We start from the raw sequence: 230,686 nt of genomic DNA, 5'->3' as shown, positions 1-230,686 counted from the left end.
ATGGATAGGGTCGAAAGTGCCACCCATCACGCCCAGCCGATAGCGATTTTTGCCGTCGCGAATGCGGGCGAGTCCCAGGTCAATCGACTCGTGCAGTTGTTCACCGAGGTCGGTCATGGCAGCACAATACTGGTATCGCTATGCCGGAAGGTATTCGTTGGCCGCGGCGTCGGGCGTCGAGTGTACGCGGACGCAGTGGGTGACCTGTTGTGTCATGCCGGAAGGTATTCGTTCGTCGTGGCGTCGGCCCCATCGACAGCCGATTCGAGCAATCCGTTGTCGAACATCCAGGACGCATAGGTTGCCCAGTCGTCGCCTGATTGGGTGCCGAAGCCGTCTGTCGGAAGAAGCTCGATTGTGGCGTCCACCATCTTCGCGAGTACCTCGGGGTCGTACGATCCCTCGGTCTCAGGAGTTAGCGCGTCGATCGCTGCCTGTGGGTCGGCGATGGCGGCTTGTTGGCCCTGGGCGGTGCCGGCAAGAAATGCTCTGACCCGTTCGGCGTAGTCGGCGTCGTCTTGCAGGCGTTGCGGGTTGGCGATGATGACCAGTTCGGCATAGTCGGGCACGCCCAGATCGGTGGCCGGCAGAATGCGGAAGTCTCCCTGTTCGGCGAGTTCGACTCCCTCGATGTTGCGGAAGGCGCCAAAGATGGCGTCCACCTGATCGGTCAGCAGCGCCTGGTTGAGGCTTTGCTGCACATTCGGCAGTTGAATGGACGACGGGTCGACGTTGGCATTGCGGGCGATGAAATCGATGGTCGGCTCTTGGGAGGCCAGCCCGGACAATCCGATCGTCGTGCCGCCGAGGTCGGCGGCGGATTCGATTCCCGAGTCGTATCTGGTGATCAGCGAGGTGAGCGAGGTCGGAATCAAGGCCGCCACCGAAATCACGTCCAACCCGGAGTCGATCGCGATCAGGGTGTCGGGCTCATACGAGACCGCCAGGTCGACGCGTCCGAGCGATACCTCGCGGGCGGCGTCCGCGGTGTTCGAGGGCGTGGTGAAGGCCACATTGACCCCGGCGTCCTGGTACGCGCCGGTGTGCTGAGCCGCATAGAGTGCCACGTGGTCGGGGTTGGGTGCCCAATCCAGCAGGACGCTCACCTGCGCGCCGCTCTCCCCCGCGCCCGATGTGGTGGGATCGTCCGGCGATGAGCCGCATGCGGTCAACGCCAGGCAGGCCGCCAGTGTGACTGCTGTCAATGATCCGAATTTCGCCCTACCCCATCGCATTGCTGTCTTCATTTCTCAGCTCCTCCGTTGAGTGGCCTGCACGGGCAGGCCGAGTTCACATGGCTTCGTATCGATCCGCCACTCGCCCGGGCCGACTCGGTGCTGGCCAATGTGGTTATCTGTTCCACGGCCATCAGGCTTCGCTTTCTCGTGTGGGCGTGTTCCAAGAACAAACCAGACGCTCGAGCAGCGTCACAGCGCCGAGCAAGGTCGCCGACATGACGGTGAGGACGACGACCTGCGCGAAGACGAAGTCGGTCTGCATGCGTGGGATGGCCTGCAGCATCAGGTATCCGATGCCGTTGGTCGATCCGGTGTATTCGGCGAAGACCGCGGCGACCGGCGCAAACGTCACCGAAACTCGCAGTCCCGCGAACCCTCGGGGTGCCGCCGCAGGCAGCCGTAGTCTCCATAACAGTTCATGTCTGGAGGCGTGCAGGCTGCGCATCGTGTCGACCAAACGGGCGTCCACCGAGCGAATGCCGGCCAGCAGATTGAGTGCGACCGGGAAGAAGCAGAGCAAGGCGACCACGATCACCTTGGGGCTCATGCCATAGCCCAGCGCGATGGTCAGCAGCGGGCCGACGACGATCACCGGTATCGCCTGAGACGCGATCAACAACGGAGTCATCGCGGTGCCGATCACCGGCAAGTAGCCCGAGATGACCACGGTGATCACGGCCACCATGACCCCGACCAGCACGCCAACCACGGTTTCCGCGAGAGTGAGCCAGGTGGCGGAAGCCAGTCTGGTCGGCCAGGTGGTGACCAGCGAGTGCAGCACCGCCCCGGGTGAGGGAATGACGTAGTCGGGCACGAACCCGCCTGCGGTAATAACGATCCACAACGTCAGCACCAGGACGATCGTGATGATCGGTGGAACTGCCATTTTCCAGAACCATCCCCTCCCTGCGGGAACTCCGGAATGGTGGGCCGTAGGCTTATGGGTCTTCCTAGAATCCGGCATCAGCCCACCTTCCCATCACAGCCGAACCGGATATCACTTCAGGGAAAGCATTCCCGTCCCGAGCACCCTGCAGACCAACCCGGAAAGCGCAGGACCAGGATTCATCGCCAGGGCGTTTGACCGTGCGGTCAGGTTCCCCATGCGATCGATTGCTCTCGGATGTCAGAGCATCCACATTCGCAAATTGCCGCCTCTTGGTCCTTGACGAGTCGCGAGAGCTCATAGCTGTTCCCGCCCGTCTTCCACCATCCGATGACCCGCGAACGATCCCAGGATCTCTTGGCGGGCGCGCGCGAATTCGGGATCTCCGAGCAGCCGGTCACGCGGTCTGTCATCGGCGAACCAGCCCGGCCACGAGGCGATCGCGCTGGCCGGCTCCCCCGGCTGCGTCCCGGCCAGCAGCACGACTCGATCGGAGAGCAGCAGGGCTTCGTCCACGTCGTGGGTGACCATGATCATGGTTGCCTTGGTGCGAATCATCGTTTCGCGTAGCCATTGCTGGATCTCGGCGCGGGTGATGGCGTCGAGGGCCCCGAGCGGCTCGTCCGCCAGCAATATGGGCTTGTCGGCCAGCAGTGCGCGGGCCAGTGCGGCGCGCTGGCGCATACCGCCCGATAGTGCGGCCGGACGCGAAGATTCCCAATCCGACAAACCCCATTGCTGCAACGTGGCATGTGCTCGGTCTCTGGCGAGAGGGCGTTTGATGCCACGGTTGCGCAGGCTGATCGCGACATTGTCGAGCAGGTTCAGCCACGGCAGCAATGAATCGCCCTGGGGCATGATCGCGCAGGACGCAAGCCTGCCGGCGGGGTCGTCGCGTCCGAGCACGCTGACCGTGCCGGCATCGGGTTCGCGCAGCCCGGCGATGATGGAGAGCAGCGTGGATTTGCCGCAACCGGAGCGTCCGATCAATGCGATGTGTCGGCCTTCGGACACGGTGAGCTGCACCCTTCCCAGAACAGCGCGCTCATCTTTCGGATAGCGGTAGCCGACATCGTGGACGACGATCGCGGGTCCCGAAGAATCGGCCGGCGCGTCCATGGTCATCGACATCCCTCCGCTCATCCGAATGAGATCAGGTTCAACGAGTCATTTCTCAGCCGTGAGAACCAAGCGGTTTCACGGCACCCCGTGTCTTCGGCGATCACTATAGCAACCTCGACGGTTGTGCCCGCCCCAAACACTTGTACGGCAATACGGAAGTACGTATTATTTCATCTATGGACGAATCAATGCAGTCACTGCGAGACGAGTTGCGAGATCTGTCAAACCGGGTTGACGAACTCGAGAAGCGCGCACAGAAGTCATCCTCGTCCACCAATCCAACCACCGAGTCTGATGGATTCTGGGCGCTGAACGAGCTGCAATCCAGGCTTTCCGATGACCAAACAACGTCCGATGGTGCGGTGATGCTGGTTGGTTCACTCACGCTTGCAGAGGGTGGACCGATCGCCTGGCAGCAAACCATCGGCACCTCCGGACTGATCGAGTCGGATTGGTCCGAACAAGCCGCAGTATTCGCGGCACTTGGCCACCCGGTGCGCGTTGAACTACTCCGGCAGATTCTCTCCGGTGTTCACCACACGGCGGACCTGGCCGCAATTGAGTCACTCGGCACGACCGGCCAGCTGCATCACCATCTACGCCAATTGGTCGCCACCGGTTGGGTGCGCCAAACCGGACGGGGAAGCTACGAGATTCCACCCGCGCGAATAGTCCCGCTGCTGATCTGTATCGCGAGTGCAGAACGGTAATCGCGCATCGACCCGCGCTACCACCTTCCCAACGACGACGAGAGGACCATCATGAAACGCTCGATCCTATTCGTTTACCGCTATCGCATACCCATTTACTACGCCGCAGGCGTGCTTTTGATCGCTCTGCTGGTCGCCGGGAAGCTTGGCTTCCGGGGCACGATACCGCTGGAAACCGAACTCGCCATTGGCGCACTCGTCACCTTGGCGGTGTGCGCGATCCTGTCGTTCACCGTGCCCACGATGCTGCCCGTCGAAGATACCCAGACGGTTGCCTCGCCGGTGCGGGGGCGCTGGCTGGGCATGAACAGCCCGCAGACGAAGGTGCCCAGCCATGGCGTCCGTGCCTACGGCCAGGCCTACGCCATCGACCTCTGCTTCGAGCCGGAAGGAGCGACTCGACCCGACTTCGGTGGACGCATGCCCGCTCGTTCGCCGAACGAGTACCCCGCCTTCGGTGAACCCGTCTACGCCATGATCGACGGGGTCGTGACCCGTTCCTCAGACTGGCGACGTGACCACCTTGCGCGTTCGAACTGGTTCGGATTCATTTACATGATGATCGAGGGCATGATCCGTGAGATCGGCGGACCGGGATTCATTGTGGGCAATCACATTGTGATCCGCCGTGCCGATGGCGTCCATGCTTTGGTGGCCCATCTGCAGCGAGGATCGGCCCTGGTGAAAACCGGCGATCAGGTCGTGACCGGCCAACAGATCGGACGATGCGGCAATTCCGGCAACACCACTGAGCCTCATGTGCACGCCCAGCTGATGGACAGGGCCTCGACCTGGACGGGACAGGGTATCCCGATGAAGTTCGCTCGGATCACCCTCGACGAGACACCTGAGCAGGTAGATTCGCTGCCATCCGACGACCAGCACATGGAGGCGTGATCGCGCGCCATCGATCGGCGGATCACCGAATCGAGGCTGAAGCGGGCGAATTAGATTTGGATTCCTTCACCCCTCCCGGAGTGCCCCGTCGGCTGTGGATCCGGCAGGTATCTCCCGAACGAAGAATCACGAAATCACTACGCGCGATGCGTAGAACAAGAAGCTGGACTCCCAGCAGCGTCTACATGCTCGTATTCGCTGTGGTGCTGACGGGGAGCATGCTCGTGGGCGCCCTCACACAGGTCCGCATCCCCATCTTCACCTGCTCGACCGGCAGCTGCGCCGCCACCATCTCCGCCCTTCCATGGCTGCTCGCGCCGTTCCACTTCGCGGTCACGCGATTGGTGGCCGGGTTCCTGGGCCCCTTGAGTATCTCCGCCGCCATGGGCGCATGGGTGTACTCCGCACCGCTCGAGCGCTCGAATCTGCTCATTCGGCGCTTCTTCGGCACGGTGGCCGTATTCGCCGGCCTCGGCGCGCTGCTCGGTGCTGGGGCGACGGTTTTGTTCGGCGTCCCGGTTTCATGGATCGTCACCATGGCAGGGCTCGGGACAGTTGCCGCATGCCAGGCAATTGGCCATGAGTCTGACCACCCGAAGCCACGCCCCTCCGTCTGGTTGCCGGTCATCGTGGGAGTGGCCTGGACGGGCGCAGCTATCGCCTCTTTGAGTCCAACTCTCCATGTGCCGGTACCGATGACCGTTGTGGATCAGCTGCCGACACTCGTCGCTGGTTTCTCGGCACTCGCAGGCGTCGGCGCCGTTTACCGGGCGGCACGCAGGTTGGGGACGCTGACGCGCCATCGACTCATGTCGGCCGGACAGCTTCAGTTCACATTGTCGGGCGCCGTCCAAGGCGTCGAAGCACCCTTGGCCCTGGACATCGCGACCCAAAGCACGTTCCAATCGACGGGCTCAAGGTCTTCTCTTGTGGGCAGGAGTTCCGGATTCCGCGCGCTCGTTTGGCGCGATCTGTTGCGGCTACGAGCGCACCCGCGCGTTCTCATTCCGGTCGTCCTCGTGCTGTTGGGTGCTGCCGCGCTTGCCTGGACCGGACCCCAGGCCACCGTTGTCGTCACCACGCCTTTGCTGGCCATCGTGCTGCTGCCCGTATTGACGGGATTGCGGGTGACTTCCCGGACGCCAGGGCTCGCGCGCTGTCTTCCGTTGTCTGATTTCTCTCAGCGCGCGGCATATTGTGTCGTGCCGTTGGTACTCGTGGTTGCCTGGTCGGGTTTTCTCGTCCCTACGCTGGTGCTGTTCGCTGGCTTATCGGCTCCGGAGGCGCTGGCCACCGCGTCCCTGATCGGCGTGACCGCCCTGTCGGCAGCGGTGCGTTTCGTCACCAAGAATCCGACCAATCTCGGCCTGGTTATCGTCACCGATGCCGGCCCGCTTCCGGCTGGGGTAATCATCGCTGCCGTTCGCGGCATCGACGTCCTGGCAATTGTTCTGTTCAGCTACCTACTCGGAATACCGGCATGGGCCTTGCTTCCCCTGCCGATCGCTGCCCTGTTCTTGAGCCTCCGACAACGACGCCAATGAGACCAATGGCAGCCGAAACATAGCGGCTAGATTGTGAATATGCATCTGATAATGCGGGACGGTGTTCCGGTCGCTGTGCCGGATGGGCCGATGCCGCCGCTCACGCCTGGAATGGTCCGGAAAGTTCTAGAACAGATTCGCCGTTGAATTGACGAACCCAGGCGGCTCAGGAATCAGCGACGTGATTGAGCAGAATCAGCGAATCACGGTGGACGATCTCCCGCTCGTACTGGGCGCCCAGGTCCGCCGCGAGATCGGACGAGCGGCGCCCCAGCATCGCTGGTAGCTCCTCCGCACCGAAGTTCACCAGGCCACGGGCCACCAAGCGCGACGGACTCTGGCCCAGGACTCGGTCACAGCCGCCGACACCGACTGCAAGAAACCTCACCCGAAGGCCAGCACTCTCAAGGAGATCCACGGACTCCGGCTGACCGACTCATGTTGTCGGTGGTTAACGATATGGTCTTGCTGTGAGCGAGACATCGACCAACCCGGGTTTCCTTGAAGACTGGGAGGCAGCTGAAGTTGCTGCCGCTGTTCATATGAGAAGCTTCGGCTTCATTGACGCGGCCACAACCTCGGGCGGTGCAGACGGCGGCATCGATGCGCAAAGCAGCCAAGCAGCGGCCCAAGTCAAATTTCATGCGAATCCGGTCGGACGCCCCGACGTTCAGCGTATGAGGGGAGCATGCCACGATTACAGAATTCCCCTCTTCTACTCGACAGGTGGCTACACTGGGGAGGCCGTAGGATACGCAGACCAATCTGGCGTTGCGCTCTTCAAAATGGATCCTTACGGACGATGTTCACCCGTGTCTCGCAGAGCAGTATTGCTTGCTGACGCTGACCAAGAAGAGGGCCGCAAAGCAGAACTAGCTGAGATTCAGGCCCTTCGCTATAGCCTCGCTGCCATGCTTTTTGACGAAGATACGGCGCTCTTCGCCAGATATGCACAGAGCACCCGCATAAGCCCAGACCTCTGGGTTTACTACTCGTACATGGCGATTGAGCTTGAGAGATCAGTGCGCGACTTTCACACCGCCATCAATTTCAAAGACTTCGAGCGAGCTGACATCTTTTTCGAGGAAATAGAGAATCGGATAAAATTTCTCACATGGATCGTTGAAGGGACACTCCTGAAAAAGCACGCTGATCTCGCTAGCGCGATCAGCGAGGGTTGGTATGCCGATGCGACTCCGGGATCGGATTTCCTGCTGGGACGAGCGGTAATTGGGGTAAGAGAGTTGCGCGACTTTCTGCGCGACAAATTCAGCGGCCTGGAGGGGGCACTTCCGCCGGACATCTCATTAGACATGTTGATCGACGAAAAGACGATGACGGCTATTGGCATGCTCGCTGAAGTTGCTTTGGACCCCGCAATTCTACCTCAGGAGTTGCTGCGAAGGCTTAAGGTGGAAGCCCGCCAAGGGGTTGCACGAGGGCACGACGCAGCTCACCGAATCACCAAGTATCTCACTCAGCCCCAACGGGCTTCTCATCTGAATAATCCGAATGTTTTGATCTCGACTATGCTTCGGACGGACTGCCTAGTCACCCGAATTTATCGACAGCTGGACGCGAGTGATCTCTAAGAGTGGAATCGTCGTGATACGCGCGTACTTTGGTTAGAAACGGAACAGAAAAAAGCATATCTGAAACCGTTAACAAACGGACGTGGATCAATCACAATCGAGTGACTTGACCCCAAGTTATGAAGAGCGGAGAATTTTGCGTTGACGAGTTTGCAATGTGATTGCGTCGATCATCGAGTCTCGGTGAGCCGTTCCCTCGCGTACCGAGCACGCGCCTTCGCAACCAAATTAGCTGGACAGCGTTGTTACGCCCGACAACAAGCGGTCAATATCTTGTGCCAGCGATGAGCGTCTCGTAGTCGCGACCACCGTAGTAGATACCGAGAATCTCGACCGTGTCATCGGTGACGGCAAATGCGATGACAACACGGCGGCGAAAGCCGATCGTGCGCAAACCGGGCCGAAGATCGTCCCGGGCCACACCGACGAAGGGGAACTTAGTGAGCCCATCGCAGTAGTCCAAAATCGCCGAAACGTAGCCCTCGGCACGATCTGGAAACCCGGACCGATCAGCGATCCAAGTGTAGAGATCCGTCAACTGCTCACGAGCGCGTGGCGAGTAAACAATTCGACGCATCACTCTTCACTCGCGGCCGTCCGCTCCGTATGGATGCGAGCTAGGTGTGCCCGCACGTCCTGGGCGCTGATGGCCTGCGATGGGTCGGCCCGCAAGTCGTCATATGCGGTGACGACCTCAGTGCGCAGCCATGTTTCGACGGCTTCCTCCTGGGCGAACAGTGCGCGCAGGCCATCGCGGACAACCTCGCTCTCACTTGCGTAAGCGCCAGAAGACACTCGTTCCTTGAGAGCGTCGGCCATGCCGACCGGGAGGGTAATGCTGAGTTGCTTCGTCGTTCGCATAAGATCTCCACCTCCGAAGTAGGATTCAATCCTACAAGAGGGAGGCTTTCGCCTTCGCTCGCGAACGGCAGCCGAAACACAGCAACTAGATTGTGAATATGCATCTGATAATTCAGGACGGTGTTCCGGTCGCTGTGCCCGATGGGCCGATGCCGCCGCTCACGCCTGAAATGGTCCGGAAAGTTCTGGAACAGATTCGCCGTTGAATTGACGAACCCCGGCGGCTCAGGAGTCGGCTACGTGGTTGAGCAGAATCAGCGAATCACGGTGGACGATCTCCCGCTCGTACTGGGCGCCCAGGTCCGCCGCGAGGTCGGACGAGCGGCGCCCGAGCATTGCCGGTAGCTCTTCCGCATCGAAGTTCACCAGGCCACGGGCCACCGGAATTCCAGAAGGCGTCACCAGATCGACCGGGTCTCCGGCCGTGAAATCCCCGGTCACCCGGGTGATGCCTGCCGCCAGCAAAGATGCGTTCGCGCTCGTGACGGCGCGCACGGCTCCTGCGTCCATATAGAGCGCCCCACGCGCAACCGAGGCGTGCGCCAGCCACAAGAGTCTGCGCGGACGCCGCTTGTCGATCGGCGAGAATGCGGTCCCCACTCCTCCACCGGTGAGGATCTCCCCCACCTGCGAGGCGCGTCCCAGCACCACGGGGATACCCGCGCCGGTGGCGATCTGGGCGGCCTGCAGCTTGGTGGTCATGCCGCCCGAGCCGATGTTCGAGCCGATCCGATGCGTGTCGACGGTCAATGCCTCGACATCGGAGACAAAGCTGATCGGCTCCGAGCCGGGCTCGTCCGGATGCGCGGTGAACAGCGAATCGACATCGCTGAGCAACAGCAGCGCGTCCGCACGCACCATCTGCGCGACCAGCGCCGCCAGCCGGTCATTGTCGCCGAAATGGATCTCGTGGGTGGCGACCGTGTCGTTCTCGTTGATGACCGGCATCACGCCCATCCGCAGCAGGGTGCCGAGCGTGCGCAACGCGTTCGCGTAGCTCGCCTGCCGGGTGACATCCTGCACGGTCAGCAGCACCTGCCCGACCAAGATCCCGCGCTCGCGGAACAACTCGGTATAGCGCTGCACCAACAATCCCTGGCCGACCGCGGCGGCAGCCTGCTGATGCGCCAGATCTCGCGGACGCTTGCGCAGCCCGAGCGGAGCCAGCCCCGCGGCGATCGCCCCGGAGCTGATCAGCACGATGTCGTGGCCGTCGTCATGAGCGTCTGCCAGCGCGCTCACCAGGGCAGCGATCCGCTCCTCGGCGATACCTTGGGACGCGCTGCTCAGCGATGACGAACCGACCTTGATCACCAGCCGGCGTCCGGTTGCAACCTGCTGACGGACTTCCTCCTCGCTCAGTGCACCGTCGAAATCGGGGCCCACCATTACTGCTCGCTCTCGTCATCACGGTCATGCGCCGAACCGCTGGAAAGTTCCTCGTCGAAATCGCGGGCCATCTCATCGGCCAGCGCCTTTTGGTGCAGTTGCCGCCAGTCGTCATCGCGGTCGGCGTCGCTCATCACCTCGTCACGGGCGGCATGGTAGGCGGCATCCATTTCGCGGCGGCGCTGCACCGACGGACGCACCTCGTCCAGCCGCTGATCCTCACCACGGCGAGAGAGCAACTCGGCTCCGGTCTCGATCTGCGGAGCGAAATCGAAGACCACCGGATGCGTCCCTGCGCCGATGGCCACCGCGTCACCAGGTTCGGCACCCTTCGCGATCAGTTCGTCCTCTACGCCCAACCGGTTCAACCGGTCGGCCAGGTAGCCGACGGCCTCGGCGTTGCCGAAGTCGGTCTGCCGCACCCAGCGTTCGGGCTTGTCACCCTTCACTCGCCAAACGAATCCACCCTCGCCATCGCCTTGCTTCTTGATGGTGAATTCCGGGCCCGAGTGACCAACCGGTTCAGGACGAATCACGATCCGCTTCATCGGTGCTTGCTCGATCTCGGCACGGCGTTCGCGGACGATGTCTGCCATCGCAAACGTCAGCTTGGTCAATCCTTCACCGGTCATCGTCGAGATCGGGAAGACACGGAAGCCCGCGGCTTCGATATCGGCCTGGACGATCTCAGCCATCTCCCGGGCGTCCGGAACATCGATCTTGTTCAACGCGACCAGCCTGGGACGATCCTCCAGGCCCCCGTGGTTGGCGAGTTCTTGCTCGATGATCTTCAGGTCGCCGAGCGGTTCGCGTCCGGGCTCCCAGGTGGCGCAGTCGATGACATGCACGATTGCCTGGCAACGCTCGATGTGGCGCAGAAAGTCGTGGCCAAGGCCGCGTCCCTCGCTGGCACCCTCGATCAGCCCGGGCACATCGGCGACGGTGAAGGTCGTGTCGCCGGCCACCACGACCCCCAGGTTCGGGATCAAAGTGGTGAACGGATAGTCGGCGATCTTGGGCTTTGCGGCCGAGATCGCGGCGATCAGGCTCGACTTGCCTGCGCTCGGAAACCCGACCAGCCCGACATCGGCGAGCACCTTGAGTTCGAGGTCGATGATGCGTTCTTCGCCCTCTTCGCCCAGCAGTGCGAACCCCGGGGCCTTGCGGGTGGACGACGCCAGTGCGGCGTTACCGAGTCCGCCTTTGCCGCCGGACGCGACGACCACCTCGTCCACCTCGCCGAGGTCGGCCAGCACCCGGCCGGTCTGCTCGTCGGTGACGATCGTGCCGGCCGGCACATCGAGAATGATGTCTTCGCCATTGGCGCCCTTGCGGTTGTCGCCCATACCTGGCTGCCCATTTTGCGCCTTGCGCACCGACTGCCGGTGGTAGTCGACCAGCGTAGTGAGCCCCGGCTCGACGCGCAGGATCACCGATCCCCCGTTGCCGCCGTTGCCGCCGTCGGGGCCGCCGAGCGGCTTGAACTTCTCACGATGCACGGACGCACAGCCATGCCCTCCATTGCCGGCGCTCACGGTGAGCCGGGCGCGGTCGACGAATGATGGAATTGCCATGAATAATGCCTTCTGAGAATCCGTACCGGCAGCGGACGCCGCCTGGGTCGCGTCCAGCAGGACGCACCTGGCCAGTCTACTAAGGACACCAGGCACGATCATTGCCAGCCGAATGAAACACATAATCCTGGACCGGCGCCCGGTGAAAGAATGACCTGCGGAGAGGCAGGTCACAGTGGACATCACGTTGGGCAATATCGTCTTTCTCGCGGTCGCCGGCGTGGGCGCGGGATTGGTCGGATACCTGGCCGGACTGATGTCGCTGATCAGCTACCCCGCGCTGCTGGCAGTCGGCCTATCGCCGCTGACGGCGAATGTCACCAACACCTTGGGCGCTATCGGCGTCGGTGCGGGTGCCGCAGTTCGGGCGGGTGACCAGGTGATGACCGCCGGCAAAACACGGGCCTGGCAGCAATTCGCGGTCTGCGCGCTGGGTGGCGGCACCGGTGCCGTGCTGCTGTTGGTCACCGGCGAAAGCATCTTCGAAATCGTTGTGCCCTGGCTGATCTTGTTGGCATCTCTCACCTTGTTCGTCAGCCCGCGCCTGAAAAAACTGTCCAGTGGTATCGAACGCTGGCCGCTCTACTTGTTCGTCCTGTTCTTCGTCTGCCTCCATGGCGGCTATTTCGGGGCGGGCGCGGGCGTGGTGTATTTCGCCGTGGTGCTGCTGCTGACGACCTATCCGTGGCCGCGCGCCGTGCTGATGAAATCGGTACTGCTCAGCATCTCGAACTTGATGGCGACAATCATCTTCGTGGTCTTCGCCCCGATCGACTGGGTTGCGGCCATCATCTTGTTCATCGGTAACCTGATCGGCGGAAACCTCGGCCCGCTCGTGCAGAGATACATCCCCGAGAAGATCAGCCGCTGGGCGATCGCCCTCGGCGGCGTCTATCTGGCCTGGTCATTGTGGAAGTGAACCGGCACTCCGCCCACCCGCGCCGGCCAAACCTCGTTCGGTTCGTCATCTATCAGGCCCTCGCGACCGGCTCGCGCCTCTTGCCATTCTGGTGGCGGGACACACTCCTGCATGGTGGGAACCAGAATTGATCAGTCATCTCTGACCTGATCTCTGCAACGCCGGCTAGAGCCGCAGGCGCATCTGCGATGGTGCGGCCCGATAGACTTCGAAGACCCGATCACGCGCTTCGAGGAGCAAGATGCCTGAAGTTCTCGCTTATGCCACAGACGACAAGAACGCCAAGTTTTACCGGACGACGATCACCCGCCGTGAGCCCGGGCCCACCGAGATCTATTTCGAGATCAAATACGCCGGCATCTGCCACTCCGATATCCATACGGCACGCGGCGAGTGGGGGCGGACGATCTATCCGCTGGTGCCCGGACATGAGATCGTTGGCATCGTTACCGAGGTTGGTGACCAGGTCACCAAGTTCAAGGTCGGTGACAAGGTCGGCGTCGGCTGCTTCGTCGATTCCTGCGGCGAATGCGAACAGTGCGTGAGCGGCCACGAGCAGTTCTGCACCGCCAGGCCCGGAACCATCATGACCTACGACTCGATCGGTCGCGACGGAGAACCCACCTATGGCGGCTACTCCCAGGGCATCACCGTCGAGCAGGACTACGTCATCAAGATCCCTGACGAGATCCCGTTTGAGAAGGCCGCCCCGCTGCTGTGCGCAGGCATCACGCTGTACTCGCCGTTGAAGCACTGGGGCGCCGGGCCCGGCAAGAAGGTCGCCATCATCGGGATGGGCGGGCTGGGCCATGTCGGCGTCCAAATCGCTGCGAAGATGGGTGCCGAGGTCGTCGTGATCAGCCAAACCATGAGCAAGAAGGACGACGGACTGCGCTTCGGTGCCAGTGACTACTACGCGTGGAGCAACCCCGACCGGCTCAAGGAGTTGCGCGGCTCCCTCGACTTGATGGTCTCGACCGTCGCCGCCACCGCCGATCTGGATGCCCTACTAAAGCTGCTGAAGCCTGGCGGTGTGCTGGTGGACGTCGGTCTGCCCGAGCATGCGAGTACCCTCCGCCTCTCCAGCCTCACCAGCGGCAACAAGGTGTTGGCGGGCTCGCAGATCGGCGGTATCGCCGAAACTCAGGAAGCGCTCGACTTCTGCGCGGCCCATGGTGTGGCTCCGCAGGTGGAACTGATCTCCGGTGATCAGATCACCGATGCCTACGACAAAGTGGTGGGCTCCCAGGTGCGTTACCGCTACGTGATCGACACCGCCACCTTCTGACCGAGATCATAGGGCCCGCCGCCGAAAGTCTGATGGCGGGCCTTCTTGGAATCCAGCCGCTCTGCCACGGTACCGACCGATTCCTGGGACCGCGCTCACCGGCCCTTGCTCCGGCTTAGGAGGAGGGAGGGGAACCCGTTGGGTGTGCGAGACGTCACAAGCTGTTTCGCAAAGGCCGCACAGTAGATGGACACCGGTAGGTAAACGAACGAGGAGCCGGACGCTAACGCGTCCAGCCCCTCGCTGCCATGACTATCGGTTACAGCGCCGAGGCCTCAGGCCTCGCTGGGATCGACATTGATGACGCGGCGTCCGCGCCGGCTGCCGAACTCGACCTTGCCCGCAACCAGCGCGAACAGGGTGTCGTCGCCGCCACGGCCAACGCCTTCACCGGGATGGAAGTGGGTGCCGCGCTGGCGGACGATGATCTCGCCAGCGTTGACCTGCTCGCCACCGAAACGCTTCACGCCGAGACGCTGAGCGTTGGAATCACGACCATTGCGCGAGCTGGACGCGCCTTTCTTGTGTGCCATCTCTTGCTACCTCAGCCTTCGATTCCGGTGACCTTGACCTGGGTGTACTTCTGACGGTGCCCCTGGCGCTTCTTGTAGCCGGTCTTGTTCTTGAACTTCAAAATGTGGATCTTCGGGCCCTTGACCTCGCCGAGCACCTCGGCGGTGACCGAAGCCTTGCCCAATCCCTTGGCATCTGTGGTGATGTCGTCGCCGTCAACCAGCATCAGCGGCTGTAGGGAGATGCTGCTACCGGCCTCGTCTTGGACTCGGTCGATCTCGACGATGTCACCCACGGCCACCTTGTGCTGGCGGCCGCCACTGCGCACGATCGCGTACACGCCTGACTCACTCTCGCTCGTCCGTCCCCAACGATCAGGAACGGAACTCCTTGTTCTGACTTGAAAGCGTCTCGCCGCCATCACTGACTGCCATGACGCCCAACGCTCTACGGCGGCCCGGCGGGCAGATACCCACGCAGGACGCACCGAAGATCTATGTTATGTCGTGCCCCGTCAGCCGGTCAAACCGTCGGCGCCTGGTTGGCATCGACTTGCTCGCCGGTTTCTGAGCGCGCGGCCTCCAGCTGGGCGGCAGCCTTACCAGGCAGCAATTCGCCTTGTCGCGCTGTCGGCTCCGATCCGGTCGAAGCGCCGCCGGTGCCGTCGCGGCGCTCAGGCTCTGTAGCTGCCTGATCGTCCGTTTCAGCAATCGTCGGCACCGAGTCAGCGGCCGGCTTCTTGCCTTCCGCCGGCTGTTCACCATCAAGATGGCCGGATGCAGAATCCACACCCTCCAGCTGATCAACGGCTTGCTCGTCTGCGGCGGCCTGGTCACCGTTGTGATGCCTGGACGCAGCAGCGGCCAGCCTGGCGGCAGCCTGCTTGGCTTCCTCCGACGGTTGTACCTGGTTGGCCTTCGGCTGAGTGGCCTCGTCCTGCTTGGCGGCCTTCGACTTGTTGTTGTTCGAACGCCGGCGGTTGCTGTTTCCCGAACCCTTGCCGCCATGTCGCTCTCCGCCGTCGGCAGGGGCCTGCGAGTCGACGGGCTCGTCGTGGCGGATGTATCCGCGTCCACCACACTGCTCGCACTCATCGGTGAAGGCTTCTGCCAGTCCGGTGCCGATACGCTTACGGGTCATCTGCACCAGGCCGAGGCTGGTGACCTCGCTGACCTGGTGACGGGTACGGTCCCTGCCGAGACACTCGACCAGCCTGCGCAACAACAGTTCGCGGTTGCTCGGCAGCACCATGTCGATGAAGTCGACCACGATGATGCCACCGAGATCGCGCAGCCTCAGCTGCCGAACGATCTCCTCGGCGGCTTCCAGGTTGTTGCGGGTGACGGTCTCTTCGAGATTGCCGCCGGAGCCGGTGAATTTTCCGGTGTTGACGTCGATGACGGTCATCGCCTCGGTGCGGTCGATCACCAGGGAACCGCCGCTCGGCAGGAAGACCTTGCGCTCCAGGGCCTTGCTGATCTGCTCGTCGATGCGGAACTTGGCGAAGGGATCACCTTGTGAGTCGTCCCACTTGACCAGCCGTTCGGCCAGATGCGGGGCGACGTGGTCGAGGTACTCCTTGATCGACTCGTAGACGTCGTTGTCGCCGCCGTTGCCGGCCACGAACAGATGCTTGAAGTCTTCGGTGAAGGTGTCGCGGATGATCCGCAGCGTCAGGTCGGGCTCGGCATACAGCTGATGCGGGGCCGTGTTCTGTTTTGCCTTCTTCTCGATCGCTTCCCACTGCGCCTTCAAGCGCTCGACATCTGCGGTCAGCTCTTCTTCGCTCGCACCCTCGGCGGCGGTACGCACGATCACCGACGACTCTTCGCCGACAACCCGGTCGAGGATCTTCTTCAGGCGATGCCGCTCAGAATCGGGCAGCTTGCGGCTGATGCCCGAAAGGTGTCCGCCCGGCGAATAGACGACGTAGCGTCCGGGAATCGAAACGTGACCGGTCAGCCTGGCCCCCTTGGCACCCACCGGATCCTTGCTCACCTGAACGAGCACGGTTTGGCCCGACTTGAAAACCTGCTCGACCTTGCGGCGATCGGAGTTCACGTCGTAGGCGTTCCAGTCGACCTCGCCCGCGTACAGCACCGCGTTGCGGCCGCGTCCGATGTCGATGAAGACGGCCTCCATGCTGGGCAGCACGTTCTGCACTCGGCCCAGGTAGATATTGCCGATCAACGAGGTGGACGAACGACGGTCGACATAGTGCTCGACCAGCACGTTGTCTTCCAGCACCGCGAGCTGGGTGTAGTCCTCGCGCTGGCGGACCATCATGACCCGCTCCACCGATTCACGGCGGGCCAGGAACTCGGCCTCGGTCAGAATGGGCGCGCGATGGCGTCCGGCTGCCCTGCCTTCACGGCGGCGCTGCTTCTTCGCCTCCAGCCGGGTCGAGCCCTCAATGCCGGCAACTTCGTCGCTGGCCCGTTTGGGTTCGCGAACGCGCACCGCGACATCTCCGTCAGCCGAATCGTCCGAGTGACGGCGGCGCCGACGGCGCCTGCGGTTGGACGATCCGCTACCTTCGCCGGACTCGTCGCGGTGTTTGTCCTCATCCGACTTGGTGGACGATTCGCCATGCTCGGCATGCTTCGACTCGTCATGGTCGCCCTGCTCGTCCTCGGTGTTCTCGCCCGACTCGTCATCGGAACCGGACGACTTGCGGCGACGACGTCCGCCTCGACGGCGGCGACGGCGGCCCGAGGTGCCCTGCTCGTCGTCCGTATTCTCGGTTTCCTCGACCGACACCTCGGTCTTCTCGGTCACTTCGACGGTTACGGTCGTCTCGCTGGATGTGCCCGGCTTCTCCGGGTGGCCGGCATCGCCAGGAGCGGACTCTCCCTCGACGAGCCCAGCCACCGCATCCTCGGCCTCGTCTTCGGCGGCTTCGACTACCGTGTCGTGCCGGTTGGCCTTGCCCGCCTTCGAATCGGTCTGCTTCGCGGCTTGTTCCACCGCCTTCTCACGCAAATCGTCATCTTCGGGCTGGCCCGCGATCGCTGCCGCCAGTGATGCCAATGCCTGCGCCCTGTCGACGTCGCCGTCGGCGGCCTTCTCCGACCGGCTCCGCCTGGAGGTCGCCGTCTCGGCCGCGGCCAGCGCGGCCTCGATGTCGGAGACATCCAGCCCCTCACCGTCTTGTGAGGTTCCCGTCTGCTTGCGTGAGGTGCGGCGACGCGATGGCTTGGGAGCGGCACCCTTGGGCTCTTTCGTTGCCTCGGACGACGGTTCGGGCGAACCAGCAGTTTTGGCGTCGTCGGCCGTCGAGGAGACGGATTCGCGGTTCAGGCCCGGGATCTCTCCCTGGGGCTGTTCGGCTGCCGCATCGGCGTCAGTGGTGTCGGCTGCCGAGGACGCGTCCGACGTGTCTGCCGAACTGGCCGAGGCGGATCGACGCGAACGCGTGCGAGCCGGCTTGTCAGGGTTTGTTTTCTTCTTCGCCGACGCTCTCTTCTGCGCGGGCTTGTCTTGCTTCTCGGTATCGGCCGCCGCGGTCGCAGCCCGATTCTGTTCGGCATGAGAAAAGACCGGCATGTCGATTCCGGCCGGTGAATTCGAGGTGGCCGGGAGAGCCACCCCCGACTCGGTCTCGCGACCCGTTGGAGCTGTCGTCACGGATTCGATTGCCTTGGGTTCACTGCCCTTGGACGCGAGCGCCTTGGGGTCGGTCTTCTTGGAGGCGGCGATCTGTGGTGGGCCGGCAGGGCGGGTCTTCGAGCGCCGTCCGCTGGGGGGACGCGGCAGGTCGTCGGCCGGCGCCGCGGGTGCATTTGCACTCGCTTGATTGCCTGTGCCGGCGGATTGCTGATCGGACGCCGGGGTCTGGGGCCTTGATTCGGGGGGCTGCGTTTCGGGAACCGGAGTCTGTGAAGCAGAATCGGGGGCTTGGTCAGCGGGGTTCCAAATTTCGTTGTCACGCGAATTATCTTCGAGCATGGACGCTCCTCTGCACCCTGGGGTGCGGCTCATTACCGTGGCGAGCCACGGCCAAAACTGTCGGTGCAGCCGGGGTTCCTCATCCCCGCGGTCACCGCGCCAAACCCTGGCAGCGGACTCGCACTGGCACTCGCGCAATCTTCTCGATCAGCGATGCAGTGGCGTCGCGGTTGGATGATGATCATCCCGGCAGCTCGTGCCGGCGGCACGATTACCTATTCGCAAGTATGCCACAGCGGACCCGATTCTCCGGGATTGTTGCCTGCAGTGAGCGCCCGTCAGTATCGGCGCCTCCTTCGGAGAGCGGACTGCCGTCGTGCCGCCGAATGCGGTTTGACGAGGCGTGTCCATGAGATCCGAAAGCATGGCGGAACACATCACGCAGTCGTTGTCACGACCGGCGCTACTTCAGTGGGTCGCCGACCTCGCCCGCCACCAGCGGGCCTTGCGCCAGCCGGGTTGCCCGCGGCGTGTCCAGATCGTCCATGAGTTCGGGCTCGATGATGCGCAGCGCTTTCGCCACATCATCGGGACGCACCAGCGGTTCGCCGTGCCTGATCACGAACTCCAGCGCGCCATCGCTTGCCCAGATCTTCACCAATGCCGGCCGGACGTCGAAGTGCCGTTCGCCCTTCTTCGTCATCCGGACGACCTCTACCTGATCGGCGTCGGTGAGGGCGCCGGCCAGTTGTGGGAGCGCAGCCACCTCGACACCGGGCAACTCGAGGCGCCACCATGAGGCTTGGAGCAGACCGGGCAGGTGGCGTCCGCCCGCCTCGACGACCGCGACGACATCGAATCCTGGCGGGAGCGCCCGGTTGAGTGCGTCCTTCACCTTGTCGGGATCGCAGCGTTCACTCAGGCCCAACTCGACATACTCGGCTTCGCTGGCGGTGCCGGTCGGCGCAGCCCCCGCATATGAGATGCGAGGGTGCGGAGAAAAGCCGGACGAGTATGCCATCGGCACACCGGCCCTGCGCAAGGCGCGCTCCAGTGCGCGTCCGAAATCACGGTGGCTCGCGAATCTGGCAGTACCCCGCTTGACGTGGCGCAGATCCAGCTTCTGCACGGGTGGTGGTTGCTGCGGAGGTTGCCGATGAGCCATAAGACGACAGCATACGAGAACCCGACCACGATCGTTCGCGGGCTGGGATCGGGTGGTCGGGCCGAGGACGTGACCGCCTGCCCAACGGCGGTGATGCAAGATTCGGCAACAGTATCGGCCCGTCCACACAATCGGCCCCTCCATACAGATGTCCGGAGCCACAGGCAGTGGGCCGCGTCCTGACGATTCAGAGTAGGCTCACACCTGGCTTGGCCTGCTGACCCCGGCTGCGCCGCATTGCTGCGCAATCAGCGGCGCGCGGTGGTTCTGGGCGCTCCATCGCCACGACACCGCACCCATGCACCGCACTCTCCGAAAGGCACCATGCGCACCTCGAAGACGTCCCTGTTGCTCGCCGCGATGGTGACGCTGACGGCCTTCAATCTGCGCACCATCGCGGTAGCGATCGGACCGGTGTTGCCCTCGATCCAAGAAGAGCTCGGCATGTCGCAGACCGTCGCCGGGCTGCTGACCTCGCTGCCGACGTTGTGTTTCGCGCTCTTCGGGTTCATGGCGTCGAGCATCGGCGAGAAGCTCGGGCTGCATAGGGCCATCCTCGCCGCGATCACCATCAATGTGATCGGCCAGGTGCTGCGGCTGAACGCGCAGTCGACAACCGGGTTCATGGTCGCCAGTTGCGTGGCGCTGGCCGGCATCGGCGTTATCAATGTGCTGCTTCCGCCGCTGGTGAAGAGGCATTTTCCGTTGCGCAATGGCCTGGTGACCTCGTTCTACACGACGAGCCAGTCGATCGGTTTGACCGTGGCCAGCCTCTACACGGCGCCATTGGCGATCGCTTTCGGCAGTTGGCGTGGCGCCTACTGGGTGTGGGCCGGAACCGCGGCGGTCGCTGCGCCGCTGATCATCTGGGCAGTCGTCCGGTTCCGAGACACGGGAGCCACCAAGAAATCGCGAGTATCCATCTGGGCGGTCGGACGCACCAGGCTCGGCTGGATGATGGCCATCTTCTTCGCCATGCAGTCAGCGCAAGCCTATGGGCAATTCGGCTGGCTGCCGACCATCTACCAGGCCGCCGGATTCGACGCGGTCGAGGCCGGCAACTTCTTGGCGATCGTCGCCGGAGTGGGAATCCCGTTCTCGTTCATCATCCCCAACCTGACCGTGCGGATGAAGAAGCCCACCTGGCTGATCATCGGTATGGCCGCTTTCGGCGTCGTCGGCTACGGCGGTCTGCTGTGGAATCCGCAAGTGCTGCCCTGGCTGTGGCCGATCTTCCTTGCCGTGGCCGGCGCGTTCTTCCCGATGATCTTGGTGCTCATCGGTGCCCACACCAAGACCCCCGAGGCGACGGCCCCGCTGTCGAGCTTCTCGCAGTCGGTCGGCTACGTGATCGCCTGTCTCGGGCCGTTCCTGATGGGTGCCTTGAAGGACGCGACCGGCTCGTTCATCGCACCGATCTGGGTGCAGCTGCTGATGTTCGCACCCCTGGCGGTCTGCGGTGTCATCGCGTCACGTTCGGGCATGCTCGAGGACGAACTGCCCGCCTGATAGGCATCGATCCGGGAAAGTCCGTTGCCGACGCGATCCGAAAAATAGGATCACTTCCCGGCAACGATTACCCCGACCTTAGGACGCACTCAGGCAACTCCAAATCGACTGTCCGGACGCACGTCAGGCCAGCGAGCGGTGCACGACCCGCAACGGCAGTAACGATTCCCCGCTGGGGCCGATCTCGATGTCGACGCCCATCTCGGGGCAGACGCCACAGTCGTTGCAGTCGTCCCAGCGGCAGTCGTGCACCGATTCTCCGGTGATCGAGTCCTGGTAGTCCTGCCACAGCCAGTTGCGGTCGAGTCCGAGATCGAGGTGATCCCAGGGCAGCACCTCAAGCTCGGAGCGCTCCCGCATCGTAAACCAGTCGAGGCTGACGCCTTGAGGCTCCAGCTGCTCGGCGGCGCAGCGGATCCAGCGTTCGTAGTTGAAGTGCTCGTTCCAGCCGTCGAAGATGCCGCCATCGCGCCACACTGCTTCGATGACCTTGCCGACCCGCCGGTCGCCGCGGGCCAGCAGGCCCTCGATCAGGCCCGGATGGCCGTCCGACCAGCGGATGGTGATGGCTCTGCCACAAGCCCTATCATCGCGGACGCGCTGCTTGAGCTGCCGCATCCGCTCGTTGGCGATCTCCGGATCGGTCTGTGCCACCCATTGGAAGGGAGTATGCGGTTTAGGCACGAACGCGCCGATGCTGATGGTGCAGGCGATGTCGCGGCGTCCGGCGGCCTTGCGTCCGGTTTCGATGACCCGGTGCGCCATGTCGGCGATCGCCAGCACATCGTCGTCGGTTTCGGTGGGCAGCCCGCACATGAAGTAGAGCTTCACCGACCGCCAGCCGGACGAGAAGGCCGCCGCGACGGTAGCGATCAGGTCGTCTTCGGACACGTTCTTGTTGATGACGGCGCGCATCCGCTCGGTGCCGCCCTCGGGAGCGAATGTCAGGCCACTGCGGCGTCCGTTGCGGGCGAGCTTCTCGGCGAGGTCGATGTTGAAGGCATCGACGCGGGTGCTGGGCAGCGACAGCGACACGTTCGAGCCCTGATAGCGGTCTGCGAGCTGTTCGGTGATCTGGTCGATCTCGGTGTGATCGGCGCTCGACAGCGAGAGCAGGCCGACCTCCTCGAGGCCGGTTGATTCCAGTCCGTGCTCCACCATCTCGCCGATCACCGGAAGGGTGCGCTCCCTGACCGGGCGGGTGATCATGCCGGCCTGGCAGAATCGGCAGCCGCGGGTGCAGCCGCGGAAGATCTCCACCGAGTAGCGCTCGTGCACGGTTTCGGCCAGCGGCACCAGCGGCGCCTTCGGGTAGGGCCATTCATCCAAGTCGGTGAGAATCCAGCGCTTGACCTGGTAGGGCACGCCCGGCTTGTTCGGGGAGATCTTGGTGATCGCGCCGTCGGAGCCATATGAGATGTCGTAGAACTTGGGCACATAGAACATGCCCGTCTGGGCGAGCGTCAACAGCAGACCTTCACGCCCGCCTTCTTGGTCCGATTCGTGCCAGGCTCGGACGATCCGGCTGAGCTCCAGCACGGCCTCCTCGCCATCACCCAGCACCGCGACATCAATGAAGTCGGCGATCGGCTCCGGGTTGCAGGCGCAATGCCCGCCGACCACCACGATTGGATCGTCTTCCGCCCGATCGACACTGCGCAGTGGGATGCCCGCCAGGTCAATCGCGTTCAGCAGATTGGTGAATCCGAGTTCGGTCGACAGGCTCATCCCGAGCACATCGAAGCTCCTGACCGGGCGATGGGTCTCCAGGCTGGCCAGCGGAACATTCCGCGCACGCATCAGGGCTTCCATGTCGGGCCACACCGAAAAGGTACGCTCGGCCAAAATCCAGTCGGTCTCGTTGAGCACCTCGTAGAGGATCAGGTTGCCCTGGTTGGGCTCACCGACCTCGTAGGCATCCGGGTACATCAGCACCCAGTGCACGTCGACGTCGTTCCAGGGTTTGGTGACCGCGTTCAGCTCGCCGCCCACGTATTGGATCGGCTTGGTGACATGGGCCAGCAGAGGTTCGAGCTGATCGAAGATGGAGGCCGGTTCAGCTGCGCGAGTAGTCATATCGCAGGCAATGGTAACGCCGGACGTCCCGGAGATCGCCGTCGGCGTCTGGGCTGAGTTGCACAGACGGTCGGGGTTGCCGCCGTTAGCGCGAAAGATAAGCTCACTTTCCGGCAACCCAACCCAAAGCTGAAAGAGACGCTCTCTACGACACGGCGGAGTTCACTTCAAGCCTGCGTCCGCCCGCGAAAATCAGCGCTCCCAGGGACGCGGATTGACCAGCGGGTTCTGCGGTTGAGCCGGCGTGCTCTGCCCGGGCGTCCACTCTGGAGGGGCGCTCTCAGCGGGTGCCGGGGGCTGAGTCATGGCACCTGGACCGGTTTCGGGAGGGTACGGCGCCTGCGGTGATCCGGCCGGCCAGGCAGCGGACGGCTGAGCGAAGCTGGCCGGCTGCCCGGCCTGGTTGCCGAACGCGATGACCGGATCTGCCATCGATTCGGCGGGTGCCGCGACCCGTTCTATGCCGCGCTTCTTGGCCCACCAGCAGATCAACACCGTGGCGAGCGTGATGACGCCTATGCCGATCAGCACCTCGGGGCCGGCAGCGCCGGCCGAGCGATCGAACATGTCGCTGATGTCGGTGAACGGCATGGTCGATTCGCTCAGTACGTTGTTGACCACGTGCATGACGATGCTCGCTTCGAGTCCGCCGGTGCGCCAAACAAGAACGCAGGACGCCGCTCCGAAGAAAAAGTAGTAGGCATTGAGCCAGGGGTCTTCCGCCATGTGGGCGAACATGAACAGTGTGGACGAGACGATGAGCCCGATCGCCAATCCGAGCTTCTGATTACCGAAGAAGCTTGCCGCGGCACGATTGACCACGCCACGGAAGGCGTATTCCTCGCCGGCAGATTGCAGCGGCGTGGTGATCAGGATTCCGACGATCAGTAGCCAGGTGTCCCCGTTGACCGTGAGTTCATGGATGCTGCCGTCGATGGCCATCGCAACCCAGTCATAACCGATATAGAGCAACCAGATCGGCACGATGACGATGGCGCAGCGGCCCAGCCAACCCCAGCGGATGCGTCCGGTCACGCTCGCCATGAAGCCGGGGCGCTGTTTGAAGATCGCCGCCGAGATGAAGAAGGCGACAAGAATCAAGGCTGCCAGCGCCGCGTTGTTCGCCAAGAACAGCCCTGCGGTCATCTGGGTACCGTCGAAGCTCATCAGGTCGTCAGGATTCAGGGCTCCTCGGGCGACATCGGCAGCGATACCGATGGCACTGAAGATCAACGAAGTGACAAGCATCCCGATGCCGCCGACCACCACCGCGACGACCGGACGCCACCAGCGCCAGTTGGGTGCCCGCCAGAAGAACGGATAACTCGTCGGTTTGGTTGGCAACGTGGGTTGGAACGCCCGTGGGTAGTTGATGCTCATCAAGCGTCCAATCCCGGGAACCAGAGCGCGATCTCGCGGGCGGCGGATTCCGGAGCGTCCGAAGCATGGACGAGGTTCCGGTTCTTGAAGAGCGAGAAGTCGCCGCGGATCGTACCCGGGGTGGCCACGGCCGAGTCGGTGGCACCGTTCAGCGATCGGACAGCTTGGATGGCCCGCTCTCCCTCCAGGACCATCGCTACCAGAGGGCCGGAGGTGATGAACTCGGCGAGTGCCGGGTAGTAGTCGCGCCCGACATGCTCCGCATAGTGCTGCGCTGCCAACTCGGCATCAGCCTGCCGCAATTCGAGCGCGACGATTGCCAATCCTTTGGCCTCATAACGGGAAATGATCTGCCCGACCAACCCGCGGAAAACTCCATCGGGCTTGACCAGCACCAAGGTACGTTCGACTGCGCTCATAATTGAACACTACAAGGAGCCCTATCGCACGCCTTCAATGCAATGAAGTCTTGACAGCTCAGCCGGTGAGGATATCTGGCACAACACCAACCGATGGCGGTGCTACTCACCTTGCGATTGAAGCAAGGCCCTGTTCTTCTCCTCGGAAAGACGTGCGCTTCGAACTCTGCCGCTTGCCACGTAAGGCGCCACGAGGAACACAGCCAGGGCAACTATTGCCCACAACCAACCGAAGCCGACGTAAACGAGTACGACCCCGGCCACCGCACCAAGCCAGTACCACCGTTGCCGCAGCATTCGTGGTCCGCTCACACGCTGTTGAAGAATCGCGTAGTCCACAGCCAGTGCAGCCAAGGCCGGATTCTCCACTTCCTTCCCTGCGTTCACAGCGCGAAGCACGCCCTCGCGACCTTCGCGGTCGAGCGCAGCAAGTCTTGCCATGGCAGTGGAAGCCGCGTCATCGCTCGGCATGATCTTGTGCCCCCTTCCATTTGTTCGTCCGGACGGTCACCGCCAAGCAACGCCCGTTGCCAACAGCATAATGGCGCAGTCACGATTCGCACCGATGGATCTCGCAGAGACTCATTTTGACCGCCGCGCGATCTCGCTTGGAGTGTGGCCCGGAAACAGCGATCGTTGGTCTGCGGTGGTCAGAACCCGAGTTCTTCCTGCAGCTTCTCGAGTATCTCGCGGATCTCGCCGGCCAGATACACCGAGCCGATGACCAGTACTGCTGCTTCGTCGCCACCTTGCTCGGCAAGCCCCCTGGCGAAATCGATGGCCAAGGGGCTGAGGTTTGCGTCAACTGGGTGGACGTCAGATCTGCGCCAAAGAGATCCTGACGGGCAAGTAACCAAAAGAGCGCGCATCGCGAGCGATCGTCCGCGCGATATACCTAACACGACAACGTCGGCGACCGTTCTGATGGGCCACACCGATTCTCATCAACCCATACAAAAACCGTTTTGAAAATGTTAGCGTCGAATCAACATCGAAGAAAAATCGATGTCACCCTCAAAGTTGAAGGATACAACAATGCTAAAAAACACCTCTAAGTCCATGCTGATCGCGTCGGGCATCGCATTGTCTATGGTCTGTTATGGTGTAGCCCCTGCAAGTGCCGAGCCAGATGAGGTCACGGCTCAACTTGAGACCGCTGCCGAGGTCGTATCTCGGGTCGATCCCCAGGTGACTACAACCGACACTGTCGAACCAACTCTGGTGGACCCGGTCAACAGCAGCATCCAATTTCTGGATACTCCAGTTGTCCTGAGCGATCAACTCACTACCAATATCGGACTAGGCGACGGAGTGCAGGCGGTCGCCGGAGAGACAGTTGACTACATTATTCGAGATCTGTCGGACTCAACAACCCAGATCCTAGCTGTCATGAGCTCAGAAGAATCCTCGACAACTCAGTCTTACCAATTCACTGGCAAGTTCTTGGAACCTGCACAGGATGGCTCGGTACTAGTTCGGGAATCGCCGGAGGGGGAGCCAGTCGCGATGATTGACGCTCCGTGGGCCAGGGATGGCGACGGTAAGGCGTTGACGACTGAGTACCAAATCCAGGGTGATACTCTAGTGCAAACCACCGCGGTCACCGATTCAACTGTCTACCCTGTTGTTGCCGATCCGAGTGTGAATCAACACTGGTGGGGTTGGAGCGTCGACTTCACCTGGGGCGAGACCAATACCATTGCTAATGGCAATGCCTATTGCACAGGCCTGGTCGCCGGGCTTGTGTTGACCGGTATCGGAGCGATAGGAACTGGCGCCGCAACAATTGCTTGCGCCGCTCTCGTAGGAACCGCCAGCATTGCACGCGGCAATGGTCAGTGTGTCTCGGTCAATGTCGTCGGCGCCGTCCCCGCCCTGACTTGGACGCCCTGGATCCGGAACTGTTAACGAGAGGCGGCCTCGCATGGCTTCGTACTTTCCTATATTCGTCGTAGGTTTCACCATCGCGCTTTGCATCATTGTGATCACGGCACCCGACCCCTTGAATTACAAAAATCCTCTAGTGTGGGCAGTGTTCATAGGCGCGGTGTGTGTGTCAGGGATCCTTGCAACTGCCCAGGATGCTCAGTGGAAGCCGGCCGTCGGCATAGCTTGCGCCGTTCTTCTCGGCGCAAGCTGTGTGATCAGACCGCTAACGCAGAGGCGACGGAACGGCGGGCTCGAAAAAAACATGTGAGCCTAACGCCGACACAAGTTGACCCGAATGCGCCATGAGATTCCGCATACGCCTGGCCCTGCAAGCATCTAGGAAATGTACTTCGACTCAAGCTTTCTGACCCCTATAGGTCGGAGGACCAGTCAGGTGGCTGGGTCGCAACGATACGTCGCGACCCAGCCACCAGTTTGTGCCCGCTTAACTGAGCCGATTCAGGCAGCACGTCATGGTAGCCATAAATCTCACGCACGCCTGAACTCACAAGCCGAGTTCTTCCTGCAGCTTCTCGAGTATCTCGCGGATCTCGCCGGCCAGATACACCGATCCGATGACGAGTACTGCCGCTTCGTCGCCACCTTGCTCGGCCAGCCCTCTGGCGAGATCGATCGCCAGCGCGGGTGTCGCGGCGGCACGCACCTGACCTGGCTCGAATGTCTCCTCGGCCAGTTCTTGAATTTCGGCCACCGGCATGGCTCGCTGGTTGCCGGGCATGGTTGTCACCACGATGGTGTCCAGTTCTTGGGCGAGCAGCCCCATCACTTCAGGCACCGGCTTGTCGCGCATCATCGCGACCACGCCGATGAGCGGCTGGGCGGTGAACGCCTCGCGCATGCCCGCCAGAGTGGCCGCGACGGCATCGGTGTTGTGCGCGGTGTCGAGCACCACGAGCGGGTCGGAGCCGACGGCCTCCAGCCGAGCCGGAGCCTTGACAATCCCCAGTCCTTCGGAAATCACCTCACCGCTCAACGCTGACCCGCGGAATGCCTCGGCCGCCGCCACCGCCAGTGCGGCATTTCGGGCCATGTACTCGCCGTGCAGGGGAAGAAAGATGTCGCCCATCGGCCCGTCGGCCGTCTCGATTCGGATCACCTGACCTCCGACCGCCAACTGCCGATCGACCAGTCCGAAATCGGTTCCCTCCCACTTGGCCGGCACACCGACCTCGAAGCAGCGCTTCATCAGCACTGCCGCCGCTTCAGTCACCTGATCGGCGAGAACCGCGACAGAGCCGTGCTTGATGATGCCCGACTTCTCGCCCGCAATCTGGGCGATGGTGTTGCCGAGCAGGTGGGTGTGGTCGAGCGAGATCGGCGCCACCACCGCGACCTGTGCGTCCGCAACGCTGGTGGCATCCCAGCGTCCGCCCATGCCGACCTCCATGATCGCCACGTCGACCGGGGCGTCCGCGAATGCCGCGTAGGCCATGCCGGTGATGACCTCGAAGAAGGTCAACGGGACGCCGCCGATCAGCCGGTCGTCCACCATCTGCACCATGGGTGCGATCTGATACCAGATCTCGTCGAAGCGTTCCGCGCTGATCGGCTCGCCGTCGATCGCGATGCGTTCGGTGACGTCTTCGAGGTGCGGGCTGGAGAATCTGCCGGTGCGCAGCCCCATCGCGCGAAGCAGCCCCTCGATCATGATCGCGGTGGAGCCCTTGCCGTTGGTGCCGGTGATCTGAATCACCGGGCAGGCCCTCTGCGGATCGCCGAGCAGATCACACAGCGCCTGGATGCGTTCGAGGGACGGTTGGGGGTGGCTTTCGGGCCAGCGGCCGATCAGCCAATCAACCAGCTCATCATGGCCGGCATGAATCGATGGCTGCGCTAAGGAACTCATAACTCGCAAGTTTAGGGCGCCGGACGAATACGACGGCGGTCCCACGGTGTGCAGACTGTGGGCCGATGGGTGTCTGTGCTCGCTAGCTAAGATGGAGCGCGTGGGTGCTTTGACAGGACGAGTAGCTGGGCGGCAAACGAGTCGCGATTGGCGAGACTGGGCTGGCCTGGCCGCAAGGCTGATTCTCGGCATCGGCCTGTTCGTCGCGGGCGCCTTGAAGGTCGGACGACTCGACCAGAACGTCACCCAGGTCGCGCTCTATCAGATCCCGATGCCCGACTGGGCGGTCACGGTGATCGGCTACGCGCAGCCCTTCGTCGAGATGGCCGTCGGCGCGCTGTTGATCATCGGCCTGTTCACCAGGGTTGCCGCTGTGCTCGGCACTGTTGCGATGGCTGTGTTCATCTTCGGCATCGTCTGGGCCTGGTCGCACGGTCTGCAGATCGACTGCGGATGCTTCTCGATCGGCGGTGAGCTACCCGAAGGTGCCGAGACCAAGTATGTGCAAGACATTCTGCGCGATCTCGGTTTCATCGTCTGCGGCGTCTGGTTGTGGCTGCGTCCGGCATCCGCGCTCGCGCTCGACACCTGGCTGCTGGCGCCGCTCGAGGGGGACATCGACTATTCCGATCTCGGCGAAGACGACGAGGTCGATGCCATGATGGACGCCGAGCCCAGCGGTTCCGGCCCCGCGGACGATCCACGAGTTTTTCTGCCCGCCACCGATGAGAAAGCGACCAGATGAGCAAGAGTAAGCAAAACAAGCCCAAGGATTCGTCGGGCAAGTCTGCGTCCGGAAAAGGGACGACTCCCCGGGCAGCCAGCGCCTCCCGCCGTGAGCAGTTGAGGGCGCAACAGCTGGCCGAGGCCAAGCGCAAGCGCACCCAGCGCATCATCACTGCCGCGGCCGCGGTGCTCGCCGTGGTCATCATCGTGGTCGTGATCGTCGTCGCGGTTCAGAACCGCAAGGACGACGAGCCCGGCACCGGCTCGTCTCCCAGCTCGACTGTGGCGCAGCAGGTTCCGGCCCAGGCCAACGCCGATAATTCCGGCTTGATCTACAACGGCTCGGATCAGAACTCGGCTGATCTGGTCGTCGATGTCTACATGGACTACCAGTGCCCGGGTTGCGGCCAGTTGTCGGAGCTGGTGGAGCCTGACCTCGAGACGCTCGCCGACAATGGCGAAATCCAGCTGACCTACCACGTTTTGCATGGGCTGGATGGCAGCTTCCCCGGCGACCACTCGTACCGCGCCGCCATCGGTGCGACCTGTGCTGCGCTGCAAGACGTATTCCCCGCCTACTCGCACACCGTTTTCGCCGGTCAGCCCGCCACGGAGGGTGACGGCTGGACCGACAAGCAGCTCAGTGAGGACTACCCGAAGCTCGTGGGGCTTGAGGGTGACGCGCTGACCGAGTTCCAGACCTGCTACTCCGAGCAGGCCACCGCTGATTTCGTCAAAGCGATGCAGGACGCGCTGCCGTCCTACGTGACCGCCACCCCCTATGTGGAGGTCAACGGAAACCAGTGGCAGCCCGGCAACGATGAGATCGGCAGCACGGATGCCGTCCGGCAGGGCCTTGAGCGCGCCGCCGGCTAGTAGCCCGTCACGCTAGCAATGCGGGACGAGTCACTCGACTCGTCCCGCATTGCTTTTGTCTCCACCGCAAGTGGCAACCGCCGAATTCTCACCGTCAGGCTCCGCTCACTAAGATAAAGATCATGACTACTGTGCCTGACCAGATGCAACCTGCCGCCCCAACACCAGCTGGTTGGCAGGTACCGGAGCGTCCGGTACTGGAAGGCCTGGAAGACCGCTGGGCGAAGCGCTGGCGCGACGACGGCACCTACGCATTCAAGCGTCCCGAAACCCGGGCACAGGTGTACTCGATCGACACCCCCCCGCCCACCGTGTCGGGCTCCTTGCACGTCGGCCATATCTTCAGCTACACCCACACCGACCTGGTGGCCCGCTACCAGCGCATGTGCGGCAAGCAGGTCTTCTACCCGATGGGCTGGGACGATAACGGGCTGCCCACCGAGCGGCGCGTCCAGAACTATTACGGGGTACGTTGCGAGCCGCCGCTGCCCTACGATCCCGACTTCACCCCGCCGGCCAAGCCGGACGCCAAGCGCCCGGTAGCCATCAGCCGCCGCAACTTCGTCGAGCTGTGCCTCGAACTGACCTCGGTTGACGAGAAGGTCTTCGAAGATCTCTGGCGCCACATCGGACTGTCGGTCGACTGGGACACGCTGTATTCGACGATCTCCGAGGAGGCGCAGTCGGTCGCCCAGCGCGCCTTCCTGCACAACTTCGCGCGCGGCGAGGCCTATCTTTCGCATGCCCCGACCTTGTGGGACGTCACTTTCCAGACCGCAGTCGCCCAAGCCGAGTTGGAGGCCCGCGAGTATCCCGGCTTCTATCACGGGCTGAATTTCCATCGCCCTGATGGCGGCGAGGTGCTGATCGAGACCACCCGTCCCGAACTGCTGGCCGCCTGCTGCGCGCTGATCGCGCATCCGGACGACGAACGCTACCAGCCGCTGTTCGGCAGCACCGTGACCACGCCGGTGTTCGGCGTCGAGGTGCCGGTGCTCGCCCATCCGGACGCCGAACCCGACAAGGGGTCGGGTATCGCGATGTGCTGTACCTTCGGCGACCTCACCGACGTCACCTGGTGGCGTGAGCTGCAGCTGCCGACCCGCACCATCATCGGACGTGACGGACGCATCGTCCGCGAGGTTCCCGATTGGATCGCCAACAAGGACGCCTACGAGCGGATCGCCGGAAAGACCACCTTCTCGGCCCGTGAGCAGACCGTCGAAATGCTGCGCGAGAACGGCGAGCTGGTCGGCGAGCCCGAGCCGACCAAGCGCATGACGAACTTCTACGAGAAGGGCGAGAAGCCTCTCGAGATCGTCTCGACCCGCCAGTGGTACATCTCCAACGGCGGACGCGACCAGAAGCTGCGCGAAGAGCTGCTGGAGCGCGGCGACGAGCTGAAGTGGACGCCGGACTACATGCGGTTCCGCTACTCCAACTGGGTGGGCGGCCTGAACGGCGACTGGCTGATCAGCCGGCAGCGATTCTTCGGCGTGCCCTTCCCGGTCTGGTACACGCTCGACGCCGATGGCGAGCCCGACTACGCGCATCCGATCACCGCGGACGAGGCTGATTTGCCCGTTGATCCGGCTTCGCAACCTGCTCCCGGTTTCGAGGAATCGCGGCGCGGTGTGCCGGGCGGTTTCATCGCCGACCCCGATGTGATGGATACCTGGGCGACCAGCTCGCTGACCCCGCAGATCGCCTGCGGCTGGCAGCGCGACCCCGAGTTGTGGAAGCTCACCTTCCCGATGGATCTGGCCCCCGAGGCGCACGACATCATCCGTACCTGGCTGTTCAGCCGGATCGTCCGCAGTCACCTGGAGGAGCACAAGCTGCCCTGGGAGCGCGCGGCGGTGTCCGGTTTCGTGGTCGATCCCGACCGTAAAAAGATGAGCAAGTCGAAGGGCAATGTGGTCGTCCCGACCCAGATCCTCGACAAGTTCGGTGCGGACGCGGTGCGCTGGCGTGCTGCCATGGCTCGTCCGGGCATGGATTCGCCGTTCGACGAAACCCAGATGAAGGTCGGACGCAGGCTCGCGATGAAGATCCTCAATGCGTCCAAGTTCGTGCTGGAGAAACATTCGGCCGCCGATCCCGCATCCATCTGCGAGCCGGACGACCTGGCGATGCTGGCCGCCCTCGCCGATGTCGTCGCCAAGGCGACCGCGGCGTTCGAGGACTTTCAGTACACCGATGCGTTGGAGGCCGCCGAGAAGTTCTTCTGGACCTTCTGCGACGACTACCTGGAGCTGGTCAAGGAGCGTTCGTATTCGGACGACGCGGCTGCTGCTTCGGCAGCCGCTGCCCTGCAGCTCGCGCTGAACGTACAGCTGCGGCTGTTCGCGCCGTTCATGCCGTTCGTGACCGAAGAGGTGTGGAGCTGGTGGCAGCCGGGTTCGGTGCACCAGGCTTCTTGGCCCACGGTAGATGAACTGCCGACCGGCGGTGACCCGGCGTTGCTGGACGACGTCGCCGAGGTGCTGATCGCGATCCGTGGCGCCAAGTCCCGGGCGCAGGTGAAGATGCGCACCGCGGTCGACCGGGCAGTGGTCTCCGGCCCCGCCGAATCCCTTGCCCGCCTAGAGACCATCGCGCGAGATCTGCGGGCGGTCGGACGCATCACCGGGGACCTGGAGTTCGTCCCCGGAGCAGACCAGATCGAGGTCGAGGTCACCTTGGCCGCCCCGAGCGAGTAGCCCGCGCGAGGATCATCGAAATAGTTGTGCCCCGGTCACCAAGGCCGGGGCACAACTGTTTTCTGTGGACATGTCAGCTAGGCGAAGCGATCCGGGCCATACCCGTCCCCTTGACGGTCTCCGCGGCCTCGAATCAGTAGTGGTCCTTGGCGGAAAGGATGCACACTGTGTCGTCCAGGACCACGTAGATGAGCCGATTCGCCGTGTCGATTCGTCTTGACCAGGCCCCTTGCATCTCCCACTTCAACGGCTCAGGCTTGCCAATTCCTTCCGATGGGTGACGCATCGTGTCGGAAATCAACTTGTTGATACGTCGCAGGGTCTTCTTGTCCTGTTCTTGCCAATACAGGTAGTCGTTCCAGGCGTCTTCGGTCCATGAGAGGTTCACGAAGGGTCGTCCACATCAATGAGTTCATGAGCGGTGGTATGCCCATGGCGGACGCTCTCCAACCCGCGGAGAACCTTGTCTTGCAGATAGGGGTTTTGGTAGATCCGTACCGTCTCCATGAGGGAGTCGTAGTCTGCCGCGCTCATGACAACCACGTTGTCGACCGGGTCGGTATTGGTAACGAGGAGCATGTCCGCGTCCTCGTTCACCTGCCTCATGAAGGTCTTGAGACTCTTGCGGAAGTTGCTGTACGTGACTGCTGTGACCATGACCGACCCCCATTCACTGAGCTGTACAACTTACTGTACCAGAGTGCCGAATGATACCTAGGCGGCGAGTCGCCTGAGACTCAGTTGCTCTGACGGGCCAGCAGCGAGGACGCCTCTTGCAGCGCGGTACCGGAGTCTGCGATGTGGGCGAGATGGGCCGGAATTTCGCGTCCGGCCTTCTGCATGGCACGGGCCCACAGCCTGCCGGCGCGATAGGACGAGCGGACCATCGGGCCCGCCATCACACCGAGGAATCCGATCTCATTGGCCTGCTTCGCGAACTCTACGAACTGCTGGGGCTTGACCCAGCGGTCCACCGGATGGAAGGTGGGCGCCGGACGCAGGTATTGCGTCAGGGTCAAAATGTCGCAGCCCGCATCATAGAGATCGCACATCGCCTCGTAGATCTCGTCGTCGGTCTCCCCCATGCCCAAGATCAGATTCGACTTGACGATCATGCCGTTCTCTTTGGCCTGGGTCAGCACATTCAGCGAGCCCTCGTAGCTGAAGGCGGGACGGATTTTCGAGATGATCCGGGGAACCGTCTCCAGGTTGTGCGCGAACACCTCGGGCTCGGCGTCGATGACCTGCTGAATGGCAGCAGGGTCGCCTTTGAAATCAGGCACCAGAATCTCGACACCGGTCGACGGATTCAGGGTGTGAATGGCACGCACGGTCTCGGCGTTCAGCCAGGCCCCACCATCGGCCAGATCATCGCGGGCGACCGAGGTGACCGTGGCATACCGTAGCCCCAGATCGCGCACCGATTCGGCGACCTTACGCGGCTCCAGGACGTCCATGATGGCCGGGCGTCCGGTGGCGATGTCGCAGAAATCACAGCGCCTGGTACAGGTGTCGCCGCCGATCAAGAAGGTAGCCTCACGGTCTTGCCAGCATTCGTAGACGTTCGGGCAACCCGCCTCTTCGCAGACGGTATGCAGGCCTTTGCCGCGGGCCAGCTTCTTCATGTTGGCGAAGTTCTCGCCCATGTGCGCGGTGTTCTTCATCCACGCGGGTTTGTCCTCGATAGGTGTCTCCGCGTTGCGAACCTCGATGCGCAGCAGCCGTCGGGTGTCGGTGGTCACGGGTGGTTTCTCCTATCAGTTGGACGCGTGGGTCAGCCCGCGAAGGGCCGCAAGATCGAGAGGCGCGGGGGTGACGAATTCGGGTTCCTCCGCTCGGGTCGCCGACTGCTCGGGCCAAGCTCCGGTCGACGCATCGGCGCGTTTGCCGTACAAGGGCGAGAAGTCGAGTGGCGCAGCCGGCTGCTCGGGTTCGAAGATCTCGATGAGGCCATCGGACTCGAGTGTGGCGAGTTCGATCTCCATCCGTTCCACCACGTCTGCGGGCTTGACCTCGCGCCTGGTCTCCTGGCTGATCGAGGTGACTCCGGCGTCCGTGATACCGCAGGGGATGATCTTGCCGAACGGACGCAGATCATTCGAGCAGTTCAGAGCGAAGCCGTGCATAGTCACCTTGCGTGACACCTGCATACCGATGGCTGCGAGCTTGCGATCCGGCCCACGGTCATCGGCGAGCACCCACGCGCCGGAGCGTCCCTCGACGGTGGCCGCCTTAACACCAAAGTCGGCGACAACGGCGATGATGATCTGCTCCAGCATCCTGACCATTTTGACCGGCTGAATCGGCGGGGTGAGCCGGACGATCGGGTAACCGATCAGCATGCCCGGGCCGTGGTAGGTGATTTTTCCACCACGCCCGATCGGGACGACAGGTGTGCCGTCATAGGGGTACTCGCTGGGGTCGGCCCTGCGTCCGGCGGTGTAAACCGGATCGTGTTCGAGCAGCAGCACCGTGTTGCCACGGGTCCCGGCGAGCACTTCGTCATGCACCTGTTGCTGCAAATCGAGACCGGCCCGGTAGTCGACGAAATTCGGATCGAATCCAGCGCGCTCGAAGTGAAGGGCCATGCCCCCAACCCTAGTCACCTGCGCCCAATCAGGCTCTCTTTGTCCGCCTTGGGCGGAGTCCTCGGGTCCTCGCCGTTACTGGACCCGCAGCCGCGACCCGAATCAGGGCCCGGGCCCGAGATAGCTGGCGCGCGATCTGATACGGGGCGGGCGAAACATGGATGAACCAAGTCCGCGGCGCCGATTCTGATCGGTAGTTGTCGGCTACCCCAGCTTGTTGGTTTGCGCGATGTACTCCTTGACCTTCCCTGCATCGTTCGGCAGGTCGGCCACCCGGCGCGGGGCGTCCATCACCTCGGCGAAACGCGGCGGAATCTCAAGGTCAAGTTCGGTGGCTTCCTTGATCGTCTCGGCGAACTTCACCGGCAGCGCCGTCTCCAGCACCACGATCGGCGCCTGGGCCTTTCCGATCCACTCATGGGCGATGTGCACGCCGTCGGCCGTATGCGGATCGACGAGTACCCCGTTGTCGAAGTACAGCCCGCGAATGGTCTGCAGCCGGTCGGCGTGAGTTGATGACCCGCTGACGAAGCCATAGCGTTCCGGGATCGACGCAAATTCAGGGGTGCCTGACAGATCGAAATAGCCGTTCTCGGAAAGCTGGCGTCCGAACAGATCAGCGGTGCGCTCGCCGTCGCGTCCCAGCAGATCGAAGACGAATCGCTCGAAATTGGACGCCTTCGAGATGTCCATGGACGGGCTCGATGTGGCTGCCACCTCGGCAGATGCCCGGACGCGATACACCCCGGTGGTGAAGAACTCGTGCAGCACGTTGTTCTCGTTGGTGGCCAGAATCAACGTGTCGATGGGCAACCCCATCTCGCGGGCAACATGCCCTGCACAGATGTCACCGAAGTTACCGGTCGGCACCGCGAAGCTGATCCGCTGGTCATTCGAAGTCGTCACCCGCAGCCAGATCGCCACGTAGTAGACGACCTGGGCCACCAGCCGTGCCCAGTTGATCGAGTTAACCGCACCAATGTGATAATTCGCCTTGAACTCGGCGTCGTGATTGACGGCCTTGACGACGTCTTGGCAGTCGTCGAAGACCCCGTCGAGGGCGATGTTGTGAATGTTCTCGTCTTGCAGCCCGAACATCTGGGCCTGCTGGAAGGGCGTCATCCGGCCGGCGGGCGTCAGCATGTAGACGGCCAGCCGATCCCTGCCGCGCATCGCGTATTCGGCGGACGACCCGGTGTCTCCACTTGTGGCTCCGAGGATGGTGAGGTAGCCGTCTCGGCGTCCGAGTTCATAGCCGAACAGCTCACCGAGAAGCTGCATGGCCATGTCTTTGAAAGCGGCGGTAGGCCCGTTGGACAGATGTCCGATCCACAACGGCCCATTGCCGACACGCTCCACCGGCACGATGCTGGACGATCCGAACTTTTCCGGGGTATAGGCACGCTGACAGATGCCGAGCAGATCATCGCTGGGGATGTCGTCCACGAAAAGGCTCAATACCCGGTGAGCCAGCGCCGCATAGCCTTGCGTCGCCAGGACGTGACGCCAGGAAGCGAGTATTCCAGCGTCCACCTGCGGGTACTCGGCAGGAAGATAGAGACCGCCGTCAGCAGCCAGTCCCTCAAGCAAGATGTCGCTGAAGCCGGCGCCGGCCGCCCCCGGAAGTCCGCGTGTCGAGATGTATCTCACACCTCCAGCCTATAGGCCACGAACCCACGCAAGGTAGCTGATCTCTGCCTCGGACGCCTGGTCTCGCGTTACGCGGAGAGCTCGGTTCGCTGAGCGAGCTGCTTACGGCTGATCAAAGCCGGATCCTCCTCGCCGCGGACGGCCTCCTCGGTCACCAGCACCTGGCCGATCTCCGGATGACTGGGCACCTCGAACATGGTGTCGAGCAGCAACTCTTCGAGAATGGCACGAAGCCCTCGGGCACCGATGCCGCGTTCGAGTGCCTTGCCTGCGATCGCGGCGATCGCATCATCGGTGAAGTCGAGTTGCACATCGTCGATCTCGAACAGCTTGCCGAACTGGCGCACCAGCGCGTTACGAGGTTCGACGAGGATGCGCTGCAGCGCCTCCTGGTCGAGATTCGGCACGGTCGCGATCATCGGCACCCGGCCGATGAACTCGGGGATCAGGCCGTACTTGTGCAGGTCTTCCGGCCGAACGCCTGCGAAAGGATCATCGCTGCGCTTGGCTCGCATATCGGGAGTTGAGGTGAACCCGAGCGGCCGCTTTCCGATACGCGAATCGATGATGTCTTCCAGACCCGCGAAGGCGCCGCCCACGATGAACAACACGTTGGTGGTGTCGATCTGAATGAACTCTTGATGCGGATGCTTGCGTCCGCCCTGCGGCGGCACGGACGCGACAGTTCCCTCAAGGATCTTCAGCAGCGCCTGCTGAACGCCTTCGCCCGACACGTCGCGCGTGATCGAGGGGTTCTCGGACTTGCGGGCGACCTTGTCGATCTCGTCGATGTAGATGATCCCGGTCTCGGCCTTCTTCACATCGAAGTCGGCCGCCTGGATCAGTTTCAGCAGGATGTTCTCGACGTCTTCGCCGACGTATCCGGCCTCGGTCAGCGCCGTTGCGTCCGCGATGGCGAACGGCACGTTGAGCATGCGAGCCAGGGTCTGGGCCAGGTAGGTCTTGCCGCAGCCGGTCGGGCCGATCAGCAAGATGTTCGACTTCGAAAGCTCCACATCGGGTTCGTGGGAGCGGCCGGTATCGGCCTGCGCCTGGATGCGCTTGTAGTGGTTGTAGACGGCGACCGAAAGCGTTTTCTTGGCGGAATCCTGGCCGATGATGTATTCGTCGAGAAACTTTCTGATCTCGGCCGGACGCGGAAGCTTGTCGGGAGAGCCGGACGATGTGTCGTCACTGAATTCTTCTTCGATGATCTCGTTGCACAACTCGATGCATTCATCGCAGATGTACACGCCTGGTCCGGCTATGAGCTTCTTTACCTGTTTCTGGCTCTTTCCGCAGAATGAGCACTTGAACAGGTCACCGCTCTCGCCGATGCGAGCCATCGTCTCTCCTTCGTGCCTCGGACCCGATCCGAGTACTTTTCGCCTTGCTTCCCGGTCCGGGCCTCAACCCTAACGCTCCTGCGGTGCGTCGGGGTTGAGACCTGCCGCATCGTGGAAAGGGCTGATCCCGCCCGCTCCCACGAATCGCCATCTGTCATGTCGATGCCGGACGTCGGACACGGCCTCGAAGCATCGCGCCTTACCTGGCTGGCTTCGGGTGATGCTCGGGCTAAGGCTCAGCGTCCGGTCTCGGACAACGAGGTCAAGATATCGTCGATGATGCCGTATTCGACAGCTTCTTGAGCCGTGAGGAACTTGTCACGCTCGACGTCAGCTCGAACCTTTTCGACGCTCTGGCCGGTGTTATCGGCCAGCATCTGCTCCATCTGCTCACGGATACGCATGATCTCGCGGGCCTGAATCTCCAGATCGGACGACTGGCCGTAGGATCCGTCGCCCGACATCGCAGGCTGGTGGATCAGGATTCGCGAGTTCGGCAGCGCCAGCCGCTTGCCCTTGGCACCGGCGGCCAGGATGACCGCGGCCGCCGAGGCGGCCTGGCCGAGGCAAACCGTCTGGACGTCCGGCTTGATGTAGTTCATGGTGTCGTAGATCGCGGTCAGCGCGGTGAACGAGCCGCCCGGCGAGTTCAGGTAGATCGACACCTGACGTTCGGCGTCCATCGACTGCAAACAGAGCAACTGCGACATGACCGCGTTGGCGATCTCATCGGTGATCGGCGTGCCGAGAAAGATGATGCGTTCCTCGAACAGCTTCGTGTAGGGATCGACCCGGCGCACACCATAGCTGGTGCGCTCTTCCCACTGCGGAATGATGTAATCCATCCGCGGCTGGTCGCCCGCCGTGCCGAATGGTTGGGCCGGCAGATTGGTGCCGGGAATCAGGTTGGGAGTCATCTGCTGCCTCACTGGATGGGTGCGTTGGAGCCGGGGATCTGGGATGCACGCTCGAAGACGTGATCGATGAAGCCGTACGACAGGGCCTCGGGTGCCGTGAACCAACGGTCGCGGTCAGAGTCCTTGGTGATCTGCTCCAGGGTCTGGCCTGTGTGCTGCGCGATCAACTCGGCCATCTGGTACTTGAGATGCAGCGACTGTTCGGCCTGGATCTTGATGTCGGAGGCGGTGCCGCCGAGACCACCCGAAGGCTGATGCATCAAGATGCGGGCGTGCGGCAACGCGAAACGCTTGCCGGGCGCACCGGCGCACAGCAGGAATTGTCCCATCGAAGCTGCCAACCCCATCGCGACGGTCGCGACATCGTTGCTGATCCACTGCATGGTGTCGTAGATCGCCATGCCGGAGTCGACCGAGCCGCCCGGGGAGTTGATGTAGAGGTAGATGTCCTTTTCGGGATCCTCAGCGTTGAGCAGGAGCATCTGCGCACAAATCGCGTTCGCGTTCTCGTCACGTACTTCAGATCCGAGGAAGACAATGCGGTTCGCCAGCAACGACTGGTAGACGTTGTCGGTCATGCCTGCGCCGGATCCGGCCGCCGCTGCTGCTTGCGGTGTTGTCATGTCTGGATTCACATTGACGAACTTACAACCCCGCACTGACAAAACCGAAAGCACTCCCCCGGCTTTTCGCTGGCGGCGTGGGATGGGTTGGTTTTGTGCTATTCGGGCGGATTCGGCGCGTGCCGCCCTATCCGGTCTTTAGGTCTGGCCCGCGGCTCCGCGCGCTTCGCTGCGGTTGGAGATGAGCGCGTTGACCCAGCGCGCCTTCGGATCGGCGTCCACCAGCAACGACTTGACCAGCTGGGTGCAGGGCAGAGCGATCAAGGCCCCGATCGGGCCGAACACCCAGGCCCACAGCAGCAATGAGATCAACGACACCGTGGCGTTCACGCCGACGGCGTTGCCGGTGACCTTGGGCTGGAAGACACCTTGGACGATCCAGGTCGTCACCAGGTAAACGCCGAGCATCCACAGCGCCGTCTGCCAGCCGTTGGCCACCAAGGCGACCAGCAGAGGAGGGATCAGCGAGAAGAAGAACCCGACACTGGGCACGTAGGTCATCAGCCACGTCAGCAAGGCCCAGATCAGCGGCAGCGGGATACCAAGAATGATCAATTCCACATAGTTGAGACCTGCCATCAGCGCACCGAAGCCCGTGCAGACGAGCCAGTAGCGCCTGGTTCCGTTGCCGAACTCGCGCATGGCGGCGACGATGCGCGGATGACTTGACCCGGCCACGGCGATGCGTCTGCCCCAACTCGGCACGTCCAGAAGCATCATGATGAGTGCGGAGATGATCACGCCGAGCATGCCGATGACCCCGGAGAAACCGGAGAATACCTGGCTGGCTGCGCCGATCATCTGATTGGCGTCGAGATCGAAGAGGGCGCCGCTCGGGTCCCATTCGATGCCTTTACCGGCCAACCAGTCGAGGCCCTGCTGGCCGAGGTCGAGCACCTGGGGCAGATATTGCGGGACGACCGCGATGATCTCACCGATCGCCCAACTGGCCACCAACCCGATGATCACCAAAGTGACGAACAACGTAATGGCGGTGAAAACGACCGCCACCGGTTTGGGCACTCCGTACCGCCGCAGAATGGTCTGCAACGGGTAGACGACGATGACCATGTTCAACGCCAGAAACGCCGGGGCGATCAACCAGCTGAGTTGACGCATCAGCCACAGCGCACCGGCTAGGCCCAATACGCCCACCAGGATGACGACGAACCTGGGCAATTGGGGTGGTTGGCCCTGGTGCGACCCCTGGGGCACCCGAGCCGGATCGGAGCTGAAGGCCAGATTGAATCGGCGTTGTTCGGCCAGCAGCTCGAGCCCGGGCATGCCCGCCGGAGCAGCTTGCACCACACGGCGATCGAGTGCGGTGGCTCCGAAACCGGACGCAGGCAGGGGCGCGACGGTGTCATCGTATTCGGGCATCCCGGCCAGCAGCCGAGGCGGCCCTAGAGCGTCCGTCTGTGGGTCTGTCATTGCCGCTCCTTTGCATACGTCAGGGTGGGGCGTCTACTCATCGTCCTCGGGTAACAGATCGTCCTCAAGTGGTTCGGCATCTTTGGGATCGCTGGCGATCAACGCGTTGAACCAGCGCGCCCTCGGGTCGGCGTCGATGAGGAGCGACTTGACCAGCAGCGTCATGGGAAGAGCCAGCAAGGTGCCCATGCCGCCCATGACCGACGCCCAGAGCAGCAGCGACATGAACGAGACGGTCGGCGTCACGCCAACGGATTCTCCGGCAAATCGCGGCTGGATGATGGTTTGGATGACGAAGTTCAACACGCAGTACATCACGATGACGATGACAGCGGACTGCCAGCCGTTGGCAAAAAGCGCCACCACAGCCGGTGGGATGAGGCCGATGACGAACCCGATGTTGGGAATGTAGTTGGTCAGAAAGCTGAAGATGCCCCAGACGATCGCGAGTGGTACTCCCATGATGGCCAGCACGACGCCATCGAATACTGCCACGATGATGCCGAATACCGTCGTGACGATCCAATAGCGGCGCACGCCGTGAGCGAAGCTGCTCATCGCGGTGGCCACCCGGGACCGGTTACCCGCAAGAAATCGCAGGCGCCGTTCGAGACCGGGGGTGTCCATCGCCATGAAGACGATCGCCGCCACGATGATGCCGATCATGCCCACCATCGCGGACGCCAGACCGGACGCTCCTGACAGCAGCGAAGTCGCGGCTCCGATGAAGCGAGTCGGATCGAGAGTGTTGAGGAGTTGGCCCCAGCCACCTTCGCCGATGTCGAATTGGACCTCGGCCCAATCCGTTACGCGGTTGTATAGGACGGTGAACTCGGCGGCATATTGGGGCAGGATGCCGACCATCTCGGAGACCGACCAGACCAGGCCTGCCACCAGCGCGATCAGCACGGCGAAGACGGTCAGCGACACCACCATTGCGCTCAGCCACGACGGCGTGCCTTTGCGCACCAGCCAAGTATGCAAGGGATAGGCGGTGATCATCAAGTTGATGGCGAGAAACCATGGGCCGATGATGCCGGAGAATTGGCGCAGACACAGGAGGCAGATCAGCGCACCGGCCACGCCGATCACGATCGTGTTGAAGCGCGGACGACCTGGCATATCGGTTGTGGACGACGACTGCTCAGCCATGGCATCTCGTGAATTCCATGAAGTCCTCCGGTTGAATCCGACGGCAAGCAGCCTATAACCCTGTGGCTTCCCAGCGGGTCACCGCCCACGCGCTGGCTTCTGTCGCGCCCCCGATCGCCGATCCACACTTGGTGCTGACGGCGACGCCAACAGTGGATTCAGGCTATAACACGACCGCGGCTCCCCCGCACACCTGCCCGTTGACAGATCTCAGGGGAGCCGCGACCACAAATCACTCGTCGGCGTCGGCCTTGGCAGCCTTCTTCTTCGCCGGCTTCTTGGCAGGTGCCTTCTTCTTTGCGGCAGGCTTCTCCGCGGGAATCTCGTCCTCAGCGGCAGCGGCCTCGGGCTCGTCGTCCGCTTCGGGAGCGTCATCAGCATCGGCTGCCTCAGCGATCTCCTCCGCGGGAGACTCTGCCTCGTCCTCGGTCTGGTCGTCGGTTGCCGGATCGGCAATGGTGCCGTCACTGTTCAGATGGGCGACATCGACCTCGTTGCCATCGGTATCGACGACCTTGACTGCGGCGACCAGTTCGCCCAGGGCCTTGCCCCGGCGGACCTCACCCATCCATTCGGCGGTGTGGTCGTGCTCCATCATGTGTTGGAGCTCCTGCTCGGGCGACGTGCCATTCTGCTGAGCCTTGTTGAAGATCAACTCGGTCAGTTCAGACTGGTTGATCTGCAAATCCTTGTCCTCGGCGTACTTGTCGAGGATGATCTGCGAACGCAGCGCCTCGACGACGCGCTGGTTGATATCGTCCCAGAACGCTTCCGGGGTCTCGGCCTCTTCGTCCTCGGCCTCTTCGAGGTACTGCTCGACACTCAGGCCCGCGGTGTTGAGCTGCTGTTCGATTGCCTGCCGACGATTCTCCTGTTCGGAGGTGACGAGTGCTTCGGGCAGCTCGAACTCGGTGGCTTCGATGAGCTTGGTGAGCACCTGCTCGCGTGCCTTGTTGGCCTGATCGATGCGGGCCAGGCGCTCGAGATTGTCGCGCAGGTCGGCGAGCATCTCGTCCGCGGTGTCGAATTCGCTGACCAGCTGGGCGAAGTCGTCGTCCGCGTCGGGGAGCTCCTGCGACTGTACTTTGAGGACCTCGACCTCGATCTCGGCCTCTTCGCCACGGTTCGGTCCGCCGACGAGAGTGGAGGTGAAGGTCGCCTTTTCGCCGGCCTTCAAACCGACTACGGCATCGTCGAGGCCTTCGACGAAGCCGCCGGCGCCGACCTTGTAGCTGACCTCGGAGGCCTCGGCCTCGTCCAGAGTCTTGCCATCTTGAGTCGCCTTCAGGTTGAGGACGACGACATCGCCGTTCTCGGCGGCACGGTCGACCTCGGTGAGGGTGGCGAAGCGCTCGCGCAGTAGCTCGACGCGCTCATTGACGTCGTCATCACTGACTTCGGCGGCGGGAACCTCGACCTGGACGCCGGTCATGTCGGCGATCTCAAAGTCGGGACGAACGTCGACCTCGGCGGTGAACAGCACGTTGGTGCCGTCATTCAGCTCGGTGACGTCGACCTCGGGCTGACCGAGCGGGTGCAGGTCGTGGGTTTGGACGGCGTCGCCGTAGGCCTGCGGAAGAATGGAGTTGATGGCTTCCTGAAGCACCGCCCCACGGCCGAAGCGCTGGTCGATCAGACGTGCCGGAACCTTGCCCTTGCGGAAACCCGGGATATTCACCTGCTGGGAAATGTCTTTGTACGCGGCGTCAATGGCCGGCTGCAGGTCTTCAAAGGGCAGATCAATGGTGAGCTTCGCCCGTGTGGGGCTCAGCTGGTCTAGGGTGCTGGGCACGTGGTCTCCTGGCATATTCGGGGCAGACCGCCGTCGGCGACCTGCGCTAACCGTTCGATTCTAACCAGCGTTACCGGACGCGGCCAATCAAGGCCGGAAACTCGGCTTCATGCTCCTTGTTTGATGGTGCTCCACCCTCCGGGGAGACGCTGGACGCGAAGTTGAGCCGGGATCGTTTCCTTCATCGAAGGCACGTGGCTGATCAGACCCACCGTTCGTCCGCCTTCGCGAAGGTTGTCGAGGGTTGCCATGGTCACATCGAGAGTCTCTGGGTCGAGTGAGCCGAATCCTTCATCGATGAAGAGCGTGTCCAAGCTCATACCGCCGGCTCGGCCGGTGACCACGTCGGCCAATCCGAGGGCCAGCGCCAATGAGGCCTGGAACTTTTCGCCGCCGGATAGCGAATCCGGGGCGCGGGCTTCCCCGGTGTACGCATCCAGCACGTCAAGTCCTAGCCCCCACTTTCCACGGTTCTTCTCGATCGCGTCGGTGTGCTGGAGCGTGTATCGTCCGTCAGTCATAGTGCGTAGCCGGAGGTTGGCGATGGTGACGATCTCTTCCAGCTGAGCCGCGAGGACGAAGGTCTCCAGCTCCATCCTCATGGTGTTGGGCGGACTCATTCCGCGCAGCGTGCTGGCCAGCCGGTCAACCGACTCGTACCGCTTCACGTCGTCGGCGATGTTCGCCCGCTGGCATGCGATGGCTGCCGACAGATTCTGTAACCGCTCGACCTGGGGACGCGCCCGAGTCACCTCATCATGGGTTTCGTTGTACTGCTTCTCCGCCTCATCCAGCGCTGTCTTCGGAGTCTCGACATCGACCGGATCATCGGGCAGGTTTTGGAGATCTGGTGATATAAGAGTCAGCGCGACGGCCTTCACGTTCGAGTCGTAGCTTTCAATCCTTGCCTTGAGCACCTGCTGATCGGACTCGGTGCGGGTGGCCCTGGCTGCCTCGTCGGCTTCGGCAAATCCAGCCTTTGCCAGGTCACTGGCGAGCCGGGTTCTCTCGGCATCAAGGCGTTCCTCGGCGGACTTTTTCGCAGTGATCGAGTCAAGAAGTCGCTGACCGATATCCAACTGATGATCTGCTCGCGCCATTCGTGCCTGCACGCTCGGTTGATCACCACGAGCGTCTTCTACCAAGCCCTGGGCGCTCGTCAGAGCAGTGAGCGCAGCAGACCGTTTGTCGGCGAGTGCGGTCCTTGCCGACTGGGTGCGATCGAGACGCGCAAGCGTGTCGTCGGCGGACGTTTGAGCAGCTTCCAGGTCGGCACGGCTTCGCCGCAGGGAGGTGTCCGCCGCAGTTGCTGCGTCCAGCGATTGAGCGCATTCGTCACGCTCGGCCTTCGCCTCGGCAATAGAGAGCTGGCTTGCCTCAGCCAGCTTTGCTTCGCGCTTCTCGGTCAACACGCTCACCTGCGAGTCAGTGTCTTTGGATCGCGCATATGTCGCCTCGACAACCGCCTGGGCGGCATCAATTGCTTCTTGGACGACATGGTCGGCGGCGACAGTTGCCGGGTTTGGATGATCTGGTGATCCGCATACCGGGCACGGGGTATCCGCGCTGAGATCCTGCGCCAGGTCCGCCGCGTAGCCGGCCAATTGTCGCTGCCGAAGCGTCGACAACGCCTCGGATGCCTGTGCCGCCTTGGCTATGGCGTCTTCGTTCTCTGCTCGGGCGACCTCTAGTTGAGCAGCAAGCTTGCCCGCCTCTTCCGCCGCTCGGAGGCGGCTGACGGCTTCGGAATGCTTGGCTCGCGCATCGGCGAGGGACGCAGCCGGGTCTTCAAGCGCGGATATCTTCTTGCGAAGCCCTGCGATCTGCTCGGAAACCGTGGCCCGCTGCGCCTTGAGTGCCCCCGTCTGCTGATCGAGCCCATCGAGGTTGGCCACAGCTTCGTCGGCAGCCACTTGCAATTCAGGTATCCGTCCCTCCGACTCAAGCGCCGGGCCGAGGCGTCCCTTCAACTGCTGGAGGCCGGCAATAGAGGCAGCCAGCTCCTCAGCCGTGACCAGCAGAGCGGGATTCTCATCGAGATACGCGCTCTCGGCGTCGGCGAGTCTCTCGGCCGCGTCGTCGAGGGCGGACCGCGCTTGCTCGAACGCCCTCATCGCCGAACTGACCAGGTCTGCTCGCTGGGCATGCTCCAGGGTCTTCCGGTCAGCTGTGATCTTCTCCGCCTGATCAGAAAGGCGCTCCTGCTGCCTCAGCGCGTCGGCCCTGCGACTTTGCCGTTGGGCGAGATCGGTCGCCGTCTCGTAAGTAGTCTTCGCTGTGGCAAGGGCCGCCTCCAGGTCACGGCGGCGCGATATCGCGGCCTGCAGCGCCTCGGTGTAAGAGCCGACGACCTGGGCGAGCCAGGCATCAAAACCGCCGTCTGACGGATCCGGAATCTCATCCTCGCCGAGGCCGGCCTCTTGGGTGAAAAATTGTATCGTCGTTTCCAATTTGTTCTGCGCGGTCTCCAGCTGACGTTTGAGATCGCCTGCGCTCTCGGTGAGCGACCTCTCGTATTCGGAGAAGCGTTTGGTTCCGAACAAGGCCTGCAGTACCTCGCGCCGGCCTTCGGTGTCGGCGACCAGGAACTCTTGAAACTGGCCCTGAGCCAGCAAAACGACCTGCTGAAATTGCTTGCCGGTCATTCGAATCAGGTCGGCGATCTGGCGTGCCGTGTCAACGGCTCTGGATTGCAGACGTTCCCATCGGCCGTCGATGAGTTCGTCGAGTTCGGCTTTCGCAGGCACCGTGGTGAATCCGTCGCCCCTGAGCTTCGGACGCTGCCACGATGGGCTTCTGGTGACCTTGAAGCGGCGTCGCTCGACTCCGAACTCCACCTCGACGCTGCATGGCTGTTCCGGGGCCAGATAGTCGGAGCGCACCGCATCGCCGGGTTGGCCGTCGTAGCGAGGCACCGAGCCGAACAAAGCGAAGGTTACGGCGTCCAGAATTGAGGTCTTGCCGGCACCGGTCGGACCAGTGATGAGAAAGATGCCATCGTCGTCGAATGCGTCGAAATCGACGGTCTCGGTGTCGCGAAAGGGCCCGAAACCGGTCATGGTCACACAATGAATCTTCATGCGTGCAGCTCGACCGGCTCATATTCAGAGATGGTGTTGCGAAGCAGGTCAGCTTCCAGCGGGTCGGCGGAGCGTCCGTTGCGGACCTTGCTGAGAAAGGCATCGATCAATTCCAGGTCGGACTTGCCGCGCACGATTTCGGCATAGCTCTGCCCGGCTGATTGCTGCGCGGCCGCCGGCTCGTGCCGAAGCATCGCGCAGTAGGGGAAGCGCCGCTGGAGCTTGCGCATGGCGCCGATGGGCTGGACGTCGTCGGCCAGCACCGCGCTGATCCAGTGGTACCGGAAGCTCTCATATGCGTCGTTGTGGAGTAGGTCGTCCAGTTCGCCGCGGATTTCGTCGAGAGGACGCGGCACCGGCAAGTCGAGCCATTGCACGTCGGCAAGACCGTCGGACTCCAGGTCGACGAGCCAGCCGCCGCGTGGTTTGGATGCCTCGCCGAACGAGTAGTGCAAGGGTGCACCCGCGTACCTGACGTTCCTCTCGAGAGTCATGCGCCCATGAATGTGACCCAGCGCGACATAGTCAATGCCCTCGAATGCCCGGACGGGTACCTTGTCCAGCCCACCGAGAATGTCGCGCTGGTTGTCGAAAACCTCGTCTTCCGCGCCTTGGACGAAGGTGTGCGCGAGCACGACCGATCGTCCACCACGTTCGGCAAGATCGCCCAGGATCAGATCCATCGCGTAGTGCAGCGCGTCCGACTGGGAGCGCATCTGCTCGGCATCGTCCCAGGTATTGCGCATTCTGGGCGGGTCGAGATACGGGACGGCATAGAACTGCACGGGTCCGTCGCCATCACTGATCGTCACCGGAGTTGCGATCTCTTCAGTCTTCGTGCGGACGAAAACTCCCGCAGCCGCGGCGAACGGCGCTCTCGCCCCGAGCCGGGCGGCGGAATCATGATTGCCGCTCGAGACTATGACCTGCGCACCGGCATTTCTCAATCCCAGCAGCGCCTCGTCAAACAACTCGACGGCCTCGGCCGACGGCGTGGAGGAGTCATAGATATCCCCGGCGACCACAACCACATCGACGTTCTGGGTACGCACCTCGGAAATGAGGGCGTCAAGAACTGTGCGCAGGGCATCGAGAGTCGACCAGCCGTGGAAGGTGCGGCCGATGTGCCAGTCAGAAGTGTGCAGGATTCTCACAGAACTGACCTTAGAGCCGGGCTCTGACATTTTCTGGAGCGACCCAGCCAATGCGACCAAGCGGCGCTCTTATCCCTGGTGTTTCTTGTTCGCGATCGTTCCCGACTCGCGCGGCGGGGGGCGTGACAAGCGCGAAACCACCTTTGCTGAAGATTGGACTACTTCGGACCCGCGCATCAGTGCGAAGACAAGACGATTGGCCCACCGCTTGGCTGCCTTTCGCATCTAATTCGCGATCTATCGAGCCACCAAATGCCATCTGACTAGGGAGCGGATGACGGGAATCGAACCCGCGTAGCCAGTTTGGAAGACTGGGGCTCTACCATTGAGCTACATCCGCATGCCCCGCCGAAGCGGTGCGGGGACCACTGTAGCCGATCCTTCAACGAAGTTGCACGTCACTCTGTAATCCGAGTTCAAGTATGGCCGCAGCAAACAGGCACCTGTCAGGATCGACAACTTGTCGCGACATCGATTCCTGAATGTCACAATCCGGGGAATTCAGATTCCAATGAACTGGGCATTTGTGCGCGCTTCGCGGATGCGTCACATAACCAAGCACTGCCGACCCGTCGTCACACTGGCGCGCCTGCTTTGGGAGCAGCAGACCGGACATCAACGCCGTGGCTCCGACAACTAGATCAGATCGTCCGGCGATGGATACGACTGGATGCACCCTTCTCGCTGAACGCTGAATGCTGCCACCTTCATCGCCGTATCGATACATTCGTCGATACAGCGAGCATCCGCCAACGCGCTCAAAAACGCTCCGGCGAAGGCGTCGCCGGCTCCCGTGGTATCAACAGGCGCAACCTGAGGCACCGGATAATGTCTGTCCGGTTGCCCATTCTGGCTAACCAGTACGGCATTCGCGCCTGTAACAATCGCTGCTTGAGCGCCCACTGCCGCGGCAACCAGTCGAGCCGTCGGCGCACTCGCGGCGGTCAGCGCCTGCGCTTCGAGCTGATTCACGATCAGCCAATCGACTCCCGACAGCTCGCCAGAATCCTCTAGGAACGTCTCAACCGGACTGGGGTTCACCACGACCGATCCATGCCATGCCTCTCGGGCCGCGCGAAAGACATCCATCGTCAGTTCACCCTGCAGGCTGAGTATGGCTTGGGTAGATGCAGACGCCAGCATCCGCCCCACCTCATCAGGTCTGATGAGCAAGGCTCCCCCGGCGAATGTTGTGATCGTTTGGTTCCCCTGATCGTCGATCACAATCGAGCTGTTCGCCGTGGGCTGGCCGTTGTGCAGGACGCGGTCGAGATGAAGGCCATGCTGAACCAACATCTCAGCAGCCCTATCTCCGGCCGCGTCCGTCCCCAGATGAGTGACCAAGTGAACCTCTGACCCCAGCAGCCCGGCACAAACCGCTTGATTGGCCCCTTTACCGCCATCAGCAACCAAGTAGCGCTTCGCCATGATGCTCTCCTCAGCGCGAGGCAGCGAATGCACGTAGTACAGATGGTCGAGGGTGTAGAGACCCAACACCCAGATCTGAGTCATAGCTCAAGGCTGCATGGCAGAGCCGAATCGCGGTTCACTGTGATATCCACGTTGGGATGAGTGTGCGCGAGAGTGCACGGATACATCACGTCGGGCTGGGTCGTCAGTGCCATAACTCTGACGATGTACTGCTTCCACGCACCGCCATCGGTAATCAACCGTAGGTGTTGCGAACTCAGGATGCTCTTCATGCCGATCGAGATCGCCATTCGCGGTATCGCCTGCGTATAGCCTCCGGTCATTCGATTGGAATGAGCAACGATCGTGTCCTCGAGTAGGGGGATGATCCGAGTCTTTGAAGCCGCGAACTCGTCCACAGAGTAATGGTGCCAGCGAGTCGACGGCGGCTCGTTGAACGCCAGATGTCCCCGATAGCCGAATCCGGCGAAGCAGGTATGGGCACCACCGGCGTCCTCGATTCGTGTGTCGAACGCGTCCGGATCATGTACGTCCGGGTACACCACCCGATCATCGGACGGCAACAAGTCCGTATCGAGCAACCCATAGAGGTGCCGTGCACAATATCCGCGGAAACTAAACGGATTATCCGGCGAAAGCATCCTCCCCTGCCAATCCAGGTACTCATCCATATGAAAAGCTGTGACGTTCTTCCACGAAATCCGCTCTTCATTACAGATGCGGGCCAATTCTGGATAGTGTGCCTTCGGCCCTACGGGAAGAATCCATCGAGTCTCCTCACCTGCCTCATTCCTGGCTTTCAGTTCGTCAGCCATCTCTCGAGCTAACCATGAATACAGCGTCGGAAGGTCTTCGAACACCTGAAAGGGATGGACCGATGATGCCGCCAATTCTTCGACTGACGCAGTCAGATGTGCCTCGGTCAAGTCCGTCGCATGGGGAACCGCATTGAGCATGATGCCTCCTTTAGTGCTTGTCTGCCACAAGCTATACCTAACAGACAAGTAGTGTCAACGATGATCAGACGTCACTTAGATGACAGTCGAGTAACAAGTTCCGCTAGCACTATTGCTGTCGATAGACCTGTCTGTTAGGTTAACTTCGTGTTGACAGATCCGTTGAAGGAGAGGTCATGAGGTTAGGGCAGGACGCATTGCTTGCAGTCACGGATGTCACGAAATCATTCGGTCCGGTGGATGTCCTCCAGGGCGTCACGTTTCAGACCGGCCGAGGCGAGGTCCTGGCCATTGTTGGCGAGAATGGCGCGGGTAAATCAACGCTAATAAAGATCATCTCCGGCGCTTACAAGGACTTTGGCGGAAGCATCAACCTGGACGGACACCCGGTGTCGTTCAACGCTCCGAGCCAAGCAATTCAAGCCGGTATCCAGGTGATCTACCAGGAATTCGCGAATAATCTCTTTCCACAAATGTCAGTTGCCGAGAATCTCTTCATGCTCGACTCGCAAAAAGAGTTTGGGTCGGCCTGGGTTGACAAGGCTGCCATGAACCGAGCAGCCCAAGAGATTCTGTCTACTCTCGGAATCTCATTGGAGCCCTCCGCGACCGTTGGCAAGTTGCCGCCGGCATCCCAGCAGATGCTTGCGATAGCGAAAGCGTCACGCGAAGGAGCGAAACTACTCATTTTGGATGAGCCGACCGCAGCGCTCGATGACCAGGAGGTACAACAACTATTCGCCCAGGTCCGGCGGCTGCGAGACCAGGGTGTCGGCGTGATCTACATCACTCATCGTCTCAATGAACTTTTCGCGCTTTGCGACAGAGTGCTCGTTCTTCGTAATGGCGAAGTCGAACTCGAGAGCCGCGTCGACTCGATTTCGGAAGCCGAAGTTGTGTCCGCCATGGTAGGGCGTCCGCTGGACGATCTGTATCCGCGCAGAGAGAAGGCTCCAACGGATCTGGTCCTTCGTGTCAAGAATCTCTCCGGAGCGACATTCACCGATATCTCATTCGAGCTTCACAGGGGCGAAGTTCTCGGAATCGGCGGGCCGTTGGGATGCGGCAAGGGCGACCTGTTGCGCTCACTTTTCGGCCTGCTGCCGCGGCGAAGGGGCGACGTATGGCTATCCGGAGAACCGTTTCCTTCCAGTTCACCCCGCGATTCCATCAGCAGAGGCTTGTCGTACCTCGCGCCCGACAGAGGCTACGAGGGTCTATGCCTTCAGCAGCCGGTAAGCCATAACATCTCTCTGGCCTCGCTACGCAGGTTCTCGCAAGCAGGCTTCGTCAAACGTGGCGACGAGCGCATGGAGATCGCGCGCCTGATCAACGCCATGCGAATCCGGGCGGCAGGGCCGGAGGCAGAGGTGGGCACGCTTTCCGGCGGGAATCAGCAGAAGGTGATGTTCGGCAAGTGGATTCTCACTGCGCCAACAGTGCTGCTGATGGAGGAACCGACCAGAGGCGTCGACGTCGGATCCAAGGCCGACATCTATCGGATCATCAACGACATGGCCGCATCCGGCGTCGCTGTGGTGCTGGTCAGCTCGGACTTACCAGAACTGGTCGAGATGTCCGATCGAGTTTTTGTCATGCGCGAAGGCGCGACGGTCGCCGAACTTCAGGGAGACGGCCTGACTCAAGAGGCCGTCTTGTCACATTCGTTGAGGAGCACAGAGCAATGAAATACGCCAAACGAATTCTCGGGGACATGAAGGCAGTCTGGATGCTGCTCGGCGTGTCCGTTCTCTTGTTCATAGCCACACCGCTTTTTCTCACCGGGCCCAACCTGCTCAACGTTCTGCTCGCCGCATCCATCACCGCTCTGTTGGCGATCGGCCAGACTTACGTCATCATCCTCGGCGAGATTGATCTGTCGGTGGGTTCGGTCTTGAGTCTTGCCGGAGTCACCACGGCACTCGTCATGAGGACATATGGCCCAATTGCCGGCCTCGGCGCAGGACTTGCTGTCGGCGCACTGTGTGGACTCATCACCGGCATCTTCGTGACGAAGTTCAAGATGCCGTCGTTCATAGTCACGCTCGCGATGCTGAGCATGGCCGCTGGACTCACCTTGTACATAACCCAGGGAAATCCAGTTTCCGTCAAGTCCGCGAGTTTTCTCAGCATCGGTCAAGGGTCCTTCCTTGCGATACCCACGCCCGTGTGGATCATGCTGGTCACTTACGTGATCTTCGGCATTCTGCTGGCACGTAGCCGGTATGGCCGCTACCTGTATTCGACCGGCGACAACATTGAGGCCGCCCGCTTGGCCGGGATCAACGTTGATTCGGTAAAGATCCGAGCATTCGTTATCTGTGGTATGACCGCCGCCATTGCAGCATTCATCCTCGAGGCGAGGTTAGGGTCGGCGCAACCCACGGCCGGCAAAGGCATGGAACTGGCCGCGATTGCGGCAGTCATCATCGGTGGGACCAGCCTCAGCGGAGGCCGTGGCGTGCTCGTCGGAACGGCCATCGGCGCGCTGCTGCTCGGTGTCATCGACAACGGTCTCAATCTCTTGGGTGTCTCGCCCTTCCTCCAAGATGTTGTGAAAGGCGCCGTAATCCTCTTGGCGGTTTTCCTTGACCGCAACTCCGCAGCTGCCAGAAATGTGCTGACCTCGTTCAAGCTGGGCCGGCAAACCACATCGAGTAGTACTCCACCGCAGTCGGAAAACCTGGTTGCGAAAACCTAGATAGGAGAAGAAATGCGACACCTACGAACCGCAGCGGTCGTTATGGCATCTGTGACTGCGCTGAGTTTGACGATCGCCGGATGCGGACGAGGAGAGTCTTCAGGCCAAGGCGGGAGCGCGACGCTCATCGTGTCCACCCTGAACAACCCATGGTTCGTATCCGTGGTCGATGGAGCGAAGGCACAAGCACAGACCGACGGCATTACCCTTGACGTCCAAAATGCCAATGACTCGGACAAGACCGCACTGGATTTGATGCAGACCGCCGTCACGAAGCAGCCCGACGCCATCATGATTAATCCGGTCTCCGACGACTCGGGAACCTCTATGACGCAGGCGGGCAACCAAGCAGACATTCCCGTGCTGGCATTTGATCGCAAGCCTGCTGACGGCACACTCGCCAGTTACATCGGCTTCTCCAACGTGGAGTCCGGTCAAATCGCCGGGAAACAGCTTGCCGACGCGATCGGTGGCGAAGGTGAGGTCGTCGAGCTCATGGGGACGCCCGGCCTTGCGGTGAGTGCTGAGCGAAGCCAGGGTTTCGGCGAGGCGATGGCCGAATACTCGGGCATTGAGATCGTAAGCCAGCAATCCGGCGATTTCGATCGCGGTAAATCGCTCAACGTCATGACGAACATCTTGCAGGCGCATCCGGACGTCGCGGGAATCTTCGCAGCCAATGACGAGATGGCGCTGGGTGCGATCGCAGCCCTCGACGCCATCGGCAGGGCGGGAGAAGTGCCGGTGATCGGTATCGACGGCACTGCTGACGCATTCAAAGCGATCGAGGCAGGGACGATGTACGGCACCCAGGCCGAACCGCCGTTCATTCTCGGCCAGTCCGTTGTAGAGATCGCCGCAAAGGTGATCAATGGCGAGGAGGTCGACGCTGAGACACAGCTACACGGAGAGTTCGTCAACTCTGAGACCCTTAGCGGCTTCTGCACCAAGCTCTCAGAAATCGGAGACGTCACTACTTGCGAGGGCCTAGCGTAGATGGGTTCGTGACCCGGGGTGACTGCATTTGACGTAGTCCCCCGGGTTACCCCTTAGATTATGGTTATGGCAATAAGCGGCGTTCCCGGGAATGGCACACAATCACGCGCACTCACCGTCCGCGATGCCATCATCGATCTCATCGAAAAACGCGGATACCAAACCGGAGCGAGACTCCCGTCCGAAGCAGAAGTGGTCAAGGCACTTGGTGTCGGACGCACCACCGTCCGCGAGGCCTATCGCTTCCTCGAGCAGGAAGGGATTGTCTTCTCCAAGAAGGGTGCCGGACGCTTCTATTCCGCCACGCCAGAACTCCTGAGGCCGCTCACCAGGCTCGAAGGAGTGACCGAAATGGCCGCGAGCCGCGGTCTCAAGCTGAGCAATCAGGTGCTTTCGATCACTATGAACGACCCGGATAAGAAGGAACGCGAGGAGCTTGGGGTCGTAGCCAACGAACCGGTCATCCGTTTGGCGAGAGTCCGCAAACAACGGGGAGTCACTCTCGTATACAGCGAGGATAGCTTTCCGAGATCGTTCATCTCGGATGCCCTTGACGCCGTGGACTGGTCCGGCTCTCTTTTTGAGCTATTGGACATCTATGGCGTCCACGTGGTGCAGTCAGTTACCCAGATTTCAGCGCAGTGCCTACCTGACGATGTCGCCGAGCAGCTCGGCGAAGACGCGACCACGCCCTACTTGTTGCTCGTCCAGCAGCATCGCAACGAAACCGGACGACCCGTACTATATTCACGCGATTGGCATAGGGGCAGTGAGATCACGTTCGAGGTGACCCGACATCGATGAGGTCATGCGTTACGAAGAAGGACGCATCGATCGCCTACCGAAGCGCGGTCAGCACATGGTCTGCGACGTTAGCAGCCGTGAATCCGAAATGCGCCATGACGTCGTCCCCTTGGCCGCAGGCACCGAATGTATCGATGGCGACCGATGAACCATTCGGAGCCACATAGCGACACCAGCCCAATGCGGATCCCGCTTCGACGGACACTCGCGGGATGCCACCAGGAAGCACGCCATCTTTGTAGGCCACGTCTTGTTGCTCGAACACCTCCCAGCAGGGCAGCGAGACCACTCGTGCGTTGACTCCCTGCTCCGCAAGCATTCTCTGAGCCTCAAGACTGATCCCGATCTCCGATCCGGTCGCGATGATGACCGCCTCCGGCTTGCCTGCAGCCGCTTCGGAAAGCACGTAACCACCGCGCGCCGCATCGTCCGCTTTGTCCGAGCCGACCTCGGCCAGCACCGTCGAACGACTCAGGCATAGCGCGGTAGGCGTTACCGCCTGCTCCAATGCGGACGCCCAGGCAGCGCCGACTTCCGCCCCGGTTCCTGGACGCCAGACATTGATATTCGGCATCGCGCGAAGACTAATCAATTGCTCGACCGGTTGATGAGTGGGACCGTCGCCTGTCGCGGTGATTGCGTCATGTGTCAACACGAACGTCGTGGGCAGACCCATCAGTGCCGCCAACCGGATAGCCGGTCGTTGATAGTCGCTGAATGCAAGGAAAGTCGCTACGAACGGACGCAACCCCAGCAGCGCCAGCCCGTTGCCCGCAGCCGCCATGACATGCTCGCGGATACCGAAGTGGATCTGCCGCCCAGCGTGCTCCCGCGTGAACACCTCGGCCCCATCGATCTGGCTATTGGTCGGCCCGGTGAGATCCGCCGATCCACCGATGACCTCACTGAAACGATCGGCCACGGTTTGGAGGACGAACCCCGACATTTGCCGAACGGGATAGTCGCCGCTCAAAGCGGCTCCGGCCTGCCGCACCGCGTCCAGGGCGCCGTCCGGAGTGCTCTGGTCACGGAGCCTTTGCCACATGGCCGCGTCTTTTCGCCCGCCATCCAGCATCTGCCGCTCGATTTCGAGCCAGTCCTGGTATTCCGCCCGATGACTGTCCACGGCGGCTCTCCACTGCTGGTAGTCCTCGTCCGACACTGCGAAATCCTGGTCCGGATCGAGCCCATAGAACTGTTTGGCTCCGCGGATCTCCTCGGCTCCGAGTGGGCTGCCGTGCGTCGCCGCGCTCCCCTGCAACTTCGGGGCACCATAGGCAATCGCTGTGCGAACGATGATCAGGCTCGGCCTTTGCACCTCCGCCTTGGCCACATCGAAGCTCGCGCGCAGCGCCTCACCATCATTGCCATCCGCGACTTCGAGCACCTGCCAGCCATAGGACTCAAAGCGCTCGCGAACGTCCTCGCTGAAGGCCAGATTGGTTTCACCGTCAATGCTGATTTCATTGTCGTCATAGATGACATTGAGTTTGCCGAGGCCGAGGTGGCCCGCCAGCGAGCAGGCCTCGCTGCTGAGTCCCTCTTCGAGGCAACCGTCGCCGACTATCGACCAGGTCCGGAAATCGACCAGGCCCGGGTAGCCAGCGAACTGTTGCTCGAGATAGCGCTCTCCGATCGCCATCCCGACAGCTGTCGCGACTCCCTGACCGAGCGGACCGGTCGTGGTGTCGACGCCGACCGTCAGTCTGTATTCCGGATGGGCCGGAGTACGAGAACCAAACTGTCGTAATTGCTTCAGATCGCCCATGCCAAGGTCATAGCCGGTCAGATGCAAGACGCTGTAGAGCAGCGCCGACGCATGCCCGTTCGACAATACGAATCGGTCGCGGTTGGGCCAATCGGGGTGATCGGGGTCGAAGCGCAATGTGTGCGTCCACAGGGCATAAGCGGTGGGTGCCAGCGAGATGGCCGCGCCGGGGTGACCGTTTCCGGCTTGTTGCACAGCATCCATCACCAACGCCCGAGCTACTGCGATTGCGTGTTGTTCCGCCGTGCCGTTCATGGTGCTCCGATCATCAATGATCTTCTTTGGTGAGGACGACAGCATTGTTTCCCAAGCCGGACGGTTAACGCATAACTTGTCCGACAGGAGTAGCCAGCCGGAGTCACCTGTCGGACAATAAACACGTTGGACCAGAGTGGGCGCACAACTCATCAGCGATCGAGGGGGATCAATGGTCGGGCTATTGCCAGCTCACGAGCGAGTGCTCGTTGCACTGCGTCAGTCCGGGCTGAGGTCGGGTGATTGCTTGCCGTCTGAGCCCAGACTTGCGTTGCAACTCGGCATGAGTCGTCAGAGCGTACGCGAGGCGCTCGTCGCCATGCAGGCGATCGGAGTCGTCGAAGGCCGTCAAGGAGCCCGTCGCCGGTTGGTCAGCTTCGACCCCGTTCTGTTCGGCGAGCACCTGGCGCTATCGATGGAACCGAACCGCGAAAACCTGTTGCAGACACTTCAGGTACGGCGTGTTCTCGAGCACTCATTTCTCCCGGTGGCTGCCCAGGGCATGAGTCAGCAACGCATGAACGAACTCGACGCGCTCGCTGATTCCATGATCCGCAACGCTCGGCTTGAGCGGCCATTCTTGGAACTGGACGAACAGTTCCACACCATGCTGTTTGCCGGACTTCGCAATAAGGCCTTAGAAGGATTCATCGGAGGATTCTGGTCGCTGTTCCGGCAGGCGCCCAGTTCGATAACCAGGACGACCAGTCTCAGTCAGACCGCGGCGATCCACAAAGCCATCGTGAATGCGCTGATCAACAACGATCTGCAACTGGCGGTACACCGACTGGACGCCCATTTCTATGACGTCCAATCGCGCATCGCCTCTCGGGAGATGACGAACAAACCGACCACGGAAACCGCCCGAGGCAGGGCACAAGCCGTTGGCAACTGAAAGGAATACAACCATGCAGCGACGAACCTTGCTCAAGATGGCCGGCCTTGCCGGATTCGCGGCACTGCCCATCACAGTTGCCGGCTGCGGAGGATCGCAGACAGAATCATCAGCCGGTGCCACCGGCGATGCGGGCGGCGAGGTCAGCTACTGGTTCTGGCAGGATGATTCGACTGACACCACCTGGCAGGATCTCGCAGAGCAATTCAATTCGTCCCAGGACCGCATCCACGTGAACCTCCAGACGATCCCACTCGCGCAGTATCAGGACCAACTCGTCTCGGCGCTCAGCTCCGGCACCGGACCGGACGCCTGCCGATTCAAGGACTGGTGGCTTGGCCAGTTGGTCAGTCAGAAGGCCATCGACCCGCTGGATGATTACGTCAACTCCTGGGACGGCAAGACCGACGTGGTCGAAGGGTTGTGGGCCACCGGTAAGGTGCCCGGCGATGACACCGTCTACATGCTGCCCCACCAGTTCGTCACGATCTACATGTACTACCGGAAGTCCTTCTTTGCCGAGATAGACATGGACGCACCGGTAAGCCACGAAGACGTCCTCGCCGCATCCGAAAAACTGACCGACGCTGGAGCGAATCGCTATGGCCTGGATGTCCGAGGTGGTGCCGGTGGCCAAGATCAGTGGGCTGCATGGATGCTTTCCGGTGGTGCCAAGATGGTGGACGACTCAGGCCAGGTCATTCTCAACGACTCGACCGCCGCAAAGGTGAACCAGGACTACCTAGACATCGAATCTCGATTGCATGCTGCTCCCCCGGGATCTATCAGCGCCGCATTCGCGCAAGTAACGGCCAACTTCCAAGGCGGCCAGACTGCCATGCTCATTCACCATCCGGGCTCTCTGGCGGCCATGAGGGAGGCGTTAGGTGACGATCTCGGCGTAGTCAAGATGCCTGGCGACGGACCGACGCTTGGCACCATGAGCGGCAACGTTCTACTCTCGTCGTCCCAGAACAAAGACGCCGCCTGGGAGTGGATGTCATGGTTATCGTCCAAGGAACCGATGCTGACCATGAGCAAGTCTGCACAGGGTCAACTTCCCGTCCTGACATCGTCACGCGAGGATGAGTTCTATCAATCCGATGAGGCACTACAGGTTGCGCTGCAGGCACAGGAGACCGCGGTCAGCTGGCCTGCGCTTCCCGGAACCTCGAACGTTGCCAACGCCACCTGGAGCCCCGCGATCCAGGCAGCGTTCCTCGGGCAGACGACCTCGCAGGAGATGCTCGACCAGCTCGCCTCCGACATGTCCAAGTAGACCATGAGCACCGCAACGGTCGAAAAGGCAGGGCAGGGCCGCGGCTCCCGCCGCGGTCTTGCCGCCCTCGAGCCCATCTTCTATCTGCTTCCGATCATCATCCTGCTCTGTACCTTTGTAGTCTTTCCCATCGGACGATCGGTCTGGCTGTCGATGAACGAAGCGTCCTTGCTGGGTGGCATCAACGGCTTCGTCGGTAGCGAGAATTTCGCCACGATCTTCGCCGATCCGAGGTTCTGGCACTACATTCGGGTGTCACTCACCTGGACGTTCGGGGCAGTCGCGCTGCAATTCACCTTCGGCATGATCGGAGCACTCCTACTTAACAACAAGTTTCCGCTGCGCGGTGTCGTCCGAGGTCTCGTAATGATCCCGTGGGCGACTCCCAGCGTGCTGGTGGCCTTGATGTGGATGTGGTTGCTCGACCCTAACCATGGATTGATCAATCGTCTGATCATGGGTTTAGGATTCATCGATGCGCCGGTCCAGTGGCTCAGTAATCCCGATACTGCTCTGCCATCGCTGATCATGGTCGATGTGTGGCAGGGCATCCCGTTCTTTGCGGTCATGATCCTCGCCGCGCTGCAAAGCGTTCCCAAGGATGTGGTGGAGGCCGGACGGGTGGATGGTTGCAGTGCGCTGCAGGTGTTCTGGCATGTCACGGTCCCCCATATCGTCCCGACGATCATGGTGACCCTACTGCTGCGCATCATCTGGACCGCAAACTACGTCGATCTTGCCTTTATCCTGACCGGCGGCGGACCGGCCGAGGCGACCACAACCGTGCCATTGCAGGCGTATCTCACCGCCTACAAGAGTGGTGATTTCGGTGTCGGGTCCGCCTACGCCATGGTGCAGGCAGCGTTCCTGATGATCTTCGTCATCATCTACGTGCGGTTGTCCAACAAGACCGAGGAGAACCGATGACAGCCGTTGATATCGCAGCACAGCCTCGAAACATCGTCGATTCGGGACCCGCGCTGAACAAGCGCACTCGATCACGTATCCAGACCGGAGTTATCAGCCTGCTCGTCATCGGTTGGCTGGTGTTGACTCTTGGGCCGTACATCGTCATGCTTCTGACCTCACTCACGCCGCGCGAGGAGCTCATCGCACCAGGTGCGACACTGCTGCCCGGGAGCCCAAGCCTGGACGGATACCGCGATCTATTTGCAAGCACCGATTTTGTGCTGTTCCTACGCAATTCGGCGATCGTCGCAGCGGGCACCGTTGCGCTCTCCCTGATCTGTGCGTCTTTCGCAGCGATTGGTTTGTCCCGCTTTCGGTTCAGGGGACGCAGCACCTTACTGACATCGCTTCTCATCGCCCAGTTGTTCCCGGCCGTGCTGCTGGTGATCCCCCTCCAGCAGGAGTTGCGTACGTTCGGGCTACTGGACAACTTACTCGGTCTGATATTCGTCAATACGACCTTCGCTACTCCGTTTGCGACTTGGCTCTTGAAGGGCTTCCTCGATTCCATACCAGCTCAATTGGACGAAGCAGCAAGGATCGATGGAGCGACCGGACCCCAAATGATCCGTTATGTGCTGTTTCCGCTCATGCGCCCCGGCATGACGGCTGCAGGAACATATGCCTTTATCTACTCGTGGAATGAATTCTTGTATGCATTGACGTTCACAAAATCACCACAAACAAATACCATACCGATCGGTTTGCAGTTGATGATCGGGGAATATCAGATCCGTTGGGATCTGCTGACGGCAGGCGGCGTACTCGCGGCGCTTCCCGTGTTGATCGGGTTCATGCTTGTCCAGCGGAATCTGATCGACGGGCTCACCGCGGGCGCGGTCAAGGGCTGACGGCCGCTCGTTGAAGGGCCCGCGCGGACCTCAACGGAACTGTTCGGCTTCCGGAACGAGGTCATATCCATGATCAACGAGCCAATGGACGATCTGTTTGCGTTCCGCAATGGCGCGATCGTTCAGCACGTCCGGGTTGTACCCGAAGTAGTAATCCTGAAACGTGGCTCCGCTGATGGTCGCCGCGGTGGGGTCGGCACCACCTTCGAGCATCTGCATGATCAGACCGCCCTGGTTGGTTCGGGCGCAAGTATGCAAGGCGAGTTCTCCCAAATTGTTGACCTGCGTGACGTCAGCACCCGCATCCATCAGCAGATCGAAGCTGGCGAAGACTTCATCAGTGCTCACCAAGCAAACGTCGATCAGCGGCGCACTGCCGGTGACGCCGTTCGGGTCGGCGCCAGCCTCAAGCAGCGCACTTGTCATGGCGGTGTTACCCACTGCCATGTGCAACGCGGCGTCCTGTCCGTAGCCGATGCGATCAGGAACCGCTCCCGCATCCAGCAGCGCAGTCACACCAGCTGCGCTGTTCACCATCACACCCCACTGCAGGATAGTGAGGTCATAAGCGCCCTGTGCTTCGACGTCGGCACCGGCCGCGAGAACCTTGCCGATCTTCTGGTGGTCTCCCGATTTGACCGCCCGGGCAAGGTCAAGGTCCATCCCCGAGAAGTAGTCGGCGGGATCAGGCCCGCCGAGACCCAGCTGCGAGCACCCAGCCGTCACGAAAGCCGCCAACAGCACACCGAAGCGTTTCATGGCACGATCAAAGCATGCCGGTGTGCCATTGGCCCGGTCGCGGCGGACGCATACTGACGTCACTTCGGAGGAGCCCAGACCTATGACCCGGGCCGACACAGCCGCGGGGCTCCTGACCCCCCGACGATTCAGGCTTCGCGGGCCGCCAGCTCCTTGCGCACGACACCGCTCAACGCCAGGGCGATGATTCCGGCCAGCACGACGGCACCGCCGAAGACGATCGTCGCCAGCGGCAGTGATCCGGTTGCGTCGGTAATCCATCCGCCCACGTACGGGCCGAGGAAGCCACCGAAATTCCCGATGCCGTTGATGATGCCGAAGCCGGCACCGACGGCTGCCGGCCTGACCAGCAACGAATTGATCGTCCAATACGACCCGAAGAACGACAGCTGGCAGGCGGTTGCAATGGCGTAAACCGCGACGATGACCCATCGCATATCAGCGGTTACCAAAGTCGAGCACGCCAAAATGATGCCTCCGGCGATCAGCGGCACGGCCACCCGCAGGTTATACCGCTTGTCCTTGTCGGCACCGCGGCCATTCAGGTAGATCGCTGCCGCGGTCACGATGGGCGGAATTGTCGAGACCAGCCCGACTTCCCAGTCCGACGTAAATGACTGCTTGAGAAGAGTAGGAAGCCACATCTGCAAGCCGTAGAAGCCGAACCACACCAAGAAACCGAGGAATGCCAACAGCCAAACGAACGGTGACGTCACCGCGGCGCGCCAGTCCGATTCGACGACCGGGCCCTCTTCAGCCGCCTTCTTCTTGCTGAGCAGCTCGCACTCCTCGGCACTGCACCATTTCGCCTGCTCGGGCTTGTCCGCGCTGAGGACCCACCACAGTGCCACTCCCAAGAGCGGGAGCAATCCCTGAATGATGAAAAGCAGGCGCCAGTCGCCGAACGACAGCAGAAGGCCGGCGAAAGGCCCGGTGACAAGCGTTGCGATCGGGTTATGCATGATGAACATCGAATTAGCGCGGGTCTTCTCCGACAGCGGGAACCAGCGGTTGATCAGCACCATCAGGGCGGGCTGCACGCCGCCTTCGAAGACGCCGAGCATGAATCGCACCGTCAGCAACTGCCCATAGCTATGGACGAGGCCCTCTGCGACTGCGCAGATCCCCCACAAGACCATCAACCAGGCAACGACCTTCTTCGCGCTCCACTTCTGAGCGAAGTATCCGCCTGGTACCTGCAAAACCAGGTACCCCACGAAGAAGATACCGGACGCGAAACCGGCCTGCGAGGCCGACATATCCAGTGCTTCGCGAATTTGCGTGAGCCCGAATCCGATATTGACCCGGTCCATATAGGCGATGATGTAAATGAACATGATCACCGGGATCAAGATCGTCCATCGCTTGTTTATTTTGCTGGCGGGCTTTTCGTGAATTACATCGACTCGTGAATCAGACATTCTGCACGCCTTCCATCGCAACCGCGCGCACCGGACCACCGTCACTGCCGACGATCTTCAATGGCAGCCCCATGAAGATGAAACGCGGTTGATCGATTGCCGCGAAGTTTCGTAGGTACTCGAACTGAAGAACCGTCTTCGGAAGAAGAACGAGGTGACAGGCCTCGTCCTCGTCCGGATCGTCACTGGGCACGTAGGCTGGATCGTACGCCGCCCGAATACTGCGGTCTTGCGGGAAATCGAAGGCCACCCCCTTCGCGCCGCACTCCAGAAGGAAACGAGCACCGGACAGGCTCACCCAGGGCGAGGCCGTCCAATACTCTTTCTCGGTTGTCGGATGCCGCCTCTCCTGATCAGATCGCAAGAGGACGATATCGCCGCTTTGGACGTTTTCGGCGCGTGGCTCCAGAACCTCACGACTGTATTCGGCATTGTCGCCGAGGTCGCTCAGATCGATGATCGATGCCGGTCCCCAAAAGTGCTCGAGATCGATCTTCTCGATCGTGTCCATCGCCTGATCGACGTGAAATGGCGCATCAACATGACTGAATCCGTGAGCACCCATCTTCACGATTGTCGAATGAAATGTGAATTGAGGTCGAGCAGCCAGTTTGGTTTCGAAACTCGGCGTGAATCGCCAATGCTCTTCAATCGGCATCGAGAGATCGATTAGTCGTCGCTGGTCGACTTCACTCATCCTTGTCTCCAAAATCAACAGTCCTCTTTGTCTGCGTTCGGTCCAGAGTGCTCTGCCAGGAGGATTGCCCGTGCGCCGCTGCCATAGCGCAGCGACGAGCGCGGTCCGTCAGTCGGAGTTATGTCGCCGTCAGCCAACTCGGCCGAAGGCTACACCTCCGAGGAGCACGTGGTACGTCTAGCCAGATCCAAGAATCGTATATGTTTTCTGCCCTGTCAACCGCTCTTCCATGCACTGGTGCGAAATATTGTATGCAGTCACTTGACAGCTCCCGCTCAAGCCGCACCGTCCCGTGACCCACGAGATGCGGCTTCACAGCCCTCTCAGGAGCGTCCGCTTCTAGTCAAGTCATTCTGCGCTTTGCCAGACTGGCAGTGCGTGTGAGCTTCTTTCAGGCGAATCGTCTTGCAGCATCTCGCAATACGTCTGCATGGTTATAGATGTCTCCAACTTCGGAGATGGGTATCCGAGTCTCGTTCTTATTCTCATCAAGCAGTCCAAGGTACTTCTGCGCATGATTGAAGTGAAGTCGGCAGATCTGCTTGCGATTTGTGTCGTCAACCAGAACCCCAAAGTATGACTTCGTATCACGAGACACCACGCGGTCCCAGTTGATCTCAGACGCAACGATTGCCCGAACAATCTGAAATCCTTCGAGTTCTTCCACCGTCGTATCTACCCCATCCGTCCTCTTCTCGGGCACCGTCACCTGGGCATCATCCACTGGAGCCGCTGCGGCAACTGCTGGAGCCTGGTCTTGGAGTGCAGTCTTAAGACGGGCGTTTACGGAGTCGTTGGTGAACTGCTTGATGGCTTTCCTTACGACTGGCGTGAAGAATTCGCGCATCTTAGCGGTGAGCGAGCCATCGTAGACCTGTGTGACGAGGAGCCTTACAAAATCTTCACTCGGATCTTCAAACAGCCCACCAATGACTCGCTTGATGCTGGACACATACTTGAGCTCTTCGGCCGCTGTAAGGACGGATTCGAGGTCAAAGGCATCTTTAGTGAGCTTCTTCAGTTCGGGCAGCGCATAGGCGTCAATGTTGCGAAGATCAAGGACGAGGAAGGGACGCTCATCCATTTTGTTCGGATGGTCCAGATCGGTGAAGAACTGCCAGACACAGCCATTGGTGAGCACTCCGATTCGCGCATTCGAGACATGAAAGTAGCGGAAAAGTTGCGACGCATTGTTGAGTTTGAGTTCTTCGCCCGCCTTCTTGCATTCGATTAGCATCTGCACGTCGCTATCGTGCAGAATAGCGTAGTCGATCTTTTCGCCCTTCTTGGTGCCAATATCGGCAGTGAATTCAGGCATCACTTCTTTCGGATTGAACACGTCGTATCCGAACACTCGAGAGATGAACGGCATGATGATCGCATTCTTGGTTGCCTCTTCGGTGGTGAGGCTGTCGCCATAATCGGCGAGTTTGGAAGCGATATCCTCCAGCGCGTCCTCGAACTCCATTGTCTGCTACTCCTGATCTTCATTTCCCCGAAGGCCCGGCCCTGGGGCTCCGTGCTAGTACTTGCCGCTTTATTGCGCACCCACTCCAGAGCGGGCCTGGGTAGGAATGTTTCGATTATCTCCGCATGACCAGTGTCGAGCGACTCAGGGTCGCCTTGTGGACTCTGTCTTGGTGCCTCAAACGATTTGTCAGCTGTCCCACCCACTCCACAACCTTCAAGCTATCTCGCCGAGTAGTTCGTTATCGTCCAGACTGGATAGCGAAAGGGCGGCGCCGGGTGTCCGCTTAGCATTGACCGGCTCCACCTCCTTGCGAGTGCGGCACAGCGTGCCCGGATAAGCCTTGACGCGCACTCTGCGCCTCCGCCCCGCACCGTTAAGGCGTGATGGTGTGCTGTCCTTGGAGCCACCACAGATCATCCATGGCCGTCGAGCTACAGGCTGACGGAGATCCGGGCACAACGCAGGACCAGCAATAACCCGACATGATCGAGATGGGATTCAAGACACCAAATTGTGACTTGACTAGTGTCAACATGGCCTTGAACAAGTGCAACTCTGGTCGGGGCGACAGGACTCGAACCTGCGGTCTCCTGCTCCCAAAGCAGGCGCGCTAGCCACTACGCTACGCCCCGGTGCCGCCGACATCACGGCGAACCTTGCCCAGTGTACTGGACCCACAGATATTGCTCCAATTGCGACATCGCCGGGCGACGGCCACTTTGGACAGCCTGCTTTTGCCGTGACCTGCAGAGCGCCAATACGAACTGCGACGAGCAGAATGATCGCGCATTCCGATGCGATTGCTCCGCGTGCGTCTACCTCGTCTTTCCGAGCAGTCGCGAATTCGAAGATGTGGGCAAGAACTCCCTTCAAGAGTCGGCGTCAGCGTCTCGGGAAGAGACGCTCCACCTATCCGGCCAAGGAACCCGTCTGCTCGTAGCGCTCAATCTTCGCCACGCGGCGGGCGTGGCGTTCCTCATCCGACCAGGGCGTGGTCAGGAAGGCTCGCGCGATCTCCAAAGCCAACTCCGGTGCCACGAAGCGTCCGCCCATCGCCAGGCACCGGGCATTGTTATGCTGGCGACCGAGTTCGGCCAGTTCGGCGTTGTCTGCGAGCACCGCCCGGATGCCCTTTACCTTGTTGGCGGCGATCTGTTCACCATTTCCGGATCCGCCGAGCACGATGCCCAAAGAGCCGGAATCGGCAGCAACAGCTTCGGCGGTCGGAATAATGTAATCCGGATAGTCGTCCTCGGCATCGTAGCTAGCCGCACCGTGGTCGACGACATCGTAGCCATCCGCCTTCAGATGCTCGACGAGATACTCCTTCAGCTCGAAAGCGGCATGGTCAGTTCCGATGTGTACGCGCATGCTCCAATCGTGGCAGATCTGGCAAGGCCTCGGTGCCAGATCCAGCGGACGACACGAAGATCGCTGAGAAGCAAACGAGCAGGAACCGCCGCTCGACCCGCTACCTGTCGGTCACGCCTTGCCCAGGCCGGCTGGCCCCGACTCCAGCAGCCGGACGAAGCCGTCCTCGTCCAAGATCGGCAGCTTCAGATCCTCGGCCTTCGTCGCCTTGGATCCGGGGCTGTCCCCCACCACCACATAATCGGTCTTCTTCGAAACCGAGGACGCGGCCTTCCCGCCGCGCTCGATAATGGCTTCTTTCGCCGAATCCCGGGTGAACCCGGTCAACGAGCCCGTCACCACAACCGACAATCCCTCCAAAGTCTGTGGCAATGACTTTTCATCCGAAGGCTGTTCGTCGGCCATCCTTACTCCGGACGCGGCCCAACGCTCCACCACCTCCCGATGCCAGGGCTCGGTGAACCATTCCACGACCGCCTCCGCGATGATCTGGCCGACCCCTTCGGTGGTAGCCAGGTCATCAACAGAAGCCGAACGAATCGCGTCCATCGACCCGAACCGCTCTGCCAGTGCCCGCGCCGCCGTCGGCCCCACATGACGAATCGACAACCCCACCAGCACTCGCCACAGCGGTTGCTGCTTCGCCGTCTCCAGGTTCGCCAACAGTTTGTGTCCGCCCGCCGAAAGCACCCGTCCATCGACGACCTGCTCAGGCGGGTCGGACTTCTTGGCCGTGCGTGTGTACAACGGCACCCGCATCAGTTGGTCCGCATCCAGATCGAACAAGCCAGCCTCGTTGGTCAGCACCCCGCTGGCCAGCAGGCCACGCGCACCCTCCCAGCCGAGCGCCTCAATGTCAAACCCGTGCCGCGACGCAAGGCTGAACAGCCGCTCGGTCAACTGCGCCGGGCATGACTTCGAGTTCGGGCAGCGAATGTCCTTGTCGGATTCCCTCTCCGGACGCAGCTTGGTCCCGCATACCGGGCAATGCGTCGGCATCTCGAATTCTCGCTCGCTGCCGTCTCGCAGGTCGACCACCGGGCCGAGCACTTCCGGAATGACATCGCCCGCCTTGCGCAGCACAACGGTGTCTCCGATCAGCACGCCTTTGCGCTTCACCTCCCACGCGTTGTGCAACGTGGCGCGCGCGACCGTGGAACCGGCAACTTTGACCGGCTCCATCACGGCGAACGGCGTCACTCGTCCGGTTCGCCCGACATTGACCTGAATATCGAGCAGTTTGGTATTGACTTCTTCGGGCGGATATTTAAAGGCGATCGCCCACCGGGGCGCCCGCGATGTAGTGCCCAGATCTTCCTGCTGATCGAGATCGTCCACCTTCACGACGATGCCGTCGATCTCGTGCAGCAGATCGTGCCGGTGCTCGCCGTGATAGGCAACATAATCCAGCACCTCCCGCGTCGAACCAACGACCTGGTAGGCCTGCGAGGTCGGGAATCCCCAGTCGGTCAGCACCTCATATGCCTGTGACTGCCGCTCCAGCGCCAACCCCTCATGGGCACCGATTCCGTGCACGAGCATCCGCAACGGACGAGACGCAGTCACCGCAGGATTCTTCTGCCGCAGCGATCCGGCAGCGGCATTGCGGGGATTCGCGAAGGGAGGCTTGCCTGCCTCGACCAGCGAGGCATTCAGGTCAGCGAAGCCCTCAATCGGGAAAAAGATCTCCCCACGGACCTCGAGCAACTCCGGATGACCCGATCCCGGCAGAGTGTGCGGGATCCCGGCGATCGTCCACACGTTCGGCGTGATGTCTTCACCGACCCGGCCATCACCCCTGGTCGCACCGGAGACGAGCCGCCCGCCTCGATACACCAGATCGACCGCCAGCCCATCAATCTTGAGTTCGCACAACCAGCTCGGCTTACGTCCGCCCAGGAGCCGATCCGTCCGGGCTAACCAATCGGTCAATTCATCAATGCTGAAGACGTCGTCCAAACTCAGCAGGCGCTGCACGTGGGTCACCGGGGCGAAATCGGTCACCCGGTGCGCGGATCCGACGCGCTGGGTGGGCGAATCGGGGGTTCGCAACTGCGGGAACTGCTTCTCCAGCTCCTCCAGCTCGCGCATCAAGCCGTCGTATTCGGCGTCCGACATGGTGGGCGAATCCAGACCGTAGTACGCCTCCTGGGCGTCGTTGATCTGGTCGGCGAGTTCGCTCCAGCGATGCTGCTCGTCCAGCCCGGCCTCGGCAAGCTCCGGGGTTTCCTCCGGTTGCAGCTCTTCAGCAGCGATCTGATCGTCTTCGGATGACATGGATCTATCTTTCCAGTCCACAGCGACAATCCGCGATATCGATCCGATTGCCCGATAGTCAGGCGAACAACGAGCGGTTCTCCGCGTTGGCATCGTCTGTGCCCGATTCAGCTGGGTCGCTAGGCACTCCCTGTTTACAGTGAACAGGCAGTTTGATGACCTATGTGCCATCCTGGTCCGAGGACGATCGGCATCGTCGGATCGAAACACGTGCAACTGGTGCTGGGCGATCGGAAAATTGAGAATGATACCGGTGCCCGGCCCGGCTCTCACCGCAATCGAGCTACCAGAGCACCGACTCGAAAATGATTGAGGCTCCCGGGTTTCCGGGAGCCTCAATAGCCGACATACCTACTGTCAGATCACAAATCGAACTTCGGCACCTGCAAGGTGGTCTCACGAGCCGCATCGAAGGCCGCCAGCACCTGACGCTTGTTGAACTGTTCAGGCCTGTTGACAAGCCAGTTCGTCAAATCGTTCTCGCCCAGCACGGCAACTTCTTCGGGGAACCGCTCGATCACCATGCGCCGATCGTCGACCGGCACGATGACACCGGTAATGCCGGCATCCCAGCGCATGGACGATGAGAAGTCGTCCGCTCGCCGCTGCGCCTCGCCGCGGATCTCGGGAACATAAGGACGCTGCTCGCCGTCGACCAGAAATTGGTCACCAGTGACGTGCAGCTTCGAGCCCGGCAGATACTTTGCGCTCAGCAGGTAGATACCGCCCGGGCCGATCGCCCAATGGTCAAGCTCCGCGCCCTGTTCGGTAGCTCGGGTTGCCTGCAGGAATCCCCAACGGGGATCCAGACCCGACAGCCGCACGAGCTGAGAAGCCAGCAATTCGTTCGGATCAATCAGGGCGCGCCTCGCGGCGGAATCGCCGCGTCCGAGCAGCCAACGATCGAGCCGCGCACGTATCGGCGCCTTGCGGCGTGGATTCTCACGAACGATCGGGAAATGGTCGAAACCGAATCCCGGAGCCACCATGTCGGTGATTTGTGCTCGACGGGGCGCCACTTGCAGACGCGGTGCGTCATCATCGGCAAAATAGCCGCGCCGCGCGGTCGTTGCCGGTGCAGCAATCTCCTCGAGCTGCTCAGCGACTGACATGTCGTTTCACCCCATCCAGAACGGCACACTTCCTTGATCTTCGCGATACATCGTAGGAAGCAGACACAGAAATAACCGGACGCCACGCGGAGCGCGTCCTGAAATAAGTCGAAGATACGTCTCAGGTAGTAGCTGCGCCCGACGTGGACCGCGGTTGAGCAGAAATCAGTCGAAGATCGGGTCCCGGTCGCGGCTGCGCTTCAACTCGAAGAAGCCATCGGCAGCGGTCACCTTCGACACACCGTCGAACAGATCGCCTGCCGCCTCGCCCTTGGGCGCCGGCGAGATCACCGGGCCGAACAAGGCCTTGCCGTTGATGTGCAGCACCGGAGTACCGACGTCGCTGCCCACCGGATCCATGCCCTCATGGTGGGACTCGCGCAGCGCCTCGTCGAATTCGTCCGTCTGGGCACGATCAGCGATCGCCTCGTCGAATCCGCACTCCCGCAAGGCGGCCTTGACGACCTCCGGGTCGCCGACGGTTTCGCCGTTCGGGTGGTAGCGGGTGCCGATAGCCGTGTAGAAGTTACGCAGGCCTTCGCTGCCGTACTGCTGCTCCACACCGATCGCCGCGCGCACGCCGATCCAGCCGCCCTTCATGTGTTCCATGTAGTCGGGGTCGAGATCGCGTCCCTCATTGAGTACCGAAAGGCTCATCACATGGAAGACGGTGTGCACCGGGCGTACCTTCTCCACCTCGAGCATCCACCGCGAAGCCATCCAGGCCCACGGGCACATCGGATCGAACCAGAAATCAACCTGCTGTTGTGCATCGCTCATGACAACAAGGCTAATCCCGGATTCATCGGCTTCCAGGCGCTGCACCGCGGTTTGCGCTTTACGTGAATCCCGCGCGGATGAATATCACCGAGTGCCGGCGCTCGAGTGATGCGACCGGGGGTAAAAGGCGCCAGGCGCCGAGCATGCCTGAATCCCGCGAGGCGAAAAGAAATTGCCAGGCTCAACCGGTAACCTCCAAGTGTTATGTGTTTGCGGGTGTGACCCAGATCTGCCGACGGACGCCGTAGCAGGCGCTAACCGGACGATCTGAGTGCGGGCGTCCCAATCAGTGGGGACGCGTCCGGGCCCGGCGCGCATGCGGACGAACAAAGATTGGAAGGCCCATGACCAGCTCGGTGAACATCACCCGGGAAGAAGCCAGGCTTCGCTCCCAGCTCATCACCAACCACGCCTATCGTGTATCGATCGACCTGACGGGACGCGGGCTGGACGACGAGCCTCTTGCGGATCCGGCCGCTACATTCATCTCCACCTCGACCATTCAGTTCGCCAGCGAAGAAGGCAGCAGCTGGCTCGACCTCATCGCCGACGAGGTCATCGACGCCTGGCTCGACGGAGTGCAGCTGCCTCACGATGCCCACGACGGCTATCGGCTGGCACTTCAGCTGAGCAGCGGCGAACACCAGTTGACGGTCACCGCCCTGTGCCGCTACTCGCGGACCGGTGAGGGACTGCACCGCTTCGTCGATCCGGCCGACGGCAAGGTTTATCTCTACACCCAGTTCGAAACCGCCGATGCCCGCCGCATGTACGGCTGTTTCGATCAACCCGATCTCAAGGCGAGCTACGAGCTGACGGTCAAGGCGCCCGAGAACTGGAAGGTCTATTCCAACTCACATCGCGTTGATCCCGAGCCTGCCGGTGACGGGTTCGCCACCTGGCGCTTCGATCCGACGCCTCCGATCTCCAGCTACATCACCGCATTGGTCGCAGGCGAATTTCACGTGCATGAGGGCGAGATCACCTCGATCAGGGGCACCATTCCGGCTGACTTCGTCTGCCGCGAGTCGATGGCGCCGTATCTCGAATACGAGCAGATGGGCACCACCACGCAGCGTGGTTTCGAGGTCTACGAACAGGCCTTCGGACGCGAATACGCCTTCGACTCCTACGATCAGATTTTCTTGCCCGAGTACAATGCCGGCGCGATGGAGAACGCCGGGTGCGTGACCTTCCGCGATGAGTATCTCTTCCGCTCCAAGGTCACCGCGGACGACTACGCCCGGCGCGACAATACGATCCTGCACGAACTCGCCCACATGTGGTTCGGCGATCTGGTCACCATGCGCTGGTGGGATGACCTCTGGCTGAACGAGAGCTTTGCCGAATGGTCCGCCTACTACTGCCAGAACGAGATCGCGCACCGCTACGGCGGCAATGATCCCTGGACGACCTTCGCCAACATGCGCAAGCTGTGGGCCTACCGTGTCGACCAGGCACCCGGCACCCATCCGATCGCCGCCGACATGGTCGACCTCGAAACCGTCGACCAGAACTTCGATGGCATCACCTATGCCAAGGGCGCCAGCGTACTCAAGCAGTTGGTCGCCTACGTGAGCGAGTCGCTGTTCCTGGCCGGAGTTCGCGATTACCTTCACGAGCACGCCTGGGGCAACACCACTTTCGCCGATCTGCTGGATGCCTTGCAGAAATCCAGCGGACGCGACCTGTCGGGCTTTGCGTCCGAATGGCTGGAGACCACCGGCGTCAATCTGGTGCGCGCCGACTTCGACCTCGCCGAAGACGGCAGCTATTCCCGTTTCGAGATCGTGCAGAGTGCCGATCCGGCTCATCCGACTCTTCGTACCCAACGGCTCGCCATCGGACTCTACGACCGCCGCACCGGTGGCCTGCTGCGCCGCGAATCCCACGAGATCGATGTGACGGGTGAGCGCACCAGCGTGGACGCTTTGATCGGCAAGCCGCACGCTGACCTGGTGTTGCTCAATGATCGTGATCTCAGCTACACGAAGGTCCGTCTCGACCAGGCCTCGCAGCAAGTGGTCACCGAGCACCTGAGTGAACTCGTTGATCCGCTGGCTCGTGCCGTGGTCTGGACGAGCGCCTGGGACACCTGGCGCGATGCGGAGATGACCTCGTCCGATTATCTGGATCTGATCTTGAACGGGCTGACGACCGAGTCCGATGTGACGGCCACCATCAACCAGTTGCGGCAGGCCCATCTCGCGGTCACCCGCTACAGCGCTCCCGAACAGCGTCATCAACTGCGGGCTCGCCTGATCGCAAGCCTCGCCGAGCTGCTGAAGACTGCGCAGCCGGGCTCGGATCACCAGATCGCCGTTGCAGATGCCGTGATTTCTGCGGTTGATTCGCCTGCCGGAGCCGGCCTGATGGAAGGCTGGCTCGCCGGCGAGGAGGTGCCCGAAGGACTGCCGATCGACGCCGATCGTCGTTGGTCGATCGTCACGACTCTCGCCCGGCTGGGGCAGATCAGCGCTGCTCAGATCAACGCCGAACACGAGTCCGATAAGACCATCTCGGGTGCCGAGTTCGCGGCCGGTGCACGTGCAGCACTCGCCGATCCGGACACCAAGGCCGAAGCCTGGAGGCTCGCAACCGATGATCCCGACGTGCCCAATGGCACTCATATCGCGATTGCCGGCAACTTCTGGAAGTTCGGCCAGGAGGCGCTCGTGGCCGGCTACCAGGACGCTTATCTCGACCTTTGCGATCAGATCGCGACCTCGTCCGGCAGCTGGGCGAAGCGCGGTCACGTGGCCCGGCAGACCGCACTCAATTATCTATGGCCCGCGCCGCTCGCCGATCGCGAGTGGATCGCCAAATTGGACGAGTGGATGGCCGCTCGTGAGTTGCCCGAGCAGGTGCGCCGCGTGCTGACCGATTCCAGGGCCGAAGCGCTGCGTGGCATCAAAGTGCAGGAGTTCGGTCTGGCTGCCGCGGGCTCCGGCCCGGCCGCAGCCGATTCCACCCCGGCTGCATCCGAGCCCACCCCGGACACATCTGGGCCCGGCCAGGCAGCGAACGAGAGTGACCAGGCCGCTCCCGGAACCGCCCAGGCAGCCAACGGGAACCAGCAGTGACCAACTACCGGATCACCGGCGCGCGCTCGGCCGCCGGTGATCCACTGCAGTTGAACATCGTCGACGGACGCCTGGCTGCCGAGCCTGCGCCAGACGCCGAGTTGATCGATGCCGACGGGCTGTTGGCACTGCCGGGCTTCGTCGACATGCACACCCATCTGCGCGAGCCCGGGTTCGAGGCGTCCGAGACCGTGGCAACCGGCACGGCGTGCGCGGCCCGGGGTGGCTTTACGGGCGTGTTCGCGATGGCGAACACCGATCCGGTGACCGATTCTGTTGACAGGGCCGCCCATGTTGCCGAGCTGGGCCGCGAGGCAGACAACGCCGAGGTCTTCCCGGTCGGCTCGATCACCATCGGGCTCGCCGGTGAACAGCTCTCGCCTATCGCTGCGATGGCCGATGCCGGGGTGAAGATGTTCAGCGACGATGGGCGCTGCGTGATGAACTCCGCCCTGATGCGCCGTGCGCTTGAGCTCTCGGCCGCGCACCAGGTGGTGATCGCCCAACATAGCCAGGACCACGTGTTGGCGGGTCCGGACGCTGCCGCAGACGAGGCCTCGGTCGCCGCCGAACTCGGTCTGACCGGGTGGCCGTGGGCCGCCGAGTCGACCATCATCGCTCGCGACGTGCAGCTGGCCGAACTCACCAGCGGCAGGCTGCATTGCTGCCACATCACGACGGCCGAAAGTGTCGACGTGGTGCGCTGGGCAAAGGCGCGCGGCATCAAAGTCACGGCCGAGGTAACCCCGCATCATCTGCTTCTCGGGTCGGATCGGCTGTCAGGGCTGGATACCACTTTCAAGGTGAATCCCCCGCTGCGCGGTTCCGAAGATATCGAGGCGCTTCGCGAGGCGCTGGCCGACGGCACCATCGACGTTATCGGCACCGATCATGCTCCGCACGATCTGTCGGCCAAGCAGGGTGATTTCGCCCATGCCAAGCCTGGCATGCTCGGTCTCGAGCAGGCGTTGGCGTCGGTTGTCGAGACGATGATCAATACCGGACGCATGACCTGGGCAGACGTCGTCCGGGTGATGAGCACCGCACCCGCGCAGATCACCGGAACGACCAACACCCAGGGCGGTTCGCTGCGTCCCGGCGAGGTCGCGAATCTGGTACTGGTCGACCCCATCAGGCGCGCCGTTGTCGATCGGGAGAAGTCGAGTTCGAAGGCCCGCAACAACCCCTACCATGGCCTCGAACTGCCCGATCCGATCGAGATGACGTTCTACTCAGGTCATCTCAGTTACTCGCGCCGGTAGGCGATTAGCGCCAGTATCCGGTTATTACTGGCCGCCGATTGGTAGCGGCCGGAAACCTGCGGAGTCAGGCTACGTGCAAACAGAAGGTGTCCCCGCGACCCAGAGTCGCGGGGGCACCTTCTTTCAGTTGCTGCCAAGGCAGGCCGGACGCGAAGTGTCAGGGCTGCATGGCCTCCATCTCCTGAGCCTGGCTCAGTACGGTGGCGGCAACCTGGTCGTCGTCCACCTCGAGGAAGGCGAGCACCGCCTTCACGGCCCCCGCCAGGTCGGTAGCGCGCACATCGTCAACCAGCGCTGAGACGGCTGCATCCGAGATCGGCGCGCCGATACCGCGCAGGTGCAGCGTCCACCCGGCGACCGCACGAGTGGCACCGCTGGCGACCGCACCCCGGGCGGCGAATGCCTTGATATGTGGCACGGTGCGGATCGGGAGCTTCTGGCTGCCGTCGGCGGCGATCCGGGCCAACTGATCCTTCATCTGCGGATTCGTGAACCGCTCCAACAGTGCTCCCCGATACGCCTGCTTCTCGTCGTCGGGCAGCGGAACCTGCTGTACCGCGTCGTCCCAGAAGGCATTCACCCAGCCGGCAACCCGCTCGTCGTTGATCGCCTGGTAGACGGTCTCCAATCCGAGCACCGGAGCGCAGTAGGCCATCAACGAATGCGCGCCGTTGAGCAGATACAGCTTGCGCATCTCATGGGGGCCGATCTCGTCGACGAACTTCGCGCCGACGGACTCCCAATCGGGATGCGGGGTTGTGAAATCGCCGGCCAGCACCCATTCGGTGAACGGTTCGGTGACGACCAGCCCGGGATCGGTGATTCCGGTCAGCTCGGCGACCCTGGCGGCATCTTCCTCGCTGGTGTGCGGGGTGATGCGGTCGACCATGGTGGTGACGAATCCGACGTTCTCGTCGATCCAGGTCACCAGGCCCGGATCGACATATTCGGCGGCCTGCCGGATCACGGTCTCGGCCATCGTGCCGTTCTCGGGAACGTTGTCGCAGGGCACGAAAGTGATGGCTCCCGCCCCGGCGGCCCGCCGGGCCAGCAGGCCCCGCACGAACTTCGCGGGGCCGGTGAAGACCGGCACGTCGAGCTGTCCTGCCTTCAGTTTGTCGAGGTCGGCGATCACGTCGGCGTTGCCCAGATCGAGATTGCCATCGGGTTTGCGGCAGTAGCCGGCCTCGGTGATGGTCGAGGTGACGATGACGACCTGGGGGTCGGCGAACAGCTTCGTCCATGATTCGATGTCGTGCGACCGGAAGGTCTTCGAGACCGAGCTGATCACCTCAACCTGATCGCCCTCGGGCGCCTGCACGTCGAGCTGATAGAGGCCCTCTTGAGCGTCCAGCGCATCGTCACGGGCCGAGACCCTCGGCGCCAAGGTGGTGCGGCCGGGGAATCCGGCGATGCCCCACTGATCGGCGTCGGTGGCGTGCTCGGTGTACCAGGCCTGGTGGGCGCGGGTGAAGTTGCCGATACCCAGGTGGACGATACGGATCGGCGCGGCGGGACGGCCGTCCTCGGCGCGGTTCAGGGTGTGGTTCACAGCTTGAATACCTTCTTCGGGTTGTCGACGACCAGCTTGCGGGCCTGCTCGATGGCCTCGTCCTCGTCGAGACGATGGGCGGAAACCAGGTTGGCCAGATGGGTGGCGTCCAAGCGGCGCATCATGTCATGGCGAGCCGGGATGGAGCAGAACGCGCGGGTGTCGTCGATCATGCCGGAGATGCGGCTGAAGCCTGCCATCTCGGTGACCGACTGCTTGAACCGCATGATCGACTCCGGCGCATCGATGAACCACCAGGGCACACCGATAAAGACCGAACGGTAGAAGCCGGCCAATGGCGCGATCTCACGGCTGTAGACGTCCTCGTCAAGAGTGAACAGCACGAGGTTGAGATTCGGGTGATTGCCGAACCGGTTGAGCATCTCCTGAGTGGCGCGGGTGACCTCGAGGGCTTCGGGGATGTCGCAGCCGACATCGGCTCCGTACTCCTCGAAGGTGGCCCGGTCGTGGTTGCGCACGGCACCCGGATGCAGGGTGATGGTCAGGCCGTCCTCGGTGGCCATCCGGACCTGGTCCATCAGCAGGTGGTGATGCAAGGCGTCGGCTTCGGTTGCGCTGATCTCACCGGAGCGTGCCTTGCGGTAGAGCCGCTCGGCGTCCTGGGCGTCCAGGTAGGCAAGGTTCAGATCCTGGATGCCGTGATCGGAGCTGACGCCACCATGAGCCTTGAAGTAGGCGCGGCGGTTCTCCAGAGCGTCGGTGAACCCGGCCAAGGTGGAAATATCGATGCCGGTCACCTCGCCGAGCTTGTCGGCGGATTCGTTCCAGTTCGCATTGCCCGGGGTCAGGTACTTGTCGGGGCGGAAGGTCGGCACGACACGATGCCTGGCGGAGAACTCGGTGTCGGCAGCAAGTTTCTCATGCTCGTGCAGATCATCACACGGGTCATCGGTGGTCGCGATGAACTCGATCTTGAACTGATCCATCAATGGCTTCGGACGATGGTTGTTGTCGTCGTCGATCCAGGCCTGAATGGTGTCGTAGATCTCGTCTGCGGTCTCGGCACTCGGACGCGTGCGCACGCCGAAGACACCCACCAGCTGGTCGGTCAGCCAGTAGCGCATCGCGGTGCCGTTGAAGTCGCTCCAGTGCTCGCAGAAGGTCCGCCACGCCTTACGGTTGTCGTCCTCGGTCATGTCGGTGCGGGTGACGGGGACGCCCAGCTCGGACAGTTCGACGCCGTTGGCGTGCAGGATCCGGTTGATGTAGTGGTCGGGGGTCAGCAGCAGCCGGGTGGGGTTATCGAAAGAGAGGTTCTCGCTCATCCACGACGGCGGCACGTGGCCGTGCGGGGAAATGATCGGCAGATCCTTGGTTTCGGCATAGATTCGCCTCGCGATCTGCCGGACTGCCTCGTCCGTCGGAAACAGGCGATCTTCATGCAAAGTGAGTTCAGAAGCCATGGCCACATTCTGATACATCGACGACGTCTCGCCCGAACCGTTGCCAGCAGTTGCCAGTTGCCGCTGGCGGGAACGTGACCCCGCTTTTGCATGCTGGTCAGGAACTTCATGCCCTTGTCTGATGGGTCGCCCAAGGAACGATTCACCGCCGAACCGGCCCGTCCAGCTACGCGCCAATCTGCCGGTCCCACGTGCTGCTCACACATCCAAGGCCGGATTCAGGCGGTATCGTAAGCGGAAACGTCATGAGGCGTGACGAAGAACCGGCACCCACCATCGTCCTTCGGATCGCCCAAAGGCTTGCGCGAATGGCCTCAGCCGCGACTGATGACATCGTGGCCCATCCGCCCAGGCTCGAAGTCGATTCAACCAGGAGCATGTCATGTCCATACCCACCGTCGGCGGTCCCGGCTATCACATCGGGGTCGAGGAGTTCGAAGGGTTCGTCGCGGAGGCCATCGGCGAGATCGATCTCGCAGGCAAGAATGTGTGCCTGATCATTCCGGACGACACCCGTGGCTGCCCGATGCCCCGCATCTTGACCGCGGTCTATCGGGCCGTCATCGATAAGGCCGCGAGCGTGACCTGTGTCATCGCGCTGGGCACTCACGAATACATGGAGCCGGACGAGATCGCGCAGTGGACCGCAGGCGATTCAGCCGCCGACCCGGCGCAGGTCTATCCGGGCATGCCGATCATCAATCATCTCTGGAAAGATCCCGAGCAGCTGGTCAACGTCGGCCATATCAGCGGCGAGCGCATCAGCGAGCTGTCCGGAGGCCGACTCGAGATCGGCTCCGATGTGCTGATCAACAAGACCGTTGTCGAATCGGACGTGAAGATCATCGTCGGACCGATCCTGCCGCACGAGGTGGTCGGTATTTCCGGTGGCAACAAGTACTTCATTCCGGGCTGCGCGGCCCATGAGCTGATCGACATGACTCACTGGGTGGGCGCGCTGATCACCTCGGCGAAGATGATCGGCACCACCGGCATCACTCCGGTGCGCGCCATGATCAACGAAGGCGCCAATCTGATCGGCGGCGAGAAGTACTGCCTGGCGTTCGTGGTCAAGGCCTACTCCGACGAGTTGGAGTCCGCGTCCTTCGGATCGCCCGAGGACGCGTGGGCCGAGCAGTCCAAGGTGACCGCCCAGACCCACATCACCTATGTCGATGAGCCCTTCCCGAATGTCATCGCGCAGATTCCGAATCGCTATCACGACATCTGGACGGCGGCGAAGGGGTTCTACAAGACCGAACCTGCGGTCGCCGACGGTGGCGAGACCATCATCTATGCTCCGCATATCACCACGGTCTCCGAGGCTCATCCCGAGATCTACCAGATCGGCTATCACTGCCGTGACTACTACGTGAAGCAGTGGGACAAGTTCAAGGACATCCCGTGGGGTGTGCTCGCGCATTCGACGCATGCCCGTGGTGCCGGCAGCTACGATGCCGAGACCGGGGTGGAGGATTGCCGGTTGAAGCTGACCTTCGCGACCGCGATTCCGCCGGAGGTCTGTGAGTCGATCAACGTCGGCTACCGAGACCCGGCGACCATCCCTGCGCTGATGGACGACCCGAACTTCCATGTGGTCACCGACGCCGGTGAGGTGCTGTTCCGGCTGACGGGCGACCGTCCAGCAGAGTAGCAGCACATCCCCCGCCGACGGGCGCGATGCATGCCCGTCGGCGGCGATTCCGCTCGCGTTACGGACCTCGGCGGCGATCCCGCTCGCGCTATAGATCCTGGCTCGCGGCACAACGCAAGCAAACGCCATAACGCGAGCCAGAGCATCTAGCAGATGGACGACGCGGTCAGACCCGACCCATGCAAGAACAAGTGGCGGCGAACCACCGAGGGCCCGAACCACCGAGGGCTCTGCCAGACCTCAGCGGCGAACCGCCGGCCCGGTCGATTCTCGGACGATCAGCCGCATCGGCAACACCGACGGATGATCGGCCGTCGTCTCCGGCTCCCGGCCGTTGACCAGCGCGATGACGGTGCGTGCGGCCCGCTCCCCCAGCAACGTCAGCGGCGACGCGATGGTGGTCAAGCCCGGGCTGACCAGATCGGAGACGAAGACGTTGTCAATGCCGACCACCGACAGCTCACCCGGCACGTGCAGCCCGGCTGCCTTGGCCGCGCGCATGATTCCGACGGCGACGATGTCATTAAAGCCGATCACAGCAGTCACCCGCTGCTCACGGATCTGCGGGAAGATGCTCATTCCGCCGCGAACCGTAGGAGCGGTCGGCCCGACCCGGTGCTCCACGAGATCGAGTTCATAACAGCCCTCGCGGAATGCGCGCTGCCTGGCTCCGTCCGCCCAGGAAGTGGTGGGACCACTGACGTAGGCGACCCGGCGGTGCCCCAGTTCGGCGAGATGCTCCAATGCCCTGCGCATGCCCCGGGCGTTGTCGGTGATCACGCACGGCAGCCCGGGGACGAGCCGGTTCAGCGACACGACCGGCGCTCTTTTGGCGGCGCTGCGCAGCACGGAATCTGGCAGTCGCGAGGTCGCGACGATCATGCCGTCGACCAACGGCATCGTCCGATCGAAGAGCCGGCGCTCCAGTTCATCGTTTTCTTGGGAGTCGGCCAACATGATGGAGAAATCTTCGGCGACCGCGACATGCTCGGCACCACGAATGATTCCGAAAAAGAACGGGTTGGTGATGTCGGTGGCGCTGATGCCCAGCATCTTCGAATGATGTGAAGCCTCGGCCTTCGCCGTCTGAGGAGCTCGATAACCGAGCTCCGCGGCCACTTCGTGAATGTGAGCGGCAGTCCTTGCGCTCACCCGCCCTGGCCGCGAAAAGGCTCGCGAAACCGTAGACGGACTTACCCCCGCGGCGGCTGCGACATCATAGATCGTCACAGCCCTGTCAGTTGAGCCCGGATTCTCCACGACTGCCACTGTAACCGACCGGTGCGCTACGTGCAGGAATGCTCGCCGATGATAATAATGTTGGATTAGGGTTTGTTCAGCTCGACACAGCAAGGAGAGGCAACATATGTCAGAGAAAGCCAATATCGGCGTCGTCGGTATGGCGGTGATGGGCTCAAACCTCGCCCGTAATCTCGCCCACAAGGGCTTCACCGTCGCGATCTTTAACCGCACCTACGCCAAGACTCAGCATGTGTTAGCTGAGCACGGCAACGAAGGTAACTTCATCGGATCGGAGTCGATCGCAGATTTCGTTGCCTCGATCGAACACCCACGCTCCATCATCGTCATGGTGAAGGCAGGAGACGCCACCGACGCCACCATCGAAGAATTGCTTCCCTACCTGGAACCCGGCGACATCATTCTGGACGCCGGCAACGCCAACTTCCGGGACACAATCCGCCGCGAAAAAGAAATCTCCGCCAAGGGGTTCCACTTCGTCGGCACCGGCGTGTCGGGCGGCGAATACGGCGCGCTGACCGGCCCCTCCATCATGCCCGGGGGCACCCCCGAGAGCTACCAGATCGTCGGCCCGATGCTGGAAGCCATCTCGGCCCACGTGGGCGACGAACCCTGCTGCACCTGGATCGGCCCGAACGGCGCCGGCCACTTCGTCAAGATGATTCACAACGGCATCGAATACTCCGACATGCAGGTGATCGGCGAGGCCTATGAGCTGCTGAAGGCCGCCGGCATCGGCAACGACGAGGCCGCCGAGGTCTTCAAGAGTTGGAACACCGGTGAGCTGTCAAGCTACCTGATCGAGATCACCGCCGACGTGCTCGCCCAGAAGGATCCGCAGACCGGTGCCGCGCTGGTTGACGTGATCAAGGACCGCGCCGGCATGAAGGGCACCGGCACCTGGACGGTGCAGACCGCCCTTGAATTGGGCGTGCCGGTCAACGGCATCGCCGAGTCGGTCTTCGCCCGCGCCGAGTCGAGCCATGACGACCTGCGCGCCGCCGCTCAACAGACTCTGCAGGGCCCCGACCGGACGCTGCAGGTTCCCGATAAGGCTGCTTTCGTCGAGGACGTCCGCCAGGCGCTGTGGGCGTCCAAGGTCGTCGCCTACTCGCAGGGCTTCGACGAGATCCGTACCGGTGGCATGGAGTTCGGCTGGAACATCAATGTCGCCGATTGCGCGAAGATCTGGCGCGACGGCTGCATCATCCGCGCCAAGCTGCTGGAGAACATCCGCCAGGAATACTCGGCCAATCTCGAGCTGGTCTCGCTGATGTGTGCGCCGTCGATCGCCCCGCAGCTCGCCCAGTACAACGACGCCTGGCGCCGGGTCGTCTCGGCCGCCGTGCAGTCGGGTGTGTCGGCGCCAGTGTTCTCGAGCTCGCTGGCCTACTACGACATGGCTCGCGCGCCGCGCAACAACGCGGCCCTCACCCAGGGCCTGCGCGACTACTTCGGTTCGCACACCTATGAGCGTGTCGATCAGCCCGGGCACTGGCACCTGGATTGGTCGGGCGACCGCTCCGAGGAGAAGACCTCGGACGACTGAGTCCGCGTCAGCTTGATCAACCGGCCGGTTTCCTTCGGGAAGCCGGCCGGTTCGGTTTCATCGGGCCCTACTCGGTTATCAGCATCTTCTCGAGAGCAGCGCGCCCGGCCTCGGGCAGCGGGCGCTTGCGTCCATCACCGTCGGAGCAGACGGTGACCGTACGGGCCTTGGCATGGACGATGCCGGTCTCGGGATCGACGATCTCGGTGGCCAGCACCATCGACGTGGTGCCCAGCCGGACCGGTGCGGTCAGCACGTGATAAGGCTCCAGCCGAAACGTCGTCTGCACCAGATAGTCGATGTCCTGCCGCGCGATCAGCCAGCGCACCGCCTGCTCGTTGCCCATCGCGACCCGGGCCATCGACCAGTCGGCATGGGTGGTCATGTCGACGCGTCCGGCCAGCACGTAGTCGAGGTATCGCACGTTGTTGACGTGCTGGTAGCGGTCCGGATCGGACCAGCGCAGCCGGATCGGCGTGACCCAGCCGCGTCCGTTCAGCTCGGGTGAGGCGACCTCGGGCAAGGCCTGCGTTGCCTCGTCGAGCCAGGACGCGAAGAACCCGCGCTCTCGGCGAGTCATCCGCCGGGGAACCATCCGCTCGAAATCGTAGGCGCACAGCGTGCTGCGCGCCTCGACGCACAATCGGTCCGCCTGCAACAACCGGTAGGCGATCACGACCCTGGCCGCCCCGAGTTCGGCCACCCACAACTGGGCGGTCAGCGGGTCATCGCTGTAATAGATGGAACCGTGATAGGCGATCTTGTGGTCGACCACCACGACGCCGTCGTCGATCATCTCGCACGCCTCGCCGGACAGCATGAACTCTGCCCTGGCCTGCTGCAGATAGTCGGCCACCATGACGTTGTTGACGTGGCCCTGGGCGTCCAGGTCGGTCCAACGCAACTGTACCTCGGTTATGAACACGTCATCACTCATGTACGCAACCGTGCCCGTAGTCCGTCATCCGTCAGCCTTCCCGTGGTGACCGGCCGGTGAGCCGGGGTGATCCTCGTTTCGGTACGCGTCCCCTACAGACGCATTCGTTATCGCAGCATCCCAAACCGCGGGCTGGTGCGCCCGGGCCGCCGCGCGGAGTCCGGCCTCTATCCCGACACCACCAGATCGCTTCTGGGCGCGTCATCGTCATACATGGCTTCGATCTGATCGGCGTAGGTGTCATTCACCGCGTCGCGACGCACCTTCAGACTCGGCGTGAGCGTACCGTCGGCCATGCTCAACTCGGCGGGCAGGATCGTGTACCGCTTGATCTGCTCCCAACGCTCGAGTTTGGCATTGGTCTTGCGGACGAACCTGTCGATCGACTGGTGGATTCCCGGCTCTTGGGTCAGTTCCTCGTACGACAGATTCTCCTTGCCGCGGCGGGCGGCCCATTTACGAAGCTGTGGCTCGTCCAAGGTGATGAGCGCCGTGACGTACTTGCGGTCCTGGCCGATCGCGACCACCTGGCTGACGTAGGGAATGGTCGCCATGACCGCGTTCTCGACCTTTTGCGGGGCCACATACTTGCCGTTCGAGCTCTTGAAAAGGTCCCTCTTGCGGTCGGTGATGGTCAGGTAGCCGTCGGAATCCAGCTTGCCGACGTCGCCGGTACCGAACCAGCCATCCTTGAATGCCTCGGCGCTTTCCTCGTCCAGCCGATGGTAGCCACGTGCGACCGTCGGGCCCGAAACCAGCACTTCGCCATCGTCGGCGATCTTGACCTGGAGCCCCGGGATGACCGGGCCGACCGTGCCGAATCTCGGACGATCGGGCAGGTTCAAGAAGGTGATCGCAGCGGTTTCGGTTGCGCCATAGCCTTCGACGATGGTGATGCCCGCGCTAAAGAACCACTCCTGCACCTGACGGGACAGCTTTGCCGAGCCCGAGATCATGAAGCGCATCCGCCCACCGAGTTTCTGCTTCAGCTTGCTGAAGACCAGCTTCTCGGCGACCGCGTATTGCATCTTCAGTATTCCGGGCAGTGGACGATCGGCCAGCCGGTAGGGGCGCGACTCGCGTCCGACCCGGAATGCCCAGCGAGAGATACGCCCCTTCAGGCCCTTTTGCGGATACATGGTCATGACGGTCGCGCGGACCTTTTCGAAGATGCGCGGCACCCCGACCAGGATCGTCGGGTGGGTCGAGGCGAGGCCGTCGACGATGTGATCCACGCGTCCATCGACGATGGCCCGGAAGCCGATCTGCAACTGCACCGACAACAGGTCGCGGCCGAAGACGTGGCTGAGGGGCAGCCATAGGTACAGCACATCATCGGGGAAGACGAAATCGTAGTACTTCATCGCCGCACCCTCATAAGCCCAGCTACGGTGCAGCAACTCGACACCTTTGGGGTCGCCGGTGGTGCCCGAGGTGTAGATCAGCGTCGACAGCGAATCGGGGCCGAGCGTGGCGATGGCCTCATCCACGCAGTCCGGATGCTCGGCGAGATAGCCCGCACCGCGCTCCAGCAGCTCGTCCCAGGTGATGACGCGTTCGTCGACGGCAGCATCGGCGGGCCGGTCGTCGTCGATCAGGACGATGGAACTGAGCTGGGTGCCCAATTGGGACGCCTGCTGGACCTTGCTAAGTTGCGCGTTGTTCTCCAGCACCATCATCACCGAATCCGAATCGGTGACGATGTGAGCCATCTCGTCGACATTGGTGTTGGGATAGACGGTGGTGGTCGCTGCGGCGGCGCAGGCGATGCCCAGATCGGCCTCGATCCATTCGATGCGAGTCGAGCAGGCGATGGCCACCCGCTGCTCATATTTCAGACCGAGCGAAATGAAACCCGCGGCAGCACGGTCCGCGATCTGGCGAGTCTGCGTCCAGGTCAGATCACGCCAGCCGTCGCCATCGGGAATGGTGAAAGCCACCTTGGCGGGATCGTCCGCGACCCGGTTGCGGAACATGGTCGGGTAGTCGGAGGCACATTGCGTGAGAATCGTTTCGGCGACCTGCTGTGCGTTGGCGTTCATTGCGCTCCCTCTAACCCGCTGCCTGATTCTGGACCACTGCCACTCCCAACAGCGATATCCGCGTCGTCAGGTTTCTCACCCGCTGCCTGAGCAGCGGAAACGATGTGCTGACGCTCGATCCTAGCTTGCAAGCGCCCTTCCATGCTCTGGCGAGAGGCTCCAAGATGCCGATCCCAAGTCTGTGCGATGCCTCTCAATGAGTCGGTGGCCGGCCCGCGAAGCAGCCCTTGGATGCCCACCCGGTAACCGACGGTCCGGGGTGACCTGAACCGGTCCGTCCGATGCGACATGAGCGGCCCTGCGCGCCGAATACCCCGACCATTCATCATTCAACTGCCCCACTAGGATGTTGGCCATGTCCGAGCACGTGGCCCGCTGGTTATCGCCGTCCCAGCAGACGATCTGGCGCAACTGGTTGAATGCGTCGGCTTGGATCAACGAGCAACTCAATGCAGACTTGCGACCGCATAATCTCGATCTGAATGAATACGAGGTGCTCGTCGTGCTATCCGAATCTCCGGGACGCTCCATCCGCATGTCGCAGCTTGCCGATGGCGCAAATCAGTCCAGGTCCAGGTTGACGCACACCGTCAACCGGATGGAATGCGAGGGGCTGATCACCCGTGAGACGGCTGCCGATGACCGTCGCGGGGTGATCGCGAAACTGACCGACAAGGGTCTCGAGAAGCTGCAGGTCGCTGCCGTCGATCATGTGGAGTCGGTGCGCCGCGTGCTCATCGACCCGGTCGCAGAAGAGGACTGGGAGGGCCTCGGCCGCGCCATGCAGGCTGTGCTCGACGCGGCCGGGGACGAACGGTGAGCGCCGGCACCGCCATCCTCGACAAGGTCGCCGAGCTTCGGGCCAAGCTGTCCGACGATTCCTGTTTGGATCAATCGACCCTTGCCAGAGCGTTGTATTCGACGGACGCATCGCTTTACCGGATGGTTCCCGAGATCGTGGCGACCCCCCGCAGCCGCGACGAACTGATCGAGCTGGTGCGCGCCGCGTTGGCGGTGGGCCTTCCTATCACCGGACGAGGCGCCGGCACCTCCTGCGCGGGCAACGCCGTCGGGCCCGGTTTGGTGATCGATACCTCCCGTCACCTCAACCACGTTTTGTCACTGGACGCCGAGGCCGGCACGGCCGTCGTGGAACCGGGTGTGGTGCAGTCGGCGCTGCAAGCCCGCGCCAATCCGGAGGGCTGGCGTTTCGGCCCCGATCCGTCGACCTCAAATCGCTGCACCATCGGCGGCATGATCGGCAACAATGCCTGCGGACCACGTGCTCTGGGGTACGGACGAAGCTCCGACAACATCATCGAGCTCGAGGTCATTACCGGCACCGGTGAGTTGCTGACCCTGCGAAGTGGCGCGGAGGGCGATCTGCTCGGCAAGCTGCGCGGGGTGGTGCTGGACAATCTGGGCACCATCCGCACCGAGTTCGGCACCTTCTCCAGGCAGGTATCCGGATACAGCATGGAGCACCTGCTGCCCGAGAAGGACTTCGATGTGGCGAGTTTCTTCGCCGGCACCGAGGGCACCTTGGGCATCATCACCAAGGCGACCGTCCGGCTGGTGCGCGACGCCCCGCTGAAGACGACGGTGGCGCTCGGGTATCCGACGATGGCCGATGGCGCGGACGCGATGGAGCGCATCCTGCCGTACCGGCCGACCGCCTGCGAAGGGATGGACCGCAGACTGTCGAACGTGGTGGCCGAGCGAATCGGCCCGCAGGCGGTACCACCGCTGCCCGAAGGGGATGCCTGGCTGTTCATCGAGTTGGTCGGTGACGATGCGGACGAGCTCGCCGGGCGCGCCCAGAAAGTAGTGGATGTCTCCGGTGCGACCGAGGGCTGGGTAGTACCCGACGCCCACGAAGCCGCCAGACTGTGGACGATCCGTACCGACGCCGCCGGGCTCGCCGCGGTCGCTCTCGATAAACCGGCGCACGCCGGCTGGGAGGATTCAGCGGTTCCGGCGCCGAAACTGGGCGCCTATCTGCGCGACTTCGAGGCCCTGCTCTCCCGCTTCGGATTGCACGGGCTGCCGTACGGGCATTTCGGCGAAGGCTGCGTGCACTGCCGGATCGATTTTCCGCTGGACGCCGAGAACGGCATCCAGGTGCTGCACGATTTCATGTTCGCCGCCGGTGAGTTGGTGGCCCGCTACGGCGGGTCGATGTCAGGCGAACACGGCGACGGCAGAGCGCGAAGCGAGCTGCTGCCGTTGATGTATTCGGGCGACGCGCTGAAGCTGTTCGGGCAGGTCAAGCAGATCTTTGACCCCAAGAATCTGCTCAACCCGGGCGTGCTGGTCGACCCAGAGCCGTTGAACGCGAACGTCAGGATCGCCGGGCTCCGGCGTTCTCCGCTGGCGATGAAGGATCCGGCGTTCACCCTTGCCGTGCATCAGTGCACCGGTGTCGGCAAGTGCCGCGCGAACACCACCATCACCGGCGGTGTGATGTGCCCGAGCTTCCAGGCGACCGGGGACGAGAAAGACACCACCCGCGGACGCTCCCGCGTGCTGCAGGAGATGCTGAACGGCGAGCTGATCACCGGGGGATGGGCATCCCCCGAGGTGGCCGAGGCCCTGGAGCTGTGCCTGGCGTGCAAGGGCTGCCGCAGGGATTGTCCGACCGGTATCGACATGGCCGCCTATAAGTCCCGGGTGCTGTTTGAGAAGCACAAACACAGGCTGCGTCCACTGTCGCACTATGCACTCGGCTGGCTGCCGCGCTGGGGCAGATTGGCCACCAAATTGCGGCTGGGTGCGGTTGCGAACTTCGTGCTGCAGACTCCTGGTCTGAGCGCCATCGTGAAGGCGGTCGCAGGTGTCGATCAGCGGCGTCCGATGCCCCGGTTCCGTACCGGTGCGGCGGCCAGTCACCTGAACTATGAGTCTGACGGAACCCCAGCGGCCCAGGTGCCCAAGCCTGGTTCCGATGACCATCAGAATAAAACGCACGATAGCGCCAGCAAGACGGGCGAAGCCGCGCCCGGACGTGGCATTGATGAGTCATCGAACGCTCCGGGCCAGGATCGAGACGGCACCTCGGAGCACGCCAGATCAGATTCCACCACCAGCGCCCGCGCACACGATCAGGTAGGGAGCACAAAAACCCCGGCGGGATCACGCGGCCCGATCGCTATCTGGGTCGACTCCTTCACCGATGCATTTGCCGGAGGTCAATTGGCGGCCCTGGTGAATCTGCTGGTGAGTATCGGTTTCGTACCGAGAGTCATCTCGCAGGACGCCTGTTGTGGGCTGACCTGGATCACCACCGGCCAGCTGGACGGGACCCGCAAACAGTTGAATCATGCGCTCGACGTGTTGGCCCCGATCGCCGAGCAGGGCGTCCCGATCGTGGGTATGGAGCCGAGCTGCATGGCGGTATGGCGTTCGGATGCTCCCGAGTTGCTGCCGGACGATTCCCGGGTGCCGGTGGTCGCCTCGGCAATTCGCACCTTGGCCGAGGTCTTGGGTTCGTTGGACGACTGGCAGCCACCGAGTTTGGCGGGTCACGTCGTCGTGGCTCAGCCACACTGTCACCATGCGTCCGTGCTCGGTTGGGACGCCGATGCGGCCTTGTTGATGCGCACCGGCGCGACCGTGACGACCCTGGGCGGCTGTTGCGGGCTGGCCGGCAACTTCGGTGTCGAGCGCGGTCACTACGAGGTTTCGGTCAAGGTGGCCGAGCACGACCTGCTGCCGGCGATCCGCCAGGCAGGCCCGGACGCGATCGTGCTGGCCGACGGATTCAGCTGCCGCAAACAGGTCGCCGACCTGGTCGACGGACGCCAAGCCGTCACCCTGGCCGAGCTGCTCGTCGCGCACCTGTAGCCCGTCCGGATCGTCCGGCTTCGGATCGGCGGTCTGCCGTGCAATCAGGGCCCACGCCCGCCAAACGCTCTGCAATATCGCTCGCCGTCCGCCCCCAATGCTCGCCGTCCTACACGACGCTCGCCCAAAGGGAGTTCGCTCGCGTTGCAACAGCAGCAAACTCCTCTTGATTAGGCTATATGTACGACGGCGAGCGTTTAGACACTTAGGCGAGCGTCCATGAAATAAGGCGAGCGTCATCGGAGTAAACGGCCGACAGATCAGACGAGCCGAAATGGACGAGTGAGCACCGCTCGTCCGATCAGAAGATGACGCCCTTGGTCACCATGATGCAGCCGTAGGGACGTGCTTCGCTGGTCGCGAGCACTGCGAAGCAGCTGGCGGCCTGCTGGTAGAAGTCGAAACGCGGCAGACGCTGCACGCCGACCGTGCGTCCTTCAGCGGCGTTGACGGCGGCGAACGCCTGCTGCTGAACCTCCGGGATGGCCTCCGGATCGTCCACATTGTTCATACCGGCCACCGGCTGCTCAACGAAATTGTCGACGGGAAACACGCTGAGCACCACGTCCAGCGCCTCGGTGAGATTCAGCGCGTCCAGACGCACCACTCGCTGCGCTGTGGAGACCACCGGATAGTTGCGATCGACGATCGCCAGCCGGTCGCCGTGCCCCATCTGAGCGAGCACGTACAACAGTTCCGGACTCATCCGGGGATCAATATTCTTGAGCATGACACCTCCACTTTGAGTCGGACGCCGCCGCGTCCGATCGGCTACTACGCCGACCCAACAATAACGAGCGCATCCCGTCTGGGCCCAAATCCCGCAGTTCGGGCCGATGTGCCCATCGCCGACCCAGCCGCATCCGGTTAGCAGCGCCGACAGTGCAAAAGCTTCCCCGATCTCGAGCTGAAGCTCGCTGCACCCGCGGGACGGGTCGATTCGGGTCACCAATCGCGGAAGGATTTGCACGGGCAACCGTGAATCTACGAGTCTTCGGACTTCTAGGACAAGGCCGTCGACCTCACGTTTCATGCGCGACAATGGTCGGGAGCCAACGTGCGATCCGGAACGACTGCGCGGGCCGAGACATACAGGAGGCAGGTCAATGAAAGCACTGGTGCTGACCGAATACAACAAGTTCGAGTACCTTGATGTGCCGACTCCGGTCCCGGGCGAGGGCGAGGTACTGATCAAAGTGAAAGCCTGCGCCGTTTGCGGCTCCGACGTGCACGGCATGGATGGATCATCGGGACGCAGGCAGCCACCGGACATCATGGGCCACGAGGCCTCCGGTCAGATCGAGGCCCTGGGCCCGGGAGTCGAGGGGTGGTCGGTCGGGGACCGGGTCACTTTTGACTCGACGGTCTACTGCAATCGATGCGATGCCTGCAGGGCAGGCAACGTGAATCTGTGCACTAACCGGCAGGTGCTCGGGGTCTCCTGCGACGACTACCGCAGAGACGGCGCCTTCGCCGACTACCTGGTGGTACCTGCCTATATCTGTTACAAGTTGCCCGATACCGTCAGCTATTTGCAGGCGGCGATGGTAGAGCCGTTGGCAATCGCTTATCACGCCGCAACCCGGACCCCCATCACATCTGGGATGAGCGCCGTCATCGTCGGAGTCGGAACCATCGGTCTACTCACTCTGCAGGTCGCCAAGGCCATGGGAGCCGGACCCATCATTGCGGTCGACATCGACGAGGCCAAGCTCGCCACCGCGCTGGACAATGGGGCCGACGTCGCCGTGAACTCAGCCGAACCGGATGCGCTGGATCGGATTCTCGCCGCGACCGACGGTACCCAGGGTGCCGACATCGCGCTCGATGCAACCGGTATCGACGCGACTACGCACCTGTGCTTGAAATCAGTAAAGCTGAACGGATCGGTCGTGCTGATCGGAAACATCGTCCAGCAGATCAACTTCCCTCTGCAATGGGTGGTGACTCGCCAACTCAGCCTTTTCGGCACGTGCGCATCGGCAGGAGAATACGACGAATGCCTCAAGCTGATCGCAGACCGCGAGGTGGACGTCGAGGCCCTGATCTCGAAGGTGGTTCCGTTAACGGACGGTCATGAGTGGATCACCCGGGTCTACAACCGGGAACCCGGCCTCAACAAGATCGTGCTGCTGCCGGAGGGATAGGCCAAACCCGCATGACAACAAGGGCATGAAAAGACCGATTGCGGCGGTTCTGCGCAAGCCCATGAAGGACCTGTCTCAATGAGGCTCATTATCCTTTTACTGCCCCTGCCGTCAGACCTGAGACAACATACTTCTGGAAGAACAATGCTATAACCATAATCGGCAGCGTTACGACACTTGCTGCCGCCATAAGCCCTCCCCAATCAATGCTGGCATAACCGATGAAGTCGAAGATTGCGACAGGCAGAGTCTTGGTACTGGCTCCTGAAAGCACTAATGCGAACATGAAGTTATTCCAGCTGAAGATGAACGACAAAATCGATGCGGTCGCTATTCCTGACATACTCATTGGCAACGTCACATGCCACATTGCTCCGATCGGTGTCAGGCCATCCACTTGAGCGGCTTCTTCGAGTTCAAGAGGCATGCCGTCAAAAAAGCCGATCATGATGTACAGAATCAAAGGTAACGAAACGAACATGTGCGAAAGAATCAGGACGCCATAGCCGCCGACCAATCGTAGATTGCTGAACAGGTAGTACCAGGGCACCAACAACGAAACGGCCGGTATGACGCGAGCCATCAGCACGACAACTGCCTGGCGTTTCATGGCGAAGCGGCTCATGGAATAGGCCGCGGGCACGCCCAGCACCAAAGAGATTGCGGTTGATACGGCAGCGACGACGAAACTGTTTCCCATGAATCTGCCGAAATTCGCCTGCTGGAATACTTTCTGATAGTTCTCGATGGTCGGGCTGAACGCGAACGTAGCGGTAGGGTCATAAATCTGAACGTTTGTCTTGAATGAGCTCATCACCATCCATGCCAGCGGAGTGAGCATGATGAGCAGCAGCAGCACAATGGCTATTCCCCGAAACACCCGATATCTGCGTGTAAGCCGCATCATCGCTCCTTGTTACGAGAAGTCAGCGCAAGCATCGCGGCGATGATGAGTGCAAAGAAGAGTATCAACACCGTCGATGCCAGACCGTATTCGTTATAGTCAAAACTTAGTCCGTAGGCATAGACATTCAGCGTTTCAACCTCGTTGAATGATCCTCCGCCTCGCCCCTTAGTGGCGTAAAGAATGTCGAACGTCTTGAGCGCATCAATTCCGCGCAGCAATACGGCTACTACGACGCTCGGCCACACCATCGGTAAGGTCACCGACCAGAATCGTTGCCAGGCATTAGCGCCATCGATCGATGCCGCCTCGTCAATGTCGTCAGATAGCGATGTGAGGCCGGCCAACAAGATCAGCGCGACCATCGGCGTCCACTGCCAGACATCAATGAGCATCGTGGTCGCAAGCGCCGTCTTTTCACCTGCAAGCCACGGGAACGGGCCTAGACCGACCAAGCCCAACAGATAATTCGCTGGGCCTATATTTGGGTCAAATATCAGTCTCCACATCATGCCGACCGCTACCGGTGTCGCGACCAACGGCAACAGAATGGCCACGCGGATAATGCCTTGTCCACGGAATGAACGGCGAAGCAGCAACGCGATACACATGCCGAGAACCATCTGGGCGATCAGCACTCCGCTTGTGAAAACGATAGTTCGTCCGACTGCTGGCCAGAATCGCGCGGTGTCCGTGAGCACCTCAATGTAATTATCGAGACCGATGATCTCCTTCGGCGCGCGTACCGATCCCTCAGCATCGGTCAAACTTAAATAGATCGTCCACACGAGAGGGAAAACCAGCATCGCTATTGTAAAAATCATGGCGGGCGACGCAAATAGCCATTTTCTATATCGATTCGCCCAATAGGAGAACCTGCTTTGCCTCGGACGACTCCTCAGAGCCTCCTCAGCGGCCACGCCAGACACCGAACTATTCATTTCAGTAGACATATGTTGCCTTAGCAAGTAAAAGGAAAAGCGAAACAGAAACGTACGAATCTTGATCTCGCGTGTTACACGACTTTGTAGATGGTGTGGCCGGTAGGTGGCTTGACGCTGCGCCTACCGGCCAGAAACTACTCCTCGCCGTCCAAGAAGCCTTGATAGTCGGACTGAGCGGTCGCTATCGCTGACTCGATGTCCTTTCCCGTGATCGCATCGACGATTGGCTGGCCAACGACCTCACGAGCCTTTGCCACTTGAACGACCAACGGCCGGTCATGCCCAATGCCCGCCTCGGCACCTGCCTGAGCAGCGGCTACCAGATCAGCCGGATAGTCCTTGGTTGCCTCCGGATTATTCCAAACCGAGGTCCTCGCACTTGGGACACCCGCCTGTTGATTGAGCAGCGTCTGATCCTTACTTGTCGCCCATTCGATGAATTTCCAAGCATTATCAATATTCGACGATCCCTCGTTAACTCCCAAGGCCCATGCCGGAATGTTGTATGGCTTTGATCCGGCCGGCCCCGCAGGGAATGCCGAGAATCCAACAGTATCGGAAACCTGAGAGTTCGCTGGATCCGTAGCATTCTTATACAGAGAATTGGCTTCCACATAGAAGGCCGCTTGGCCCTGGGTGAAAACAGCCATTGCCTCGGGCCAGCTCATATCAGTGCTGACGTTCGCCGGGCCATAATCGCGGATCAAACCTCCGTACATCTCATATGCGTCTTGCGCGGCTTGGGTGTCCAAAGTGGCGTTACCGCTGCCGTCGTCAAAATCGCCACCGTAGCTGAACAAGAAGCTGGAAAACTGCGTGACGGCCGCGGTGCGTCCGGTGCGCGCGACAAAACCGGCGACATCCGGATTGTCTTCGTGAATCTGGGCCGCCATCTCTTGCAGTTCATCCAAAGTCTGCGGCGGAGCGTCGTACCCCGAACTTTCCAACAGATCAGTGCGATAGTAGAGCACTTCTGTCTCGGTGATAATAGGGACACCTACGACTTTCCCTTCATAGGTAGTGGCCGTGACAGGACCCTCTTGATAGTCCTCCCACTCCCAATCTGAATTGCTGGTGACTTTGTCAGACAGGTCGGCCATCCATCCGTTGTGGGCAAACATCTTGCCCTCCTGGAGCGGCCGGTACATCATTACGTCGATGTCCTCAGAGCCTGCATTGAGTTTGACGTTGTACTGGTCCGATAACTGGTCTTCACCAAGCTGAGTTAGGTCCACCTCGATACCGGTTTGAGCGGTGAAATCATCGAATTGTGCCTTGATGTTCTCGGTCCAGACGTGGTTGGCGAGTGTCACATGGACGACATCACTCGATTCCTCAGATGCTTCACCACCGCATCCCGACATTGCAAGCGGCACAGCCATCGCGAATGCGATGCCCATTGCAGGTAGGCGTTTCACTGATTCTCCTTTGAAAGACTCAACATTGAGTTTTGTCCGTGGACAGTGCTACTGATCAGCAACTGCCTTTAGAATAAGTCAGACGTAAGGCAATGGGAAGGCCCACACAGAAAAGGTGGCCAAGTCGTGACCTCATCGAGCAGATATCGCATCCGCACCGATCAGCCTGCGGCTACGCCATCGGGAGGCCTTCTGCAACGAGAAGTGGTTGAACGACTTGGCAGAGAGATCGTTACCAGCCGGTACTCGAGTGGCACGGTGCTTCGCATGGACGAGCTCGCGGGCGACTTCGGTGTGTCACGATCAGTTATCCGTGAAGCAATCAGTGTCTTGGCAGGCAGCGGCCTCGTCCAGTCGCGCAAGCACCGCGGAACCGTGGTGCAAGAGCGCAAGATGTGGAACGCGCTCGCGCCTGACGTTATCTCCTGGCATCTCGACGACCCAGCACAACGCGATGCCCAATTCCGCGCCTTGGTTGAATTACGCACGGCAATCGAGCCGCCCGCCGCCTATTTAGCCGCGCTGCACATCGAGCCTGACCAGGCAAAGCAGTTAATTCAGCTTGCGACTGTCATGGTCAACGCAGGTGAAGCGGGCAGGATCGACACGTTCGTCGACGCGGACCTGGTCTTTCACTCATTGGTGCTCCAAGGTTCCGGGAATCCGCTGTTTGCCAGTCTTGAACAGATTCTGAACGAGATACTTGCAGGGAAATACCGACTCGGCCTCATGCCGATCGTCCCTGACCCTGTCGCCAGTCGTCGGCACCTTGAACTTGCCGAGGCAATAGCCTCACATGACGCAGACAGTGCAGGAAAGGCATGCCGATTTATCGTTCAACAGTCAGCTGACGAGCTGGAACAAGGTCAAGCCCATGGCTGAAATCGGTCCCCAGACCGGACGCGTTCGCGGGGCCCGGAGCGCCCTGTCCTCCACCGTCCCTCCTCGCGAAGTCTTCGATCTCCTCAATACGACCGTGTGGCCCGACCGGTAGTACTCAGCTAACCTGTCGGACCACACGTTGACTTTGAGCCCCACCTATTCAGACGCGCATCAGGCGGCGATGCTTGCTGGCATGTGGACGCGAAGCTTCTTCGCCGAGCCGCTCGACCTTGTTCTTCTCGTAATCGGCGAAGTTTCCCTCGAACCAGAACCAGCGCGGCATGCCCTCGTCGTCGTCGCCTTCCCAGGCGAGAATGTGGGTCGCGACCCGGTCGAGGAACCAGCGATCGTGGGAGATCACCACGGCACAGCCGGGGAACTCGAGTAGCGCGTCCTCGAGGCTCTGCAGAGTTTCGACGTCCAGGTCGTTGGTGGGCTCATCGAGCAGCAGCAGGTTGCCGCCCTGCTTCAGCGTCAACGCCAGATTCAGTCGGTTGCGCTCGCCACCGGACAGCACACCTGACGGCTTCTGCTGGTCAGGGCCCTTGAAGCCGAAGGACGCCACGTAGGCGCGGCTCGGCATCTCGAAGTTGCCGACCTTGATGTAGTCGAGTCCGTCGGAGACGACCTCCCAGACATTCTTGTCGGGATCGAGGCCTGAGCGTCCCTGATCGACGTAGCTGAGCGAAACCGTGTCGCCAAGCTTCAAGGTGCCCGAATCAGGCTCTTCCTCGCCAACGATCATCTTGAACAGCGTCGACTTGCCGACACCGTTGGGCCCGATGACACCGACGATGCCGGCGCGCGGCAAATCGAAGGTCAAGCCATTGATCAACACGCGGTCGTCGAAGCCCTTGTGCAGGTCGTTCACCTCGAGCACGACGGTGCCCAAACGCGGTCCCGGCGGGATGTTGATCTCGGCCGGATCGATCTTGCGGTTGCGCTCGGCCTCGGCTGCCAGCTCTTCGTAACGGGCCAATCGGGCCTTGTTCTTGGCCTGACGGGCCTTCGGCGAGGAGCGCACCCAGTCGAGCTCTCGCTCCAAGATCTTGGCGCGCTTGGCGTCCTTCTGGCCCTCGATCGTCAAGCGCTTGCGCTTGGTCTCGAGATACGCCGAATAGTTGCCCTCGTAGCCGTAGAGGCGCCCACGGTCAACCTCACAGATCCATCCGACCACGTTGTCCAGGAAGTACCGGTCGTGGGTGACACATAGCACAGCGCCCGGATAGGTCTTGAGATGGCCCTCCAGCCAGTTCACCGATTCGGCATCCAGGTGGTTGGTCGGCTCATCCAAAAGCAGCAGGTCGGGTTGCTCCAAGAGCAGCTTGCACAGCGCCACTCGGCGGCGTTCGCCACCCGACAATATGTCAACGACGGTGTCCGGCGGCGGGCAGCCGAGTGCGTCCATCGCCTGTTCGAGCTGGGAGTCGATATCCCAGGCGTTGCGGGTATCAAGCTCGGTCTGCAGCTCCCCCATCTCGGCCAACAAGGCGTCGAAGTCGGCGTCCGGGTCTGCCATCGCCTCGGAGACCTCGTTGAAGCGTGTCAGCATGCCCTTAACCTCGGCGACGCCCTCCTCAATGTTCTCCAGAACGGTCTTACCGGCCGTCAGCGGCGGTTCCTGCTGAAGGATGCCGACCGTGGCGCCCTTGGCCAGCTGGGCTTCCCCGTTATTGATGGGCTCCAGACCTGCCATCACTTTGAGCAGCGTCGACTTACCGGCGCCATTCGGGCCGACGACACCGATCTTGGCGTCCGGATAAAACGACAGGGTGACATCGTCCAAGATCAGCTTCTCGCCGATCGTCTTGCGGACGTTGTGCATGGTGTAGATGAACTCGGCCATACGGCGCGTGCTTCCTTCGTTCGCAACGTGACCGCCGGGCTTCGCCGGACGATCTGGGCTTGTGGGGCACCCGGCGCATCGCGCCTGCAACCCTTGGCCGGTCTCGGAACGGAAAGCAAGCTCTCTGTTCTCCCGACCTCCTTGGGGTGGTGCCCGTCCATTATGCCCCACCAACTCGAAGGAACGAACCATCGTGCCACTGCCTGCAACCGCTGCCGGTCCCGACACCCGCCAAGGCGCAGGCGCGGTTGGCGAAACGAGGTCTCGCCACCTTTGCCAGCCTGCGTTTTGTTGTCGTGTCCCGGCTCCGAAGCAATGACCGCCTGTCACCCGAGGCTCCGCATCATGAACGGTACGATCCCGTGCGGACCAAGGCTCCCACGCGCCTCAGCACCTCGCCTGGTTCTTGCATGCCACCCAGCGTTGTTTCATGCCGGTACAGCTACGGGCTCGCGCTCGTGGTCTGCAATCCTGTCGTCTCCGTCAGCGTTCTGATCGCCGGCTTGCGCCGCATCGTCCGGCTGCCGAGCGAACGCGACCCTGGTGAAGGCACTGGTGCCGCGGCCCAGATCATGCCCGATCGCGCTGGCCTCGACAACCAACTTCTCGTGCCTGGCACCTTCCGACTCCCAGACTCTCGTGCGCAATTTGCCGAAGACAATGACCGGGTCACCCTTGGACAATGAATCCCGGACATTGTCGGCCAGCCGGTTCGTGCATTCCACGTTCATCCAGGTGGTGTAGCCGTCGATCCAGGTGTCACCACGACGTAGCCGTGGCGTGCATGCCATCCGGAAGCTTGCTCTACTGAAGTTTTCGGTCGCCTTGTAATCGACCTCGGTGCCAAGATTCCCGGTGATCGTGATTGATACGTCCATGATGAAGTCCTCTCTCTTCTTGGGCCCCAATGATTGGTAAATGAGCACCAGATCGTTCAAGAAACTTCGCGTCTGTGGACAATTCGACGCCCCGAGTTGGTCCCGGAGATGCTCCCGCACAGCTGTCGCCGGTCAGCGGTCGCGTCCTTTGGGAAATCTCCAGGCGATGAGTGCCAGCGACACGGCGACGATACCCACACACCATGTCACCGCTTGTCCGATCGGAATAGTCCCGCCCATCAGCAGCCCGCGAATCGCTTCCACCAAAGGGTTGATCGGCTGATATCGCGCGACCGGCTGCAGCCAACTCGGCATCGTCGAGATCGGCACAAAGGCACTGGACAGATAAGGCAAGAAGAGCAGGATGAACCCGTAGCCGTTGGCAGCCTCCGGGCTGGTACTCACCAACCCGATGAAGGCAAACAGCATGGTGATCGCCAGGATCCACGCCGTCACCAGCCCCAGTGCTGCCAGCCATTCCCCGAAGCCCGCACCCGGCCGGAAACCGATCGCCACGGCGACACCGACGACGATCGCCGTGGCCAGCAAATTACGCAGCACGCTGGCCACCACATGACCGAACAGCACGGTTGCCGACCGGATCGGCATCGTCCGAAACCTGCGCATAGCGCCGAGGGTGATGTCACGATTCACCGAGACCGCCACCGACGAGGCTCCGTAGGCTGCGCATAGCAAGATCACGCCCGGGACGACGAAATCAATGTAGCCGTCTCCCCCGATCGCGCCGCCGAAGATCAAGGTGAACAGCAGCATGAGCATCACAGGCAGGGCCACGGCCATGAGCAGGCCCTCCCCGTCGCGCAGGCTGTGCCGCAGACTGCGCGAGATGAACACCGCGCTCGATCGCGCCACCCCTGTGCCGGGCTGTAAGCGGGTCGAGGGGGCTGTCAGTGATGTTGCCGAGGTCATGCCGCCACCTCACGATCGCCGGCAGTGAGCGCGACGAAAGCATCATCCAGTGATGGCTGCCGCAGATTGATATGTAACTGACGTTCCTCATCTCCGAGAGCAGCGACGGCCGCGCCGACCGACGCTGCCGACCCGTCGGTCTCGATACTGCGCACCTGGCGCCCCTCGGCGTCCGACAGCACCAGCCGTTGTCCTCCGACCAACGCGGCTAGTTCGGACGCGGTACCGTCGGCCACCAGCCGCCCTCGTCTCAGCACGACGATCCGGTCGGCGAGCGCCTCCGCCTCATCGAGCATCTGCGTGGTGAGCAACACCGTGGTGCCCCCTGCGGCCAGCGCGCGAACGTCATTCCACACCAGTCGGCGGCTCGTCGGATCCAGCCCGGTCGTGGGTTCGTCGAGGAAGAGCACAGTGGGACGCGACACCAGAGACGCAGCCAAGTCGAGGCGGCGCCGCATCCCGCCCGAATAGGTGCTGACTACCCGCGACGCGGCATCCATCAACCCGAACCGGTCGATCAGCTCATCGGCACGACCGCCCGCCGACCGCCCCAGTCCGAGCAGGCGCCCCAGCATCACCAGGTTCTCGCGTCCGGTGAGCATGTCGTCGAGAGTGGTCTGCTGACCCGTCACAGCGATGCGACGCCGGACCTCAACGGCATCCCGGACGACATCCGCGCCACAGATCCGTGCCGTGCCGGCATCGGGTCGGATGAGCGTGGTCAGGATCGAGATCAGCGTCGTCTTGCCTGCCCCGTTGGCACCCAGCAGGGCCACCACCCCCTTACGGACGGTCAGATCGAGACCGGTCAGCACGGGTTCTCGATAGGCCTTCGTGAGGCCCACGACCTCTATCGCGTCCGTCATGATCGAATCCTTTCGTATATATTGCATACAGTATGCATTACACACTGTATGCATTCAACACAGTATGGATCGCATACAGTGGGATCGATCGTTGATGTCGCAACGGAGAGGGTGCAGATGGAATCGGAGCAGCACGTGCCACGCCTGCTGACCCTGGCTTGGGGTGTGGCGGTCGCGCCTCAACGTGGGCCCAAGCGAGAACTCACTCATGAGCGGATCGTCGAGGCCGCCATGGACATCGCCGACGCCGAAGGCCTGCAGGCCGTGACGATGCAACGGGTCGCCAAGAGTTTCGGCTTCACCACGATGGCGATGTACCGCTATGTCGCGTCGAAGGACGACCTCTACCGGTTGATGGCCGATGCCGTCACCGCCGACCAGCAATGGGCACTCGATGACAATGACTGGAAAGCCGGTCTGACCGAATGGGTCAGGCAACTCGACGAGGCCTATCGACGCCACCCCTGGGTGCTCGACATTCCCGTCTCGCAGGAGTCGATGCTGATGCCCGGGAACATCCGGGTGGCCGACGCCGGCATGCGGGCGATGCGATCGCTGAAGGCGACACCATCGGAGAAGACCGCCATCATCATGACATCGTCTGCCCTGGTCAGAGGCCTTGCGGCGGTGCTGCGGGGGATGAACTCCGAACAGGATCAGATCAACGAGTCCACCAAGGAACTGATCTGCTCCATGGTGGTCGACGCCCACCTGATCGATATCGAACCGCTCCTGCGCGACGGCGTCTACTTCGCCGAGCCACCCCGTGAGCCGGCCGGCACAGAACAGCCTGATGACACGCAGATCGCCTGGCAACTCGTGGCCGAAGGAATCGAGCACAGCTTCGGCACCCGGGAGGCCGAGCCGCCCCGGACACCTCCCGATCGAACCCCCGATCAGATCGTGGGCGATGCCGAGGCCGAGCTCCAAAGGGCCGTTGCGCTGCGCAAGGCGGCCCAGCGGCGCGTCGGGCAGCTCGAGAAGGCCGAGGCTCGGGCCCGCGCCGCACGCGACAAGGCGAAGACGGCCGCCAAGGAGGCCGCCAAAAGCGCTGGGGCCTGATCGTCATAGACCCGCGGATGCAGCCTCTCGCGGCCCGCCAGGAAGTCGTTCGTCCAGGCACCGGACTAGCGTCCAGGCTCGGGTGCAGAATCCGCCCTCGGACGCAGCCTTCTATGACTACGCTCGGGGCAGGAAGTCGTTCGTCCAGGCGCCGGGGATGTCGTCCACGCTTGCGCTGCAGAAGCCGCCGTCGATCATCCACTTCGTGTACGAATACAGCAGCGGCTCGCTGATCTCGCCCCAGCGACCGTTCGGACCATGCCACGTCGAGCTCATGTACTTCAGCGAGGCAGAAAGTGCTTCGGGTTCTACATTGCACATGGTGGGGGCCATGATCTGAAGAGACTCGTCCTGGTGATCGCGGGCGAAGTCGTAGCCGCGCGAGGTTGCGGAGACGAAGTCACGAACCAGCTCGGGCTGCTCGTCCAGCAGCTGTTGGCGCACACACAAGAAGTATGCGTGGTGCGGGGTGACACCCACCTCGTCGAAGCTCAGCTGCACCAACTCGTCGTAGGGAGCAGACCCCTGGTACGACTCCCAGCCCAACACGTTGAACACGGCGTCGTAGCGTCCACGCTCGACGGCGCGGATATCCGGTTCGTACGGGCTCGGATCTTGCACGTTTACCTTGTCGTAGTCGGCACCCTCGACTGTCATCGCCTCGCGAACCATCTCGGTCAGCCTGGGCGCCGGCGGAATGGACACCGTCTTTCCTTCGAGGTCGGCGAAGCTGCGGATACCCGATGACTTCACGGTGATCACCCCACCCAACTGATTCTGGTTGAAGGTGGCCACCGCCACGAACGGATTGGATGACTGCCGGGTCTCCAGCAGCTCCCCCAGCCGCACCGAGGCAAACTGGAACTCGCCCCTGTTCGCCAAGGCGACCGGGGTCCCACGATCCCAGCCGTCCCAGACGATGTCGACATCGAGCCCCTTGTCGGCATACCAGCCCTTCTTGCGGGCGATGAACATGCCTGCATGGTTGGGCCACGGGTTCACATACTCCAGGCGCATCCGGGTCAATTTCATGATCTCTCCTTGTTTCGAGTGATTTCCTGCGCCGATGCGGCGCGGTTCGGGGATTGTGCAGATCTGGTGCCCGTGTTGGGCGGTGGACCTACACGATCTGCCTGCCGGCAAGGGCCGCCTGCACAGCTTTTCGTACCCGGCGGTAATCGGGATCGTCGCGTACCGACACAGCCGTGCGATCGTCCAACCGCACATCAAGATCGGCAATTATTCGTCCGGGTCTCGGTGACATCACCAGCACCCGGTCGGCAAGCAGAATCGCCTCGTCCACGTCGTGGGTGACCAGCACCAGAGTGAGGTCACGGTCGGCGGCCGCGGTCAGCAACCAGTGTTGTAGTTGGACGCGGGTCAGCGCGTCCAGCGCGCCGAACGGTTCGTCCAATGCCATCAACGCGGGCCTGGCGAGCATCGTCCGCAAGAAGGCGACACGCGAGCGCATACCGCCGGACAGTTGCGCGGGCCAGGCGTCCGCGAATTCGTCCAGGCCGAACTCTGCCAGCAGCGCCACGGCTTCGCGTTTGGCTTCCGCGCGTGGACGCCCGGCTATCCGCGCCGCGAGAGCCACGTTCTCCCAGACCCTGTTCCAGTCGTAAAGCCCGAGGCCTTGAGGCATCAACGCGACCTTCGGGCCGAGCGGGGCACCTGACCAGGTCAGTGACCCCGTGCTCGGTTCATCCAGGCCGGCGATGATCCGCAGCAATGTCGACTTGCCGCAGCCGGACGGCCCGACGATGCTGACCGCCTGTCCCCGATGCAGGTCCAGGTCGACCGCGCCGAGAGCATGCACGCAGGGATCGGAGAAGGTTCGGCCGACCTGATGCAATCGCAGCAAGTATCCGTCGTCGCGAATCTTCATACTCATCGTTCCGCTGCCTCCTTCCCTCGCCCGATAGAAGGATCTGACAGGCGACTATGACGTGGGGTGAAGGTTCCTGGTCGGGCCAAGACCGATGGGCCATCCGCTGCCGAGCCGAGACCCGTCGGTATCGTCCTCGAACGGACGCCGGTTGAGGCGCTGTCTTTCGTAACAGGACCCATCACGACTGCACCGCCCGTTGCCAGGGCACCAGCAGCCGCTCGCAGCCGGCAACCGCCAAATAGAGCAGCAACGTCATGACGGTGAGCACGAAGGCGCCGACGAAGACCAAATCGGTGCGAAACGATGCCTGCGCGCTGAGCAGGTAGATGCCGAGCCCCTGCCGGGCTCCGACGAACTCGGCGGTAGCGGCCGTGGCGGGAGCGTAAGTGACGGCGATGCGCAGGCCCGACATTAGTTGCCGGGCGGCGGCCGGGGTGCGAAGGTGCAGCAGAATCCACCACGTCGATGCGCCGAGGGTGGCAGCGACATCAACCTGTTCTTGATTCGGCGCGGAAAGCCCGCGGCTGAGCGCGATGATGATCGGGAAGAATCCGAACAACGCGACCAGCAGCACTTTCGCGGTCGCATCGAATCCGAACCAGATCACCATCAACGGTGCGATCGCGATCATCGGCACCGTCTGCGATATCACCAGCAGCGGCGAGGCCGCGCGTCCGAACCGCGGAAGCAGCCACAGCAGATAGGCGCCGAACACGCCCACCGCTATCGCCACGCCCAGCCCCAGCGCAACCTCGGCGGCCGTCACCTTGGTTGCGGCGAGCAGATCGGGCAGGTCGGCCATTCCCGATCGCACGATCACCGAGGGCGCAGGCAGGATCTGCAGCCGGACGTGTGCCAGCCGCACCACCAACTCCCAAGCAACCAAAACCAGCACTGCCAGCCCGACCGACGGCCCCACCAGCCCCAAGCGTTTGCTTCGCCGAGAACCGCGGGGCTTCATCTTGCCGCTTGCCGTCGACGCTGGTTGCAGGTCGAGTGACTCGTGGTCTGGCTCGTCGTCCTGTGCATCATCGGACGACAGGGCCGACGGCCCATGAGCCCCGGGTACGCCGAGGGCATCGCCCGACGCGCACCGATCAGGACCTTGCGCGGCCCTGGCCCGCAGAGCATTCATCGTCAAACCAGGAATTCATTGGTGACCAGCTCGGAAGCATCCAGCTTTGAGGTATAGGGCTGGCCGTCCGCGCCCACGACCAGGCCACCTGCGGTCAGCAGGTCCAGATAGGTTTGCCAGGCCTCCAGGTCGGCGTGCCCGACGCTGCCCTCGGCATCGGGCCAGTAGTCGGACGACAGCAGCTGCTGGCTCGCCTTGGTGAGTTCGGGGTCGAGGTTGACCTGCGGGTTGGCGTCGATCAGGATCTGTGCGGCATCGTCGGGATTGTCCACCGCATACTCGTAGCCCTTCTCGGTCGCCTGCACGAAACGGGTCACCAGGTCCGGGTTGTCCGCGATCAGCTCGGAACGCGCCGAGATCCCGAGTAGCGCCGGGGAAGTCGGCACCCCGTAGTCGTCCGGGAAGAACATCCGGAATTCGTCGCCTTGCAGCTCGTACTGCAGCACCTCCCAGGTGGCCAGCGCTTCGGCGAAATCTGCCTGGCCGGCGACCACTGCGTCCAAGGCCCCGGTGCCGACCACGACGGTGTCGAAATTGCCCTCGCCACCATCGGCCTGGATCATCTGCGTGGTGGCGAAACTCGTCGCTCCCGCACCGTAGGCGGCAAGCGTCTTGCCGTCCAGATCCTTCGGGGACTCGATGTCAGAATCCTGGCGCACCGCCACACCGTAGGACGAGCGCTGCTGCAGGTTGAACACCATTGTCAGATCGAGATCGGAGGCCCTCGCGGCGGCGAGAGTCTCCACCCCTGAGAAACCGAAATCCGCGCCGCCCGACCCCATCACCGACTCCACGCCGGCCTGCGAATAGCCGAGCACATCGAGGTCGATGCCCGCGTCGGCGTAGTAGCCCTTCTGCTGCGCGACATAGATGCCGGTGTGGTTGGTATTGGGCGTCCAGTCGAGCACGATGCTCACCTCGTCGCCCGCCTGGCCGGACGAAGTCTGGTCCGTGTCGGTGCCAGCGCCGGTGGCGCAGCCGGCCAGTGCCACCGGCAGCGCCAGAAGCCCCGATAGCAGCAGGCGTATGGGTTTCATTCGTTTCTCCTTGAAAACTCGTTGGGTTTGAGGTGGTTGTTCTCGTTCGGCGGCCGATTCGCTGTCGCTCGTGATGGGCATCGCACCGTCATGTCGCGGCATTTCGCACCGCCTCGGCGAAGCGGCGTCCGGCATCGGTGCCGAACCAACGCAGATGATCACGGAAGTAGATCTCGTAGCTCCAATCGGCCACCGAGGGATCAACCGGCGCCAGGCTCGCGTATTCGATGTTGGTCAACGCGAACTCGACCTGACAGCAGGCCACCAAGTCGGCGAGCACTTCGCCTTCTGCCGCAGGCAACGAGTAGGCCTGCCGATATCCGCCGATCACATCGTCGACGACGTCGGGACGCCAAGCCTCGCCATCCCCGGCAGTGATCGCCAGCCAGTCGATGGCATGTCGCTCGATCGCCATCGCCAAGTCGAGCAGCGGTGGATTGGGCCAGGCCAGCCCGAAGTCGATCACCGACGTGATCTGATCGCCGCGCCACAAGGTATTGGACGCATGAAGGTCACCATGGGTCCAGGCCTGCGGCCCGCTCCCGAGTTCGGCCAGCCGGTCGGCGAACGGGGACGCCAGCCTCAAGTCGGCGGCAAAATCACGCCCGGTCTTTTCCAGATATGACCGGACGCCCGGATGCGCGGCAAGCCAGGCGTCCACATCATCGTCCGAAGGCTCCCCTAGCAGTAATCGCACCTTGGTCTGGTAGACGGTGTTCAATCTCGCGAGCCCAGGATCAGGTAGCTGACCTCGCCTCTGATCGGGTGTCTGCTCCCATCCAAGGCCCGGTGACCGGCCTTGCCCATGCCCCAGCGGCCGATCTCGAATAGTCGAGCCCGCAGTCTCATCGCTCGAACCGGCCCGAGAAGCCGACAGATCCACGATCGGGATCTCGGCGGATAGTTCGCGGAGCCTACCCGCGATGCGTCCGATTTCGACCATCTCGGCTCTGGTCTTGGGCGGCAGCCATGAGGTCAGCTCACGATAGCGGTCTTCACCCGGCGCCTTCGGATTGGCCTCGTACAGCCACCGTCCATCGTCGAAGACCGTCGAGTCGTCGTCGAAGCTCAGGAATTGAACGGTCGGGAATCCGAGATCGACAAGGCGATTCACGTAGCCGTGTTTGGCCTCCAGCTGCTCCGAGGTGATCAAGGCCGGCGAGTAGCGCTTGACGAAGATCTCGCTGTCATCCGGCAGCAACGCCAGCGCGGCCGAGGCCATCGGACGATCACTGCGCCTGGTCACCCGTGGTTCTCCGGCAACTTGGGATCGCCGTGCCAGGTGGTTGAACAGATGCGTCAGATCGGCATCCGAGATGGCCGGCCAGCCGTTTGCTATGACGGCCAACTGGTCGTCGGTATCCATCAGTGCGCCTCCCCTGCGGGTCACAAGATCGCGCGAATGGGCTGCGGTCGCCCGCAGTCATTCGCTCAATCTCAGGCACGGATTTGTTTGGTCGCCTCCCTGCGCTGGCATTATCCAGATCAGGTTCGACGGTCGGAGGCTTATCCTCCCTCTCAGCCCTGCTGCGGGCTCCCGTGCGTGGCTCACGCTAGCACGGTCTCACCCGATGGCGCGTTTGGCGAGCTTTCGTCCCCGGTTGAAGCGGTCCAGCTCGTCGTCCACCGGCGAGATCACCAACCGGTCCACCACATTGACGATTGCCCTGGTCAGCACGCGTTCGGCGCGGGCACCTTTGGCTCTGGCGTCCAGTTCGACACCGACACGCGACAACAGCCCCACGAGCAGCCCGAGCACCAGCCCGCCCAGCAAGAACAATGTCGGCAGAGCCATCTTGCCCACCATGACCGACGGAATCCGCGGAAGCTGAAGATAGCCCAGCACCATATCGAGCAGCAGCCAGCCGCCGCCGATCACGGCGACGAAGAAGATGATCCACTGCAGCACCTGCACGAGTTTCCACCAGCCCTGGCCACGATCCATGGCCAGGTCGGCTGAGGCCACCGCGCGGTCGAGTTCGTCCGGCAGATCGGCTCTATGAGCAATGGTCGCCTCGCGCACCGCGTCCGAGAATCCCTCAGGCAAACCGTCACCGGCGGCGGACGCCAGGTCGCGCAACGCCGTTTCTGCCCGCGCAATCTGGACGCCTCCGGCAGTGGGCAGGCTGGTGTGTGGCACCGAGACCGGTTCGATCTCGGCGGCTCTCTTCTTGTGGCGCCCGGCATCCAGGTGCAGCATCCGCAACGGGTCCGGACGAAAACGGCTCAGCCACTTGGTAACCGGCCAGCCCGTTGCCAATCCGCCACGGCGGCGCATCGACTTCACCACGGCATCGCCGACCAGCTGGGACCCGGCGGCCTGGGCCAGCGACTTGTTCAGCTCGCGGGCTCTCGCGTCCGGCACTTTCGCGGCGACCTTGGCGTCGCCATATTCCGCGCTCAACCTCCGGGCCGCGCTCGCGATGTCGGACGACAGCCGGTTCGCGGACGACGCCTTGCTGCGCACCGTCGCAGAAATCGTCTTGCGCAGGTTCTCGATGCCTCTGCCGGTCAACGCCGACACCGCCACGCACGGGGTCTTCGACAATCCCTCGGCGTCGAGCAGCCCGCGCAAGTCACGCATGGTCTCGTGCAGCTGTTCGGGAGTCAGCCGGTCGGCCTGATTCAGCACGACCATCATCACGTCGGCATGGTCTGCCAACGGACGCAGATAGTTGTTGTGCAAGGCGGCATCCGCATACTTCTGCGGATCGACCACCCAGATCAACATGTCCACGAGCTCGACCAGCCGGTCTGCCTCGTCCCGATGAGACGTGACCGACGAATCGTGGTCGGGCAGGTCCATCAAGACCAAGCCGCCCAGCGCCGGATCGTCGCCTTGCACCAGATGCCGTTGCGGCACATCGAGCCAGTCCAGCAGGTCCTGAGGCAGCTTCGACCCCCAGTAGGCGGCCATCGATTTGTTGGTGGTCGGACGCTTCATGCCGGGGGTGGCAAGCCTGGTTCCCGAGATCGCATTGAAAAGACTCGACTTTCCCGACCCGGTCGCCCCGGCGAGCGCTATCACCGTGCTGTCACCGGCCATTGCAAGTCTGCGATCGGCCTTGCGGGTGACTCCTCGGGCTTGTTCCACCGCGCCTGCGCTCAGGCGCCCGGCGGCGAGGTCGGCGGCCTCGTCCAGAGCCTGGATGCGGGCAGCGAGTGAATCGGCGGAATGTTTTGCTCTGGCCATCACTGTTCACCGCCCTCCTTCTCGTCGGGCACAAGTTCTGCGTCGACGATCTCTCCACTATCTGCGGGTAGCTGCTCCAGTTCAACCGGCGAGCGGCCTGCGCTCCGCGGCAATGCCGCCGGTTGCCCCGGCGCCTCGATCTCGTCGGGACGCATCGATGCGCCCTTCGGCAAGGACGCTCCCCCGGTGCGTGCCTTCTCGACGGAGAGCACGGCCTGCCGCACCGCCTCGGCATCGTCGGGACCGACGCCCAATTCGTCGATGACCCGGGTGAACCGCACCAATTCGCCTGCCATCAGGCCTTCCACTCGCGCGTCGAGTTCTTCCTTCGCGGTCTTCGCCAGCTTGCGCACGGCTTCGTCACCGAAGACCGATTCGAGCAGCCGTTGAGCGAGCACGGTGGTGCCGACCGCTACTCCGCCCTCGGCGCCGGTCAGTCCGCCCGTGCTGACGAAGATGACGAGCATCAATGCCGCACCGACACCGTTGACGCTGAGCGCGGCGACGCGGGCCGAGGTGCGTTTTCCCTTGCCTTCGTCGGCCACCAGGTTGAGCACATCGGCCTGCCAGTCGCGGATCGCCCGGGACGCCCCGGCGCCCAGATCGTCGCTGGAGCGTCCCAGTTCCGGGTATCGGACGACCAGTTCCCGCCCGGCAGGGTTCGATTTCCACGCCACCACGGCGCGCTCGACCGCGGCGGCGACCTCCCCGATGATCAGCGCTTCCAAACCGCTTCCGGCCGCCACCCCGACCTGCTCGGCACGCTGCGAATTGCCCTTGAAGAAGCCGGCGATCCGGTCACGGACGCGGCCAACTCCGCGGTCGAGACCGCGCATCAGGTCACCGGTGCCGACATAGTCATGCCAGCGTGAGAGCACTTCACCGCGCAGCAGCGTGCCGTCCGCCGACTGCACCGCAACCGACCGAGCAGCCTCGGCGAACGCCTTCTGCGCGTCGCCGGCGAGTTGCTCGGCAACTTCGCGTTGGCTGTCCAAGGCGCCGGCCACCTCGGGTGCCCGACCGGTCATGGACGCGATGGCACCGTCCAAGGTGCGCTGCACGATGTGCTGGCGGGCGTCCTTGTCGGCTGCGAGGGTGGCGAGGTAGCCGCGAACCGGCGCGACTGCTGCGTCCGGAAGCAGGCCGAGATCATCGACAATGGTTTCGGGCACCGCGAACAGCGGTGCATCGGCCAGCCCGTTGTCGGTCATCATCCGGCCGAGATCGCTGGGCACCACGCTCATGGCCGCGGGCGGCACCCGGTCGAGCACCACGGCCAAGGCCGCTCCCCGCGATGCCGCCGTGTGCAAGAACTCCCACGGCACGGCATCGGCATAGCGGGCGGCCGAGGTGATGAAAAGCCAAAGATCCGCCGCATCCAGGAGTTGAGTCGCCAACAGCCGGTTCTCTTCGACGATCGAGTCGATATCCGGGGCGTCCAAGATCGCCAGGCCCTGCGGCAGCGTCGATTCGGCGACCAGCTGCAACGAGCGCTGATCCTCGCTGGAGACCTTGGATCGGATCAGCCCGGGCAGCACGCGGTCGTCCGCGAACCAGTGGGCGTCGGCCGGATTGTGAACGAGGACCGGAGATCGGGTGGTCGGACGAATCACCCCGGGCTTGGACACGACGCGTCCGATCAGGGAGTTGACCAAGGTCGACTTGCCTGCACCGGTCGACCCACCGACCACCGCCAGCAAAGGCGCCTCGAGGTTGACCAGCCTGGGTAGCACATAGTCGTCGAGTTGTCCGTTGATCTGCCGGACGATCTGCTGGGCGGCCGAGCGGTCGGGTAACGCCAAGGGGAAATGCGCCTCGGCCAATGCTGACCGTAACGATGTCAGCGATTCGGCCAAACCCATGGATACGCTCCTAACGTCCTCGCCCAATGTGCCCGTTCCTCGCGCCACAGTTCGTGATGGGCCTACCGTCACCGGCCCGACTCGTCGTCTGTGGCCACCGATGTCTACCTGACACAGAAATCTAGCCCAAATCAGCTTCGCACCAGAGCATCCACGACGCAGCCAGATCACATGCGCACCCATTGGGCTCGGGCACGAACCACAAGACCCGCTTGAACTCGGGTCCACACCCTCACGATCGGTATCCGGCGACGGCCGCCGCGACCTGCAGCCAACGGATTCATTCGAGGCCGGATGACCAGGCGTTCAGCGGGCAGGCGGCGTCCAGCCTTGCGGGGCACTGGCGACCGGGACGCCGGCGGGCGGGGCCCAGGGCTGCTGCTCCGGATGCTTGCGGGCGCGCCGATCGCTGCGGTAGTCCTTGATCTTTCGCACGAGTCTGCGCCTGGCCTCGCCCCATTCCGGAGGAATGAATGGCACACCGCGGGCATGGTCGATCGACCACACCCTGGCCACTTCTGCGTCCAGGACGAGATCGCGTTCGCGTTCGACGGCCATGGCGTCGACGATGCCGCGCATCTCGGAGTCACGCAGGTAGGCCAGTTCGGTGAGGTCGCGTTGCAGCTTCAGGGTCGCCCGGACGACCCGCGGGCCGCGTAGGAAGGCGCTGAGTGCCATCCGCCAGCGTCCGAAGATCCTGCTCATCTCGACCGGATCGTCCGGGTGCAGCCAGCCGAGCTGCACCATCTCGGTGAGCCGCTCCTTGATATTGCGCGTCTGGTGCACATAGCGGAAGACCGTGTAAACGACCAGCACAAGCACCACCGCCCAGCCGGCGATGATCATGATGAGGGTGCTGGACGACAGCGAGGCGAAGCCGTTGAACAGCATGTGACCGAATGCGGCGCACAGATAGCCTGCGACCGGTGCGAGCACACGGACGATCTTGCTGCGATTGACCAACGCAATGATCAGTCCGAGCGCGGTCATCGAGGTGAACAGCAGGTGCCCGAATGACAGCGCGACGCCGCGCAGCATGAACAGGCTGTGCAATTCGGTATCGGCGTCGGTGCCGTAGATGGTGACCGCATACATATAGCTGCGGATGTAGTAGACGACGTTCTCGGTGAAGGCGAAACCCGCGGCCGACAAGGACGCGAGGGTGAGGGCCTGGTGAACGCCGACGATGCGTCGGCGCATCGCGATGGCGATGAAGAACAAGACGGTGGCCTTGGCGGCCTCTTCGACGAATGGTGCCGAGAAGATCGCGGCCCGTGCGCCCTGAGAGGGATCGACCGGACCTTCGGCCTTCATCAATTCGCCGGCCCAGGTGTTGATCTGCAACGAGATGAACACCGCGGCGCACGCGCCCCAGCCGAGCGCCAGCCATTTCATCGACCAGGTGGTCGGGCGCAGTCTGTCGAGAAAGATCAGCAGCACGACCCAGACACCCAGGGTGATCGCCGCATAGGGGACGACCTTGAGGTAGGCCTCGTTGATCTGGCCCCAGACAAGCACGGTCGGGGTGCCGGTTGCCTCCTGGGTGACCGCGGCCACTTCTTCGATCAGTGAATCGCCGATGGTGCGGTAGACGGTGAAAAGCAGCGCAGCGTAGACGAGCGTCATCGCGAGCGTGATCCACATATAGGGGTTGCGGACGATCCGCTGGTTCCACTTGAGCGCCGGGTTCTTGTGGGCCGCGAGGCCGTTGTTGCGCCTGCGATACTGCGCCGGTTTGTCGTCGAAACTGGCTTGGCCTCGGCCATCGGGAGAGTGGCTGACCACCGTAGCAGCGCCGCGTCCGGTAACCCGCACGGGAGTCGTGGAGGCCGGGGGCCGCCACGTGTTGGCGTCAGCAGTCATGTCCGCAAGACTATCGCGGCTCGGCGCAGAGCCTCCGGTTATGGACACCGCTCCGGTGAGTCGGGCCAAGTCCCGATCCCGACGTTGTGGATCACAAATCAGGGACGAGCGCGCTGAACCCATCGCGTAATCAATCCAAAGGCGCCTCCGGTGGGGATCGAACCCACGGCCAGCCGCTTAGAAGGCGGATGCTCTATCCACTGAGCTACGGAGGCACCGACATTCTAGCGGGATGGCATAACCTTGGGCACGTGAAGGACATGCTGGTATGGATCGATTGTGAAATGACCGGGCTCAACCTGGCGACCGACGCGCTGATCGAGGTCGCGGCGCTGGTGACCGACGGTGAACTCAATGTGCAAGGCGAGGGCCTGGATCTGCTGATCCCGCCGTCCAAACAGGCGTTGGCCCAGATGGGTGACTTCGTACTGAAGATGCACACCGAATCCGGTCTGTTGGACGAACTGGAGACCGCAACGTTGAGCATGGCCGATGCCGAGGCTCAACTGCTCGACTACATCAAGACCTACGCACCCGAGGCGCGCAAGGCACCGCTGGCCGGCAACACGGTCGGCACCGACCGCACTTTCCTGGCCCGCGACATGCCAGAACTCGAAGGCCACCTGCACTACCGCAATGTGGACGTCTCGAGCATCAAGGAACTGGCCCGACGCTGGTACCCGAAGGTCTGCTATCAGGCACCTGAGAAGAACGGCAACCATCGTGCGCTCGCCGACATTCAGGAGTCGATCGAAGAGCTGAAGTATTACCGTGAGGCGGTCTTCGTGCCCGAGCCGGGGCCGTCGTCCACCGAGCTCAAGGCCATCGCGGCCAAACACCAAGGCGAGCTGACCGGGTTTGCCGCCAAAGCCTGAGGGCTTTCCGGACGCCGAGGCTGCGCTGGCCGGTCGTGTCGGCTGCCTCGCGGCGATCTCGCTGCGAGGAGGGAAAACATTCGGGCCATGATCGCACCGGTGCTTGAACAAAGCGATGCCGCCGCAGTCTGAGGGAATGACTGCGGCGGCAATTCTTTCTCCAGGCTCATCGGCCATGGGCCACCCTCCCGCCTTCGCGGCGGCGCCCGACATGGGGTCAGACGCCGATGATGCCTTGCCGAAGTGCGGCTGCGCGGCAAGCGCCTTCACCAGACAGTCGAGTCTTAACGATCGGGCGACTCCCAGATCGTCTTGATGCTGTGCAGCTTCAGGCTCGTCACCTGAACGGTGCCCGACTCCGAGCAGAGCACGATGCCTCTCGGCCCTTCGCCGGGGAAGCTGAAGGAAGTTATCGTCTCGGTGCCGTCGTTGATGAAAACCTCGACGGAGCCTCGATCGATCAGCACACGCAGTTTCAGCTTGTCGCTGCCGTCGTACGGTGCCGAGCGGTAGCCGCGGTCTCCGTTGCCGGTGAGCCTGCGATCGAGATCGACACGGCCCGCCTGATCGTCGTAGGCGACATAGGTGTGTCCACCATCTTGCGTGGCGTGTACCCTCAGCCCGAACCGCTCCGCGGACGAAGCCGCCAGGTCGACCTCGAGTTCGATCTCGGACGCGCCCCCGTCGTCCTCGGTCAGCAACTTGTCTTCATTGACCCCCAACTCAAAACTTCCAAAATCGACGGTGCCTGTGCGAAGTTGCTCGACCTCTTTGATCGGATAGCTGCGCAGATGGTTGTTACCGTCCAGGCCCAATTCGCGGGGCACGGTGAATTGGCCGCACCAATGATCGGCTTCTTGAGTGGCGATCGGGACGGTGAATGATCCCAGCCAACCGTATTCGATACGCCTGCCGTCGGGCGCCTCGAACGATTGTGGCGCGTAGAACTGGTGGCCCCAATCGATCAGGCGATAGTCGGTGATCTGCTCGAACACTTCGCCCGGTTTCCAATTGCCCACCACATAACCCGCGTTATGACCGTTACGTGCCACATATCCGTCGGGTACAGGCCCCATCGGACAATAGGTGATGGCCCATTTGTCGCCGAGCGGGAACATGTCGGGGCATTCGAGCATGTACGCATGAGGGTCGGGATCTTCGAAGATAATGCGGTCGAATTCCCAATTATTCATGTCTTTCGAGGTATACAGCCACACCTGACCGCGATTTTCGGCAGAACACGCCCCGAAAACCATGTACCAGGTATCCCCCATCCGCCAAACCTTGGGATCGCGGAAATGCAGCAAATCGGGCGGGCCCTCGACAACAACGCCCTTCTTGTCAAAGGTGATGCCGTCGTCCGAGGTCGCCATGCACTGCACCTGCAGGTTGCCCTCGTCCTCGTTCACCCCGTTGCGCCAGCGGTGCCCCGTGTAATAGGCCACCAGCTGACCCTGATCGGAAACCACTGCGGAGCCCGAGAAGACCCCATCGCGATCGGCTTCGATCGACGGAGCCATCGCTATCGGCTCACGCCGCCAGGTCACCATATCCGCGGAGGACACATGCCCCCAATGCATCGGTCCCCATTCGGCACTGTAAGGGTGGTGCTGAAAATACACCTGATAGCGGCCGCGGAAATAACACAATCCATTCGGATCGTTGATCCAGCCGGCCTTTCCCGCGATATGGAAGGTCGGATACCAGCGATCATTTCGGGCCTTGAGCTGTTCTGCGACGCCCTTCTCGGCTCGCTCTAATTGCTCTTTCATTATCAGCCTTACCTTCTTACCTTACGCATTTGAGCCCGGACCGGCCGGTGCCGCCCGGTTCGAGATTCTCTATGGTCACACGATTATCGAGCATCATTTCGTTCCCTCATTACGCCTTGCCGGTATCGGCGTCCGGCGCCGGACCGGCAGTGGCCGTGTCAACGACCACCATCTGGCCGTCACGGACGAATGGGTCGCCGAGTACTTGCTCATCGTCCTTCTTCAGGGTGAAGAATGCGTAGATGCCGGCGAGCAGGACGATCCCGGAAATCACAAAGAAGGTCGGCTGATAGCCCATGGCGTCCCGCAATTTACCGAGCGGATTCGACAGGATCACATTCCCGATCTGGGCAGAAATCTGGAACCCCACCATATACAACGTGGCCGACAAAGCCGGATTGAAATGCAGGGTGAAATAGCGGAAGACCGGCAAGATGAACAGCGGCACCTCAAGCGCGTGGAACATCTTCACGAAGGAGACAGCGACCGGATTGCTCAGCGCAGCGCACCCGAAAATACGCAAGGTCATCACGGTGACACCGAGCATCAATGTGTTACGGACGCCGATCTTGCGCATGATGATCGGGACGACGCCCATCATCGCTGCCTCGCAGAAGACCTGTGCGGCGTTGAGGACGCCGTAAACCTGCTCGCCGCGTTCCTTTGTGTCGAACAATCCGGTGTAGAAGTCGGGGAACATCTGCTGATCGAAGACCGTGTAGAAGGTCCAGGAGAAGATTACGAAGACGATAATCAGCCATAGCGATTTCATGCCGAGCAGTCCCGCCATCTCCCGGACGCCGGGCTGAGTCGTTTCGGCAGGGTTGGCCGAGTGGTCGACTTTCGCGGGCTTCCAGAACAGTTGGATCAGCAGCAGTGCGATGCCGAAAACCGTGCCCAGAATGAAATTGAGGTGCGGGTTGACGGTGAAGAGGAAGCCTGCGAACAGGGCGACCACCGCGTATCCGAAGGAACCCCACATGCGTGACTGACCGTACTCGAAGTCGAAGCGGCGGCTCATGCGTTCGGCGAAGGCTTCCAGCAGCCCAACCCCGGCCATGAAGCCGGCGGACAGCACGATGGACCCCAAGATCACGCCGAACATGAACGCATTTTTGAGTAGCGGCTCGTAGACGAAGATCACGAACGGAGCCACGCAGGAGGCGATTGCTCCGATGAGAATGGTGAGGTGGCGCTTGAGCCCCAGGCGGTCCTGAATAGTGCCGTAGAAGAACATCAAGATCAAGGTGACCAATGAATTTACCGAGTAGACGGTGCCGACATCGGCACCGTTGAGACCCAGGCCGCCGGAGGCGGTGTCCTTGGTCAGCCAGAGCTGGAAGAACGACCACCAGATGCCCCAGGACATGAAGAAAAGCAGCAAAGTCAAGGAACTATGCAGATACGACGGATTCTTGAGGGACTTCGTGAAACTGGCCACGTTGCCTGTCCCCTCCTTTCATATGCGGCGCTTCGCGCCTGTTACCCCTTCGTCGGCCCAGGCAATTCGAGTGGACTCGATTGCTCACGGCCTTCCTCGAGGCGGAGTGGTGCTGAACGAAACACACTGTCAGAGTGCGCTACAACGTTTCAGCAGCGACAATCTAACAGATTGCCTTCCCGTTGGGAATAGCTCACGAGGTCTTGGTTCGAAACAATTTCGTTCGGACGCAATGAAGATCAGGAGGCACCTTGGGCGGCGACAGAGCCGCGTTCAATGAGCGGCATCGCGACCAGGGTTTCACCTGGTGGCCCGTCGGGACCGGCGCCGGAGAGTGGCGCGTCAAGGCGGGCAAGCAGCTCTTCGGCTGCTACGCGTCCCATCTGAAGGTAGGGCAGTTGCATCGTGGTGATGGGCGGAAGCACATAGCTGGCCAATTGCTCGTCGTCGAAGGACATCACCGAGATATCGGCGGGAATACTCAGCCCACGCTGCTGGGCGGCGAGGTAGACGCCGAAGGCGATGCGGTCATTCGCGGTGAGAATCGCCGTCGCTTCGGCGTTGTCGAAGATCTCATCGGCGCCCCGGTAGCCGAGCTCGGGCTCCCAGTCGGCACCGTGCACCTCGTGGACGAAGCCCAGACCCGCGTCGTGCATCGCCTGATCGATGCCGGCGAGCCGGCGACCGATCGTCCAGGAGATTCGGGGCTCCAGGTGCTCTGCTGCGCGACCGATGAACGCGATCTTGCGATGCCCATGGGCGACCAGATGGTTGACGGCATCAAGACCGGCCTGGTGTTCATCGGGAAGCACGGAGCTATAGCCATCGACATGTCCGTTGACGATGATGACGGGCAAACCTCCGACATCTGCGGGCAGATCGACCTGTCGTGCGCGCATCAATCCGAGGAGGATTCCGTCGATGTGACGGGTGCGCATCAGCCGGACGGCGTTGTCGATGCGACGTGCCTGATTGTCGGTTTCGGCCATCAGGATCGCGTGATTGCGCTCTTCGGCTGCGTCCAAGATGCCGCGGACCATCGCTGATGCGTAGCGGGTGATGGTCACTTCGTCGGAGATGAACCCGAGCGCTTCCGAGCGTCCGGTACGCAGACCGCGGGCCGTGCGGTCAGGGGCATAACCCAATTCTTCGGCGACCTCACGCACACGTTCAGCCGTCGCCTCCGGAATTCTGGAACCCGGACGATTATTCAGCACCATGCTGACAGTGGACGCGGACAGGCCCGTGCGTGCGGCGACGTCTGCCAATGTGATTCGCTTGCCCACAGTTCTCCCTCGGATTGTGGCCAATGCTAATGGCTTACCGCAACACCGACACCCGGCACAATCGTTGCACGCCAGCAACTTGCGGCTCAGTTTTACCGAATCGAAGGCGGGACGCTATGCTAGTCAGGCTGTCGCATTCGAAACGCCGAATCGGCAAGCATGGTGGATGTAGCTCAGCTGGTAGAGCTCCTGGTTGTGGTCCAGGTGGCCGCGGGTTCAAGTCCCGTCATCCACCCTGATGTGGCGAGGTTCAAACCCTCGACCAGAGTCACCGCTCTGGTTCCGGTTTGAACCTCGCCCTTTGTTTTCGCCTCGGCAGCCCAGTTCAGTGCGTTGGCCTGCACCTCGGGATCGCACAGCGTGTCGTAAGGCCGCTGGTACGTGACGCGGGGCTCCCCGTCGTCGTCAATGAAGATGGCGGTGAAGAACGCCTGGTTGCACAGACGACGGTTCGCGTCATCGCACCGCCGGTAGATGTCCGCCGCGTGTGCGAGCAGCCCAATCGAATCTTCCAGGTTCGCGCGAGCCTCGGCGTACTGGTCGTGGTGGGCGACGATCCGGTTGTTGATCGTCTCCAACTCGGCACCGATCCGGGCTTGCTCCTGCTTGAGCAGGTCCAGCGGCACGGCGTCGGCGTAGTGCGCTTGCAGCAGCTTGACCCGCTCGTTGTCGAGACGGTCACGGTCAGCGGCGAGCCCAGCCAGCTCCTTGACATCGGCAGCCATCAGCCGGTCGAACGTGGCGTGGAGCATCCCGGCGACGTTCTGCCGGGTCTGTCCGTCGATCTGGATGGTCTCGTAGTAGCCCTCGATTAGTCGCTCCACGTCTTCGATGAGCACGGCCTGCCGGGTGCAACCGCTCGTGTCACCGTGCCGACCCGAGCACACGAAGTACGGGTAGACCTTGCCGTGACGGTTGCGGGAATGGCAGATGAGCAGCCGGCTGCCGCACTGTCCGCAGTAGACCGTGCCCTTCAAATAGTGGTCGTGAATCTGGGTGGCGTCGGCGGCAGACTTGTGGGCGTCGAGAACGGACTGGACTTGGTACCAGACCTCGCGCGGCACGATCGCTTCGTGCGTGCCCTTGTACGTGGCCCCTTTGTAACGGATGTCGCCCTTGTAGTACGGGTTCGTGAGAATCCGATGGACGCTCGACAGTCCGATGGGTTTGGACGGCCGGTTGGGCGACGGCGGCGTGTTCAGGCCACGCCGCACGAGTTCGCGGTGGAGCTGGGTGGTCGTCCACTGCCCCGAAGCGAAGACCTGGAACGCCCACGTCACCAACTCCGCCCGCTCAGGATCGACCTGCACGGTGCGTATCTCACGGCCGCGGTCGTCACGGACTCCGACGTTGAGGTAGCCCATCGGTGCCCGGTTGATCGTGCCTCCTTGCGCCGCCTTCTGCGACAGGCCCTTGATCGTCTCGGTGGCAAGGTTGCGGGAGTAGAACTCCGCGATCGAGGACATGATGCCGTGCAGCAACATCCCCGAAGGAGTCTCATCGATGTTCTCGCTGGCTGAGACCAGCATCACGCCTGCGTCGCGTAGCGCGAGATGGATCGTCACGTCGTCGGCGCGGTTGCGTGCAAGCCGGTCGACCTTGTGGACGATGCAGTAGTTGACCTGGTGCTCGGTGACGTACTGGATCATCCGCATCAGTTCGGGTCGGTCGGCCTTGCGTGCCGACTCGCCAGCGTCCACGAACTCTTCGATCACGGTTGCGCCGAGCTGTTCGGCCTTCCGGCGGTTCGCTTCGCGTTGGGCAGGGATGGAGTATCCCTCGTCCGTGCCGCCCTTCTCCGCTTGCTCCTTGGTGGAGACGCGCAGGTAGGAAACGGCCACGGCACCGCCCGTAGGCACCGATGGGGACAGCAGGCTATCGACCGCGGCCCGGTCGACTGTAAGGGTTGTCATGGCTCTTCTCCGCGAGTGGTGGTCCAGACGCCCACCGCAGAGCTGTCAACTGCGAATGTTGATTGTGAGAAGAGCCCGAAGGCTGTAGGACGAGGCCCAGGTCGGCCAAGTTCGCGTGCCCGCCGAGACGGCGGGGATTAGGACCACAACATTCACCTCTACGGCGGACACCTTCATTCTACGACGGGTCGCTGACACCGGCCATAGCCCGGTGTTCCCGCGCCCGTGTGGCTCGCTGTTCACCAGAGTCTTGGAGCGCGAACCGGATCAGCAGCTCGGTCAGCTTGTCGAGGTCGGGGGTCTCTCTGCGCACAGCGCGCACCGACAGGTTCCGCTCCTCTCGTGACCGACGGTTGGTCTTCCTGACGTACTTGCGCGGCATCAGTCCTTCACCTCACCCGTCGCAGGATCGACGCCAGCGAAGAACGCTTCCTCGGCGGCCTGCCGGATGGCGACTTCATCGAGGACGTACCGCACAAAGTCCTCGTCGCGGTCGGCGATGGGCACCTCTTCCACTGGTTCGGCCGGTGCTTCGCCGGGCCAGGCGGTCTGGCGGGTGGGGCGGTCGCGGTCCAGGCGGGTGCCGCTGGTGGCTACCCAGTCGCGGAGGCGCTGGCGGGCGTCGGCGAAGTCGCGGTGCCAACCCAGCGGTGCTGAGCCGTTCTGCTCGGGGTCGTAGGCGCACAGCCAGTGCAGGTGCAGCGCGGATAGTTCCCAGAGGAGTTCGGGGTGGCGGTGCCACATCGGCGGGATCACGCTGGCTGGAAGTCCGTAGGTGTGGCGGAGCCAATCGACCCAGCGGTTGAGTTCGAGCAGTTCGGCTTCCAGATCATCGGCCGACAGCAGGTTCCAGTTGATCGGCCGCGGTGGCCCGGGCAGATCGTTGCCGGGATCGAACACCGGGCGGTCATCGAACTCGTCGGGTGCTTCCGATCTTGCCGTGGGATGGGGCTTGTCGATGGGGGTCATCTCGGTCCCCTCACATTCCGACTGCCGGCGCGGTGGTCGCCTGCCGACTCGGTGCGGGGCTGGTGAATGCCGAGGCATCCCGCGCCGGCGCCTCCTGCTCAGGTCCGTTGCGCCGGGGCGACCGGTCGACGTCGTAGCGGGTCCGGGCGGTGTCGTGGCCGATCTTCCTTGCGGTGAACTCTTCGCTCTCGACGGCCTGGCCGTCGCGCTCGTAGTTGACCGAGCGGGTGTAGCCCTCGGCGATGAAGTTGTCGCCCTTGCGGAAGCGATCATGTGCGTGGTTGGCGGATCGCCCGAACATCACCAGGTGATGGAAGGTGGTCTCCAACTGCGTGAAGGAACCGTCGTCCTCCTTGCGGAAGTGCTCCTGCCCGAAGCGGAAGTAGAGCCTTGCGTCGCCCTTCTCGGTCTGCGTCAGTTGCGGGCTCGAAGCGACGAACCCGGAAACAGATTCCTGGGTGTGAATGGTCATGATCGCGTCCTTGTCTGCTCACGCAGCCCGTCATGCTCGGGCCGCTGTGGCGGGAAGGTGCGCGATCGCCTCCTGGTCAGTTCTCAGTGCGACGCAGGAGGGCTTCAATCTCTGCACGGTCGGCTTTGAGCTGGTCGGCATCAGCACGCTTCGGCCAGGGATACAGGTCGGCGACGATGGGTGGTGCGGAGCGCAGCAGCACGACCCCGGTACCGAACGGCAGCCGGCGGATGCGGTCGGGTGGGAAGATCGGAACGCGGCGCACGGATCGCTGGTTGGAGCGCGTGCCGTGATCGCCCAGCGTCACCGAGTCGGTGTACTCGTCGCGTTCCCCGACCAGGGCACTCAGGTCTTGCAGGTCGCGGGAGTTGGACGCGCCACCGAGGATGACTTTCACGATGCTCGCGTCCCAGATCGCGTTGGCTTGGTGCTCGTTCCACTTGTCCCGCGCTTGGGCGAGCGACTGCAAGACGGGCATGGTGGTGATCCCCGACCCACCGCCTTCGGCCATCAGCGTCGGCAGCGACGGCAGGGGTGAGAGGTTGGCTATCTCGTCCAGCGCCAGCAGCATCGGCGGATCGAGCCGGGCACCGGGTGAGCGTGCGGCGAGACGGCGGGCAGTCTCGATGAGGTCTTCCACCAACGCAGCCACCAGCGCCGCAGATGCTCCGGCACCCGAGCCGGTCGCCAACAGGAACAGGGTTCCGCGATCGCGGATGAACGCTTCGGGGTCGAACCCTTCTCCCTCGGCTGGCGATACGGCGTCGAGGACGCGCGGATCAGCCAGCGATCCAAGAGCGAGGGACACGCCTTGCCAGATGGAGTCGCGAGTGCGGGGGTCGGAGTCGATCATCGCCTCCAAGGACTCGGCCCATCCGGTCGCGGCGCGAGTGGAGCCGGTCAGGATTGCCACCGCATCCGCGGCGGCGGTGGGGTCGAGGGTCCAGCGGAACAGTTCGGCGGGTGGCCGGTTGTCGATCGCCGCCGCGTGCAGCAAAGCCTGCAACGCGGCTCTCGTCTTCCCTTCCCAGAACCCGCCACTATCGACCCCGCCGGCGGACAAGCCAGTGCCGGCGGCTAGGCCAGTGGCGCGGATCATCGCTGTCTGTGGCGACTCACACCCCCGGATCGGCGACCAGCGCAGCCCGGCAGGCAGGCCCTCGGCCAAGTGCTGGGGGTCGAAGATCGCCACCGGGCCGATCCGGCGGCGGGCGCGCAGGGTCGCAGTCAGGTTGTCGGGCCGGGTGCTGGTGACGACGACGGCGCCTGGTGCGTCGAGGATCGCCGGGATCACCAGGTGCAGGCCCTTGCCGGAGCGGGGCGGGCCGATGACCATGATTGAGTCCTCCACCGACGCCCACACGCCCACGCCTTTCGAGGAACCGAGCCGGTACCCGACATCGGTTGGTTTCGGGTCGGTCAGGCCGGGTCGGAGGTTCCCGGCGCGTCGCAGTAGCGCCTTCTCCGATGCCGCGGTAGCGACTTCGTGGCGGGTCGCGATCCCGGCCATCCGGCGCGGGTCTTGCTCGGCCCGGTGCGTGAAGCGACGCACCCGCACCCACACGAACACCACGAGTGCTATGAGGAGCGTGAGCATGGCTCCGGTCACGACCCAGTAGACGACCGGGTTCAAACCGTCCGCGTCGAGCGCGGTGCCGGGGTCGCCGGGATGTACCAGCACCCCGACCCCGGCCGCGAGTCCGCCTTCGGGCTGAGGGGTGCCGGTGAGCCAGGCGGTGATCGTGCCGGCGGCGCGGAGGACGAGCGCGACTCCGAAGAGGGCGACCAGGCCGATCATGGCGGCGTTGGTCAGCTCGTCCCCGAACGATCCGGTCTGCCGGCCTTCGCCGGTCATGGCAGCCGCCGGATCACCGTGGCACCCGAGATACGTCCGAGCAGCAGCACCTCGAATCGCCCTGTCGTCTGCTCTGGGAGCGGGTTGGTGGGGTCGATGAGGGCGCGGGCGGTGCCGGTGTACGCGGCGTCGGTGTGGCCGGTGATGATCGCGACCGCGACATCCTCGCCGGGCACGAACCCGTCGCCCTCGACCTGATGGAACACCGGCAGGGCCGGCGTGGGCTTCGCCTCGACCGTCTGCTCCGGTTCAGGGAGGGCGCGGCGGGGTCGTGCGGTGATGAGGTCGGTGAACACTGAGCCGTCTGCTTCGCGGACCTCGACGCGGATGGGGCGGGTGCGGTCGTTGCTGGCCTGGTCGATGATCTGCGGGAACGACTCACGTCGCCACGGTGGCGCCCACTGAGGCGGCGTCAGCGGTGTGCTGTCGAGGGTGGCGGTCAGAATGCCGTCCTCGTGCACCGTGAGCACGACGGTCGGGATGTTGACGGGCGGCTGGTCGGGTTCGCTTCGCTTCATGCCCGGCAGGTGCACCCGCTGAATCGCTAGATCATCCGGGTGGTGGTGTCGAACAAGGCCAACTCATCGGGGTGCATCTGGTGTTGGACGACGAAGGAGCGTTCTTTGATGCGCCAGAGCCCTTGCCCGGTGCCGAGTCCGGGTAGGAGGTGCTGTTCGGTGCCGGTCAGGCCGAGGGTCTTGGCGGTGAGGGAGAGCTGGTCGGACTCTTGCCGGTAGATCACGCGCGTCTCGGCATTGGCGAGCAGGCTGCTCGCCAGGGAGCGCATGGCCGAGCCCTGATCGCCCACGTTGTCGAGGTCGGAGAGCTTGTGGAAGACGAGCATGTTTGCCAGCCCGTAGTGGCGGGCGAGCCGCCATTGCGCATCCATCCGGCGCAGCAGCGCGGGGTGGGCCATGAGGCGCCAGGCTTCGTCATAGATCATCCAGCGTTTCCCGCCATCGGGGTCCATCAGCGCCGCTTCCATCCATGCCGACGCGCAGGTCATCAACACGCTCAGGAGGGCGGCGTTCTCCGCGACCCGGCTGAGGTCGAGGCTCACCATCGGCAACGACGGGTCGAACCGCACCGTCGAGGGGCCATCGAACAGGCCGGCCAGGTCACCGCCGACGAGGCGGCGCAGCGCGTGAGCGACGAGCCGGCCATCTTCCGCCAGCCGCCCGTCCTCGTCAACGTCGGGTGCTGGGGTGAGTAGACGGTCCACGACCATCGGCAGGATCGGCACCTCCGCATCTCGCACCGTCGCCGTGAGGGCGGTGTCGATGGCGGTGTGCTCCAACGGCGACAGACCCCGCCCGAGCACGGTCTCCGCGAGCGCGCCCAGCAGCTCACGACGCCGCGATGCCAACGTGGACGCCCACTCCCGATCCGACAGACCCGAGGGCCGGTGGCCCTCATCGAGCGGGTTCAGCCGGGTGCGCAGCCCGTGGCCGAGAACGATGGCCTTTCCGCCGACCGCTTCCGCGACGGCGGTGTGCTCACCCTTGGGGTCGCACGGGACATAGACCCTGCGACCGAATGGCAACGACCGAGTGTAGAGCGACTTGGCGAGGCTGGACTTCCCGGAGCCGACGATCCCGGCGAGGATCATGTTCGGCGCGGTGATGACACCCCGCCGGTACAACTCCCACGGGTCATAGACGAAGCTCCCGCCGGAGTACATGTCCTGCCCAACGAACACGCCCTGGCTGCCCAGGCCGCCTTCGGCGAGGAACGGATACTGCGCCGCCAGCACCGCGCTGGTGTCCTGATGGCGCGGAAGCCGGAACCTGCCCGGTGTCCTGAGCGCCGCCGGGCCGGGTTCGCCGGACTTCGGCAGATACGTCGTGGCCCGCCGCTCCGCCCGCTCAGCCTCGGCCTTCGTCTTGGCGGCTTCGACCTCGACGCGACGTTGCTCGGCGACCAGCCGGGCGGCGGCCTGCCGGCGCTGCTTGCGGTACTTGCGCCGCTCCGACGCGGGAGCGACGAGCACCGAGGTGTGCAGCTTCTCCTGCTCCGCGCTCATCGTCACAGGCCTCGTGCCTGCTTGACGGCCGTGATCTTGGCCGGTTCGAACCATGACGCCTCCTGCTTCGGCGGCGTTGTCGTCCGTCTCGGTGCGCCCGGCGACGAGTACGACATCAGCAGTTCGGGGCCACCCTGCGTGGGCGTTGGGCTTTCGGGCTCGTCGGTCTCCGGGGCGGGTTCGGTGTGGCGGCGCAGGAGGGAGACGTAGCCGAGGTGCGGGTTGACGACCAAGGCGTAGTCACCCGAGGGCATCACCCGGTCGTTGGTGCCGGCGCCGGGTTCGTCGTAGACGTACCCGTTCTCGAGCGCGGCTTGGGTGGTCTCGTCTCCGTAGTCCCACTGGGCGAGGTAGTCCACCGCGTCGACGTGCCCCAGCTCGCCGAGGATGCGCAACGGTCGGTCGGCTTCCTCGCCTTGCAGGAACACGACGGTGATCCACCGCTCGGCCGGGATCGGGCGCGGGTGCCAGACGATCCGGCCCGATTGCACGAACGCGGCCGAGAGTTGATCGTCGGCCTGGTCGATCAGTGCGGCGGCCCGCTCGAACCCGGCGGCGGCGGCGAGCGCGGCCTGTGCTCCGGCGGCCCGGTCGCCGTCGTCGGTGCTCACTTGGTCGTGGCGGCGCGAATGGGCGGTGGCGAGCTGCCCGAGTATCTGGTGCAGGGATCGCACGCCGGCGGCCAGTTCACCGATCACCCGGTAGGTGTCGGCGGGGTCATCCCAGCTTCGGGTCGCGTGCGCCAAACCACGCAGCGCCTCGGAGGCTTCGGCGGCGTCAGCGAGGGGGTTGTCAAAGGTCGGCATGACCGGCTCCTTCGTTCATCAGTGGTGTGGACACCGGCCAGGTGCACGATTGGGTTCAGACGGTGCGGCACAGCGGCAACGCCGCCGCCGTGAACGCGGCGGCTTGCTGGCCAACGAGCCGCCTCGTTTCGCAGGAGCTTTGGATGGCGGCTTGGGTGATCGCGGCGACGGCGGCTTCGAGGTCGTCGATGCTCGGTGCCGACACGCTGATGAGGCCGGTCACGCGCAAGACACCGTGCCCGGCGGTGAGGTCGGCTTCCTGTTGCAGCACGTCTTGGAACTCCGCTGATTGGGAGGCATCCTCGATCTGCCCGAGATGGGCGCGCTGTGCGGCATCCGAGATGTATTCGACCTTCTTGCGGCGGATGTCGCGGGCGGCCTGGTCGGAGCGCATCGGCGTGTAGATCAGTGAAACGGCCCGCTGGATGCCGGTGGAGAGCAGGATCGGGGCGGCGAAGCCGGGATAGACAAGGCTTCGCGGCCACTCGGAGACCCAGAGCACGGCGTGATGGGCGGAGTCGGTGCGCAGGTTGCCCCAAGTTTCGGTGACTGCGACCGGGCCGGCGGTGGCGAGGTCGCAGCCGATCTGCCCGTGCCGCTCCAACGGTGACCGCCGGGTCGTAGGCGGAGCGGAGGATGACGGCGATCTGGCCGGCGTCGAGCCAGCCGGACGGGGCGAGGTCGGACGACCGCAACGCGGATACCAGCGTGGACATCTCCTGCCGCAGCACGCCGGCGGCGCCCTTGATGCCGCCACCGGCGGTCCTGATCTGCCGGGCGGCGGCCTTCATGTCCAGCGACAGGCTGATGGTGGTGGCGTGCCGTTCCCCGGCAGGGCCGGCACGCTCGATCAGCTCGGCGTAGGTGTCGGCGGCCCACGAGCCGTCCGGGGTGCCGTGCGCGGTCCACCACTCCGCCAGCCCCGTGCCCGAGTCGGGCAGGGTGCGTTCGAGGACTTGCAGGGTCGCGATCCTCCCGGAACGGCACACCGTCGCCAACGCGCGGCCCCAGGTCGTGACACGGCGCTCCTGCTCGCCCGGATCGAGGAGCACGAAGGCGGGGTGCGTCACCTCGCAGACCACCGTGAGTGTGGCGGCGTGGGGGTCGTGGATCATGCACGCCCCAGTCTCTGGGTCGGTGTACTCGCGGAGCCTCGCCACGTCGCCGGGCAACGCGAGGGTGCCGGCGGGACGAGGCCGGACGATGCGGCGGCGGTAGAGCACCTGCCCGCCCGTGACCCGCCACAGCCACCAGAACGTGACCGGCAGCCACTCCACGACCGGACGCCCGCCGACAGGTATCCAGGTCAATGCCGCGCAGAGCAGCCAGACGGGGGCGGTGTAAGCGAGCAGCATCCCGCCGTCGGCGTAGAACGCGCCGATCAGGGTGAGGCCGCCGATGCCGAGGGTGACGAGTTGAGCGACTGACAACCCCAACAGGACGCCCCGACGGGCGAGGCGGCTCAACTTCACCGGCACCAGCTCGCCCGGCGCGGCGGTCTCTTTCGCGTGACTGGCCATCGGTCACTCCTTCGTCGGCTTGGGTGGGGTCGGGGTTGCCGGGCGCGGGCTCGGTGGAGCGGTCGGCGCAGGTGTCGAGGGCGGTGGCGGTGCGCTGGCCTGCCCGCCCCCGGCGGCGGTCGTCTCGGCCTCACCCGCCAGCATCGTCCCGGCCTTCGGCCCCGCCGTAGCGGCACCCTTCACCACCTGCGCACCGACCACGACCGCAGCCGCCGGACCCGCAGCCGCAGCGCCCGCCCCGGCTCCGGCGCCCGCGCTGGCTCCAGCTCCGGCACTTCCGCCCGCGCCAGCTCCTGCACCGGCAGCACTTGCGCCGCCGCCACTTCCCGCGGTCGGAGTGGGCTTCGGTGGTGCACCGGCACCTCCCCCTATGCCGCCACCGCCGCCGCTGTTGGTTTGGCCGTCGAGTACCTTCTTCGGTCCGTCGCCGGACGGCTTGGAGGGAACGGGGATGGGCCGGTTCAGTGCCCGCTTGGCGTCGTCCTCAGCGCCGGCCTGGCCGTAGTAGTCGGTGCCGACGAACGCGAGGAACCGATACATCAGATACGGGGCGAATCCCGCCAAGGCCATGAGCACGATCCCGGACAGCGGATCGGATACGGAGGCCAGGTCGAGGTCGAGGTCGATCGGTGCGGCGACCTGGGTAATCGCGACGAGGAAGATCACGACCAGCACGAGCTTGGACAAGATCAAGGCGATGACGAACATGGCCCACTTGCCGACCCAGCCGCGTGCCGCGTCCCACGACGACCCAGAGAATGCCAATGGGGCGAGCGCGACCGCGACCAACAGCAGCGACTTGCGGATCAGCAACGACAGCCACACGATCGCCGCTGATGCAATCGCCAGGCCGGCGAGGAAGATCATGATGATCGCTCCAACCCCGGGTGCGGCGATGGACAGGCCGGACAGGGCCAGGACGAGGGCGGCGATCTTGTCGCCCATCGTCTCGGTGGTTTCGCCGGCGGCTTGGATGATGCCGACGCAGAGCTGGTCGGTGATTTCCAGCAGCAGCGCGGTCAAGGTGATGACCACGAAGGAGCCGAGCACGGACTTCCCGAGGCCGAGCGCCGCCCTGGTGAGAGCGGTGGGGTCGCGGCGGATCATGCCGGTGATGAGCTGCAAGGCGAAGAACAGCAGCATCACGAACACGGCGATGCCGAACACGAGGTTGAACACCGACACGAAGCCGGGCCGCTGCACGTCCACCAGCGTGGTGGTGTCGAAGACCGACCAGACGGCCTCGAACAGCCACCCAGCCGCGCCGGCCATCGCGCTGGCGAGCCAGTCGAACGGGGCCGACACCAGCGTGGCGGCGGCTTCGCCCGCCACGTCGCAGACGGTGGAAATCACCGGGACATCGCAAATGCCCATGACAAGACCTGCCTTCCTCGCGGACGTTGCGGATCAGACGGCTTGGCCGACGCCCCAGAAGAAGTTGATGAGCGCGACGCTCGCGCCGCAGATGATCGCTGCACCGCAGGAGACGAGGACGCCGATCTTGCCTCGACCTGCCAAGTGCGGATTGGAGCTGTTCGCGCCGTAGGCCCACACGACCGCTGAGACGATCAGGGCGAGGACGGCCAGGATCAGGCCCACCGTCATCACGGCACCGACGATGGTGCGGAGCTGTTCGATACCGGGAAGGCCGGTGCCATTGGGGTCGATGTCGATCACGACGGTTCTCCATTCACGCTGAGGGTTGCTTCTGCCCACAGGTGCACCCCGCCGACCAGCACCCGGACATGCGGAAGGCCCGCCCCGAGAGGGGCGGGCCAGGAGGTCAGGGGTCAGAGTCGTTGGCCGAGAGCGATGAGCCAGTTCATCCACGCCACTCCGCCGCCGGCGAGCACCGCAGCCCCGAGTGCGACGAGCACGCCCACCCTGCCCTTGGCGGCGGCGGAGTAGTTACCGTGCGCGGCGGCGATCGCCCAGCAGACCGCTGAGACGATCAGCATGAGTACGGCGATGATGAGCACGAACATGAACAGCGCGCCGACGACCTGTTTCAGATCACCGATCCCCGCCAGTCCGTCGAAGTCCGGGAACACGTCCATTACGCACCCGCTTTCACGGTGACGTGCAGGTGGTCGAAGTGGCCTCCCGTGACGTTGCCGGGGTCATGCATCCCGCCGCCGTTGTAGGGCCGCCAGCCTTGGTCGCCGCGGGCGAGGGACCAGATTTTGCCTTGCCAGATCAGATACTCCACGCCGAGCAGTTCGGCGTTGTCCTTCATCCAGTTCGTCACCTGCCAGCCGGCCTCCAACTGCGCCGGGGTCGGGTAATGGCCGATGGCGTTGCCGAAGGTGATGTCACACGCCCTCCCCAACGGATGCTCGGACTTCGTGCCGGGCCTCGGCGAGTAGCAGCCCCACCCGGTGTCGGGGAACGCCGCTTTGGTCTGGGCCATGAGGTGCGCGAGCCGCGCGGTGATCTGCCCGCCACTGGTCGGGTCGTCCACCATCTGATCCGGGTCACCCGTCAACGGGGTCGGCGCGCCGGCCGTGCCGGTCTGGCAGCCTGCGGCGGGGCCGGTGGCGGCTTCGGGGAGGTTCGCGGCGCCGTGCGCGTTGAGCCACCCGGCCGGGTCAATCGCCTCGCCGTTCGTGCCGCCGGGACGGACCTCGAAGTGCAGATGCGCGCCGGTCGACATGCCCGAGGAGCCGACATCGCCGATGTGCTGCCCGGCGCTCACCCGATCGCCAACGTGAACGTGGATGCCGCCCAGCCACATGTGCGCGTAGGCCGTCGCGACGGTCTGGCCGTCGATGGTGTGCTCGATGACGATCAGGCCGCCATAGCCACCGCTGTACTCCGCGACAGTTACGGTGCCGTCTGCGGCGGCGAGGATCGGGGTGCCATCGGCCGCGCCGAGGTCGAGCCCGGTATGAACCGAGGGCTCACCAGTGATCGGGTGGATACGCGGCCCGAAGTCGTCGGTCTTGACCCACGTTCCCTCCGGCAGCGGGAACACCACCCGCGACGACTCCGCCACACCGATGACGGGGCCGCCCCGCCCGCCAGTGAGGGTGAGAGTGTCGAGGATCGCATCAGCGACCGGCGCGTAGTTGCGATACCTGTCCGGGAACGCACTGACCTCAACCGCCTGGGCCGCCTCCCCGGGGTCCATCCGTTCCCAGCCGGGAATGTCGAGCAGCCCGCGCGGGCTCGGATAGTTGGGGCCGTCCGGGCCGCCGAAGAACGCGGCGGCTTGGTAGTTCGAGTCCATCAACTCTGCGACGGTGCCCCACCCGGCGGCGGGTCGCATCTGGAACAGGCCGAGCGAGTCGTGGTCGCCGCCGTTGCCGTCGTTGGGATAGTTCGCGGACTCGGGGTAGGCGCTGGTGTTGCTGAGCATCCGCAGCGTGGACTCAGTGAGCGCCGCCATCAGCGCGACCTTCACCCCAGGCCGACCCACGCCGTCGAGCCGGCCGCCGACCGTGATGATCGTCGCGGCATGGGTGAGCTGCCGCTTGTTCAGGGTGAAGGTGTAGCCGTCCGCGGTGGTCACCTGGAGGCTGTCAGGGACGTTGCCGACCGAGAGTGCGCCGGTGGTGGTGCAGGCGGCGATGGCGGCGGGGTTCATCAGCACCCCGATCGCCAACAGCAGCATCGCGGGGCCGAAGAACAGCGCGGCGAGCGCGAGGACAGCGAACTTCTTGAACACGACAGACCCGTCCTCATCGCAGCGGATTGTCGAGCTGGGACAGCCGCAACAGGTGACAGGTCGGATAGGTCGGGGCGCAGACGATGAACACGGTGAACGACACCGCCTGCTCACTGGACACCGGCTCGCCGTTCCAGAGGCCGTGGCGGTGCCGGGTGCCCTCGATCGTGTACGCGGCCGTCCCGGGCGCGATCTGACCGGGTTGCGCCTGCGCCACGGCATCGGCCCACGCCTCCGGGATCACCGCGCGGCCGATGACGAGGTGTTGGCGGGTCTCGTGCTTGCACAGCTCGATCCACGCCTCCCGCGTCGGCAGATACATCGCCAGGTCGGAGGCGAGACCCGCCTGCTCGGTGCCGGCCGGGTCACCGACATCAAGGATCGCGGCCGTGTAGTCCAACGGCATCAGACCGCTGGTGGTGTCCCACGCGAAGATCGCCTCCGCGACGTTGCGGGCGAACGTTTCGGGGTCCGCCGACCGCGGCACGACCGGCAGCCGTGGCGACGATGGTCCGTGCGGTGTGAGCGTGTGAGACGGTGACGACGCGGGGTCGGGTGTTGGAGTGTTGGTGGTGCGCGGGCCGAGGATGAGGCCGTAGATGCCGACCCCGGCGAGGATCAGCAATACGAGGCCTGCGGCGATCAGCGCGATCAGGCGGCCACGCGGAAACGACGGAGAGGGAGAAGTCTTCATGCCCGTCAGGTGCACCCCGACCGACCACGATCCCGGCGCAAGAGGTCAGAGGGCGCGTAGGCGCGGAACCTTTGACTCTTGTTGCCGTGCTGCGTGGAGGTCGGTGGCGAACTGGCGGGTGCCTTCGGCGGTCGCGTAGAACGCTTCGGCTTGCTCGTCGGTGAGCTGGGCGGCGAGCTCGTCCAGGTCGTAGTGCAGCCACCACGAATCGAGTTCGGTCCAGGTCAGCACGAACGCCCGCACCGCATACCGGGCGTCCGGCACCACCGGCGCAACAGGCTGAGGCTTCTTCGGCTTCTTCTTGCCCTTCCTCGTCTCGGCGTCCACGCGGGCGAGAGCCTGTTCGGCCAGGTCGTGCAGATGAGCGTCGTCGCTGGCTTGGTGGATGTCGCGGATGCGCTGATACACCGGATCGACCGGCCCGCCGGCCTCGATCTTCACCAACCCCGCCTGCGCCTCAGCGCGCAACGGGTCAGGAGCGTCGGGGTCGGTGGCGAGGTGTTGCAGGTAACCGATCTTGTCCATCGTCTTGTACGACGGGGCGCCGGGGATCATCGCGGCGGCCTGCTCGCGGACCTTGCCCGGCGGGGTCAACGGGGGTGGAAAGTTTCCACCCCCGTTCCACCGGGGCTGATTCTCGGACGAGAACTGCGTCGCCTGATCGCGGCGGGCGGCGTCCTCGGTCATGAGTTCCTTGATTTCGCGGTAGAGGCCGGCGGCTTCCAACGGGGAGAGGGTCTTGTGGAGCTGGTTGTCGTCCTGCTCGGCCAGCAGGTGCCCCAACCTGTCCGAGATGGACGATCGCACCCATACGCTGACGGTGCGCCAGCCGAGCTGTCTGATCGCAGCCAGTCGCCGCACCCCGCACACCAGCAGCCCGTCTGGGGTGATGGTGATGGGTTGCAGCAGCCCATCGCGCTCGATCGACGCGGCGAGGGCGTCGAGGTCACCGAGGTCTTGGCGGTGCCGGCGGCCGACCTGGATCGACTCGACGGTCCGGTCGAGTTCGATGTGTCCCGTCGCCGCGCTCATCACGCACTCCTACGTCGGGTGTGGGGCGCAGCGTGGCTGATGGTGGCCACGAGCCCGTCATCGCCCAGCAGGACGGGCAGGCCCTCGCCGATCAGCAGCCGCAGCAGGATGCCGCGTCCTTCTCCGGTCGCCCCGTAGCCGGGTGTGGTGCGGCCCAGCAGTACCCGCAGCAGCACCGTCCACGAGGCGGCGGGCACATCGAGCAGGGCGCGGGCGTGCCGGTCGCGGCGCAACGTCTCATAGGTGCCGGTGCGTGACCCGATCCGGCCGAGGGCTTCGCAGACGTGCTCGATCGCTGGGCGGGCGGTGCCCTCGGGCCAGCCCAGCAGCACGAACAACAAGATCGCGTCTTCTACAGCGCCGGTGACCGACGCCGGCTCACCTGCATCCGCATCCACCACGTCGTCGTGGTGAGGGTCGGTGACGTGGAACGCCGGGTGGTAGTCCGACAGGGTGTTCTCCCGTTCAGAGAGCCGTTCGGGGTCGTGGAAGCAGGAGACGTGCGGACGCCTCGCCTGATGCACCGAGCACAGCAGCCCTTGGCCGCGCTCTTCGGCAATGCAGGTGATCCGCACCGCATGAGTCACGACGCCCCAAGGGTCGTCGGCCTCGCGGGCGGCGCGGGTGCGCATCACGTCGAACGCCGCCGATGCGGCCTCCCACGGGTCCAGGCCGTGCTTGCGCGCCAGCGGCGTGTACTTCTGCGCCGCATAGGCCATCAGCTCGGCGGCTACCGGGTCGCGCTTCCACGCTCCGGGGCCGGCGTCGTGGAGCCGGTCCAGCAGGGCGCGCAGGCCCTCACCGCTGGTGTAGTCCTCACCCGCAGGATCGGTCGCCGTCGTTGTCGTCGTGGTCATAGTCGAGGCACCTCCTGGCAGACAGGTGCGCCGGCCGCCCCTGGCGACCATCACCCCGTCGTGCTGGGTGTCCATGACTCATCACCACCCCGTTACCTCATCCCGACCCCGGACCGTGCCGGCCCCTCGACGTGCTGACCGCGACGACCAAACGCCGACAACGGCGGCAACTGCTTCGCCCGCTCCGACACCGACCGCGCACCAACCGCCAGGGTCGAGCGGAAACGGCGGCCCTGTTCGCTGTTGAACTCGATCCCACGCCCCGCGAGCGTTCCGCTACTGCGAACGATCAGATCGGTCGGACGTACCCACTCCACGCCTCGGCCGCGCACCCGATCCAGCCGTTCCCGCACCGCCTGCCGGCGGGCTGTCTCCTGCATGACCGCATCCGGCGTCCCCGCCAGCTCTACCGCTTCCGTGTCGGGCTTCTTTGCCTGTTCGGGTTCGATGCGACGGGGTGGTTGCTCGCGCATCAGGTCGTCGGTGCTCATGGTGTCGCTCCCTCCAAGATGGCCTCAGAGCGTGGCTGCTCGGGCTCATCAGGTTGGTGCGCGCCGGCGAACCAGCGCCCCACCGTCGAGGGGTGCACATCGAGCGACCTGGCGATCTTCTTGTTCGACCACCCCGACTCCCGCAGTTCCGCAGCCCGCACCCGACGATCCTGCGCCTCGACGGGAACGAGCCGCGCCAGCTCAGGAGTTGGCGATGCCACGGGAGGCGGTTTGGTCGGCGCGGCTTCGAGCGCGACCGATTCACGAACGCTGGCGGCCCCGGCAGCGGGCTGGGTGGTGGTGCGGATGAGGACGACGGTCAGATGGGTCGAGGCCAGCAGCACCACGGGCGGGACGGCCGCGACTGCCGCCGCGAGCCCGGCGGGTATGTCGGCGTCAGCGGCGATGATCGCGTGCAGCGCGTTCGCGGTCACCGACACCGCCGCCCCGCCGATCAGCAGCGTCCACGGATACCAGGCCGCCCGCTCGCCCGCGAGCGCGACCACGGCGACGGTGGAGACGACGATCACGCCATCGACGATCAACGGCCACGCCCACGCCTGCCCGGCACCGATCCCAGCTCGCCGCGCGAGGTCCGCCAACGCCGTGAAGCTCAACCAGAACGCGCCGACCGCGATGAACACGGTCCCGACGACCGACGTGATGACCGCCCATCTACGGCCACGCCACCCAGTCACGACAAGCCCCGCGCCGCCGACACCCGCGGTCCGCGATCACAGCGAGCGAACCCATCGGCAGACGAGCCAGAAGCATCAGCAGGCCCACACCGATGGACTCACGCACCAACGCTTCTATAGGCGCTGTAGACCGTGCGAGTGATTTCCCGCTCGCCGAAGTCCGACTGCGCGGCGGTCACCAACGCATCCACCGCATCGGTGACCGGAACGCCGCCTTCGGCGAGACGGCACGATGCCCAGAACAGTTTCAGATTCCGGTCCGTCGCCTGCCGACCCAGCCATGCCGCCAGCCGCTCCGCATCCGCGCCATCGCGATCCCGACCAGACGCCGGGTGCGCCGCCACAGTGGCGCGCGGATCAAGAAAGTCCCGCAGCCGCACCGAGTCCACCGGCGACGCCGACCCGAGGTGTTCGACCGCCACCTTGTACCGGATCGGGATACCATCGATCAAGCGCACCGAGGGCGGCGCAACGATGTAGCCGCCGTCACCACGGAAGTCGATACCCGCACTGCCGACCTGCCAGGACCGCTGCTCAACCCCCGGGATCGTCGGGAAGTAGGCGTGCTGCCCGCCGGTCGGGGTGCCCACCAACACACCCCACCCCTCGACCAAGCCGGCGTCGCCGACGCGGACGAACGACTCCATGCCGTTCGCTGAGCCGTGCATATCGACATCCACCACGACCAAGCCCGAGGCGGCGCCGGTCGGGATGCCAATGTTCGCCCACGGACTCCGCCGCCACCACGCCCGCACCCGCTTGGGGTCGGTCGTCGCGTCGAGGAATCCCCGCCCGTCCCGGATCAACGGCGTCTTCCCTCCCGACACGCACGGGAACACCGGCACCCCGTTCTCAGCGAGCAGCAACGCCGCATGAGGCAGCCGCCAGCCACGACCGGCCTTCGCGAGCACTTCCAGCGCCTCCAAGCCAGCCATCACAGCCCCCGGCCTGCCAATGCCGGCGCACCTGCGGGCCGGTGCTCGCGCAACGGTGCCACCGAACGCGACGACGCCCCCGATGCCGGTGTAGCGCGGGTGAGGCCCGGTGGTGTGCCGTTGGCGATCTGGAAAGTATCGAGCTGGTCGAGAATGCCCAGCGCCGTCTTCCGTACCCGCTCGCCGGTGGCCTTGATGACTTCCGCAGGTTCGGTGTCCTTGACCGACGACGCCCACCCCGCGACATACGGGATCGTGTAACCGCTGGTGTCCATGCCGTGTGCGGCACCGATCATCAGAGCCACGCTCTCGGCTTCCACCTCACGGATGCCGCCGTGCTGGCGGGCCTCCTCGTCCTTCGGGTCGTGCATCAGCGCATGCGCCAGCTCGTGGATCAGCGTGGCCACCTGGTTGACCTCAGTCACGTCGGTGCGCACCGACACCTGCCGCGTCGTGTAGTTGGTCACGCCGTCCGCGCCGCCGATCTGTCCGGCGTCCGGCACCCGCACGACCTCGAACCCCAACGCCTCGACCTGCGCGGCCAGACCGTCCCACAACCCCAGCGGGGCTTCGCCATCCAGCAGCTTCGGCGCGGGAATCTCGGGTATCGGATCGCCCTCGGTCTGCGTCACATCCCACACGTAAGCAGGCCGGGCGCCCACCATTTTCGTGCGAACGACCTCGTTGACCTTGTGCTTCTCCCGCGGCCCCAACCTGCGCCACGACGACGGATCAGCCGGGTTCGATGAAGCGAAGCGACCAGTGACCGGGGCGAAGATCATGTAGCCCTGCTGACCCTTCTGCACCTGACGGCCGAGCTGCTGCCACTGCCGATACCCGGCCACATAGGAGGGCATGGGGTCGGGCACCCGACCGGCCTCGAACGCGGCCTCGTGCTGGACCCAGATCAGCAGCGTGTTGTTGAACGAGCGCGACCGGAACCGCGCCGCGAACTCCAACGCCCGCACCCAGTCTTCGGCGGAGACCAGCGCCTCCACGGTGGTAGCGAGTGTGTCGTGGAGGTATTCGAGTTTTGCTTCGCGGGCGGCACGCCCCTCGTCGTTGGTCACCATGATTTGCGTCCTTCAGCCGGCGCTGCCTCCGGGATGGGGGCGGTGTCCGGAAGGTGCGCCAAGGCAGCCTGGAGGGGACAGTCAGCAACACAGAGAAGGGGTGCCGAGAGTCGTGGCGGCAGGGAACTTGGCGTCATCCCTGCCTATCCGACGCGCGGACCAGGCGGCGAGACGGCGGGCGTCACATTGGCGCGATACCGGCGCTACGCGTCGTGATCCCGACCACGCACCATCTGCCGGTACCTTTCGGGTGTCATTCCCGTTGACATCGCGAACACCGACCGAGCGTGGCTCCGGCTGCGCCAACCTACGGCTCTGCTCATTTCGCCGACTGTCATCTCGGTATCACGAAGCATTCGGGCCATCTCCTTGGTGCGCAACAATCCCAGGAAGGTGATCGGGGACACGCCCAGCGACTCGGCGAACACTCGCTGTAGTTGCCGCACCGATAGATGTGCCGTGGCGGCCATCTCCGCGACGAGCCAACGGTGGGCCAGATCGCACTGGATGGCGTTGCGGACCTGTAGCACCTCGCTGCGCGCGGGTCGCGTGGCGCTGCGACGGGCTACCATCGCCGCGATCCCGTGTGTCAGGGTTCGTAGCGACGGCGCCGGACTCCACGGCAACAACTGCCCGAGCAGATGCAAGATCTCGGCAAAGGCGGCCTGCATCCGATGGAACTCTCTCATCGTCTGCGCCCGCTCGATCTCATCGATTCTCGCGGCAAAGGTGGCTGCCAGCGGGCCATTCAGACGGATCATGATTGTGCCCGTTCCGAACGCGCGTTGCATCACGGTCTCGGCTGCCGTCCGGTCCTGCAACACATCGGCGTAGCGCCAGTACACCTGATCCATTACGTAGTCTTTGTCGGCAAAGATTGTCGAGGTCGTTGCCGTCCCGTCCGGTGCGCCACCAATAGCCAAGCCCGAGCCCACCAGCATCAGATCACCCACGCGGAACCGACGCTCGCCCCAGTCACCGGTGATGGTCCCTGAGCCCTCGCGGGCTAGCAGGAACTTCACACAATCATATACTTCCGGCGCTACAGGGTGCGCGTAGTGGCCGGTCTCGACGCGCACCGGCCACCGAACCACGCCGCTCGCTGCACCGTCGATCTCACCGCTGCTTGCCTCCATGGCTCATCCCCAGCGAGCTCACTCTTCGAAGGTTCCGGAAGCTAACGCACCAACTTCGTCGCGCGGATGATCGCTGAGTGCATGTCATCGGCGACTTGGTGGGTGAACTCGACGGTAGGGTCGGTGAATCCGGCTGCGGCGAGGCCCTGGAGGTATTCACTCTTGGAGAGCGCGCCGGCGATACACCCCACGTATGAACCGCGCTCGGCTCGTTCGGCCGGGGTGAGATGGTCTTCGGCGACGACATCGGAGATGCCGATTCTTCCGCCGGGAGCGAGCACACGGAACATCTCCGCCAGGGCGGCCGGCTTGTCTGTGGACAGGTTGATGACGCAGTTGGAGATCACGACGTCGACTGCGCCGTCGGGTAGGGGTACATTTTCAATGGTGCCTTTGAGGAACTCGACGTTGGTCGCTCCGGCGTTCGCGGCGTTGGTGCTCGCCAGGTCGAGCATTTCGTCGGTCATATCAACGCCGTAGGCGAATCCGGACTGGCCGACACGGCGTGCGGACAGCAGGACATCGATTCCGCCGCCGGAACCGAGGTCGAGAACGCGCTCGCCCTCGCACAGCTCTGCGACCGTGGTTGGGTTGCCACATCCCAGACTCGCCTCGATCGCCTCCAGGGGCAACTCGGCAGCCTCCGTCGCGTCGTAGAGCCCGGCCCCGAAGCCACCGACGTCAGCGCTGGGATTGCCGCAGCAGGAAGTGGGTGAGCAGCAGGTGCTGTCCGCCAGCAGGTCGGCGTTGTGAGCGCCGGCGCGGACTGCCGTTGCGGCTTGCGCGTAGCGGAGGCGTACCTGCTCACGAACCGTGTGACCGGCGTCCCGGTCCGAGGCAGTGGAGAGCTGCCGGAGCTGGTTCACACCTACGGGAGGGGTGTCGCGGTAGGGCACGACGGCGACCCGGCCGGTCTGCGCCTGGACCTCTCGCAGGGGTGCTTGTTCGGCGTTGATCCGTTCGGCCAGTAGGGCGCTGGTGGTGCCGGTCGGGGTGAGGGAGCGGTTGACGATCCATCCCCAGGTGGTGATGTTGGCTCGCGTGAGGTCGGCGGCCAGGCCGGTGGCTTCGAGGACGGGGGTCGTCTCGGGCAGTGTGATGACGATGACGCTGGTGTTGTCGGGGTCCTGGAGCCGGGCCAGGGGCGTGAGCCCGGCCTGCTCGGGCAGGTTGCGGACGACTTCGCGGTGGTAGGAGCCGGTGGCATCCATGAGGAGCAGGGTGTGTCCGGTGGGGGCGGTGTCCATGACCACGAACCGGTGGGCGGATTGCTCGACGGCTGCGGCGAAGGCCTGGAAGACGGCCACCTCTTCGGTGCAGGGCGAGCGCAGGTCCTCGGCGAGGTTGGCCCGACCGTCGGCATCCAGGCTCAGGCCCTTGGTTTCCATGACGTGGCGTCGGTAGTCGGCCACTGCCTGGACGGGATCGATGCTGGACACCTCGAACGATGCCGCTTCGCCGACCGTCCAGGCGAGATGCGCGGCGGGGTCGGTGGTGGTCAGCAGCACGTCCTTGCCGCGGTCGGACAAACCGACGGCGATCGCGGCGGCCATCGTAGTCTTCCCGACGCCGCCTTTCCCGACCACCATGATCAATCCGTGGTCCTTGACCGCCAGCTGATCGATCGTCGCGGCCAGAGAATCCGACGAGTCGACGGGGGCGTTGGCGCGCGATACGACTAACGCCGGGGTGTGGTCCGGGGTCTCGGACAGCAGCATGGTGAGGGCGTCGAGGCCCATCACGTCGCGGGTGTGCAGCGGGAGCCGGTCGATCGCCAGCCCGGCGAGGTTGACGGGCATGGCGGCGATGGCGGCGGTCTCCTCGGCGCGGATCGCGTCGGCCAGGACATCGGAGTTGGGCTCGCTGGGGAGGATGCCGTTGATAACCAGGTGGGTGGCATGGACGCCTGCCTCGGCGAGTTCGTCGGCGGTGCGGGACGCCTCGGCCAGCGATGAGGTCTGTGGACGGGCAACCAGGCCCAGTCTCGTCACGGACGGGTCGGCCAGGACGGTGAGCGCGTCGGCGTAGGTGGTGCGCGTCTTGTCGAGGCCGGCCATCGGACCGAGGCAGGACGCATCGCCAAGCCCGTCTTCGAGAAAGGACGTCCATTCGCCGGGGAGCTTGAGCAGCCGGACGGTGTGACCGGTCGGGGCGGTGTCGAAGACGATGTGGTCGTAGCCTTGCGCGATGTCGTTGCCCGCCAGGAAGGCGGTGAACTCGTTGAACGAGGCGATCTCGGTGGTGCAAGACCCAGAGAGCTGCTCGGTGACGTCGGCGAGATCCTTGACCGAGAGGAAGTCCCGGATCGGGGCGAGGGCGCGTTGGCGATACTCCTCGGCGGCGGCCTCTGGGTCGATCTCCAGCGCATCGAGCCCGTCAACGCCGGAGATCGGGGTGATCGCGTACCCGACCCGCTGGCCGAAAACCTGACCGACGTTCGAGGCCGGGTCGGTTGAGACCAGTAGAACCCGGTTTCCTCGTCGGGCGAGTTCGACCGCACTGGCGCAGGCGATGCTCGTCTTCCCGACACCGCCCTTTCCGGTCAGGAACATGAACCTCGGGGGGTTGTCTAGCAGGTCGATCATCTCCGATCAGCCCCTATGCCTGAGAACCGGACCGGATGGTCACCGGCTGGGTTGGGCCGCAGCATCCCGACGACGCCGCAGGCTCATTGCCGCAGCACTCCGCCGCTGCCGGAGCGGCTGTGGTGCTGCCACAGCATCCGGTCGCCGCGTTCTCGGCGGGCGCCTCGACTCCGGCGATCCGTGCAAGCTCTGCGCGGGATGGGTAGCGGCCGGTCGCGACCGTCACGTCGTCGGCCACGATCAGTGGCAGGCCGGATGCGCCGACCTTCCGCACGAACGCCCGCGCGACGGCGCTGTCAGCGAACGCGGCGGGGTCCTGGGCCAGGTTCGCCCGGCGCACCGACACGCCTTGCCGGGTCAGCCAGTCAAGGTCGGCGGTGAAGTCGACCAGCGCCTGGTCGGGGTCGGGGCCGCACACCCCGGTGTTGCAGCACAGCGGGCCTTCGAAGACCTGGATCATGAGGACGCCTCTCTCGGCTTGATGTTCGTCAATATGAAGGCTAGGTCTCATATCGACGTCTGTCAATACGAGGTGGTAGGCTGACACGCATGGTTCAGCGCCTCCCGATCATCGACTGCACCCCGCAGGGTGCGGCGGCGCTCGCCGACGAGGAGGCCGTGCGAGTCGCCGCCACCTTCAAGGCGCTCTCCGATCCGGTCCGAGTCAAGCTGCTGCATCACATCTCGGCGAACTGCTGCTCCAGCGTGTGCGCCTGTCACATGCCCGACAGTCTTGGCATCAGCCAGCCAACCCTCTCTTACCACCTGGCACGGCTGGTCAAGGCCGGGCTCATCAGCCGGGAGATGCGCCACAAGTGGGCCCACTACCACGCCACGCCGCAGGGCCTGGCGACCGTGCGAACATTCCTCGCTGGACTGCCGGACTCGGACAACTGCTCGGCCGACCCGTCGACCACCTGCTGACCCACCAGGCCCACGACAGCCGCCCTCCAAGGCCGACCCTGCCTGGAGAGCTGCGACGCCATGGGGGAGGCAGGTCCGCCCATCGCGCCCGAGCTGCACCCGCAGCCGCTCCCGGGTTGCAACTTGCTTCGATTTCCTTCAATATAGATACATGTCGATGCAAGAGGTTGAGCTAGTGATCGTCGGGTCCGGTCCTGCCGGATACACCGCAGCGGTCTACGCCGCGCGAGCAGGCCTCGCGCCGGTCGTGCTCGCTGGATCAGTGACGGCAGGCGGAGCGCTGATGACGACCACAGAGGTTGAAAACTATCCCGGCTTCACCGACGGCATCCAAGGCCCCGAGCTGATGGAAGCGATGCGCGCTCAGGCAGAGCGCTTCGGTGCCCGCATCATCTACGACGACGCGACCCATGTCGAACTCACCGAATCCACGAAGGTCATCGAGACCGGCAGTAGCGGCACCTTCCAGGTGCGTGCCGTGATTCTGACGATGGGGTCCGCATATCGCAAGCTCGGTCTGCCCGAGGAAGCGCGATTGTCGGGACATGGCATGTCCTGGTGCGCGACCTGCGACGGCTTCTTCTTCCGTGACCGGGAAGTCGCGGTTATCGGCGGTGGCGATTCCGCGATGGAAGAAGCACTGTTCTTGACGCGCTTCGCTGCCAAGGTCACGCTCGTCCACCGGCGCGGCGAGTTCCGGGCGTCCCGGATCATGGCCGAGCGGGCATTGGCCGACCCCAAGATCGAGGTCGCATGGAACAGCGAGGTGACCGCGATCCTCGGCGAGACGAACGTCACCGGTCTGCGCCTGCGCGACACGATCACAGGCACCGAACGAGTGCTGGATGTGTCGGGCATTTTCGTCGCAATCGGGCACGACCCGCGCTCCGAGCTTGTCGCCGACCAGGTGTCCACCGACGCCGAGGGGTACGTCATCGTGGCCCATCCAACGACACGCACCAACGTGGCCGGCGTGTTCGCCGCCGGTGACCTGGTGGATCACAACTACCGGCAGGCGATCACGGCCGCCGGCACCGGCTGCGCCTCCGCCGTGGACGCGCAGCACTATCTGTCGAGTCTCGATCTGCCCACCCAGATCGAGAGTGCCACTCTGGAGGTTTCCGCATGAGCATCACCCCCGTCACCGACGCCACGTTTGTCAGCGAAGTGCTCGAATCAGAGCTTCCGGTCGTAGTTGATATCTGGGCCGCGTGGTGCGGTCCATGCAAGGCCATCGCTCCGATCTTGGAGCACTTGGCCGCCGAGTATGCGGGCCGGGTCAAGATCGTCAAGATCGACGCGGACGCCAATCCCGAGACCGTGACCACAGCTGGTGTCACCTCGATCCCCACTCTTTCCTTCTACCGGGACGGCGAGCGGGTCGACATGCTGATCGGCGCGCACCCAAAGCCGTCCATCGCCGCGAAGATCGACGGACTCCTGGCATGACCGCGACCGCAACGGCACCCACACGCGCCACTCCGAAGCGCCTGTCCGCCCTCGACCGTTGGCTGCCGCTGTGGATCGGACTGGCGATGATCGCAGGCCTCCTACTCGGCCGTCTCGTCCCCGCCGTCTCCGATGTGCTCGCTCACCTGGAGGTGGGAGGCATCTCGGTACCGATCGGGCTGGGGCTGCTCGTGATGATGTACCCCGTGCTCGCAAAGGTCCGCTACGACAAGATCGCGGCCGTCACGGGCGACAAGCGCCTCCTAGTCTCATCCTTGGTGCTGAACTGGATCATCGGCCCGGCGGTCATGTTCGCCCTCGCCTGGCTGTTACTGCCTGATCTGCCGGAGTACCGCACGGGGCTCATCATCGTGGGACTGGCCCGCTGCATCGCGATGGTCGTGATCTGGAACGACCTGGCCTGTGGCGACCGAGAGGCCACCGCCGTGCTGGTCGCGATCAACTCCATCTTCCAGGTCGTCGCGTTCTCGCTGCTCGGCTGGTTCTATCTCACTGTACTGCCCGGCTGGCTCGGCCTCGATACCCAAGGTCTGGAAGTGTCAGTCGGGCAGATCGCGCTGAACGTCCTGGTCTTCCTCGGCGTCCCGCTCATCGCCGGGTTCGCCTCGCGGTGGATCGGCGAGAAGCGCCGGGGACGCGACTGGTACGAGAACCGATTCCTCCCCAGAGTGGGGCCGTGGGCGCTCTATGGGTTGCTGTTCACCATCGTGCTGCTCTTCGCGCTCCAAGGCGAAGCGATCACATCCAGTCCGTTCGATGTCGCCCGGATCGCCCTGCCGCTACTGGTCTACTTCGCGCTGATGTGGTTCGTCGGGCTCTTGCTCGGCAAGGGTCTCGGACTGGGCTATGCCCGCTCCACCACGCTGGCGTTCACGGCGGCGGGTAACAATTTCGAACTCGCCATCGCGGTCGCGATCGGCACCTTCGGCGCGGCATCTGGACAGGCCCTCGCGGGGGTCGTCGGCCCACTCATCGAAGTCCCCGTACTCGTCGGCCTCGTCTACGTCTCGCTGTGGGCCGCACGCGCCTGGTTCCACACCGACCCCTAAGCTCCGGACACCGCTACGACCGAATCGAGGAGGACACCATGACCGAGACACCCACAACGGTCGAGACGTGCGCACCTGCCGAGGCGCACGCAATCGGCCTGGACGCGGCCACCACCGTGGCCAACACACTGAAGGCACTGGCGGACCCGCTCCGGCTCCGGATGCTGTCGGCCATCGCCACCGACCCGCGCGGCGAGTCCTGCGTCTGCGACCTCGCCGAACTCGCCGACGTCTCCCAGCCCACCATCTCCCACCACCTGAAGGTACTGAAGGACACCGGCCTGCTCACCTCCCAACGGCGTGGCACGTGGGTGTACTACCGCATCGTCGCCACCCGACACGCGGCCGTCACCGCCCTCCTCGACGGCTTCGCATCCACCGTCACCGCCAGCCCCGCCGAGGGCCGGCCCGAGTCCCCGCGTGAGGTCGACTCGCACGTCATCGATCGCCTCGCCGAAGAACTGGCCGACGAATACGACACGCTGAGTCGTGACCTGGTGGTCACGATGGTGCGGGAGTCCTACGCCGGCCTCCTCCGGTCCGCGAAGATTGCCCGACATCTGGTGCCGCTCACCGAGCGCTTCGCCCGCCAGCGCCTCACCGATCTCACCCGCGACCGCGAGACGGGTGTGCCGCAGGTGCTGTTCGTGTGCGTACAGAACGCCGGCCGCTCCCAGCTCGCAGCCGCGCTGGTCAACCAGATGGCCGATGGCAAGGTCGTGGCCCGCTCTGCCGGATCACGACCGGCACCGGATGTCCACCCGCACGTTCGCTCGCTGCTCACCGAGATCGAGGGCGAGGACGCCGCTACTGAGCGGTTCCCCAAGCCGCTTACCGACGACGCGGTCCGCGCCGCCGATGTCGTCATCACCATGGGCTGCGGCGACGTATGCCCGATCATCCCCGGCGTCCGCTACGAGGACTGGGCAGTCGGCGACCCGGCCCTCGCCTCTGCCGAGGGCGTCGAAGCCATCCGCGATGACATCGCCGCCCGCGTCCGCATCCTGCTCGACTCCCTCACCACCCGCTAACGAAAGAGAGACCCGACCATGACCGACCCCAAGCCGTCCGTGCTGTTCGTCTGCATCCACAACGCCGGCCGCTCCCAGATGGCAGCCGGCTACCTCCGCCACCTCGCCGGCGATCGCATCGAGGTCCGCTCCGCCGGCTCCATGCCCGCCGACCAGATCAACCCCATCGCCGTCGAAGCAATGCGAGAAGAGGGCATCGACATCACCGCAGAGCAGCCCAAGGTGCTCACGCCCGAGGCCGTCCAGGCCTCAGACGTCGTAATCACGATGGGGTGCGGCGACGCCTGCCCCTACTACCCGGGCAAGCGCTACGAGGACTGGAAGCTCGACGACCCCGCCGGTCAGGGCATCGACGCTGTGCGGCCGATCCGCAACGACATCCGCGCCCGCATTGAAGGACTGATCGCCTCTCTCGCCGGCTAGAGATCGCCCGCTCCCGTTGGCGGGCAGCAGCGCACAAGGAAGTCGCCCAGCGCCTCCGCAGATCGGGAACTGCGTCGATGATCCTCGACGCCTCCACCTCGCCTGCCGGATCATGGCCTCGGTACTACTACTCGCTGACGCTGTTCTCGCCCGCCCGGTTCTCGCAGTTGCCCGGCCTCGGGGTTCCCAGCCGACCCGGATCGGTATCCGCATCGCGATGAGGTCGTGGACTACCTCACCCGCTATGCATCTCGGTTGGACGCGGACATCCGATACCAACGACGAGTCACGTCGCTGGCCCAGACAGCGAACGGACTCGCGGCGCGGGGCGACGGGGTTCGAAGTGCGAGCGCACCGCGTCATTGTTGCGTCACGAAGCTTCGACGCTCCGTACACCCCACCGATCCCCGGCATCGACGCTTTCGGCGGGCGCGTTCTCCACGTGGCGCAGTACCGCAGCCCCGGCGAGTTCGCGGGGGCTCGGGTCTCGATAGTCGGTGCCGGCAACTCCGCAGTACAGATCGCTGCCGAACTCGCGACAGTGGCTCGAGTGGACATGCACTCACGTCGCCCGATCCGATGGCAACGACAGTGCATCCTGGGCAAAGACCTACATTGGTGGCTTGTCCGCACAGGCTTCGACCGAGCAGGAGTTCTCGACTCACTGGTTCCGGTGACGACGCCGGTACTGGATGACGGTCGCTACCGCGCGGCCCTTCGACGCGCAGCGGTCGGATGGAACCCGATGCCCGTGCGCGCATCCAAGGCGGACGACTCGTAGGTGTGGACGGGCGGCGCCGCGAGGCCAATGTGCTGCTCTTCGCTACCGGGTATCGACCGAGCGTTTCGTTTCTCGCAAGCACCCCAGCACTCGACGCCAGAGGTCTACTCCTGCACCGAGCAGGCATCTCTACGACGATGCGCGGACTCGGATTCGTCGGCCTCGAACGCCAACGTTCCTTTGCCTCAGCAACTCTGCGCGGGATGGGTCGCGATGCTCAGGCCGTTGTCAGCCGCCTTATGCCGCGCCCACAATATGACCACGCAGCATCGACCTGACTGCCAGACTCGCCTGAAGCGGAAGAACACCGTTGCCGAGGGCGGTGATCTGCTGGTTCAGAGTAAGCCCATGGACGGCGTTGCTGACCCAACCATCAGGCAAGCCCATCAGCCACTCCACGAACGCCGGTGACGGTCGCGGCCCGGTGTCGTCGCTCAGGAGCGCGGGTGCTGGGGCTGGCCGTCCGGTGACGTGCTCCCATCGGGCGATGGCGTCGGCGTAGCGTCCCCAGCGGTGAAGATGTCCTCGACCAGTGACCACAGGGTCTCCGAGTCGTTGTTCCTGCTGGGTGAGCCAGTCGGCCCGTGGAGAGCGAGGTCGATGATCTGGTGCGAGAGCGCGATCGTTCCTCGTCGTGCGCGGACTTGACCCAGGCTCTCGCCGCCTCGTGTCGAGTCGGTCGCGAGCGGTGTCCTGAACAGCGTCCTGGCGCTGGGCGACGATGAAGATGCGGAGCCGAGGGTGAGGAGCGCCGACAAAGGACGCTGGTAGGCCGATCCATTGCGCGTCGTACCGCAGGTCGGCCAGATCGCCGAGTACGGCGCCGGCTGCCCGGAGAGGTCGAGCTGCATCGTCTCCCAGACCCCACGGGTCGAGTTCCAGGTCGCGAAGGGTTGCAGCATCGGGGGTTGCAGGGCTGGGGTTGCGTCGTTCATCGTCGTCTCCTTCTGACATTGCGCGGATCGCTTGGGATGAGAGCAGCCCGCGCACGTTCTCGATCACCACGAACCGCGGTTGTAGTACGTCGATCGCGGCGGCCATGTGCGACCAGAGTCCGGAGCGTGTGCCGGGCGCGAGGCCGGCCCGCTTGCCGACCGTCGATACGTCCTGTCGCTCCAATGTCAGTGTGGTCGTGCCGTCTTCGTTGACGGTGGCCGGTGAAGCGGCGGCGGGCTGACTCGTTCCCGTGCTGTCATCACGATGAGCGAGGAAGGAACGGATCGTGCTGGGCTTCGAGAATGGGAAGCGTGGTGGCGGGTTGGCTCCTTCCCTGAGGTCGCCTTCGTGGTTGACGTGGTCTTGTCATGTCGCCCGTCGCCGCTTCGCTGAGGGCCGGTGTGACTTCATTGGAGCGTGACCCCGTAATGGGTTCTTGATTGAGGCATGTCCACCGGTCGACCCCTGAAAAGTGAGAGGAGAACAGAGATGAACGAGAAGATCGTGATCGGGCTCGACCCGCATAAAGATGTCCTGGTCGCCGTCGCCGTGGACGGCAACGGCCGACAGCTCGACGTGAAAGACGCCACCGCGCGGCCCCGCGGGTATCGGGTCCTGCTGGCCTGGGCGAGGAAGCTCGGCCCTCATCGATGGGCGGTAGAGGACGTGCGTCACGTCGCTGGCGGTCTGGTGCGGTTCCTACTCGCCGAAGACGAGCAGGTCGTGTGGGTGCCGACGCATATGAGTTCGGACTACCGGCGTCGGGTGCGTGCAATCGGGAAGTCCGATCCGATCGACGCGCTGGCTTGCGCACGTGCAGCGTTGGCGGAGGACCTGCCGGTCGCGGTGCCGGAGACCGATGTCCGCGAGGTGAAGGTGCTCCTGGACCATCGGGAGGATCTGGTGGGTGAGATGGTACGGATGTGTTGCAGGCTGCGGTGGCATCTCCATGACATAGACCCGGACTTTGCCGCGACGATCCCGGCTCGCAAACTGCATCGGCCGAAGTGGAACACCATGGTCGCTGCGTTCCTAAGCGAGCGTGACGGCGGTGTCGAGGTCTCGATCTGCTTGGACCTGATCGAACGGATCAAGGAGCTCGGCGACCGCGCTGGATGCCTGGAGCGTGAACTGGAAGAACGGGTCAAGGTCGAGGCTCCGCAACTGCTGGAGTTGCCGGGGTGCGGACCGATGTCGGCGGCGCGGATCGTTGCCGAGACCGGTGATCCCTCAAGATTCAAGTCGGCGGCGGCGTTCGCGATGTTCACCGGCTGCGCGCCGATCCCAGCGTCCTCTGGAAACAGTCAGCGGGTGAGACTGAATCGTGGTGGGAACCGGCGGATGAACGCTGCGATCCATCGCATCGCAATCACGCAGAAGCGCATGTATCCGCCCGCGCAGGAATACCTTGCCGCGAGGCGGGCGCTCGGGAACTCCAACATAGAAGCAATCCGCGCGCTGAAGCGGCATCTGGCGCGGAGCGTGTTCACGGTACTGCGACGGGGCCCGGCGGCCGGGAGGGTGACGTCGTTGGGGCCGGAAATGGCAGAACTCGTCGTAGCGTGAAGGTGTGAAGAACCTTCCGCGAAGGTCGGTTTCGGGTGTCTTCTGACTCTGCGCCATGATTCTCTTGACGGTGGTTGTGGTCGAAGCCAATCAGCGGCGTTCGGCGAGCGATTCGCCGGTCTCTAGGAGGGTCTTCAGGCCGCTGAGGACGAGCATCCATCCGGCGCCAAAGACCCCGGCCGCGGTGTGCGGGGACTCATCGAGTTGATCGTGGATGACGGTAACCATGCAGGTACCGTTGGCCTGATCGTCGATCTGCCATGTGACGCGGCTGGCGGGCTCGTCGACCGCATCGGGGCTGAACAGGGATCGCCAGCCAACGACGAGCCGGTGCGGGGGTTCGGATTCGAGGACCGTCTCGTCTCCCCAGAGAGAGGTGCCGTCGGGCGAGCGATAGCGGAACGGGGTACCGACTTCGCCGCTGGTCTCCACGTGAGAGCCGTAGAAGTACTTGGCGGTAAACTCTGGCGTGACGATCGCGTCCCAGATGGCGTCGGCGGATGCCTTGATGAAGATCCGGTAGATCTGCGGTGCGGTGGCCGGTGCCCCGGCATCGGTGTTCGTCATGATGACTCCTCGAGTTGTGTCTTCAAATCAGTGAGCGCCGCGACGCGTGACGCGGTGTACTTGCCGATCCAGCGGTCGTGGATCTGCCGGATCGGGACGGGATTGAGGAAGTGGAGCTTGTATCGGCCCTCGCGGCGCGTGGTGATCAGCCCGGCGTCTTCGAGCACGTTCAAGTGCTTGGCGATGCCGAAACGGCTCAGCGGAAACCCCTCCTCAAGCTCTCCTTGGGTCAGGGCATCATGCATGAAGAGACGGTCCAACAGGGCGCGGCGCGTCTCGTCGGCCAGGGCCTTGAAAACAGCGTCATTGTCCACACTGAAAGATTATGTGACTGATTAGTCACATGTCAATCTTCGCAGGAAGCAAGCAGCAGATGCGCACTCAAGAGCACTTCTTGACATTGAGACACGGGAACCCGCCGCAGAGCACATCGACCGAAGGCACATTCCGCCAGTTGATCTGTGTGATGTCGCCCAGGTTGGGAGCCTCCGGCCAGTGGTGAGCAAAGATGCGGGCGACGTGCTGGTTGTTCTCGGAGAACCAGATCGTCTCGGCATTGAAGACGTGCTCGACAGCGAGGTCGAGGCCGCCGTATCCGCTGAACAGCGAGCCGACGCGGAGCGGTCGGCAGTGGTCGTTGGGGTCGCGCATGAGGGCTCCGGCAGATGGGTGAACCCCGACCGGACGCCACTGATGGAGTCGTTGCCGGGCTGGTCACCGAGCAGGTGCACGAGCACCCTGAGTTGCCCATCCGTCGATCACCCTTCCGTCGAAGCCGTCCCTGTCCCGAGCACCTTCGAGCACCGCGGCGTTGAAGCCCTACCGACCCGCTTCCTGCCGGCCTCGCGCCTGCCCCATCCGAGCCACCACACGTCTTTCTGTAGAGGCGCGTCCCCAACAGACCGCGCATTCTCGCGGTCGGCGCCTGCGGCTTCCGGCCCACCTTGCGGGCACGGAAAGGAAGCTCTGGTGACGGTTTCGATGCGTGTGATGACGGCCGGGGATGGTTACAAGTACCTGCTCCGCTCGGTCGCGGCCGGCGACGGTGACCGCTCCCTCTCAACCCCGTTGACCCGCTACTACGCCGAAGCGGGGAACCCTCCCGGCTTCTGGATCGGCCAGGGCCTCGCGGCCCTCGGGCACGGCGAACTGATGACTGGCTCAGAAGTCTCGGAGGCACAACTCGAGCTGCTGATCGGGTCCGGTCGTGATCCGATCACCGGCGACCCACTCGGCAAGGCGTACCCGACGTTCGCACCCGCGGCCGAGCGGATTGAACGCCGCATCAAAGCCCTCGACGCTGATCTGGGACCGGCGGCGCGGGCGGTCGAGACGGCACGGATTGAGGCCGAGGAAACTGAGCGCGGAACCCGGCGTGCGGTGGCGGGGTTCGACTTCACCTTCTCGGTGCCCAAGAGCGTGTCGGCGCTGTGGGCAGTTGCTGATGCCGGGACGCAAGCGTTGATCGCGGACGCGCATCATGCGGCGGTTGCCGAACTAGTTGTGTTCCTCGAACGCGAGGTTGCAGTCACCCGCACCGGCGCGGACGGCCCCGAGGGCACGGTTGCACACGTCGATGTACTCGGCGTCGCCGCAACCGCGTTCGACCACTACGACAGCCGGGCGGGCGATCCGCAGTTGCACACCCACGTCGTCATCAGCAACAAGGTCAAGACAGCCCAAGACGGGAAGTGGCGCGCCCTCGCGGGGCGGCCGATGCACGCCGCGGTCGTCGCGGTCTCCGAGCTCTACAACGCCGCCCTGGCCGACCAGCTCACCCGCACCCTCGGCATCGAATGGGACACCCGCGACCGGGGACGGGACCGCAACCCTGCCTGGGAACTCGTCGGCGTCACCGAAGAACTGATCGGCGAGTTCTCCACCCGGTCACGGCACATCGAGGCCGAGAAAGATCGTCTCATCGCCGAGTACGTCGCCACACACGGACGGCAGCCCTCGGCCCGGATCGTGTTGAAACTCCGCGCCCAAGCAACCCTGGCGACCCGGCCAGAGAAGCACATCCACTCACTCGCGGACCTCACCCACCAATGGCGGGAACGCGCTGCTCGGGTGCTCGGGCAGGATGCGACGGGCTGGGCACGCGCCCTCACCCATCAGTCAGCAGATGCACCGGCTCGGGTGTTGCGGGCCGACGACGTGCCGCTGGATGTCGTGCGCGAGGTCGGCCTGTCGGTGATGGCAACGGTGAGCGAGAAGCGGTCGACGTGGACGCGCTGGAACCTGCATGCCGAGGCATCCCGGCAGTTGATGGGCTGGCGGTTCGTCTCGATGCTGGATCGGGAGGCGATCACCGGGCTCGTGGTCGATGCCGCCGAACAAGCCTCGCTGCGCCTGACCCCGCCCGAGCTCGCGTCCAGCCCGGTGCAGCTCCGGCGAGCCGATGGCACCTCACGGTTCCGGCCGCACGCCTCTGTGCTGTTCTCGTCCGAAGCCCTGCTCGCCGCCGAAGACCGACTCCTGGCCCGCGCGGAGTCGATCACTGGGCCTGTGGTGTCGTTGGAGACCGTCGAGCAGATCACCAGCCGCCCCGACACGCGAGGCCGGATGCTCGGTGAGGATCAAGCCGAAGCACTGGCGGCGATCGCCGTCTCCGGCCGCGCCCTCGATGTGCTGGTCGGCCCCGCCGGTGCAGGCAAGACGACCGCTATGTCAGCGTTGCGTCGCGCGTGGGAGAAGGAGCATGGCAGCGGCTCGGTCGTCGGGCTCGCACCATCCGCCGTGGCGGCGCAGGTCCTCGCAGACGATCTGGGAATCGTCACGGAGAACACGGCGAAGTGGTGGCAGAACCACCTCATGCACGGAACCACGTTCGAGGCGGGCCAGCTCGTCATCATCGACGAGGCATCCCTGGCCGGCACCGCCTCCCTCGACCGCATCACCGCCGAAGCCGAACAGGCTGGCGCGAAAGTCTTGTTGGTCGGTGACTGGGGACAACTCCAATCAGTCGACGCCGGCGGAGCCTTCTCGATGCTCGTCCACGCCCGCGACGACACCCCCGAACTGCTCGACATCCACCGCTTCACCCACGCGTGGGAGAAGACCACCTCCCTCCAGCTCCGCCACGGCCGTCCCGAGGCGATCGACACCCTCATCGACCACGACCGCATCACCGGCGGCGACCAAGAAGCCATGATCGACGCCGCCTACACCGCATGGCGGCACGACCTCGCCACCGGGCGAGCATCGATCCTCGTCGCCGAGACCCACGAGACCGTCACCGCCCTCAACGCCCGCGCACGGGCAGACCGGATCATCGACGGCACCGTGCACGGCACCCGTGAAGTCGGGCTGCATGACGGCACCGCGGTATCGGAAGGCGATCTGGTCATCACTCGCCGCAACGACCGCCGCCTACGCAACGGCCGATCCTGGGTGCGCAACGGCGACCGCTGGACTGTGACCGGCGTCCACTCGGACGGGTCAGTCAGCATCCACCCCGCCGGCCGCTGGCTCCGTGGCAGGATCGTTCTACCCGCCGGCTACGTGGCCGAACACCTCGACCTCGGCTACGCGATCACCGCCCACCGCGCCCAGGGCGTGACCACCGATACCGCGCACGTCATCGCCACCGTGACCACGACGCGGGAGAACTTCTACGTCGCCATGACCCGTGGCGCGGACGGCAACTACGCCTACGTCGTTCTCGACCGGCCCGACGACGGCCACGGGGTGCCGCACCCCAGCGACAACCCGGACACCACCGAGCGGTCGGTGCTCTACGGCGTGATCCAACACATCGGCGCCGAGCTGTCCGCGCACGAGACGATCACCGCCGAACAGGAACGGTGGAGCAACATCGGCCAGCTCGCCGCCGAGTACGAAACCATCGCCCAAGCCGCCCAACATGACCGCTGGGCCACACTGTTCGCCGCTGCTGGCCTCACCGGTGAGCAGGTCGATGCCGTGCTCGACTCCGACGCGTATCCAGCCCTATCGGCTGAGCTGCGGCACGCCGAAGCCAACTACCACGACCTTGACATCCTGCTGCCGCGCCTGGTCGCCGCGCGTGGCCTGGACGATGCCGCGGACGTCGCTTCGGTGATCCACGCCCGCGTCGCCCGTGCTACCAGCCGGCCCGCCGGGTCCGGTCGCACCCGCAAACCACCTCGACTCATCGCCGGGCTCATTCCCTACGCGGACGGGCCGATGGCCGACGACATGCGCCAAGCCCTGGACGAACGCCACGAACTGATCGAAGCCCGCGCCGAGACCATACTCACCGGCGCTCTCGCCGACAAGGCACCCTGGACGGTACAGCTTGGCCCCGAACCGAAAGTCCTGAACCAAAGAAAGGCGTGACGTCGCGCCGCCGCTGTCGTGGCAGCGTATCGGGACCGCTACCAGATCACCGACGACCGAACCCCACTCGGCCCACCGCCGCAGAACACCCGGCGGAAAATCGACCGCGCACGCGCCGAAGCCGCACTGAGGGAACTCAGCGCCGGCGCACCGTCGCAGGAGACCGGGCACCCGGTGACGCGTACCGCGACTCGCGGTCCTCGTCTCTAAACGCTGTCCGTCGGGTCTGCGATCCTGGACGTAGAGCATTCGATCACTGAGAGACGAGGTGGGAAGGTGGCGCAGTCAGAGCAAGCGCGCGAAGTCGCGCGACGCCTCGGCGTGGTCAGTCATCCCACTCTCGACCAACTGGCCGAAGCCGTGGCTCTCTTCGCTCCGTTGGGGTGGGCAATGTGCGGACGCTGGCACATGGAAGGCACCTTGCGCGTCCTCCGACAAGCCGGGAACGGCGCCACCGACGACGAGCTGGATGAAGCGATCACCGATGTGTGGAACAACGAGAACGCGACCTTGCTGAAACACGCCGCGGCGCCGATGCGCCGATGGTCGAACTCTCACTACCCCTTCAAGCAGCTCGTCTGGGACCGAGTCAGTCTCATCGAGAAGGCCATCGAGCATCACTTCGCAGGTGCCTATGAGGCATCAACCCCGATCATCTTGGCTCAGATCGACGGTATGAGCCGGGACCTCACCGGGCAATCCTTCTTCTCGAAAGGGAGCAACGACCCGTATCTGGATGACGAGACGATCGCTGGCATGGAAACCAACCTCCCGGTGGTGCGCGCCCTCTTCTCCGAAGACGTGAGGCCAACCGGCGACTACGGCAAGGTGTCTCGACACGGTGTGCTCCACGGCCGTGACCTCGGCTACGCGACCCGCGTGAACTCCACCAAGACCATCGTCCTCGTCGCCGCCCTCGCTGAGTATCTCCCGAAGATCGCCGATAACGCTGGTGCCCAACTCCGACGGCAGCATGAGGATGAGGTTGCCGGCTCCACCGAACTCGATGAACTTGGGCGCCTTGTGGACGACCGCCATGTGCCCGAGCTGCTGAACTTCGCCTACGACCTCGACACTGAATACCTCAACGCTGTCCTGTTGATGCCAGGCCCGTTCAACGCGCGGCGACAGTTGGCCGCAGTTGCGCGCAAGCACGGTCTCGACCCGGAAGCGTTCGCGCTTGACGAGGATCAGACTGGCTGGCGATGGCACTACACAATCCCGGCCGGGCAGACCCTCGGCTATGCAGCCCGTCCAAGCACCAGCAGCGAGCGCCGCCACCCCGACGTGTGGCGATGGGACGACCCCTCCACTCCCGACACGTTCCCGTGGAACGACTCAACGGGTTGGCGCTCCGACGATGACTTCCCACGATCCCCGAACTGGGAACCCAGACTCGTCATGTAGCCATCGTCAGCTCACTAGATCGAACGCCCAGACCCGCCCGGCGCAGAGTGATAGCCGCCGAACTCGTGTCCAGCAGCGGATCGCGTCAGGTTCTTGCCGGTTGGCTCAGCCCCGTCGAGCAGTGCGATGACATCGCCAGCCTGGGTGATGACGGAGGCAATTCCCTGCTTGATGAGTTCGTTCGGTCCGCTACTCGCGGCACTGGTCACCGGACCGGGCACCGCGCCGATGCCGCGCCCGAGGTGGTGAGCGGTGCGCACGGCCGCGATCGACCCGGACCGCACGCCGGCCTCGGGGATGACGACACCACCCGAGAGTGCAGCCATCAAGCGGTTCCGTGCGATGAACCTGTCCCGCGTCGGTGTGGTGTCCGGTGGGAGTTCGCTCACGAGCAGGCCGGTGTCGCCGATCCGATCCAGCAGCTCAGTGTGTGCGGCCGGGTAGCGGCGATCCAAGCCAGTTGCCAGGACTGCGATTGTCTGACCGCCGGCGGCAAGCACGCCCCGGTGCGCCGCGTTGTCGATCCCATAAGCGCCACCTGCGATGACCACTCGTTCCTCATCGGCCAGACCTGTCGCCAGGTCGTTGGTGACGTGCTCGCCGTAGTGGGTGGACGCGCGAGCGCCCGTGATCGTGACCCGATCGCTCAGCGCCGTCGCCAGGAACGACGACGCGCCCTGCGTCCACAGCACATACGGGGCACGGTCACCCAGCTCGTCCAGCCCGGCGGGCCACTCCCGATCCGCCGGAATCAGCGTGCCGAACCCGTGCTGCTCGACCTCGGCCACGCGCTCCATCAAGTCGGGCGCGATCCGCGCCCGCAGGTGCTCACGCCACAACAGAACGTCGGCGCGGCCCAGCCCCGTCACGTCGTGATCGGACTGAACCAGGCTCAGCGTCGCAACGCCGCCGTGGCGGCCCAAGACGTACCCGGTCGTCAGATCGTCCGGCTCAGCGATCATCGACAGCACGATCCGCGCCATCCGTTCGCCCTGCACCTGCTCCGCCAAACTCGCCATGATCGGTGTCCTTCCACTCCAAGGTCACCGACCAGGTGCACACCCGGGCGCTACCGAAGGGGTTCCTTTCGTCGCAGCCCAGACGTAGAGTTGAGGACGAGGCAGGTTCTCAACTCTGCGGGTCCTTCGGGACGGCCCCTCGTGGGCACTCATTCATAGCTGCCTCAACGGTCAACTGCGCCGTTGCTATGACAAGACGAGGCCCCGACATGAGTCAGTTCGCACTCACCACCATTTTCAGCATCCGATACCGGCTACTCAGGTACGCACCGACCAACATCCTGCTGATCCGCACTCACGGTCGTCACGGAGTCAGGTGGTTCCTGCTCGCGGTCGGCCTGGCCGCGATGTTCTTCTACGCCGCCGCGATCTGCACCACGATCCTCAACCACGACGGCCCCGGCTGGCTCAACGCACTGGTGATCCTGTTCACCTGGAACGGCTTCAAGATGCTTCGGATCGACCCGGTAACGCTTGTGCTCCGGCGATACATCCGCGTCACCCAGCCTGACCGAAGCCCCAACGCAAACACCAACGGCGAGGAAGCGCAGGCGCAGTACGAGGTCGAGCCGATGGGAGCGACCCGATGAGCGCCCGCGAAGTCGACTCGGTAGCCACGAGCAAGCCGCGCAAGACCCCGCCATCCCGGATGCGCAACTACCGCATTGTGGCCGAACCACGCACCAACCCGGACTTGCACAAGCTCGCCCAGCTCTTCATCGGCATGGCTTTCGCTCGCGCCGACGCCGAACACCAGGAGCGACACGGCCCGGCATCACCTCGACAAGAGCCGCCCCAGGACGCCGGCAACTGAGGCCAGCAACAGGAAGGCCACCGGGAACTCTCCCCGGTGGCCTTCGTCTGCTTCACGCGCTGATCGCCGACGCCTCGACCAGCGCACGCCGCACGGCCTTGCGATCCACACCCATGCTCTGCGCGATCGCCCTCATCGAAACACCGCCGAGGTGGAGCCGGACCGCTTCGGCTGCCTCTTCTACTCCGAGTCCCGGACGGCGACGCCCGACGCGCCGCCGCGTGAGGTGCGCCGACACAGTGGCGCGATGCACGCCGTACCTGTCTGCAAGCTCGTTGACCGTCGTGCCGTCGAGGTAGTCGTCCACGAGGCGGTCGACCTCGGCAGCGGTGAGAAAGGTTTGAAGATGTTCAATCCTTCGAACCACGGTGCCCCGAGAGTCCTCCATCGGGGCGGTTTCCGGGCGCTGGGACACCCGGTAGACACCGCGCTTCCAGCGTGTGACCAGGGTCTTCAGACGCGGGGTAAGGTTTGCGAACGTACTACGCAGGGACCCGGTCTCCGGCTCCGACGTTTCGACGTCGGAGCCGGATTTGCTTCCCCGTTTTACCTGATCAGACGCAGTTTCCGCGGTGATGCACGATGATTCTGGCCTCTTTGTGGACCTGAGTCCGCTCGCTTGTTCTGGGACCTGGGGGCGAAGGACTCCGGGAGCACGCCTCTGGACTTCCCAACTGCTGACACATAGTCTTGAGCTGTGTGCGGTTAGAGGGGAGTCGTATGAGTGCATTGCCAGCTGCGTTCACGTTGGCTGATGCCCGTGCGGCCGGGCTGCGCAAGGATCAGGTCTATCAGGGAGTTGAAGCGGGTGAGTTCGAGCGGGTTGGACGTGGTGTCTACGTTGCTGTCGGATCACTTGACCCGTCACTGGAGTCACTTGCGGCTGCAACGGCCGTCCAGCCATCGGCGACGATGTGCCTGACCAGTGCGCTGGTCCGCCATGACTTGAGTGATGAGATTCCGATAGGTACGGACATCGCCCTTCCGAGAGGTGTCCGTCATCCGGCAGGTTTCGATCACGTCACGTGGCACAGCTTCGACCCGACGACATTCCAGATCGGGCGCGAGGCGTTGGACGAGAACTTCGGCTTGTTCACCTATTCTCCGGAGCGGACGGTCGTCGATGTCTTCAGGCTCGTCCACCAACAGGGCAGTGACACCGCGATCACAGCGCTCAAGCGCTGGCTACACCAACCCGGCCATCATCCGTCTGCCCTCCTTTCAATGGCCGCGTCGTTCCCAAAGGTTCACTCTTCGATCGGCTCAGTACTGGAGGTCCTGACATGAGCTCGTCATCGGTGCTCCATGATATCCTCACTCTGGACTCGAGGGGCCGGGTCATCGAGTCAGAGGGCAAGACGCTGGAGTTCAAGCGTGACCTGTCGTCGCCAACGAAGCCGCTTCGGACCGTTGTTGCGTTTGCGAACTCGGCTGGTGGTCGTCTCGTGATCGGCGTCAACGACGACGGGAGCGTCGCCGGTGTCGAAGACCCTCTCGCTGAGGAGGAGCGCATCACGAGTCTGATCACCGATCGGATTTCTCCGCAGCTGGTGCCCGGCATTGACCTGATGACGTTGGGTGAGGCGACCGTTCTGGTGGTTGATGTGCCCTTGAGTACCCGGCGCCCGCATCACATGAGGGACCAGGGTCCCGAGGACGGGGTCTACGTTCGTTTGGGTTCCTCGACCCGGCAGGCCGACCTCGCCTTGGTTGCCGAGTTGGAGCGCAACGCGCGCGGTGTCGCATTCGAGGACTTGCCGGAGCCTCGGGCGATGCTGGGAGACCTGGATCTGGAGGGCTTGTCGGAGCTACGGGGCCGACAGACTGGGATTGACGATCTTCTTGCGTTGGGGCTTGCGGTCAAGCAGGGCGGCGAGATCCTGCCGACCAATGCGGGAATTCTGGCCGCGTGTCCGGATCCGACGCGGTTCCTTCCGTCGGCGTGGGTGCAGTGTGGGCGGCTGCGTGGACCGAATGGGACTGACATCTTCGACCAGACGGAGGTCCATGGTCCGATGCCACGGGCCGTGGACACGGTGATGGAGTTTCTGCTCAAGCACGCCTTCAAGACGGCCGTGTTCGGAGAGGTCAAGCGGCGTGATGTGTACTCGATCCCGGTGGAGGCGATTCGCGAGGTCGTGGTCAACGCCCTCGTCCATGCGAACTATGCCGAGCGTGGGACCCCGATTCGTGTCGGGTTCTACGACGATCGCATTCAGATCGATAGTCCGGGCCTGCTGCTGCCGGGGATGACGGTGGAGTCGATGCGACGGGCCTCCCGCCTGCGCAATCCGTCGTTGGCGCGGATCTTCCGGGAGGCCGGGATCATGGAGCAGTGGGGCACCGGCGTTCAACGGGTCTTCGAGCAGATTGCCGAGGCCGGACTTCCTGAGCCTCGCGTTGAAGAGGTGATGGACCGGCTGCGCTTCACCGTCTATGTGCCTTCTCACGCCCCTGAGGCACGTCTGGGCGGCCGCGGCGAGCACCAAGACGGGGCACTAAGACACCAAGAGGAGGCACCAAGACGACAGTCGGCTACAGGGAGCGCGAGCAAGCTGACGATCCTCCACCGTGTTGAACAATCCCCTGCGAGTCGTGCACAACTGATGGAGACGTTGCGCATCGTCAATCAGACCCGAGCGTTCCGGCGCCATATCGAGCCGCTACTCAAGGCCGGCCTGCTGGAAATGACTCTTCCAGACAAGCCCACAAGTCGTGATCAGCGCTACCGAATCACTGATGCGGGGCGTTCTGCGCTCGAAGGTCAGAGAGACGATGGTTGATCCACTGACCCGATGTCCGCAGACGCGAAGGAGGAGCTGCGTCTCGACCGCTGCTATCTCGCGGACGCAGATGTGTCGACGAGCCCCACTTTGACGAGCGCGGCGCGGACGGCCTTTCGGTTTACGCCCATTCGACGCCCGATCGCGCGCATCGACATGCCCTCGCGTGATAGGCGCACCGCCTCGGCTTGTTCCTGATCGTTGAGCTCGGGACGCCGCCGCGGAACCTCACGACGTCGGAGGTGGGCGAAGACCGTCGCGCGGTAGATGCCGTACGCGGAAGCCAACTCCTGCATGCTCGCTCCAGCCTCGTGGTCGGCGACCAAGCAGTCAACCTCGGGGGGAGAGAAAAGTTTGAGCCATCCCGACAGTCCTCACAACAGGCCCGCGATGGTTCATCGGAGCGGTGCTTTGGAACCGGTTGCGGACCCTATAGACTCCGAGGTTTAGGCGTCTGACCAGCGTATTTGCCGTGAGGAAAAGTTGCCGAACGTGCTATGCAGGCACCCGACGCAAGCCGGGCGCAATCGAGCTTGCTCGAATTGCCGAGGCGAAGGAGTGGGTTAAGGCCCGAAGGGCCGAACACCCCGCGTGAAGTCCCGCGACATCGTGCATTGATACTGGGGACTTTTCTTGTTTTGGCGCTGGCACGTTGCGGGTCATCGTGCAGGGTTCGATCCAGCTGATGGGTGACTACTGTCCAACGGTGAAAGGGAATTGTTGGGCTGCGGCTCCGGCGGCCAGGAGGTAGGCCGGGCCCAGTTCGTCCAAGACTGCATCAGGTGCCGAGATCTGGTGCAGCACCAGGCCGTCGACCAGGGCAATCACCATCCGCGCCGCAGCCTGCGGATCAGCCGCCAGCGGTAGGGACTTTGCGGCAGCCGCAATGAATCGGGCGCGACCACGCCGCACGATGTCCTGTAGTTCCGGGTTTCTGGCGGCGTGCAGGAAGAGTTCGTATCGGGCACGAATAAGCCCTGGATGGGCAGTGATCGCCTGCCAGGTGTTCCGTGCCGCGTCCCATACCTTCGATGGGATTGTGTTGGTCTCTTGCGCCTCGGCGACCTGGTCGGGGGTGACCCGCATCACCGAGCCGAGTTCCACATCGGCAAGCCGCTCGACACAGGCCTCGATCAGCCCATCCAGAGTTCCGAAATGGTACTTCACCAAACCCTGCGACACTCCGGCACGCTGCTCCACACGGCGGTGGGTCACCCCACGCATCCCGTCGTCGGCCAGTTGCTCGATCGCAGCGTCGACCAGGCGCGTCCGCATTTCCGCCGCCGCTTCCTGCCGACTTGAGGCTGTCATGCGCTCTACTCTAGTTGATTCCACACCTGTGGAGTAAGGTGGCTGAATGAGCGCAACGCACCCTGTGGTCCGGTATCCGTTCGCCGAGTGGATCGGACGACACTCCCGCTTGTTCGGGTCCGTTTCATACGGCTGGCTCGGGCGTCCGTACGTCTATTTGATCGGCGCGGCGGCGAACGAGGCGGTCTTCGCCAATGATCAGCACTTCAGCAACGCGCGGGCGTATAAGGGTCTGGTTCCCGTGGATGGGCCGACGTCGGTGATCGTTTCCGATGGTGAAGACCACAAGCGGCGCCGCACGCTGGTGCGTCCGGGCCTACATCACAAGCAGATCGACGGTTATGTCGCCACGATGACCGCCACCGCGGACGAGGCCCTGGACGCCATCACGCCCGGCGTGGCCTTCGACGCTTACGAACTGTTCCGTGCCGCGATCCGCCGCTCGACGCTGCGCTCCCTTTTCGGAGAGCGAATGGCCGACAAGGCCGACTCCCTCGGTGCCCTACTGCAACCATTAATCGATCTGACCGGCCTGCTGCCCGACATGGTCAGCGTGCACAAGAGGCTGCGCACCCGACGCTGGCAACAGGCGGAGGCGGCAAGGCAGCAGCTCGACGAGTTCGTCTACGCCGAGATTGATCGACTGCGCTCTGTTCCAGCCGAGACTGAGAGCCAGGTGCTTGCGGTTCTGGTACGCGGACGCGATGGATCCGGGTCGGGACTGAGCGATCTGGAGATTCGCGACCAGGTGGTAACCCTCATTGCCGCCGGGTACGAGACGACATCAGCAGCGATGGGCTGGGCACTGTATGGCTTGGGCGGACGCCCCGACCTGATTGAGCGTGCGCGCTCAGAGGTGCTCGATGTCACCGGCGGCGAGCTGCCCACCGCCGAGCAGGTGGGCCGATTGAAATTGACCGACGCCATTGTCAGCGAGGCATTGCGCCTCTACCCCCCGGCCTCGGTCATTCCGCGTTACGTCGCGGAGTCCTTCAGTGTCCGCGGGCACAAGATTCCGCGGGGCGCCACCTTGATCATCTCCCCTTACCTCACGCACCGCGACCCGCAGCTGTACGAGGACCCTCTGGAGTTTCGTCCGGAGCGTTGGCTGTCGGCTCCGCATCGTCCAGGTGGCGAGTATCTGCCGTTCGGTGGTGGAGCGCACCGCTGTCTGGGTTCGGTTATGGCAATCACCGAGCTCACCGTGATGCTGGCCCGATTGCTGGCACGCGGTGGTTTCGTCCTGGAGCCGCGCAAGGTCCGGGCCACCGGTTTGTCGGCGATGCGGCCCAGAGACGGCGTCTGGCTACGGCTGACTGTTGACGACAACTCCACGAGTTCAGTTGGAGCCCGCCCGGATCGTTAGCCATCACACTGCAGGAGGGTGAGGTGTTCGATGCGGTCGATGGCAGCTTCGATGCCCTGCTCGTTCCTGACATCTCGGGCGACCGCGCCTTCGTCGACACCGAGTCGTGGAGCTTCATCTACTTGTACTTATGAACATTTTGTAGTCGGAGCAATGGCACCCTGCTCATGAGCGAAGCAGGCGACGGTGTCGATCTCGCCGGAACGCCGACCACAGGAGCTGGCTGCCATCCGCTCCAAAGAGGTACGGGCTGCTTGCTGCGGTCCGCGTAGAGTCACGATTCATGACGACGGATCGGCTTCGGGTGACTGCATCGACACACCACGTACCATTCCCGCGGGTGCTTGCCACCCCAGCGAAAGCCCGCGGACTGGTCGAGCGCTGCTGCGAATTGCAGGCCTCACTGGGCTATCCGATCCGGATGAAGATGATCAAGGTCCTCGGCTCGCATCGCCAGAATCCGCTCTCGGTGAGCGAGGTGGCCGACACCCTTCGCGTCAGCCAGCCGACCGCCACCAAGCACCTGGGCATCTTGCATCGAGCCGGTTGGGTGACGCGCAACGTAGTCGGCGCACGAGTGCACTACAGCCTCAATCTCGACACCTACGACGAATACCGCCGTCTGATGGACCTCGCGTTCGCCCACGCCCTGACGCCTTGCGTCAACGACTTCGACTGCGATACCTGCCCCTTCGAAGAGACCTGCCACTAGCGGCTTGAGGGCCTGGATCACGTCGGATCGAGTCATAGCGATTCTACTATAGTCCAGCCAAGCAGCCTGTTCCTGGTCGGTGACGATGCGCGGCCGGCTGTAAGCCAACGACCTGAAGGGTGAATTGCATGAGGGTGGAGATTGACGGACGCAAGCTTGCTGCGGCGGCCGTAGCAGTACCCGTGGCCGCGGTCGCGGTGCTCAACCAGTACGCGAAGCGGCATATCGTCCCGCCGGAGGAGGTTCCCGACCCCTACCCCGGCGATGACCTTCTCACCGACCCGGAGACGACAACGACGACCATGGCGATCGAGATCGATGCGCCACGAGAAAAGACCTGGCCGCTGCTCAACCAGCTCGGACAGGACAAGGCCGGGTTCTACAGCTTCTCCATGTTCGAGCGGGGCGTGCATTTCCTCATCCACAACACCTACACGCCCCAAGAGCGATGGCAGCACACGAAAGTCGGCGACTGGTGTTTCTTCGGCCAGCAGGGCATCGGCATGGAGGTCGTCTTGCACGAGCCGGGCCACTACTGGGTCGGTTTGTCGGACACCCGACGTCCTCCGACCCAGGACGGCGCCTATGCGTGGCTGCCGGCAGGCACCGACGAGTTCGCGTGGACATGGGGTTTCTTCCTGGAAGATCTGCCCAACGGACGCACCCGCCTTCTCACTCGCACGAACGCGTTTGCGAAGATCAGCGAGAAGGGAAAACTGAAGGCGCTCATCGTGGCGGGCCTGATGTGGGGCTGGTCGTCCAACGTGATGCTGACCCGGATGCTTGAGGGCATCAAGTACACCGCCGAAGGTCGGCCCTTCCTCAAGCTTTAGCTTTCACTCGCCGTCCAACACACCCACGTCGCCACAATCATCAAGGAGCCACCATGAAAACTGCCCGAAAGTCCGACATTCCGGTCACGTTCTGGGTCGTCACCGCCGCCGGCGTGGCAGCGGCGCTACTGTCGCCGAGGATATTCGATTCCATTTGGAGCACGCATAAGTAAGTCATCCGTCCGCTGGATCCGGCTCACACCCGACTCTGCCGACTGCGGACGCCGGCACCGGAGCCTGATCCAGCAGACCTGATTGTGCGAGCGCATCCAGTACCCGCGCTCGAAATGTTTTGAGCTGTCAGGTGCTCGTCCGGCTTGGCCATCGTCACACGATCGCCAGCCAGCGGGCCCCACCCGCCCCGGCGCGCGTAATCGCGCCCGCCACGGATGATCACCGCAGGATACCGGCGAATCGGCGTACCGGCGGGCCGGTAAGCTGCGCTGGTGGCCCGACGCATGCATAATTTCAACACCTCGCGTGATCTACATCGCGCCGCAGATGGAGCTTTTGTTGTCGGGTCCGTGGTTTTCGGGACGATCGTGACTGCGCTACTGGCCGCGAGCGAGATCTTGGTCGGCATCCCGGCACTCTTGATCGGTGCCGCGTCGGTTGTGCTGATTCCCACCGCACGCCATCTTTCGGGAAGGGTCTTCGTCAACAGCGTCCTGCTGTGCGCTGCAACCTATCTCGTTTGGATGATCCCTGCGCCGGCGATCGGGATCACCCGCGGCGGGCTGCTGCTCAGCCTGCTGGTGGGCGGTGTCTGTGGCACGCTCGCGGCAAGCCACCGTGGTCTGCTACGCGGTCGCATTCGTCCGGCTGTCGCCGCTACCGACATCGCGATGGCGGTGCTCGCGACCCTCACCTCGATCACGTCACTGACCTATTGGTTCAAGGCTCGGACGCCGGAGTTGGCCTACGGACTGCTTTCCGCAACGTGGGACAACTCCTCGCACTACTCCATGGTCGTCGCCATGCACCGGCATCAGAACATCATCTTCAACCTGGGGCCAGCCGCAGACCAGACGCCGCGGTCCTTCGCCAGCTACCCTGCCGGTTATCACAGTGTGGCGGCCTCGATCATGGACGTCCTCACCGGATCTCCGGTCACCGATCCCGGATTGCTGCCGGTCGCATTCGTGATGACGGTAGGCATCGTGCTGGCGGCCGGATACTTCATCGTCGCCGCCGGCATCGCCGGCCTACCGATCGTCCGCCGCGCAGGCGCTTGGGGATATTTCGCGATCAGCGCCGGCCTGGGCGTCCTCGGTTTCGGCCCGGGCATCATCGCGCCCGGGGACGGCCACTACAACTTCAGCTTTGCCGTCGTCATGGTGCTCGCTGCCGGTCTCGCGGCGACCGGGCTGCGCCGAGTGTTCAGCATGCTTCAAGCCTGTACCATTCTGGCGGCGATTCTCTGTGCCGGGGGTGCCTGGCTTCCGATGGGTGTGCTCGCCGCGGGGCTCTCGCTTGTCGGAGTGTTCCCCTGGCGCCGCAGCAGATGGATCGGGACTGCCGTCGAACGGATCGTGGTCATCTCGACCGCCCTGATCGTGCTGATCGTCACCCTGATCACGATTTCCTGGCAATACGAAGGCGGGACGACGGTCGGCTATCTCGCCACGGTTGGCGGCGGGCTGACTGCAGTGAGCGCCGTGTTACCTCCCCTGACCGCGGCACTGCTCGCCATGCTGGGCCTTGTCGTCCGGACCCCGGCTGGCCAGATCTGCAAACGGCCGAGCGTCCGCCGGGCGAGCTTGACCAGTGCGTTGCTGGCGGTGCTCATCGTGGCTTACTTCGTGATCGAATCGGTCGTTGTCACGCAAGCCGGCCAGTCGCGGCCCAGCTACTACCCGCAGAAGGCGCTCAACGGCATCACGATCGTCGGCATGGTGATTGGGTCGGTGATGATAGCCATCGTCGCCGCCGACCGGGTGCCGTTACCCGGTGCGCGAGCCGTGACCCGGCGAGCAGTCGCGGCGACGATGTGTGTGATCGGTATCGTTCCGCTGGCGATGTCGCACACCATGACGTTCTCCCAGGAGGGCCTCGGGGATATTCCGGGCCGGGTCTTCGGAGCCATCGCTCCGCGTCCCGACCTAGCCGCGGCCTGCCAGGCGTCGCTGGAGGTGCCCGACCAGCAGGTCGCGATCATCGTTACCGGACGCGAAACCGACACTTTGATCTGCGCGGTCGACAGAGGAACCTCATCGTGGGGCACCTCCGATATCAATCAGGCGACAAAGACACTCACCGGCGACCCGCTGGTTCAGGCGGCGCGGCCGTGGCTCGACGACGGCAGTGCCGTACTGGTCGTTGCCCCCGAATCGCTCGACGAATACCGGCAGCTCCTGGGCGCGGGATCCGACGACAAGGTCATCGCCTGGCAGGATCCGGGCACGCATGGAGCGGTGGTCCAGCACAATCGGTAGGCCCTGAACAAAGGCCGCCGAAGCGACCGGCTCTAATCCCTTGACAACTGCGAAAACCGAACTATGGTCACTAAAAACCCGCCAGCCAACAACGAAGAGGGGAAGCGGTCGCCATGGGAAGTAAATCGACCTCACACGATCAGAAAAAGGCTCCGCAGAAAAGCATCAAGGAAAAGCGGGCTGAGAAGCGCGCCAAGCAGGGCCCAAACAATTAAACCGTTGACCTCAGGGGGTCTGCTCGCTTACCACGAGCAGACCCCCTGAGCATGCCACCGATGAATTCGCCGTACACTTCCACGTCGCCGCCGCCGATGCTCGGTGGGTTGCACAACCATTTCAGCCGAACAGTCCGGCCTTCTTCCATCCGCACTGTGACAGGTAGCTACGTACCGCGTCCTTGACGAGCCCGGTGTCCAGCGACGACCTGACGACACCCATGCTGCCGTCCCTCTTATCCTGCCCGATTCCGAAACTCACCGACTTCTGCGTGCTATGCCCCTTGAACGAAGATGCGCTAGTCCCGAAGCCGATCTTTCCCCCGTTCATGCTCACGTTCGTGGTACGCGAGGCTGAGGTGTCCGACTCCTTCCACTTCCCGTTGTCTTTGAGCGTGACGGTGAATGTAAAGTCGCGTTGCTCGTCACTGACGCTGCCCGGTCCGAAGAACCGGGCGTCCATCCACTTCCACCGCGCGACGATCGAATCTCCAGCGACCGCGACCTCCCACGGTTTGTCCTCACCGTTGAGTGCTGCCGGGGCTCCTGCCAGGACCTGCTGCTTGTCAAGTGCCATTTCTCGTCCCTTCCCGATCTGATCGTGTTCCGGTCAGCATAAGCGACACATGGCCCAGGTGGGTCCGTGCGCAATGGCAACGAAGGATCTGCTCGGCCATGATCCTGAGCTCGACGCGATCGTCCTCTCCATCGGACAAGCAGCGTGGTGATGGCCTCCATATCGAAGTTGTTCGCCGATCCGGCAATGAGCAACGAGGGTACCGGCGAGAATCGGCAGGAATCCGGCTAGGTGAGTTCTACGATCTGATCGGCGACGTCATGCGCCCAGCGCATGTCATGAGTGGTGGCCAGCACCGCTCCCCCAAGGTCACGATGGACCTGCACGATGTGCTGCAGCCGTTTCATTCCTTCGGCGTCCCGGCCCAGCGTCGGCTCATCCAGCAGCAACACAGCCGGACGCAACAGCAGCGCGGTGGCGATCACCAGGTCTTTGCGGCGGTCCGGCGTCAAATCATAGGGATGTGAGTCTGCTTGCTCGCTCAGACCGGAGATGTCGAGTATCGCGGCCACCCGATGTGCGCGTGCGGCACGTAACTCACTCCGCGCCTGCATGCGGGCTCGGCCGAGAAAGCCAAGCCCCCTCCTCCGGGCCCCACCCGGGCACGAGGGTAAATGCGCAGGATCTGGGTTCGGGCGTCGTCCTGCACGTCTGACACCCGGAGGAGATGTCTCACCGAGCTCATCATCGGTCTCGCCGGGCAAGAAAGACCTGCTGCGCCGCCGTTGCCGCAATGGAACGGCCTTCTCCAGCTCTGCGCGCACCGTCGGGGCCGACAGCTGCGCGCCGGGATCTTGCCCAACCCACGCCAGGTGGTCGGCGCGTTCATAGGCCGGACGACCGGTGAGCGCGATCTCGCTGCCGGCGTCACCCACCACGATCTGCCCGTCCACTCTCGCCTCGTCCTCCAAAAGCCCGGCCAGCGCCCGCAGCAGAGTCGATTTTCCGGATCCGTTGGGCCCGACGACTACAACGGCCTCGCCCGCAGAAACCTTGAGATTCAGATCACCGAGAATCTGCCTACTGCCCCGTCGGACGCCGAGTCCGCGCGCCCTGAGCAGAATCTGGCCCTCGCTTGGGGTCGGTGCGTGAGAGGTCGCGGTGGCGCCGAGGGCGTCCCACACGCCATACGAAGCCAGCAGACCGGCATCAATTGATTGCGCAGCTGGGCCACGGCCGGATCCCTCCGTGCCGCTTTTGAGTGGGTCAGCAGCTGCACATGCATGCCGATCGTATTCGGCAACGATTCGGCCGCCGCGCATGAACAGCACCCGGTCGGCTGCGGCACTCAGCTCATCGTGCTGATGCCCGGCCAGCAGCACTGCCCCACCACCCGCGCGGTACCTGGCCAGAGCATGCAACAGCCGCTCGCGGGCAACCCGGTCCAGCGACAACGACGGCTGATCCAGCACGAGCGCGGCCGGATCCAGCGTCATCAGTGAGGCGAGCGCGACCAGTTGCCGTTCGCCACCTGACAGGGTGTCGAGCCGCCTGTGCGCGAGATGCACGATTCCCAGGGCATCCATCGCCCGATCGGCTGCCGGATCGGCAATGTGCGGCGCATCTCCTCGGAGCCTACGTGGCAGCCGCACCTCATCGACCGCAAAGCTGGTCATTCCGGTCAATTGCGCCTCGGGATCGTCGCCGAGCATGGCAGCCTGCCCAGTGATGTGGCGTTCGCCATCGGCCGATCCGAGTTCGTCCAGCAGGCCGGTGACGAGGCGGCACAGTGTCGAGGTACCGGCACCCTGGGGGCCCAGCACCGCGACCATGTCTCCCGGACGCGCCCGCAATTCAATCTCATCAAGAGCGCTCGTGTTGCCGCTGCCCCAATACCGGAAGCTCACGCCCTCCAGCTCGATCGCTGCCATCTCAACCACGTAACCACCCCAACAGCTCGGACGCGGTCGGCAACGCGAGAACTCCGGAAAGCGAAGCAACGACCAGGGCGAGGACGCACAGTGGTGCCGCCCGGCGAAGCGTCCGTTGGCCGGGGCCATCGTTGTGGTCCTGCAGCGGCGATGGCCTACGCCTGGTGTCGAATCCACGCTGAATCAGGGTCTGGTGCCGCTGATCGAATTGGATCAAGGACGAGGTGACCAGTCCGGCGGCGATCCGCGGGGTGAGCGCGACCCTGGTGCGCCACCGGGACGTATTCCACCCGCGCGCGGCCCGGGCGTCCACCGTCTGCCGGGTCTGATTCTGCAGCACCGGCACCAGGCTCATGGCGGCGGCACATACATACGCGAGACTCACCGGCGCGTGAAGCCGGATCAGCCCGTCGAACATTCGCGCAGCGTCCGAACCGAAGGCGAACAAAGCGCACACGGCGATCATCGCGGCCACCCGCAGCCACAATTGCAGCGCCACGCTGAGCCCTTCGACGGTCACCGCGGCGGGACCTGCTTGCCAGAGGATCTCGGCATCGCGCCCCGGATAGAACAGGCCTTGAATGATGCCGACCATGACGAGCATCGGGCCGGCGAGCGCGATCAACGTCATCAGCCAGCGGTTGAATTGGATACGTCGCGACCGGGCGGCGGCCACCGCTGCACACAGGAGTATCGCGGCCGGAACCAGAGGTGATCCGATACCATAGATGAGCACGAGACCGCATCCGAGGAGGACGAGCTCGGTCGCGGGATGAAGACTCCCGCTGTCGCCTGGACGACCTGTCTGACCTTGATGTTCGTCACCGATGCCAGGTTCTCTGGAATTCACGGCCACGCTCAGCGCGCGCCTGACAGCGAATGCCAGGCGAAGGCGTAGCGGCCGACGATGCGTTTGGGCAGGCTGCGCAGCACGAAGAAGGCCAGCAAGAAGATCAGTGCCTTGTCGATCGTGTCGGAGAACAGACTCTGAGCAGTGGTCGCCTGGAGCATCTCAAGCCCGGCGGCCTGCAGCGTGGCGACGACCGTGCCGGTGCCCACGCCCAGTCCGCCACCATAAACGAATGCGGCAACCGGAGCGCCGACCGCACCCGCGGGGACGCCGACCACAAGGCCTGCGATCAGCGCCGTCCAGAACCTCCGGAAAGCTCCGAGGCGGGCGGCCCATCCGGCGGCGGCTCCGACGAATGCGCCGCCGGCGGTGAAGACGATGACCGTTGGGTTGATGGTGACTCCCCAGATCACGTTGCTCAGCACGCCGGTCAGCGCGCCGGCCGCGGGGCCCGCGAGCACGCCGACGATCACCGTGCCGAGGGAGTCGAGATAGAGCGGGATGGGGGTCAGCGTGCCGATGATCTGGCCGATGACGATGTTCAGCGCGATGGCCACCGGCATCAGCGCGAAGATGCTGCGCGGTATCAGTGGCAGCGTGCCGGCTGCGATCAATACGGCGCCGGCGAGGTAGCCGGCCATCACCCACAAGGTGGTGGTCCCGAGATCTTGTCCCAGCGTGGCCGGCTGGGTCTTGAGCACCATCACATAGGTGACGATGATCACCGCGGCGCCTGCGGCCGCGAGAAGCAGCGCCGTTACGGGGGTGGAGGTAGCAGGGTTTCGGTTCGGGTTTTGTGCGGGACTCACCGTGGCGGTGGGCCCCTGCCCAGACCCGCTATCCGGAGCGGTCATTGGTTGGTCCTTCCTATCATTCAGCCGGTTGATGTCCACGTGCCATGCGGCTTATCCCTCAACCGGTCATTTTCGAGAGTAGAGCACCCGTCGTCCTCGCTTGATCGTGCAGCGCCGAAACCGGTCGCCCGCGAAGTTTCAAGGCTGTGTTGGTCCCCCTGGCCCCTTCTGCAATGCCTCGGTGAGGTTATCGAGAAAACTCTCGGCGTCGATCCGACGGATGATCTCCGCATTCGCCGGACGATTCCATCTGCCGAGCCAGTCGGCCACGGTTTCACCGCGGGTGAGCGTACCAGTCAATTCGATGTCGACCGCAGCCTGCGTGGTTTCGGCCCACGGTACGGGCGTCGTGTCTCCCCTAGCCATGACTTCTCGCCTATCCGGCTCGACGGCGCGAATGGATTCGTCGCTGACTCGTAGTTCATCAGTCGCGATTGTCGTGAATGGATCACGGTCGTTGCCTGCTCGGCCCACTTTGCCGGTCGTCTCCGCTTGCCTGGCCCACTCGATCGCCGCCGCCAGCACGTACGGGTCGTGGATGTGCGCGAGGTAACCGTGGCCGTCCCATTCGTGAAACTCGAAGTAGAAGCGCAACGCGGCGGCCAATTGGTCGAGCCATGTGCTCCACTGCGGCGTCCGATTGGGCGAGAGGTCTCCCCTGCTACGGATCTTTGCCAACCGCTCCGGGGTCATCACCACTGCCTCGGTGGCTTCGATCGGCGCCATGACCGGCGCATATGGTGCGTCCCCGGCGATATACGCCTGACCGAACGCGGCGATCACGCGGGAGGCGGCTTCGGGGTCCCAGGTGACGTTCCACTCGGTGGTGGGACGAGTGTTGCCACGGTAATTGAACGCGCCGCCCATGATGAACAGCCGCCTGATCAGCTGCGGCAATCGGGGCTCGAGGTCGAGAGCAAGCGCGAGGTTGGTCGCGGGTCCGACGAGGACGCCGATCAGCTCGCCCGGATGAGCCCTGGCAGCTGCGGCCCAGGCGTGAGCCGCGTCCGTATCGCTCGGGGGAAGCCCTTCGAGAGGAAGCCGCGCGTATCCGGCACCGGTTTCGCCGTGGGTTTCCAAGGCGTAGTCGGCGTCCTGGGCGAGCGGACGATCCGCGCCGGGATGGACGCAGATGTCTGTTCGTCCAGCCAACTGCAGCCAGCCAAGAGCATTGCGAGTGGTCTGCTCCACCGGAGCGTTGCCACCGCTCGCCGCGATTCCCGCGATGTCGACATCATCTTGACACAGCAGATATCCCAACGCGATCGCATCGTCGATGCCCGGATCACAGTCGAGAAAGAGCGGAATCCGAGGCTGTGGCATCCCACAATTGTGTCACGACGGTGCGGGCCGAGAAGCGATGAGCCGGAGCGCGCTTCGCCCAGATCCTCGAAGCACTCATCGTCCCCGCCAAGGATCACTTGCCGCCGAGCAACATTCCCATTGCTGGGCCGAGGCCTGAGTCAGTTCTCCACGGGCAGCTGGCCGTGGTCCCAGCGCTGCCACGCGGTGGGAACCGACGGCATCGCGAGAAGGATGAGCACAACCAGGATGCCGACGTAAGGAATGAAGCTGATGAAGTACATCGCTCCCGACTTGTCCGTGTCGTGAAAACGTCGCCAGGTGAGCGCGAAGCTCGGCACGATGACCGCCACGCCCATCACGCAGCCGAGAATGAAGAGGAGCACAAAGCCGGCTCCGAGACCGGCGCTCGTGGAGCCGTATCCGTAGGGATCATAACCAGTCACCAGAGACGCGAATCCTCCGAACACCACGAAGAGGAAGACCCATAGCAGGTAGACCAACGCGAAGAACAGCTGTACCCACCAGTACTCCGAGCGGGAGGCCCGGCCGCTGAACACCGCGTAGTTCTTGAAGAACAGTTTGACCGCCTCGACGGGGCCGACCGAGGGACGCGGGCGCCCGGCGCCGGGGCTGGCGAACGAACCGTACGGGTTTGGCCCATAAGGATTCTCGCTGAAGCTGTCCTGATACGGCCCCGGCTGGGCGTAAGGGACCTGCGGCAGATATGGAGTCTGCTGTTGGTACGGGTCGGGCTGCTGGTACGGATGGGGCTGCTGCCCGTACGGCACCGGTGCCGCGGGCGGCTGGTCATACCGCGGCTGCTGAGCGTCCCACGGCGTCTGTTGGGATTGCCAGGACGATTGCTGCGGGTACGACGGCTGCTGCGAATATGGCTCGAAGCCTCGCGGTCCCGGATAGGACTCCCCCGTAGGCCACTGACCCCACTGCTGTCCATTGCCACGAGATTCCGGATCGGAAGAACTCGGCGACTGATCTGACATGCTCATTCCTTAAGCTTTCGGTCACGAAGCTGAGGCGGCGGCTGCGTAGCGTCCGGAACGAGCGGCCCGCTCGCGAGCCTTGGCAGCCTCTTCCTCACGGTTCTTCGGCGGCGCAGTGGTGACCAATTCGTCCAGCAGATGCTGAGTGGCGTGGGCGACGGCATCGACAGCATGGTCGAAGGCGTCCTGGTTTGCTTTGGACGGCTTGGTCGTGCCGGCGATCTTACGGACGTACTGCAGCGCGGCCGCACGCACCTCGTCCGAGGTCGCCGGAGGCTCGAAGTTATGCAGAGTATGGATGTTTCGGCACATGGCCCGACCCTACGTTTTTATCGGCTCACGGCAAAGCGTTTTGACGGCTTCCAGAGAACGATGTGATGCCGGAGCGGCCCCTATGCCGGTCGAAGCCGCCAATCTCGTTGGGCACCGGCCATAGCCTTGACATACAGATCCATGACGGCGCAATGCATCAAAGGAGAGCAGCAAGATGAGACCACTTCGATACTCCATCAACGTCACGCTCGACGGCTGCTGCCACCACGAGGCAGGACTTCCTCCGGACGAGGAGTCGATGCACTACTGGACCACCGAGATGGCACGATCCGATGCCCAGCTGTTCGGGCGCGTCACCTACGAGATGATGGAGTCGGCGTGGCGGTTGCCGGCCACGGGCGTGTGGCCGGACTGGATGGAGGAATGGGAGATCCCCTTCGCCGAAGCGATGGACAGCGCGAAGAAGTACGTCGTATCGAACACGCTGACCGAGGTCGACTGGAACGCCGAGTTGATACGCGGTGACTTGGAGCAAGCGGTTCGCCAGCTCAAACAGCAGCCCGGCAAGGGCCTGTCGGTAGGCGGAGTCACGCTCCCGTTGGCATTGGCAGACCTGGGACTGATCGACGAATATGAGTTCATCGTGCAACCGGTCATCGCCGGGTACGGGCCGACCCTGCTAGCCGGTTTGCGCGAACGCATCCAGCTCGAGCTCGTGAATCGCCAGGAGTTCGGATCCGGCGCGGTCGCGCTCCGATTCCGGCCTGCGTGGGTTCCAGAAAGAAGCGTGGACGAAGCAGTCCAACGATTGCACGCGCTTCGTGGCATCGGCCCGAGCTATGAGCAGATCATGGACGACATGTACGACGAAAGAGGCCTTCCACGATGATTACTGGCATGTACACCGATGTCCGGCAAGCACACACCCGCGGTTAATCTCCATGGAACACGACTACCTCTCCCCGCACTTCGGCAGTGCCGCGCTGCTGTTGATCGATGTGCAGCACGATTTCATCGATGGCGCCATGCCGGTGCCGGGCACCGCGGAGGTGCTCCCCCGGCTCGCTGAGCTGACGGCGGCGTTTCGGGCAGCACATCGCCCGATCGTCCATGTCATCCGTCTCTATCGGCCCGGCGGCTCGGACACCGATGCCGTGCGCAGGGCCACTGTCGAAGCCGGCGCAACGACGCGGTTTCGGCGTCGACGCCAGACCGGCTCGCAGACCTCGAACTGATCGGCGTCCGCCTGCTGGATACCGGCGCAATCTCCGCCACCCTCTCTGACGCGTGAAGAACTCAGGGTCACAGGCGTGACTTCTTCGGACGCCACGGCCCGACGTCACGGATACGATCAGGCCGCCCGCTGCGAACTTCCCCGCCGGCCGGACTGCCGGGAGAAGGCGATGACGCCCTGCGATGGCTGGGTTCCCTGCTGCGTCCGGCCTCGTCCGCTTCGGCTGGTTCCGGCTTGGCCGGTTGTGCCCCGGTTGCGTCCAGGACGACTCTGCGCGCTTCGCCCGATCTGACGTTGGCGCGAAGAATCGGCTCGGCGCGGCTTCGCTGCCTTGGACGCCACCGCTCTTGATGCCGTCGCTCTCGGGGCAGCCGAGCTTTGCGGCACGCGTCGGGAGGCCGCAGCAGGCGCCAATTCGGGTGCGATGGCTTCGGCGGCCGGGCCGCGCAGCTCGGCCAGCATCGGATCTCCCGGATGCACCGGTTTCGGCGTCGCGGAGATATGGGCGGCACGGGCCAGCGCTTGGAAATCTCGGCGTTGTTCGGGCAGCACGAGGGTGATCACTTCGCCGCTGTGACCGGCCCGGGCGGTTCGTCCGGAACGGTGCAGATACGACTTGTGTTCGGCCGGCGGATCGACGTGCACCACCAGTTCGATGTTGTCTATGTGGATGCCCCGGGCAGCGATGTCGGTGGCCACCATCACGCGCACCTCGCCACTGGCGAACGCCTTCAAACCTCGCTCACGGGCGTTCTGCGAGAGGTTGCCGTGCAGCTCGACGGCCGGTATCCCGGCGGCGGTGAGCTCGCGGGCCAGTCGGCGGGCCTGATGCTTGGTGCGGGTGAACAGCAGACGCTTGCCCGCGCCGGCCGCAAGTTCACGGATGATCTGCCGTTTCTCACCGGCATCGGCGACCAGCAGTGCATAGTGGCTCATCTCGCTGACCGGTGAGGATGCCGAATCGACGCTGTGGGTCAGTGGCCGGTGCAGAAAACGCTTGACGAGCTTGTCGATACCGCCGTCGAGGGTCGCCGAGAAGAGCATCCGCTGGCCGTCGGCGGGAGTCGCCGCCAGGATGCGGGTGACGCTCGGCAGAAATCCGAGATCGGCCATGTGATCGGCCTCATCGAGCACCGTGACCGCAACATCATCCAACCGCAGTTCGCCTTCTGACTTCAGGTCTTCCAGACGGCCCGGCGTGGCCACGACAATGTCGGCGCCTCGCCGCAGCTGCCGTACCTGCGGAGCCTTACTGACGCCTCCGACCACGGTCATCACGCGCAGCTTGGCTGCGTCCGCGAGCGGCTGAATGGTGGCGACGATCTGGCTGGCCAACTCACGTGTCGGAGCGAGCACTAGTCCGCGCGGTGCTCCGGGCGAGCTGTGCCGGGTGATCCGGTTGCCGGACGAGGTCAGCCCTGCCAGCCGGGAGACCAACGGAATCGAGAACGCCAGGGTCTTCCCCGAACCGGTTCGGCCGCGTCCGAGAACGTCACGGCCGCCCAATGTGTCCGGCAATGTGGCGGTCTGTATCGGGAAAGGGGTGCTGGCGCCCTGCTGCTTGAGGGGGTCGATCAGCTTTGCATCCACACCCAGGGCCGCGAAGGACTCAGGTGCGCAATCAGATTGAGACAAAAAGAACTGCTTCCAAGAAACGATGAATCACCACGGTCCAAGTCGGCTCGCGTCTTCGCCGGTCAGGCCGGCGGCGCGGTGCACGAAAGTGGTGCGATGCCGGACGCGATGTCCGCGTCCTGGTATCCAGTGTGTCATGCTGGCGAAGCCCGAGCACAATCGAGCTTGCCCGAATTGCCGAAGACAAGGAAGGTAGCTAGAGCAAAACGGCGAGCACAAACGATTGACCAGCCAGCATGAACACTCGCAGAGGCGAGGGAGATGGACGCTTGCGTCCATCTCTGAGCGGATCGAGTTTGTTGAGAACGCAGCGGGAAACAGAACGCACTCGTGCGCCCGATCCAGGAAGCCACACGCAGCGACGATTCTTGGAGCTCCGAGCACGAGTATCCCACTGGTCGCTCTGCTTGATGCCAGAGATAGGGTGAACCTGCATTCAGGTCTGTCCTGGAACATCGGCAGCGGATTCATTCACAACTGTCCCATGCGATGACAGGTCGGCTCATGTGAATCGCAGCCCGCAGGGTCGTCGAGCGTCCAAGACGCGGCCAATGCGCTCAGGCCGGGACGCACAGTAGGTGGGATGAGACATGCTTCAACTGTCGAATATTCGCAAGTCGTACACGACTGCCGATTTCACCCAGACAGCTCTTGATGATGTCTCTTTGACCCTGCGCGATAACGAATTCGTTGCCGTTCTCGGACCCTCGGGGTCGGGAAAGACGACGATGCTCAATATCATCGGCGGGCTGGATCATTACGATTCCGGCGATCTGGTCATCGACGGTATATCGACCAAGAAATACAAGGACCGAGACTGGGACACCTACCGCAATAACCGGGTCGGTTTCGTTTTTCAGAGCTATAACCTGATTCCCCATCAGACGATTTTGGCCAATGTCGAACTCGCCCTGACCCTTTCCGGGGTCTCGCCCGCCGAGCGCAAGGAGCGCGCGAAGCAGGCGCTCGTCGAGGTCGGCCTGGGTGACCACATCAACAAGAAGCCGAGCCAGCTGTCCGGTGGCCAGATGCAGCGCGTAGCCATCGCTCGCGCCCTCATCAACGATCCCGAGATCGTACTCGCCGACGAGCCGACCGGAGCGCTCGACTCCAAGACCAGCGTCCAGATCATGGATCTTCTGACCACGATCGCGGATGACCGGCTGGTCGTCATGGTCACCCACAATCCCGAGCTCGCCGACCAATACGCCAATCGCGTCGTCAACCTTCGTGACGGCGCCGTCGTCGATGACTCGAACCCGTTCAACCCGTCCGAAGAAGACATGCACCTCAGCGCGAAACAACCGCGCCGTACATCTATGTCTTTCTTGACGGCCATCGCTTTGTCGTTCAACAATTTGATGACCAAAAAAGGCCGGACGCTGATGACCTCGTTCGCGGGAAGCATCGGCATCATCGGCATCGCCGCGATTCTCGCACTGGCAACGGGCGTCAACGATTACATCCGCAGTATTGAGGAAGACACCCTGTCGGTCTATCCGCTCTCGATTCAAAGCCAGGGCATGGATATGACCGCCATGATGGCGATGTCTGCCAATATGGACGACAGTTCTGACGACCAGTCATCGAACGGCGAGGTTCGCGAAATCCCGGTGATCGCCGATTCCTTCGCAAGCATCGGATCGAACGATTTGGCGTCGTTGAAAGAATATCTCGACGACAACGGCGGAAATATCAATGACTACGTGAACTCGATTCAGTACTCGTACAACGTCACGCCACAGATTTTCAATCCGGATACCTCGCAAGATGTGCGGCAGGTGAATCCGGACAAGACGTTCTCCGACCTGGGGCTGGGCGCCGATGCGTCCGCCAACAGTTTGGTGTCGATGGGCATGAGCACCAATGTCTTCAACGAGATGATGGACGACACTTCGCTCATCGAACCGCAATACGACTTGATGGCCGGCCAGTGGCCGCAAAGCTACGATCAGGTGCTTCTGGTGCTCGGTGACGACGGCGCCATCAACGACTTCACCCTCTACGGCATGGGCCTGAAGGACTCTGCCGAGATGGACAAGATGGTCGAGCAGATGATCAATAACGAAGAGATCACTCCTCCCGAACCTGACAACAGGGATTACAGCTATGACGACCTCATGGCCGCGCAATTCAAGTTGGTAAACGCCGCGAATTACTTCACCTATGACCAGACCTACAACGTCTGGACGGATAAGAGCGGCGATACCGATTTTCTGCGGGGACTGGTGAATGATGGTGAGGATCTGCATGTTTCGGGCATCGTTCAGCCCAAGGCCGGCACCACGGCCAATGCTCTTACTCCCGGCCTCTACTACACCTCGGATCTGACCAGGCATCTGATCAATGACGCCGCAAAGACCGAGATCGTCCAAAAGCAGATCGCGGATCCGGCACTGAATATCTTCTCCGGACGCACCTTCGCCGATGAGCTGGCCAATCCGGAAACCGACTTCGATATGAGTTCGCTCGTCACGGTAGACGAGAACGCGCTGGCTGCGGCCTTCACCTTCGACGAGTCGAAGCTCACCATGGACCTGTCGGGTTTGAGCCTGGATCTGTCGGGGCTGAATCTGGATACCTCGGGGCTGAATATCGATCTATCGAATATGCAGATCGATGCGTCCCAGATACCTCCGCTCGATGTGGAGACGATCGTCAGTCAAATGGATTTTGATTTGAGCGACGAACAATTGGCCACGGTGGCCCCAAAAATGGAGGCCTTGGTCGACGGTCTCGGCGAATATTGTGTAGAGACGGAGGGTTGCACCCCTGTTCCGCCAACCAACATACCGGCAACTGATATCTCGCAGCATTTCCAGGATTTTCTTGCCACGCCGACCGGTACAGACCTCGCGCACGATCTCGGCGAGGCCCTCAACCTCGACGACTACGCAACTCAACTCGAATCCATCATGTCGAGCTACATGCAAAACACCATGACCCAGATCATGGGCCAGGTCGGCGAGCAGCTGGGTGGCGAATTGCAGGCCCAAATGGCGAGCGTCATGCAGGATCAGATCGGGCCGGCGATCGAGGCCCAGGTCGGCATGGCGATGCAGCAGGCCATGAGTCAGCTCGCAGCCAATATGTCCGATGCGATGAGCGTCGATCAGGACGCATTCACGAATGCGTTTCAGTTCAATCTCGATCAGGACGAGCTGACTCAGCTCATGACATCGATGATGTCGACGAGTCAGAACTCCTATGACGGAAACCTGCAGAAGCTCGGATACGCCGACTTCGGCAAGCCCGCGGGCATCGACATCTATCCGATCGACTTCGAGAACAAGGCCCATGTGCTCGACGTGTTGGACGATTACAACCAGCAGATGACCGACAGCGGCCAGGACGAAAAAGTCATCACCTACACCGACATCGTCGGAACCTTGATGAGTTCGGTCACCGACATCGTCAATGTGGTCACCTGGGTGCTGATCGCATTCGTGGCGATCTCGCTCGTCGTGTCGTCCATCATGATCGGCGTCATCACCTACATCTCGGTGCTGGAACGCAACAAGGAGATCGGCATCCTGAGATCGATCGGCGCCAGCAAACGTGACATCCGCTGGGTCTTCAATGCGGAGACCCTGATCGTCGGGTTCGTGGCCGGCGCTATCGGCATCGGGGTCACAGTGCTGCTGACGATCCCGGTGAACCTGATCGTCGAATCGAAATTCGGCATCGCCAACGTCGCCCAACTGCCTTGGCAGGCCGGCGTGATCCTGGTGGCCATCAGCATGTTTCTGACCTTCATCGCCGGTCTCATCCCCTCCTCGGCCGCCTCCCGAAAGGATCCGGTGGAGGCGCTGCGCAGCGAGTGATCAGGGGCCTGATAGCTCCCCGGCGCGCTCGGGATAGGCTGATTTCGCGTAAGCCGAGGAAGAAGGAACACCATGTCTGCAGCCGATGACAGCACGCCGATCACCAGCCTCGAATACCCTCCCGCCACGACCAAAGAGGATTTCGCCGCACATCTGCGGGCGGTACGGGAGAAGATCGCGGCCGCCGCCGAACGGGCCGGACGCGACCCCGGTGAGGTGCGGCTGTTGCCGGTCAGCAAGACCGTCCCCGAGGAGAGGATCCGCAACGCTGTCGCTGCGGGATGCCACCAGTTGGGCGAGAACAAGGTCCAGGAGGCCAAGCGCAAGTCCGAGAATCTGGCCGACCTCGATATCGCCTGGTCCGTCATCGGGCATTTGCAGACCAACAAGGCGAAAGACGTCGCAGTGTTTGCGTCCGAATTTCAGGCGCTCGACAGTCTGCATGTGGCCGAGGCGCTTGACCGCCGGTTGCAGGCCGCCGGACGCTCGCTCGACGTGCTCGTCCAGGTGAATACCTCCCACGAGGAGCAGAAATACGGGCTGGCTCCCTCAGATGTGCCCGCCTTCTTGAAGCAGCTCCCTGCTTTCGAGACGCTGCATGTCAAGGGGTTCATGACCCTCGCCTTGTTCACCGAGGACACAGGCAAGGTGCGGGCATGTTTCAAGGTGTTGCGCGGCCTGCGAGACCAGCTGCGGGACACCGATCCAGACTTGATCGGGCCGGGCGAGTTATCGATGGGCATGTCGGGTGACTACGAGGTCGCCATCGAAGAAGGCTCGACCTGTGTGCGCGTGGGCCAGGCGATCTTCGGAGCCCGCAATCTGCCCGACAGCTATTACTGGCCCGCCGATCGTCCTGCCGGAGAGGCATAATCCCTCACGGCGCGATTATTGGGTACGGTTTTGCAGACTATACGTGTAAAAGCGAACCCAATAACACGCCCACGCGCTCATTCTTGGATGAGGCACCTCGCGAGCGATGTAAGAAGCAGGCGCATCAATCACCCGCACGGGCTCGCCACCTTCGTCACGCCACGACCGATAGGATCATGCCACCTGCGAAAAGAAAGCACCCATGATCGACTTCCTGGCGTCCAACCCCCTCGTCACCATCATGGGGGTTCTGGCCCTCGGCGCCCTGTTCGGGCAGATCAAGTTCGGCCCGCTGCGATTCGGCGCGGCCGGGGCACTCTTCGTCGGTCTGATCGTCGGCATGCTCGATCCCAGGCTCAGCCAGGGCATGGATCTGGTCAAGGCACTCGGTGTCGTGCTGTTCTGCTACGCGGTCGGGCTTGCCGCCGGTTCGACCTTCATCACCGATCTGAAACGCCAGTGGGCGCTGATGGTCGCCGGCATCGTCGGGCTGGCCGCGATGGCAGGGGCCGGGATAGGTATCGGCCACCTCGCCGGGCTCAGTTCGTCCCATATCTCTGGCTTGTTCGCCGGCGTGCTCACCTCACCCGCCATTGACGCCGCGTTGAAAGCCACCGGCGGATCGGCGGACACCCTGGTCGGCTACGCGGTCGCCTACCCCACCGGCGTCATCGTCGCCATGATCATCGTTGCCCTGGTCGCAACCAAGCGCTGGCCGGGCAACCGTGACAACGTGTCGATGGCCGAAGCGGGCATCACCGCCACCAGCACCCATGTCACCCACGACACCGAGATCACCGATATCCCCGGCTGGCCCGACAAGATCCGGATGAGCTACCTGCGCAGGCACGGCCAGATGCGGTTGATGACCCGCTCCGACCCGCTCAACGAAGGCGACATCGTGCTGGTCGTCGGCATGCCCGACGATGTGAAGGCCGCCGTCGACTATCTCGGATACGCCAGTTCGGCCACCCTGACCGAGAACCGCCGAGACGTCGACTACCGCAGATTCGTGGTCTCCAACCCCGGGCTTTCCGGACGCACAGTTGGCGAGATCAACGTCCGCCACCATCTCGACGGCATCATCACCAGAGTGCGCCGCGGAGACCTCGACATGCTCGCCACCGACGGCCTGGTGATTCAGCCCGGCGACCGGGTGCTGTGCGTGGTGCCCAGAGGCCGCCTCGCGGACGCACAGGACTTCTTCGGTGACTCCGAGGCCCGCATCTCTCAGGTGGACGCCCTCACCCTGGGACTGGGGATCGCGCTGGGTCTGCTGGCCGGAGCGATCGCAATTCCGCTGCCGGGCGGCATCACCTTTCAGCTGGGCACCGCTGCCGGCCCGTTGATCGTCGGCATGGTACTGGGCGCCTTGCACCGCACCGGACCGTTCCGCTGGGATCTGCCGCACAACATCAATGCGCTGCTCCGTCAGGTCGGGCTGATGATCTTCCTGGCCTGTGTCGGGCTGGCCACCGGGCCGGCGTTTATCTCCCAGGCGTTCTCTATGACCGGGCTGAAGCTGGTGGTGCTGTCGGCGGTAAGCCTGACTCTGGGCGGCGTGATTCTGCTGGTCGGAGCCCGGTTGATCGGGCTTTCGGCGCAGCGCGCCATCGGTGGCTTCGCAGGTTTCGTCGGCCAGCCCGCGGTGCAGGGATATGCCAACTCACTGGTCAACGACGAGCGCATCGATTCGGCCTACGGCGCACTATTCGCCCTCGGAACCGTGGTGAAGATCCTGCTGGTGCAGGTGATCGCGCTGTCTTAGCCGGAATGCCGGACAGCCGATAGCCGTTGTGCTGGGCATGGCAACACGTATCGGCATTACAGGTTCAACCGGTCACATCGGCGGGCAGGTCGCCCGGGCTCTCGCAGCGAAGGGAGTGCCGCAAAGGCTGATCGTCCGCGACCCCGGACGCGCACCCCAGCTTCCGAACGCCGAGGTGGTTCGCGCTTCATACGACGACCGGGACGCGCTGCTTGCCGCCTTGGACGGGCTCGACCTGGTCTTCATGGTTTCCGCGTCCGAATCAGCCACCCGGCTGGACGACCACAAGACGTTCGTCCAAGCTGCAGCGGACGCAGGCGTCAAACACCTCGTCTACACCTCCTTTGCGGCGGCCGACCCGAACGCGACCTTCACCTTGGCTCGCGATCACTACGCCACCGAGCAGGCGATCAAGGGTTCGGGCATGGCCTTCACCTTGCTGCGTGACAACTTCTACGGCGACGCGGTACTCGATTTCGCCGACGATACCGGCACCATTGTCGGACCGGCCGCCGATGGACGCTGCGCCTTCGTGATGCGCAGCGATGTCGCCGAGGCGGCCGCGACCATCCTGCTGAATCCGGACGATCACCTCAACGCGACCTACACCCTCACCGGACCGGAGTCGCTGAACTTCGATGAGGCCGCCGCGGCGGCGAGCAAGGCGACCGGACGCCGGTTCCGCTTCGTCAACCAAACCGTCGATCAGGCCTACGAAACCCGACGCAGGGACTGGCCGGGCTACGCGGACTGGCAGTACGACGCCTGGGTGAGCACCTATACGGCGGTTGCGTCCGGCGTGTTCGACGAAGTCACCGACGATCTTCCCGCACTGCTGGGCAGGCCCGCGACCTCTCTGCAAGACGGCATTGCCGCCCTCGATGCGGCAGGGCACTGAGCTCAGATTCACCGGCGTCCACCCGTGGCATTCCTCGCGGAGTGGGCACATTCCTCACAGAGTGGGCCGGGCGCCTCACCGGAATCAACGATGCGCTTGGCCCTGGCTCGCGTGGCATTTCCCATCGGGTGGATCCGGGCTGGGCTTGTCCAGCCCGCCCGGACTGTGAGCCTGCCGGTCGCTGAAACCCGATGGCTATGCAGGTCTGACACAATAGCCAGGTGGCTATTCGCGTTTCTCAGCTGAGAGAAGACATTCGCAAGCGCGGTGTGGTGAACTCGATCCGCCAGCCGATCGCGTATGCGGTGGGCAATGCGGCCGCTCTCGCGTCCAGGGCAAGTGGACGCGGCAGCGGGGCGTCCATCAAGGGTGCGCTGATGATGCGCATCTACCCCGGTTACTTCCGTGAACTGCTCGCTGACAAGCGGATCGGCGTGGTCTCCGGCACCAACGGCAAGACCACCACCACTCACCTGCTGACGGCCGCGATGCGCGAGTCGATGTCCGATCCGCGTGATGTGGTGACCAATCCCGACGGCGCGAACCTGCGCGAAGGTGTGGTCTCCGCGCTGTCCACGCGTCCACACGCACCGATCGCCATCCTCGAGGTGGACGAACAAGTCGTGCCCGACGTGATCGAATACGGTCACCCCGAGACGCTGATCATGCTGAACTTCAGCCGCGACCAGCTCGACCGCCATCATGAAATCAACGCGCTGGGCAAGAAGTGGCGCACCGCCCTCACCGCGGCCGGCGAACAAGGTCCCACGGTGATCGCCAACGCCAAGGATCCGCTGGTCACATGGTCGGCAGAAGCCGCCCACAAGGTGATCTGGGTCGATATGGGCACCGGCTGGACCCAGGACGCCGCATTGTGCCCGCAATGCGGCACGATCTTGGAATACGACCCCGAGGGGCACTGGAATTGCCCCGGATGCCCGCTCGGCGAGCATCAGCCCGACTATCGCACCGAACCCAATCAGGTGATCACCGCCGACGGCGACTCCTGGCCTCTCGACCTGCAGGTGCCCGGCAGGTTCAATCAGGGCAACGCGGTATGCGCGCTGGCCGCGGCCGCCGAGATGGGAGTCTACGAACCGGTTGCGCTGCGCGGCATGCGGCAGGTGCAGGCACCGGCGGGACGTTTCGCGATCGGAACCTACGGCGACACCTTGGCCCGGCTGGTGCTGGCCAAGAATCCGGCCGGTTGGGCCGAATCGTTGCTGGTGATGGAATCCGATCCGGTGATTCTCGCGGTCGACTCTGCTATTGCCGACGGCACCGACGTTAGCTGGATGTGGGATGTCGAATACGAGAAGCTGCGCGGCAGAAGGGTTATCGCGACCGGGCCGAGGGCGATGGATCTGGCCGTCCGGCTGAGCTATGCCGAGGTCGAGCACGAGGTGATCCCCGACTTCGCCGAAGCGCTCAAGGGACCATTCACCGGCACCGTCGACGTGCTGAGCACCTATTCGGCGTTCTTACGGCTGTGTCATATGGGAGGGGTGGAGCTGAAATGACCCACAAGATCGTCGTCGTCTACCAGTCGCTGCTCGGCATCTACGGTGACCGCGGCAATGCGATGGTGCTCACCAAGAGGCTCACCTGGCGTGGTATCGATGCCGAACTGGTCATGGTGGAGCCGGGCGACCCGGTGCCTGCCGATGGCCTGATCTATCTGCTCGGCGGTGGCGAGGACTGGGCGCAGATCGCTGCGGTGAAGGCTCTCGAGGCCGACCAAGGGCTGCACAAGGGCCTGGACGCGGGTGGCCTGTTGTTCGCGGTGTGCGCCGGCTATCAGCTGTGCGGGCATTCGTTCACGGTCGGCGACAACGAGGAGGTTTTCCCGGGGCTGGGGCTGTTAGACGTGGAGACCCGCCGTGGCGATGTTCGTGCGGTCGGTGAGATTCTGACCAGGTGGACGAAGCCCGACGGCTCGTCCAGCTACCTCACCGGTTTCGAGAACCACGGTGGTTTCACCACGCTGGGTTCGGACGCCACACCGTTTGCGAAGGTCGAAGTGGGCATCGGCAACGGCACCGACGGCTTCGACGGAGCGACACAGGGCAATGTGGTCGCGACCTATCCGCACGGCCCGATTCTGCCGCGCAACCCCGAGCTGGCGGACTACCTGCTCGAGAGGGCCCTGGGGCAAGCCCTGGATCCGCTGCTCCGTGACGAGGTGAATGCCGAGCACAAGCAGTTGCGCGCCGAACGCCTGCACATCGTCCGGACGACCAAGAATCGCGCAGAGCAGACCCGTTGAGCTACGAGGCGGCCGGCATCAGAACCGTGGTCTCTTCGGAGCCGACCTCGTGGCTGCCTTCGGGATGCTCCTCGCGGGCCCGGGCGGCGCGCTCACGTAGCCGGCGCTGCGCGAGCAGACCCCACGGGCTGCGGATGCGCGGCCCGATCGGCCCGGCGGGCAGCGTGCGTCCGAGCTGGGATGAGCGCCAGGAGTCGCGGATGGCCGAGTAGGCGGCCAGGTCGATATCCGCGATGACCTGGTCGATGGCCGACAGCAGACTGCCGCCGCGCACCCACAGTTCGGATTGGGATGGATCGTCCAGCATGACCGATGACAGGTCGTTTCGGGCGATGCGGAGCTTTGCCAGTCTGGCAGTCAGCTCGGTCTCGGCCGCCACAACCCCGCCGGAGACCTCCGCCTCGATCAACGACTCGTAGGCCTCGATAGCCTCCCCCACGGCTCCGAGAACCACCGCGATCTGCAACCGGACGTCATCGCCGTAGCCATCGTCCGGCAGCGTGCCGGATCCGGCGGCCGGTCTCATGATCGCCAACGCCTGCCGAGTCGACAACGTGGTCCGTTCCAAGGTGTCGAGCCCACCACGCAGCAACGGCACGACATCGGCTTCGAACATCTGGCGGGTGTTCAGATGCTGCAGGTCGGCCGCGTCGTCCAACACCAAATCGGCCTGAGCCACCAAAGGCGTGATCGAGCGCACCGAGTCAAGCCACTGGTCGGCGGCCTGGGCGTCCATCGGGTTGATGGTCAGATAGCGGGCGGCATCGCGGTAGACCGAGCGCAGCCGCAATGCGACGCGCTGCAGATCGCGAGTCAGATCCGTGGTTTGCACCCGCCGCGGCAGCACCAGCGGCAGCGTGATCCCGACGAAAGTGCCGATCATGGTCGTCAGAAAACGCGTCTGTGCGGCCACCTCGAAACCGGAGGATCCGAGAATCAGCATGGCACTGATCGCTGCTTCTGCGCCGCCGTCGCCGAGCTGCAAGATACGTGCAATCAGCAGGGCTGCGAGGACGACCATCGCGAGCGACCACCAGTGCAGACCGACAAAGGTGGCGACGACCAAGGCGACCAGGATCCCTGACACCACGGCGCCCACGCGCACCAGACCGGCGCGAAAGGAGCCCCTCAACGATGCCTGCGTCACCAGCAATGCGGTCAGCGCCCCGGTCAAATCAACCGGCGGCGGCAAGAGCTTCACGGTGAGCAAATAGCCGAGAACCGTGGCCAGGGTCAGCCGGGCGACGTCTTTCACCGTGCCTGTCACCGAGCGTCGCCAAGCCGCCCGGGTGCTGGGCAGCCCGGGCCAGATCTTGCGCAATTTGCCGCGCACAAAGGCAATGGTCTCGTTGGTCATCGGCGTCGAGAGTAACAACCGATTCTTGGAAATCCCGATGAGCCTCGGCAACCCGATTGCCGCGTGAGGCACTGAGGACCCTTCGAAAGAATGATCGCTGCGTGTCGCCCTCATTCTTCGTCAAGCCCTAAGCTTCTTTCTATACGCCTCCCAAGGAAAGCACGATGACGATCAGCAAGGCCGATTCGGTTACTGTCGCCGATGTGGCGCGAGCAGCACATGTTTCGAAATCAACCGCGGCGCGAGTCCTGAGTGATCGCGGATCGGCGAGCCCAGCCGCCCGCAAAAAAGTTTTGGACGCAGCCGCGCGGCTCGGCTATTACCCCAATGCATTGGCCAGGGCAATGTCCGAAGGCCGGTCGAAGATGATCGGCGTGGTCATTCCCGATATCTCCATTCCGTTTTTCTCGGCCGTGGTCCGCGGACTCACCGATCGAATGCGTGCTGTCGGGCTCGAAGTCATCATTATCAATACCGACAACAACGCCACGGTCGAAGCCCATTCCTTGGAATTGCTGGCCACAAAACGAGTCGATGGATTGGTGCTTGCCCCGGTCATTCCCGAAGGCTCGGATATCGCACGGACGCTCGCCCAGCGCGGCCTGCCGATCGTACTGCTTGACCGCCGCGGGCCCGGCCTGGACGACCTTCCCCTGGTCGCTCTCGACCACGAGGATGCCGCCTATGCGGCTACCAAGCATCTCCTCGACCTCGGTCATAGGCGCATCGCTGTGGCAACCCAGGTGCCGGAGAATGCGACCCGGTTGCTGGACCCGCCCGATCCAGCTGCGCGTCCATCGGCATTGCGCTTGCGGGGCTATCTGTCGGCTTTGCAGGAGGCGGGCATCGCAGCCGACACGGATCTGGTCATCAACGCGCCCTATGACCATGTGGCGGCGGCTGACGCGGTCGCCGAGCGGCTCGCCGGCCTTGACGCGACTGCCTTGTTCGCCACAGACTCGGTGGTCACACATGGCAGCTACCAAGCGCTGCAACGCCTCAAGATCGTGATTCCCGATGAGCTGTCCTTCATCGGTTTCGACGATCAGGATTGGACGACGCTGGTGACCCCGCGGATCACCGTGTTGACCCAGCCCATGCATGACATGGGCCGGGCGGCCGCCGATCTGCTGAACCAACGGATCGCGAACCCCAATGAGGCTCAGCAAGATGTCTTGCTGCATGGAGAAGTGCTGACTCGCCAGAGCACGACAGCACTCGAGCGGTGACGAGAATCACCTGGTCAGCGGCCATTTTCCGGAAGCACCGGTTGAGATCCGGGTCCCGGCCATTGTGGACGATCGCCTGCGTCCCGCCACAGCGTTATCGGCTGCTCCGGGCTACGCAGCGACGGCTGTACCCATTCGGCGAGGATCGGCGCAGGAGCGCATGAGTCCGGTGGCCGGGTCGATGGTGATGCCGTCGAAGTTGCCCGTCATCGAATTCCAGGGACCGATGTCGTGGAACCACAACCGGTTCTTGCCTGCCCACTTGCGCACCTCATCAAGCACACCAGCGGCGTAGCCCGATTCCACGGTGGTCCCGGGCACCCAGCCGCGGGCCGGGTCATGTGGGCGGGCACCGAAGCGCGGTTCCGCGACCGTCTGCTCGATGCTCATGCCGAAGTCCATCAGGTTGACGAGATTTTGCAGCACGCATGCCACCAACGACACCGACGGCGACCCTGACACGATCACCGGCCTGCCGCCTCTCAGCACCATGGTGGGCGCCAGATAGATCGTCGCGCGCTCCCCCGGTTGCGGCATCACCCGCTGGAAGAATGATCCGCCACCGGCGAGCTGGAAGCCTTCGGCGTAGAGGCCGTTCACCCACGGCGAGGCCATATGCGAATGCGTCAGGGTTGCGACATTGTGCTGCGCATCGATAACGGAGATATGAATCGTCCCGGGGCTCGGCGGCGTATTCGAGATCGGATGCGCGAGAGTGTCGAGCAATTCGAAACGCTGGCGTCCATATTCTTTCGAAAGCAGGACATCGGTGATCCGCCTGCTTTCGCGGAATCGCCTCTCACGCGGAGGAGCGTAATAGACGGCATTATGGGCTGCTATCAAAGCGGACAATGTCTTCGGCGATTGGCTTGCCGGGCCGAGAGACGACAAATCGAGGTTCTCCAGAATATTCAGGGCTTCGACGATCTGCATTCCACCGTCATCGGGCGGCGCCGAACCGATAACCTCAAAGTCCCGATACGTGCCCTGCACGGGATCGGCCCATTCCGGACGATAGGCATCGAAATCGGCTTGAGTGATCACCCCACCGTCCGACTGGTTCTCCTTGCAGAAAGCCTGGGCGAAATCTCCGAGATAATAGTCCATTCCCTCGTCGCGCAGCCGCTCCAGCGTGCGCGCCACACGCTCTTGGACGAGAGGTTCGCCCGGTGAGATGAGCGACCCATCGCGGAAGAACATCTCGCGAGACTGTGGATTGCGTCCGAGATTCTCCCGGGCCGTGTACATCGACCCGAACAGGTAGGGCGAAACGATGAACCCTTCGCGGGCCACATCGATCGCCGTTGCCAGCAGGCGAGCGATCGGCACCGACCCGAAACGCTCCTGGGCCGCCACGAAGGCCGGCCACCAGCCGGGAACAGGAACTCCGCGCGCGCGAGAAAGGTCCGCACCACCGAAATCGGGAAGCTCCGCCAAGGGGGCGTTTACATTGCCGGACAGATAGGAGGCCTGGCCGCTCGCCGCCTCCCGGTACACCAACGAGATTCCGCCGGTGAGTGAGGTCATGTGTGGTTCGGTGACCAATTGAGTGGCGGCAACCGTGAGGATCGCGTCCAGGGCGTTGCCTCCCTCGCGGAGCACCGCTGCACCCGCATTCGCGGCAATCGGTTCGGAGCTGACGACCATTCCGCCGGTTCCGGTCACCACCTCCTTGAGACCGTAGCGTCCTGGCGTTGCGTACTCCGCCTTCATGACTGATCCTCTCCTTTCGTTCTCCGCTACTCCCGCATCCCGGCCCGCCCCGGCTGGGATTCAGACAGCCGCGCGGCGCCGCCGCTGGGTCACCGGATCCGGTACCGGGATGGCGCCGAGCAATGTCCTGGTGTACTCATTCTCCGGGTTGTGAATGACCTGGTCGGTCGGCCCGGTCTCGACGACGTGGCCGTCCTTCATCACCATGACGCGATCCGAGATGGTCGAGACCACATAGAGGTCGTGACTGATGAAGATGCAGGCGAAATGCTGCTCGGCCTGCAGCCTGGCCAGCAACTCCAAAACCCGTACCTGAACGGTGACGTCGAGGGCCGAGGTCGGTTCGTCCGCCAAGAGGATCTCCGGGCGATGCGAGATCGCCCGGGCGATGGCCACGCGTTGCCGCTGCCCACCGGAAAGCTCATGGCGCCGCCGGTCGATCCACGCCGGATCGAGGTCGACGTCTGTGAGCAACTCGGCCGCGCGTTTGCGAAGCTCGCGGGCGTCCTTCATCTTTCCGCTGCGCCACAGCGGCTCGGTCAGAATCCGCCACAACGGAAGGCTCGGGTCGAGCGAGGATGTCGGATCCTGGAAGACCATTCCCAGATGGGACAGCGCGTTTCGCCTGCTGCGTCCCTTGAGACCGATCATGTTCGCATCGGCGAGAGAGACCACACCAGCGGTCGTGGGCGTCAGCCCGAGAATCGACCGCGCGATCGTCGACTTGCCCGATCCCGATTCCCCGACGATGCCGAGAGTCTCACCGGGCCGCACGAAAAGATCCGCCTCCGCCACGGCCGCGTTCCGGACGCCGACAGTCTTGCGGCGACGCCGGCTGATCTTGTACTCGACGGTGAGGCCGGAGACTTCGAGTGCCGGCGCGGCAACCGAATCGATGACAGCGCCTTCCCGAGCGGAATCTCCGGCAGCTCGTTTCGCTGCTCCTGGAACCTCGGAGCCCTCCGCGGTCGCGGTTCTCGCCCCGTGCAAGGCCCGCGCCGCCGAGAGCAGCGACCTGGTGTAGTCATCGGCCGGATCGGCGAAGATCGAAAAGACGTCGCCGCTCTCCATGACGTTGCCGTTACGCATGACCACGACGTAATCGGCGATGTCCGCCACCACCCCCATGTCGTGAGTCACGAAGATCATCGACATCTTCTCGTGCTCCACAAGCTCACGGAACATTGCGAGCACATTGCGCTGGGTGGTGACATCCAGTGCCGTGGTGGGCTCGTCGGCGATGAGCAGCTTGGGTTTCCACGCCACGGCGCCTGCAGCCATGATCCGTTGGCGCTGGCCACCGGAGATCTGATGTGGATAGCGATCGAGCAGGTCGTTGAAGCCACCCAGGCCGACAAGTTCCAGCAGTTCCTGCGGAGACCGCTTGGCTCCTGCCGAACCCGAGGTCGCATGCGAGCGGATCGCTTCCGAAAGGAAATCTCCCACGGTGTGCAGCGGATTCAGCGCGGTCATCGGCTCCTGGTAGACACAGGCGATTTCGGGCCCGCGAAAATGCTGCATCCCTTTCTCCGAAACGCCGACCAACTCCGTGCCGTCGAAATTGATCGAGCCGGAGCACTCCACTCCCGGAGGCAGCAGGTGCGGAATCGACATGGCCGTCATCGACTTGCCGGCGCCGGACTCTCCCACCAGGGCAACGACCTTGCCTCGGGGAACCGAGAACGACGCCTGGTGCACGATCTCCGTGCCGGGAACCCCGATCGTAAGGTTCTTGACCTCGAGAAGAACATCGTTCGGCGCACTCATGCGCTCACCCCCTGTGCCACCTGGAAGCTGGCGCGCTGTCTGGACGCGCCCCTGTGTTTGCGTTCCGCGCCGCGGGGATCAAGGAGATCCCGCACCCAGTCGGCGACGTACCCGAAGGCCACCAGCAATAGCACCAGGACAGCGCTGGGAATAAGCAACTGTCCCGGCGCCTGCATGAAGTACTGCTGGCCGGTCGAGATCATCAGACCAAGAGAAGGAGCCGGCGGCACGATGCCCAGGCCCAGGAAGCTGAGTCCTGATTCGAGGCCAACTGCAAACGCCAGGGTCAAGAATCCCTGCGCCAACACCAGTGGGCCGACTCCTCGCAGCAGTGGCCCGGAGATCAGCTGCCAGCGGGTTCCGCCGAACAATTCGGCGGACTCCACGTACAGCGCCTTCCTCAGCGAGAGGACCTCACCGTAAACCAGGCGAGCGAAGCCCGGAATGAAGACGACGCCGCAGATGGCGACCACGGTGGCGTTGCCGGCGCCATAAAGAGAGACGATCAGCATGGCCAATACCAGGTTCGGGAAGGCCAGGATGATCTCGACAACGCGCATGACCACCATGTCGGTGGCTCCCCGGAAGTACGCCGCGAGAATACCGAGAAGAGTCCCGATCACGGCCGATATAAGCGTCCCCAGCCCGCAGACGATGAGCTCGGTGCGAAGACCGTAGATGAGCCGGACGAAGCTGTCCCGCCCGAGGTTATCGGTGCCCAAGATATGGCCGGGCGTCCCCACCGGAGCGAAAGCACTCGCGATGTCCTGCGCGAGGGGATCTTCTTGAGTGAGCAAGGGATAGACGAAGATGAAGATGATCAGCGCGAAGACGACGAAGCTCGTGATGAACAGCCCCGGGTTCGAACGCCTCCACATAGACCGGAAAACTTTACCCATTGTTCAGCCCTCCACTCGGGGATCCAGGAGCCGGTACAGCATGTCGACGATCAGGTTCGCCACCACGAAGACCACCGAGAACACGATGACAATGCCCTGCACCAGCGGATAGTCGCGACTGTTGATTGCGTTGAGCAAGGTGCTGCCGATCCCCGGCCAGTTGAACACCTGCTCGATCAGCACGGTCGCGCCGAGCAACGCACCGATCTGTAGCCCGGAGACCGTGATCACCGGATTCGCTGCGTTACGGAAAACATGCCTGCGAAACACGCGGGCCGGGGATAACCCCATGCCGCGCGCGGTACGAACCCAATCCTCACGCCTGACGGTCAGAATCGAGGTTCTGGTTACCCGCCCGAGCATTGCCAAGAAGCCGAAGGACAACGCCAGGCTCGGCAAGAAGGCGTGATAAAGGAAAGGTCCGACCCCCTCGGAGATAGGGGTGAACCCCAGCGACGGGAACCAGCCCAGCCGGGTTCCGAGATAGATGGACAAGAAGATTGCGATGACGAATCCGGGGGTGGACACCGCGATCGACAAGAGGCCGGAGATGATGCGGTCGAGCACGCTGCCGGGCCAGTTGCCGGCGATCATACCGAGCCCGATGCCTACCACCGCGCCGATGATGACGGCCAGTATGACCAGCACCACGGTGTTGCCCAGCGGGGCGGCGATGATGTCGGTCACCGGCGCCGAGTATTTGATCGAATTGCCCAGGTCACCGGTGACCAGCCTGCCGAGATAGGTCACGTACTGCTCCAACACCGGTTTGTCGAGCCCCAACTCCTTCTCGAGGGCCTCGACGGCCGCCGGATTGACATCGCCGCCTCCTGCGCCACCCTGCAGGATGATCGCTGCAGGACCACCCGGCACGGCATGCAGCGCCAAGAAGACGGCCGTCACAGCGCCCCAGATCGTGACGATGCCAAGCCCGAGGCGAGCAAGTATGTATTTCATGGTCGTGACCCTTCCGATGAGTAATCGGCGCCAAATGAGTCAGGTCACCGCCCGGCGCGCCATCCAGCGACGCCGAGCGGTGACCGGGCCGGGTTATCCGGCGATGCTGGCGTTCGAGAGGCTGTATACCGACGAGTAGACAATCGGTCCGGAAAGCATCTCGAATCCCTGGACGTCGTCGGAGTAGGCGAACCCGACAGTGCCCTGACCCCAGGTCACGAAGGGAACGTCTTCGAGGTAGATTTCGCCGATCTGGTTGTAGATGTCCACGCGCTCGGGGCCGTCGGGAGTCTTGGCTCCCTGCGCGAGCAGGTCTGCATACAGGCTCTCATCGATACCGTAGGAACGCACGAACGTCGGGCCGCCGAGGAAGGCACCGGACAACGACGACGGGTCGTTGATGGCGGCCGGCGGGCCACCGACCAACATGTCGTAATTGCCGCTGTTGCCGTTGGCAATCAGATTTGCATAGTCGCCGGTGACCAGGTTGACGGTGATGCCGATTTCGGCGAGGTTGCTCTGAATGACCTGGGCACGCTCGGTGAACCCGAAGTACTGCGACGTGGTGAGCAGATCGAGGCTGAAGCCGCCATCGGGGTATCCGGCCTCGGAGAGCAGGTCCTTTGCCTTATCGGTATCCCGATCGAAGTGGTGAGCCTGCTCCTCGTTGAAGTACTCGCTATCGCTGGGCACCGGCAATCCGCCGAAGGCAGTGCCGTAGCCGAGCGTGCCGACCTGATTGAGCGAATCGAGATCGAGAGCATAGGCGATCGCCTGACGCACCTGAGGCTCCGCGAGCGGCCCATCAGTCAAGTTGAACTGCAAGGTGCCGTAAAGCCCGGGTGCCCGCGCCAGCGTGACGCCATCCGAGCTTTCCAGCGACTCGTAGTCGGAAGCCGACACGTAGTCGATGAACTGCACCTGGCCGTCCAGCAGAGCCTTCACGCGGGTCTGCGCGTCCGCCATGAAGGTGACGTCGATGCCATCGAGCTGCACCGAGTCGGCGTCGTAGTAATTCGGGTTGGCCTCAAGGGTGAACGAAACTCCCTTGTTGTATTCGGTGATCATGAACGGGCCGGAGCCGATCGGCACACCGTTAGCGTCCACGTCTTCTTCTGGGACGATCGCCGACAACGGCCCGGCCAACACCTTGGGAAGCGACGTCTGCGGATCGGTCAGGTTCAGCACCACGGTCGAGTCGTCCGGGGTGTCGATGGAGGCGATGTTCGCAAACGAAGTCTGATCGGCGGCGCCATTGTTCTCGTCAGCCAAGTACTCGAATGTCCTCTTGACATCTGCCGAAGTCAGCGGATCGTCGTTGGAGAACTTCAGGTCGGGGCGAAGCGTGAAGGTGTAGGTCAGCCCGTCGTCCGAAACCTCATATTCGGACGCCAAAGCCGGCGCGACCTCACCCGTGCCGTCGTACATCAGCAGGCCGCGACGCACCAGGGTCAGCATCTCCTTGTTCGCCGACCCCTGGTCGACACCGGTCTTGAAACCCGAAGGCTCCGCGGACAGACCGTACGTCAAAACCTGCCCTTCGGCGCCCCCACTACTGCCGGTGCCGGTGTCGGTTGCACAACCGGCGAGCCCGGTCGTCAAAACTACGGCAGCCGCGGCCGCAAGCGCGGCGTAGCGCTTGGCCCTGCCGGGCGAGAAACGAGCCCTCTGCGGGCTTCGTGCAATTGGTTTCCTCATGCCGTCAGTCCTTCCATTTTTCATCTGATCATTCTTATTGAAATTCGCTGGTCATACCTTCGAATGGTTGTTACTTTTCCGAGAAATATCTCTCGGCTGTTTCCTTACTGATCTTTTCCGCCTGCAAATCTTCTTCAACCGCCTCGGACGAACGCTTTGCAGGTTCTCCATAACCGCCGGCGCCGGCAGTTTCGATGGATGCGTAATCTCCCGATTTCAGCACGGTGTACCCGTGATCGATCGGGCGGGCATCATCGTTCAATTCGCAGGTCGCCGAGGTGCCCGGGCCGCCGCCGAACAATCCCCAGGGCCGGGATTTCTGACGGCTGGTATCGAGCCAGAAATGCACGTCGTCCACCTCGGCGCGCACCTTGCGCCGAATTCCCATGCCACCGCGATATTGACCGATGCCACCCGAATCGTCGATCAGCTCATATGCCTCGACGGTCAGCGGATATTCGGCCTCCAGGCTCTCGACCGGCAGATTCGAGGTGTTGGTCATGTGCACCTGCACACCGTCGAGGCCGTCCTTGTTATACCGCGCGCCACAGCCCCCGCCGATGGTCTCCAGGTAGACGAACTCGCGTTGGCGCCCGGGGTCCCACCCGGAGAAATGGACGCCGGTGTTCGCGCCGTTGCTGGCCGCGGTCACCTTGGCCGGGATCGCCGGAGCCAGGGCACCAATGATCAGGTCGACCACCCGCTGGCAGGTCTCGCTGCGTCCGTTGACCGCGGCCGGCGCCTGGCAGTTCAGGATGCTGCCCAGCGGCGCGGTGATGGTGACCGGACGATAAAGCCCGGCGTTCGGCATGATGTCCGGGTCGATCAGCGTCTTCAGCGTGTAGTAGCAAGCCGCGTACAGCCCCGTCCACACCACGTTGACACTGGCCCGCACCTGCGGCGGGGCACCGTCGAAGTCGAAGGTGATCTCGTCTCCGGCCACGGTGACGGCGATCTTCAGCTCCAGCTCGTCGTCCAGCTCCGGGCAGTCGAACGTGTCGGTGAAGGTGTAGCGGCCGTCGGGGAACTCCTCGATGGCCGCCCGGGTGCGGCGCTCGGTGTAGTCGAGCAACTCGGTCGAGACCTCGACCATGGTCCGGCGTCCGTAGCGCTCACACAACTCCAGATAGCGCTTGATCGCGGTGTGCAGCGCGGCCTGCTGGGCCCTGAGATCGGCGCGGCGTTCGTCCGGAATCTGGCAGTTCAACAAGATCACTTCGAGCAGTTCTTGCTGCAGGACTCCCCTGCGCACCAGGTGCACGACAGGAATCCGGATGGCCTCCTGGAAAATGTGGGCGTGGCCGCGATCACCGAAATCTGCGTGATGGGCCAAGGTTGCCGTCCACGCGGTCAACCGGCCGTCCACGAAGATCGGGGCGGCGAGCACGATGTCCGGCAGATGCGAGCCGCCGCCGGTGTACGGGTCGTTTCCGATGAAGACATCTCCCTCAACGATGTCCTCCTCGGGGATCCGCTCCCGGATGGCCGCGACCACGCCCATCAACGAGCCGAGGTGCAGGGGCGAACCGCCCTCATCCTGAGCGATCGCCTCCCCCTCGGCGTTGAACAGGCTCGCCGTGCAGTCACGGCGCTCCTTGATATTCGGCGAGAACGCGGCCTTCACCAGCGTCTCGCTCATCTCTTCGACGATGCTGGACAGCGCCGAAGAAATCACCTCGACCAGAATCGGGTCGGTTGCCGATGCCTCGGTCATTGCTGAGCTCCGATCTCAATCACAAGGTTGCGGTATTCGTCCATCACGCAGGCATCGCCGGGCAGCAAGATGGTCGTGGTATCCATCTGCTCGACGATCGCCGGACCCGCCAACTGGTTGCCCGGACGCAGCTTTCCGCGCTCATACACCGGGCATTTCCGGAACCCGAATTCGGTGCTCAGAAACACCTCACGTTCGCCCACGAGCGCCGGATCGGACGATTCCCCATCGATCTCGGACTTGACCAGTTCGAGGCGCTCCGCCCTGCCGACGGCCTGCACCCGGAAGGTGACGACCTCGATCGGGTCGTCGTCCGCATGGAATCCGTAGACCCGCTCGTGGGCCTCGTGGAAGGACGCTATGACTTGTGCCAATGCCCCGGCTTCGAGCCCGTGCTCCCCTTCGATGTCGATGGGAAGCTCGAAGTTCTGCCCGCGATAACGCATCTCCAACCGGCGGACCAAGCTCTGCTCATCGGCCGGGGTGCCCTCGGCGGCGAACCAGGCGGCGGGTTGTGCTTCAAGTTCTTCAAGCACCTGGGCAATGGCGGCGGGATTCTCCGGGTCGAGCGCGGTGATCTGGGTGCGCATGAAGTCAGTGCGCACGTCGGTCATCAGCAGGCCCATCGCCGATTGCGCGCCGGGGATCTCGGGCACGACGACCTTCGAGATGCTCAGTTCACGGGCCAGCCGGGAGGCGTGCAAAGGCCCTGCCCCGCCGAACGGCACCAGCGCGTAGTCACGCGGATCGTACCCGCGCTGCACCGAGACCACCCGGATGGCGCGGGCCATGTTGGCGGTGACCACCCGCAAGATGCCGAGAGCGGCCTCGTGCACCTCGAGGCCGAGTGGGTCGCCGACGCTCTTGACCGCGGCGATCGCCTGCTCCTCGCTGATCTTCATCTGGCCGTTGAGCAGATACTCGGGGTTGAGCAGGTGCAACACCACATTGGCGTCGGTCACCGAGGGCTGGTCGCCGTTGCCGTAGCAGGCGGGGCCGGGGAAGGCCCCGGCCGACTGAGGGCCGACCCGCAGATGGTTGCCGGAGTCGATCCAGGCGATCGATCCGCCGCCGGCGCCCACGGTGTGGATGTCGAGCATGGGTGAGCGGATCGGGCGTCCGTCGAGCTCCATGCCGGAGGTGACGTGCGGTTCGCCGTGCTGCACCAGCGAAATATCGGACGATGTGCCGCCCATGTCGAAGGTGATGATGTCAGGGAACCCGGCTGCCTGGCAGATGTCGGCGGCACCGACCACGCCGGTGCTCGGGCCGGAAAGCACCAGCCGGACGGGCACCTCCTCGGCCATCCCGAAGGGGATCACGCCGCCGTTCGACTGGGTGACCTGCGGCTCGGTCTTCAAGCCGAGATCCACCAGCGTGCGACGCAACCGGGACAGATAGCCATAGACCACCGGGCCCGCGTAGGCATTGGTGACCACCGTCGACAGCCGTTCGTACTCGCGGAACTCGGGCAGCACGACCGAGGACAGTGACACATACGCGTCGGGGAACTCTTCGGCGATCAGTTCGGCCACCCGGCGCTCGTGGGTCGGGTCGAGGTAGCTGTAGAGGAAGCAGACCGCGATGGCCTTCACGCCGGCGTCGCGCAACTCGCGGATCTTCTCGCGCGTCTCGTCCTCATCCAGCGGGGTGGCGATCGTCCCGTCGTAGCGCAGCCGTTCGGTCACCTCCAGACGAAGGTGCCGGGGCACCAGCGGAATCGGCTTGTCGGCCTGCGGATCGTACATGTCGGGGCGGCGGCCGCGTCCGAGTTCGAGCAGGTCGCGGAATCCCTTGGTGGTGATCAGGCCGGTCGGGACGCCGGTGTTGGTGAGCAGAGTGTTGGTGCCGACGGTGGTGCCGTGCGCGAAGTAGCTGATGTCGCCGATCTGGCGACCGTCCAGTTTGCCGAGGAGTTCGGTGACGCCTTGGACGATGGCCCTGCCCGGGTCGTCCGGAGTGCTCGAGACCTTGTGGACGTGCACACGACCGGTCTGGTCGTCATAGGCGCACACGTCGGTGAACGTGCCTCCGGTGTCGACACCGAATCGCAATCCCATCAGTTCACTCCCTGCTTCACCGGCGCGCCCTGATCAGGTGCGCCGTGTCCGAATGCTCCCCAAACTCCGATGACCTGCGCCGATGCCGTGCTCGCTTTTGCCATCGCCTGTGCCTCGTCCTCGCCGGCAGCCAGCGAGACGATCAGGGACGACAGGTAGGCGTCGCCAGCGGCCAGTGTGTCGACAACGGCCACGTCGTCGGCCGGTTGATGCCAGTGCTGCTTACTCGTCCACAAGCCTGCACCCCGAGATCCTTGGGTGATCAGCACATAGCGTGCCCCGGCCTTGAATGCTGCCTGCACGGTTTGTTCGATACCGGCCCCATCCAGATGCGAACCGGAGAAGGCCGCCAGCCACAGCCCTGGAACCCGGGCAATCGATTCGGGCGAGTAGTTGCGTCCGAAGTCGTAGGCGACCGTGCATCTGGCGTCGACCAGTTTCGGTACTTGATCTTCCCAGTGCTGCGAATATGCGGTGTGGACGATGTCGTAGTCCTTGGCCAGGCCGATGGCTTCATCGTCCAGGTCGAAGAGTGATACTCCCTTGTCGGAGCCGAGAAATTCACGGTCGCCATCGATCAGTTCGACCAATGCGTAGGCGTTGGCTCCGTGTTCGACTTGTGTATGAGAGGTATCAACCCCTTCGGACTTCAGGGCTGCCAGCACGAGTTGGCCGGCGGCATCGTCACCGAGGATTCCTGCGTAAGATGCCTCGACTCCCTGACGTGCCGCGAAGACAGCCACGTTGACGCAGTTGCCGCCGGGGTACATCGTGCCCCGGTCGAGATAGCGATCGACGACGTTGTCGCCAATACACAAAAGTCGCATCAGTAGGCCACTTTGTACATATAGCGGCGCACCGAGGTGTCGTGTCCGCGCAGGGCCGCAACATGGTCGAGCACCCGGCGGGACGCACTGATGGTCGACAACACGCTGAGCTCTGCGCGGGCGGTCTCGGGAACGCCTGCCATCGATAGATTCTTGGAGTCGATGACGTGGGCGTATTCGGTGCGGTCGCTGATGAAGTTCACCACGCGCTCGGCAAGCGGACGGCTGGGATCCTCGGCGGCCAGCACCACGATCGGGGTCTTTTCGAGCGTCAGTTCCAGCGGGCCGTGAAAGAAGTCGGCGCCGTTGATTGCTGCGGCGGGCAGCCACGACATCTCCATGGAGTAGCACCAGGCCGACATCTTGGCTTGCCCGAACAGGGGGCCGGCGCCCACGAAGTAGGCGTAGTCGGTGTCCAGCGTGGTGGCGCCGATCGCATCGCCAACCTCGGCGATTTCGTCCTTGCCGAGGCGCAGCGCATGCGGCATGGCGTCCATACCGGCGCGGACGGCGTCGGCCAGCTCGTTCTTGCCTTCCAGCCGGGCAAGCGCGAGGGCGATCAGCATGGTGTGCATGAGCTTGGGCTCGGTGATGGTGATGGTGTCGCGGTAGTCGAGGTGGATGTCGCAGGTGCGGCTCAGCCCGTTGTCGCCGATACGCGAGATGCCGATGGTCGGGCAGCCCTTGGCTTTCGCGAATTCGGCTGCGGCTACGGTCTCCGGGGTGTTGCCGGAGTGGCTGGCAGCCACCACCAGACAGCTGGAGTCGAGCCAGACGGGGTCACGGGAGGTCAGTTCGGCGCTGGTGACGTGGTTGACACTGATGCCCGAGACGTGGCGGTCGACGAAGTCGTAGCAGGGATAGGCGCCGAAGTGCGAGCCGCCGCAGCCGACGAGAACGACCCTCTTCAGGCCCCTCGCCGCAGCCTCGGCGATGTAGTCATCGATGGTTGATTCTGCTGCCAGTGGGTGCGCAACACATTCTTCGAAGTCTTGAGGAACGGGAATCAGGTTCGCCATGTCTACTTTCCTGCTGGTTTGGACTTGCTTTTCCGAGCATTCACATCACATTGACACCGGTGCCAGATGTGCGTACCTCTAAGTTTGTTCGTCAGTGGGACCGGTGTCAATCAGTCCCAGAGATCGTCACCGTGCTGTAACTTTCGGTTCGTTGGCGAATGGACGCCCCAGCGACCGCATCGGCAGCCCCTTACCCCGATCTGCGGCCGATGTGCCATCGGCTCTATAAATGGGTGCAACTGTTCTAGCAGTTCGGGGCTGTCCACAGCGTCCACCAAACTGAGCAGACCGCGAACTTGGCTGGAGTAGCCTGCGAGCATGCATCCGTTGACCAGTGGTCCGAGCGAGGGTTTTCAACGTGAGATCGCCGCGGCGCTGGACGCAATAGAGGCCGAACTCATCTCCCCCACCAGGCCAAAAGACCTGCCCCGGAAGCAACTCGATGCACCGCTCACAGCCGCTGATTGCGATCAGCTGATCGGACTGTTCGGCGTTTTCAGTCTGCTCAACCAAAGCGTTGGGGTTACGGACGACGGCCGGATCAAGCAGCTGAAGGGACCACGCAAACGCAAAAGGAGTCCTACGGATGTTGAAGTCGCATATTCGATGTGGTCTTCATACTTCTCGGCGCCGACATTGTATGCCCAGGTCATTCCGGCGCAGCTCCTGCTTGCATACTGCCGAGTGGCCATCACCATGGAAGTCGCGACCAACGCCCGGGCGCGCCAGATGAGTACGACGGATGTGATCGCACATCTCCGCGAAACGGCTTCGCATACGGCGATCTATCAAAGCGCTCCCGAGTTCGTCCGGCTCGCCTCGGTCTATTCGGCTTTTCCCATCAACGACTGACCTAGGTTCGGCCGGACGCGCTGCGGAAAGCGTTACTCAGCAGAGACTTCGGCTTGAATTGCGGATAGCAGCCCTGGCACTCTGACGTTTTGTAATGTGGACGTATTCTCGTGCCGGTCAGACGATGAGTCGCTGAGCGCACGCCACAGCGCAAAGAAGCAGCGGCTCACCGAAGCAGATAGCCTGGTCCGCATCCCACGCCATCGAAGAGTAATCACAAGGCGTTGAACACTAAACGAAAGAAGAGGGAAAGGGGCCGCGATAGTCGCCGAGTTTGACAGTGCGCACGCTCGAACCGATCGCCAATACCTTGGCCCAAGCGAGCCGATGCCCCATCTGAACGGTTGCCGGAATCAGAATGCCGCCGGTGCTGCGCCGCTCACCGGCTTCATCGTCCGGATCGACCAGGATCCGATCGTGCAGCATCCGGATCGGAAGCACCGCAGGAACGGACTCCCCTACACCGTCTATTTCTATTTCCGGGGCCTCCGCACCTTCGGCGGATTCGACAGCTGGATCGAGTTCTTCGTCGGGCTCCTCGCTCACTTGCCTGCCTTACGAACCAGCGCGGCGACACCCGAAACGGCCCCGACGCTCGCAGCCACACCCGCGGCGATCAACGCTACAGTGCCGATGTTGTTCCAGCGAGGACCGCCCTCATCAACGAAATAGCCGCGTACGTCGCTCACCGTGTCAAAGATCATCTGCTTGGTGTCCTTGACGGTCTTCTTGACCTCTTCTTCGGCGCGGTTCTTGATCGCGATGGGATGCACCTCCGAAATCAGGCCTTCGATGCCGACCGTCATAGCATGCCGCGATGCAGCGATATCAGCGCGGATCTGCTCCGGCGTACGTTGATTCGAGGCCACAGCGCCCTCCCGTAGTTCGATGTCCTCTTACCTGGCCAATGGCCCGTTCCTCGGCTTCTATCCAAGAACTACCGCTTAGCCTATGCCCTCCGTCCGTCCCCTCGCAGGGACCCAGGCATGTCGCGGCGCCCTATCAACCCCGCCCGCACTCACGTTCGCCAGGGATGCATCGGATCCGAGTCGGCAACGGGCTCTGGTTACGCCGAAGAATGGACGACTCAGATGCCGGCTCCTGAGTGGGATGCCAACGATCAGATGTGGGCTAATCTAAGCTCCATGAGTCAACTGGTCGCTGGAGAAGTTGCGCCTGCTTTCACATTGCCGGACGCCGATGGAAACCTCGTCTCGCTCTCGGATTTCCCCGGACGCAAGGTGGTCGTCTACTTCTATCCCGCGGCCATGACGCCCGGCTGCACGACTCAGGCCGTTGATTTCACAGCTGCACGAGACGACTTTCTCGAGGCCGGTATCGACGTGATCGGCATCTCACCGGACGCCCCCGACAAGCTCGCGATGTTCCGGCAGCGCAAGGACTTGCGCATCACTCTGCTATCGGACGAATCCAAGGAGACGTTGAACGCCTACGGGGCTTGGGGCACCAAGGTGCTCTACGGGAAGTCCATGGAGGGCGTGTTGCGCTCCACTTTCCTTATCGATGTGGATGATGAGGGCACCGGGACGATCGAGTTGGCGCAATACAATGTTCGCGCGACCGGTCACGTCGACCGGCTGAGGCGCGACCTGGGCTTGCTTCACCTGTAAGCTCACCGAGGCTTTTTGTAGGCTTGCCGAGGATTCCCAGGGGACTCTGCGCAGGTCGTGACTGTGCGGCGGCTGACTCTCAATCAGCGAGTTGCGGGTTTGCATCGCGCGCATTTGACGGTGCCCGTGTAGGGTGATCCCGCGCCCCAAAAGGGGCATGCCGGAGTGGCGGAATTGGTAGACGCCCAGGTTTTAGGTACCTGTGCCCGTAAGGGCGTGAGGGTTCGAGTCCCTTCTCCGGCACAAGCGATTGAGCCGAGCGCAGCGAGCGCTTGCGCTCGGCTGCCGAGGCGATTGAAGCTTGTGATAGGCCGCGGAGCGGCCGAACACGACGAGGAGTGGAGGAGGAAGTGCCGAGCTTGCTCGAGCATTTCCGACGGAACAACGAGTGTTGACCAGCGGAGCGAGCGCAGCGAGCAGGACGCCGCAGGCGTCCATAAGCGCGAAGCACTGCCGCTGGGAGCATGCATCTTTCAATTTCGTTGCCGCCACCGGTTTTGCCGTGTTAGCTTTCCCGAAGAGCCAACCGCTTACCCGGGTCTACCTCCCCAGGGCCGAACGCGAGATGCAACGAGTCGCTATAAGCATCCGTGTGGACGCCTCTCGTGAGCCCCGGGAGACCAGCACGGCATTCGAGGAGCGACCATGGAGTCAACCGTCGGGCAGTCGCCCGCCGAACAGATCATCGCCAACTCCGGTGGCCCGGAGAACATCGATAGCCTCACCCACTGCGCAACCCGCCTCCGCTTTCAACTTCACGATGGGTCATTGATCGATCAGGCCGCGTTGGAGAAGGTGCCAGGCGTGATGGGCGTCGTCCCGCAAGCGGGCGACCGGCTTCAGGTTGTCATCGGTGGCGCAGTTCAATCGATGTACTCCGACATCATGGATCTGCCGTCCATGCAGAAAACCGGCACCCCGGCCAAGCAATCGGACGCAGACGTCAAGGCCGCTGCACGATCGGGCGGACCACGCGGCAAGTTCTCCTGGTTGGACAGCTTCTTCGAATACCTGTCGGACTCCTTCCGCCCCCTGCTGGGCGTCCTGCTCGGAGCCTCCCTGATCATCGCCTTCGAAGCAGTTCTCGATGCGTTGGGCGTCGTCGACTTCCGCGCCGAGGACAAGGCCGCAACCTGGGTCTTCGTGGACGCCATGTACCGCGCGGTCTTCTACTTCCTGCCGATCATGGTCGCCTACAACGCAGCCAAGAAGCTCAACATCGATCCCTGGGTGGGTGCCACGGTGATGGCCGCGGTGATGACTCCGGAGTTCATCAGTCTCAGCGACACCACGCGCTTCCCCGACACGGTGTGTACCACCAACGAGACTTTGGGCACCCAGTCGTGTGTCGCCGATGTCTTCGGGCTGCCCTTGCAAATGAACGACTATTCGGGCCAGGTCTTCGTCCCACTCATCATGGTCGCCGTACTGGCTCTGGTGTATAAGTGGCTGAAGAAGGTATTCCCCGAAAACATCCAGATGGTTTTCGTGCCCTTCTTCTCAATGGCCATCATGATTCCGGTGACCGCATTCTTGATCGGCCCGCTGGGTGTGTGGCTCGGCAACGGCCTGGGTACCGGATTGGCATGGCTGAACGGGAACGCACCATTCGTCTTCGCATTGTTGATTCCGATGATCTACCCGTTCTTGGTGCCGTTGGGCCTGCATTGGCCGCTGAATGCACTGATGCTGGTGAATATCCAGACTCTCGGCTATGACTTCATTCAAGGACCGATGGGCGCCTGGAACTTCGCGTGCTTCGGCGCCACCGCGGGTGTGCTGGTGATCTCGATGCGCGCGAAGAATTCTACGATGCGCCAGACCGCTACCGGTGCCCTGGTCGCCGGTCTGCTCGGCGGTATCTCGGAGCCTTCGCTGTATGGCATTCATCTGCGGTTCAAGCGGATCTATCCGCGGATGCTGGTGGGCTGTTTCACCGGTGGTCTGGTCATCGCCGTTCTCGGTGCGCCGTTCGGCGGCGTGAAGACCTCGGCGTTCGCCTTCACCTCGCTGCTCACCATCCCGGTCTTCGATCCGATGTGGGTGTATGCGATTGCGATCGCGGCGGCCTTCGCTGTGTCGATGATCCTGGTGATCATCTTCGACTACCGCACCCCTGAGCAGAAGGACGAAGACAGGCTCGCTCGTGAGCAGGCCGAAGCCGATCTGGCTCTTGAGAAGGACGCCATGCCCGCCGCTGCCGCTGCTCCTGTCGCCTCCGCTGCTGCGACTGGTGCCGACGCGAACGCTGGCGCTACTGAACCTGCCACGCCTGTAGAACCCGTGGCGCCTGCAGAACCTGCAGTGCCCGCAGAGCCGACCAACCAGGTCATTGCTCCGGTGGCCGGCCATGTCGTAGCGCTGAGCGAGGTCAACGACCCGGTGTTCGCGTCCAAGGCTCTCGGCGACGGCGTAGGCATCGTGCCTGCGGACGGCATCGTCCTCGCCCCGATCTCCGGGACGATGGTCACCGTCGCAAAGACCGGGCACGCTTTCGGCATCAAGAGCGACGATGGCGTAGAAGTCCTCGTCCATATCGGCATCGATACCGTGCAGATGAAGGGCGAAGGCTTCGACGTTGCCGTCGAGAAGAAACAACGCGTAAATGCCGGCGACCTACTGGCCACGGTGAACCTTGACGCCGTCAACCAGGCCGGATTCGATCCGACGGTCATCGTGACCGTCACCAACACTGCGGCCATGACATCGGTGACCCCGCATCCGGATGGGGACCTTTCCGCCGGAGAACCGGTCATCGACGTCGAACACTGATAAGAAAGAGACAACAACAAGACAGGTCGATTGCTTCTGTCGGCGGTGGCATCAGTTGATCAGGATCGTGGGCCGCGGGCACCAAACCCGATCACCTTGCACGAACCGCAAACCCGTGCATTCACGCGATGCGACACCGCAGCGACAAGAAGTATCGGTGACGAGTTCATAGGGCGTGACAACGGGTTCGAGTTCAACGACGACGGACCATAGAAAAGGATGGATTCATGAGCACTATTCCCGACCATCTGGTCTTGCACGGTATCGGGGTGTCAGCCGGCACCTCGTCGGGCCCAGCGGTGCTGGTCGTCCCGGCTCCCGGGGCCGACGCCAATGAGCCCGGCAGCACCGACGCTGCGGCCGACGGACAGCGGGTACGAGACGCGATGAAGGCGGTTTCGGACGCCCTGCTCACCAAGGCCGAGCACGCACCCGAAACCTCGAAACCGATCTTGGAGACCACCGCCCAACTGGCCCGCGACAAGGGGCTGGCCAAGTCGGTCGACAAGGAGCTCAAGAAGGGCGTCGGAATCACCAAGTCGGTGCACAACGCCGTAGAAGAATATGCGGCGATGCTGACCCAACTCGGCGGCTACATGGCCGAACGCGTCACCGATCTCTATGACATCCGCGATCGGACGATCTGTGAGCTTCGCGGGCTTCCCGCTCCCGGCGTGCCCGACCTGACCGTGCCTTCGGTGCTGGTGGCGCACGATCTGGCACCGGCCGAGACGGCCACGCTGTCGAAGGACCTCGTGCTGGGCATCGTCACCTCGGCCGGCGGGCCCACCAGTCACACCGCCATCTTGGCTGCCCAGCTGGCGATTCCGGCCGTCGTGCAGACCCAGGGCTCGGAGGCCATCACGCCCGGCACCACTGTTGCCCTGGATGGCGGCGTGGGCGAGGTCATCATCTCCCCCACCGATGAAGAAGTCGAATTGCTCGTCGAGCGTTCGCGTCGCCGAGTCGCAGCGCTCGCCGGATCGAGTGGGGAGGGCGCCACCAAAGACGGACACAAAATCAAGCTGCTCGCCAACATCGGGACAGCAGACGACGCCCGCAAAGCCGCGACCTATGATCTTGAAGGTTCGGGGCTGTTCCGTACCGAGTTTCTCTTCCTCGAACGCGACCAGGCACCCACCTTGGCCGAGCAGACCAAGACCTACACCGAGGTGCTGGAGGCTTTCGGTGAGCGGCGGGTCGTCGTCCGAACCTTGGATGCCGGGGCGGACAAGCCACTGGCCTTCGCCGATCTGGGCCCCGAAGAGAACCCTGCCCTGGGACGCCGCGGTTTGCGGCTGAGCATGGTGCGCGAGGACCTGCTCGATACCCAGCTGCAGGCACTGGCGGCGGCCTACGAGGCGACCGGCAAGAAGTCGGATCTGCGGGTGATGGCGCCGATGGTGGCCACCATGGACGAAGCGAAATGGTTCGCCGACAAGGTTCGTCCGTTGGGCCTTCCGAAGGTCGGCATCATGGTGGAGATTCCGAGTGCGGCGATCCAGGCGGACAAGCTGTTATCGATCGTGGACTTCGTGTCGATCGGCACCAATGACCTGTCGCAGTACACGCTGGCGGCCGACCGCATGCAGGGTGCCCTGGCTCCCCTGCTGAGTCCGTGGCAGCCCGCCTTGCTCACCATGGTGCGCAGCACCTGTATCGGCGGACACGCAACCGGCAAGCCGGTCGGAGTTTGCGGTGAGGCCGGCGGCGATCCGTTGCTGGCGCTGGTGCTGGTCGGGCTCGGTGTTTCGTCGTTGTCGATGGCTCCGAGCAAGGTGGCCACGGTGCGTGCCGCCTTGCGCCTGCACGACTACTCGACCTGTCAGCAGATGGCCAACTATGCGGTGGACGCCCCGTCGGCCAAGGACGCGAAGGCCGCGGTCGAGGCCCTGATGGCACCGGCCCTGCACGATCTGCTGTGAGGCCCTGACGCGTCAGTTGCCCCATCAACCAAACCAACGAAACGGCGGTCCGGACACTTCGGTGTCCGGACCGCCGTTTCCTTGCGGATACTACCCAGAAATCAGAGTGCTACCGCCGAGCAACATGTTCACCGAGCGGTGACCGCCGCCCTGTTACACCGCTCGCTGTAGCAAGCGCCCACAAACTGACGAACTGTAATATCTACAGCAACTTACAGTTCGTTTACAGTTCAGTCGGTGAAATCCTTTTCTTCGACGGGGAACTGATGGGCCAGCAGACTTCCGTTCTCGCGGGGTTCTCGTATAAGAATCGGGCCGGACGACGAATACGATACGTTGCCCGGCCCGATTCGCTGTCTGCAGAGGAATCAGCCCCAGACCTTCACTCTGTTCGGGCCCGCCGCCAGCGCATATATCGGACCCAGGCCGGTATCGCCGGACACAACGCGTCCCAGCAGGTCAGTTCCCAATGTGGCCGGACTGCCGTCAGCCTCTTCGAAGTCGAGATCGGTCATTCGTACCTTTGGTAGGTCGGCTGCAGTGACGGATGCCGTCTGACACTCGGCCACGGCCACGGGCAGGTCAATATCGAGATAGACCCCGTCTTCGGCGCTCTGCACGCCTACGTGCAGAGCGCCGTCAACGATCACCGCACCTGTTTCGCCCGCATATGGGCGCGCGCCGGCGCAATATGCGTTATCACGGATATAGACCGGATTCTTCAGTTTGAGGAACACAGCGAGGTCGCCAGGCAAGCCGGCCTCCACCTGGGAGATGTACTCCTCGAATGAAGCCGGGTGCCCATCGTAAATAGCGGTGCCATAGCCCACAGTGGCCGCCGGGTCTTGTTTCGGATAGACACCTGATGTGCCGGATGAATCAGCGTTGTTTCCTTTGAAGACGTTTTTGAGAAAACGATCGTCCCCGCCGTAGATGACAGCGTAGCCGGAGACTTCGGTTGAATGCGGCTCATGATAAGGAGTTGCTCGCTCCATTACGGACTTCGTCAACACCGTGCCTAGAATCAGGTTGCCAACGTAGGCGCCGCCATCACTCATGATCTCGATGGCGGCCGGCGAAGCAAAGATGTTGTGGTCTACTACGTACGGCCCATGCGAAACCTCAATATAGATGTCGCGAGCGTTTTCGTTGTAAATATTCCTTGTGATCCGTGTGCCCTGAGTCTGCCAGTCGAGCCACGTCCCCAAGGCGCAATCGTGAATATAGTTGTGTTCGATTCTTACGTCGATGGCGGCATGAAGCTTGATCCCGCCAATTTCGTGACCATAAAATTCACGTTTCACCGCAACGTTGTATATCTCGTTATCAGTTATATTTGAAAAAACGCATCCTAAATGACCGACAATGCCGTTCTGCCCACAATCGTGAATTGCATTCCGGCGCACAATATGGGAGCCGATCCGCTCACGGCTCCACCCGATGTGACGCGCCGAGAAGACGGACTCCAATTGGTACTGATAGCCAGGCTTGTCGTGACGTTTGGTGAAGTAGTTGTCGCCTGTTGACGCCTCTTTCCCCAGCGATATGGCCGCGCACTTGGCATGATGAATGTGGTTATCCTCGATGATCCAACCCTTTGCCCAGTTGGGGCCGATAAGACCCGGCTGATCCGCAGTAGGAGGAGCCCATGGGGTTGCCGCTTGGGCGAGTTCAAAGCCGCGCACAGTGATGTAGTCAATATGGTTGGCTCGCGGATAGAACACGCTTCGACGAACGCTGATCTCGACGAGTTCTTCATTGGGATCATGACCGTGGAAGTTCGCCCAAATAGTAGTCTCTTCTGAGCCGACCTCCGCGTACCAGACATAGACAGTGGCCTCCGGATCGGTGACAGCAACCTCGCGTCCTGTCCGATCATCAATGACCGTCTCACGCCGAGCAGGATCGTTCAGATCATCGCGGGACAGTACCTCGTAGAAACTCGTTCCATTGAGATAGACATCGCCTAGGTGCTTGCGCGGGTCATTCTCGTGCTCTCGCACGACCCAGTCTCCTTCCACGGGCACCGCAAATGGATTGAACTCGCCGAACAAGCGATTAGGTACAATCACTTTCCAGACTGATCCGGTCTCCTTCGCCCACGACGTGATCCGTTCCGAACCCTTGATCACGGGATGTTCGCCGGCCGCGGCACAATAGGTGATCCGTCGCGTATCGCTGAGTCCGCCGCGAACAGGAGCGACCCATTCTCGATACTCACCGCTATGAACGATGATCATGTCACCGGGATAGGCGAGATCAGCTGCCCGCCCAATCGTGCAAAACGGTTCGGTCTGGCTACCCGGGCCTTGATCTGATCCGGTCGTCGCAACGTGGTATACGGTCATTATTCTTAAAGCTCCTTTGCAGTTGGATATTGTTGGCGAGGATTCCGCAGGTCTGAAATCTGCCGATCACCACCAGATGTCATTTGCCGATTCCCGCAGTCATTCCCGCGACCAGCTGCTTGCGTCCGAACGCATACAGAATGATGATCGGCAGACTCGATAGCACAACGGCCGCCAGCACGGCTGGAATATCAGTGGCAAACTCTCCCTGAAAGTTCCACAGGAATAACGGCAATACACGACGTTCGGGAGATTGCGTGAGCACCAATGGGAATAGGAACCCGTTCCATTGGTGAAGCGCCTGATATATCCCGACTGTGACCAGCGACGGCCTGGACATTGGCAACGCCAGGCGCCACAGCATCTGCCACTCGGTACAGCCGTCCATACTCATCGACTCAAACAATTCTTTAGGAATATCTCGCATAAAGTTGGTCAGGATAAGGATGGTCAACGGAAGAGCAAACGCGATTCCCGGAAGTATCAAGGCGGTCAGGGAATCATACAGATGCAGGCGAATGATAATCAGATAGACAGGAATGATGGTAGCCTGGATAGGGATGGATAATCCCAGAAGGAACAGCTTCTTTGTAGTGCTCATCGCCCTACCGCGGCCACGGACTATGGCATATGAGGCCATGAGCGCGATAAGCAAAAGTGGTACCACTGTTCCCACTGTCACGATGAGGCTATTGGTAAAGTAGCTAACAAATCCCTCGTCAACGACCTTGCTGTACTGTTCACCATCAGGCGGCACGGGCAATGCAAGCGGATTACCGCTGAGGTAGGTCGAGCTCGACTTAAAGCTGGTTACAAGAATGTAGTAGATGGGGATAAGAACGACGAGCAGCCATGACCAGCCGAGGATCCCACCGAACCAGTTGCGGTCCTTTGCTTTTCTCATGGCTACATCGCCCCTTCCAGCTGCGAAGAGGAGTCCTTGCCTCCGAGCGCTTGCACGCCGAGGGCCAAAGCGAGGCCGATCAATACGAGGAAGACCGCCAGACAACTGGCTACACCCATTTCGTTTCCTCGAAAGCCTGTTATGTACATGTCGAGAGGAAGTATTCGGGTGGCCGTCCCGGGGCCGCCGCCCGTTAAGACATATATGATGTCGAAATACGTCAAGGCGCCGACAGACATCAACGTCGATGAGGTGATAATCGTATTCTTTAGTTGCGGCAAAGTGATTGAGAAAAACTGGGATACCCGGCTAGCGCCGTCAACCTCGGCAGCCTCATATAGTTCAATTGGGATCTGTCTCACTCCACCTTGGTAAATAAGTGTGTGAAATGGTATGAACTGCCAAGCGATGATGAAAATTAGAACCCACCATACGAGGTCGGAGCGTCCAAGCCAATCCTGAGCGAAAGCGGGAATGCCTAGGCCGGCAGACAACCCAAAATAGGGATCCAGAAGGGTCTTGAAGGTAATCGCGATAGCTGCAGAACTAAGCAGCATCGGCAAGAAATACAGTATTGCCAGGAAGTTTCGGTACTTCTGTTGCCCGGCCAAGAATGTGCCGAGCAAGATACTCATTGGTGTTTGAACTAACCAACTCAGCACGATGATGCGTAGGGTCAGCCAAAGCCCGCTCCAAGTAGTCGGGCGAGACAATGCCTCTCGCCAACTATCAAGCCCTGCCCACGCAATGGGTCCAACACCATTCCATGACGTGAATGACAAGATGATGACGCCCACCAGCGGGAGCAACGCGAAAGCAGCGAACATCACCAGCGCCGGAGCTGCAAAGACAAGGAGGCCGCTTCTCTTTGTCTCTCGCCGAACAACTTCATCGGCTAAAACGTCTTCCGACATGACTAGCCCTTCGATGCCGCATTCATGTTCTCGGCGAATTGCTCCGGTGTGATGTTCTTCAAGAACAGTTCGTCAATGTTGCTTAGTAGGGCTTCGGCGGCTGTGGGTTCCAACGCCTGATCCCAGGACTGAGTGAAGTTGGGCGCCGCATTGAACGCATCCGAGACGAAACCCAAGAACTCACTGTCGTCCGAAGCGTTAATCATGTCCTCCGCACCGGTGAACACCGGAACGCTTCCGCCATCCACGTACGCCTGCAGAGTCTCCTCTGTCCAGAATCCACGCTTGAAAAAGTCCTTCATTATGTTCTGCTGTTCTTCTGAAGCGGCAGCGTTGATCGAGAAGTAGCTACAAGGATTGCCTGCCAAGTTCGCCCCGTCGCCCGCGCCGCCAGTAATGCTCGGGAACAGCGAGTAGCCGAGTTTGCCGGCCGAGATAAAATCACCGCCCTCATTCTTGAATCGAGCGAAGCCCGATGAGAGCTGGAGCAGCATCGCCGCTTTACCGGTCCACAGCAACGCGTAGTCTGCGGAGTTGTCTGTCGCCATTGAGGCAAAGCCCTGCACGAACGCATTGGCATCCACGAGCTCCTGAACCCGCTGGCCCATCTGAACGACCGAGTCGTCGAGCCACGCATCTTGTTCGCCGGCGAGAATCCGCTTGAACACCTCAGGTGCGGCCACCCGGTCAAGGATGCACTCGAGATACATCATTGATGTCCACCGCGATTGTCCGGCCAACGAAATTGGTGCAATCCCCTTGGAGTTGAACGACTCGACGAGGCCCATCAGCTCATCCCACGTCGTCGGTTGGTTTGCGCCAGCCTGATCGAATAGCTCGTTGTTGTAAAACATGACGACAGGGTTCGTCGCATTGATCGGCATGCCATAGATGCGCGCATCAACAGAGCCGGCCGGCCATGCGTTTGCCACAAACTTGTCTTTGAAGCCATCCTCTTCCAGCCAGTCGGTCAGATCGAGGACGCTTCCGGAGTCGACCCACGTCCTCAGGCCTCCGCCGCCCCACCCGTAGAAGGCATCCGGTGCCTCGCCTGCTCCGATCGCCATGCGGATCTTTTGTTTGTAGGCATCATTCTGGAAATAGGTGGCCGATACGGTCCCCAGCCTGTCTGACAACTGGTTGTAGCGCTGAACAGCAGGATCATGAATCGTCTCATTTGGCGCAGCCGTCAATGACCATAGGGTCGCTTCACCATTCGATCCACCGCCGGCAGAGGCCGACGTTGAGGGACCGGACGTTCCGCATGACGACAAAGCAGCCGCAGCGCCGACGCCGACAGACATGGTGAGAAACCCACGACGATTAAAGGTAGGCAACATTCTAGACCTCCGAGAATTAGAAGAATTCGACCACTGTTATTGTTCACGGTCTGGTTTGAGCAACAATGCTCTGATAGTTAATATTTGCTTCACTCTTCACGAAAGAGTGGATCTAGCAGGAACCCAGCAAAACTTTGATTCATCCTTTGGGCATAGCGTCATATTGCTGAATGACGGTTATCAAACTCATTGAGATCTTGACGTGTCATCACCCCCGGGCTTGTTGTCGCTTGTGCTCCAGTAGCGCGAGCCATCTATTTGTGATTTCGAATTTTCAGAACTTGTCTCTGTCGCTCGGCGTTGTTGAGCACCTCGGCCGCCTGACGGGCCGCCCCCAATGCGACGTATTCGCCGGTCTCTGGTATCTCGACTTCCATGTCAAGCAGAGACGACGCTAGCCGCTGGATTGCCTCCAACTGTGCTCCTCCTCCCACGAGTTGTATGCGTTCCACCCTCACGCCAGCGTCACGAACGGCATCAAGCGCCCCGCGCATCAGGATCAGCAGGCCTTCGACACTCGCCCGCGCTATGTGGGCCGGGTCGCAATTCGAAAGCCTCATGCCCGTGAGCGACGCGGATGCATCGGGAAGGTTCGGCGTCCGCTCACCCTCGAAATACGGGGTGAGGACGAGACCCCCGGCGTCAGGAACCGACAGCGCGAGCCGGGAGAACTCGTCGTAGCCGACACCAATAACGCGGGCCATGGCATCGATGATGCGCGAGGCGTTGAGCGTGCAGGCCAGCGGGAGCCATCGTCCAGTGGCATCCGCGAAGCCCGTGACCAGCCCTGACGGATCGACGACCGAGTGATCCGAGACAGCGGCGACCACCCCGGAAGTGCCCAACGAGAGCATCGCCTGACCGGACGAAAGGCCAACTCCGAGGGCGGCGCCGGCGTTGTCACCGCAGCCGGGCCCGAGCTTGATGCCCTCCCAGCCGCGAGCAGCATCCCCGCATCCGGCAGATTCGAAAGGCGCAAGGATCTTCGGCAACGCGATCCTCTCCGCCACCGACTCATCAATTCGAAGGGCCCTGGCGAGAATGTCCCGACGGTACTCACCCTGCTCCGGTTTCTCGCGGCCGACACGCGCCATGTATCCGGTGCCGGACGCATCCGAGCGGTCGGTAACCAGCCTGGCCAGCGACGACGTACCCGCGATCTTCCAGGTCAACCAGTCGTGCGGCAAGCAGACAGCGGCAAGACGAGCGGTATTGTCCGGCTCATGATCTGCCAGCCAGCGCAGTTTGGTCACGGTCAGTGAAGCCACCGGAACCGAACCCGTGGCCTCTGCCCACCACTTCGCACCTGCCGCTTCGTCGCCGTCTCCGGCTTCCAAAGTCAGGTCATGAGCAGCATCCGCTGAGCGGGTGTCGTTCCATAACAATGCGGGACGAATCACCTGTCCGGCAGCGTCCAGACAGACCATGCCGTGCTGCTGCCCGCCAACCGACAGCGCAGCTACATCGTCCAGGCCACCGGCGTCGTCAACAGCCGACAGGAAAGCCTGCCACCAGATCTCGGGGTCGCACTCGGTCGCATCAATGTGAGCTGCGCGGCCCTGGCGCACGACCGCGCCGGTTTCCGGATCGACAATCAAGACCTTGCATGCCTGCGTCGACGAATCGACTCCCGCGACATACGGGCGATCAGTGCTCATCTTCGCGTCCTTCTCTTCGTCTCACTAGTACCGACCAAGTCAGGATTTGAGTCTCGAAATCGAGACCAAGCCCTCGAGACACCCCAAAGACGGAACACCTCGAAGTCCGCACACAAGTCGTGCTCCACGCTTCCGAAGTGTTCGTCTCCACGAGAGTTCATCCGATTCCGAAATAGGTCCCGCGATCAGCCAGCATCAGCTTCACGCCTCAGCCAGCGCATCCACCAGATAGTTGTTGATGGTTGCTTTGACAGACTCCAAGTGGTCAGAGCGCGTCGCATCCACGAGTTGGCGCTGCGTCAGATCGAGTGCATACGTCTCCAGATCGGCCAAGCTCGCGGACCCATCCTCGACAGCAGCACCGATACCCGAGTCGAACGAACCGTACCGTTCGGCCACCAAATTCTCGAAGTAGCGATCCTCGTGCAATTTCGCGGCCACCAACAGGCCGGCGGCGTAGGAGTCCATGCCGACGATGTGCGAGCGGAACAAGTCCTCCGCGGTGAAGGAAGTACGACGGGGCTTGGCGTCGAAGTTGAGGCCGCCGTGCGGTCCGATCGATCCTTCGTCCAGCACTTCCCACATCACCGAAGTCGTCTCGTAGAGATCGGACGGGAATTCATCCAGGTCCCAGCCCAGCAGCTTGTCGCCCTGGTTGGCGTCCAACGAACCGAGCAGACCCGCAGCCCGTGCAACGCGGATCTCGTGCTGGTAGCTGTGGCCGGCCAAGTTGGCATGGTTGCCTTCGAGATTCAGCTTGAAATCACCGTCGAGGCCGTAGGTCTTGAGGAACGCGATAGTGGTCGCTGCGTCGAAATCGTACTGATGCGAGGTCGGCTCCTTCGGCTTCGGCTCGATCAGGAACTGCGCGTCCAGCCCGATCTCATGGGCGTAGTCAACAGCCATCTGGAAGAACCTGGCCTGATGGTCCTGCTCACGCTTGAGATCGGTGTTCCAGACATTCTCGTAGCCCTCGCGTCCACCCCAAAAGACGTAATTCTGGGCGCCCAAGCGCTGGGCGATTTCCAGGCTGTGCTTCAGCTGAGCGCCGGAGTAGGCGAAGACATCGGCATAGGGCGACGTGGCTGCGCCGGCCACGAAGCGCGGATTGTTGAAGAGATTGCAGGTATTCCACAGCAGTTGGACGCCGGTGGCCTGCTGAAGCTCGGCGATGCGGTCGACAACCTTGTCGAGAATCGCGTTGGTCTCGCGCAGGGTATCGCCTTCGGGAGCGATATCGCGATCGTGGAAGCAGAAGAACTGCACCCCGAGCTTCGTATAGAGCTCAAACGTGTAATCAACCTTGGCAAGTGCCAATTCGACCGGATCGGTGAAACGGTCGTAGGGACGCTGCGCGGTGCCGTCGCCGAATGGATCGACCAAGCGCTGATCGAAGGTGTGCCAGTAGGCGACAGCGAAACGCAACCATTCGGCCATCGACTTGCCGGCCACCACCCGATCTGGCTGGTAATAGCGGAAACCCAGGCCCTGGCGTGGATCGGACTTCCCGACGAAGGGAATCGGCCCGATATTCCACAGATCTGCCATCTGAACACCTCCATGTGCGCGTCGCAGCACCGCCGCTGCAACCTGTTTTGTTGCGATACAAAACAATAGGCACGAGTGGGACGACACGTCAAGACCCGCCATCACACAGATCCAGCGACGGGGCGGCGCGAGGGCACCCCGAGCTGCCGCTCGTGGGTATAGTCATCGAACATGACCGCCGGCCGGCCTCGAATATCATCAAGTCGTCAAACAGTCCCCCGACTCCAAACAGGGATCAACGTCGAGAGCGTGCGCGCCATGAACCTGTCATTGGTGCTGCGGCATATTCTGGCCGCCCCCGGCGCGGTATCGCGAGCAACGATCGCCTCGCGGATGGGGACGACCCGCGCCACTGTGTCGCGCCTGGTGGACGAACTCTGCAACACGGGGCTGGTCTGCGATTGCAGCCCTTCCGGCGACGCATCCAGAGGACGCCCCGGTATCCCGCTCGCTCCCCAATTCGGGCGCGTGGTCAGTCTCGGTGTCGAGATCAACATCAGTTACCTGTCGGCCTGCGCCGTCGAACTGACCGGCGAGATCTTGGCGCAAGAAACCGTCAGAGGTGATTTTGCCGGATCTGACCCCGCGGTCGCCATGGCCCAACTCGTCGACCTCGCCCGACGTGTGATGACTGCCGCAATGAAATCAGCAAAGGCCGCGAATCCGGTCTTCGTCGGCTCGGGACTGGCCTTGCCGGGGCTGGTTTCCTTGGAGACCCTGGCTCTTGCCCCGAATCTGGGCTGGCGTGATCTGTCCCTCGACGAGTTATTGGAGCCGTTGTCAGATCTCAACCCGGTTCTGGTTGCCAACGAGGCGGATCTTGCCGCGTTTGCGGTCGCGAATCCGCGGCCCGGTGCTCCCGACGGACCGGCCTCCTTCGTCTACGTTTCCGGTGAGGTCGGCATTGGCGCCGGAATCATCATCGATCATCACCCTTTGGCCGGGGCACACGGCTGGTCGGGAGAAATCGGGCACATCTGTGTGGATCCGTCGGGACCGATATGCTCCTGCGGCGCCACCGGCTGTTTGGAGGCATATCTGGGACTCCGGGCGTTGGCGCGCAGTGCAGGACTACCTGCTGGTTCGACACCCGAAGAGATCGTCTCGGCCGCGCGCGACGGGTCGTCCGAGGCGCGATCGGCGATCGCCACCGGCGGCGCCGCGCTTGGTCGTGCCCTGTCGGCGATCGTGAATACGGTCGACATCCCCGAGATCATCCTCGGCGGCAACGTCGCGGTTCTCGCGGACGAACTCATTCCCCCCGCTCGCGATGAGTTGCACGCCCGAGTCCTCCAGTCACCGTGGGCCGAACCCGAGCTCCGAATCTCCGAGGTACGCGCCGATCTCGCGGTCATCGGCGCTGCGCACAAGGTACTGCAACGTCTGGTCGATGACCCGATTGCCTGGACGAATGGTATTCCCTGAGCTACAGATACCGCTGAATCGCGTTCCCGCATCACGCTTCGGACGATACCCCCAAACTCTCGGAGCATTGCGTCATGGGGAAACCCGAGATGGCACAGGCCAGCCCGCGCCAAACGTTGGCTACACGCCCCCGTTCACAGTCCCCAACACCCACGGCCGGAAGCGCGGCCAAACACGCCAGGAAGATTCCGTACACCTCTTGACACCTAGTTTCGTAATGTGCTTTTGTTAAACCAGTTTCTTGAACTAGCAGGCCGCGTCGATGCGGCCGAACCTAGATCGCAAGGGTGCGAGGGTGGAGGTAAGTAAATGAAGACCGATCGATTCACACTGGATGGCAAGGTCACGATCGTGACCGGTGGAGGCCAAGGCATCGGCAAGGTGGTGGCAGGAGAGCTGGCTGACCAGGGCTCCGACATCGTCATCTTTGATCTGCAAGATGCTACCGAAGTGGCCAACCAGATCGCCGAGCAGCACGGCGTGAGCGCAATGGCGTTGGTCTGCGATGTGACCGATCCCGATCAGGTCGCGAAGGCAATTGACCAAGCGGCGGACCGGATGGGCACGCTCGACCTGCTCTTCAACAATGCGGGCATCTGCTTACACAAGCCGGCGCTTGAATGCACACCGACCGATTTCACCAAGGTCGTCGACGTCAATCTGAACGCTATCTTCTTCGTGGCACAGGCGTTTGCGCGCTGGCTGGTCGCTCACAACAAGCAGGGCAACATCGTGAACACGGCGTCCATGTCGGCGACCATCGTCAACATCCCGCAGGGGCAGGCGTCCTACAACTCATCCAAGGCCGGTGTCGCACATCTCACCAAGTCGCTTGCCGTCGAGTGGGCACCATTGGGTATTCGCGTCAATTCGATCAGCCCGGGATACATCAACACCGAAATGACCGGAAATGTCCGCGAGGACTGGCGCCAGATCTGGACGGACATGATCCCGTTCAAGCGCATGGGCTCCCCCGAGGAACTCGCCGGGGCCGTCATCTACCTGCTGTCGGACGCGGCCACTTACACATCAGGCGCCGACCTCATCATCGACGGCTGCTTCACGGTCGTCTAACAGCACGCCACGCATCTCGTCCGGTTGTCTTGTCACAGCTGCCGGGGAAAGCCGGCGCACACAAACATTCAACCCGAATTCACCGCCGAATTCAGACATCAATCGACGGGTCGGGATTACTCAAAGGAAAAGACTCGCATGTTCAAAAAGCTCACTGCAGTCGCGACCGCGACTCTCGTGGCGATTTCCCTGGCGGCCTGTGGATCAGATTCAGGTTCTGGTTCATCCGGCGGTGAAGGCGAAATCTGGTACTCGACAAAGAACTCCACCGAAGCCGTTCACGTCGCCATGGCCAATGGCGTCACCCAGGCCGCCGACATGCTCGGCTTTAAGGGCGAGGTCGCAGTGGCCGAAGCGGACGCGGCCAAGCAGAACGACCAGTTGAACAACATCGTCCAGAATATGATGCCTGCGGCGGTCGTTGTCAACCCCTATGACTCCGATTCGATCTCCGACGTGATGGGACGCGCCAACGACGCGGACATTCCGATCGCCGTCATCGACAACAAGGCCAACAACGCCGAAGCCGATGTCGCAGTACTCTTCGACTCCATCAAGTCCGGCGAAATGGCCGGAGAAAAGGCCGTCGAATTGCTCACCGAGAAGTACGGCGAGCCCAAGGGCGTCGTCGTCAACATGTACGGCGAAGTCGTCTCCCAGGTGTTCAAGGAACGCTCCGAGGGATTCGAAAGCGTCATCAAGCAGTATCCCGATATCGAACTCGTCTCGGTACTCGGCGCCCCCGAATCCGATGTGGCGACCAGCGCCTTGAACAACGTCATCGCCGACGCGAACTCTTCCGGGAAGACGATCGACCTGATCAATACGCCAACCGACACCGCCACCATCGGCGCCGTCGAAGCACTCAAGACAAACAACATGTGGCAGAAGACCGGCGAAGAGGGACACGTCTTCTTCATCTCCCATGACGGCCTCGGCGACGTTCTCAGTTACGTCAAAGACGGGTATGTGGACGCGGAAGTCGTCATCGACGTGCTGGGCGTGGGCGGCATCGCCACCGAGATTCTGAACGCCTACCCGATGCAGGGCCAAGAGGTGCCCACATCTGGCACCTTCACCCCTGAGGGCTCCTATCTCAATACCGAGGTCACCTTCACCTCCGGTGACACGGGCGCCACCGTGATGCTCGACCCGCTGGTGGTGGATGCCTCCGGAGCGGATAACCCACTCATCTGGGGCAACGCCTCCTAACCGGATCTGCCAACAACATCCGGTTCGACCTCTGAAATTCGCAGGGCCCGGACGACAGGCCGTGGTGCCGCTGTGCATCTGATCTGCCAGCGGCACCACTGTCAACGAAGGAACCAGCCGTGAACACGACACCATTACTGCAAGTCAACAACATATCCAAGATATTCGGAGCAACCCGTGCCCTCTCCGACGTCAGCCTGGAGGTCGGAGTCGGTCAGATCCACTCGCTGCTCGGCCGCAACGGCGCCGGCAAGTCGACCTTGGTGAACATCATCGCCGGCATCTATCCTCCGAGCGTCGGCGAGGTGCTTTTCGATGGCCAGGACATCAGGTCCCTCAACATCTTCAATCGTCAAGAGTTGGGCATCAGGCTTGTCCCCCAGCACGAGAACTCCTTCCCCGACCTCTCGGTGGGCGAGAACATTTTCTCGGGCGTCCTGCCGCTGCGCCGCGGCCTGGTCGACTGGAAGACGATCAACCAGGTCGCTGCCCAAGAACTGGGCGACTACGGGCTGAAGGTTGATCCCCGAACACCGGTGCGAGAGCTGAGCTCCATCGACGCTCGCAAGCTCAACATCATCCGCGCCATGCACTCGGGTGCCAGACTCATCATCTTGGACGAACCAACCACCGCCTTGACCAACCGTGAACGCGCCGAGCTGTTCAGTTTCGTCCGTGATCTCAAGGCGAAAGGAACTGCCTTCATCTTCATCTCGCACTATCTGGGTGAGGTGCTCGACCTGTCGGACGAAATCACAGTGCTGCGAGACGGCAAGATGTACCCGGTCGACATGTCGAAGAAGGCCACCGAGTCTCATTTGGCCTATCTTGTCGCGGGCGAAGATGTGGAACTCACCAGGCGTTCAGAAGCGCACAATCCCAACGGCGACGGAGTGCTGCTCCAAGTCGACGAGCTTTACGGCACAAATCTCGAGAACGTCTCGGTCGACGTACGCAAGGGCGAGATTCTCGGGGTGGTCGGATTTCCGGGCTCGGGGGCGCGTGAGTTCTGCCGCGCGCTGTTCGGCCTCACCAAACTGACCTCCGGCACGATCACCGCCGAAGGTCACCGGCTGACCTTGAGTTCGCCGGAACAAGCCATCGCACAAGACATCGCCTACATCTCCTTCGATCGGCAGCGCGAGGGCATCATGCCGACGATGAACGTCAACGAGAACATCGGCATCGCCAGTCATCCAGGAAAGCTGAAGGCTATGGCCGGATTCATCAATCTGGCCAAGCAACGGCTGTTCTCGGAGCAATACCGGCAGGCTCTCAAGATCAAGTGCAGTTCCATTGAAGACCAGATGGACCAGTTGTCCGGCGGCAACCAGCAGAAGGTCATAGTCAGCCGGCTGCTGAACACCGATCCGCGGCTATTGATTCTGGACGAGCCCACCGTCGGCATCGACATCAAGAGCCGTGAAGAGATCATCGCGACCATCCTCCGCCTCACCGATCAAGGCATGAGCACCATCTATCTCACGAACGACTACGAGGAACTCCTGCGGGTGGCGGATCGTCTGGTCTTCTTCGACGAAGGCCACATCGTCACCATCCTCAACAACACAGACATCACCATCGACGAACTCACCGCCATCAGGGACCGTGAGAAGGAGGCCGTGTAGCGCCATGTCAGAGACATCTACTGCTCGAAAAGTCGCCGACTTTTGCATGAATCAGGCGGTATGGATTCTGCTCGTCGCGTCCATCGTGATCATGGGCTTGTTCCGGTCGTCGTTCTATTCGTTCGGCATTCTCTCGAACGTCCTCGTTCAGGCGACGGTCATGGGACTGCTGGCCATCGCAATCTCCATGATCATCGTGCTGGGCGACATCAACCTGGCCACCGTCGGAACCGCCGGTTTCTCGGCCCTGCTCGGTGTGCTCGCCATGAAGGCCGGCGTGCCGGTCATCGTATCCATCCTGATCATCCTGCTCGTCGGATCGGCCATCGGCTTGGTGAACGGAATCATCGTCACCAAATTGAGGGCCAACGCGCTGATCACGACCTTGGCCATGAACATGGTGCTGCAGGGCGGGCTGTTGGCCATCACCGGCGGCACCACCATCTCGCAGCTTCCCGATTCCTATAAGTTCATCAGCCAGGGAAAGATCGGCCCGTTCCCGGCATTGCCCGTCGTGCTGATCATCGCCTTCGTAATTTTCCACATCATCTGGACGCGCACTCGTTTCGGCCGGGCCTTGTTCGCGGTAGGCGGCAACTTCCGCGGTGCATATATCGCCGGCATCAACGTCGACCGGACGAAGATCTTGGCCTATGTCGTGTCCGGGCTGCTGTCGGGTATCGCCGGCTGGCTGCTGTCGGGATATATGGGCGCCGTGACGTCATCATTCGGAACGACCTACGAGATGCAGGTCATCGCCGCCGCCGTCATCGGTGGCGTGAGCCTCACCGGCGGCAAAGGCAGCATGCTCGGGGTGCTGGCCGGCACTCTGCTACTCACCGTGATTCAGGTCGGCTTGGCGATTCTCGGTATCGAATCGACACTCATCACGTTCGCCGGCGGCCTGATGATCTTCGTGGCCGTGCTGATCGACGCCGTCCGCAATCTCTATAACGCCCGCAGATGAGGAGGTGAGAGCGCGTACGCCTGATAGTCAGTCCCGAAGAGATCTGTGCCCAGCCATTAGGATGAGTTCGATTCGCACGTGACATCGCCTGGCAGTGGGCAATGCAAGACTCGCGGCCACGAAGTCGCCCAGGAGGTGAAACCAGAGATGAAGTCGTCCAGCATCAGAAAGCGAACCCGCCGGGCAACCTACGACTTCATCCGCGAGCGAGGCATGGCTACCAAGAATGACATCGCCGTGGCCCTGGGTCTCAGTCTCCCGACGGTGTCGAAGTACCTCACTCATTTCATGGACGAGGGACTGCTGGAGCAGCGGGCGAAGCTGTCATCGGGCGCCAACGGCGGCAGGAACCCGATCGGCTATGCCTGTGTCGCCGACGGCAGGCTGGCCGTGGGCGTCGACGTCACCCAGGACCGCGTCATCTGTCTGCTGGTGAACCTGGAACGCGAAGTACTGGCACAACGCGAGACCCGCCGCGAGTTCGAGATGACCGACGATTACTACGCTTTCATCGGCGCCGAGGTCGAGGCCCTACTGGCAGATTCGGCCGTTGACCGCGGCAAACTCCTCGGGGTCGGAGTGGCCGTCCCCGGATTGATCAGCGAGGCCACCGCGCAAGTGACCTACGGCCGCGTCATCGACAACCAGGGCCTCACCGCCGAGGACTTCGGCCGGCACCTGGGCGTCCATACCTTGCTGGTGCACGATTCGGACGCTGCCGGGCTCGCCGAGTTCTGGCCGGATCACGGGGTTGACAACGCCTTCTACATCAGCCTCTCGAAGAGCGTCGGCGGATCTGTGCTCATCAATGGCCGTATCTTCCGGGGCGACGGTGAATTCGCGGGCGAGATCGGGCATCTGCGCATTCATCCCGGCGGAAAACGCTGTTACTGCGGGCAAAAGGGCTGTATGGACGCGTACTGCAACGCCAAAGTGCTTGCCAGCAAGGCAGGGGGATCGCTGGAAACCTTCTTCGCTCGTTTGGGCACCGGTGACCAAACGACGATGCAGGAGTGGGACGACTACACCTCGGATCTGGCGCAGGCCATCCACAATATTCGAGTGCTCTTCGGCTGCACCATCATCCTCGGCGGCGACGTCGGCGCCCACATCGGCGATCATTTGGCGCCTCTACGGCAGAAGGTGGATCAGCTGAGTTTCCTGGCCAGTCACTCGGAAAACTTCTTGATGCCATGCAGCTACGCCACTCAACCCGTCGCGACGGGTGCGGCACTCTATCTGGTGGCCGAATTCCGCGATGAGCTCGGCCCCGCCCAGCCGCAGGCCCCTCAGGTACGCCGCACCAAATCCTGACCATCAATGCCTGATGTACCTGTTTGCTCCGGCAATCAGATACATCGCACAGTCTCACGCCACTGGGCGCGGACAACAGCGTCCAAGCCTTGGCACGAACCATTCATTTCTGATCGGAGTTCACCATGTTTGCAGCAGTAATCGGAATCGATGTCGGCACATCCAGCACCAAGGGCGTGCTGAGCGGTTTGAACGGTTCCGTCCTCGCCACAGCAACACGTCAGCACGACGTTCAGCGTCCGCATCCGGGCCATGTGGAGATGGCTCCCGACATCTGGTGGCAGGAGTTCTGTTCGCTCGGCCGCGAGTTGACCTCGGCCCAGCCCGAAGCCCAAGTGGTCGCCGTCGGAGTGTCCGGAATGGGCCCGTGCGTCGCTCTCGCCGACGAGCACTCGGCGCCGGTTCGACCGGCCATCTTGTATGGGGTCGATACCCGCGCGGTTGACGAGATCGCCGAATGGACGACGAAGCTGGGCGGCGATAATGCCATCATCGCGAGATGCGGTTCGATTCTGACCACCCAGGCCGCCGGCCCGAAGATCGCCTGGATTGCCCGTCACGAGCAGGCTGTGTACACCCGCGCCAAGAGACTGTTCATGCCGGCCAGTTGGCTGGTGTGGAAACTCACCGGTGCCTATCTGCTGGATCACCAATCGGCCTCCCAATGCACCCCGATGTACGACATCGAAGCTCAAACCTGGTACCGCCCCTGGGCAGATCAGATTGCCACCGGTATCGACCTGCCGAGGCTGGCGTGGGCCGGCGAGATTGCCGGTACGGTGACTCCTGCCGCTGCCGAAGCGAGCGGTCTACCGGCGGGGATCCCGGTGACCTGCGGCACGATCGACGCATGGGCCGAGGCTCTGTCGGTGGATGCCCACAACGTTGGTGACCTGATGTTGATGTACGGCACGACGATGTTCTTCATCAACACGGTGAGTGAACCGGTGCGCACACCTGCGCTCTGGGGCACCATCGGGGCCCTGCCCGGCACCCGCAATGTGGCGGGTGGCATGGCGACCTCGGGTGCGATCACCAACTGGTTGCGCGACCTGTTCGGTTCCCCGGGTTTCTCGGAACTGGTGACAGAGGCGGACGCCGCGGGCCCCGGTGCTCACGGTCTGCTGATGCTGCCCTATTTCGCCGGTGAACGAACTCCGCTGATGGATCCGGCCGCACGCGGAGTCCTTGCCGGGCTGACCATCGACCACACACGAGGCGATCTGTATCGTGCGGCTCTGGAGGCAACCGGGCTCGCGGTGCGCCACAACATCGAGGCCATCGAGTCGGCAGGCGGACGCATCGATCGGATCGTGGCCGTGGGAGGGGGCACCAAAGGCGACGTATGGACCCAGATCGTCAGCGATATCAGCGGTCGTCCGCAGGTCATTCCGCAAGAGACCATCGGGGCAAGCTACGGCTCAGCCTGGCTCGCCGCAAACCTGATACAGCCCATCGCTGCCTCCGAGTGGAATCCACCGGCCAGAGTCCTCCACCCCAGGCCCGAGAATGCGGCGAACTACGAGGAGCTCAATGACCTCTATCGGCAGCTCTACCCGGCCACCGCAACGGTCGCGCATGCATTGGCCCGGCGACAGGAGGCCGCCGGCTCGCGTCCCGAATGAGGTCGGGAATCCGGCACCGTCGTATGTAAACAGGTTTGGTATCAGTCCGCCTGCACGGACGGTGCTTCGTCCACCTGGAACGCCATCGGGAGCAGTTCGGCAGGACGCAACTTCGGGTCGTCTGCCGCGAGAGAACGCACCGGGCCGATTCCGGTTTCGCGGGTCTCGAAGCGTATCGTGACCACTCCGTGACCCGACCCCCAAACCCAGCCGCGTCCAAGTTCTTCATGTTCTACATCCATCCCGGGAATCCAGCTACCGGCCAGGCCATGCCGGCGCTTCATCGCCGGAGCCGAACTGACTTCTTCGGTCACGGGTGTCAGCTCTTCGTCCGCCCAGAACAGTTCTTCTTGAGCCGCGGTCGTGAAGTTCGCAACGCCGACGCCCAGCAGCCGAACCCCGCTCTCGATGGCCAACCCGGCGAGCAGACCGCGGGCCACCGACCTGATCCGCTCCGCCGAATCGGTCGCACCCTCAAGCGTGCGCGACCGCGTCCACGTGGTGAAGTCCCCGAGCCGCACCTTGATCGTCACAGTCCGCGCAAACAATCCCGCCTTACGCACACGAGCGGCCACCGTTGCCGAATCCCGATCGATCACCGCCACGATCTGATCGCGATCGACCAGGTCCTCGGCGAAGGTATCCTCGACCGAGATTGACTTCGCTTCGCGCACCGCCTGCACGGGCCGGTCATCCCTGGCGAACGCCAACTCGTGCAGCGCCGTCCCCGCCGAGCGCCCCAACTCGCGCGCCAGCTCCTTGGCCGATGTCTTCTGCAGATCGGCGACCGTGGCAATACCAAGCTTGGCCAGCCGGTCCATCGTCGCGGGTCCGACGCCAGGCACCGCGCGCACCGACAGCGGCGTGATGATCTCCAGTTCCCCGCCGGACGGCACCACCAGTTGTCCATCGGGTTTGGCTGCCTCGGACGCCAGTTTGGCCATGAACTTGCTGGATCCCACACCGACCGAGGCGTGCAGCCCCTCGGTTCGCCTGGTCAACTCCGAGCGGATCTCGCTCACCAGCTCCTCAAGCCGCACCGCATTCGAGGTGTCGATGCCGCCGGCCTCGAGGTCGACGTAGGCCTCGTCCAGACTCAATGGCTCCACGACGGGACTCAACTCGCGCAGCAGCGCCATGACGATCCGGCTCGACTGCCGATAGGCATCGAATCGTCCGCCGAGGTACGCCGCGTTCGGGGCGCGCCGTCTCGCCTCACCCGTCGACATCGCCGAGTGGACGCCGAAAACCCTCGCCTCATAGCTCGCGGTCGCCACCACCCCGCGTCCGCCGATGCCCCCGACGACCACCGGTTTGCCGCGCAGTGAAGGTTTGTCGCGCTGCTCGACGGACGCAAAGAATGCGTCCAGATCAAGATGCAGGATCGACGGAGATACCCTCATGACCTTGGTTCTCCCAGCACCGCTCTCCCCCTGCTATGTTTCCGCAATACTCGGCTTGACATGCTCATCAGCAATGACAACAGCTAGCCGTATCGAGCATGTGCACAAATATCTGAATCCAGGTTAGGCCACGATGCTCGGCTCGCTCTGTGACGAAAAATCATCCAAGCGGCGCATCAAAGAACTTCAGGATGTGCGTTGCGACCGCACACAATTCGCCACGCTGATTGTGAATCTGAATGCTCGCGTAGGTCTTGGCTGCTTCGTCGTCCACCTCATCGATACGGTAGGTGACGGTCAACGTGTCACCGAGCAGGACGCCTGCGGTAAAACGCACCTTGTCATAGCCGTAACTGACGCAGGCCTGGCCGGACCTGGCCTGAATCATCGTCGAACAGGCGGACGACAAGCTGAGCACCAGCATGCCGTGCGCGATGCGGCCTCCATAGCTGGTGGTCTTCCCATATTCCTCGTTGATGTGATTGGGCGAAAGATCGCCGGTGATACCGGCAAAAAGATAGACGTCTGATTCGCTCAATGTTTTGGTGAATGTGGCGACATCACCGGCGTCGAGATTGATCTTCACCCGCGCGTCCTTTCATATTTCACGAAATCGAATTCGCCGCGTGGCTCCCGCGAAATCTCCTGCCATTCGGGCACATGAATTTCCGGGAACAATACGGAACCCTGGGCGTCGGCATGAACTTCGGTGATATCCAGTTCATCGAGATGGGGCCAGGCCATCCGGTAGATCTGGCCGCCTCCGATCACGTAGGCCTCGTCACTGGACGCGGGTCCGGCGGCATCATCCGGACCCACCTCACGGGGAACGGCACCAGGGGAATCCGCCGCTCGTGGAGTGCGGAGCCCGCCCGGAGCCGCGCCCCCGGAGGCAGAGCTATCGATATCGGAACTGTTCAGAGCAGGAATGGCCGCATCGCGTCGAGAAGCGCCACCGGCAGCGGCGACCGCCTCGTCCCAGGTCGATACCGCAATCCCCCGAGGACGCCCGTCGTGACCTGTGGGAAAGCTCAGTGCGTCCGGATCGTGTGTGATGACGATGCTGCAGCGGCCGGGCAGCAGACCCATCGCATCGTGCGTCTTACGGCCCATGATCAGCGGATGCCCCATGGTGACCTTCTTGAACCGCGCCCAATCCTCCCGGAACTTGAACGGTTGGTCGTCGCCGTCACCGATCACACTGTTGCGGGCCACGACCGCGATCGCAATCAACTTCATGCGCCCCGCTCCTCCATTTCGCCAAACTTGGGCCGTCCGTCAGCTGTTCCCATGGCTGGCCTCTCGAGACGCGGCCGGCAATTCGGCGTCGTCTTGATATTTCGGCCGCACGAATGACCTCCGTATTGCTCCATCCAGCATGTGCGGTTCACACCGCGATCGGTGCTTTGATCGCTGGACGCGGGTGATAATCGGTCACTTTGATGTCATCCAAAGTGAAATCGAAAATGTCGTTTACCTCCGGATTCAGCCACAATTTCGGCAGATCACGGGGTTTACGGGCGAGCTGCTCATGCACCTGGTCAATATGGTTGTCGTAGATGTGCGCATCCCCCAGAGTGTGCACGAAATCTCCGACATCCAGGTCGCAGGCCTGGGCAATCATGTGGGTCAACGCGGCGTAGGAAGCGATATTGAACGGCACACCCAAGAACAAGTCGGCCGAACGCTGATACAGCTGGCAGCTCAACTTACCGCGCTCCCCCTCAGCTTGCGGCGGGGCGACATAGAACTGGAAAAGCGCGTGGCACGGAGGCAGTGCCATCTGAGGGATATCCGCGACATTCCAGGCAGAGACAATATGCCGCCTGGAATTCGGATTCTTCTTGATGTCCTCGATCACCTGGCTTATCTGGTCGACGTGCCCGCCGTCGGGGGTCGGCCAGCTGCGCCACTGATAACCGTAAATCGGGCCCAAATCTCCCTGCGGCGAAGCCCATTCGTCCCAGATGTGGATGTTATGTTCTGACAGCCACTCGATATTGGTCGACCCCTTGAGGAACCACAGCAATTCCCCGAAGACACCCCGGGTGAAGACCTTCTTGGTAGTCAGCAGCGGGAATCCGGCAGCCAGATCGAAACGCATCTGGTAGCCGAAAACGCTGCGAGTACCCGTGCCGGTGCGGTCGTCCTTGTGCACGCCGTGGTCCAGCACGTGCTGCAGCAGATCGAGATACTGCTTCATAACTGGCTCATCCCTTCAAGACTTCCCGAAGCTTCGGCATCATCGCGCGCAGTGCGCGCCCACGGTGACTGATCGCGTCCTTCTGCTCGGACGACATCTCAGCGGTCGTCAGCGGCTCCGCATCTGCGGAAACCTCCTGATCGTCCGCGATGAAGATCGGATCGTAACCGAACCCGTTCTTGCCACGAGGAGCATGGGCCAGCCGACCGGGCATCTCGCCGCGAGTCGTGAACTCTTGACCGTCAGGGGTGACCAGCGCCACCGCGGCAACAAACCGCGCGCCGCGAAGCGCGTCCGGTACATCGTCAACCTGGCGCAGCACCAAATCAAGGTTCGCCTGATCGTCATGGGC

General features: G+C 63.0%; 193 protein-coding genes, 5 tRNA genes, 6 pseudogenes and 1 riboswitch (2 of these 205 running past the window's edge). Of the genes and pseudogenes, 70 read left to right on the top strand and 134 right to left on the bottom strand.

Features of this window, described 5'->3' with window-relative positions; genetic code table 11:
* The 4 genes from nadD to QQ658_RS04020 all read right to left on the bottom strand — a co-directional run.
* A protein-coding gene (gene nadD, locus QQ658_RS04035; protein WP_286026388.1) for a nicotinate-nucleotide adenylyltransferase crosses the window boundary here: on the bottom strand, positions 1–117 show its 5' portion. Its footprint begins 591 nt before the window's first position; 117 of the gene's 708 nt are visible here — the first part of the coding sequence; the start codon lies at positions 115–117; the stop codon falls past the left edge of the window.
* 95 nt (positions 118–212) lie between these two features.
* A complete protein-coding gene (locus tag QQ658_RS04030) occupies positions 213–1,247 on the bottom strand; it encodes an ABC transporter substrate-binding protein (protein WP_286026387.1) in 1,035 nt (344 codons plus the stop codon).
* Positions 1,248–1,368: 121 nt separating this feature from the next.
* Positions 1,369–2,124, bottom strand: coding sequence for an ABC transporter permease (locus tag QQ658_RS04025; protein ID WP_286026386.1), 756 nt, complete (start codon positions 2,122–2,124; stop codon positions 1,369–1,371).
* A gap of 297 nt (positions 2,125–2,421) precedes the next feature.
* A complete protein-coding gene (locus QQ658_RS04020) occupies positions 2,422–3,267 on the bottom strand; it encodes an ABC transporter ATP-binding protein (RefSeq protein ID WP_286026385.1) in 846 nt (281 codons plus the stop codon).
* 155 nt (positions 3,268–3,422) lie between these two features.
* Here QQ658_RS04020 and QQ658_RS04015 point away from each other — a divergent pair, with 155 nt between their 5' ends.
* From QQ658_RS04015 to QQ658_RS04005, 3 genes are all read left to right on the top strand, one after another.
* Complete coding sequence (locus tag QQ658_RS04015; protein ID WP_286026384.1) at positions 3,423–3,956, top strand: ArsR/SmtB family transcription factor; 534 nt, start codon at positions 3,423–3,425, stop codon at positions 3,954–3,956.
* A 51-nt stretch (positions 3,957–4,007) separates the two neighbouring features.
* The gene (locus tag QQ658_RS04010; RefSeq protein ID WP_286026383.1) at positions 4,008–4,853 is read left to right on the top strand and encodes a M23 family metallopeptidase; all 846 of its coding nucleotides are present in this window, start codon (positions 4,008–4,010) and stop codon (positions 4,851–4,853) included.
* 185 nt (positions 4,854–5,038) lie between these two features.
* Complete coding sequence (locus QQ658_RS04005; RefSeq protein WP_286026382.1) at positions 5,039–6,397, top strand: DUF6297 family protein; 1,359 nt, start codon at positions 5,039–5,041, stop codon at positions 6,395–6,397.
* Positions 6,398–6,563: 166 nt separating this feature from the next.
* Here QQ658_RS04005 and QQ658_RS04000 read toward each other — a convergent pair whose 3' ends face one another.
* A complete protein-coding gene (locus tag QQ658_RS04000) occupies positions 6,564–6,785 on the bottom strand; it encodes a hypothetical protein (RefSeq protein ID WP_286026381.1) in 222 nt (73 codons plus the stop codon).
* Between the two features lie 82 nt (positions 6,786–6,867).
* Here QQ658_RS04000 and QQ658_RS03995 point away from each other — a divergent pair, with 82 nt between their 5' ends.
* The gene (locus QQ658_RS03995) at positions 6,868–7,989 is read left to right on the top strand and encodes a restriction endonuclease (protein ID WP_286026380.1); all 1,122 of its coding nucleotides are present in this window, start codon (positions 6,868–6,870) and stop codon (positions 7,987–7,989) included.
* A 265-nt stretch (positions 7,990–8,254) separates the two neighbouring features.
* Here the strand turns inward: QQ658_RS03995 and QQ658_RS03990 are convergent, their stop codons facing one another.
* From QQ658_RS03990 to obgE, 4 genes and pseudogenes are all read right to left on the bottom strand, one after another.
* Positions 8,255–8,566: a type II toxin-antitoxin system RelE/ParE family toxin gene (locus QQ658_RS03990; RefSeq protein ID WP_286026379.1), complete on the bottom strand. Its 312-nt coding sequence runs from the start codon at positions 8,564–8,566 to the stop codon at positions 8,255–8,257.
* 134 nt (positions 8,567–8,700) lie between these two features.
* Positions 8,701–8,808, bottom strand: a pseudogene (locus tag QQ658_RS15510) (ribbon-helix-helix domain-containing protein); the annotation flags it as partial.
* A 267-nt stretch (positions 8,809–9,075) separates the two neighbouring features.
* The gene (gene proB, locus QQ658_RS03980) at positions 9,076–10,239 is read right to left on the bottom strand and encodes a glutamate 5-kinase (protein ID WP_286026377.1); all 1,164 of its coding nucleotides are present in this window, start codon (positions 10,237–10,239) and stop codon (positions 9,076–9,078) included.
* Positions 10,239–11,813: a GTPase ObgE gene (gene obgE, locus QQ658_RS03975; protein WP_286026376.1), complete on the bottom strand. Its 1,575-nt coding sequence runs from the start codon at positions 11,811–11,813 to the stop codon at positions 10,239–10,241. Before obgE ends, proB begins: the two co-directional genes overlap by 1 nt.
* 175 nt (positions 11,814–11,988) lie before the next feature.
* Between obgE and QQ658_RS03970 the strand changes: the two genes are divergently transcribed.
* The gene (locus QQ658_RS03970; RefSeq protein WP_286026375.1) at positions 11,989–12,732 is read left to right on the top strand and encodes a sulfite exporter TauE/SafE family protein; all 744 of its coding nucleotides are present in this window, start codon (positions 11,989–11,991) and stop codon (positions 12,730–12,732) included.
* 241 nt (positions 12,733–12,973) lie between these two features.
* A complete protein-coding gene (locus QQ658_RS03965) occupies positions 12,974–14,020 on the top strand; it encodes an NAD(P)-dependent alcohol dehydrogenase (protein WP_286026374.1) in 1,047 nt (348 codons plus the stop codon).
* A 275-nt stretch (positions 14,021–14,295) separates the two neighbouring features.
* Here QQ658_RS03965 and rpmA read toward each other — a convergent pair whose 3' ends face one another.
* The 4 genes and pseudogenes from rpmA to QQ658_RS03945 all read right to left on the bottom strand — a co-directional run bounded on the left by rpmA (position 14,296) and on the right by QQ658_RS03945 (position 19,550).
* Positions 14,296–14,553, bottom strand: coding sequence for a 50S ribosomal protein L27 (rpmA, locus tag QQ658_RS03960; RefSeq protein ID WP_286026373.1), 258 nt, complete (start codon positions 14,551–14,553; stop codon positions 14,296–14,298).
* Positions 14,554–14,564: 11 nt separating this feature from the next.
* Positions 14,565–14,873 carry a 50S ribosomal protein L21 gene (gene rplU, locus QQ658_RS03955; protein WP_286026372.1) on the bottom strand — a complete coding sequence of 103 codons (309 nt, stop codon included), beginning with the start codon at positions 14,871–14,873 and terminating at the stop codon, positions 14,565–14,567.
* Between the two features lie 614 nt (positions 14,874–15,487).
* A pseudogene (locus tag QQ658_RS03950) lies at positions 15,488–18,079 on the bottom strand (Rne/Rng family ribonuclease); the annotation flags it as partial.
* A gap of 805 nt (positions 18,080–18,884) precedes the next feature.
* On the bottom strand, positions 18,885–19,550 hold the full coding sequence (locus tag QQ658_RS03945) for a TIGR03936 family radical SAM-associated protein (protein ID WP_286026370.1): 666 nt from the start codon (positions 19,548–19,550) through the stop codon (positions 18,885–18,887).
* Between the two features lie 360 nt (positions 19,551–19,910).
* On the opposite strand from QQ658_RS03945, the gene QQ658_RS03940 reads away from it, so the two are divergent.
* Positions 19,911–21,095, top strand: a complete 1,185-nt coding sequence (locus tag QQ658_RS03940; RefSeq protein ID WP_286026369.1) for an MFS transporter — start codon at positions 19,911–19,913, stop codon at positions 21,093–21,095.
* Between the two features lie 123 nt (positions 21,096–21,218).
* On the opposite strand, the gene QQ658_RS03935 is transcribed toward QQ658_RS03940, so the two are convergent.
* The 5 genes from QQ658_RS03935 to QQ658_RS03915 all read right to left on the bottom strand — a co-directional run bounded on the left by QQ658_RS03935 (position 21,219) and on the right by QQ658_RS03915 (position 25,755).
* Complete coding sequence (locus QQ658_RS03935; protein ID WP_286026368.1) at positions 21,219–23,171, bottom strand: TIGR03960 family B12-binding radical SAM protein; 1,953 nt, start codon at positions 23,169–23,171, stop codon at positions 21,219–21,221.
* Positions 23,172–23,363: 192 nt separating this feature from the next.
* Positions 23,364–24,551 (bottom strand): CPBP family intramembrane glutamic endopeptidase, encoded by a 1,188-nt coding sequence (locus QQ658_RS03930; RefSeq protein ID WP_286026367.1) that lies wholly within the window; start codon positions 24,549–24,551, stop codon positions 23,364–23,366.
* Positions 24,551–24,970, bottom strand: a complete 420-nt coding sequence (gene ndk / locus QQ658_RS03925) for a nucleoside-diphosphate kinase (protein ID WP_286026366.1) — start codon at positions 24,968–24,970, stop codon at positions 24,551–24,553. The genes QQ658_RS03930 and ndk overlap by 1 nt, the downstream gene beginning before the upstream one ends.
* A gap of 102 nt (positions 24,971–25,072) precedes the next feature.
* Entirely contained in the window at positions 25,073–25,441 is a 369-nt protein-coding gene (locus tag QQ658_RS03920) for a hypothetical protein (RefSeq protein WP_286026365.1), read from the bottom strand.
* Between the two features lie 179 nt (positions 25,442–25,620).
* Positions 25,621–25,755 carry a hypothetical protein gene (locus QQ658_RS03915; protein WP_286026364.1) on the bottom strand — a complete coding sequence of 45 codons (135 nt, stop codon included), beginning with the start codon at positions 25,753–25,755 and terminating at the stop codon, positions 25,621–25,623.
* A gap of 250 nt (positions 25,756–26,005) precedes the next feature.
* Here QQ658_RS03915 and QQ658_RS03910 point away from each other — a divergent pair, with 250 nt between their 5' ends.
* The gene (locus tag QQ658_RS03910) at positions 26,006–26,878 is read left to right on the top strand and encodes a hypothetical protein (RefSeq protein WP_286026363.1); all 873 of its coding nucleotides are present in this window, start codon (positions 26,006–26,008) and stop codon (positions 26,876–26,878) included.
* Positions 26,879–27,404: 526 nt separating this feature from the next.
* Here QQ658_RS03910 and QQ658_RS03905 read toward each other — a convergent pair.
* Positions 27,405–28,766 carry a bifunctional folylpolyglutamate synthase/dihydrofolate synthase gene (locus QQ658_RS03905; RefSeq protein ID WP_286026362.1) on the bottom strand — a complete coding sequence of 454 codons (1,362 nt, stop codon included), beginning with the start codon at positions 28,764–28,766 and terminating at the stop codon, positions 27,405–27,407.
* A gap of 100 nt (positions 28,767–28,866) precedes the next feature.
* Here QQ658_RS03905 and QQ658_RS03900 point away from each other — a divergent pair, with 100 nt between their 5' ends.
* From QQ658_RS03900 to valS, 3 genes are all read left to right on the top strand, one after another.
* Positions 28,867–29,511, top strand: a complete 645-nt coding sequence (locus QQ658_RS03900) for a DoxX family protein (protein WP_286026361.1) — start codon at positions 28,867–28,869, stop codon at positions 29,509–29,511.
* Positions 29,508–30,368: a DsbA family protein gene (locus tag QQ658_RS03895; protein ID WP_286026360.1), complete on the top strand. Its 861-nt coding sequence runs from the start codon at positions 29,508–29,510 to the stop codon at positions 30,366–30,368. Before QQ658_RS03900 ends, QQ658_RS03895 begins: the two co-directional genes overlap by 4 nt.
* Positions 30,369–30,490: 122 nt before the next feature.
* Positions 30,491–33,070 carry a valine--tRNA ligase gene (gene valS / locus QQ658_RS03890; RefSeq protein WP_502928930.1) on the top strand — a complete coding sequence of 860 codons (2,580 nt, stop codon included), beginning with the start codon at positions 30,491–30,493 and terminating at the stop codon, positions 33,068–33,070.
* Between the two features lie 133 nt (positions 33,071–33,203).
* On the opposite strand, the gene QQ658_RS03885 is transcribed toward valS, so the two are convergent.
* The 16 genes from QQ658_RS03885 to QQ658_RS03810 form a co-directional block, all read right to left on the bottom strand.
* Positions 33,204–33,458 (bottom strand): Txe/YoeB family addiction module toxin, encoded by a 255-nt coding sequence (locus tag QQ658_RS03885; protein WP_286026359.1) that lies wholly within the window; start codon positions 33,456–33,458, stop codon positions 33,204–33,206.
* Entirely contained in the window at positions 33,455–33,727 is a 273-nt protein-coding gene (locus tag QQ658_RS03880) for a type II toxin-antitoxin system Phd/YefM family antitoxin (protein ID WP_286026358.1), read from the bottom strand. Before QQ658_RS03880 ends, QQ658_RS03885 begins: the two co-directional genes overlap by 4 nt.
* A gap of 80 nt (positions 33,728–33,807) precedes the next feature.
* Positions 33,808–34,812 carry a lipoyl synthase gene (gene lipA / locus QQ658_RS03875; protein WP_286026357.1) on the bottom strand — a complete coding sequence of 335 codons (1,005 nt, stop codon included), beginning with the start codon at positions 34,810–34,812 and terminating at the stop codon, positions 33,808–33,810.
* Positions 34,813–34,827: 15 nt separating this feature from the next.
* Positions 34,828–35,676: a lipoyl(octanoyl) transferase LipB gene (gene lipB, locus QQ658_RS03870; RefSeq protein ID WP_286026356.1), complete on the bottom strand. Its 849-nt coding sequence runs from the start codon at positions 35,674–35,676 to the stop codon at positions 34,828–34,830.
* Between the two features lie 186 nt (positions 35,677–35,862).
* On the bottom strand, positions 35,863–37,308 hold the full coding sequence (gene thrC, locus QQ658_RS03865) for a threonine synthase (protein ID WP_286026355.1): 1,446 nt from the start codon (positions 37,306–37,308) through the stop codon (positions 35,863–35,865).
* 68 nt (positions 37,309–37,376) lie between these two features.
* Positions 37,377–38,654 (bottom strand): ATP-dependent Clp protease ATP-binding subunit ClpX, encoded by a 1,278-nt coding sequence (clpX, locus tag QQ658_RS03860; RefSeq protein ID WP_286026354.1) that lies wholly within the window; start codon positions 38,652–38,654, stop codon positions 37,377–37,379.
* Between the two features lie 236 nt (positions 38,655–38,890).
* Positions 38,891–39,571 (bottom strand): ATP-dependent Clp protease proteolytic subunit, encoded by a 681-nt coding sequence (locus QQ658_RS03855; RefSeq protein WP_286026353.1) that lies wholly within the window; start codon positions 39,569–39,571, stop codon positions 38,891–38,893.
* A gap of 8 nt (positions 39,572–39,579) precedes the next feature.
* Positions 39,580–40,194 (bottom strand): ATP-dependent Clp protease proteolytic subunit, encoded by a 615-nt coding sequence (locus QQ658_RS03850; protein ID WP_286026352.1) that lies wholly within the window; start codon positions 40,192–40,194, stop codon positions 39,580–39,582.
* Positions 40,195–40,332: 138 nt separating this feature from the next.
* Positions 40,333–41,625: an AI-2E family transporter gene (locus QQ658_RS03845; protein WP_286026351.1), complete on the bottom strand. Its 1,293-nt coding sequence runs from the start codon at positions 41,623–41,625 to the stop codon at positions 40,333–40,335.
* Between the two features lie 33 nt (positions 41,626–41,658).
* A complete protein-coding gene (locus QQ658_RS03840) occupies positions 41,659–42,777 on the bottom strand; it encodes an AI-2E family transporter (protein ID WP_286026350.1) in 1,119 nt (372 codons plus the stop codon).
* Positions 42,778–43,009: 232 nt separating this feature from the next.
* The gene (gene tig / locus QQ658_RS03835) at positions 43,010–44,569 is read right to left on the bottom strand and encodes a trigger factor (protein ID WP_286026349.1); all 1,560 of its coding nucleotides are present in this window, start codon (positions 44,567–44,569) and stop codon (positions 43,010–43,012) included.
* 107 nt (positions 44,570–44,676) lie between these two features.
* Complete coding sequence (locus QQ658_RS03830) at positions 44,677–47,649, bottom strand: AAA family ATPase (RefSeq protein WP_286026348.1); 2,973 nt, start codon at positions 47,647–47,649, stop codon at positions 44,677–44,679.
* Positions 47,646–48,803 (bottom strand): exonuclease SbcCD subunit D, encoded by a 1,158-nt coding sequence (locus QQ658_RS03825; RefSeq protein WP_286026347.1) that lies wholly within the window; start codon positions 48,801–48,803, stop codon positions 47,646–47,648. Before QQ658_RS03825 ends, QQ658_RS03830 begins: the two co-directional genes overlap by 4 nt.
* 269 nt (positions 48,804–49,072) lie before the next feature.
* Positions 49,073–49,143, bottom strand: a tRNA-Gly gene (locus QQ658_RS03820).
* A 296-nt stretch (positions 49,144–49,439) separates the two neighbouring features.
* Positions 49,440–50,315 (bottom strand): PfkB family carbohydrate kinase, encoded by an 876-nt coding sequence (locus tag QQ658_RS03815; protein ID WP_286026346.1) that lies wholly within the window; start codon positions 50,313–50,315, stop codon positions 49,440–49,442.
* Positions 50,312–51,190: a sugar phosphate isomerase family gene (locus tag QQ658_RS03810; RefSeq protein WP_286026345.1), complete on the bottom strand. Its 879-nt coding sequence runs from the start codon at positions 51,188–51,190 to the stop codon at positions 50,312–50,314. The genes QQ658_RS03815 and QQ658_RS03810 overlap by 4 nt, the downstream gene beginning before the upstream one ends.
* A 176-nt stretch (positions 51,191–51,366) precedes the next feature.
* Between QQ658_RS03810 and QQ658_RS03805 the strand changes: the two genes are divergently transcribed.
* The 4 genes from QQ658_RS03805 (at position 51,367) to QQ658_RS03790 (ending at position 55,691) form a co-directional block, all read left to right on the top strand.
* Positions 51,367–52,878, top strand: a complete 1,512-nt coding sequence (locus QQ658_RS03805) for a sugar ABC transporter ATP-binding protein (protein WP_286026344.1) — start codon at positions 51,367–51,369, stop codon at positions 52,876–52,878.
* The gene (locus tag QQ658_RS03800) at positions 52,875–53,891 is read left to right on the top strand and encodes an ABC transporter permease (RefSeq protein WP_286026343.1); all 1,017 of its coding nucleotides are present in this window, start codon (positions 52,875–52,877) and stop codon (positions 53,889–53,891) included. The genes QQ658_RS03805 and QQ658_RS03800 overlap by 4 nt, the downstream gene beginning before the upstream one ends.
* A 12-nt stretch (positions 53,892–53,903) precedes the next feature.
* On the top strand, positions 53,904–54,887 hold the full coding sequence (locus QQ658_RS03795; protein ID WP_286026342.1) for a substrate-binding domain-containing protein: 984 nt from the start codon (positions 53,904–53,906) through the stop codon (positions 54,885–54,887).
* A 66-nt stretch (positions 54,888–54,953) separates the two neighbouring features.
* The gene (locus tag QQ658_RS03790) at positions 54,954–55,691 is read left to right on the top strand and encodes a GntR family transcriptional regulator (protein ID WP_286026341.1); all 738 of its coding nucleotides are present in this window, start codon (positions 54,954–54,956) and stop codon (positions 55,689–55,691) included.
* Positions 55,692–55,725: 34 nt separating this feature from the next.
* On the opposite strand, the gene tkt is transcribed toward QQ658_RS03790, so the two are convergent.
* On the bottom strand, positions 55,726–57,714 hold the full coding sequence (gene tkt / locus QQ658_RS03785; protein WP_286026340.1) for a transketolase: 1,989 nt from the start codon (positions 57,712–57,714) through the stop codon (positions 55,726–55,728).
* Positions 57,715–57,886: 172 nt separating this feature from the next.
* Between tkt and QQ658_RS03780 the strand changes: the two genes are divergently transcribed.
* The 4 genes from QQ658_RS03780 to QQ658_RS03765 are packed head-to-tail and all read left to right on the top strand — an operon-like array spanning position 57,887 to position 61,708.
* Positions 57,887–58,609: a FadR/GntR family transcriptional regulator gene (locus QQ658_RS03780; RefSeq protein ID WP_286026339.1), complete on the top strand. Its 723-nt coding sequence runs from the start codon at positions 57,887–57,889 to the stop codon at positions 58,607–58,609.
* Between the two features lie 13 nt (positions 58,610–58,622).
* Positions 58,623–59,888, top strand: coding sequence for an ABC transporter substrate-binding protein (locus QQ658_RS03775; protein WP_286026338.1), 1,266 nt, complete (start codon positions 58,623–58,625; stop codon positions 59,886–59,888).
* Between the two features lie 3 nt (positions 59,889–59,891).
* The gene (locus QQ658_RS03770) at positions 59,892–60,815 is read left to right on the top strand and encodes a carbohydrate ABC transporter permease (protein ID WP_286026337.1); all 924 of its coding nucleotides are present in this window, start codon (positions 59,892–59,894) and stop codon (positions 60,813–60,815) included.
* Complete coding sequence (locus QQ658_RS03765) at positions 60,812–61,708, top strand: carbohydrate ABC transporter permease (RefSeq protein ID WP_286026336.1); 897 nt, start codon at positions 60,812–60,814, stop codon at positions 61,706–61,708. Before QQ658_RS03770 ends, QQ658_RS03765 begins: the two co-directional genes overlap by 4 nt.
* A gap of 30 nt (positions 61,709–61,738) precedes the next feature.
* Here QQ658_RS03765 and QQ658_RS03760 read toward each other — a convergent pair whose 3' ends face one another.
* The 9 genes from QQ658_RS03760 to QQ658_RS03720 form a co-directional block, all read right to left on the bottom strand.
* Entirely contained in the window at positions 61,739–62,467 is a 729-nt protein-coding gene (locus QQ658_RS03760) for an ankyrin repeat domain-containing protein (protein ID WP_286026335.1), read from the bottom strand.
* Positions 62,468–62,595: 128 nt separating this feature from the next.
* Positions 62,596–63,888: an MFS transporter gene (locus QQ658_RS03755; protein WP_286026334.1), complete on the bottom strand. Its 1,293-nt coding sequence runs from the start codon at positions 63,886–63,888 to the stop codon at positions 62,596–62,598.
* Positions 63,881–64,585 (bottom strand): cyclase family protein, encoded by a 705-nt coding sequence (locus tag QQ658_RS03750; RefSeq protein WP_286026333.1) that lies wholly within the window; start codon positions 64,583–64,585, stop codon positions 63,881–63,883. The genes QQ658_RS03755 and QQ658_RS03750 overlap by 8 nt, the downstream gene beginning before the upstream one ends.
* 391 nt (positions 64,586–64,976) lie before the next feature.
* Positions 64,977–66,053 carry a type I restriction endonuclease gene (locus QQ658_RS03745; protein WP_286026332.1) on the bottom strand — a complete coding sequence of 359 codons (1,077 nt, stop codon included), beginning with the start codon at positions 66,051–66,053 and terminating at the stop codon, positions 64,977–64,979.
* A gap of 559 nt (positions 66,054–66,612) precedes the next feature.
* A tRNA-Pro gene (locus tag QQ658_RS03740) sits at positions 66,613–66,688 on the bottom strand.
* Positions 66,689–66,965: 277 nt separating this feature from the next.
* Positions 66,966–67,427, bottom strand: a complete 462-nt coding sequence (locus QQ658_RS03735; RefSeq protein ID WP_286026331.1) for a ribose-5-phosphate isomerase — start codon at positions 67,425–67,427, stop codon at positions 66,966–66,968.
* 111 nt (positions 67,428–67,538) lie between these two features.
* Complete coding sequence (gene ligA / locus QQ658_RS03730; protein WP_286026330.1) at positions 67,539–69,704, bottom strand: NAD-dependent DNA ligase LigA; 2,166 nt, start codon at positions 69,702–69,704, stop codon at positions 67,539–67,541.
* A 362-nt stretch (positions 69,705–70,066) separates the two neighbouring features.
* Positions 70,067–70,816: a hypothetical protein gene (locus tag QQ658_RS03725; RefSeq protein WP_286026329.1), complete on the bottom strand. Its 750-nt coding sequence runs from the start codon at positions 70,814–70,816 to the stop codon at positions 70,067–70,069.
* 165 nt (positions 70,817–70,981) lie between these two features.
* Positions 70,982–71,596 carry a mycothiol-dependent nitroreductase Rv2466c family protein gene (locus tag QQ658_RS03720; protein WP_286026328.1) on the bottom strand — a complete coding sequence of 205 codons (615 nt, stop codon included), beginning with the start codon at positions 71,594–71,596 and terminating at the stop codon, positions 70,982–70,984.
* A 344-nt stretch (positions 71,597–71,940) separates the two neighbouring features.
* Between QQ658_RS03720 and pepN the strand changes: the two genes are divergently transcribed.
* Together pepN and QQ658_RS03710 are read left to right on the top strand one after the other, a co-directional pair.
* Positions 71,941–74,679, top strand: coding sequence for an aminopeptidase N (pepN, locus tag QQ658_RS03715; RefSeq protein WP_286026327.1), 2,739 nt, complete (start codon positions 71,941–71,943; stop codon positions 74,677–74,679).
* On the top strand, positions 74,676–75,941 hold the full coding sequence (locus QQ658_RS03710; RefSeq protein WP_286026326.1) for a dihydroorotase: 1,266 nt from the start codon (positions 74,676–74,678) through the stop codon (positions 75,939–75,941). Before pepN ends, QQ658_RS03710 begins: the two co-directional genes overlap by 4 nt.
* A gap of 157 nt (positions 75,942–76,098) precedes the next feature.
* Here the strand turns inward: QQ658_RS03710 and QQ658_RS03705 are convergent, their stop codons facing one another.
* Together QQ658_RS03705 and uxaC are read right to left on the bottom strand one after the other, a co-directional pair.
* Positions 76,099–77,493, bottom strand: coding sequence for a mannitol dehydrogenase family protein (locus QQ658_RS03705; protein WP_286026325.1), 1,395 nt, complete (start codon positions 77,491–77,493; stop codon positions 76,099–76,101).
* Positions 77,490–78,917 carry a glucuronate isomerase gene (gene uxaC / locus QQ658_RS03700; RefSeq protein ID WP_286026324.1) on the bottom strand — a complete coding sequence of 476 codons (1,428 nt, stop codon included), beginning with the start codon at positions 78,915–78,917 and terminating at the stop codon, positions 77,490–77,492. Before uxaC ends, QQ658_RS03705 begins: the two co-directional genes overlap by 4 nt.
* 382 nt (positions 78,918–79,299) lie before the next feature.
* On the opposite strand from uxaC, the gene QQ658_RS03695 reads away from it, so the two are divergent.
* Positions 79,300–80,571 (top strand): lactate racemase domain-containing protein, encoded by a 1,272-nt coding sequence (locus QQ658_RS03695; RefSeq protein ID WP_286026323.1) that lies wholly within the window; start codon positions 79,300–79,302, stop codon positions 80,569–80,571.
* Between the two features lie 240 nt (positions 80,572–80,811).
* Here QQ658_RS03695 and QQ658_RS03690 read toward each other — a convergent pair whose 3' ends face one another.
* Both QQ658_RS03690 and QQ658_RS15505 read right to left on the bottom strand, forming a co-directional pair.
* Positions 80,812–81,624 (bottom strand): LacI family DNA-binding transcriptional regulator, encoded by an 813-nt coding sequence (locus tag QQ658_RS03690; RefSeq protein WP_502928945.1) that lies wholly within the window; start codon positions 81,622–81,624, stop codon positions 80,812–80,814.
* A 54-nt stretch (positions 81,625–81,678) separates the two neighbouring features.
* Positions 81,679–81,801: pseudogene (locus QQ658_RS15505) on the bottom strand (LacI family DNA-binding transcriptional regulator); the annotation flags it as partial.
* A gap of 136 nt (positions 81,802–81,937) precedes the next feature.
* On the opposite strand from QQ658_RS15505, the gene gnd reads away from it, so the two are divergent.
* Positions 81,938–83,380, top strand: coding sequence for an NADP-dependent phosphogluconate dehydrogenase (gene gnd, locus QQ658_RS03685; protein WP_286026321.1), 1,443 nt, complete (start codon positions 81,938–81,940; stop codon positions 83,378–83,380).
* Positions 83,381–83,447: 67 nt separating this feature from the next.
* Here the strand turns inward: gnd and QQ658_RS03680 are convergent, their stop codons facing one another.
* Positions 83,448–84,317: an acyl-CoA thioesterase gene (locus tag QQ658_RS03680; protein ID WP_286026320.1), complete on the bottom strand. Its 870-nt coding sequence runs from the start codon at positions 84,315–84,317 to the stop codon at positions 83,448–83,450.
* A gap of 167 nt (positions 84,318–84,484) precedes the next feature.
* Entirely contained in the window at positions 84,485–86,359 is a 1,875-nt protein-coding gene (locus QQ658_RS03675) for an AMP-dependent synthetase/ligase (protein WP_286026319.1), read from the bottom strand.
* A 355-nt stretch (positions 86,360–86,714) separates the two neighbouring features.
* On the opposite strand from QQ658_RS03675, the gene QQ658_RS03670 reads away from it, so the two are divergent.
* Both QQ658_RS03670 and QQ658_RS03665 read left to right on the top strand, forming a co-directional pair.
* Positions 86,715–87,179 carry a MarR family winged helix-turn-helix transcriptional regulator gene (locus tag QQ658_RS03670; protein ID WP_286026318.1) on the top strand — a complete coding sequence of 155 codons (465 nt, stop codon included), beginning with the start codon at positions 86,715–86,717 and terminating at the stop codon, positions 87,177–87,179.
* Positions 87,176–90,202 carry an FAD-binding and (Fe-S)-binding domain-containing protein gene (locus QQ658_RS03665; protein ID WP_286026317.1) on the top strand — a complete coding sequence of 1,009 codons (3,027 nt, stop codon included), beginning with the start codon at positions 87,176–87,178 and terminating at the stop codon, positions 90,200–90,202. The genes QQ658_RS03670 and QQ658_RS03665 overlap by 4 nt, the downstream gene beginning before the upstream one ends.
* A 301-nt stretch (positions 90,203–90,503) precedes the next feature.
* On the opposite strand, the gene QQ658_RS03660 is transcribed toward QQ658_RS03665, so the two are convergent.
* Positions 90,504–90,932 carry an RbsD/FucU family protein gene (locus QQ658_RS03660; RefSeq protein ID WP_286026316.1) on the bottom strand — a complete coding sequence of 143 codons (429 nt, stop codon included), beginning with the start codon at positions 90,930–90,932 and terminating at the stop codon, positions 90,504–90,506.
* A gap of 376 nt (positions 90,933–91,308) precedes the next feature.
* Between QQ658_RS03660 and QQ658_RS03655 the strand changes: the two genes are divergently transcribed.
* Positions 91,309–92,349 carry a zinc-dependent alcohol dehydrogenase gene (locus QQ658_RS03655; protein ID WP_286026315.1) on the top strand — a complete coding sequence of 347 codons (1,041 nt, stop codon included), beginning with the start codon at positions 91,309–91,311 and terminating at the stop codon, positions 92,347–92,349.
* 88 nt (positions 92,350–92,437) lie between these two features.
* Here QQ658_RS03655 and QQ658_RS03650 read toward each other — a convergent pair whose 3' ends face one another.
* From QQ658_RS03650 to QQ658_RS03640, 3 genes are all read right to left on the bottom strand, one after another.
* Positions 92,438–93,256, bottom strand: coding sequence for a carbohydrate ABC transporter permease (locus tag QQ658_RS03650; protein WP_286026314.1), 819 nt, complete (start codon positions 93,254–93,256; stop codon positions 92,438–92,440).
* Complete coding sequence (locus QQ658_RS03645; RefSeq protein WP_286026313.1) at positions 93,253–94,077, bottom strand: carbohydrate ABC transporter permease; 825 nt, start codon at positions 94,075–94,077, stop codon at positions 93,253–93,255. Before QQ658_RS03645 ends, QQ658_RS03650 begins: the two co-directional genes overlap by 4 nt.
* A 254-nt stretch (positions 94,078–94,331) precedes the next feature.
* Positions 94,332–95,615, bottom strand: a complete 1,284-nt coding sequence (locus QQ658_RS03640) for an ABC transporter substrate-binding protein (RefSeq protein WP_286026312.1) — start codon at positions 95,613–95,615, stop codon at positions 94,332–94,334.
* 126 nt (positions 95,616–95,741) lie between these two features.
* Between QQ658_RS03640 and QQ658_RS03635 the strand changes: the two genes are divergently transcribed.
* Positions 95,742–96,497, top strand: a complete 756-nt coding sequence (locus tag QQ658_RS03635) for a FadR/GntR family transcriptional regulator (RefSeq protein ID WP_353057941.1) — start codon at positions 95,742–95,744, stop codon at positions 96,495–96,497.
* Between the two features lie 160 nt (positions 96,498–96,657).
* Here the strand turns inward: QQ658_RS03635 and ettA are convergent, their stop codons facing one another.
* The 4 genes from ettA to QQ658_RS03615 form a co-directional block, all read right to left on the bottom strand.
* On the bottom strand, positions 96,658–98,343 hold the full coding sequence (gene ettA / locus QQ658_RS03630; RefSeq protein WP_286026311.1) for an energy-dependent translational throttle protein EttA: 1,686 nt from the start codon (positions 98,341–98,343) through the stop codon (positions 96,658–96,660).
* Positions 98,344–98,771: 428 nt separating this feature from the next.
* Positions 98,772–99,221: a single-stranded DNA-binding protein gene (locus tag QQ658_RS03625; RefSeq protein ID WP_286026310.1), complete on the bottom strand. Its 450-nt coding sequence runs from the start codon at positions 99,219–99,221 to the stop codon at positions 98,772–98,774.
* A 132-nt stretch (positions 99,222–99,353) separates the two neighbouring features.
* Positions 99,354–100,151, bottom strand: a complete 798-nt coding sequence (locus QQ658_RS03620) for an ABC transporter permease (RefSeq protein ID WP_286026309.1) — start codon at positions 100,149–100,151, stop codon at positions 99,354–99,356.
* On the bottom strand, positions 100,148–101,017 hold the full coding sequence (locus QQ658_RS03615) for an ABC transporter ATP-binding protein (RefSeq protein ID WP_286026308.1): 870 nt from the start codon (positions 101,015–101,017) through the stop codon (positions 100,148–100,150). Before QQ658_RS03615 ends, QQ658_RS03620 begins: the two co-directional genes overlap by 4 nt.
* 117 nt (positions 101,018–101,134) lie before the next feature.
* Between QQ658_RS03615 and QQ658_RS03610 the strand changes: the two genes are divergently transcribed.
* Positions 101,135–102,079 (top strand): TetR/AcrR family transcriptional regulator, encoded by a 945-nt coding sequence (locus QQ658_RS03610; protein ID WP_286026307.1) that lies wholly within the window; start codon positions 101,135–101,137, stop codon positions 102,077–102,079.
* Positions 102,080–102,196: 117 nt separating this feature from the next.
* On the opposite strand, the gene QQ658_RS03605 is transcribed toward QQ658_RS03610, so the two are convergent.
* From QQ658_RS03605 to QQ658_RS03565, 9 genes are all read right to left on the bottom strand, one after another.
* Positions 102,197–103,111: an ABC transporter substrate-binding protein gene (locus QQ658_RS03605; RefSeq protein ID WP_286026306.1), complete on the bottom strand. Its 915-nt coding sequence runs from the start codon at positions 103,109–103,111 to the stop codon at positions 102,197–102,199.
* An 88-nt stretch (positions 103,112–103,199) separates the two neighbouring features.
* Positions 103,200–103,973: an ABC transporter ATP-binding protein gene (locus QQ658_RS03600; protein WP_286026305.1), complete on the bottom strand. Its 774-nt coding sequence runs from the start codon at positions 103,971–103,973 to the stop codon at positions 103,200–103,202.
* 175 nt (positions 103,974–104,148) lie between these two features.
* Positions 104,149–105,105: an ABC transporter permease gene (locus QQ658_RS03595; RefSeq protein ID WP_286026304.1), complete on the bottom strand. Its 957-nt coding sequence runs from the start codon at positions 105,103–105,105 to the stop codon at positions 104,149–104,151.
* Positions 105,106–105,107: 2 nt separating this feature from the next.
* The gene (locus QQ658_RS03590) at positions 105,108–106,142 is read right to left on the bottom strand and encodes an ABC transporter substrate-binding protein (RefSeq protein ID WP_286026303.1); all 1,035 of its coding nucleotides are present in this window, start codon (positions 106,140–106,142) and stop codon (positions 105,108–105,110) included.
* An 88-nt stretch (positions 106,143–106,230) separates the two neighbouring features.
* Positions 106,231–107,508: a phosphotransferase enzyme family protein gene (locus tag QQ658_RS03585; protein ID WP_286026302.1), complete on the bottom strand. Its 1,278-nt coding sequence runs from the start codon at positions 107,506–107,508 to the stop codon at positions 106,231–106,233.
* Between the two features lie 78 nt (positions 107,509–107,586).
* A riboswitch (TPP riboswitch) is annotated at positions 107,587–107,693 on the bottom strand.
* A gap of 13 nt (positions 107,694–107,706) precedes the next feature.
* A complete protein-coding gene (locus QQ658_RS03580; protein ID WP_286026301.1) occupies positions 107,707–109,335 on the bottom strand; it encodes a GTPase in 1,629 nt (542 codons plus the stop codon).
* On the bottom strand, positions 109,335–111,197 hold the full coding sequence (locus QQ658_RS03575) for a dynamin family protein (protein WP_286026300.1): 1,863 nt from the start codon (positions 111,195–111,197) through the stop codon (positions 109,335–109,337). The genes QQ658_RS03580 and QQ658_RS03575 overlap by 1 nt, the downstream gene beginning before the upstream one ends.
* 306 nt (positions 111,198–111,503) lie before the next feature.
* Entirely contained in the window at positions 111,504–113,060 is a 1,557-nt protein-coding gene (locus QQ658_RS03570; RefSeq protein ID WP_286026299.1) for a PrsW family intramembrane metalloprotease, read from the bottom strand.
* Between the two features lie 142 nt (positions 113,061–113,202).
* Positions 113,203–113,275, bottom strand: a tRNA-Arg gene (locus tag QQ658_RS03565).
* 45 nt (positions 113,276–113,320) lie between these two features.
* Here QQ658_RS03565 and orn point away from each other — a divergent pair.
* Positions 113,321–113,935, top strand: coding sequence for an oligoribonuclease (gene orn / locus QQ658_RS03560; RefSeq protein ID WP_286027023.1), 615 nt, complete (start codon positions 113,321–113,323; stop codon positions 113,933–113,935).
* A 284-nt stretch (positions 113,936–114,219) separates the two neighbouring features.
* Here orn and QQ658_RS03555 read toward each other — a convergent pair whose 3' ends face one another.
* The 3 genes from QQ658_RS03555 to QQ658_RS03545 form a co-directional block, all read right to left on the bottom strand.
* Entirely contained in the window at positions 114,220–115,707 is a 1,488-nt protein-coding gene (locus QQ658_RS03555) for a glycoside hydrolase family 32 protein (RefSeq protein ID WP_286026298.1), read from the bottom strand.
* 109 nt (positions 115,708–115,816) lie between these two features.
* On the bottom strand, positions 115,817–117,148 hold the full coding sequence (locus QQ658_RS03550; protein WP_286026297.1) for an MFS transporter: 1,332 nt from the start codon (positions 117,146–117,148) through the stop codon (positions 115,817–115,819).
* A 239-nt stretch (positions 117,149–117,387) separates the two neighbouring features.
* Positions 117,388–118,434, bottom strand: coding sequence for a LacI family DNA-binding transcriptional regulator (locus tag QQ658_RS03545; RefSeq protein ID WP_286026296.1), 1,047 nt, complete (start codon positions 118,432–118,434; stop codon positions 117,388–117,390).
* Positions 118,435–118,596: 162 nt separating this feature from the next.
* Between QQ658_RS03545 and QQ658_RS03540 the strand changes: the two genes are divergently transcribed.
* Together QQ658_RS03540 and QQ658_RS03535 are read left to right on the top strand one after the other, a co-directional pair.
* A tRNA-His gene (locus QQ658_RS03540) sits at positions 118,597–118,669 on the top strand.
* Positions 118,670–118,721: 52 nt separating this feature from the next.
* Positions 118,722–119,249 (top strand): hypothetical protein, encoded by a 528-nt coding sequence (locus QQ658_RS03535; protein ID WP_286026295.1) that lies wholly within the window; start codon positions 118,722–118,724, stop codon positions 119,247–119,249.
* A gap of 51 nt (positions 119,250–119,300) precedes the next feature.
* On the opposite strand, the pseudogene QQ658_RS03530 reads toward QQ658_RS03535, so the two are convergent.
* The 23 genes and pseudogenes from QQ658_RS03530 to arsD all read right to left on the bottom strand — a co-directional run.
* Positions 119,301–120,347: pseudogene (locus QQ658_RS03530) on the bottom strand (recombinase family protein); the annotation flags it as partial.
* A gap of 178 nt (positions 120,348–120,525) precedes the next feature.
* Positions 120,526–120,729 (bottom strand): hypothetical protein, encoded by a 204-nt coding sequence (locus QQ658_RS03525; protein ID WP_286026294.1) that lies wholly within the window; start codon positions 120,727–120,729, stop codon positions 120,526–120,528.
* Positions 120,729–121,316, bottom strand: a complete 588-nt coding sequence (locus QQ658_RS03520) for a hypothetical protein (protein ID WP_286026293.1) — start codon at positions 121,314–121,316, stop codon at positions 120,729–120,731. Before QQ658_RS03520 ends, QQ658_RS03525 begins: the two co-directional genes overlap by 1 nt.
* Before the next feature lie 10 nt (positions 121,317–121,326).
* The gene (locus QQ658_RS03515; protein WP_286026292.1) at positions 121,327–121,788 is read right to left on the bottom strand and encodes a single-stranded DNA-binding protein; all 462 of its coding nucleotides are present in this window, start codon (positions 121,786–121,788) and stop codon (positions 121,327–121,329) included.
* Positions 121,789–121,864: 76 nt separating this feature from the next.
* Entirely contained in the window at positions 121,865–123,643 is a 1,779-nt protein-coding gene (locus QQ658_RS03510; protein ID WP_286026291.1) for a type IV secretory system conjugative DNA transfer family protein, read from the bottom strand.
* Positions 123,640–124,161, bottom strand: coding sequence for a hypothetical protein (locus QQ658_RS03505; RefSeq protein ID WP_286026290.1), 522 nt, complete (start codon positions 124,159–124,161; stop codon positions 123,640–123,642). The genes QQ658_RS03510 and QQ658_RS03505 overlap by 4 nt, the downstream gene beginning before the upstream one ends.
* A gap of 26 nt (positions 124,162–124,187) precedes the next feature.
* A complete protein-coding gene (locus QQ658_RS03500) occupies positions 124,188–125,666 on the bottom strand; it encodes a VirB4 family type IV secretion system protein (protein ID WP_286026289.1) in 1,479 nt (492 codons plus the stop codon).
* A gap of 2 nt (positions 125,667–125,668) precedes the next feature.
* Complete coding sequence (locus QQ658_RS03495; protein ID WP_286026288.1) at positions 125,669–126,472, bottom strand: hypothetical protein; 804 nt, start codon at positions 126,470–126,472, stop codon at positions 125,669–125,671.
* A 55-nt stretch (positions 126,473–126,527) separates the two neighbouring features.
* A pseudogene (locus QQ658_RS03490) lies at positions 126,528–127,992 on the bottom strand (SCO6880 family protein).
* Between the two features lie 3 nt (positions 127,993–127,995).
* On the bottom strand, positions 127,996–129,366 hold the full coding sequence (locus QQ658_RS03485; RefSeq protein WP_286026287.1) for a conjugal transfer protein TrbL: 1,371 nt from the start codon (positions 129,364–129,366) through the stop codon (positions 127,996–127,998).
* 33 nt (positions 129,367–129,399) lie between these two features.
* A complete protein-coding gene (locus tag QQ658_RS03480) occupies positions 129,400–129,669 on the bottom strand; it encodes a DUF6112 family protein (RefSeq protein WP_286026286.1) in 270 nt (89 codons plus the stop codon).
* A gap of 113 nt (positions 129,670–129,782) precedes the next feature.
* Positions 129,783–130,049 carry a DUF6112 family protein gene (locus QQ658_RS03475; RefSeq protein WP_286026285.1) on the bottom strand — a complete coding sequence of 89 codons (267 nt, stop codon included), beginning with the start codon at positions 130,047–130,049 and terminating at the stop codon, positions 129,783–129,785.
* On the bottom strand, positions 130,049–131,659 hold the full coding sequence (locus QQ658_RS03470) for a M23 family metallopeptidase (protein ID WP_286026284.1): 1,611 nt from the start codon (positions 131,657–131,659) through the stop codon (positions 130,049–130,051). The genes QQ658_RS03475 and QQ658_RS03470 overlap by 1 nt, the downstream gene beginning before the upstream one ends.
* 13 nt (positions 131,660–131,672) lie before the next feature.
* Positions 131,673–132,353 carry a hypothetical protein gene (locus tag QQ658_RS03465; RefSeq protein WP_286026283.1) on the bottom strand — a complete coding sequence of 227 codons (681 nt, stop codon included), beginning with the start codon at positions 132,351–132,353 and terminating at the stop codon, positions 131,673–131,675.
* A 45-nt stretch (positions 132,354–132,398) separates the two neighbouring features.
* Complete coding sequence (locus tag QQ658_RS03460; protein ID WP_286026282.1) at positions 132,399–133,385, bottom strand: ParB N-terminal domain-containing protein; 987 nt, start codon at positions 133,383–133,385, stop codon at positions 132,399–132,401.
* A complete protein-coding gene (locus QQ658_RS03455) occupies positions 133,385–134,242 on the bottom strand; it encodes a hypothetical protein (protein WP_286026281.1) in 858 nt (285 codons plus the stop codon). Before QQ658_RS03455 ends, QQ658_RS03460 begins: the two co-directional genes overlap by 1 nt.
* Before the next feature lie 92 nt (positions 134,243–134,334).
* The gene (locus QQ658_RS03450) at positions 134,335–134,733 is read right to left on the bottom strand and encodes a hypothetical protein (RefSeq protein ID WP_286026280.1); all 399 of its coding nucleotides are present in this window, start codon (positions 134,731–134,733) and stop codon (positions 134,335–134,337) included.
* Positions 134,730–135,431, bottom strand: coding sequence for a DUF2637 domain-containing protein (locus tag QQ658_RS03445; RefSeq protein WP_286026279.1), 702 nt, complete (start codon positions 135,429–135,431; stop codon positions 134,730–134,732). Before QQ658_RS03445 ends, QQ658_RS03450 begins: the two co-directional genes overlap by 4 nt.
* A gap of 98 nt (positions 135,432–135,529) precedes the next feature.
* Entirely contained in the window at positions 135,530–136,357 is an 828-nt protein-coding gene (locus tag QQ658_RS03440; protein ID WP_286026278.1) for a bifunctional DNA primase/polymerase, read from the bottom strand.
* Positions 136,358–136,365: 8 nt separating this feature from the next.
* Positions 136,366–137,439 carry an ArdC-like ssDNA-binding domain-containing protein gene (locus QQ658_RS03435; RefSeq protein WP_286026277.1) on the bottom strand — a complete coding sequence of 358 codons (1,074 nt, stop codon included), beginning with the start codon at positions 137,437–137,439 and terminating at the stop codon, positions 136,366–136,368.
* A gap of 203 nt (positions 137,440–137,642) precedes the next feature.
* Positions 137,643–138,575 carry a helix-turn-helix domain-containing protein gene (locus tag QQ658_RS03430; RefSeq protein ID WP_286026276.1) on the bottom strand — a complete coding sequence of 311 codons (933 nt, stop codon included), beginning with the start codon at positions 138,573–138,575 and terminating at the stop codon, positions 137,643–137,645.
* A gap of 41 nt (positions 138,576–138,616) precedes the next feature.
* Positions 138,617–141,160, bottom strand: coding sequence for an arsenical pump-driving ATPase (gene arsA, locus QQ658_RS03425; protein ID WP_286026275.1), 2,544 nt, complete (start codon positions 141,158–141,160; stop codon positions 138,617–138,619).
* A 13-nt stretch (positions 141,161–141,173) separates the two neighbouring features.
* A complete protein-coding gene (gene arsD / locus QQ658_RS03420; protein WP_286026274.1) occupies positions 141,174–141,620 on the bottom strand; it encodes an arsenite efflux transporter metallochaperone ArsD in 447 nt (148 codons plus the stop codon).
* A gap of 89 nt (positions 141,621–141,709) precedes the next feature.
* Here arsD and QQ658_RS03415 point away from each other — a divergent pair, with 89 nt between their 5' ends.
* The 7 genes from QQ658_RS03415 (at position 141,710) to QQ658_RS15345 (ending at position 146,838) form a co-directional block, all read left to right on the top strand.
* The gene (locus QQ658_RS03415; RefSeq protein WP_286026273.1) at positions 141,710–142,084 is read left to right on the top strand and encodes an ArsR/SmtB family transcription factor; all 375 of its coding nucleotides are present in this window, start codon (positions 141,710–141,712) and stop codon (positions 142,082–142,084) included.
* Positions 142,085–142,235: 151 nt separating this feature from the next.
* On the top strand, positions 142,236–143,213 hold the full coding sequence (trxB, locus tag QQ658_RS03410) for a thioredoxin-disulfide reductase (protein WP_286026272.1): 978 nt from the start codon (positions 142,236–142,238) through the stop codon (positions 143,211–143,213).
* A complete protein-coding gene (trxA, locus tag QQ658_RS03405; RefSeq protein WP_108717761.1) occupies positions 143,210–143,533 on the top strand; it encodes a thioredoxin in 324 nt (107 codons plus the stop codon). The genes trxB and trxA overlap by 4 nt, the downstream gene beginning before the upstream one ends.
* Complete coding sequence (gene arsB, locus QQ658_RS03400) at positions 143,530–144,603, top strand: ACR3 family arsenite efflux transporter (RefSeq protein WP_286026271.1); 1,074 nt, start codon at positions 143,530–143,532, stop codon at positions 144,601–144,603. Before trxA ends, arsB begins: the two co-directional genes overlap by 4 nt.
* Before the next feature lie 38 nt (positions 144,604–144,641).
* Entirely contained in the window at positions 144,642–145,634 is a 993-nt protein-coding gene (locus tag QQ658_RS03395; protein WP_286026270.1) for a metalloregulator ArsR/SmtB family transcription factor, read from the top strand.
* An 18-nt stretch (positions 145,635–145,652) separates the two neighbouring features.
* Positions 145,653–146,057: an arsenate reductase ArsC gene (locus QQ658_RS03390; protein WP_286026269.1), complete on the top strand. Its 405-nt coding sequence runs from the start codon at positions 145,653–145,655 to the stop codon at positions 146,055–146,057.
* A gap of 112 nt (positions 146,058–146,169) precedes the next feature.
* Positions 146,170–146,838, top strand: a complete 669-nt coding sequence (locus QQ658_RS15345) for an NAD(P)-binding domain-containing protein (protein ID WP_353057940.1) — start codon at positions 146,170–146,172, stop codon at positions 146,836–146,838.
* Positions 146,839–147,272: 434 nt separating this feature from the next.
* Here the strand turns inward: QQ658_RS15345 and QQ658_RS03385 are convergent, their stop codons facing one another.
* Both QQ658_RS03385 and QQ658_RS03380 read right to left on the bottom strand, forming a co-directional pair.
* Positions 147,273–147,773, bottom strand: coding sequence for a hypothetical protein (locus tag QQ658_RS03385; protein WP_286027147.1), 501 nt, complete (start codon positions 147,771–147,773; stop codon positions 147,273–147,275).
* A gap of 40 nt (positions 147,774–147,813) precedes the next feature.
* Positions 147,814–147,957 (bottom strand): annotated as a pseudogene (locus QQ658_RS03380) (DNA cytosine methyltransferase); the annotation flags it as partial.
* Positions 147,958–148,278: 321 nt separating this feature from the next.
* Here QQ658_RS03380 and QQ658_RS03375 point away from each other — a divergent pair.
* Positions 148,279–149,340 carry an IS110 family RNA-guided transposase gene (locus QQ658_RS03375; protein ID WP_286024883.1) on the top strand — a complete coding sequence of 354 codons (1,062 nt, stop codon included), beginning with the start codon at positions 148,279–148,281 and terminating at the stop codon, positions 149,338–149,340.
* Positions 149,341–149,430: 90 nt separating this feature from the next.
* Here QQ658_RS03375 and QQ658_RS03370 read toward each other — a convergent pair whose 3' ends face one another.
* From QQ658_RS03370 to QQ658_RS03360, 3 genes are all read right to left on the bottom strand, one after another.
* A complete protein-coding gene (locus tag QQ658_RS03370; RefSeq protein ID WP_286024884.1) occupies positions 149,431–149,907 on the bottom strand; it encodes an SRPBCC domain-containing protein in 477 nt (158 codons plus the stop codon).
* On the bottom strand, positions 149,904–150,221 hold the full coding sequence (locus QQ658_RS03365; RefSeq protein ID WP_286024885.1) for an ArsR/SmtB family transcription factor: 318 nt from the start codon (positions 150,219–150,221) through the stop codon (positions 149,904–149,906). Before QQ658_RS03365 ends, QQ658_RS03370 begins: the two co-directional genes overlap by 4 nt.
* A 67-nt stretch (positions 150,222–150,288) precedes the next feature.
* On the bottom strand, positions 150,289–150,558 hold the full coding sequence (locus QQ658_RS03360; protein WP_286026268.1) for a DNA cytosine methyltransferase: 270 nt from the start codon (positions 150,556–150,558) through the stop codon (positions 150,289–150,291).
* A gap of 318 nt (positions 150,559–150,876) precedes the next feature.
* On the opposite strand from QQ658_RS03360, the gene mobF reads away from it, so the two are divergent.
* Entirely contained in the window at positions 150,877–154,227 is a 3,351-nt protein-coding gene (gene mobF, locus QQ658_RS03355; protein WP_286026267.1) for a MobF family relaxase, read from the top strand.
* Between the two features lie 276 nt (positions 154,228–154,503).
* Entirely contained in the window at positions 154,504–155,634 is a 1,131-nt protein-coding gene (locus QQ658_RS03350) for a hypothetical protein (protein ID WP_286026266.1), read from the top strand.
* 14 nt (positions 155,635–155,648) lie between these two features.
* On the opposite strand, the gene dprA is transcribed toward QQ658_RS03350, so the two are convergent.
* The gene (gene dprA / locus QQ658_RS03345) at positions 155,649–156,653 is read right to left on the bottom strand and encodes a DNA-processing protein DprA (RefSeq protein ID WP_286026265.1); all 1,005 of its coding nucleotides are present in this window, start codon (positions 156,651–156,653) and stop codon (positions 155,649–155,651) included.
* Between the two features lie 209 nt (positions 156,654–156,862).
* Here dprA and QQ658_RS03340 point away from each other — a divergent pair, with 209 nt between their 5' ends.
* Together QQ658_RS03340 and QQ658_RS03335 are read left to right on the top strand one after the other, a co-directional pair.
* Entirely contained in the window at positions 156,863–157,243 is a 381-nt protein-coding gene (locus tag QQ658_RS03340; protein WP_286026264.1) for a hypothetical protein, read from the top strand.
* Positions 157,240–157,467 (top strand): hypothetical protein, encoded by a 228-nt coding sequence (locus QQ658_RS03335; protein WP_286026263.1) that lies wholly within the window; start codon positions 157,240–157,242, stop codon positions 157,465–157,467. Before QQ658_RS03340 ends, QQ658_RS03335 begins: the two co-directional genes overlap by 4 nt.
* Positions 157,468–157,519: 52 nt before the next feature.
* Here QQ658_RS03335 and QQ658_RS03330 read toward each other — a convergent pair whose 3' ends face one another.
* The gene (locus tag QQ658_RS03330) at positions 157,520–157,834 is read right to left on the bottom strand and encodes a helix-turn-helix domain-containing protein (protein WP_286026262.1); all 315 of its coding nucleotides are present in this window, start codon (positions 157,832–157,834) and stop codon (positions 157,520–157,522) included.
* Positions 157,835–158,187: 353 nt separating this feature from the next.
* Between QQ658_RS03330 and QQ658_RS03325 the strand changes: the two genes are divergently transcribed.
* On the top strand, positions 158,188–158,754 hold the full coding sequence (locus tag QQ658_RS03325; RefSeq protein WP_286026261.1) for a type IV toxin-antitoxin system AbiEi family antitoxin domain-containing protein: 567 nt from the start codon (positions 158,188–158,190) through the stop codon (positions 158,752–158,754).
* 11 nt (positions 158,755–158,765) lie between these two features.
* Positions 158,766–160,250, top strand: coding sequence for an ATP-binding protein (locus QQ658_RS03320; RefSeq protein ID WP_502928944.1), 1,485 nt, complete (start codon positions 158,766–158,768; stop codon positions 160,248–160,250).
* A 53-nt stretch (positions 160,251–160,303) separates the two neighbouring features.
* Here the strand turns inward: QQ658_RS03320 and QQ658_RS03315 are convergent, their stop codons facing one another.
* Both QQ658_RS03315 and QQ658_RS03310 read right to left on the bottom strand, forming a co-directional pair.
* The gene (locus tag QQ658_RS03315) at positions 160,304–160,546 is read right to left on the bottom strand and encodes a helix-turn-helix domain-containing protein (RefSeq protein WP_286026259.1); all 243 of its coding nucleotides are present in this window, start codon (positions 160,544–160,546) and stop codon (positions 160,304–160,306) included.
* A 397-nt stretch (positions 160,547–160,943) separates the two neighbouring features.
* Positions 160,944–161,561: a TetR/AcrR family transcriptional regulator gene (locus tag QQ658_RS03310; RefSeq protein ID WP_286026258.1), complete on the bottom strand. Its 618-nt coding sequence runs from the start codon at positions 161,559–161,561 to the stop codon at positions 160,944–160,946.
* Positions 161,562–161,607: 46 nt separating this feature from the next.
* Between QQ658_RS03310 and QQ658_RS03305 the strand changes: the two genes are divergently transcribed.
* The 4 genes from QQ658_RS03305 (at position 161,608) to QQ658_RS03290 (ending at position 166,907) form a co-directional block, all read left to right on the top strand.
* Entirely contained in the window at positions 161,608–162,927 is a 1,320-nt protein-coding gene (locus QQ658_RS03305; protein ID WP_286026257.1) for a cytochrome P450, read from the top strand.
* A 340-nt stretch (positions 162,928–163,267) separates the two neighbouring features.
* Positions 163,268–163,639 (top strand): ArsR/SmtB family transcription factor, encoded by a 372-nt coding sequence (locus QQ658_RS03300; RefSeq protein ID WP_286026256.1) that lies wholly within the window; start codon positions 163,268–163,270, stop codon positions 163,637–163,639.
* Between the two features lie 128 nt (positions 163,640–163,767).
* Positions 163,768–164,472, top strand: a complete 705-nt coding sequence (locus QQ658_RS03295) for a hypothetical protein (RefSeq protein WP_286026255.1) — start codon at positions 163,768–163,770, stop codon at positions 164,470–164,472.
* 446 nt (positions 164,473–164,918) lie between these two features.
* Positions 164,919–166,907, top strand: coding sequence for a hypothetical protein (locus QQ658_RS03290; RefSeq protein WP_286026254.1), 1,989 nt, complete (start codon positions 164,919–164,921; stop codon positions 166,905–166,907).
* Positions 166,908–167,243: 336 nt separating this feature from the next.
* Here QQ658_RS03290 and QQ658_RS03285 read toward each other — a convergent pair whose 3' ends face one another.
* The 7 genes from QQ658_RS03285 to QQ658_RS03255 form a co-directional block, all read right to left on the bottom strand.
* Positions 167,244–167,699 carry a hypothetical protein gene (locus QQ658_RS03285; protein ID WP_286026253.1) on the bottom strand — a complete coding sequence of 152 codons (456 nt, stop codon included), beginning with the start codon at positions 167,697–167,699 and terminating at the stop codon, positions 167,244–167,246.
* 227 nt (positions 167,700–167,926) lie between these two features.
* Positions 167,927–169,570: an ABC transporter ATP-binding protein gene (locus tag QQ658_RS03280; protein WP_286027022.1), complete on the bottom strand. Its 1,644-nt coding sequence runs from the start codon at positions 169,568–169,570 to the stop codon at positions 167,927–167,929.
* 1 nt (position 169,571) lies between these two features.
* Positions 169,572–170,420 (bottom strand): energy-coupling factor transporter transmembrane component T family protein, encoded by an 849-nt coding sequence (locus QQ658_RS03275; protein ID WP_353057939.1) that lies wholly within the window; start codon positions 170,418–170,420, stop codon positions 169,572–169,574.
* Positions 170,421–170,428: 8 nt separating this feature from the next.
* A complete protein-coding gene (locus tag QQ658_RS03270) occupies positions 170,429–171,274 on the bottom strand; it encodes a hypothetical protein (protein WP_286026251.1) in 846 nt (281 codons plus the stop codon).
* Between the two features lie 138 nt (positions 171,275–171,412).
* A complete protein-coding gene (locus QQ658_RS03265; RefSeq protein ID WP_286026250.1) occupies positions 171,413–172,597 on the bottom strand; it encodes a nucleoside hydrolase in 1,185 nt (394 codons plus the stop codon).
* Between the two features lie 140 nt (positions 172,598–172,737).
* Complete coding sequence (locus QQ658_RS03260) at positions 172,738–173,580, bottom strand: DUF805 domain-containing protein (protein ID WP_286026249.1); 843 nt, start codon at positions 173,578–173,580, stop codon at positions 172,738–172,740.
* Between the two features lie 21 nt (positions 173,581–173,601).
* Positions 173,602–173,892 (bottom strand): DUF2277 domain-containing protein, encoded by a 291-nt coding sequence (locus QQ658_RS03255; protein ID WP_286026248.1) that lies wholly within the window; start codon positions 173,890–173,892, stop codon positions 173,602–173,604.
* A gap of 175 nt (positions 173,893–174,067) precedes the next feature.
* Between QQ658_RS03255 and QQ658_RS03250 the strand changes: the two genes are divergently transcribed.
* Together QQ658_RS03250 and QQ658_RS03245 are read left to right on the top strand one after the other, a co-directional pair.
* The gene (locus tag QQ658_RS03250) at positions 174,068–174,742 is read left to right on the top strand and encodes a dihydrofolate reductase family protein (RefSeq protein WP_286026247.1); all 675 of its coding nucleotides are present in this window, start codon (positions 174,068–174,070) and stop codon (positions 174,740–174,742) included.
* A gap of 52 nt (positions 174,743–174,794) precedes the next feature.
* Positions 174,795–175,088 carry a cysteine hydrolase family protein gene (locus QQ658_RS03245; protein WP_286026246.1) on the top strand — a complete coding sequence of 98 codons (294 nt, stop codon included), beginning with the start codon at positions 174,795–174,797 and terminating at the stop codon, positions 175,086–175,088.
* A gap of 116 nt (positions 175,089–175,204) precedes the next feature.
* Here QQ658_RS03245 and QQ658_RS03240 read toward each other — a convergent pair whose 3' ends face one another.
* Positions 175,205–176,722: a DEAD/DEAH box helicase gene (locus QQ658_RS03240; protein WP_286026245.1), complete on the bottom strand. Its 1,518-nt coding sequence runs from the start codon at positions 176,720–176,722 to the stop codon at positions 175,205–175,207.
* Positions 176,723–177,312: 590 nt separating this feature from the next.
* Between QQ658_RS03240 and QQ658_RS03235 the strand changes: the two genes are divergently transcribed.
* The 6 genes from QQ658_RS03235 (at position 177,313) to QQ658_RS03210 (ending at position 186,351) form a co-directional block, all read left to right on the top strand.
* Positions 177,313–180,546 (top strand): ABC transporter ATP-binding protein/permease, encoded by a 3,234-nt coding sequence (locus QQ658_RS03235; RefSeq protein WP_286026244.1) that lies wholly within the window; start codon positions 177,313–177,315, stop codon positions 180,544–180,546.
* Positions 180,547–180,618: 72 nt separating this feature from the next.
* Positions 180,619–181,419, top strand: a complete 801-nt coding sequence (locus tag QQ658_RS03230) for a YggS family pyridoxal phosphate-dependent enzyme (protein WP_286026243.1) — start codon at positions 180,619–180,621, stop codon at positions 181,417–181,419.
* A 202-nt stretch (positions 181,420–181,621) separates the two neighbouring features.
* Entirely contained in the window at positions 181,622–183,187 is a 1,566-nt protein-coding gene (locus QQ658_RS03225; protein WP_286026242.1) for an aspartate:alanine exchanger family transporter, read from the top strand.
* Positions 183,188–183,224: 37 nt separating this feature from the next.
* Entirely contained in the window at positions 183,225–184,085 is an 861-nt protein-coding gene (locus QQ658_RS03220; RefSeq protein ID WP_286026241.1) for an SDR family oxidoreductase, read from the top strand.
* Positions 184,086–184,306: 221 nt separating this feature from the next.
* Positions 184,307–185,605 (top strand): DUF1727 domain-containing protein, encoded by a 1,299-nt coding sequence (locus tag QQ658_RS03215; RefSeq protein ID WP_286026240.1) that lies wholly within the window; start codon positions 184,307–184,309, stop codon positions 185,603–185,605.
* Positions 185,602–186,351: a type 1 glutamine amidotransferase gene (locus tag QQ658_RS03210; RefSeq protein WP_286026239.1), complete on the top strand. Its 750-nt coding sequence runs from the start codon at positions 185,602–185,604 to the stop codon at positions 186,349–186,351. The genes QQ658_RS03215 and QQ658_RS03210 overlap by 4 nt, the downstream gene beginning before the upstream one ends.
* A 1-nt stretch (position 186,352) precedes the next feature.
* Here QQ658_RS03210 and QQ658_RS03205 read toward each other — a convergent pair whose 3' ends face one another.
* Complete coding sequence (locus QQ658_RS03205) at positions 186,353–187,708, bottom strand: FUSC family protein (protein ID WP_286026238.1); 1,356 nt, start codon at positions 187,706–187,708, stop codon at positions 186,353–186,355.
* A 164-nt stretch (positions 187,709–187,872) separates the two neighbouring features.
* Here QQ658_RS03205 and QQ658_RS03200 point away from each other — a divergent pair, with 164 nt between their 5' ends.
* Positions 187,873–188,937: a LacI family DNA-binding transcriptional regulator gene (locus QQ658_RS03200; RefSeq protein ID WP_286026237.1), complete on the top strand. Its 1,065-nt coding sequence runs from the start codon at positions 187,873–187,875 to the stop codon at positions 188,935–188,937.
* Between the two features lie 111 nt (positions 188,938–189,048).
* Here the strand turns inward: QQ658_RS03200 and QQ658_RS03195 are convergent, their stop codons facing one another.
* The 9 genes from QQ658_RS03195 to QQ658_RS03155 form a co-directional block, all read right to left on the bottom strand.
* Positions 189,049–190,650, bottom strand: coding sequence for a gamma-glutamyltransferase (locus tag QQ658_RS03195; RefSeq protein WP_286026236.1), 1,602 nt, complete (start codon positions 190,648–190,650; stop codon positions 189,049–189,051).
* A 60-nt stretch (positions 190,651–190,710) separates the two neighbouring features.
* On the bottom strand, positions 190,711–192,417 hold the full coding sequence (locus tag QQ658_RS03190; RefSeq protein ID WP_286026235.1) for an ATP-binding cassette domain-containing protein: 1,707 nt from the start codon (positions 192,415–192,417) through the stop codon (positions 190,711–190,713).
* Positions 192,414–193,295, bottom strand: a complete 882-nt coding sequence (locus QQ658_RS03185) for an ABC transporter permease (protein WP_286026234.1) — start codon at positions 193,293–193,295, stop codon at positions 192,414–192,416. Before QQ658_RS03185 ends, QQ658_RS03190 begins: the two co-directional genes overlap by 4 nt.
* A gap of 24 nt (positions 193,296–193,319) precedes the next feature.
* Positions 193,320–194,273 carry an ABC transporter permease gene (locus QQ658_RS03180; protein ID WP_286026233.1) on the bottom strand — a complete coding sequence of 318 codons (954 nt, stop codon included), beginning with the start codon at positions 194,271–194,273 and terminating at the stop codon, positions 193,320–193,322.
* Between the two features lie 93 nt (positions 194,274–194,366).
* Positions 194,367–195,971: an ABC transporter substrate-binding protein gene (locus tag QQ658_RS03175; protein ID WP_286026232.1), complete on the bottom strand. Its 1,605-nt coding sequence runs from the start codon at positions 195,969–195,971 to the stop codon at positions 194,367–194,369.
* A gap of 70 nt (positions 195,972–196,041) precedes the next feature.
* Entirely contained in the window at positions 196,042–197,685 is a 1,644-nt protein-coding gene (locus QQ658_RS03170; RefSeq protein WP_286026231.1) for a hydantoinase B/oxoprolinase family protein, read from the bottom strand.
* The gene (locus tag QQ658_RS03165; protein WP_286026230.1) at positions 197,682–199,745 is read right to left on the bottom strand and encodes a hydantoinase/oxoprolinase family protein; all 2,064 of its coding nucleotides are present in this window, start codon (positions 199,743–199,745) and stop codon (positions 197,682–197,684) included. Before QQ658_RS03165 ends, QQ658_RS03170 begins: the two co-directional genes overlap by 4 nt.
* Positions 199,745–200,572 carry a PfkB family carbohydrate kinase gene (locus tag QQ658_RS03160; RefSeq protein WP_286026229.1) on the bottom strand — a complete coding sequence of 276 codons (828 nt, stop codon included), beginning with the start codon at positions 200,570–200,572 and terminating at the stop codon, positions 199,745–199,747. Before QQ658_RS03160 ends, QQ658_RS03165 begins: the two co-directional genes overlap by 1 nt.
* On the bottom strand, positions 200,572–201,591 hold the full coding sequence (locus tag QQ658_RS03155) for an SIS domain-containing protein (protein ID WP_286026228.1): 1,020 nt from the start codon (positions 201,589–201,591) through the stop codon (positions 200,572–200,574). Before QQ658_RS03155 ends, QQ658_RS03160 begins: the two co-directional genes overlap by 1 nt.
* Before the next feature lie 318 nt (positions 201,592–201,909).
* Here QQ658_RS03155 and QQ658_RS03150 point away from each other — a divergent pair, with 318 nt between their 5' ends.
* The gene (locus QQ658_RS03150; protein ID WP_286026227.1) at positions 201,910–202,443 is read left to right on the top strand and encodes a hypothetical protein; all 534 of its coding nucleotides are present in this window, start codon (positions 201,910–201,912) and stop codon (positions 202,441–202,443) included.
* Positions 202,444–202,674: 231 nt separating this feature from the next.
* Here the strand turns inward: QQ658_RS03150 and QQ658_RS15500 are convergent, their stop codons facing one another.
* The gene (locus tag QQ658_RS15500) at positions 202,675–202,989 is read right to left on the bottom strand and encodes a hypothetical protein (RefSeq protein WP_502928929.1); all 315 of its coding nucleotides are present in this window, start codon (positions 202,987–202,989) and stop codon (positions 202,675–202,677) included.
* Positions 202,986–203,312: a DUF3618 domain-containing protein gene (locus QQ658_RS03140; protein ID WP_286026226.1), complete on the bottom strand. Its 327-nt coding sequence runs from the start codon at positions 203,310–203,312 to the stop codon at positions 202,986–202,988. Before QQ658_RS03140 ends, QQ658_RS15500 begins: the two co-directional genes overlap by 4 nt.
* 276 nt (positions 203,313–203,588) lie before the next feature.
* On the opposite strand from QQ658_RS03140, the gene bcp reads away from it, so the two are divergent.
* From bcp to ptsP, 4 genes are all read left to right on the top strand, one after another.
* Entirely contained in the window at positions 203,589–204,074 is a 486-nt protein-coding gene (gene bcp / locus QQ658_RS03135; protein WP_286026225.1) for a thioredoxin-dependent thiol peroxidase, read from the top strand.
* Positions 204,075–204,233: 159 nt separating this feature from the next.
* Positions 204,234–204,317 (top strand) — tRNA-Leu (locus QQ658_RS03130).
* 402 nt (positions 204,318–204,719) lie between these two features.
* Entirely contained in the window at positions 204,720–206,846 is a 2,127-nt protein-coding gene (locus tag QQ658_RS03125; RefSeq protein WP_286026224.1) for a glucose PTS transporter subunit IIA, read from the top strand.
* Between the two features lie 227 nt (positions 206,847–207,073).
* Positions 207,074–208,771 carry a phosphoenolpyruvate--protein phosphotransferase gene (ptsP, locus tag QQ658_RS03120; RefSeq protein ID WP_286026223.1) on the top strand — a complete coding sequence of 566 codons (1,698 nt, stop codon included), beginning with the start codon at positions 207,074–207,076 and terminating at the stop codon, positions 208,769–208,771.
* A gap of 368 nt (positions 208,772–209,139) precedes the next feature.
* Here ptsP and QQ658_RS03115 read toward each other — a convergent pair whose 3' ends face one another.
* The 6 genes from QQ658_RS03115 to xylA all read right to left on the bottom strand — a co-directional run bounded on the left by QQ658_RS03115 (position 209,140) and on the right by xylA (position 217,483).
* A complete protein-coding gene (locus QQ658_RS03115; protein ID WP_286026222.1) occupies positions 209,140–211,119 on the bottom strand; it encodes a right-handed parallel beta-helix repeat-containing protein in 1,980 nt (659 codons plus the stop codon).
* Positions 211,120–211,198: 79 nt separating this feature from the next.
* A complete protein-coding gene (locus tag QQ658_RS03110) occupies positions 211,199–212,023 on the bottom strand; it encodes a carbohydrate ABC transporter permease (RefSeq protein WP_286026221.1) in 825 nt (274 codons plus the stop codon).
* 2 nt (positions 212,024–212,025) lie between these two features.
* On the bottom strand, positions 212,026–212,937 hold the full coding sequence (locus QQ658_RS03105; RefSeq protein WP_286026220.1) for a carbohydrate ABC transporter permease: 912 nt from the start codon (positions 212,935–212,937) through the stop codon (positions 212,026–212,028).
* A 2-nt stretch (positions 212,938–212,939) separates the two neighbouring features.
* Positions 212,940–214,241, bottom strand: a complete 1,302-nt coding sequence (locus QQ658_RS03100) for an extracellular solute-binding protein (RefSeq protein WP_286026219.1) — start codon at positions 214,239–214,241, stop codon at positions 212,940–212,942.
* A 290-nt stretch (positions 214,242–214,531) separates the two neighbouring features.
* Entirely contained in the window at positions 214,532–215,935 is a 1,404-nt protein-coding gene (locus QQ658_RS03095) for a xylulokinase (RefSeq protein WP_286026218.1), read from the bottom strand.
* A gap of 201 nt (positions 215,936–216,136) precedes the next feature.
* On the bottom strand, positions 216,137–217,483 hold the full coding sequence (xylA, locus tag QQ658_RS03090; RefSeq protein ID WP_286026217.1) for a xylose isomerase: 1,347 nt from the start codon (positions 217,481–217,483) through the stop codon (positions 216,137–216,139).
* Positions 217,484–217,741: 258 nt separating this feature from the next.
* Between xylA and QQ658_RS03080 the strand changes: the two genes are divergently transcribed.
* The 7 genes from QQ658_RS03080 (at position 217,742) to QQ658_RS03050 (ending at position 226,728) form a co-directional block, all read left to right on the top strand.
* The gene (locus tag QQ658_RS03080; RefSeq protein WP_353057938.1) at positions 217,742–218,908 is read left to right on the top strand and encodes an ROK family protein; all 1,167 of its coding nucleotides are present in this window, start codon (positions 217,742–217,744) and stop codon (positions 218,906–218,908) included.
* Between the two features lie 309 nt (positions 218,909–219,217).
* Positions 219,218–219,982, top strand: a complete 765-nt coding sequence (locus QQ658_RS03075; protein WP_286026216.1) for a glucose 1-dehydrogenase — start codon at positions 219,218–219,220, stop codon at positions 219,980–219,982.
* Between the two features lie 138 nt (positions 219,983–220,120).
* Positions 220,121–221,194 carry a sugar ABC transporter substrate-binding protein gene (locus QQ658_RS03070; RefSeq protein ID WP_286026215.1) on the top strand — a complete coding sequence of 358 codons (1,074 nt, stop codon included), beginning with the start codon at positions 220,121–220,123 and terminating at the stop codon, positions 221,192–221,194.
* A gap of 119 nt (positions 221,195–221,313) precedes the next feature.
* Entirely contained in the window at positions 221,314–222,822 is a 1,509-nt protein-coding gene (locus QQ658_RS03065; RefSeq protein WP_286026214.1) for a sugar ABC transporter ATP-binding protein, read from the top strand.
* 4 nt (positions 222,823–222,826) lie between these two features.
* Entirely contained in the window at positions 222,827–223,789 is a 963-nt protein-coding gene (locus tag QQ658_RS03060; protein WP_286026213.1) for an ABC transporter permease, read from the top strand.
* 147 nt (positions 223,790–223,936) lie between these two features.
* Entirely contained in the window at positions 223,937–225,103 is a 1,167-nt protein-coding gene (locus QQ658_RS03055; RefSeq protein ID WP_286026212.1) for an ROK family transcriptional regulator, read from the top strand.
* A 125-nt stretch (positions 225,104–225,228) separates the two neighbouring features.
* Positions 225,229–226,728, top strand: a complete 1,500-nt coding sequence (locus QQ658_RS03050) for an FGGY-family carbohydrate kinase (RefSeq protein WP_286026211.1) — start codon at positions 225,229–225,231, stop codon at positions 226,726–226,728.
* Positions 226,729–226,769: 41 nt separating this feature from the next.
* On the opposite strand, the gene QQ658_RS03045 is transcribed toward QQ658_RS03050, so the two are convergent.
* From QQ658_RS03045 to rdgB, 5 genes are all read right to left on the bottom strand, one after another.
* A complete protein-coding gene (locus QQ658_RS03045) occupies positions 226,770–228,131 on the bottom strand; it encodes a DNA polymerase IV (protein ID WP_286026210.1) in 1,362 nt (453 codons plus the stop codon).
* Between the two features lie 160 nt (positions 228,132–228,291).
* Complete coding sequence (locus QQ658_RS03040) at positions 228,292–228,717, bottom strand: MaoC family dehydratase (RefSeq protein WP_286026209.1); 426 nt, start codon at positions 228,715–228,717, stop codon at positions 228,292–228,294.
* The gene (locus tag QQ658_RS03035) at positions 228,714–229,370 is read right to left on the bottom strand and encodes a dihydrofolate reductase (protein WP_286026208.1); all 657 of its coding nucleotides are present in this window, start codon (positions 229,368–229,370) and stop codon (positions 228,714–228,716) included. The genes QQ658_RS03040 and QQ658_RS03035 overlap by 4 nt, the downstream gene beginning before the upstream one ends.
* Before the next feature lie 148 nt (positions 229,371–229,518).
* Positions 229,519–230,334 (bottom strand): thymidylate synthase, encoded by an 816-nt coding sequence (locus QQ658_RS03030; RefSeq protein WP_286026207.1) that lies wholly within the window; start codon positions 230,332–230,334, stop codon positions 229,519–229,521.
* 7 nt (positions 230,335–230,341) lie between these two features.
* Positions 230,342–230,686 carry the 3' portion of an RdgB/HAM1 family non-canonical purine NTP pyrophosphatase gene (gene rdgB, locus QQ658_RS03025; protein ID WP_286026206.1) on the bottom strand. 309 nt of this gene lie beyond the right edge of the window, so the window shows 345 of its 654 coding nt (coding positions 310–654); its start codon lies beyond the right edge, outside the window; its stop codon occupies positions 230,342–230,344.

The organism is Propionimicrobium sp. PCR01-08-3, from assembly GCF_030286045.1.
In the GTDB taxonomy this organism is placed as follows: Bacteria; Actinomycetota; Actinomycetes; order Propionibacteriales; family Propionibacteriaceae; genus Brooklawnia.
The sequence above is the reverse complement of the archived record's forward strand: the minus strand, read 5'-3'. Positions and strand labels throughout refer to the sequence as shown.

Excerpts from the sequence above, each read along its gene's own strand:
- QQ658_RS04030 (WP_286026387.1), bottom strand. The coding sequence starts at position 1,247 with ATGAAGACAGCAATGCGATGGGGTAGGGCGAAATTCGGATCATTGACA.
- QQ658_RS04025 (WP_286026386.1), bottom strand. The coding sequence starts at position 2,124 with ATGGCAGTTCCACCGATCATCACGATCGTCCTGGTGCTGACGTTGTGG.
- QQ658_RS04020 (WP_286026385.1), bottom strand. The coding sequence starts at position 3,267 with ATGAGCGGAGGGATGTCGATGACCATGGACGCGCCGGCCGATTCTTCG.
- QQ658_RS04015 (WP_286026384.1), top strand. The coding sequence starts at position 3,423 with ATGGACGAATCAATGCAGTCACTGCGAGACGAGTTGCGAGATCTGTCA.
- QQ658_RS04010 (WP_286026383.1), top strand. The coding sequence starts at position 4,008 with ATGAAACGCTCGATCCTATTCGTTTACCGCTATCGCATACCCATTTAC.
- QQ658_RS04005 (WP_286026382.1), top strand. The coding sequence starts at position 5,039 with ATGCTCGTATTCGCTGTGGTGCTGACGGGGAGCATGCTCGTGGGCGCC.
- QQ658_RS03990 (WP_286026379.1), bottom strand. The coding sequence starts at position 8,566 with ATGCGTCGAATTGTTTACTCGCCACGCGCTCGTGAGCAGTTGACGGAT.
- proB (WP_286026377.1), bottom strand. The coding sequence starts at position 10,239 with ATGGTGGGCCCCGATTTCGACGGTGCACTGAGCGAGGAGGAAGTCCGT.
- obgE (WP_286026376.1), bottom strand. The coding sequence starts at position 11,813 with ATGGCAATTCCATCATTCGTCGACCGCGCCCGGCTCACCGTGAGCGCC.
- QQ658_RS03965 (WP_286026374.1), top strand. The coding sequence starts at position 12,974 with ATGCCTGAAGTTCTCGCTTATGCCACAGACGACAAGAACGCCAAGTTT.
- rpmA (WP_286026373.1), bottom strand. The coding sequence starts at position 14,553 with ATGGCACACAAGAAAGGCGCGTCCAGCTCGCGCAATGGTCGTGATTCC.
- QQ658_RS03940 (WP_286026369.1), top strand. The coding sequence starts at position 19,911 with ATGCGCACCTCGAAGACGTCCCTGTTGCTCGCCGCGATGGTGACGCTG.
- QQ658_RS03935 (WP_286026368.1), bottom strand. The coding sequence starts at position 23,171 with ATGACTACTCGCGCAGCTGAACCGGCCTCCATCTTCGATCAGCTCGAA.
- QQ658_RS03930 (WP_286026367.1), bottom strand. The coding sequence starts at position 24,551 with ATGAGCATCAACTACCCACGGGCGTTCCAACCCACGTTGCCAACCAAA.
- ndk (WP_286026366.1), bottom strand. The coding sequence starts at position 24,970 with ATGAGCGCAGTCGAACGTACCTTGGTGCTGGTCAAGCCCGATGGAGTT.
- QQ658_RS03920 (WP_286026365.1), bottom strand. The coding sequence starts at position 25,441 with ATGCCGAGCGATGACGCGGCTTCCACTGCCATGGCAAGACTTGCTGCG.
- QQ658_RS03910 (WP_286026363.1), top strand. The coding sequence starts at position 26,006 with ATGCTAAAAAACACCTCTAAGTCCATGCTGATCGCGTCGGGCATCGCA.
- QQ658_RS03905 (WP_286026362.1), bottom strand. The coding sequence starts at position 28,766 with ATGAGTTCCTTAGCGCAGCCATCGATTCATGCCGGCCATGATGAGCTG.
- QQ658_RS03895 (WP_286026360.1), top strand. The coding sequence starts at position 29,508 with ATGAGCAAGAGTAAGCAAAACAAGCCCAAGGATTCGTCGGGCAAGTCT.
- valS (WP_502928930.1), top strand. The coding sequence starts at position 30,491 with ATGACTACTGTGCCTGACCAGATGCAACCTGCCGCCCCAACACCAGCT.
- QQ658_RS03880 (WP_286026358.1), bottom strand. The coding sequence starts at position 33,727 with ATGGTCACAGCAGTCACGTACAGCAACTTCCGCAAGAGTCTCAAGACC.
- clpX (WP_286026354.1), bottom strand. The coding sequence starts at position 38,654 with ATGGCTCGCATCGGCGAGAGCGGTGACCTGTTCAAGTGCTCATTCTGC.
- QQ658_RS03855 (WP_286026353.1), bottom strand. The coding sequence starts at position 39,571 with ATGACTCCCAACCTGATTCCCGGCACCAATCTGCCGGCCCAACCATTC.
- QQ658_RS03850 (WP_286026352.1), bottom strand. The coding sequence starts at position 40,194 with ATGACAACACCGCAAGCAGCAGCGGCGGCCGGATCCGGCGCAGGCATG.
- QQ658_RS03845 (WP_286026351.1), bottom strand. The coding sequence starts at position 41,625 with ATGACAGACCCACAGACGGACGCTCTAGGGCCGCCTCGGCTGCTGGCC.
- QQ658_RS03840 (WP_286026350.1), bottom strand. The coding sequence starts at position 42,777 with ATGGCTGAGCAGTCGTCGTCCACAACCGATATGCCAGGTCGTCCGCGC.
- QQ658_RS03830 (WP_286026348.1), bottom strand. The coding sequence starts at position 47,649 with ATGAAGATTCATTGTGTGACCATGACCGGTTTCGGGCCCTTTCGCGAC.
- QQ658_RS03815 (WP_286026346.1), bottom strand. The coding sequence starts at position 50,315 with ATGACTCAGATCTGGGTGTTGGGTCTCTACACCCTCGACCATCTGTAC.
- QQ658_RS03810 (WP_286026345.1), bottom strand. The coding sequence starts at position 51,190 with ATGCTCAATGCGGTTCCCCATGCGACGGACTTGACCGAGGCACATCTG.
- QQ658_RS03805 (WP_286026344.1), top strand. The coding sequence starts at position 51,367 with ATGAGGTTAGGGCAGGACGCATTGCTTGCAGTCACGGATGTCACGAAA.
- QQ658_RS03800 (WP_286026343.1), top strand. The coding sequence starts at position 52,875 with ATGAAATACGCCAAACGAATTCTCGGGGACATGAAGGCAGTCTGGATG.
- QQ658_RS03795 (WP_286026342.1), top strand. The coding sequence starts at position 53,904 with ATGCGACACCTACGAACCGCAGCGGTCGTTATGGCATCTGTGACTGCG.
- QQ658_RS03790 (WP_286026341.1), top strand. The coding sequence starts at position 54,954 with ATGGCAATAAGCGGCGTTCCCGGGAATGGCACACAATCACGCGCACTC.
- tkt (WP_286026340.1), bottom strand. The coding sequence starts at position 57,714 with ATGAACGGCACGGCGGAACAACACGCAATCGCAGTAGCTCGGGCGTTG.
- QQ658_RS03780 (WP_286026339.1), top strand. The coding sequence starts at position 57,887 with ATGGTCGGGCTATTGCCAGCTCACGAGCGAGTGCTCGTTGCACTGCGT.
- QQ658_RS03775 (WP_286026338.1), top strand. The coding sequence starts at position 58,623 with ATGCAGCGACGAACCTTGCTCAAGATGGCCGGCCTTGCCGGATTCGCG.
- QQ658_RS03770 (WP_286026337.1), top strand. The coding sequence starts at position 59,892 with ATGAGCACCGCAACGGTCGAAAAGGCAGGGCAGGGCCGCGGCTCCCGC.
- QQ658_RS03765 (WP_286026336.1), top strand. The coding sequence starts at position 60,812 with ATGACAGCCGTTGATATCGCAGCACAGCCTCGAAACATCGTCGATTCG.
- QQ658_RS03760 (WP_286026335.1), bottom strand. The coding sequence starts at position 62,467 with ATGAAACGCTTCGGTGTGCTGTTGGCGGCTTTCGTGACGGCTGGGTGC.
- QQ658_RS03755 (WP_286026334.1), bottom strand. The coding sequence starts at position 63,888 with ATGTCTGATTCACGAGTCGATGTAATTCACGAAAAGCCCGCCAGCAAA.
- QQ658_RS03750 (WP_286026333.1), bottom strand. The coding sequence starts at position 64,585 with ATGAGTGAAGTCGACCAGCGACGACTAATCGATCTCTCGATGCCGATT.
- QQ658_RS03745 (WP_286026332.1), bottom strand. The coding sequence starts at position 66,053 with ATGGAGTTCGAGGACGCGCTGGAGGATATCGCTTCCAAACTCGCCGAT.
- QQ658_RS03735 (WP_286026331.1), bottom strand. The coding sequence starts at position 67,427 with ATGCGCGTACACATCGGAACTGACCATGCCGCTTTCGAGCTGAAGGAG.
- ligA (WP_286026330.1), bottom strand. The coding sequence starts at position 69,704 with ATGTCATCCGAAGACGATCAGATCGCTGCTGAAGAGCTGCAACCGGAG.
- QQ658_RS03725 (WP_286026329.1), bottom strand. The coding sequence starts at position 70,816 with ATGTCAGTCGCTGAGCAGCTCGAGGAGATTGCTGCACCGGCAACGACC.
- QQ658_RS03720 (WP_286026328.1), bottom strand. The coding sequence starts at position 71,596 with ATGAGCGATGCACAACAGCAGGTTGATTTCTGGTTCGATCCGATGTGC.
- pepN (WP_286026327.1), top strand. The coding sequence starts at position 71,941 with ATGACCAGCTCGGTGAACATCACCCGGGAAGAAGCCAGGCTTCGCTCC.
- uxaC (WP_286026324.1), bottom strand. The coding sequence starts at position 78,917 with ATGGCTTCTGAACTCACTTTGCATGAAGATCGCCTGTTTCCGACGGAC.
- QQ658_RS03695 (WP_286026323.1), top strand. The coding sequence starts at position 79,300 with ATGTCCATACCCACCGTCGGCGGTCCCGGCTATCACATCGGGGTCGAG.
- QQ658_RS03690 (WP_502928945.1), bottom strand. The coding sequence starts at position 81,624 with ATGCTGGGCATCAGCGCCACCGACATCACCAACCCGTTCTTTTTCGGA.
- gnd (WP_286026321.1), top strand. The coding sequence starts at position 81,938 with ATGTCAGAGAAAGCCAATATCGGCGTCGTCGGTATGGCGGTGATGGGC.
- QQ658_RS03680 (WP_286026320.1), bottom strand. The coding sequence starts at position 84,317 with ATGAGTGATGACGTGTTCATAACCGAGGTACAGTTGCGTTGGACCGAC.
- QQ658_RS03675 (WP_286026319.1), bottom strand. The coding sequence starts at position 86,359 with ATGAACGCCAACGCACAGCAGGTCGCCGAAACGATTCTCACGCAATGT.
- QQ658_RS03670 (WP_286026318.1), top strand. The coding sequence starts at position 86,715 with ATGTCCGAGCACGTGGCCCGCTGGTTATCGCCGTCCCAGCAGACGATC.
- QQ658_RS03660 (WP_286026316.1), bottom strand. The coding sequence starts at position 90,932 with ATGCTCAAGAATATTGATCCCCGGATGAGTCCGGAACTGTTGTACGTG.
- QQ658_RS03655 (WP_286026315.1), top strand. The coding sequence starts at position 91,309 with ATGAAAGCACTGGTGCTGACCGAATACAACAAGTTCGAGTACCTTGAT.
- QQ658_RS03650 (WP_286026314.1), bottom strand. The coding sequence starts at position 93,256 with ATGATGCGGCTTACACGCAGATATCGGGTGTTTCGGGGAATAGCCATT.
- QQ658_RS03645 (WP_286026313.1), bottom strand. The coding sequence starts at position 94,077 with ATGATTTTTACAATAGCGATGCTGGTTTTCCCTCTCGTGTGGACGATC.
- ettA (WP_286026311.1), bottom strand. The coding sequence starts at position 98,343 with ATGGCCGAGTTCATCTACACCATGCACAACGTCCGCAAGACGATCGGC.
- QQ658_RS03625 (WP_286026310.1), bottom strand. The coding sequence starts at position 99,221 with ATGGACGTATCAATCACGATCACCGGGAATCTTGGCACCGAGGTCGAT.
- QQ658_RS03620 (WP_286026309.1), bottom strand. The coding sequence starts at position 100,151 with ATGACCTCGGCAACATCACTGACAGCCCCCTCGACCCGCTTACAGCCC.
- QQ658_RS03615 (WP_286026308.1), bottom strand. The coding sequence starts at position 101,017 with ATGACGGACGCGATAGAGGTCGTGGGCCTCACGAAGGCCTATCGAGAA.
- QQ658_RS03610 (WP_286026307.1), top strand. The coding sequence starts at position 101,135 with ATGGAATCGGAGCAGCACGTGCCACGCCTGCTGACCCTGGCTTGGGGT.
- QQ658_RS03605 (WP_286026306.1), bottom strand. The coding sequence starts at position 103,111 with ATGAAATTGACCCGGATGCGCCTGGAGTATGTGAACCCGTGGCCCAAC.
- QQ658_RS03600 (WP_286026305.1), bottom strand. The coding sequence starts at position 103,973 with ATGAGTATGAAGATTCGCGACGACGGATACTTGCTGCGATTGCATCAG.
- QQ658_RS03595 (WP_286026304.1), bottom strand. The coding sequence starts at position 105,105 with ATGAATGCTCTGCGGGCCAGGGCCGCGCAAGGTCCTGATCGGTGCGCG.
- QQ658_RS03590 (WP_286026303.1), bottom strand. The coding sequence starts at position 106,142 with ATGAAACCCATACGCCTGCTGCTATCGGGGCTTCTGGCGCTGCCGGTG.
- QQ658_RS03585 (WP_286026302.1), bottom strand. The coding sequence starts at position 107,508 with ATGGATACCGACGACCAGTTGGCCGTCATAGCAAACGGCTGGCCGGCC.
- QQ658_RS03580 (WP_286026301.1), bottom strand. The coding sequence starts at position 109,335 with ATGGCCAGAGCAAAACATTCCGCCGATTCACTCGCTGCCCGCATCCAG.
- QQ658_RS03575 (WP_286026300.1), bottom strand. The coding sequence starts at position 111,197 with ATGGGTTTGGCCGAATCGCTGACATCGTTACGGTCAGCATTGGCCGAG.
- QQ658_RS03570 (WP_286026299.1), bottom strand. The coding sequence starts at position 113,060 with ATGACTGCTGACGCCAACACGTGGCGGCCCCCGGCCTCCACGACTCCC.
- orn (WP_286027023.1), top strand. The coding sequence starts at position 113,321 with ATGCTGGTATGGATCGATTGTGAAATGACCGGGCTCAACCTGGCGACC.
- QQ658_RS03555 (WP_286026298.1), bottom strand. The coding sequence starts at position 115,707 with ATGAAAGAGCAATTAGAGCGAGCCGAGAAGGGCGTCGCAGAACAGCTC.
- QQ658_RS03525 (WP_286026294.1), bottom strand. The coding sequence starts at position 120,729 with ATGCCGCGCAAGTACGTCAGGAAGACCAACCGTCGGTCACGAGAGGAG.
- QQ658_RS03520 (WP_286026293.1), bottom strand. The coding sequence starts at position 121,316 with ATGACCCCCATCGACAAGCCCCATCCCACGGCAAGATCGGAAGCACCC.
- QQ658_RS03515 (WP_286026292.1), bottom strand. The coding sequence starts at position 121,788 with ATGACCATTCACACCCAGGAATCTGTTTCCGGGTTCGTCGCTTCGAGC.
- QQ658_RS03510 (WP_286026291.1), bottom strand. The coding sequence starts at position 123,643 with ATGACCGGCGAAGGCCGGCAGACCGGATCGTTCGGGGACGAGCTGACC.
- QQ658_RS03505 (WP_286026290.1), bottom strand. The coding sequence starts at position 124,161 with ATGAAGCGAAGCGAACCCGACCAGCCGCCCGTCAACATCCCGACCGTC.
- QQ658_RS03500 (WP_286026289.1), bottom strand. The coding sequence starts at position 125,666 with ATGAGCGCGGAGCAGGAGAAGCTGCACACCTCGGTGCTCGTCGCTCCC.
- QQ658_RS03495 (WP_286026288.1), bottom strand. The coding sequence starts at position 126,472 with ATGCCGACCTTTGACAACCCCCTCGCTGACGCCGCCGAAGCCTCCGAG.
- QQ658_RS03485 (WP_286026287.1), bottom strand. The coding sequence starts at position 129,366 with ATGGGCATTTGCGATGTCCCGGTGATTTCCACCGTCTGCGACGTGGCG.
- QQ658_RS03475 (WP_286026285.1), bottom strand. The coding sequence starts at position 130,049 with ATGGACGTGTTCCCGGACTTCGACGGACTGGCGGGGATCGGTGATCTG.
- QQ658_RS03465 (WP_286026283.1), bottom strand. The coding sequence starts at position 132,353 with ATGAAGACTTCTCCCTCTCCGTCGTTTCCGCGTGGCCGCCTGATCGCG.
- QQ658_RS03460 (WP_286026282.1), bottom strand. The coding sequence starts at position 133,385 with ATGAGCGCGGCGACGGGACACATCGAACTCGACCGGACCGTCGAGTCG.
- QQ658_RS03455 (WP_286026281.1), bottom strand. The coding sequence starts at position 134,242 with ATGACCACGACGACAACGACGGCGACCGATCCTGCGGGTGAGGACTAC.
- QQ658_RS03450 (WP_286026280.1), bottom strand. The coding sequence starts at position 134,733 with ATGAGCACCGACGACCTGATGCGCGAGCAACCACCCCGTCGCATCGAA.
- QQ658_RS03435 (WP_286026277.1), bottom strand. The coding sequence starts at position 137,439 with ATGGTGACCAACGACGAGGGGCGTGCCGCCCGCGAAGCAAAACTCGAA.
- QQ658_RS03430 (WP_286026276.1), bottom strand. The coding sequence starts at position 138,575 with ATGGAGGCAAGCAGCGGTGAGATCGACGGTGCAGCGAGCGGCGTGGTT.
- arsA (WP_286026275.1), bottom strand. The coding sequence starts at position 141,160 with ATGATCGACCTGCTAGACAACCCCCCGAGGTTCATGTTCCTGACCGGA.
- arsD (WP_286026274.1), bottom strand. The coding sequence starts at position 141,620 with ATGATCCAGGTCTTCGAAGGCCCGCTGTGCTGCAACACCGGGGTGTGC.
- QQ658_RS03415 (WP_286026273.1), top strand. The coding sequence starts at position 141,710 with ATGGTTCAGCGCCTCCCGATCATCGACTGCACCCCGCAGGGTGCGGCG.
- trxB (WP_286026272.1), top strand. The coding sequence starts at position 142,236 with ATGTCGATGCAAGAGGTTGAGCTAGTGATCGTCGGGTCCGGTCCTGCC.
- trxA (WP_108717761.1), top strand. The coding sequence starts at position 143,210 with ATGAGCATCACCCCCGTCACCGACGCCACGTTTGTCAGCGAAGTGCTC.
- arsB (WP_286026271.1), top strand. The coding sequence starts at position 143,530 with ATGACCGCGACCGCAACGGCACCCACACGCGCCACTCCGAAGCGCCTG.
- QQ658_RS03395 (WP_286026270.1), top strand. The coding sequence starts at position 144,642 with ATGACCGAGACACCCACAACGGTCGAGACGTGCGCACCTGCCGAGGCG.
- QQ658_RS03390 (WP_286026269.1), top strand. The coding sequence starts at position 145,653 with ATGACCGACCCCAAGCCGTCCGTGCTGTTCGTCTGCATCCACAACGCC.
- QQ658_RS15345 (WP_353057940.1), top strand. The coding sequence starts at position 146,170 with ATGGCCTCGGTACTACTACTCGCTGACGCTGTTCTCGCCCGCCCGGTT.
- QQ658_RS03385 (WP_286027147.1), bottom strand. The coding sequence starts at position 147,773 with ATGAACGACGCAACCCCAGCCCTGCAACCCCCGATGCTGCAACCCTTC.
- QQ658_RS03370 (WP_286024884.1), bottom strand. The coding sequence starts at position 149,907 with ATGACGAACACCGATGCCGGGGCACCGGCCACCGCACCGCAGATCTAC.
- QQ658_RS03360 (WP_286026268.1), bottom strand. The coding sequence starts at position 150,558 with ATGCGCGACCCCAACGACCACTGCCGACCGCTCCGCGTCGGCTCGCTG.
- dprA (WP_286026265.1), bottom strand. The coding sequence starts at position 156,653 with ATGGCGAGTTTGGCGGAGCAGGTGCAGGGCGAACGGATGGCGCGGATC.
- QQ658_RS03340 (WP_286026264.1), top strand. The coding sequence starts at position 156,863 with ATGAGTCAGTTCGCACTCACCACCATTTTCAGCATCCGATACCGGCTA.
- QQ658_RS03335 (WP_286026263.1), top strand. The coding sequence starts at position 157,240 with ATGAGCGCCCGCGAAGTCGACTCGGTAGCCACGAGCAAGCCGCGCAAG.
- QQ658_RS03325 (WP_286026261.1), top strand. The coding sequence starts at position 158,188 with ATGAGTGCATTGCCAGCTGCGTTCACGTTGGCTGATGCCCGTGCGGCC.
- QQ658_RS03315 (WP_286026259.1), bottom strand. The coding sequence starts at position 160,546 with ATGCAGGAGTTGGCTTCCGCGTACGGCATCTACCGCGCGACGGTCTTC.
- QQ658_RS03310 (WP_286026258.1), bottom strand. The coding sequence starts at position 161,561 with ATGACAGCCTCAAGTCGGCAGGAAGCGGCGGCGGAAATGCGGACGCGC.
- QQ658_RS03305 (WP_286026257.1), top strand. The coding sequence starts at position 161,608 with ATGAGCGCAACGCACCCTGTGGTCCGGTATCCGTTCGCCGAGTGGATC.
- QQ658_RS03295 (WP_286026255.1), top strand. The coding sequence starts at position 163,768 with ATGAGGGTGGAGATTGACGGACGCAAGCTTGCTGCGGCGGCCGTAGCA.
- QQ658_RS03285 (WP_286026253.1), bottom strand. The coding sequence starts at position 167,699 with ATGGCACTTGACAAGCAGCAGGTCCTGGCAGGAGCCCCGGCAGCACTC.
- QQ658_RS03280 (WP_286027022.1), bottom strand. The coding sequence starts at position 169,570 with ATGGCAGCGATCGAGCTGGAGGGCGTGAGCTTCCGGTATTGGGGCAGC.
- QQ658_RS03270 (WP_286026251.1), bottom strand. The coding sequence starts at position 171,274 with ATGACCGCTCCGGATAGCGGGTCTGGGCAGGGGCCCACCGCCACGGTG.
- QQ658_RS03265 (WP_286026250.1), bottom strand. The coding sequence starts at position 172,597 with ATGCCACAGCCTCGGATTCCGCTCTTTCTCGACTGTGATCCGGGCATC.
- QQ658_RS03260 (WP_286026249.1), bottom strand. The coding sequence starts at position 173,580 with ATGTCAGATCAGTCGCCGAGTTCTTCCGATCCGGAATCTCGTGGCAAT.
- QQ658_RS03255 (WP_286026248.1), bottom strand. The coding sequence starts at position 173,892 with ATGTGCCGAAACATCCATACTCTGCATAACTTCGAGCCTCCGGCGACC.
- QQ658_RS03250 (WP_286026247.1), top strand. The coding sequence starts at position 174,068 with ATGAGACCACTTCGATACTCCATCAACGTCACGCTCGACGGCTGCTGC.
- QQ658_RS03245 (WP_286026246.1), top strand. The coding sequence starts at position 174,795 with ATGGAACACGACTACCTCTCCCCGCACTTCGGCAGTGCCGCGCTGCTG.
- QQ658_RS03235 (WP_286026244.1), top strand. The coding sequence starts at position 177,313 with ATGCTTCAACTGTCGAATATTCGCAAGTCGTACACGACTGCCGATTTC.
- QQ658_RS03230 (WP_286026243.1), top strand. The coding sequence starts at position 180,619 with ATGTCTGCAGCCGATGACAGCACGCCGATCACCAGCCTCGAATACCCT.
- QQ658_RS03225 (WP_286026242.1), top strand. The coding sequence starts at position 181,622 with ATGATCGACTTCCTGGCGTCCAACCCCCTCGTCACCATCATGGGGGTT.
- QQ658_RS03220 (WP_286026241.1), top strand. The coding sequence starts at position 183,225 with ATGGCAACACGTATCGGCATTACAGGTTCAACCGGTCACATCGGCGGG.
- QQ658_RS03210 (WP_286026239.1), top strand. The coding sequence starts at position 185,602 with ATGACCCACAAGATCGTCGTCGTCTACCAGTCGCTGCTCGGCATCTAC.
- QQ658_RS03205 (WP_286026238.1), bottom strand. The coding sequence starts at position 187,708 with ATGACCAACGAGACCATTGCCTTTGTGCGCGGCAAATTGCGCAAGATC.
- QQ658_RS03200 (WP_286026237.1), top strand. The coding sequence starts at position 187,873 with ATGACGATCAGCAAGGCCGATTCGGTTACTGTCGCCGATGTGGCGCGA.
- QQ658_RS03195 (WP_286026236.1), bottom strand. The coding sequence starts at position 190,650 with ATGAAGGCGGAGTACGCAACGCCAGGACGCTACGGTCTCAAGGAGGTG.
- QQ658_RS03190 (WP_286026235.1), bottom strand. The coding sequence starts at position 192,417 with ATGAGTGCGCCGAACGATGTTCTTCTCGAGGTCAAGAACCTTACGATC.
- QQ658_RS03185 (WP_286026234.1), bottom strand. The coding sequence starts at position 193,295 with ATGTGGAGGCGTTCGAACCCGGGGCTGTTCATCACGAGCTTCGTCGTC.
- QQ658_RS03180 (WP_286026233.1), bottom strand. The coding sequence starts at position 194,273 with ATGAAATACATACTTGCTCGCCTCGGGCTTGGCATCGTCACGATCTGG.
- QQ658_RS03175 (WP_286026232.1), bottom strand. The coding sequence starts at position 195,971 with ATGAGGAAACCAATTGCACGAAGCCCGCAGAGGGCTCGTTTCTCGCCC.
- QQ658_RS03170 (WP_286026231.1), bottom strand. The coding sequence starts at position 197,685 with ATGACCGAGGCATCGGCAACCGACCCGATTCTGGTCGAGGTGATTTCT.
- QQ658_RS03165 (WP_286026230.1), bottom strand. The coding sequence starts at position 199,745 with ATGGGATTGCGATTCGGTGTCGACACCGGAGGCACGTTCACCGACGTG.
- QQ658_RS03160 (WP_286026229.1), bottom strand. The coding sequence starts at position 200,572 with ATGCGACTTTTGTGTATTGGCGACAACGTCGTCGATCGCTATCTCGAC.
- QQ658_RS03155 (WP_286026228.1), bottom strand. The coding sequence starts at position 201,591 with ATGGCGAACCTGATTCCCGTTCCTCAAGACTTCGAAGAATGTGTTGCG.
- QQ658_RS03150 (WP_286026227.1), top strand. The coding sequence starts at position 201,910 with ATGCATCCGTTGACCAGTGGTCCGAGCGAGGGTTTTCAACGTGAGATC.
- bcp (WP_286026225.1), top strand. The coding sequence starts at position 203,589 with ATGAGTCAACTGGTCGCTGGAGAAGTTGCGCCTGCTTTCACATTGCCG.
- QQ658_RS03125 (WP_286026224.1), top strand. The coding sequence starts at position 204,720 with ATGGAGTCAACCGTCGGGCAGTCGCCCGCCGAACAGATCATCGCCAAC.
- ptsP (WP_286026223.1), top strand. The coding sequence starts at position 207,074 with ATGAGCACTATTCCCGACCATCTGGTCTTGCACGGTATCGGGGTGTCA.
- QQ658_RS03115 (WP_286026222.1), bottom strand. The coding sequence starts at position 211,119 with ATGACCGTATACCACGTTGCGACGACCGGATCAGATCAAGGCCCGGGT.
- QQ658_RS03110 (WP_286026221.1), bottom strand. The coding sequence starts at position 212,023 with ATGAGAAAAGCAAAGGACCGCAACTGGTTCGGTGGGATCCTCGGCTGG.
- QQ658_RS03105 (WP_286026220.1), bottom strand. The coding sequence starts at position 212,937 with ATGTCGGAAGACGTTTTAGCCGATGAAGTTGTTCGGCGAGAGACAAAG.
- QQ658_RS03100 (WP_286026219.1), bottom strand. The coding sequence starts at position 214,241 with ATGTCTGTCGGCGTCGGCGCTGCGGCTGCTTTGTCGTCATGCGGAACG.
- QQ658_RS03095 (WP_286026218.1), bottom strand. The coding sequence starts at position 215,935 with ATGAGCACTGATCGCCCGTATGTCGCGGGAGTCGATTCGTCGACGCAG.
- xylA (WP_286026217.1), bottom strand. The coding sequence starts at position 217,483 with ATGGCAGATCTGTGGAATATCGGGCCGATTCCCTTCGTCGGGAAGTCC.
- QQ658_RS03080 (WP_353057938.1), top strand. The coding sequence starts at position 217,742 with ATGAACCTGTCATTGGTGCTGCGGCATATTCTGGCCGCCCCCGGCGCG.
- QQ658_RS03075 (WP_286026216.1), top strand. The coding sequence starts at position 219,218 with ATGAAGACCGATCGATTCACACTGGATGGCAAGGTCACGATCGTGACC.
- QQ658_RS03070 (WP_286026215.1), top strand. The coding sequence starts at position 220,121 with ATGTTCAAAAAGCTCACTGCAGTCGCGACCGCGACTCTCGTGGCGATT.
- QQ658_RS03060 (WP_286026213.1), top strand. The coding sequence starts at position 222,827 with ATGTCAGAGACATCTACTGCTCGAAAAGTCGCCGACTTTTGCATGAAT.
- QQ658_RS03055 (WP_286026212.1), top strand. The coding sequence starts at position 223,937 with ATGAAGTCGTCCAGCATCAGAAAGCGAACCCGCCGGGCAACCTACGAC.
- QQ658_RS03050 (WP_286026211.1), top strand. The coding sequence starts at position 225,229 with ATGTTTGCAGCAGTAATCGGAATCGATGTCGGCACATCCAGCACCAAG.
- QQ658_RS03045 (WP_286026210.1), bottom strand. The coding sequence starts at position 228,131 with ATGAGGGTATCTCCGTCGATCCTGCATCTTGATCTGGACGCATTCTTT.
- QQ658_RS03035 (WP_286026208.1), bottom strand. The coding sequence starts at position 229,370 with ATGAAGTTGATTGCGATCGCGGTCGTGGCCCGCAACAGTGTGATCGGT.
- QQ658_RS03030 (WP_286026207.1), bottom strand. The coding sequence starts at position 230,334 with ATGAAGCAGTATCTCGATCTGCTGCAGCACGTGCTGGACCACGGCGTG.